The 213,691-nt window shown below is 67.6% G+C and carries 184 protein-coding genes (2 of these 184 running past the window's edge); 103 read left to right on the top strand and 81 right to left on the bottom strand.

Translation table 11 applies throughout. The features are described 5' to 3' along the window. Window positions 1–888: the 3' portion of a benzoate/H(+) symporter BenE family transporter gene (locus LZ605_RS15700; protein WP_249842418.1), read on the top strand. Its footprint begins 300 nt before the window's first position; the window shows 888 of its 1,188 coding nt (coding positions 301–1,188); its start codon lies beyond the left edge, outside the window; its stop codon occupies window positions 886–888. Between the two features lie 52 nt (window positions 889–940). On the opposite strand, the gene LZ605_RS15695 is transcribed toward LZ605_RS15700, so the two are convergent. The 5 genes from LZ605_RS15695 to egtB form a co-directional block, all read right to left on the bottom strand. After that, window positions 941–1,702, bottom strand: a complete 762-nt coding sequence (locus tag LZ605_RS15695; RefSeq protein ID WP_249844930.1) for a GYF domain-containing protein — start codon at window positions 1,700–1,702, stop codon at window positions 941–943. Between the two features lie 26 nt (window positions 1,703–1,728). Then, window positions 1,729–2,604, bottom strand: a complete 876-nt coding sequence (locus LZ605_RS15690; protein WP_249842417.1) for a D-hexose-6-phosphate mutarotase — start codon at window positions 2,602–2,604, stop codon at window positions 1,729–1,731. A gap of 61 nt (window positions 2,605–2,665) precedes the next feature. After that, window positions 2,666–3,916 carry a lytic murein transglycosylase gene (locus LZ605_RS15685; RefSeq protein WP_249842416.1) on the bottom strand — a complete coding sequence of 417 codons (1,251 nt, stop codon included), beginning with the start codon at window positions 3,914–3,916 and terminating at the stop codon, window positions 2,666–2,668. Window positions 3,917–3,997: 81 nt separating this feature from the next. Next, window positions 3,998–4,972: an L-histidine N(alpha)-methyltransferase gene (gene egtD / locus LZ605_RS15680; RefSeq protein ID WP_249842415.1), complete on the bottom strand. Its 975-nt coding sequence runs from the start codon at window positions 4,970–4,972 to the stop codon at window positions 3,998–4,000. Continuing rightward, complete coding sequence (egtB, locus tag LZ605_RS15675; protein WP_249842414.1) at window positions 4,969–6,240, bottom strand: ergothioneine biosynthesis protein EgtB; 1,272 nt, start codon at window positions 6,238–6,240, stop codon at window positions 4,969–4,971. The genes egtD and egtB overlap by 4 nt, the downstream gene beginning before the upstream one ends. Before the next feature lie 150 nt (window positions 6,241–6,390). Between egtB and LZ605_RS15670 the strand changes: the two genes are divergently transcribed. After that, on the top strand, window positions 6,391–7,662 hold the full coding sequence (locus tag LZ605_RS15670) for a GGDEF domain-containing protein (RefSeq protein WP_249842413.1): 1,272 nt from the start codon (window positions 6,391–6,393) through the stop codon (window positions 7,660–7,662). Here the strand turns inward: LZ605_RS15670 and LZ605_RS15665 are convergent. Further along, window positions 7,644–8,036: a YchJ family protein gene (locus LZ605_RS15665; RefSeq protein ID WP_249842412.1), complete on the bottom strand. Its 393-nt coding sequence runs from the start codon at window positions 8,034–8,036 to the stop codon at window positions 7,644–7,646. The genes LZ605_RS15670 and LZ605_RS15665 overlap by 19 nt on opposite strands. An 81-nt stretch (window positions 8,037–8,117) precedes the next feature. On the opposite strand from LZ605_RS15665, the gene LZ605_RS15660 reads away from it, so the two are divergent. Further along, window positions 8,118–8,894 carry a sulfite exporter TauE/SafE family protein gene (locus LZ605_RS15660; RefSeq protein WP_249842411.1) on the top strand — a complete coding sequence of 259 codons (777 nt, stop codon included), beginning with the start codon at window positions 8,118–8,120 and terminating at the stop codon, window positions 8,892–8,894. A 94-nt stretch (window positions 8,895–8,988) separates the two neighbouring features. On the opposite strand, the gene LZ605_RS15655 is transcribed toward LZ605_RS15660, so the two are convergent. The 4 genes from LZ605_RS15655 to folE all read right to left on the bottom strand — a co-directional run bounded on the left by LZ605_RS15655 (window position 8,989) and on the right by folE (window position 15,267). After that, entirely contained in the window at window positions 8,989–12,369 is a 3,381-nt protein-coding gene (locus LZ605_RS15655; RefSeq protein WP_249842410.1) for an ATP-binding protein, read from the bottom strand. A 16-nt stretch (window positions 12,370–12,385) separates the two neighbouring features. Then, window positions 12,386–13,087 (bottom strand): DUF4194 domain-containing protein, encoded by a 702-nt coding sequence (locus LZ605_RS15650; RefSeq protein ID WP_249842409.1) that lies wholly within the window; start codon window positions 13,085–13,087, stop codon window positions 12,386–12,388. Beyond that, window positions 13,074–14,543 (bottom strand): DUF3375 domain-containing protein, encoded by a 1,470-nt coding sequence (locus LZ605_RS15645; RefSeq protein WP_249842408.1) that lies wholly within the window; start codon window positions 14,541–14,543, stop codon window positions 13,074–13,076. Before LZ605_RS15645 ends, LZ605_RS15650 begins: the two co-directional genes overlap by 14 nt. A gap of 112 nt (window positions 14,544–14,655) precedes the next feature. After that, window positions 14,656–15,267, bottom strand: a complete 612-nt coding sequence (gene folE / locus LZ605_RS15640; RefSeq protein WP_004141296.1) for a GTP cyclohydrolase I FolE — start codon at window positions 15,265–15,267, stop codon at window positions 14,656–14,658. Window positions 15,268–15,893: 626 nt separating this feature from the next. Between folE and LZ605_RS15635 the strand changes: the two genes are divergently transcribed. The 6 genes from LZ605_RS15635 to LZ605_RS15610 all read left to right on the top strand — a co-directional run bounded on the left by LZ605_RS15635 (window position 15,894) and on the right by LZ605_RS15610 (window position 21,581). Continuing rightward, entirely contained in the window at window positions 15,894–16,349 is a 456-nt protein-coding gene (locus LZ605_RS15635; RefSeq protein WP_008265191.1) for a MarR family winged helix-turn-helix transcriptional regulator, read from the top strand. A 108-nt stretch (window positions 16,350–16,457) separates the two neighbouring features. Next, window positions 16,458–16,667, top strand: coding sequence for a DUF1656 domain-containing protein (locus tag LZ605_RS15630; RefSeq protein WP_025875651.1), 210 nt, complete (start codon window positions 16,458–16,460; stop codon window positions 16,665–16,667). Continuing rightward, window positions 16,664–17,581 carry an efflux RND transporter periplasmic adaptor subunit gene (locus LZ605_RS15625; RefSeq protein ID WP_249842407.1) on the top strand — a complete coding sequence of 306 codons (918 nt, stop codon included), beginning with the start codon at window positions 16,664–16,666 and terminating at the stop codon, window positions 17,579–17,581. The genes LZ605_RS15630 and LZ605_RS15625 overlap by 4 nt, the downstream gene beginning before the upstream one ends. Beyond that, window positions 17,578–19,047 (top strand): efflux transporter outer membrane subunit, encoded by a 1,470-nt coding sequence (locus tag LZ605_RS15620; protein WP_249842406.1) that lies wholly within the window; start codon window positions 17,578–17,580, stop codon window positions 19,045–19,047. Before LZ605_RS15625 ends, LZ605_RS15620 begins: the two co-directional genes overlap by 4 nt. Before the next feature lie 3 nt (window positions 19,048–19,050). Beyond that, the gene (locus tag LZ605_RS15615; protein ID WP_249842405.1) at window positions 19,051–21,090 is read left to right on the top strand and encodes an FUSC family protein; all 2,040 of its coding nucleotides are present in this window, start codon (window positions 19,051–19,053) and stop codon (window positions 21,088–21,090) included. A 92-nt stretch (window positions 21,091–21,182) separates the two neighbouring features. After that, on the top strand, window positions 21,183–21,581 hold the full coding sequence (locus LZ605_RS15610; protein ID WP_249842404.1) for a hypothetical protein: 399 nt from the start codon (window positions 21,183–21,185) through the stop codon (window positions 21,579–21,581). 106 nt (window positions 21,582–21,687) lie between these two features. Here the strand turns inward: LZ605_RS15610 and recD are convergent, their stop codons facing one another. Genes recD through recC form a run of 3 tightly spaced genes read right to left on the bottom strand, consistent with a single transcriptional unit; the run spans window position 21,688 to window position 30,586 of the window. Next, on the bottom strand, window positions 21,688–23,568 hold the full coding sequence (gene recD / locus LZ605_RS15605) for an exodeoxyribonuclease V subunit alpha (protein ID WP_249842403.1): 1,881 nt from the start codon (window positions 23,566–23,568) through the stop codon (window positions 21,688–21,690). Beyond that, window positions 23,565–27,245 (bottom strand): exodeoxyribonuclease V subunit beta, encoded by a 3,681-nt coding sequence (gene recB, locus LZ605_RS15600; RefSeq protein WP_249842402.1) that lies wholly within the window; start codon window positions 27,243–27,245, stop codon window positions 23,565–23,567. Before recB ends, recD begins: the two co-directional genes overlap by 4 nt. Beyond that, window positions 27,242–30,586, bottom strand: a complete 3,345-nt coding sequence (gene recC, locus LZ605_RS15595; RefSeq protein WP_249842401.1) for an exodeoxyribonuclease V subunit gamma — start codon at window positions 30,584–30,586, stop codon at window positions 27,242–27,244. Before recC ends, recB begins: the two co-directional genes overlap by 4 nt. Before the next feature lie 193 nt (window positions 30,587–30,779). Here recC and LZ605_RS15590 point away from each other — a divergent pair, with 193 nt between their 5' ends. Genes LZ605_RS15590 through LZ605_RS15565 form a run of 6 tightly spaced genes read left to right on the top strand, consistent with a single transcriptional unit; the run spans window position 30,780 to window position 34,876 of the window. Continuing rightward, window positions 30,780–31,568, top strand: coding sequence for an ABC transporter ATP-binding protein (locus tag LZ605_RS15590; RefSeq protein WP_249842400.1), 789 nt, complete (start codon window positions 30,780–30,782; stop codon window positions 31,566–31,568). Then, a complete protein-coding gene (locus LZ605_RS15585; protein ID WP_107231290.1) occupies window positions 31,568–32,317 on the top strand; it encodes an MlaE family lipid ABC transporter permease subunit in 750 nt (249 codons plus the stop codon). Before LZ605_RS15590 ends, LZ605_RS15585 begins: the two co-directional genes overlap by 1 nt. A 59-nt stretch (window positions 32,318–32,376) precedes the next feature. After that, entirely contained in the window at window positions 32,377–32,901 is a 525-nt protein-coding gene (gene mlaD, locus LZ605_RS15580; protein WP_057495957.1) for an outer membrane lipid asymmetry maintenance protein MlaD, read from the top strand. Beyond that, window positions 32,898–33,560, top strand: a complete 663-nt coding sequence (locus tag LZ605_RS15575) for an MlaC/ttg2D family ABC transporter substrate-binding protein (RefSeq protein WP_249842399.1) — start codon at window positions 32,898–32,900, stop codon at window positions 33,558–33,560. The genes mlaD and LZ605_RS15575 overlap by 4 nt, the downstream gene beginning before the upstream one ends. After that, window positions 33,550–33,861 (top strand): STAS domain-containing protein, encoded by a 312-nt coding sequence (locus tag LZ605_RS15570; RefSeq protein WP_249842398.1) that lies wholly within the window; start codon window positions 33,550–33,552, stop codon window positions 33,859–33,861. The genes LZ605_RS15575 and LZ605_RS15570 overlap by 11 nt, the downstream gene beginning before the upstream one ends. A gap of 1 nt (window position 33,862) precedes the next feature. Beyond that, entirely contained in the window at window positions 33,863–34,876 is a 1,014-nt protein-coding gene (locus tag LZ605_RS15565) for an MlaA family lipoprotein (protein ID WP_249842397.1), read from the top strand. A gap of 84 nt (window positions 34,877–34,960) precedes the next feature. On the opposite strand, the gene LZ605_RS15560 is transcribed toward LZ605_RS15565, so the two are convergent. From LZ605_RS15560 to rmuC, 3 genes are all read right to left on the bottom strand, one after another. Continuing rightward, window positions 34,961–35,506: a glutathione peroxidase gene (locus LZ605_RS15560; protein WP_249842396.1), complete on the bottom strand. Its 546-nt coding sequence runs from the start codon at window positions 35,504–35,506 to the stop codon at window positions 34,961–34,963. Between the two features lie 200 nt (window positions 35,507–35,706). Continuing rightward, a complete protein-coding gene (locus tag LZ605_RS15555) occupies window positions 35,707–36,096 on the bottom strand; it encodes a hypothetical protein (protein ID WP_249842395.1) in 390 nt (129 codons plus the stop codon). Between the two features lie 71 nt (window positions 36,097–36,167). Further along, complete coding sequence (gene rmuC / locus LZ605_RS15550; RefSeq protein ID WP_249842394.1) at window positions 36,168–37,703, bottom strand: DNA recombination protein RmuC; 1,536 nt, start codon at window positions 37,701–37,703, stop codon at window positions 36,168–36,170. A gap of 44 nt (window positions 37,704–37,747) precedes the next feature. Between rmuC and LZ605_RS15545 the strand changes: the two genes are divergently transcribed. Continuing rightward, window positions 37,748–38,353 (top strand): glutathione S-transferase family protein, encoded by a 606-nt coding sequence (locus LZ605_RS15545; RefSeq protein ID WP_249842393.1) that lies wholly within the window; start codon window positions 37,748–37,750, stop codon window positions 38,351–38,353. Between the two features lie 68 nt (window positions 38,354–38,421). On the opposite strand, the gene LZ605_RS15540 is transcribed toward LZ605_RS15545, so the two are convergent. Then, the gene (locus LZ605_RS15540; RefSeq protein WP_249842392.1) at window positions 38,422–39,429 is read right to left on the bottom strand and encodes a zinc-binding alcohol dehydrogenase family protein; all 1,008 of its coding nucleotides are present in this window, start codon (window positions 39,427–39,429) and stop codon (window positions 38,422–38,424) included. A 91-nt stretch (window positions 39,430–39,520) separates the two neighbouring features. Here LZ605_RS15540 and LZ605_RS15535 point away from each other — a divergent pair, with 91 nt between their 5' ends. From LZ605_RS15535 to LZ605_RS15520, 4 genes are all read left to right on the top strand, one after another. Continuing rightward, a complete protein-coding gene (locus LZ605_RS15535; protein WP_249842391.1) occupies window positions 39,521–40,492 on the top strand; it encodes a LysR family transcriptional regulator in 972 nt (323 codons plus the stop codon). Between the two features lie 14 nt (window positions 40,493–40,506). Further along, window positions 40,507–41,136 (top strand): leucine efflux protein LeuE, encoded by a 630-nt coding sequence (leuE, locus tag LZ605_RS15530; RefSeq protein ID WP_249842390.1) that lies wholly within the window; start codon window positions 40,507–40,509, stop codon window positions 41,134–41,136. After that, complete coding sequence (locus tag LZ605_RS15525; RefSeq protein WP_249842389.1) at window positions 41,133–41,552, top strand: hypothetical protein; 420 nt, start codon at window positions 41,133–41,135, stop codon at window positions 41,550–41,552. The genes leuE and LZ605_RS15525 overlap by 4 nt, the downstream gene beginning before the upstream one ends. 157 nt (window positions 41,553–41,709) lie before the next feature. Then, window positions 41,710–43,137: an amino acid permease gene (locus tag LZ605_RS15520; RefSeq protein ID WP_249842388.1), complete on the top strand. Its 1,428-nt coding sequence runs from the start codon at window positions 41,710–41,712 to the stop codon at window positions 43,135–43,137. Between the two features lie 111 nt (window positions 43,138–43,248). On the opposite strand, the gene LZ605_RS15515 is transcribed toward LZ605_RS15520, so the two are convergent. Both LZ605_RS15515 and LZ605_RS15510 read right to left on the bottom strand, forming a co-directional pair. Then, entirely contained in the window at window positions 43,249–44,490 is a 1,242-nt protein-coding gene (locus LZ605_RS15515) for a dipeptidase (protein WP_249842387.1), read from the bottom strand. A gap of 138 nt (window positions 44,491–44,628) precedes the next feature. Beyond that, entirely contained in the window at window positions 44,629–45,798 is a 1,170-nt protein-coding gene (locus LZ605_RS15510; RefSeq protein WP_249842386.1) for a class I SAM-dependent rRNA methyltransferase, read from the bottom strand. A 382-nt stretch (window positions 45,799–46,180) separates the two neighbouring features. Here LZ605_RS15510 and LZ605_RS15505 point away from each other — a divergent pair, with 382 nt between their 5' ends. After that, window positions 46,181–47,143 (top strand): TerC family protein, encoded by a 963-nt coding sequence (locus tag LZ605_RS15505; RefSeq protein WP_057495943.1) that lies wholly within the window; start codon window positions 46,181–46,183, stop codon window positions 47,141–47,143. 107 nt (window positions 47,144–47,250) lie between these two features. Then, the gene (locus LZ605_RS15500; protein WP_249842385.1) at window positions 47,251–48,021 is read left to right on the top strand and encodes a rhomboid family intramembrane serine protease; all 771 of its coding nucleotides are present in this window, start codon (window positions 47,251–47,253) and stop codon (window positions 48,019–48,021) included. A gap of 117 nt (window positions 48,022–48,138) precedes the next feature. On the opposite strand, the gene LZ605_RS15495 is transcribed toward LZ605_RS15500, so the two are convergent. From LZ605_RS15495 to rpmH, 6 genes are all read right to left on the bottom strand, one after another. After that, entirely contained in the window at window positions 48,139–49,251 is a 1,113-nt protein-coding gene (locus LZ605_RS15495; protein WP_249842384.1) for a glycerophosphodiester phosphodiesterase, read from the bottom strand. A 137-nt stretch (window positions 49,252–49,388) separates the two neighbouring features. After that, a complete protein-coding gene (gene mnmE / locus LZ605_RS15490; RefSeq protein WP_249842383.1) occupies window positions 49,389–50,738 on the bottom strand; it encodes a tRNA uridine-5-carboxymethylaminomethyl(34) synthesis GTPase MnmE in 1,350 nt (449 codons plus the stop codon). Between the two features lie 3 nt (window positions 50,739–50,741). Then, entirely contained in the window at window positions 50,742–53,414 is a 2,673-nt protein-coding gene (locus tag LZ605_RS15485) for a polysaccharide deacetylase family protein (protein WP_249842382.1), read from the bottom strand. Window positions 53,415–53,573: 159 nt separating this feature from the next. Further along, window positions 53,574–55,289, bottom strand: a complete 1,716-nt coding sequence (gene yidC / locus LZ605_RS15480; protein ID WP_249842381.1) for a membrane protein insertase YidC — start codon at window positions 55,287–55,289, stop codon at window positions 53,574–53,576. Continuing rightward, window positions 55,289–55,783, bottom strand: coding sequence for a ribonuclease P protein component (rnpA, locus tag LZ605_RS15475; RefSeq protein WP_080355007.1), 495 nt, complete (start codon window positions 55,781–55,783; stop codon window positions 55,289–55,291). Before rnpA ends, yidC begins: the two co-directional genes overlap by 1 nt. Before the next feature lie 5 nt (window positions 55,784–55,788). After that, window positions 55,789–55,929 carry a 50S ribosomal protein L34 gene (gene rpmH, locus LZ605_RS15470; RefSeq protein ID WP_005411729.1) on the bottom strand — a complete coding sequence of 47 codons (141 nt, stop codon included), beginning with the start codon at window positions 55,927–55,929 and terminating at the stop codon, window positions 55,789–55,791. A 255-nt stretch (window positions 55,930–56,184) separates the two neighbouring features. Between rpmH and dnaA the strand changes: the two genes are divergently transcribed. The 18 genes from dnaA to LZ605_RS15380 all read left to right on the top strand — a co-directional run bounded on the left by dnaA (window position 56,185) and on the right by LZ605_RS15380 (window position 76,228). Next, window positions 56,185–57,516, top strand: coding sequence for a chromosomal replication initiator protein DnaA (gene dnaA, locus LZ605_RS15465; RefSeq protein WP_249842380.1), 1,332 nt, complete (start codon window positions 56,185–56,187; stop codon window positions 57,514–57,516). A gap of 275 nt (window positions 57,517–57,791) precedes the next feature. After that, complete coding sequence (gene dnaN, locus LZ605_RS15460; protein WP_005411731.1) at window positions 57,792–58,892, top strand: DNA polymerase III subunit beta; 1,101 nt, start codon at window positions 57,792–57,794, stop codon at window positions 58,890–58,892. Between the two features lie 935 nt (window positions 58,893–59,827). Continuing rightward, on the top strand, window positions 59,828–60,922 hold the full coding sequence (recF, locus tag LZ605_RS15455; protein ID WP_249842379.1) for a DNA replication/repair protein RecF: 1,095 nt from the start codon (window positions 59,828–59,830) through the stop codon (window positions 60,920–60,922). 112 nt (window positions 60,923–61,034) lie between these two features. After that, window positions 61,035–63,494, top strand: a complete 2,460-nt coding sequence (gyrB, locus tag LZ605_RS15450) for a DNA topoisomerase (ATP-hydrolyzing) subunit B (protein ID WP_249842378.1) — start codon at window positions 61,035–61,037, stop codon at window positions 63,492–63,494. Between the two features lie 65 nt (window positions 63,495–63,559). Then, window positions 63,560–64,405 carry a CPBP family intramembrane glutamic endopeptidase gene (locus LZ605_RS15445; RefSeq protein ID WP_249842377.1) on the top strand — a complete coding sequence of 282 codons (846 nt, stop codon included), beginning with the start codon at window positions 63,560–63,562 and terminating at the stop codon, window positions 64,403–64,405. A 72-nt stretch (window positions 64,406–64,477) separates the two neighbouring features. Continuing rightward, on the top strand, window positions 64,478–65,284 hold the full coding sequence (locus tag LZ605_RS15440) for a M48 family metallopeptidase (RefSeq protein WP_032128510.1): 807 nt from the start codon (window positions 64,478–64,480) through the stop codon (window positions 65,282–65,284). Between the two features lie 132 nt (window positions 65,285–65,416). Then, window positions 65,417–66,610, top strand: coding sequence for a tetratricopeptide repeat protein (locus tag LZ605_RS15435; RefSeq protein ID WP_249842376.1), 1,194 nt, complete (start codon window positions 65,417–65,419; stop codon window positions 66,608–66,610). 143 nt (window positions 66,611–66,753) lie between these two features. After that, on the top strand, window positions 66,754–67,422 hold the full coding sequence (locus LZ605_RS15430; protein ID WP_097048099.1) for an energy transducer TonB: 669 nt from the start codon (window positions 66,754–66,756) through the stop codon (window positions 67,420–67,422). Window positions 67,423–67,515: 93 nt separating this feature from the next. Beyond that, on the top strand, window positions 67,516–68,277 hold the full coding sequence (gene exbB, locus LZ605_RS15425) for a TonB-system energizer ExbB (RefSeq protein ID WP_005411738.1): 762 nt from the start codon (window positions 67,516–67,518) through the stop codon (window positions 68,275–68,277). 62 nt (window positions 68,278–68,339) lie between these two features. Continuing rightward, window positions 68,340–68,765 carry an ExbD/TolR family protein gene (locus LZ605_RS15420; RefSeq protein ID WP_005411739.1) on the top strand — a complete coding sequence of 142 codons (426 nt, stop codon included), beginning with the start codon at window positions 68,340–68,342 and terminating at the stop codon, window positions 68,763–68,765. Window positions 68,766–68,768: 3 nt separating this feature from the next. Then, window positions 68,769–69,182 carry an ExbD/TolR family protein gene (locus LZ605_RS15415; protein ID WP_005411740.1) on the top strand — a complete coding sequence of 138 codons (414 nt, stop codon included), beginning with the start codon at window positions 68,769–68,771 and terminating at the stop codon, window positions 69,180–69,182. Window positions 69,183–69,295: 113 nt separating this feature from the next. Beyond that, window positions 69,296–70,756 (top strand): cardiolipin synthase, encoded by a 1,461-nt coding sequence (cls, locus tag LZ605_RS15410; RefSeq protein WP_107231314.1) that lies wholly within the window; start codon window positions 69,296–69,298, stop codon window positions 70,754–70,756. A 40-nt stretch (window positions 70,757–70,796) separates the two neighbouring features. After that, window positions 70,797–71,072: a hypothetical protein gene (locus tag LZ605_RS15405; protein ID WP_249842375.1), complete on the top strand. Its 276-nt coding sequence runs from the start codon at window positions 70,797–70,799 to the stop codon at window positions 71,070–71,072. A 9-nt stretch (window positions 71,073–71,081) separates the two neighbouring features. Further along, window positions 71,082–71,825, top strand: coding sequence for a pyridoxine 5'-phosphate synthase (locus LZ605_RS15400; protein ID WP_249842374.1), 744 nt, complete (start codon window positions 71,082–71,084; stop codon window positions 71,823–71,825). Between the two features lie 145 nt (window positions 71,826–71,970). After that, window positions 71,971–73,062, top strand: coding sequence for a PA0069 family radical SAM protein (locus LZ605_RS15395; RefSeq protein ID WP_107231317.1), 1,092 nt, complete (start codon window positions 71,971–71,973; stop codon window positions 73,060–73,062). Between the two features lie 185 nt (window positions 73,063–73,247). Next, window positions 73,248–73,610, top strand: coding sequence for a hypothetical protein (locus LZ605_RS15390; RefSeq protein WP_249842373.1), 363 nt, complete (start codon window positions 73,248–73,250; stop codon window positions 73,608–73,610). Between the two features lie 556 nt (window positions 73,611–74,166). Continuing rightward, the gene (locus LZ605_RS15385) at window positions 74,167–74,595 is read left to right on the top strand and encodes a hypothetical protein (protein ID WP_249842372.1); all 429 of its coding nucleotides are present in this window, start codon (window positions 74,167–74,169) and stop codon (window positions 74,593–74,595) included. A 1,021-nt stretch (window positions 74,596–75,616) separates the two neighbouring features. Then, the gene (locus LZ605_RS15380) at window positions 75,617–76,228 is read left to right on the top strand and encodes a hypothetical protein (RefSeq protein WP_249842371.1); all 612 of its coding nucleotides are present in this window, start codon (window positions 75,617–75,619) and stop codon (window positions 76,226–76,228) included. A gap of 102 nt (window positions 76,229–76,330) precedes the next feature. On the opposite strand, the gene LZ605_RS15375 is transcribed toward LZ605_RS15380, so the two are convergent. The 3 genes from LZ605_RS15375 to LZ605_RS15365 form a co-directional block, all read right to left on the bottom strand. Next, window positions 76,331–77,041: a 2OG-Fe(II) oxygenase gene (locus LZ605_RS15375; protein WP_249842370.1), complete on the bottom strand. Its 711-nt coding sequence runs from the start codon at window positions 77,039–77,041 to the stop codon at window positions 76,331–76,333. 108 nt (window positions 77,042–77,149) lie between these two features. Further along, window positions 77,150–78,166: a class 1 fructose-bisphosphatase gene (locus LZ605_RS15370; protein ID WP_107231325.1), complete on the bottom strand. Its 1,017-nt coding sequence runs from the start codon at window positions 78,164–78,166 to the stop codon at window positions 77,150–77,152. Window positions 78,167–78,430: 264 nt separating this feature from the next. Beyond that, window positions 78,431–79,633 carry an aromatic amino acid transaminase gene (locus LZ605_RS15365; protein ID WP_249842369.1) on the bottom strand — a complete coding sequence of 401 codons (1,203 nt, stop codon included), beginning with the start codon at window positions 79,631–79,633 and terminating at the stop codon, window positions 78,431–78,433. A 171-nt stretch (window positions 79,634–79,804) separates the two neighbouring features. Here LZ605_RS15365 and LZ605_RS15360 point away from each other — a divergent pair, with 171 nt between their 5' ends. Then, window positions 79,805–81,895 (top strand): TonB-dependent receptor family protein, encoded by a 2,091-nt coding sequence (locus LZ605_RS15360; RefSeq protein WP_249842368.1) that lies wholly within the window; start codon window positions 79,805–79,807, stop codon window positions 81,893–81,895. A gap of 100 nt (window positions 81,896–81,995) precedes the next feature. On the opposite strand, the gene LZ605_RS15355 is transcribed toward LZ605_RS15360, so the two are convergent. Further along, window positions 81,996–82,340 carry a hypothetical protein gene (locus tag LZ605_RS15355; protein WP_249842367.1) on the bottom strand — a complete coding sequence of 115 codons (345 nt, stop codon included), beginning with the start codon at window positions 82,338–82,340 and terminating at the stop codon, window positions 81,996–81,998. Window positions 82,341–82,486: 146 nt separating this feature from the next. Between LZ605_RS15355 and LZ605_RS15350 the strand changes: the two genes are divergently transcribed. The 3 genes from LZ605_RS15350 to ligD all read left to right on the top strand — a co-directional run bounded on the left by LZ605_RS15350 (window position 82,487) and on the right by ligD (window position 86,441). Next, entirely contained in the window at window positions 82,487–82,885 is a 399-nt protein-coding gene (locus LZ605_RS15350; RefSeq protein WP_249842366.1) for a hypothetical protein, read from the top strand. A gap of 166 nt (window positions 82,886–83,051) precedes the next feature. Further along, complete coding sequence (locus LZ605_RS15345) at window positions 83,052–83,957, top strand: Ku protein (RefSeq protein WP_249842365.1); 906 nt, start codon at window positions 83,052–83,054, stop codon at window positions 83,955–83,957. A gap of 3 nt (window positions 83,958–83,960) precedes the next feature. Then, entirely contained in the window at window positions 83,961–86,441 is a 2,481-nt protein-coding gene (ligD, locus tag LZ605_RS15340; protein WP_249842364.1) for a DNA ligase D, read from the top strand. A 71-nt stretch (window positions 86,442–86,512) separates the two neighbouring features. Here ligD and LZ605_RS15335 read toward each other — a convergent pair whose 3' ends face one another. From LZ605_RS15335 to LZ605_RS15320, 4 genes are all read right to left on the bottom strand, one after another. Next, complete coding sequence (locus tag LZ605_RS15335) at window positions 86,513–86,905, bottom strand: hypothetical protein (protein ID WP_249842363.1); 393 nt, start codon at window positions 86,903–86,905, stop codon at window positions 86,513–86,515. Window positions 86,906–87,064: 159 nt separating this feature from the next. Then, window positions 87,065–88,093 (bottom strand): alcohol dehydrogenase AdhP, encoded by a 1,029-nt coding sequence (adhP, locus tag LZ605_RS15330; protein ID WP_249842362.1) that lies wholly within the window; start codon window positions 88,091–88,093, stop codon window positions 87,065–87,067. Window positions 88,094–88,188: 95 nt separating this feature from the next. Further along, window positions 88,189–88,827 (bottom strand): bifunctional 4-hydroxy-2-oxoglutarate aldolase/2-dehydro-3-deoxy-phosphogluconate aldolase, encoded by a 639-nt coding sequence (gene eda / locus LZ605_RS15325; RefSeq protein ID WP_249842361.1) that lies wholly within the window; start codon window positions 88,825–88,827, stop codon window positions 88,189–88,191. Window positions 88,828–88,943: 116 nt separating this feature from the next. After that, window positions 88,944–89,534 carry a cysteine dioxygenase family protein gene (locus LZ605_RS15320; RefSeq protein ID WP_107231334.1) on the bottom strand — a complete coding sequence of 197 codons (591 nt, stop codon included), beginning with the start codon at window positions 89,532–89,534 and terminating at the stop codon, window positions 88,944–88,946. Between the two features lie 239 nt (window positions 89,535–89,773). Between LZ605_RS15320 and LZ605_RS15315 the strand changes: the two genes are divergently transcribed. Next, window positions 89,774–90,829, top strand: coding sequence for a LacI family DNA-binding transcriptional regulator (locus LZ605_RS15315; RefSeq protein ID WP_249842360.1), 1,056 nt, complete (start codon window positions 89,774–89,776; stop codon window positions 90,827–90,829). Between the two features lie 106 nt (window positions 90,830–90,935). On the opposite strand, the gene phhA is transcribed toward LZ605_RS15315, so the two are convergent. After that, on the bottom strand, window positions 90,936–91,829 hold the full coding sequence (gene phhA / locus LZ605_RS15310) for a phenylalanine 4-monooxygenase (RefSeq protein WP_249842359.1): 894 nt from the start codon (window positions 91,827–91,829) through the stop codon (window positions 90,936–90,938). Between the two features lie 125 nt (window positions 91,830–91,954). Between phhA and LZ605_RS15305 the strand changes: the two genes are divergently transcribed. After that, window positions 91,955–92,440, top strand: a complete 486-nt coding sequence (locus LZ605_RS15305; protein ID WP_014035441.1) for an Lrp/AsnC family transcriptional regulator — start codon at window positions 91,955–91,957, stop codon at window positions 92,438–92,440. Window positions 92,441–92,479: 39 nt separating this feature from the next. Here the strand turns inward: LZ605_RS15305 and LZ605_RS15300 are convergent, their stop codons facing one another. Next, window positions 92,480–93,472 carry a patatin-like phospholipase family protein gene (locus tag LZ605_RS15300; RefSeq protein ID WP_249844929.1) on the bottom strand — a complete coding sequence of 331 codons (993 nt, stop codon included), beginning with the start codon at window positions 93,470–93,472 and terminating at the stop codon, window positions 92,480–92,482. A gap of 145 nt (window positions 93,473–93,617) precedes the next feature. After that, complete coding sequence (locus LZ605_RS15295) at window positions 93,618–94,637, bottom strand: TIGR00266 family protein (protein ID WP_249842358.1); 1,020 nt, start codon at window positions 94,635–94,637, stop codon at window positions 93,618–93,620. A gap of 158 nt (window positions 94,638–94,795) precedes the next feature. Between LZ605_RS15295 and LZ605_RS15290 the strand changes: the two genes are divergently transcribed. Continuing rightward, complete coding sequence (locus tag LZ605_RS15290) at window positions 94,796–97,066, top strand: TonB-dependent receptor (protein WP_249842357.1); 2,271 nt, start codon at window positions 94,796–94,798, stop codon at window positions 97,064–97,066. Window positions 97,067–97,214: 148 nt separating this feature from the next. On the opposite strand, the gene LZ605_RS15285 is transcribed toward LZ605_RS15290, so the two are convergent. Further along, the gene (locus LZ605_RS15285; RefSeq protein WP_249842356.1) at window positions 97,215–98,054 is read right to left on the bottom strand and encodes an acid phosphatase; all 840 of its coding nucleotides are present in this window, start codon (window positions 98,052–98,054) and stop codon (window positions 97,215–97,217) included. Window positions 98,055–98,314: 260 nt separating this feature from the next. On the opposite strand from LZ605_RS15285, the gene LZ605_RS15280 reads away from it, so the two are divergent. Both LZ605_RS15280 and LZ605_RS15275 read left to right on the top strand, forming a co-directional pair. Then, window positions 98,315–99,193 (top strand): hypothetical protein, encoded by an 879-nt coding sequence (locus LZ605_RS15280; RefSeq protein WP_249842355.1) that lies wholly within the window; start codon window positions 98,315–98,317, stop codon window positions 99,191–99,193. An 11-nt stretch (window positions 99,194–99,204) separates the two neighbouring features. Further along, window positions 99,205–100,407 carry a DUF4785 family protein gene (locus tag LZ605_RS15275; RefSeq protein ID WP_249842354.1) on the top strand — a complete coding sequence of 401 codons (1,203 nt, stop codon included), beginning with the start codon at window positions 99,205–99,207 and terminating at the stop codon, window positions 100,405–100,407. A gap of 131 nt (window positions 100,408–100,538) precedes the next feature. On the opposite strand, the gene LZ605_RS15270 is transcribed toward LZ605_RS15275, so the two are convergent. Continuing rightward, entirely contained in the window at window positions 100,539–101,360 is an 822-nt protein-coding gene (locus tag LZ605_RS15270; protein ID WP_249842353.1) for an ABC transporter ATP-binding protein, read from the bottom strand. Between the two features lie 151 nt (window positions 101,361–101,511). Here LZ605_RS15270 and LZ605_RS15265 point away from each other — a divergent pair, with 151 nt between their 5' ends. From LZ605_RS15265 to LZ605_RS15250, 4 genes are all read left to right on the top strand, one after another. After that, entirely contained in the window at window positions 101,512–102,714 is a 1,203-nt protein-coding gene (locus LZ605_RS15265; RefSeq protein ID WP_249842352.1) for a DesA family fatty acid desaturase, read from the top strand. Further along, window positions 102,711–103,043 carry a hypothetical protein gene (locus tag LZ605_RS15260; RefSeq protein ID WP_249842351.1) on the top strand — a complete coding sequence of 111 codons (333 nt, stop codon included), beginning with the start codon at window positions 102,711–102,713 and terminating at the stop codon, window positions 103,041–103,043. The genes LZ605_RS15265 and LZ605_RS15260 overlap by 4 nt, the downstream gene beginning before the upstream one ends. A gap of 42 nt (window positions 103,044–103,085) precedes the next feature. After that, complete coding sequence (gene mutM / locus LZ605_RS15255) at window positions 103,086–103,898, top strand: bifunctional DNA-formamidopyrimidine glycosylase/DNA-(apurinic or apyrimidinic site) lyase (protein ID WP_249842350.1); 813 nt, start codon at window positions 103,086–103,088, stop codon at window positions 103,896–103,898. Between the two features lie 105 nt (window positions 103,899–104,003). Next, window positions 104,004–105,608 carry a glucan biosynthesis protein gene (locus tag LZ605_RS15250; protein ID WP_249842349.1) on the top strand — a complete coding sequence of 535 codons (1,605 nt, stop codon included), beginning with the start codon at window positions 104,004–104,006 and terminating at the stop codon, window positions 105,606–105,608. Between the two features lie 515 nt (window positions 105,609–106,123). Here the strand turns inward: LZ605_RS15250 and LZ605_RS15245 are convergent. From LZ605_RS15245 to LZ605_RS15235, 3 genes are read right to left on the bottom strand one after another with little or no spacing between them, the layout of a single operon-like run. After that, window positions 106,124–106,744: a thymidine kinase gene (locus LZ605_RS15245; protein WP_057498056.1), complete on the bottom strand. Its 621-nt coding sequence runs from the start codon at window positions 106,742–106,744 to the stop codon at window positions 106,124–106,126. A 9-nt stretch (window positions 106,745–106,753) separates the two neighbouring features. Further along, complete coding sequence (locus LZ605_RS15240) at window positions 106,754–107,482, bottom strand: sel1 repeat family protein (protein WP_249842348.1); 729 nt, start codon at window positions 107,480–107,482, stop codon at window positions 106,754–106,756. A 38-nt stretch (window positions 107,483–107,520) separates the two neighbouring features. Next, a complete protein-coding gene (locus LZ605_RS15235) occupies window positions 107,521–108,258 on the bottom strand; it encodes an SEL1-like repeat protein (RefSeq protein ID WP_249842347.1) in 738 nt (245 codons plus the stop codon). Window positions 108,259–108,357: 99 nt separating this feature from the next. On the opposite strand from LZ605_RS15235, the gene LZ605_RS15230 reads away from it, so the two are divergent. Further along, window positions 108,358–110,334, top strand: coding sequence for a UvrD-helicase domain-containing protein (locus LZ605_RS15230; protein WP_249842346.1), 1,977 nt, complete (start codon window positions 108,358–108,360; stop codon window positions 110,332–110,334). Between the two features lie 106 nt (window positions 110,335–110,440). Further along, window positions 110,441–110,968, top strand: a complete 528-nt coding sequence (locus LZ605_RS15225) for a GNAT family N-acetyltransferase (protein ID WP_249842345.1) — start codon at window positions 110,441–110,443, stop codon at window positions 110,966–110,968. Between the two features lie 28 nt (window positions 110,969–110,996). Here the strand turns inward: LZ605_RS15225 and LZ605_RS15220 are convergent, their stop codons facing one another. Beyond that, window positions 110,997–111,647, bottom strand: coding sequence for a YceH family protein (locus tag LZ605_RS15220; RefSeq protein WP_249842344.1), 651 nt, complete (start codon window positions 111,645–111,647; stop codon window positions 110,997–110,999). Window positions 111,648–111,748: 101 nt separating this feature from the next. On the opposite strand from LZ605_RS15220, the gene LZ605_RS15215 reads away from it, so the two are divergent. From LZ605_RS15215 to plsB, 5 genes are all read left to right on the top strand, one after another. Then, entirely contained in the window at window positions 111,749–112,672 is a 924-nt protein-coding gene (locus tag LZ605_RS15215; RefSeq protein ID WP_249842343.1) for a 5'-nucleotidase, lipoprotein e(P4) family, read from the top strand. Beyond that, window positions 112,669–113,394, top strand: coding sequence for an orotidine-5'-phosphate decarboxylase (gene pyrF, locus LZ605_RS15210; RefSeq protein ID WP_249842342.1), 726 nt, complete (start codon window positions 112,669–112,671; stop codon window positions 113,392–113,394). The genes LZ605_RS15215 and pyrF overlap by 4 nt, the downstream gene beginning before the upstream one ends. Window positions 113,395–113,609: 215 nt before the next feature. After that, window positions 113,610–114,437 (top strand): S1 family peptidase, encoded by an 828-nt coding sequence (locus LZ605_RS15205; protein ID WP_249842341.1) that lies wholly within the window; start codon window positions 113,610–113,612, stop codon window positions 114,435–114,437. A 304-nt stretch (window positions 114,438–114,741) separates the two neighbouring features. Then, a complete protein-coding gene (locus tag LZ605_RS15200; RefSeq protein WP_249842340.1) occupies window positions 114,742–115,695 on the top strand; it encodes a hypothetical protein in 954 nt (317 codons plus the stop codon). Then, window positions 115,695–118,331: a glycerol-3-phosphate 1-O-acyltransferase PlsB gene (gene plsB / locus LZ605_RS15195; protein WP_249842339.1), complete on the top strand. Its 2,637-nt coding sequence runs from the start codon at window positions 115,695–115,697 to the stop codon at window positions 118,329–118,331. Before LZ605_RS15200 ends, plsB begins: the two co-directional genes overlap by 1 nt. Window positions 118,332–118,394: 63 nt before the next feature. On the opposite strand, the gene LZ605_RS15190 is transcribed toward plsB, so the two are convergent. After that, window positions 118,395–118,598, bottom strand: coding sequence for a YdcH family protein (locus LZ605_RS15190; RefSeq protein ID WP_249842338.1), 204 nt, complete (start codon window positions 118,596–118,598; stop codon window positions 118,395–118,397). A gap of 91 nt (window positions 118,599–118,689) precedes the next feature. Here LZ605_RS15190 and ttcA point away from each other — a divergent pair, with 91 nt between their 5' ends. From ttcA to LZ605_RS15175, 3 genes are read left to right on the top strand one after another with little or no spacing between them, the layout of a single operon-like run. Beyond that, the gene (gene ttcA, locus LZ605_RS15185) at window positions 118,690–119,622 is read left to right on the top strand and encodes a tRNA 2-thiocytidine(32) synthetase TtcA (RefSeq protein WP_249842337.1); all 933 of its coding nucleotides are present in this window, start codon (window positions 118,690–118,692) and stop codon (window positions 119,620–119,622) included. Window positions 119,623–119,658: 36 nt separating this feature from the next. Next, a complete protein-coding gene (locus LZ605_RS15180) occupies window positions 119,659–120,564 on the top strand; it encodes a recombination-associated protein RdgC (protein WP_004153441.1) in 906 nt (301 codons plus the stop codon). Between the two features lie 59 nt (window positions 120,565–120,623). Continuing rightward, a complete protein-coding gene (locus LZ605_RS15175) occupies window positions 120,624–121,403 on the top strand; it encodes a M48 family metallopeptidase (RefSeq protein WP_249842336.1) in 780 nt (259 codons plus the stop codon). An 84-nt stretch (window positions 121,404–121,487) separates the two neighbouring features. On the opposite strand, the gene LZ605_RS15170 is transcribed toward LZ605_RS15175, so the two are convergent. Further along, window positions 121,488–122,357, bottom strand: a complete 870-nt coding sequence (locus LZ605_RS15170; RefSeq protein ID WP_249842335.1) for a methylglyoxal synthase — start codon at window positions 122,355–122,357, stop codon at window positions 121,488–121,490. 209 nt (window positions 122,358–122,566) lie between these two features. On the opposite strand from LZ605_RS15170, the gene LZ605_RS15165 reads away from it, so the two are divergent. Beyond that, window positions 122,567–124,939: an ATP-binding protein gene (locus tag LZ605_RS15165; RefSeq protein WP_249844928.1), complete on the top strand. Its 2,373-nt coding sequence runs from the start codon at window positions 122,567–122,569 to the stop codon at window positions 124,937–124,939. Here LZ605_RS15165 and LZ605_RS15160 read toward each other — a convergent pair. The 3 genes from LZ605_RS15160 to LZ605_RS15150 all read right to left on the bottom strand — a co-directional run bounded on the left by LZ605_RS15160 (window position 124,925) and on the right by LZ605_RS15150 (window position 131,484). Further along, the gene (locus tag LZ605_RS15160) at window positions 124,925–126,370 is read right to left on the bottom strand and encodes an FAD-dependent oxidoreductase (protein ID WP_249842334.1); all 1,446 of its coding nucleotides are present in this window, start codon (window positions 126,368–126,370) and stop codon (window positions 124,925–124,927) included. The genes LZ605_RS15165 and LZ605_RS15160 overlap by 15 nt on opposite strands. A 94-nt stretch (window positions 126,371–126,464) precedes the next feature. Beyond that, entirely contained in the window at window positions 126,465–130,919 is a 4,455-nt protein-coding gene (gltB, locus tag LZ605_RS15155) for a glutamate synthase large subunit (protein WP_249842333.1), read from the bottom strand. A 175-nt stretch (window positions 130,920–131,094) separates the two neighbouring features. Then, on the bottom strand, window positions 131,095–131,484 hold the full coding sequence (locus tag LZ605_RS15150; protein ID WP_249842332.1) for an I78 family peptidase inhibitor: 390 nt from the start codon (window positions 131,482–131,484) through the stop codon (window positions 131,095–131,097). A gap of 112 nt (window positions 131,485–131,596) precedes the next feature. Here LZ605_RS15150 and LZ605_RS15145 point away from each other — a divergent pair, with 112 nt between their 5' ends. Beyond that, the gene (locus tag LZ605_RS15145) at window positions 131,597–132,655 is read left to right on the top strand and encodes a DNA topoisomerase IB (RefSeq protein ID WP_249842331.1); all 1,059 of its coding nucleotides are present in this window, start codon (window positions 131,597–131,599) and stop codon (window positions 132,653–132,655) included. Window positions 132,656–132,677: 22 nt separating this feature from the next. Here the strand turns inward: LZ605_RS15145 and LZ605_RS15140 are convergent, their stop codons facing one another. Then, window positions 132,678–132,986: a hypothetical protein gene (locus LZ605_RS15140; RefSeq protein WP_249842330.1), complete on the bottom strand. Its 309-nt coding sequence runs from the start codon at window positions 132,984–132,986 to the stop codon at window positions 132,678–132,680. A gap of 191 nt (window positions 132,987–133,177) precedes the next feature. Between LZ605_RS15140 and LZ605_RS15135 the strand changes: the two genes are divergently transcribed. After that, on the top strand, window positions 133,178–134,284 hold the full coding sequence (locus tag LZ605_RS15135; protein ID WP_249842329.1) for an SDR family oxidoreductase: 1,107 nt from the start codon (window positions 133,178–133,180) through the stop codon (window positions 134,282–134,284). Between the two features lie 147 nt (window positions 134,285–134,431). On the opposite strand, the gene LZ605_RS15130 is transcribed toward LZ605_RS15135, so the two are convergent. Continuing rightward, the gene (locus LZ605_RS15130) at window positions 134,432–135,499 is read right to left on the bottom strand and encodes a serine hydrolase domain-containing protein (protein WP_249844927.1); all 1,068 of its coding nucleotides are present in this window, start codon (window positions 135,497–135,499) and stop codon (window positions 134,432–134,434) included. A gap of 191 nt (window positions 135,500–135,690) precedes the next feature. On the opposite strand from LZ605_RS15130, the gene LZ605_RS15125 reads away from it, so the two are divergent. Both LZ605_RS15125 and LZ605_RS15120 read left to right on the top strand, forming a co-directional pair. Then, window positions 135,691–136,077: a BlaI/MecI/CopY family transcriptional regulator gene (locus LZ605_RS15125; protein WP_053448421.1), complete on the top strand. Its 387-nt coding sequence runs from the start codon at window positions 135,691–135,693 to the stop codon at window positions 136,075–136,077. Between the two features lie 3 nt (window positions 136,078–136,080). Further along, a complete protein-coding gene (locus LZ605_RS15120; protein WP_249842328.1) occupies window positions 136,081–138,081 on the top strand; it encodes a M56 family metallopeptidase in 2,001 nt (666 codons plus the stop codon). 45 nt (window positions 138,082–138,126) lie between these two features. Here LZ605_RS15120 and LZ605_RS15115 read toward each other — a convergent pair whose 3' ends face one another. Genes LZ605_RS15115 through LZ605_RS15105 form a run of 3 tightly spaced genes read right to left on the bottom strand, consistent with a single transcriptional unit; the run spans window position 138,127 to window position 142,017 of the window. Next, entirely contained in the window at window positions 138,127–138,441 is a 315-nt protein-coding gene (locus LZ605_RS15115) for an I78 family peptidase inhibitor (protein WP_249842327.1), read from the bottom strand. Window positions 138,442–138,490: 49 nt separating this feature from the next. Then, the gene (locus LZ605_RS15110) at window positions 138,491–139,531 is read right to left on the bottom strand and encodes a ribonuclease H-like domain-containing protein (protein WP_249842326.1); all 1,041 of its coding nucleotides are present in this window, start codon (window positions 139,529–139,531) and stop codon (window positions 138,491–138,493) included. Beyond that, window positions 139,528–142,017: a DEAD/DEAH box helicase gene (locus LZ605_RS15105; RefSeq protein ID WP_249842325.1), complete on the bottom strand. Its 2,490-nt coding sequence runs from the start codon at window positions 142,015–142,017 to the stop codon at window positions 139,528–139,530. The genes LZ605_RS15110 and LZ605_RS15105 overlap by 4 nt, the downstream gene beginning before the upstream one ends. Window positions 142,018–142,220: 203 nt before the next feature. On the opposite strand from LZ605_RS15105, the gene LZ605_RS15100 reads away from it, so the two are divergent. Together LZ605_RS15100 and LZ605_RS15095 are read left to right on the top strand one after the other, a co-directional pair. Next, entirely contained in the window at window positions 142,221–142,694 is a 474-nt protein-coding gene (locus LZ605_RS15100; RefSeq protein ID WP_249844926.1) for a hypothetical protein, read from the top strand. Window positions 142,695–142,733: 39 nt separating this feature from the next. After that, entirely contained in the window at window positions 142,734–143,420 is a 687-nt protein-coding gene (locus tag LZ605_RS15095) for a hypothetical protein (RefSeq protein WP_249842324.1), read from the top strand. A 54-nt stretch (window positions 143,421–143,474) separates the two neighbouring features. On the opposite strand, the gene LZ605_RS15090 is transcribed toward LZ605_RS15095, so the two are convergent. From LZ605_RS15090 to LZ605_RS15050, 9 genes are read right to left on the bottom strand one after another with little or no spacing between them, the layout of a single operon-like run. After that, window positions 143,475–145,283 (bottom strand): hypothetical protein, encoded by a 1,809-nt coding sequence (locus LZ605_RS15090; RefSeq protein WP_249842323.1) that lies wholly within the window; start codon window positions 145,281–145,283, stop codon window positions 143,475–143,477. Next, on the bottom strand, window positions 145,280–147,454 hold the full coding sequence (locus tag LZ605_RS15085; protein ID WP_249842322.1) for a DUF4175 domain-containing protein: 2,175 nt from the start codon (window positions 147,452–147,454) through the stop codon (window positions 145,280–145,282). Before LZ605_RS15085 ends, LZ605_RS15090 begins: the two co-directional genes overlap by 4 nt. Then, window positions 147,451–148,572 (bottom strand): BatA domain-containing protein, encoded by a 1,122-nt coding sequence (locus tag LZ605_RS15080; RefSeq protein ID WP_249842321.1) that lies wholly within the window; start codon window positions 148,570–148,572, stop codon window positions 147,451–147,453. The genes LZ605_RS15085 and LZ605_RS15080 overlap by 4 nt, the downstream gene beginning before the upstream one ends. Further along, window positions 148,569–149,465: a DUF58 domain-containing protein gene (locus tag LZ605_RS15075; RefSeq protein ID WP_249842320.1), complete on the bottom strand. Its 897-nt coding sequence runs from the start codon at window positions 149,463–149,465 to the stop codon at window positions 148,569–148,571. Before LZ605_RS15075 ends, LZ605_RS15080 begins: the two co-directional genes overlap by 4 nt. A 7-nt stretch (window positions 149,466–149,472) precedes the next feature. Beyond that, entirely contained in the window at window positions 149,473–150,456 is a 984-nt protein-coding gene (locus LZ605_RS15070) for an AAA family ATPase (RefSeq protein ID WP_249842319.1), read from the bottom strand. Between the two features lie 16 nt (window positions 150,457–150,472). Beyond that, the gene (locus LZ605_RS15065; RefSeq protein ID WP_249842318.1) at window positions 150,473–151,180 is read right to left on the bottom strand and encodes a DUF4159 domain-containing protein; all 708 of its coding nucleotides are present in this window, start codon (window positions 151,178–151,180) and stop codon (window positions 150,473–150,475) included. Beyond that, a complete protein-coding gene (locus LZ605_RS15060) occupies window positions 151,180–152,514 on the bottom strand; it encodes a TldD/PmbA family protein (RefSeq protein WP_249842317.1) in 1,335 nt (444 codons plus the stop codon). Before LZ605_RS15060 ends, LZ605_RS15065 begins: the two co-directional genes overlap by 1 nt. Window positions 152,515–152,535: 21 nt before the next feature. After that, window positions 152,536–154,170 (bottom strand): TldD/PmbA family protein, encoded by a 1,635-nt coding sequence (locus LZ605_RS15055; RefSeq protein ID WP_249842316.1) that lies wholly within the window; start codon window positions 154,168–154,170, stop codon window positions 152,536–152,538. Window positions 154,171–154,200: 30 nt separating this feature from the next. Continuing rightward, window positions 154,201–155,832 carry a TldD/PmbA family protein gene (locus tag LZ605_RS15050; protein ID WP_249842315.1) on the bottom strand — a complete coding sequence of 544 codons (1,632 nt, stop codon included), beginning with the start codon at window positions 155,830–155,832 and terminating at the stop codon, window positions 154,201–154,203. A 677-nt stretch (window positions 155,833–156,509) separates the two neighbouring features. Here LZ605_RS15050 and LZ605_RS15045 point away from each other — a divergent pair. After that, window positions 156,510–157,124, top strand: coding sequence for a DUF938 domain-containing protein (locus LZ605_RS15045; RefSeq protein ID WP_249842314.1), 615 nt, complete (start codon window positions 156,510–156,512; stop codon window positions 157,122–157,124). 72 nt (window positions 157,125–157,196) lie between these two features. On the opposite strand, the gene LZ605_RS15040 is transcribed toward LZ605_RS15045, so the two are convergent. Further along, window positions 157,197–160,883: an indolepyruvate ferredoxin oxidoreductase family protein gene (locus LZ605_RS15040; protein ID WP_249842313.1), complete on the bottom strand. Its 3,687-nt coding sequence runs from the start codon at window positions 160,881–160,883 to the stop codon at window positions 157,197–157,199. Window positions 160,884–161,052: 169 nt separating this feature from the next. Between LZ605_RS15040 and LZ605_RS15035 the strand changes: the two genes are divergently transcribed. Then, window positions 161,053–161,688 carry a tetratricopeptide repeat protein gene (locus LZ605_RS15035; RefSeq protein ID WP_249842312.1) on the top strand — a complete coding sequence of 212 codons (636 nt, stop codon included), beginning with the start codon at window positions 161,053–161,055 and terminating at the stop codon, window positions 161,686–161,688. A 602-nt stretch (window positions 161,689–162,290) separates the two neighbouring features. Here LZ605_RS15035 and LZ605_RS15030 read toward each other — a convergent pair. Next, window positions 162,291–163,775 (bottom strand): AAA family ATPase, encoded by a 1,485-nt coding sequence (locus tag LZ605_RS15030; protein ID WP_249842311.1) that lies wholly within the window; start codon window positions 163,773–163,775, stop codon window positions 162,291–162,293. Between the two features lie 123 nt (window positions 163,776–163,898). Between LZ605_RS15030 and LZ605_RS15025 the strand changes: the two genes are divergently transcribed. The 9 genes from LZ605_RS15025 to LZ605_RS14985 all read left to right on the top strand — a co-directional run bounded on the left by LZ605_RS15025 (window position 163,899) and on the right by LZ605_RS14985 (window position 172,864). Then, window positions 163,899–164,528: a ParA family protein gene (locus tag LZ605_RS15025; RefSeq protein WP_249842310.1), complete on the top strand. Its 630-nt coding sequence runs from the start codon at window positions 163,899–163,901 to the stop codon at window positions 164,526–164,528. A 49-nt stretch (window positions 164,529–164,577) separates the two neighbouring features. Beyond that, window positions 164,578–165,054, top strand: coding sequence for a SixA phosphatase family protein (locus LZ605_RS15020; RefSeq protein ID WP_249842309.1), 477 nt, complete (start codon window positions 164,578–164,580; stop codon window positions 165,052–165,054). A 4-nt stretch (window positions 165,055–165,058) separates the two neighbouring features. Then, window positions 165,059–165,676: a YceI family protein gene (locus LZ605_RS15015; RefSeq protein ID WP_249842308.1), complete on the top strand. Its 618-nt coding sequence runs from the start codon at window positions 165,059–165,061 to the stop codon at window positions 165,674–165,676. Then, complete coding sequence (locus LZ605_RS15010; protein ID WP_249842307.1) at window positions 165,673–167,718, top strand: phospholipase D family protein; 2,046 nt, start codon at window positions 165,673–165,675, stop codon at window positions 167,716–167,718. Before LZ605_RS15015 ends, LZ605_RS15010 begins: the two co-directional genes overlap by 4 nt. A gap of 10 nt (window positions 167,719–167,728) precedes the next feature. After that, complete coding sequence (locus LZ605_RS15005; protein WP_249842306.1) at window positions 167,729–168,163, top strand: hotdog fold thioesterase; 435 nt, start codon at window positions 167,729–167,731, stop codon at window positions 168,161–168,163. Window positions 168,164–168,282: 119 nt separating this feature from the next. Next, window positions 168,283–169,074, top strand: a complete 792-nt coding sequence (locus LZ605_RS15000) for a lysophospholipid acyltransferase family protein (protein WP_057498130.1) — start codon at window positions 168,283–168,285, stop codon at window positions 169,072–169,074. Between the two features lie 52 nt (window positions 169,075–169,126). Further along, a complete protein-coding gene (locus tag LZ605_RS14995) occupies window positions 169,127–170,116 on the top strand; it encodes a YheT family hydrolase (protein ID WP_249844925.1) in 990 nt (329 codons plus the stop codon). A 56-nt stretch (window positions 170,117–170,172) separates the two neighbouring features. Then, window positions 170,173–172,242 carry a tetratricopeptide repeat protein gene (locus tag LZ605_RS14990; protein ID WP_249842305.1) on the top strand — a complete coding sequence of 690 codons (2,070 nt, stop codon included), beginning with the start codon at window positions 170,173–170,175 and terminating at the stop codon, window positions 172,240–172,242. Between the two features lie 10 nt (window positions 172,243–172,252). Further along, a complete protein-coding gene (locus LZ605_RS14985; RefSeq protein WP_249844924.1) occupies window positions 172,253–172,864 on the top strand; it encodes a YbhB/YbcL family Raf kinase inhibitor-like protein in 612 nt (203 codons plus the stop codon). 107 nt (window positions 172,865–172,971) lie between these two features. Here the strand turns inward: LZ605_RS14985 and LZ605_RS14980 are convergent, their stop codons facing one another. Then, complete coding sequence (locus LZ605_RS14980; protein ID WP_249842304.1) at window positions 172,972–173,796, bottom strand: META and DUF4377 domain-containing protein; 825 nt, start codon at window positions 173,794–173,796, stop codon at window positions 172,972–172,974. A gap of 73 nt (window positions 173,797–173,869) precedes the next feature. Continuing rightward, window positions 173,870–174,664, bottom strand: coding sequence for an undecaprenyl-diphosphate phosphatase (locus tag LZ605_RS14975; RefSeq protein WP_249842303.1), 795 nt, complete (start codon window positions 174,662–174,664; stop codon window positions 173,870–173,872). A 224-nt stretch (window positions 174,665–174,888) separates the two neighbouring features. On the opposite strand from LZ605_RS14975, the gene glnA reads away from it, so the two are divergent. The 10 genes from glnA (at window position 174,889) to LZ605_RS14925 (ending at window position 184,904) form a co-directional block, all read left to right on the top strand. Then, a complete protein-coding gene (glnA, locus tag LZ605_RS14970; RefSeq protein WP_057498133.1) occupies window positions 174,889–176,298 on the top strand; it encodes a type I glutamate--ammonia ligase in 1,410 nt (469 codons plus the stop codon). 320 nt (window positions 176,299–176,618) lie between these two features. Then, window positions 176,619–176,957 carry a P-II family nitrogen regulator gene (locus tag LZ605_RS14965; protein ID WP_004134334.1) on the top strand — a complete coding sequence of 113 codons (339 nt, stop codon included), beginning with the start codon at window positions 176,619–176,621 and terminating at the stop codon, window positions 176,955–176,957. Window positions 176,958–176,978: 21 nt separating this feature from the next. Next, window positions 176,979–178,406, top strand: a complete 1,428-nt coding sequence (amt, locus tag LZ605_RS14960; protein ID WP_249842302.1) for an ammonium transporter — start codon at window positions 176,979–176,981, stop codon at window positions 178,404–178,406. 225 nt (window positions 178,407–178,631) lie between these two features. After that, window positions 178,632–179,378: an N-acetylmuramoyl-L-alanine amidase gene (locus LZ605_RS14955; protein ID WP_249842301.1), complete on the top strand. Its 747-nt coding sequence runs from the start codon at window positions 178,632–178,634 to the stop codon at window positions 179,376–179,378. Window positions 179,379–179,445: 67 nt separating this feature from the next. Continuing rightward, complete coding sequence (mltA, locus tag LZ605_RS14950) at window positions 179,446–180,612, top strand: murein transglycosylase A (RefSeq protein WP_249842300.1); 1,167 nt, start codon at window positions 179,446–179,448, stop codon at window positions 180,610–180,612. Window positions 180,613–180,684: 72 nt separating this feature from the next. After that, window positions 180,685–180,999: a hypothetical protein gene (locus LZ605_RS14945; protein ID WP_008268793.1), complete on the top strand. Its 315-nt coding sequence runs from the start codon at window positions 180,685–180,687 to the stop codon at window positions 180,997–180,999. Window positions 181,000–181,080: 81 nt separating this feature from the next. Further along, window positions 181,081–182,142, top strand: a complete 1,062-nt coding sequence (locus LZ605_RS14940; RefSeq protein ID WP_249842299.1) for a two-component system sensor histidine kinase NtrB — start codon at window positions 181,081–181,083, stop codon at window positions 182,140–182,142. Further along, window positions 182,135–183,583, top strand: a complete 1,449-nt coding sequence (ntrC, locus tag LZ605_RS14935) for a nitrogen regulation protein NR(I) (RefSeq protein WP_249842298.1) — start codon at window positions 182,135–182,137, stop codon at window positions 183,581–183,583. The genes LZ605_RS14940 and ntrC overlap by 8 nt, the downstream gene beginning before the upstream one ends. Window positions 183,584–183,676: 93 nt before the next feature. Then, window positions 183,677–184,246 (top strand): superoxide dismutase family protein, encoded by a 570-nt coding sequence (locus tag LZ605_RS14930; RefSeq protein ID WP_249842297.1) that lies wholly within the window; start codon window positions 183,677–183,679, stop codon window positions 184,244–184,246. Window positions 184,247–184,277: 31 nt separating this feature from the next. Further along, entirely contained in the window at window positions 184,278–184,904 is a 627-nt protein-coding gene (locus LZ605_RS14925) for a superoxide dismutase family protein (protein ID WP_249842296.1), read from the top strand. Window positions 184,905–184,979: 75 nt separating this feature from the next. Here LZ605_RS14925 and LZ605_RS14920 read toward each other — a convergent pair whose 3' ends face one another. Further along, entirely contained in the window at window positions 184,980–185,867 is an 888-nt protein-coding gene (locus tag LZ605_RS14920) for a hypothetical protein (RefSeq protein ID WP_249842295.1), read from the bottom strand. Window positions 185,868–185,960: 93 nt separating this feature from the next. Between LZ605_RS14920 and LZ605_RS14915 the strand changes: the two genes are divergently transcribed. Beyond that, window positions 185,961–187,256 (top strand): acetyl-CoA C-acetyltransferase, encoded by a 1,296-nt coding sequence (locus LZ605_RS14915; RefSeq protein ID WP_152985301.1) that lies wholly within the window; start codon window positions 185,961–185,963, stop codon window positions 187,254–187,256. Window positions 187,257–187,350: 94 nt separating this feature from the next. On the opposite strand, the gene LZ605_RS14910 is transcribed toward LZ605_RS14915, so the two are convergent. The 3 genes from LZ605_RS14910 to LZ605_RS14900 form a co-directional block, all read right to left on the bottom strand. Continuing rightward, window positions 187,351–188,646, bottom strand: coding sequence for a heme biosynthesis HemY N-terminal domain-containing protein (locus LZ605_RS14910; RefSeq protein ID WP_249842294.1), 1,296 nt, complete (start codon window positions 188,644–188,646; stop codon window positions 187,351–187,353). A gap of 6 nt (window positions 188,647–188,652) precedes the next feature. Then, entirely contained in the window at window positions 188,653–189,630 is a 978-nt protein-coding gene (locus tag LZ605_RS14905) for a uroporphyrinogen-III C-methyltransferase (RefSeq protein ID WP_249842293.1), read from the bottom strand. Between the two features lie 103 nt (window positions 189,631–189,733). After that, the gene (locus tag LZ605_RS14900) at window positions 189,734–190,543 is read right to left on the bottom strand and encodes a uroporphyrinogen-III synthase (protein ID WP_249842292.1); all 810 of its coding nucleotides are present in this window, start codon (window positions 190,541–190,543) and stop codon (window positions 189,734–189,736) included. Between the two features lie 35 nt (window positions 190,544–190,578). Between LZ605_RS14900 and LZ605_RS14895 the strand changes: the two genes are divergently transcribed. The 5 genes from LZ605_RS14895 to LZ605_RS14875 all read left to right on the top strand — a co-directional run bounded on the left by LZ605_RS14895 (window position 190,579) and on the right by LZ605_RS14875 (window position 193,663). Then, a complete protein-coding gene (locus tag LZ605_RS14895; protein ID WP_249842291.1) occupies window positions 190,579–191,046 on the top strand; it encodes a YiiD C-terminal domain-containing protein in 468 nt (155 codons plus the stop codon). 32 nt (window positions 191,047–191,078) lie between these two features. Beyond that, window positions 191,079–191,504 (top strand): hypothetical protein, encoded by a 426-nt coding sequence (locus LZ605_RS14890; protein ID WP_057498558.1) that lies wholly within the window; start codon window positions 191,079–191,081, stop codon window positions 191,502–191,504. Window positions 191,505–191,561: 57 nt separating this feature from the next. Next, complete coding sequence (locus tag LZ605_RS14885; protein WP_004153552.1) at window positions 191,562–191,999, top strand: rhodanese-like domain-containing protein; 438 nt, start codon at window positions 191,562–191,564, stop codon at window positions 191,997–191,999. A 99-nt stretch (window positions 192,000–192,098) separates the two neighbouring features. After that, window positions 192,099–192,617 carry a protein-export chaperone SecB gene (secB, locus tag LZ605_RS14880; RefSeq protein WP_005407596.1) on the top strand — a complete coding sequence of 173 codons (519 nt, stop codon included), beginning with the start codon at window positions 192,099–192,101 and terminating at the stop codon, window positions 192,615–192,617. 20 nt (window positions 192,618–192,637) lie between these two features. Beyond that, the gene (locus LZ605_RS14875) at window positions 192,638–193,663 is read left to right on the top strand and encodes an NAD(P)H-dependent glycerol-3-phosphate dehydrogenase (protein WP_107231405.1); all 1,026 of its coding nucleotides are present in this window, start codon (window positions 192,638–192,640) and stop codon (window positions 193,661–193,663) included. A gap of 66 nt (window positions 193,664–193,729) precedes the next feature. Here LZ605_RS14875 and LZ605_RS14870 read toward each other — a convergent pair whose 3' ends face one another. Continuing rightward, window positions 193,730–194,179, bottom strand: a complete 450-nt coding sequence (locus tag LZ605_RS14870) for a YybH family protein (RefSeq protein WP_249842290.1) — start codon at window positions 194,177–194,179, stop codon at window positions 193,730–193,732. A gap of 135 nt (window positions 194,180–194,314) precedes the next feature. Between LZ605_RS14870 and LZ605_RS14865 the strand changes: the two genes are divergently transcribed. Beyond that, the gene (locus LZ605_RS14865; protein WP_057498556.1) at window positions 194,315–194,608 is read left to right on the top strand and encodes a DUF6916 family protein; all 294 of its coding nucleotides are present in this window, start codon (window positions 194,315–194,317) and stop codon (window positions 194,606–194,608) included. Here the strand turns inward: LZ605_RS14865 and LZ605_RS14860 are convergent. The 4 genes from LZ605_RS14860 to LZ605_RS14845 are packed head-to-tail and all read right to left on the bottom strand — an operon-like array spanning window position 194,601 to window position 196,768. Beyond that, on the bottom strand, window positions 194,601–195,158 hold the full coding sequence (locus LZ605_RS14860; RefSeq protein ID WP_249842289.1) for a GNAT family N-acetyltransferase: 558 nt from the start codon (window positions 195,156–195,158) through the stop codon (window positions 194,601–194,603). The genes LZ605_RS14865 and LZ605_RS14860 overlap by 8 nt on opposite strands. Then, the gene (locus LZ605_RS14855) at window positions 195,155–195,688 is read right to left on the bottom strand and encodes a phage tail protein (protein WP_249842288.1); all 534 of its coding nucleotides are present in this window, start codon (window positions 195,686–195,688) and stop codon (window positions 195,155–195,157) included. Before LZ605_RS14855 ends, LZ605_RS14860 begins: the two co-directional genes overlap by 4 nt. Window positions 195,689–195,719: 31 nt before the next feature. Beyond that, window positions 195,720–196,250, bottom strand: a complete 531-nt coding sequence (locus LZ605_RS14850) for a phage tail protein (protein WP_249842287.1) — start codon at window positions 196,248–196,250, stop codon at window positions 195,720–195,722. Between the two features lie 14 nt (window positions 196,251–196,264). Then, entirely contained in the window at window positions 196,265–196,768 is a 504-nt protein-coding gene (locus LZ605_RS14845) for a phage tail protein (protein WP_249842286.1), read from the bottom strand. A gap of 290 nt (window positions 196,769–197,058) precedes the next feature. Here LZ605_RS14845 and LZ605_RS14840 point away from each other — a divergent pair, with 290 nt between their 5' ends. Together LZ605_RS14840 and LZ605_RS14835 are read left to right on the top strand one after the other, a co-directional pair. Beyond that, entirely contained in the window at window positions 197,059–202,914 is a 5,856-nt protein-coding gene (locus LZ605_RS14840; protein ID WP_249842285.1) for a putative Ig domain-containing protein, read from the top strand. A 124-nt stretch (window positions 202,915–203,038) separates the two neighbouring features. Next, window positions 203,039–203,713, top strand: a complete 675-nt coding sequence (locus tag LZ605_RS14835) for an Ivy family c-type lysozyme inhibitor (protein ID WP_249842284.1) — start codon at window positions 203,039–203,041, stop codon at window positions 203,711–203,713. A 60-nt stretch (window positions 203,714–203,773) separates the two neighbouring features. Here LZ605_RS14835 and LZ605_RS14830 read toward each other — a convergent pair whose 3' ends face one another. The 7 genes from LZ605_RS14830 to LZ605_RS14805 form a co-directional block, all read right to left on the bottom strand. Continuing rightward, window positions 203,774–204,148, bottom strand: coding sequence for a hypothetical protein (locus tag LZ605_RS14830; protein WP_249842283.1), 375 nt, complete (start codon window positions 204,146–204,148; stop codon window positions 203,774–203,776). 771 nt (window positions 204,149–204,919) lie between these two features. Beyond that, complete coding sequence (locus tag LZ605_RS14825) at window positions 204,920–205,612, bottom strand: hypothetical protein (protein ID WP_249844923.1); 693 nt, start codon at window positions 205,610–205,612, stop codon at window positions 204,920–204,922. Window positions 205,613–205,769: 157 nt separating this feature from the next. Next, window positions 205,770–206,042, bottom strand: coding sequence for a hypothetical protein (locus LZ605_RS14820; RefSeq protein ID WP_249842282.1), 273 nt, complete (start codon window positions 206,040–206,042; stop codon window positions 205,770–205,772). Between the two features lie 218 nt (window positions 206,043–206,260). Continuing rightward, window positions 206,261–207,250, bottom strand: a complete 990-nt coding sequence (locus LZ605_RS14815; protein ID WP_249842281.1) for a DUF2268 domain-containing putative Zn-dependent protease — start codon at window positions 207,248–207,250, stop codon at window positions 206,261–206,263. Between the two features lie 679 nt (window positions 207,251–207,929). Next, complete coding sequence (locus LZ605_RS23205; RefSeq protein ID WP_429001140.1) at window positions 207,930–208,145, bottom strand: DUF6527 family protein; 216 nt, start codon at window positions 208,143–208,145, stop codon at window positions 207,930–207,932. A 125-nt stretch (window positions 208,146–208,270) separates the two neighbouring features. Continuing rightward, window positions 208,271–209,671 carry a ThiF family adenylyltransferase gene (locus tag LZ605_RS14810; protein WP_249842280.1) on the bottom strand — a complete coding sequence of 467 codons (1,401 nt, stop codon included), beginning with the start codon at window positions 209,669–209,671 and terminating at the stop codon, window positions 208,271–208,273. Then, complete coding sequence (locus LZ605_RS14805) at window positions 209,668–210,768, bottom strand: multiubiquitin domain-containing protein (RefSeq protein WP_249842279.1); 1,101 nt, start codon at window positions 210,766–210,768, stop codon at window positions 209,668–209,670. Before LZ605_RS14805 ends, LZ605_RS14810 begins: the two co-directional genes overlap by 4 nt. A gap of 146 nt (window positions 210,769–210,914) precedes the next feature. On the opposite strand from LZ605_RS14805, the gene LZ605_RS14800 reads away from it, so the two are divergent. The 3 genes from LZ605_RS14800 to LZ605_RS14790 form a co-directional block, all read left to right on the top strand. After that, the gene (locus LZ605_RS14800; RefSeq protein ID WP_249842278.1) at window positions 210,915–211,238 is read left to right on the top strand and encodes a helix-turn-helix domain-containing protein; all 324 of its coding nucleotides are present in this window, start codon (window positions 210,915–210,917) and stop codon (window positions 211,236–211,238) included. A 12-nt stretch (window positions 211,239–211,250) separates the two neighbouring features. Next, the gene (locus LZ605_RS14795; protein ID WP_249842277.1) at window positions 211,251–212,156 is read left to right on the top strand and encodes an ImmA/IrrE family metallo-endopeptidase; all 906 of its coding nucleotides are present in this window, start codon (window positions 211,251–211,253) and stop codon (window positions 212,154–212,156) included. A 161-nt stretch (window positions 212,157–212,317) separates the two neighbouring features. Continuing rightward, on the top strand, window positions 212,318–213,691 hold the 5' portion of the coding sequence (locus tag LZ605_RS14790) for a hypothetical protein (protein WP_249842276.1). It continues 3 nt past the right edge of the window; the window shows 1,374 of its 1,377 coding nt (coding positions 1–1,374); it begins with the start codon at window positions 212,318–212,320; the stop codon falls past the right edge of the window.

The raw sequence follows: 213,691 nt of genomic DNA, 5'->3' as shown, positions 1-213,691 counted from the left end.
ACCGGTGCCTTCCTGCTTGCCGCCGTGCTGGGCATGCTGGCCGGGTTCTCCGGCATCTTCGCGCGGCTGATGCAACGGGTGCCGATGGCGCTGGCTGCCGGGATGCTGGCCGGGGTGCTGCTGCGCTTCGGCCTGGAGGTGTTCGTGGCAATGAACACCCAGCTGTTGCTGGCGCTGGCGATGTTCGCCACCTGGCTGGCCGGACGTCGCCTGTTCCCGCGCTATGCGGTCATCGCCACCCTGCTGGTCGGCATTGCGGTTGCGGCCAGTCGTGGCCTGCTGCACGCACAGCAGGTGCAGCTGCAACTGGCGGTACCGCAATGGGTGACCCCCTCATTGTCATGGACGGCGGTGGCCGGCATCGCCCTGCCCCTGTTCGTGGTCACCATGGCTTCGCAGAACATACCGGGCGTGGCGGTGATGCGCGCGTCCGGCTACGACGCCCCGGTGTCGCCGCTGATCGGCTGGATCGGTGTGGTCAATACACTGCTGGCGCCCTTCGGTGCCTATGCACTCAACCTGGCGGCGATCACGGCGGCGATCTGCATGGGTCGCGATGCGCATGAGGATCCGGCGCGCCGCTATATCGCCGCGATGGCCGCTGGCGCGTTCTACATTCTCATCGGCCTGTTCGGTGCCACCGTGGCCGCACTGTTCACTGCCTTTCCGAAGGAGCTGGTGGCCTGCGTGGCCGGTATCGCGTTGTTCGGCACCATCGCCAACAGCCTGGCCAGTGCGCTGGCGGTGGAGCGCGACCGCGAGGCCGCACTGGTCACCTTCCTGGTCACCGCCTCCGGCGTCTCCCTGGCCGGCATCGGCTCGGCGTTCTGGGGCCTGGTGGCCGGTGCGCTGTGCCTGCTGGTGCTGGGGGCCAGGACGACGGCCTGAACGATCAGGTCAGCCCGCGACGCCGCCGGCGCAGGTGATCACCATGCCGGCCTCAGCCGGCAAGCCCCTGCGCCACCAGTATCACCGCGACGACGACGATGGCCACCATGGCCGCGGCCGGCGCATGGGTGTCGCCGCGCGCGGCCAGCACACTGTGCAGGCGTGCCTCATCGCCTCCAGCCTGCGCCCTGGCGCGGGCGATCTCGCGCTGGCAGTGGGCCAGGTACCAGCGGTTGGCATACAGCGCAGCGGTGGTGTTCAGCCCCAGGGTGATGATCACCGACAGGCCTTCAGGCACCCCCAGCAGCATTTCGGCAATGCTGAAGAACACCAGTGTGCCGGCCCAGATGGCGGCGAGCCGGTACATCCTGCGGTACGCCATCCAGATCACGCCGATCAGGAACGCCGGCCAGTGCCAGGTGCCGCGGCCATCGGCAACCCCCTGGTCCAGCCGCCAGCGCTGACGGTAGATCGGGAAGTTGCCCCCGACCACGGCGGCATACAGGGCCATGTCACCGTCCAGCCCTCCCGCCGGTGTGGCGACGGGCGCCGTTGCGGGTGCGCGATAGGGGTCGGCGGGATCTGCGACGGCGACCGCAGTGGCAGCAGCAGGCTCCGGCGAAGGCGCGACCGGCTCGGCGGCGGCCACCGATGGATCCAGTTCGGCCAGTGGTCGCCACGACGGCATTCCCTCCCGCCACACCAGCGTACGCGCGGTCACGGTTCCGTCCTGCTGCAGGCGGCGCAGCCCGGCCAGGTCCACCGGTCCCTCGCTCTGTCTGCTGTTGGCATACCACCACTGCGCATCCTGCATGCGGCCCATCCCTGTTGAATCCATCGTCACTGTGAGGCACTGCCCAGGGTCTGCGCCATCTGGTGGCGCGCGCCCGGCGCAAGAGTAATCCGCTCCGGTCCGGCATTGGCCACTTCCAGGCACACATAGTCGCGCCAGCCATCGCCGACATCGGCCATTTTCGCTGCGGCGTCGGCGCCGGGATTCCAGACCACCAGGGTCTGGCTGCCTTCGCTGCGGATCTCGATCTGCCGCTGCAGCACCGGATCGCGCAGCAGGTAGTGGCCAGCAGCGCCGGTATAGATGCGGTCGCTACGGCCCGGGTCACGCCGGTCACGCCGGTCACGCAGCGACCATGGACCCTGCTGCTGTCGCGGCGGCGCGCCCTCCTCGTATTTGTCCAGGTACTGCAGGCCGTCAAGGCCATCGACCTCGACCCGGCTGGCGTCGCCCACCCTGAAATAGCTGTGCAGGGCCTGGGTGAAGGTCAGCGGCGAGGACCCGATGTTGTCGGTGGTCAGCTGCTGGCGCAGCTGGTGGCCGATGCGCAGCTGCATCTGCATGCGCAGGCCGGACGCACTGACATCCACAGGCGCCAGCTGCAGTTCCACCGCACCGTGATCGTCATACCGGGCCTGCAGCAGCTGCCAGCGCGCGGTTCGCACCAGGCCGTGCGCCGGTACATCATCGCCCTGGTCCTGGCGACCGAACCAGGGCCAGCACACCGGCACGCCCCCGCGGATCGGCGTCGGCAGCGCGGCGCGCGTGGGTGACAACCACAGCAGGTCCGGCTGTCCTTCCGGAATGAATGACAGCAGCTGTCCACCGAACACGCTGATGGCGGCAGTGGCGGCGGGAGTCCTTACCAACCACGCCTCAAGCCCGTGGAACAGGCCGGTGCTGATGTCCGGAGTCGATTGCATGCGCTGACGCTCTTTGGTGGCCGCGGCGATGATGTCGCGGCCAGTGTGCGAACGGCAAGACCTAACGCGCGGCGGGGGCGGTGCCGGCCGCCGCTTCCTGTTGCAGCGTCCGCAGGATGCGCTGCCCGGCACGACCGTCGGCCGTGGCCCAGCCGAGGCGCTGCTGTTCGGCCTGGATCGCACGGCGGGTGGCGGCACCGATCATGCCGTCGGCGGCACCGATATCGTGGCCACGCGCCAGCAGCAGGGTCTGCAGCTGGCGGCGCTCGTCGCGGCCGATGCCGGGATCGTCGGTCGGCCAGGCGGTGGCCAACCCACCGCCGCCGCGCAGCAGGTCGGCCAGCGTGGCGATCGCCAGTGCATAGCTTTCGGCGGCGTTGTAGCTGTAGATGGCGTCGTAGTTGCGGAACACCAGCAATGCCGGGCCGTTGCTGCCGGCGGGCAGCAGCAGAGCCGCGCGCGCGTCGGCCGGCAGATTGGGCGGCACCACTGCGCTTCCATCCAGCGCGGTCACGCCCAGTGTGCGCCAGTCCGCCAGCGCGCGGCGCTGGGTGCGACCGGCCTGGCTGGCATTGAAGCCGGCCGGCACGCGTACTTCCATGCCCCACGGCTCGCCAGTGCGCCAGCCCGCACGCTTGAGATAGTTGGCGGTGGACGCCAGCGCATCGGGAATGCTGCCGACCAGGTCACGGCGGCCATCGCCATCGCCATCGACGGCGATACGCGCATAGGTACTGGGCATGAACTGGGTGTGGCCGAAGGCGCCGGCCCAGGAGCCGGTCAAGCCCTGTGCCTGCAGGTCGCCACGGTCGATCAGCGTGAGCAGGGCCAGCAGTTCACCGCGGAAGAACGGCTGGCGGCGGCCGGCGCAGGACAGCGTGGCCAGCGACTGCAGCAGTGGGCGCTTGCCGAACACGCGCCCGTAGTCGCTTTCCACACCCCAGACCGCAACGATGGTGGCCGGGTCGACGCCGTACTGGGCCGACACGCGTTGCAGCAGATCGCGATGCTGTTGCAGCAGGGCGCGCCCGTCGTCCACGCGCTGGCGGTCAACCAGTGCTGCCAGGTAATCCCAGATCGGCGTGGTGAATTCCGGCTGCGCGTCCAGCAGGCCGAGCACGCTGGGGTCCGGCGTGAGGCCGGCGGTGATCTCAGCGAAGCGCTCGGCGCTGATGCCGCGGCTGCCGGCGGTCGTCTGCAGGCCAGCCATGCAGCGGACAAACGCCGGATCGCCGGCGGTGGTCGCTGCTGCCGGCGCTTGTGGTGCCGTTGCCAGAGCGGCCGCCAGGCCGAGCGTGGTCAGGGTGGGCATGGCGTCCTCCGTGTTGCCGTTGCAGGGCCATCTTAGGCCGAGCGCCGCCCCTGAACCTGAAGCGGCGCCGGCTGCCGGCCGCTAGGTGACGCGCAGCAGCCGCAGGCCGTAGGCCGGGCTGTCGGCATCCCAACGCTGCACGACCTTCAGGCCGGCCTGCAGCAGCAGCGCATCGAAGCTGTCATCGGTGTACTTGTGGCTGTACTCCACGCGGATTGGTTCGTCGGCGGCGAAATGGAAAGTTCGGCCACCGAGATGGACATCCTGCGCCCAGCGGCTCACCAGGTCGGTCTCGATGCGCAGCCGCGCGGTGCTGTAACGGGCGCGATGGCGGAAGCCCTCGAGGTCGAAATCGCTGCCGATCTCGCGGTTGAGCCGGGCCAGCAGGTTGAGGGTGAACGCGGCGGTGACGCCCTGCGCATCGTTGTAGGCCGCTTCGATCAGCGCCGGGTCCTTGTGCAGATCGATGCCAACCAGGGCCAGGCCATCAGCGCCCATGGTGTGGCGCATCGCGCGCAGCAGGGCAACCGCATCCTCTTCGGCGAAGTTGCCCAGTGTGGAACCGGGGAAGAACAGCAGCCGGCGTGCAGGCCGGCGCTCTGGTGTGGGCACGGCGACAGGCCGGGTGAAGTCGGCGCATACCGGCAGCATCTCGACCTCGGGCAGCGCCGGCGCCAGATGGTCGATGCTGGACAACAGCGCCGCCCGCGAGATCTCGATGGGGGTGTAGGCCACCGGGTCCTGCAACGCGGCCAGCAGCAGCGCGGTCTTGCGGCCACTGCCGCTGCCCAGTTCCACCACGTGCAGGCGCGGACCCACGGCGCGTACGATGTCCGGCAGGACACGATCAAGCAAGGCCAGTTCGGTGCGTGTGGGGTAGTACTCGCGGGTCTGGGTGATCTGCTCGAACAGGCGCGAGCCGCGCGCATCGTAGAAGTACTTGGAGGGCAGCTGGCGCGAGGCCCGCGACAAGCCTGCCACCGCATCGGCCAGGATCTGCTGGCGGCCCGGGGTCAGGTCGGTGAGCGCCTGCAGGGCGTCGTGCACTGTACTCATGTCGGATCCCGGGCCAGGCGCAGGCCGGAGAACTGCCAACGCGCCGGCGGCATGAAGAAGTTGCGGTAGCTGGCACGTACGTGGCCGCCGGGGGTTGCGCAGCTGCCACCGCGCAGTACCCACTGCCCGCACATGAACTTGCCGTTGTATTCACCGAGATTGCCGGCGAACGGACGGAAACCCGGGTAGGCGCCGTAGGCGCTGTGGGTCCATTCCCAGACATCGCCGAACAGCTGGCGCAGGCCGTGGCCCTGCGCGGCCTGCGGATGCAGGTGATCGTCATCGGCGAAATGACCACTCACCGGCCGTGATGTGGCGGCCGCCTCCCATTCGAATTCACTGGGCAGGCGCGCACCGGCCCAGCGGGCACAGGCATCGGCCTCGTAGTAGCTGAGATGGCAGACCGGTGCATGCGGATCCAGTTCGCGCCAGCCGCCCAGGGTGTATTCGCGCTGCAGGGTGTCGTCCCAGTACAGCGGATGCTGCCAGTCTTCGGTTTCGCGCAGTGCCCAACCCTCGCTGAGCCACCAGCGCGGTTCGCGGTAGCCACCGGCCTCGATGAAGTCGAGGTATTCGGCATTGCTGAGCGGGCGCTCGGCCAGCGCGTGGGCGGGCAGCAGCACGCGATGCTGCGGTGACTCGTTGTCGTAGGCGAAGGCGACGTGACGAGGCCAGGCGTCAGCGCCGACGGTGACGATGCGCTCGGGCGATTCGACCCAACCCTGTGCGCTGGCGATGCTGCTGGCCGGTAGCAGATCCTCGCGATACGGCGGCTGCAACGGATTGCACCAGAACGCATGCTTGATGTCGGTCAGCAGCAGTTCCTGGTGCTGCTGCTCGTGCTGGAGGCCGAGCTGCAGGTGCTGCAGTGCCTGCGGATCAAGATCGCCGTTGGCCAGCCGTGCCTGCACATGTGCATCGACCTGCTGGCGATAGTCGTAGACCTGCTGCAGCGAGGGGCGCGATAACAGGCCCCGCTGCGGCCGTGCGTGTGCCGGACCGATGCTCTTGTAGTAGCTGTTGAAGAGGTAATCCCAGGCAGGGTCATGCGCAGCTGCAGCCGGGAAGCCGGCCAGCACGAAGCGTTCGAAGAACCAGGTGGTGTGGGCCAGGTGCCATTTGCTGGGGCTGGCGTCGGCCATGCTCTGCAGCATGGCGTCCTCGGCGCTGAGGGGCGCCGCCAGCTGCACGCTGCGGTTACGCACACGGGCGAACTGACGGGCGAGATCGCGCTGCGGGGCAGCGACGGCGACGGGTACGCTGTCCATGGCCGCAGGATCGGCGCCCGCGGGTGAGTGCGATGTCATGGTCTGGCGTCACCGCGTTCACATGGATGACCGGCTCGCATTCAAGAAGCGTGCGTCAACGCCGCTAACGGCAGTGCTGCGGCCGCGTTGTCACCGCACTGGACTTCCTGCGTGCCCCTGCATCCGCTCCGCCAGCCTGCGCATTACCTGTTCGTGCTGCCCGCCGTGCTGGTCGTGCTGGTGCTGTGGATGGCGCTGGGCATCGAGGACGTGGCCAGCCCGGCGCAGCGCATCCTGCCCTGGCTGCTGGCCTGTCTCGGTGCAGGTCTGGCCCTGCTCTACCACCAGATGCGCACGCTGTGCCTGCTGCTGGTGGTGGCGCTGGTGTTCGCTCTGCTGCACCAGGATGTCGGCGGCTACCTGCGCCGTGGTCATGTCGACCCGTTGACCCCTCTGCGCTTCCACGCCGTCTCAGCATGGGTGCCGCTGCTGTTCGGCGGGCTGGCACTATGGCCCGAACGCGGACGCCGTCGTCACGATCTGCTGCTGCGCGGCGTGGTGTGGGGTGTGGCGCTGATGATCTTCCTGCTGCTTGCGGTGCAGCAGCCACGCGGGATGCACGATCTTCTGTCTGACCGTCACTGGGCCTGGATCCCGGCCAGCTGGAACGCGCTGGCGCAGCTGCCGGCCCTGCTGTTCCTGCTGGCCACCGCCGCGCTGGCCTGGCACGCATGGCGATACCCGCGACCATTGCACACGGCCATGCTGCTGGCCCTGCTGTGCCTGTGGTGGATGCTGCCGCGGGTGTTCCTGCAGCCGGTGCTGCTGCCCGCGCTGAGCAGTGCCGCGTTGCTGCTGATGCTGGGCGCGATGCTGCAGGAATTCTTCCACATGGCCTTCCGCGACGAGCTGACCGGCCTGCCCGGGCGGCGCGCGTTCAACCAGACCCTGCAGCGGGCGCGCGGCACCTTCAGCATCGCGATGGTGGACGTGGACCATTTCAAATCATTCAACGATACCCATGGCCACGATACCGGTGACGATGTACTGCGCCTGGTGGCCTCGCGGTTGGCGCGGGTGGGCGACGGCGGCCAGGCGTTCCGCTACGGGGGCGAAGAGTTTGCGGTAGTGTTCCTGGACCGCCCGGCGGCGGCCTGCGTGGATGCAGTGGAGGCCTTGCGGCAGCGTATCGAAGACACCCGAATGCAGCTGCGTGACCGCAGTACGCGCAGCCGTGACGACGAGGCCGGGCGCCAGCAGCGCGGACGCGGTGGCAGCGGCCAGGTGGTGCAGGTGACGGTGAGCATCGGGCTGGCCGACAGCCGCACCGACCCGCGTCCGTTGGCGGTGGTCAAGGCCGCCGACCAGGCGCTGTATGCGGCCAAGGGCGCCGGCCGCAACCAGGTGCACGCGTCGGCGGACGCTCAGACCGCGTCGAGGTAGTACCAGCGGCCGTCGATCTGCCGGAAGCGGCTGTGCTCGGTCATCTTCACCGCGCTGCCGCCGCCGACCCGATAGCGGGCGGTGAAGCGCACCTCGGCACTGTCGGCACCGGTAACCGTATGTTCGTGCACGGTCAGGCCCAGCCACTGCGTGCGCTGGCCGAGCGCATCCTGCAGCGACAACTCGGCAGGCCGGGTGTCCGGGTGCCAGGTCTGGCGCAGGTAGTCGGCCAGGCCGCGCACGTAGGCGCTGTAGCGCGAGCGCATCAGCCGCTCGGCATCGGGTGCGGCCGCGCCGGCATGGAAGCGGCCGCAGCAGGCGGCATAGTCGGCGGGCAGGCCACAGGGGCAGGGATCGGCAGGCGTTCGGCTCATGCCGGCATTGTCGCGCGGGACGCGGCCAGCATCCATCACCGATAGGCGTATGCTGTCGCGCCCCCACCTTGATTGATCGCCGTGCTGGAACTGGTTCCCCCTGAGTTGTGGTGGCTGGTGGTGATCGCGTTCATCGCCGGCCTGGTCGATGCCGCCGTCGGTGGCGGTGGGCTGGTGCAGCTGCCGGGCCTGTTCACGGTGCTGCCGCAGCAGACGCCGGCGATGCTGTTCGGCACCAACAAGTTCAGCTCGATGTTCGGCACCGGTGCGGCGGCGTGGCGCTATGCGCGCAACGTGCGTTTCCCGTGGAAGCCGGTGCTGTTCGCGGCGGGTACGGCCTTCGTGTTTTCCTTCGCCGGCGCCACGGCGGTGAGCCTGCTGCCCAAGGACGCGGTGCGCCCGCTGGTGCTGGTGCTGCTGATCGCGATGCTGGCCTACACGCTGTGGAAGAAGGATTTCGGCGCGCTGCACCGGCCCCAGCAGATCGGCCGCCGCGAGCTGGCCATCGCGCTGGCCATCGGTGCGGCGATCGGCTTCTACGATGGCTTCTTCGGGCCGGGTACGGGCAGTTTCCTGATCTTCCTGTTCGTGCGCTTCTTCGGGCTGGATTTCCTCCGCGCCTCAGCCGCGTCGAAGGTGGTGAACCTGGCCACCAACATGGCAGCGATCTCGTTCTTCGTGCCGACCGGCAACATCCTGTGGCTGTTCGCGCTGCCGATGGCGGCGGCCAACATCATCGGTTCGGTGGTGGGCACGCGGTTGGCACTGAAGGGCGGCACGCCCTTCATCCGCAAGCTGTTCGTGGGCCTGGTGGTGGTGCTGATCGCGCGGATGGCGTGGGATACGTTGCGCGGTTGATGAGGGGTGTTGCCGGCCAGCGGCCGGCACGGGTCATGAACCCACCCCGCGGTAGTGCCGGCCGCTGGCCGGCATTCCCGTTCAACCGGCCGGGTCAGGCCTCGGCTTCTTCCGGTTCGCTGGCCTGCTGGCGGCTGCGCTCGGGCAGCTTCAGGCGCTTGCCTTCTTCGTCGTACTCGATCAGCAGCACGCCGGAGTCGTGACGGCCGCTGATCTCGACGAAGCAGGCGCCGCCGATGAACGGTTCCAGCGTCATCACCGACTTCAGCGGGGTGGCGACCACCATCTGGAAGCCGAAGTTGTCGAAGATGTTCATCGCCAGCGCGGTGAACTCGTTATCGGCCTTGTCGAACGCTTCGTCGAGCACCACCGCGGCGTAGCTGGGCAGCTGGCTGTCGGCACCGCCGAGCTGGTAGCGCAGCGCGGCGGCCAGGCAGGTGGTGGCCAGCTTCTGGCGCTGGCCACCGGACTTGCCGGCGCCGCTGCGGTAGATCTCGACCTGCTGGCGCGTTTCCGCGTCCAGCTCGACGCCGATGAACTCCACGTGCATGCGCACGTCCAGCACCAGTTCACGCCAGCGCTTGTCCTCGCCTTCCTGCGAGCCGAGGCGGTTGACCAGCTGGCGCAGCACGGTGAACTGCGATTCGGCCAGCTCGCGCTGTTCAGTCTGCTGCTGTGACAGCACCTCGCGCAGCTGCTGCTGGAACTCGCCGACTTCCGGCAGGCGACGGTCGCTCAGCTCGATGGTCAGCAGCGTGCCACGGTTGAACGGCACCTGTTCCAGGCTGGCGTTCACTTCGTCCAGGCGCTGGCCGATCGACTTGCGGGCCTCGGCACTGTGGCGCTGCAGCGCCAGCAGGTTGTTCTTGCTCTGGTTCTGCAGCAGATCGAAGAAGCGCTCTTCGTGCTGCGGCAGGCCGTCGCGTTCCAGGCGCTCGAGGCGGGCCAGGAAGTCCTCGGCCGAGGCCACCGACACGGTGAAGTCGCCCGATTCCTCCGGCCATTGCTGGATGAAGCGACGGAAGCAACCGACCAGCTGGTTCTCGATGCGGTTCAGGTCCTGCTGCGAGGATGACAGCTGCTCGTTCAGTGCATTGCTGACCTGGCGCATGTGCGCCTCCAGCGTTTCCAGGCTGAGCGGGCCCTGCTCCTGCAGGCGCTCGGCCAGGCCGGCTTCCTGCTCCTGGGCCAGGGTCGGCAGCACCAGCGCACGGCTCTGCTGGCGCGCGCGGTCGAGCCGATCGCGTTCCTTGACCAGCTGGCCACGCTCGACGCGGACGTCTTCATAGGTGCGGCGCGACTGCTCGATATCGGCGCGCACCGCGTCGATCTGCTTGGCCAGCTTGGCCAGGTCGGCGTTGCCTTCGCGCAGATCGCGCAGGGTCGCTTCGATATCGCTCAGGCGCTGCTGCGGGGCGGCGATGTCGATCTCGTTCCAGTTGATGCTGACCAGCTCGTGGCAGGCCAGGCGACGTTCGTTGTCGCGGTCACGCTGGCCACGCAGGCGCGCGATGTCGGTCTCGCAGCCGGCGATGCGCTTGGCCAGTTCCTGCGCTTCGCGCTCGAAGGCGCCGACCTTGTCGTGGTTGTTGAAGCCGAGGATCCAGCGACGGCGGTCACCCACGGCACTGCGGTCGTCCTTCTCGAAGCGGTCACCGGGATGCTTGACCTGGCCTTCGCGGGTGATGCCGCGGTCGACGTTGCGCAGCTGCTTGGCATCCACGCACTCGTAGTCGAAGCGCTTGCCGAGTTCACGGCGCAGCCAGCCTTCGAACACGTGGTCGCGCAGCTCCAGCTTGTGCAGCAGCGACTTGGCCGACGGCTCGCGGGCGAACGCTTCATCGTTGCGGCGTACGCGGTAATAAGTGAAGCGCATGCCCAGGTGAGTACGATTCACCCACTCGGCCACCTCGTTGTAGTGCTTGTCATCGACCAGCAGCGACAGCGCAAAGCCACCCAGCACACGTTCGATGGCGCCCTGCCAGCCCTGTTCTTCCGAGCGGACCTGGATCAGCTCGCCGACGAACGGCAACGCCGCTTCGGCGATGCCGGTTTCCTCGGCCAGGCGCGCGCGCAGCTTCTGCATCGGCGCAGGAATGTTGGACGGCGTGCGCTGCATCGCCTCCAGCTCAAGGCGCACTTCACCGAAGCGGCGCTCGTCATCGCGCTTGCCGCCCAGCCGGTCGCTGATGGCATCGTCCAGTGCCGCCGAGGCGCGCTGGCGGTCCTGCAGTTCGTTCTGCGCGCGCTCGACCAGCTCGGCGAAGCCGTGGGCATCGTCGGGCAGCTCGGCCTGCAGCTGCTGTGCGGCCTCGCGAGCCTGTTCGCGCTTGGCCTGGCGGCGGTCGCGCTCGGCCTCGGCGCGGCCCTGCTCGCGCTCCAGTTCCTCGATGCGCTCTCCGCCCTGCTGGCGACGCTGCAGTTCCAGTTCGGCCAGGCGTTCGGTGTGGTTGTCGAGTGCGGCACGGCGCTGGGCTTCTTCGCCGAGCAGGCCGCGGTCGCGCACGTCCATCTCGCGCAGGCGCGCTTCAATCAGCGCCTGGCGACGGCTTTCGCGGAAGCTGTCGACGCCGAGCTTCAGCGCTTCGTCGTCGCCGCGCTGGCGATGCATGCTCTTCAGGTCGTTGTAGTAGGCGCGTGCCGGCAGCAGGGTCTCCACCTGGCGGCGCGCGGTGACCACGGCCTGGTGCGCGCCATCGAGCTCGGCGAAGTCGCTGACCAGGCGCTCGGCGGCGTCAAAGGTCTTCGGCGTGTCGAGCATGAAGTCGCGCAGGAAGACGTTGAGGTCGCCCAGGTTCTTGGCCGACTGCGTTTTGTGCAGCAGGCGAAGCGCCATCTCGTTGTCGATGCCGAGCAGGTCGCGGAAGCGCTCGGCGTAACCGGAGAAGGTGTCGAAGTGGTGCAGGTCGGCCAGCTTCTGCTTGAGCTTGCGCAGGTCCAGGTCGAAGCCGCCGAGGTCCTTGGCGATGTCGAACGGACGCTCGGCGATCATGTAGTGCTTGCGCACGTCACCGGCCGAGGTGCCGTTGCCGGAGATCCACAGCAGGCGCACCAGGCTGACCACGCGGCCATCGCCAGCGCGGTACTCCAGCACCAGTGCGGTCCAGGTGGCACCCTTGCGCAGGTACTGGGTGGCGATCTCGCCGGTGCCGCTGTCCTGCTGGTCGGCCCAGGCGCCACGCACATAGGACACCAGGTTTCGGTCGCGGCCACTGCGCTCGGCTTCACGCGCGGCGGCGTTGAAATCGACGATGGCCGGCGGCGTCAGCAGCGCGGACATGGCATCGAGCAGGGTCGACTTGCCCGAGCCGGAACGGCCGACAAACAGGAAACCGCGCTCGGCGATCGGCACTTCGGTCAGGCCGTTGAAGGTGCCCCAGTTGTGCACCTGCAGGCGGCGCATGCGGAACTGCTGCAGGCGCGGGTCCGGCAGGCCTTCGTTGAACAGGGCGGGAGTGTGCTTGGAGATAGCCATGCGATGGTCGGGTCTCTCAGGCCTCGGCGGCCGGGGTTTCGCGCAGCTGGCGGTAGACCGCCGAAAGCTGGGACACGTCTTCGGCGGAGAACAGCAGCTTCAGCGCCGGCGAGACTTCGTGGCGGTCTTCCTGGCCGCTGAGGCGGGTCAGGATGTGGTTGTCCTTCATCTTCTGCACGGCCGAGGCGACGCGGCGGTTGAAGCCGGCGCGGTCGGTGGACAGGTTCTTTTCGTAGATGGCCAGCGCTTCGGCCATCTCCGCGTCGGCGACCACCGCGCGGTTGCCGCGCGCATCGGCCTCGGCCAGCTGCTGGCGCAGGAACAGCAGCAGCACCGAGTCGATGAAGGTCAGCGGCGAGGTGCGCAGCAGCACCGGCGCATCGACGTCTTCGGTATCCGCCTGGCGGGTGAAGGCCACGCCACTGTCACGGTCGAGCACCAGTTCCAGGAACAGGTCGGCCAGTGCCGAACGGATCGCCGCTTCACTGCGGATCAACGCCGGCCACAGCTTGGCGTGGCGCAGCTGGTCGATGCTGGGGCCGATCAGCAGCTGGCACAGCGCGCGGCGCGCATCCAGCGGCAGCCGCCCGGTATCGCCGAGGTAGTACACGTCGTTGCCACGGCGGGGCTGCGCCATGGTCGCCACCGGCTCGGCCTCGTAGGCGTCTTCCGCCACGTCGGCCTGCGATGCGTCGATGGGATCTTCATGCCAGCTCATGGCGTCTCTCCTGGGTAAACCAAACCAGCGGGATGCGGGCGCGACGGATCTGGCCGTCGCCACCACGCCATTGCGCAAGCTCCTGCTCGCCGGCCACTACGTTGCCGAAGCGCGTGCCCAGCGACAGGTAGCCGATGACACTGCCGAGCCCCTGCGGCGCTTCGCGCTGCGACAGGGCCTGGGCAATGCTGAGCCGCGGCTGTGCATCGAGCAGGTCGTGCAGGTCGCGGCGCAGGGTGCGGAAGTCGATTTCGGACGAGGCCACCAGATCGCCGACGCTTTCCAGGCTGATCGCGGCCGCGTCGTTGTACTCGACGTTGCCATCGACCTGGGCACTGCGCGGATCGTGCAGCTTCCACTGCGACCACGAACGCAGGCGGCTGGTGGTCAGCTGCAGGTCGCGACCGATGCCGCGTTGTGCGGGGAACTCGTCACGCAGCGCCAGCGCTTCGGACTGTGCCTGCTTCAGCAGCTGGTTGAGGCGGCGCTGTTCCAGGTAGCCACGGCTCTGCACGAAGCCGCGCAGGCTGCGCGCGAAGTTCTGCAGCACGTCGTGCACCTGGCCACCGCGCTCGAGCATGGTGCTGGTGAACCCACGCAGGAAGTTGCGCTCGTTGCGGTCCAGGCGGCGGGCAAAGCCACGCGCCAGCACCGCTTCCAGTGCAGCATCCAGCTGCGCGCTCTGCTCGGCGTCGTTGAGCAGCCGCCAGAACGCCTGGAAGCTGCGGCCAGCGTCGCTTTCACCGATCACGTCCACGCCTTCGAACAGCTGCGACAGCACGTCGCCGCGTTCGCCTTCGTCGTCGATGATGCGTTCGCGGAAATCGCGGTTGAGCTGCTCGAAGTCGTCACGCACGCGGCGGAAGTCTTCGGTCAGTTCGTCGGCCAGGCCGATGATCTGGCGCGCACGTTCCAGCGCGCGCTTGCCATCCAGCGCGATCACGCGGCCGGCGCCGACGCGGGCGATCTCGGCGTCGATGCGGTCACGCTCATCGCGCAGCGCCGACAGGCGTGCGTCCGGATCGGATTCGGTCTGCGCGGCCAGCTGCGAGAGCTGTTCGATGACCAGCGCCAAGCGGCTTTCGGTGGCGGCTACGCGGGCCTGCTCGAGGCCATCGGCGAAGCGGATCGCCTGCAGTGCGGCGGTGGACAGCTCGTACTGCTCCTGGTCGGCACCTTCGGGCAGGCGTCGTTCCAGCCAGCCCTGGGCCAGCCAGTGCGCGATATAGGCCTGCGCGGTACGCGGCAGCTCGCGCGACAGTTCATCGCCGTTGAGCTGGTCCAGTGCGCGTTGCAGGCGCTCGTTGAGCACCGACGACGGCAGCGTGCGCTCGCCGTCCATCAGCAGCCCTTGCAGCAGGCCGATGATTTCCGGGGCGTGGTCGGCGGCGAGCAGCTTCCACTGGGGCTGCTCGCGCAGATGGCGGTAACGGGAGATGCGTTCGCGATGCTTCATGCAGCGAAAGAGGTCTGTAGGGCTGACAGGGACGCGCCGTGACGCACGGCTGCCGCGCGGGCAGCCGTGGGCATGCCGGCCACACCGGGCCGGCGGGGTGCGGGCACGCGGCTCAGCGCTTGCCGCCCACTTCGATGAAGCGCAGGAACTCGGCGCGGGTGCGCGCGTCGTCGCGGAAGCTGCCCAGCATCTTGGAGGTGACCATGCTGACGCCGCGCTTGTGGATGCCGCGGGTGGTCATGCATTCATGGGCGCCTTCGACGACCACGCCGACGCCGATCGGCTGCAGCACATCCTGGATGCACTGGGCGATCTGCGCGGTCATCTTCTCCTGCACCTGGAAGCGGCGCGCATAGGCTTCGACGACGCGGGCCAGCTTGCTGATGCCCACCACCTTGCCGGCCGGCAGGTAGCCGACGTGCACGCGGCCGATGATCGGCGCCATGTGGTGTTCGCAGTGGCTTTCGTACTCGATGTCACGCAGGACGATCAGTTCGTCATAGCCGGCCACTTCCTCGAAGGTCCGCTCCATGTAGGCGCGCGGGTCGTCGCGGTAACCGCTGAACCAGTCGCCGTAGGCTTCGGCGACACGGCGGGGGGTATCCAGCAGGCCTTCGCGGGACGGGTCCTCACCGGCCCAGCGCAGCAGGGTGCGCACCGCATCCTCGGCCTGGTCCTGGGTCACGTCGCCCTGCGGGGCGGCCTTTTCGTTGTTCTTGCTCATTGCGTACAGCGTCCCGAACGGGGGGCGAGCATCGTACCCGACCGGGGGGTGGGTCGTCCTGTGGGGACGGTTCATCGGGGGGTCGTTGCTGGCGCGTCGTTGCTATCGGTTTGGAGGAGGAGAGGGGGCTGCGCAGGACACGCCGTGAACCCGTCCCTGGGGGCTCGATGGCGCCATCCATGGCGCCAACGGTCCTGCGCAGCCCCCTCTCCCCCTCCCTGACGGTTTCCTGCGGGCGCGGCCGGACCGCTCGAAAGCGGGCTCAAAAGCTGGGGTTCATGGCTGCGGCGAGCGCACCGGTAGCGCCGGGACATGCCCGGCGAGCCAAGCGGTGCGACCAGGAGCCGCCGGGCATGGCCCGGCGCTACCGCTCTTGCCTTTAGAGAGCCAACCCACCGCGCTCGCACGGTGATGGGCGGGCCGCGGGGGTCGGGCGGTGCAGGACCGTCCGCGGCATGGATGCCGCGGCCGAGCCTACAGGGACGTACTTGCGGCGTGTCCTGCACCGTCCGGCCCCCGCTGCCCCACCCGACAGCAGGCAGGCGCAACGCCTTCCTCAACACACACAGCCCATTCAGCAAAAACTATTGATAGGAATGAAATTAGTAGTATCCTATCTATATCTTATGGACCGACCCCTCGACGAGCGCACCGTGCTGCAGATGCAGCTCAGCTCCGGCCTGCTGTACGCAGGGCGGCAGTGGCAGCGCCTGGCCGACAGCCGGCTCGGCAGCTACGGCATCTCCACCGCCTGCACCATGCCGCTGCTGATGATCGGCCGCTCCGGCGGTGGCATCCGGCAGGTGGCGCTGGCCCAGCAGCTGGGCATGGAGGGGCCTTCCCTGGTGCGCCTGCTGGACAAACTGTGCGCCAGCGACCTGGTCCGCCGCGAAAGCGATGCCAGCGACCGCCGCGCCAACCTGTTGTGGCTGACCGACGCCGGCCAGGCGCTGGTCAGCGAGCTGGAAGACCAGTTGATCGGCCTGCGCCAGGACGTCTTCGGCGAACTGTCCATGGATGAACTGCACGCCGTGCTGAAGGCATGGCGCCTGCTGGCCGAGGCCGCCGACCGCATCACGTAAGCGCACTGCCCCCGAACACCGCCGCTGCCGTGCACACGCCAGCGGCTTTTGCCCGTTGCTGTTGTTTCGTTGTCCCTCCCCTCCCCCACCTCGTCCCCGCCCCTACCGATGCCCGGTGAATTCAGTCTCCACGGAGTGTTCGTCCCGACCCTGCTCGGGTTGATGGTGTTGGCCTATCTGGTCAACAGCGGCCTGCACGCGCTGCTGCAGCGTGCCGGCGCCTACCGCCATGTATGGCACCCGGCGCTGTTCAACCTGGCGCTGTACGGGATCGTGCTTGGCCTGCTGTTCCACCTCCTGCGTTGGATGCAATCGTGAACAAGATCGTGAAGAAAGCCCTTCCCGTACTGCTGACCAGCGCAGCGGTGATCGTCGCCCTGCTGGTGCTGCGCCAGCTGTGGGTCTATTACATGGATGAGCCGTGGACCCGCGACGCCCACGTTGGCGCCGATGTGGTGCAGGTGGCGCCGGACGTGTCCGGGCTGGTGGAAACGGTGGACGTGGCCGACAACCAGGCGGTGAAGAAGGGCGACCTGCTGTTCGTCGTCGACCGCGCCCGCTACCGCATCGCGCTGGAGCAGGCGCGGGCCAGCCTGGCCGAGCGCCAGGCCTCGGTGGCGCAGCTGCGCCGCGAGATCGGCCGCGACCGCAGCCTGCAGGATCTGGTGGCTGCCGAAGACGCCGAAGTGCGCCGCGCCAAGCTGCAGGCCGCACAGGCGGCGCTGGCTACCGCACAGGCCGCGGTCGATCTGGCCGAGCTCAATCTTGGCCGCACCGAAGTGCGCGCGCCGGCCGATGGCCGGGTCAGCGATCGCACGATGCGCGTGGGCGACTACGTGGTGGCCGGCAAGCCGGTGCTGGCACTGCTGGATACTGGTTCGTTCCGCATCGATGGCTACTTCGAGGAAACCCGCCTGCGCGGCGTGGCGCCGGGGCAGCGCGTGGACATCCGCCTGATGGGTGAATCGGCACCGCTGCACGGCCATGTCCAGAGCATCGCCGCCGGCATCGAGGACCGCTATCGCAGCAACGGCAGCACCCTGCTGCCGAACGTGACTCCGGCCTTCGACTGGGTGCGGCTGGCGCAACGCATTCCGGTGCGCATTGCCATCGATGAAGTGCCCAAGGGCGTGGAGCTGATCGCTGGCCGTACCGCCACCGTGACCGTCGAAACCAACAGCGCCAAGCACGCAGACAAGGCCGGCACCACGCCGACACAGGCGGGCCTGTGAACGCCGCCCTGCCCCGCCTGGGCCTGATCGTCGCGCTGGCCAGCCTGGCCGCCTGCAGGACCGTCGGCCCCGACTATGCCTTGCCGGAAGGCTCGGCATTCAAGCGCCCCGAAGCCAATGCCGCCTTCATCGATACGCAGAACCCGCAGGTCGCCGCCAACCAGGCGCTGCCCGACCGCTGGTGGTCGCTGTACAACGACCCCGTGCTGGACGGGCTGATCACCCAGGCGCTGCGTGACAACGTGGAACTGAAGGCCGCCGATGCGCACCTGCGCCGCGCCGCGGCCGTGTACGAGCAGGCGCTGGACGCCGGTGGCTTCGAGTACGAGGCCGAGGCCGGCGTCAGCCGTGCACAGCTGTCGGCCGAGTCGTTCCTGCAGGAGCACGAGCTGCCGGTGATCAACCTGGCCGACGGCAAGTTCGCGGTCAGCTACCAGTTCGACCTGTTCGGCAAGCTCAAGCGCGGCGCCGAAGCGGCGCGTGCCGACGAGCAGTCGGTGGCGGCGGCACGCGATCTGGCCCAGGTCAGCGTGGTCGCCCAGGTGGCCGACAGCTACCTGGAAATCTGCCACGCCAACCACGAACTGCACGTGGCCGAGCATTCGCTGCAACTGCAGCAGCGCAGCCGCACGGTTACCGAACGCCTGATTGCAGCCGGTCGCGGCACGCCGCCGGAACTGGCCCGCGCCAATGCGCAGGTGGCGCTGCTGGAGGCCGCGCTGCCGCCGCTGCGCGCGCAGCGTTCGGCGGCGGCCTATTCGCTGGCCGCGCTGCTCGGCCAGACCCCGGGCCAGCTGCCGGCCGGCGTGATCGACTGTGCACGCGCCCCCGGGCTGGTGCAGCCGCTACCGGTCGGTGATGGCCGCGCCCTGCTGCAGCGCCGCCCGGACGTGCGCCAGGCCGAACGCAAGCTGGCCTCGGCCACCGCGCGCATTGGCGTGGCCACCGCCGAGCTGTATCCGGACATCCGCCTCGGTGCCTCGGTCGGTGCCGCCGGCCTGCTGGAAGACTTCGGCACGCCGATGACCCAGCAGTGGTCGATCGGCCCGCTGATCTCGTGGACGCTGCCGTCGTCGGGCACGCACGCGCGCATCCACGCTGCCGAAGCCGGCGCCGATGCCGCGCTGGCCGAGTTCGATCACACCGTGCTGCAGGCGCTGCGCGAGACCCAGACCGCGCTGGACCGCTATGCGCAGGATCTGCGCCGCCTGCAGTCGCTGCGCATTGCGCAGGAGCAGGCCGCGCTGGCCGCCGAGCAGAACCGCCGGCTGTACCAGGGCGGCCGCACGCCCTACCTGTCCAGCCTGGATGCCGACCGCAGCCTGGCCACCAGCGACGCCACCCTGGCCGCTGCCGAAGCACAGGTCTCGCGCGACCAGATCCATCTGTTCCTGGTGCTGGGCGGCGGCTGGCAGGCAACGGTCGCCCCGTCGGCGCCGGCCACCGCACAGGCCCCGGCGAAGTAAGCCATGAACGCGCTGACCGACCGCCAGGCCTGGCTGTTCTCGATCAAGACCTATCTGGCCGCGGTGGCCGCGCTGTACATCGCCATGGCCGGCAACCTGTCGCGCCCGTACTGGGCGATGGGCACGGTGTACATCGTCAGCCAGCCACTGCTGGGCCCAACCCGCGCCAAGGGCGTATACCGCATCGTCGGCACGCTGGTGGCCGGGCTGGCCACCCTGCTGGTACTGCCGGCGCTGGTGGAAACGCCGCTGCTGCTGAGCGCAGCGATGTCGATCTGGCTGGCCGGCTGCCTGTTCATGGCCCTGCTCAACCGCGGGCCGCGCGGCTACGCATTCCTGCTGGCCGGCTACACCACCGCCTTCATCGGCTTCCCGGCGGTGACCTCGCCGGAAACCATCTTCGACACGGTGGTGGCACGCAGCGAGGAGATCATCCTCGGCACGGTGGTGGCAGTGCTGTTTGCTTCGCTGCTGTTCCCGGCCTCGGTACGACCGATGCTGCGTGCACGCATCGGCAACTGGATGGAGGACGCCGCGCAGTGGTGCCGGCAGATCCTCGAACGTGGCCGCGCGCATGCGCCGCGCAACCGGCTGGCCGCCGACCTGGTGCAGTTCGAGGCACTGATCGAGTTCCTGCGCCGCGACGACCCGCGCCATGCCGGTTCGGCGGTGTCGATGGAGCGCCTGCGCGAGCGCATGCTGCTGCTGTTGCCGGTGCTGTCGTCGATTGCCGATCGCCTGAGCGCGCTGCGCAGCGACGGCCAGGGCCTGCCCGAGGGGCTGCCGGCACTGGTGGACGATATCCACGACTGGCTGGACGGGCCGACCAACGCCAGCGAGTACGCTCGCCTGCGCGCGCGCATCAGCGCACTGAAGCCGCAGGTGGACCGCGACCTGCAGCACCTGCAGCTGGCCAGCCTGCTGCTGCGCCTGGAGGAGCTGGTGGACCTGTGGCAGGACTGCCGCACCCTGCAGCACGCAATCGACAACGGCACTGCGCCGCTGGATCGCGCGCATTACCGCATCCGCACCGAACGGGTGGCCGCCGACAAGCACGTCGACTACGGCATGGCGCTGTTCTCCGCGCTCAGCGCCGGCGTGGCGCTGATGAGCTACTGCGTGCTGTGGATCGCACTCGGTTGGGAAGGTGGTGGCAACGGCGCGATGATGGCCGCGGTGACCGCCGCGTTCTTCGCCGCACAGGACGACCCGGCACCGAGCATGGTCTCGTTCCTGGTGTGGGCGATGGTCGCCTCGGTGGTGGCCGGCGTGTACCTGTTCGGCGTGTTCCCGGCGGTGCACGACTTCGGCCTGCTGGCGCTGGTGCTGGCGGTGGTGTTCCTGCCGCTGGGCCTGATGCTGCACCACCCGAAGAGCGCGCTGTTCGCACTGCCGTTGACGGTGAACCTGGCCGCGCTGCTGAGCCTGCAGAACACCTACAGCGCCAACATCCAGACCTTCCTCAACTCGTCCATCGCGATGTTCATCGGCATTGGTTTTGCTGTGGTGATGACCCGCCTGTTCCGTTCGGTGGGTGCCGAATGGACCGCGCGCCGGCTGGTGCGACAGGGCTGGACCACGTTGGCCGAGGCCGCCGAGGGCCGTGGCCAGCAGGACCGGCAGCGCTTCGCCGCACGCATGCTCGACCTGCTGGGCCTGCTCGCACCGCGCCTGGCGGCGACGCCGGAAGGCAGCGACATCGCCTCGGTGGACATGCTCAACGAGGCACGCATCGGCCTGAACATCCTGCAGTTGCGCCGCGCCCGTCTGGAGCTGCCCGAGCGCAGCCGCGAGGCGGTCGAGCACATCCTGGAGGACATCGCCGCGCACTACCGGCGGCAGATTGCCGCGCGCAAACCGATGGTGGCGGCCGAGGCGCTGCGCGAGCGGTTGGATACCTCGCTGGGCCGGGTTGGCAGCGTGGGCGCGTGCAAGGCCCGCGACGAGGCGCTGATGGGCCTGATCGGCCTGCGCTTTGCGCTGTTCCCGGAGGCGAAGGCGCTGGCGCCGGGGTTGGCAATGGACATGGCAACGCAGCCGTAGCGCGCTACCCTGCGAGTCCACAGACTCCGCTCCGGGGTCGGATCCTTCGTCCCGGCGAAGGCTCTGACCCCCGCTCTGCACAGGAAGCTCCAATGAGTTACGACATGATGGTGTTCGAGGCCAGCGCCGCTCCACGGGAGGCCGCGGCCTTCATCGCCTGGTTCGAGAAGCAGACGCAGTGGAACGAGCGCCACGACTATGACGACCCGGCCGTCAGCAGCCCCGCGCTGCAGGCGTGGTTCGCCGAGATGGCGCAGGAGTTCCCGCCGTTGAACGGGCCGTTGAGCAACGACGAGGACGACCGTGCCGAGGTAACCGAGTACAGCATCGGCGGCCAGGTGATCTACGCCGCGTTTGCCTATTCGGTGGCCGAACGTGCGCATGGCCGCGTGCAGGACCTGGCCGAGAAGCACGGCGTGGGCTTCTTCGATGTCAGTGCCGATGAAGCGGCCATCGTCTTCCCCGATGGGTTGGTCCTGATCGCGGAATGACGCCGGGTCGGATCCCTCCCGAAGGGAGCGCGCTGACCCGGAACGTGCGTGTCTCGGGCGACAAGGTCAGAGCCCGTTCCCGGTGGGAACGGGCTCCGACCCCGGTTCAGAACAACTGGCCCTGCACCGTGGGTTGCTCGATGGGTGCCGGTGCTTCGGCCACATCGTCGGCACCCAGCCGCCAGGCCAGACCACCGAGGCGGCTGGCGTGGCGCTTCAACGCAGCCTGCAACACGTCGGCGCTGCCGGCCACATGCAGCACCTGGCGGGCGCGGGTCAGGCCGGTGTAGACCAGCTCGCGCGACAGCACGCGGCTGTCCTGGCGTGGCAGCTGCAACCACACTTCATCGAACTCCGAACCCTGCGCCTTGTGCACCGTCATCGCGAACGCGCTTTCGTGCGCGGGCAACGCGGCCGGGTGGAAGGCGCGCGGCTGCTCGACGGTCTCGCCGGGGAACCAGGCCACCATCGCGCCGCGGCCATCGCGCAGGCAGATGCCGATATCGCCGTTGAACAGGCGGTGCCGATAGCTGTTCTCGGTGACCAGCAGCAGGCGGCCCTGGAAGTAGCCCGGGGTATTGCCGGCCAGCAGCTGTTCGATACGGCTGTTGAGGCCACGTGCCCCCTGCGGGCCTTCGCGCAATGCGGTCAGCACGCGCAGGCGCCCGGCCTGCTGCAGCGCAAGCACCGGATCGGCCGCCTCGGCCAGCGCGCGCCAATGGCCGAGCAGATGCTCACGCTGGCCGCGCAATGGATCGGCCTCACCTTCGTGGAAGTGCACGCCCGCCAGCGACCCACCACGCAGCAGCTGCAAGGCGGTGCTGCTGTCGCCCTCGCGCACGGCATGCGCCAGCGGCGCCAGGTCCAGCGCATCGCTCTGCCGGTAGCCGCGTTGCAGCTGCACGCGGCGACCGGCGAAGGGGCGTGGTGCGGCCAGGGGTTGCAGCGTGGCCGGCGCCAGCAGGCCATGCAGCGCCTGCGCGTCGTCGGCGCGGGTGCCGATGCCATCGCCGCTGGCGCGCAGGATCGCGCTGAGCACATCACCAGCCTCGACCGACGGCAGCTGGTCTGGGTCGCCAAGGAGAATCAGGCGGGTGCCGCTGGCGATCGCGTCGACCAGCTTGGTCATCATCGGCAGATCGATCATCGAGGCTTCGTCGACCACCACCACATCCACCGGCAGCGGATTGTCGGCGTGGTGCCGGAAGCGTGGTGAATCGGGAATCACCCCGAGCAGGCGATGCAGGGTGGTGCCGGTACTGGGCAATGCCGCGCACAGCGCCGGGTCCAGTCCTTGTTCCTGCAGACGTTGCACGGCTACGCGCAGACTCTCGGCCATGCGTTCGGCGGCGCGCCCGGTGGGTGCGGCCAAGGCCACCTCGGGCAGCGGTTGGCCCGCCTGCCGGGCCTGTGCCGCCAGCAACAGCAACAGGCGCGCGATGGTGGTGGTCTTGCCGGTGCCGGGACCGCCCGTCACCAGCGCCAGCGGATGACGCAGGGTCACGCCGGCGGCGCGCGCCTGGTGATCCTCATGGCCCGCTGCCTGCGGGAACAGGCGCGCGAACAGCGGTGCCAGTGCGCTCATGTCCGGTGCCGGCAGCGGATGGCGGCCGATGCGCTGCAGGCCGGAGGCCAGCTGGCGTTCGTACTCGCGGTAGCGGCGCAGGTACAGCAGGCCGTTCTCCAGCACCAGCGGTACGTCCTCGGCGATGGCGTCGGCCTGCTCGGGTGTCGCCACCCACGGCGACGCACGCAGCTGTGCCAGCCAGTCCTGCGCAGCAGGCCACTCGGGTACGCCTTCCAGCAACCGCTGCGGCTGCGCCGGATGGAAGCCGGCGTGGCCCTGCGACACCGCCAGCGAGGCCAGTGCCGCAGCCAAGGCCACGCTCTCGGGCGTGTCCTCGCGCAGCCGTTGCAGGCTGGTCGCCAGTGCGTGGTCGAGGGTGCGCAGCAGGCCCTTCTGGTGCAGTTCCTTCAGCAGGCTCATGCGCTGGCTCCCCGCGCACGCGCGGCCAGTTCGGCCTGGGCCTGCTCGCCACCGGCGAACAGCGCATCCAGCGCATCCACCAGTGCCAGCGGGAAGCGGTCCACATGCACGCCGTTGCCCGTGCCATCCAGGCCGCGGCAGAACAGGTAGCGGATGCCGCCCATGTCACGCTCGTAGTCGTAGGCCGCGCCCAGCCGGAAGCGCAGCCAGCGATGCAGGGCCACGGTGTAGATCAGCGCCTGCAGGTCGTATTCGCTGTGGCGCATGGCAATGGCCAGCAGGTCCGGGCTGTAGCCGGGCAGGCGGTTGGACTTGTAGTCGAGCACGTACCAGCGCCCGTCGCGCACGTAGGTGAGGTCGATCATGCCGGTCATCAGCCCTTCCAGCCGACGGCGCTGGCCGAAGCCACGGCGTGCGCTGGAAACGCCGTGTGCGTGCAGCACCTGCAGCAGCGCCGGCACGGTGGTGGCCTCGATGGCGAAGTGGAAGTCGATTTCGGCGCGGCGCTCGCCTTCACCGAGGCTGTGCAGTGCACCGCCCTCGGGCAGCGGCACGGTCAGCGTGTGGCCCACCAGCGGCACCAGCACCGCCACGCCATCATCAAGGTCGGCATCGGCATAGCCTTCGTCGTGCAGCGCCCTGCGCAGCACCTCGGCCTGCCGTTCGGGCGCGTCCAGGCCCGGCTGCCAATCCGCCCAGGCGGCGAAGTCGACGTTCTCCATCGCCTCATGCAGCACGTTGCCGAAGCGGCTGCCCATGAAACGCGGGTCGAGCGGTGTGCTGTCTTCGGCGACCGCGGCGGGTTCCGGCAGGGCCGGTTCCAGCGGCAGTTCCGGGCCGGCCGGTTCGTCGGCCGCCGGTGCTGGCAGTTCGGTGGCAGCCGCTTCGATATCGTCGCCGGCGCCAGCATCGGCGTGCGCCAGCTGGGTGAAGCTGTACACCCACCAGTCGTGCGGCACGCGCCGGCTCAGCGCGCGCACGGCCGGAAGGTCACCTTCCACCTCGGCGGCCAGCGGCGGCAGGGCGGCGGGCACTTCGCTGTCATCGACACTTACATCGGCCTGCCCACGCAGCACCTGCAGGTCGCCCAGCAGGGGTGCCAGGCGCGTCTTTCCCAACCCGGCCAGGTCGCCCACGGCGATCCACAGCGCGTGCTCGGCACGGGTCAGGCCGACATATAGCAGGCGCGCATCCTCGGCGCGTTGTTCGCGTTCGCGCTGCGCGGCGGCGGCCTCCCAGGCCTCGTCCCGGTCCAGTTTCCAGTGCAGCTGGCGCTGGCCATCCACATGTATCGTGCAGTGCGCCGCCGTGTTGGGGGCGCCGCCGTCGATGCCGACGAACGGCAGGAACACCAGCGGGTATTCCAGGCCCTTGCTCTTGTGCAGGGTGATGATCTGCACGCGGCGCGCGTCCGACTCCAGGCGCAGCAGCTGCTGCTCGTCATCCTGGTCGGCGCTGGCCATCTGGCCCTGCAGCCAATCCAGCAGGCCGTGCATGCCCAGCGCCTGCGCCGAGGCCTCCTGCAGCAGTTCGCCCAGCTGCAGGTAGTTGGTCAGGCGACGTTCGCCGTCGATCAGCGCCAGCAGGCGTTCGCCCTGTTCGGCACACACATCGGCGATCACCGCGAACGGTCCGCCGCGCTGCCAGCGCTCGCGCCACTGCAGCAGCTGCGCCTGGAATCCGCGTTGCAGATCGCCTTCGCGCTCCATTGCGGCGATCGCACTGGCACGTTGACCGAGCAGCACGGTGGCCAGCGCTGCGCGCAGGCGGCCTTCGTCAGCCGGTTGCAGCAGTGCCAGCAGCAGCGCACGAAGATCACGCGCTTCGGGGGTGGCGAACAGGCTCTGCTTGCCGGCCGCCACCGCCGGAATGCCGGCCGCAGCCAGCGCGCGCTGCACCAGGGTGGCCTCGCGGTGCGAACGCACCAGCACGGCGATGTCACCCGGCTGCACCGGTCGCCCTCGCAGCACGGCCCTGCCGGCGCGCGCGTCGACCAGGGTCTGGTGGATGGCGGCGACGCAGGCCCGGGTGGCCGCCTCGCGCGAAGCGTCGGCGCTCATTGCCTTGTCGCCGCCACTGCGCAGCACACGCAGGGTCAAGCCGGGGGCGCAGAGGCCGTCGCGCAGGTAATCATCATCGCCGCGCACCCCGCCAGGGCGTACCGGTTCGAACTGGATGTCGGGTTCGAGGAAGGCGTCCTCGCCGCCGTTGTCATACAGCGCCTGCAGCGCGCGCAGCACGCCCGGGCGGGAACGGAAGTTCTGGTCCAGCACCGGCGCCTGCTGCGCCGCCTGCTTGGCCTTCAGGTAGGTGTGGATATCACCTCCGCGGAAGCCATAGATGGCCTGCTTCGGGTCACCGATCAGGAACAGCGCCGGCGCCAGGCCCAGCTCGCGCACCTCCGGCGAATCGCCGAACACGGTGTGGAAGATGCCCCACTGGCGGTCGTCGGTGTCCTGGAACTCATCGACCAGCGCGATGCGGTACTGCGCGCGCAGCTGCCGGACCAGCGCCAGCCGCTGCGGGCCTTCCAGGGCCAACGCCACGCCATCGATCAGGTCATCGTAGGTCTGTACCCGGCGCGTGCGCTTCAGTGCCTGCAGGCGTTGCGTGGCTTCGTCGCGCAGCATGTGCAGGAAATTCAGCGCGGTGGCGCGCAGCCAGGTGTCACGCTCGGCCAGCAGCGCGACGTAGCGGGCCAGCTCGGCCTGCAGCGGCGACGACGGCGTGCGCTCGGCGAACTTCTTGTTGGTCTTGGCCGCCAGCGCCTCCGGCAGCAGCGCCGGCAGGCGTTCGCTGATCAGCAGCTCGCGCGGGTCGGCGCGCTCGGCCCAGCCCAGCAGCTGCCGGCCCAGCGGATGCAGCCAGCCCAGCTTGTAGGACACGCCGTTGATCCACTTGTTGTCGACCGCATCGCAGAGGTCGATGAAGAACTGCTCGCCGTGTTCGCGCACGCGTGCAGACAGCGCTTCCGCCGCGTCCTGCAGGGCCACCTGCGGATCGGCCAGCGCCACCGGCTGCGGCAGCGGGTGCAGGGGCGGCGCCGCCAGCAGCGCGCGCAGATCGGCGGCCAGTGCGTCCGGGGTGGACCACAGCCAGGTCAGCGGCTCCAGCGTGGCCGGGTCATTGGCATGCACGCGCCACAGATCCGCTGCCAGTTCCTCCAGCAGCTCGCGGTCACCGGCCAGCAGTTCCGGCGGGTCGAAGGTGTGGCCACTCTCCAGCGCATGCTCGCGCAGCACGCGGGTGCAGAAACCGTGGATGGTGAAGATCGAAGCGAGGTCGATCTCATCGGCGGCCACCTGCAGGCGGCGCTTCAATGCCGGCGCGCTTTCGCTGCCTCCCCGCAGATGACGCTGCAGTACCTCGCGGGTGAGGCGCACGTCCGGCGCTTCGCCCTCGGCCGGCTCCAGATCGACCAGCCGCGCCGCCAGCGCCAGGCGCTCGCGGATGCGCTTGCGAAGTTCCTGGGTGGCGGCATCGGTGAAGGTCACCGCCAGGATCTGGCCGATGCGCAGGCCCTGCTCCACCACCAGGCGGGTGAACAGCGTGGCCAGGGTGAAGGTCTTGCCGGTACCGGCGCTGGCCTCGATCAGGCGGATGCCATGCAGCGGCAGCGCCAGGTAGGGATCACCGCCGGAGCGGTCGATGCGGTCGTCCACGTTGACGTTGTTCATTCGCTGCCCTCCTGGCGTGCATCCGTACCAAGAGTGCGGCCTTCGCGTACCGCACTGAAGACCACCAGGCTGTTGCGCAGCAGATCGGCATAGCTGGCGTCGGTGGCGAACGGATCGGCACCGCGCAGCAGCAGCTGCCAGGCGTCGCTGCCGGATTCACCCCAGCTGCGATCGCTGCCATGCCACTGCTTCCAGCCTTCGCTGCGTTGCTTCTCGCCCGCGGTGCTGTACAGCACCCAGCCGGTATAGGGCGCAAAGCGCAGCGGTTCGCGCAGGCCGCGCTGGCGCAGTTGCAGCAACGCACGCAACGCCGCGCGTGCTGCCGACACGCTCAACGCCGGCTGCACATGCGGGCCCGGCCCGGCATCGCCACCGTCGTGGAACTGCACCAGTGGCAAGGCATCACCGGCGGCATTGGCCAACAGCCAATCCAGGCCCTGGCGGATCACCGCATTGCCGTTGAGGGTGCCTGCGCGCAGGCGCACCAGGCCTTCGGGATGGCGGTCGGCGATCCGGCCGTGCAGGCGCACGCCATCGATGTTCACCTCATAGCGGCGGCTTTCCAGCGCTTGGCCCTGCATCCAGCCCAGCAGGGCGCTGGCATACGGGCGGGTCTTCAACTGCTCCACCTCGAACTGGCGCTCGCCCAACGCACCGGAAGGCAGCAGGCCGCGCGCGCGCAGCCGCGGATACAACGGCTCGGTGTCACCATTGAGCGTGGCCCGCACCACCGCCGCCTGCACGCTGCGCTTTTCCGGGCCGCGCGAAGACAGCACCAGCGGCTCCAGGTCGTCCACCTCTTCAACCTCATCGGCCAGGCGCAGGCCGAGCGACTGCGCCAGGAACTGCCCGGCCGGGTCGCACAGGAAACGGCGCAGGCTATCGAGCGCAACCTCGTCTTCCACCGCGTCCTCCGGCGGTGGCGGCAGCGGCGCGTCGAACCACGGCGGCAGGCCACCGCGCTGGCCGCTCAACCGGCCCGCTGCCGGATGCCATTGGCGGCGATAGCTGAAACGGCGCGGATCGCCATCGCCGAACGCCGCCGGCGAGAACGGCTGCAGCGCATGGCGCACGGTGAAACCACCCACCGCCGCCGCCGGATCGAGGTGATATGCGGCAGCGGCATCGATCAGTTCGCTGACCAGCACCGACGGTTCGCGCACGCTGCCATCGCGCGGATCGGCGCCCAGGTAGCTGAGATAGAACACTTCCTGCGCGGCGGCGAACAGCTGCAGGAACAGGAAGCGGTCATCCTCGCGGGTGGAGCGGTCGCCCGGACGGCGGCGCGGTGTATCCAGCTCGGCGGTGAGCTGGTTGAGGCCCGCGGCCGGATCGCGGCGCGGGAAATCACCGTCGTTGAGCCCCAGTACGCAGATCACCCGGAACGGCAGCAGGCGCATCGGCACCATGCGGCCAAAGCTGATGCCACCGGTCAACAGCGGCGCACGCGTATCGGCCTCGCCCAGTGCACCGGCAAAGTGTGCACGCACCACCTCCGATGGCACGCCCTCGTCGAAGCCGGCCTTGGCAGCGTCTTCGGCAAACTGGTTGAGCAGCTTGCGCAGGCGCTCCAGCGCACGCTGGCTGTTGGGCGAGCTGGGCGCGGCCGGCAGCAGCGCCTCGAGCAGCGACAGCAGGCGCTGCCGCCACTGCGCCGGCGTCAGCCGTTCGCCGAGGCGGCGCTGGTACACGGCCAGCACGCGCAGCAGCCGCAGCAGCCGGTCCAGCGCCTCCAGCGCGCCGCCTTCCAGCTCGATCCACGGTGCCACCCCGGCCAGGTCGGCCTCGCTGCCGGTGGCATGGCCCAGCAGCAAGCGGTCCAGTGCGAACTGCCAGGTGTAGGCATCGTCGGCCGGCGCCTGGTGCTGGTGGCGGTGCCTGGCATCCAGGCCCCAGCGCGCGCCGGCCTGCTGCAGCCAGCCGTGCAGGCGATCGAAGTCCACCGCTTCCAGTCCGGCCGCTTCGGCCAATGGCGCGCTGGCCAGCAGGTCCAGCACCTCGTTCAGGCCGAAGCGCGAGACCGGCAGGCCCAGCAGGTGCACGAACACATCGGCCAGCGGCTCGCCGGCCAGCGGGCTGCTGTCGGCCAGCGCATAGGGAATGTGCTCGTCCTCGCCGGCGCGACCACCGAACACCGCTTCCAGGTAAGGCACGTACGGGTCGATATCCGGCGCCAGCACCGCGATCTCACGCGCCTGCAGCGGCGGGTCGAAGCGAGGGTCCTGCAGCAGGCTGCGCAGCTGGTCATGCAGTACCTGCAGCTCGCGCAGGCGGGTGTGGCAGGCGTGTACCTGCAGGCTGGGGTCGTCGCTGCGCAGCCCGTCGCGCAGTGCGCCCGAGGGCAGCGCGCGGCGGTGGAAAAGGTCGCGCTGCAGCCGGTGCAGCAGGCTGTCGGACAGGCCGCCGTCGTCCAGGCTCGGCCGGGTGTCCTCTTCCGGATCGGAATAGGCGGCGATCTCGCCGGCCGGGTGCACCACCTCGTAGCTGCCCAGTACCGCCATGAAGTCGCGCCCGGCCGCGCCCCAGGCTTCCAGCAGGCGGTTCTCGCCGGCGGCCTCGCCGAAGGGGTCGGGCGCGCCGCTGCGCAGGCGCTCGGCCAGCGTCTGCAGGTCGCCCCAGTACGACTGCACCGGAGTGGGCATGTAGAAATGGAGTTCGCCCACCCGCGCCTGGGTCGCCATCACCCGCAGCACGTCGGGGGAGATGTTGAGCGTTGCGAACGCGGACATGCGCAGCGGCAGGCCCTGCGGCAGGGGTTGTTCGGGCCCTTCGAAGCGGTCCAGGTAGGCCTGGATGCGGCGCGCGCGGTAGTCGCGCCCTTCGGCGATGGTGCGCCAGAGGATCGCCTGCGGATCGGCCGGATCGGCGCCGGCCTCCCAGCGCAGCAGCCAGTCGCGGCGCCAGGCCTGGTACTTCTCGAATACCGAGGCCAGCTCCCCGGCCAGCGCCCAGGGCTTGAGTGCATCGTCGCCGGCAAGGTAGCTCTGCAGCGCGCGCATCGGCGGTTGCGCCAACAGGGACGGATCACGCAGCGCCTGGTACAGCTTCCAGTGCAGGCCGGCGGCATCCAGATCGTCGTGTTCGCCCGGCACATTGGCGTTGAGTGCACGCGCCACGAACTCACCGGGCGTGAGGAACTCAAGATTGGCGGCCACGCCATACTCGGCGGCCAGCGTCGCCTGCAGCCAGCGCCGCATCGCCACCTGCGGGATCAGCACCACTTCCGGGGCGAGCAGCGGCTGGCCCGGAACCGGCGCACGCACGTTGCGCGCCAGCAGCGCGGCCAGCACGTCCAGGGAGTTGGAATGGTAGAGGCGGAAGTCGCTGCCCGGGTCACTCATCGTGCACAGTGTGCAGCACCGCAGGCTGTATTCAATGGCCGATGCCGTCACCGGTACGGATTGTTCCGGCGCCCCCGCCGATTGTCCCGGGCCGGGCGAGCCCTTGTCGTGCAACAATACTGGACCGTCCAGTCTGCTTTTGTTCAGCCGACTGACCCGATCCTTCGATGTCTAAAAAACGTTAATGGTGCCCATGTCGGCTTCCGCCTCCAGTCTGGTGCAGTTGTCCAACGTCCGCATCGAACGGAGCGGGCGCACGATCCTGCGCGACGTCTCGCTGCAGGTGCGCACGGGCAGCATCACCGCCGTGCTCGGTCCGTCCGGCAGCGGCAAGTCGACCCTGCTGGCGGCACTGACCGGCGAGCTGCGCCCGGTCGCCGGCGAGGTCACGCTGTTCGGCAAGCCCATCCCGCACGACAGCGGTGCACTGCTGGAGATGCGCAAAAGCGTGGGCGTGCTGCTGCAGGGCAACGGCCTGCTGACCGACCTTACCGTGGCCGAGAACGTCGAGCTGCCGCTGCGCACGCATACGCGCCTGCCCAGGGCCGTGCTGCGCCGGCTGGTGGAGATGAAGCTGCATGCGGTGGGGCTGCTGGCCGCCTCCGATGCCTGGCCGCGTGAGCTGTCCGGCGGCATGGCGCGCCGCGTGGCGCTGGCCCGTGCGCTGGCGCTGGACCCGCCGCTGATGATCTATGACGAGCCCCTGACCGGGCTGGACCCGATCGCCTCCGGGGTGATCATGAGCCTGATCCAGCGCCTCAACCACAGCCTGGGCCTGACCAGCATCATCGTCACCCACCACGTGCACGAGACCCTGCCGATCTGCGACCAGGTGATTGCGATCGCCAATGGCGGCATCGTCTTCCAGGGTACGCCCGAAGCGCTGCAGTCCAGCCAGGACCCGCTGCTGCGGCAGTTCCTGCATGGCCAGCCCGATGGCCCCATCCCGTTCGATGCCGCGCCGCGTGCGAGGGTTGCCTGATGCCGTTCGTTCAAGCCACCCGTTCGCTGGGCCGCGCCGGCCTGTTCTCGCTGACCGTGCTGCGCGGTTCGCTGCCGACCCGTGATTTCCTGGCCGAACTGACCCGCGAGATCTACAAGATCGGCGCGCGCTCGCTGCCGATCATCGCCGTCGGTGGCGCCTTCGTCGGCCTGGTCCTGACCCTGCAGGGCTATCGCACGCTGACCACCTTCGGTGCGGCAGACGCGCTGTCGACCCTGCTTGGCCTGTCGCTGTACCGCGAGCTGGCCCCGGTGCTGACCGCGCTGTTGTTCATCGGCCGCGCCGGCAGCTCGATCGCCGCCGAACTGGGCCTGATGCGCGCCACCGACCAGATCAAGGCGCTGGAGCTGATGGCCATCGACCCGGTGGCCAAGGCCGTGGCGCCGCGCTTCTGGGCAGCGGTGCTGACCGTGCCACTGCTGACCGGCGTCTTCTGTTCGCTGGCGATCAGTGCCAGCTACTTCGAAGCGGTGCACGTGCTGGGCCTGGACAATGGCGTGTTCTGGTCGGCGCTGCGCAACAGCGTGGACTTCTGGGATGACTTCGGCGTGGCGATGCTGAAGTCGGCAATCTTCGGCGGCACCGCCGCGCTGGTTGCCGCCTACGTTGGTTTCCACGCCGAGCCGACCATCGAGGGCACCTCGGTGGCGACCACCCGGGCGGTGGTCAACGCCTCGCTGCTGGTGCTGATGTTCAACTTCGTGCTGTCGGCAATGTTGTTCACCTAACCCCTCCACCGGCGGTGCGCAGGCGCGCGCGGCCACCACGACTCGATCAGGTAATCCACATGGCCATCCGCGGTCCCAGACTCGAATTCTCCGTCGGCGCTTTCCTGCTGCTGGCCCTGGCCTCGCTGATGGTGCTGGCCGTGGCCTCTACCAACCAGCGCTGGAGCTGGGGCAGCGACGGCTATGAGCTGAAGGCACGCTTTTCCCAGGTCGGCCAGCTGCGCAAGCAGGCGCCGGTCAAGATCGGCGGCGTCACCGTCGGCCAGGTCGCGGCGATCGACCTGGACCCGGTGAAGTTCGAATCCATCGTGACCCTGCGCATGGACAGCAAGGTCAAGGACCTGCCGGCGGACACCTCGGCCGGCATCTTCACCAGTGGTTTGCTCGGCGAGAGCTATATCGGTCTGCAGCCGGGCGGTGATCCGGAAGTGCTCAAGGCCGGCGACGAGATCGTCTTCACCCAGCCGGCGGTGGACCTGATCCAGCTGGTCGGCAAGTACATGTTCAGTGGCGGCGCCGGTGGCGGCGCTGCTCAGAAGCCCAACGATGGCGCGCAGGCGCCTGCAACGGAACCGCAACCATGAAGATGAAACTGATCCCGGCCCTGCTCGCCTCGGCGCTGCTGGTAGCCACCCCGTTCCTGGCCCAGGCCCAGGCCGCCGCCCCCGCCGCAGCCGCGACCCAGGGCCAGGCCGGCAAGGTGGTGATCGATGCCAGCAGCCGCATCCTGGCCACCCTGCAGCAGCGCAAGAGCGAGTTCACCAGCAACCCGGCCAGCCTGCGCAGCTACATCGACAGCGAACTGACCCGCACCTTCGACCGCGACTACGCCGCGCGCCTGGTGCTGGGCCCGCACGCCCGCGGCGCCTCGGACGCGGACATCAAGCTGTTTGCCGATGCGATGGCCGACAGCCTGATGCAGCGCTACGGCTCGACCCTGCTCAACATCCAGGGCAAGCCCAGCTTCCGCCTGAAGGGTGAGAGCCCGCTGCCGGGCAACCGCGGCGTGCGCGTGAGCACCGAGCTGGTGCGCGCCGGCAACGAGCCGACGCCGGTCGAATACTGGATGCGCAACGTGAATGGCCAGTGGAAGATCTTCGACGTCAACATCGAAGGCATTTCCTACGTGCAGACCTTCCGCAACCAGTTCGACACCCCGCTGCGCCAGAAGGGCATCAAGCAGGTGGCCAGCGACCTGCGCAGCGGCAGCATGCAGGCCGGGCCCACGGGCAATGGCAAGTAACGCACTGGCGCTGCTGGAGGGCGACACCCTGCGCCTGCGCGGTCTGCTTGACCGTGCCGCGGTGATCGCGCTGTGGCCGCAGCTGCAGGCGCTGCCGGCGAAGCTGGCACGGCTGGACCTGGGCGAGGTCGAGCGCGTGGACAGCGCCGGCCTGGCCCTGCTCGCCGAGCTTTCGGCGCGCGCACGCAAGGCTGGTCACCCGCTGGCGATTTCCGGCATACCGGCAGGCTTCAACGAGCTGAGCGCGGCCTACCGGCTGTCGCCCGACCTGGATTTCACTGCAACTTCTGCTGCGAGCTGACATGAACGTCGTACGCGCTTTTCCCCTGATCGTCCTGGCCACCGCGCTGACCGCCTGTGCCGGCAAGCCCGCACGCAGCGATGCACCGGCCGCCAGCACCGTCGTTCCGGCCAGCTCGGCCGCCGAGGCCCCGGCCACTGCCGATACCAGCATGGCCGAGGCGGCACCGGTGACGCCGGTGGCCGCTCCGCCGGCCGCCGCTGCGGCCTCGCCGGCGCCCCCCGTTGCCGGTGCCGATACCGATGCGGCCAGGACCGCAGCAGCCACCGCACCAGGCGGTGATGACGATTTCGATGCCCTGTACGGTGGCACCAACAACACCGGCAGCGCGGCCGCCTACGACCCGTGGGAACCGTTCAACCGCAAGGTGCACAGGTTCAACAACGCGGTCGACCGTGGCATCGCCCGTCCGCTGGCCACGGCCTATACCCACGTGGTGCCACGCTTCGCACGTACCGGCGTGAGCAACTTCTTCAGCAACCTGCGCGCACCGGTGACCATCACCAACCAGCTGCTGCAGGGCCGTGGCGCCGATGCGTGGGACAGCCTCGGCCGCTTCCTGATGAACAGCACGCTGGGCATCGGTGGCCTGTTCGATCCGGCCAGCAAGGCGATGGTGCCGCGTCGCAACGAAGACTTCGGCCAGACCCTGGGCGCCTGGGGCTGGCGTCGTTCGCGCTACGTGGAACTGCCGTTCTTCGGCCCGCGGACCGTGCGCGATGTGTTCGGCCTGGCCGGTGACATCCCGTTGTCGCCGATCCGCCGCATCGAAGAAGACAAGCTGCGCATCGGCCTGCAGGGCCTGCAGCTGGTCGATACGCGCGCACAGCTGCTGGCGATCGACGATCTGCGCGACACTGCCGTGGACGAGTACTCGCTGGTCCGCGATGCGTGGATGCAGCGCCGCAACTACCAGATCGAGAACGATCTGCGCAGCAAGCGCGACCGTGGCCACGACGATGCCAACTCGCCGATTCCGGTCGACGCGATGCCGATGCCGCAGTGGACCCACTGAGGTCGCTGATCGGTGCATGAAAAACCCCGCCTCGGCGGGGTTTTTCTTTTCCGGTAGGTGCCAACCTTGGTTGACACGCTTTGCTCAGGCCGCCAGCGCGGCCTCGATGGCTTGGCGCAGGCGCGCGTCATCGGCGGCCACGTCCGGGGCGAAGCGGGCAATGACCTTGCCATCGCGACCGACCAGGAACTTCTCGAAGTTCCACAGCACCGCCGGCGCGGCGTGGATCGGAATCTCCTTGCTGGCCAGGCGCTCGCGCAGCGGGCCTTCACCGATCGACTGCGGCTGCGCGGCGGTCAGCTGCTGGTAGAGCGGGTGGGTGTCCTCGCCGGCCACGCTGATCTTGGAGAACATCGGGAAGGTGACATCGTAGGTGAGCTGGCAGAACTGCTGGATCTCCGCCTCGCTGCCCGGTTCCTGGCCCAGGAAGTTGTTGGCGGGGAAGCCCAGCACTTCCAGGCCTTGCGCGTGCTTTTCCGCATACAGCGCCTGCAGGCCTTCGTACTGTGGGGTCAGGCCGCACTTGGAGGCGACGTTGACCAGCAGCAGGACCTTGCCCTGGTAATCGGCAAGCGTGGACGGCTGGCCGTCGATGGTGGTGAGGGAAATGTCCTGGATCGGGGTGCTCACGCGGAGGCTCCGGCTACGGCGGGGAATGGCCCACCAGCATAGCGCTGTGCGATGCCCGTAGCGTCGAGCTTGCTCGACGGGATTCACGCGCGATCGCGAGCGTTGATGCCGTTGCCGGCCAGCGGCCGGCACTACCGTCAACCCACGCACATCTCTGACGCGGTAATGCCGGCCGCTGGCCGGCAATCGCGGCAGTTTCATCAATCCACGCAGATCGTGCCCTGCGCTTTGCCCTCATCAACGCGCTGGCGGCAGCCGAAGTTCTGGCGGGCATCGCGCTGGCAGGTGCCGGTGGTGGCGATGCCGGCGGCCACTTCGCCGGTGGCCAGGCACTGGCCCGTGCAATCGCTCTTGCGGCTGCAGGCCTTGCCGGCGTCGGCATAGGGAATCACGCACTGCAACCGCTGCAGGCGGCCGAGCCGTTGCAGCGTGCCGCCGGCGGCCTGGCAGTCGACATCGCGTGCCTCCTGGTAGGCCTCGGCGGCCTGCGGGCTGTCGGTTGCGTCCGCAGCAGGTGGAGCCGGCGGCGCACTGCTGCAGGCGGCGAGCACGGCGGACAGGAGCAGGCTGATACAGAGGCGAGAATGCATGGCGGCACCCGAACGCGGCGGACAGGCCGCCAGCATACGCATGGACGATGCAGGCGGCGTGTCAGCGTGGCTCAGGTTTCTTCACCGTCGCCACTGTCGTCGGCCGACAGCGCATCGGGCAGCAGCTGCCGGCTCTGCTCGACCGGCAGCGATTCGACATCGCGCAGCTTGCGGGCGATCGCGCGGGTGCGCACGCCGGTCTGGTCGATCTGCTTGCTGGCCTGATCGAGCTTGGCCTTCACATTGTCGAGCACGTCGCCGAACTTGCCGAACTCGGTCTTCACCGCGCCCAGCAGGCTCCACACTTCGCTGGACCGCTTCTCGATGGCCAGGGTGCGGAAACCCATCTGCAGGCTGTTGAGCAGTGCGGTGATGGTGGTCGGCCCGGCGACCACCACGCGGTGGTCGCGCTGCAGCAGGTCCACCAGGCCGGGGCGGCGGATCACCTCGGCATACAGCCCTTCGGTCGGCAGGAACATCACCGCGAAATCGGTAGTGTGCGGCGGCACGATGTACTTCTCGCAGATGGACTTGGCCTGCACCTTCACCGCGCGCTCCAGCTGCGCGCCCTGCACGCGCACCAGTTCTGCGTCGCCCTGCTCCTGCGCGTCCAGAAGGCGCTCATAGTCTTCGCGCGGGAACTTGGAGTCGATCGGCAGCCACACCGGCGTGTCGTCGCTGCTGCGCCCCGGCAGGCGCACGGCGATGTCGACCATTTCCCCGCTGTCCGGGCGCACCTTCACCGCGCGCGCGTACTGCTCCTGGATCAGGGTCTGCTCGAGGATGTTCTCCAGCTGCACTTCACCCCAGCTGCCGCGCGTCTTGACGTTGGTCAGCACGCGCTTGAGGTCGCCCACGCCGGTGGCCAGCTGCTGCATCTCACCGAGGCCGCGCTGGACCTGCTCCAGGCGCTCGGAGACCAGCTTGAAGGACTGGCCCAGGCGGGTTTCCAGCGTGGACTGCAGCTTCTCGTCCACGGTCACGCGCATCTGTTCCAGCTTCTGTGCGTTGTCGCTCTGCAGCGCACGCAGCTGTTCTTCCAGCGTCGTGCGCATCTCGGCGATACGCTGCTCGTTGCGCTGGGTCAGCTCCTGCAGCCGCTGGCCCAGGTTCTCGGTCAGGCGCTGCTGCGACTGCGCGCCCTCCTCGCGGCCCTTGCGTGCATCGTCCATCTGGGTCTGGCGCAGGGCACCGAGCTGGCTGTCGGTGCGCGTGGTCAGTTCCTGCAGCTGCTGGCCGAAGGCATGGATGCGCGCCTCCTGCTGCTGGCCAAAGGTATCCAGCTGGCCACGCAGTTCCTGCAGGCGCTGGCCCATCAATGCAGCGCCGCGCTGCTGGCTTTCGGCGGACTCGGCGCGCGCCTTGCGGGCGTCCTCGCCCAGGGCCTCGCGCAGCAGGTCCAGCCGCTGGTCGGTACGCGTGGACAGATCGGTCAGCGCGCGGGCGAAGGTGTCCAGCTGTTCGCGCAGTTCGCTGCGCCCGGCCCGCGCCTCCTCGCGAACCGCCTGTTCCAGGCGGTCGTGGGGCGGGCGCCGCAGCAGGGCGACCAGCTGCAGGATGAGCACGGCCAATAGAAGGCCGCCGATGAGCAGGGATTCGGTTTGCATGGGGCAAGTGTAGGCTGGTGCCGTCTCAAACGCTGCGCCGGGCCATGCTGGAACTGTACGGAAAACCGACCTCGATCAACGTGCGCAAGGTGCTGTGGCTATGCGCCGGGCTGGATCAGCCGGTGCAGCACGAACCGGCACCGCCAGCGGATCTGCTGGCCGCGCTCAACCCGAACCGGCAGGTGCCGGTGCTGCGCGACGGAGACTTCGTGCTGTGGGAGTCCAACAGCATCTGCCGCTACCTGGCCGCCCGCGCCGGCCGCGACGACCTGCTGCCGGTTGCGCTGCAGGCGCGTGCGCAGGTGGAGCAGTGGATGGATTGGCAGGCCAGCGACCTCAACAGTGCCTGGCGCCAGGTGTTCATGGCCCGGGTACGGCAACACCCGGACTACCCGGATGACGCCCGCGCCGAGGCCAGCTGGGCACAGTGGAACCGGCTGATGGGCGTGCTCGACGCGCAGTTGGCCGATGGCCGGGCCCATGTCACCGGCAGTGCATTCACCCTGGCCGACATCGTGCTGGGCCTGTCGACCCAGCGCTGGCGCAGCACGCCCGGCGACAGGCCTGCACTGTCCAACGTGGAGGCCTGGTTCGAGCGCCTGCACCAACAGCCCGGTTTCGCCGAATACGTCGACAACGGCGTGGCCTGAGGCAGGGGTCAGATCCTTTCCCAAAGGGAAAGGGATCTGACCCCAACGACGCAGGAGAAAACCGGGCCTTACCAGCCTTCCAGCACGATCTTGCCCTTGGCGCGGTGGCTCTCCAGCAGCGCATGGGCGCGCCGCAGGTTGGCCGCTTCGATGCGGCCGAAGTGCTCGCCGAGGGTGGTCTGCAGCACACCGGCATCGATCAGCTCGGCCACCCGGTTCAACAGCTCGTGCTGGCGCTGCATGTCCGCCGTCCTGTACAGCGGGCGGGTGAACATCGACTCCCAGTGCAGCGACAGCGCCTTGCGCTTGAGCGCCATCACATCCACCTGGCCCGGATCATCGATCAGACCGAACTGGCCCTGCGGCGCCAGCAGCTCGACGATCTGCGCGTAGTGCTGGTCCGAATGGGTCAGGCTGGCCACGTGCTGCACCTCGCTGATGCCCAGCCGTGCCAGACCCTCGGCCAGTGGCTGGCTGTGGTCGATGACGTGGTGGGCGCCCATCGCGTACACCCAGTCCTGGGTATCCGGACGCGAGGCGGTGCCGATCACGGTCAACTTCGTCAGCTTCCGCGCCAGCTGCACCAGGATCGAACCGACACCACCGGCTGCACCGATCACCAGCAGGGTCTGGCCCTCGCCACCGCCTTCGGGAATGCGCAGGCGGTCGAACAGCAGCTCCCAGGCGGTGATCGCGGTCAGCGGCAATGCGGCGGCGGCGGCATCGTCGAGGCTGGCCGGCTTGTGGCCGACGCTGCGCTCGTCCACCAGCTGGTACTCGGCGTTGCTGCCCGGGCGGTCGATCACACCGGCGTAGTAGACCGCGTCGCCGGGCTGGAACAGGGTCACCTCGCTGCCGACCGCGTCGACGATGCCGACCGCATCCCAGCCCAGCACGCGCGGGCCGTCGGTGGCCACGCCCCGGCGCACCTTGGTGTCGACCGGATTGACCGCCACCGCGCGCACCGCCACGCGCAGGTCGCGCGGGCCAGGCTGGGGCAGTTCCAGTTCGATGTCGATCAGGGCCTGGGCATCTTCGATCGGCAGGCCGGCGTGGGTATAGGCAATGGCGCGCATGGTGGCGGTCCAGTGGGGAAGGAGGCGACAGGTTGCGCCGCGCACGGCCCTTCAGAAAGGCGCAGAATCGGGCATCACTTTCACTCCAGCAATGAAGATGATCCGCTTCGATGACCTGCACCTGTTCGTCCGCACCGCTGCGCTGGGCAGCTTCTCGCAGGCCGCGCGCGAAGCCGATCTGCTGCCCGGGCAGGTCGCGGCCGCGGTGGCGCGGCTGGAGCGCGAGCTGGACCTGCGCTTGTTCGTGCGCACCACCCGCAGCCTGCGCCTGACCGGCGAGGGCGCGCTGTACCTGCCGTATGCGCAGGAGGTGCTGGTCACCCTGCGCGAAGGCCAGGCCCGGGTGCAGGGCGAGGACGCCGACCTGCATGGCACCCTGCAGCTGTCGGCACCGTCGGACTTCGGTCGCAACCTGCTGCTGCCGTGGCTGACCGCATTCCGTGCCGCGCACCCGCGGTTGCGCCTGCACCTGCGTCTGTCCGATGAAGTGGCCGATGTGTTCCGCGACCCGGTGGATGTGGCGATCCGCATCGGCCACTTCGATGACGCCAGCTATGTCGCCCTGCCACTGCTGGAGGGCAACCGCCGTGTGCTGGCCGCCTCGCCCGATTACCTGCAGCGGCGCGGCATGCCTGCGCGGCTGGATGACCTGCGCGAGCATGATTGCCTGGTCTACCAGCTCAGCGGCCGCGCCTACGATCGCTGGTCGTTCGAGGTCGACGGGCGCCGCGTGGTGGTGCCGGTGCGTGGCCCGCTGGTCTGCGATGACGCCGACGTGGTGCGGCGCTGGGCGGTGGCCGGCGAAGGCATCACCTACAAATCCTGGCTGGACCTGCGCGAGGACGTGCTGGCCGGGCGCCTGCAGTTGCTGCTCGATGGCGTTGGCAGCCACATTCCGCTGCAGCTGGTGTGCCCGCACCGCAAGCAGTTCTCGCCGGCGGTGCGGCAGTTGCACGCGCAGCTGCGCCAGCACCTGCAACCGCTGCTGTCTGGCATGCCCGATGGACTCGCCGGCCCCCTGTCGCCCGTTCCGGTGCTGGCCGACAATGGCGGCCCCCCGTAAGAGAGAACACCGCCATGCCGTGGATGGGCATCCAGGACCTGTGGACGTTTCTGGTCGCCGTGCTGGTGTTTCTCGCCCTGCCCGGCCCCGGCACGTTCACCCTGCTGACCGCCACCGGACGAGGTGGCGTACGTGGCGGCTACACCGCGCTGGCCGGCCTGCTGGTCGGCGACCAGATCCTGATGTGGCTGGCCCTGGCCGGCGTGGCCGCGCTGCTCAAGGCCAATCCGCTGGTGTTCCACGCCGTGCAGTACCTGGGTGCGGCCTACCTGGTCTGGGTCGGCATCAGCCTGCTGCGTACCCCGAAGCACGAGGGCGGTGACGCCGGTCCCATCCGCATGCAGCCCGGCCGCTATTTCCAGCAGGCGATCCTGGTCAGCCTGCTCAACCCGAAGGCAATCCTGTTCTACATGGCGTTCCTGCCGTTGTTCATCGATCCCAAGGCACACCAGGGCATCGCCACCTTCGGCGCGCTGGCCGGCATCATCCTGGTGGTCAGCATTGGGTACTGCTCGATGCTGATCGGGGTGGGCAACCTGGCCCGCCGCCGCTTGATCCAGCATCCACGCATCAGCGATGCGCTGCGCCGCGTGGCCGGCCTGTTCCTGGTCGGCTTCGGCATCCGCCTGGGGTTGAACGGGTGAAGGCCTGGCGGGCCGCGGTCGGCGCGTTGCTGTTGACGGCCGGTGCTGCCTCGGCCGCCACCGTGCAGGACCATCGCTGCCTGAGCGGCGGTCGCGATGACCGCATCCATCTGGAATGGCGCTGGCTGGATGACGGTGGCGCCGATGTGCGCTACGCCGGCCAGCATGAGCGCCTGACGCTGCGCCGGGTTGCGCTGGAGACCACGGTGCTGGCCGAAGATCGCCCCTACCAGTTCGACAGCGTGTGGGAAGAGCGCATCGACGGGCGCCTCAACGGCCACTACCGGTTGAGCACCCAGGGCGCGCTGGTGCTGGAGTTGAGCTACCAACGCGCCCGCGACGGCCGCACCACCGCCTTCCACGATGCTCCCGAGGCCTGGCAGGAACACGGCTGCCACTGGCCCAGCGCCCGATAGCGCAGCACCGGCCGACGGCCCTTTATGCCGATTCCGGCAGACTGCTCGCGGTACAGCGCGCGACGGGTCGGGCATGACCCCCGTCAGTGGCAATGCTGCGCTGCGTTCGGTCACACTCGGGGACTTGTCGTTCTCAGTCACCCCTTCCGAGGCCTGCATGTCCCTGCTCCGGCGCAAGTCCCTAGATTCCGTCACCGTCCATGAAGCCGGCAGGCGCCTGGTTCCCACGCTCAGCTGGCCGCACCTGATCGCGCTGGGCATCGGTGCCATCGTCGGCACCGGCATCTACACGCTGATCGGCGTCGGTGCCAACCTGGCCGGCCCGGCGGTGCTGATCTCCTTTGCCATCGCCGGCGCGGTCTGCGCCTGCGCGGCGCTGTCCTACGCCGAGCTGTCGACGATGATGCCGGCTGCCGGCAGTGCCTATACCTACAGTTACAGCGCGCTGGGCGAGGTGTTCGCCTGGGTGGTGGGCTGGAGCCTGATCCTGGAGTACTCGCTGGTGGTGAGTACGGTGGCCGTGGGCTGGTCGGGCTACTTCGTCGGATTCCTCGAATGGGTGCACACCCAGTTCGGCTGGAACGTGCACCTGCCGGCCTGGCTTGCGGCCGGCCCGCACGTGGAAGGCGGCATGATCAACCTGCCGGCGATCGTCATCACCTGGCTGGTGGCCGGCATGCTGATGGCCGGCACCAAGGAAAGCGCCACCCTCAACGCCATCCTGGTGGTGTTCAAACTGATCGCGCTGGCGATCTTCGTGGCCGTGGCACTGCCGGCGTTCGACAGCGCCAACCTGCAGCCGTTCATGCCCTATGGCTTTGCCAAGTCGATCGGCCCTGATGGCGTCGAACACGGCGTGATGGCGGCGGCGGCGATCATCTTCTTCGCCTTCTACGGCTTCGATGCGATTTCGACCGCCGCCGAGGAAACCAAGAACCCGGGCCGCGACCTGTCGATCGGCATCATCGGTTCGATGATCGGCTGCACCATCGTCTACGTGCTGGTGGCGCTGGCCGCCGTGGGTGCGATGAGCTACGCCGTGTTCGGCCACAGCGCCGAGCCGCTGGCGCTGATCATGCGCCAGCTGGGCCATCCGACTGCGGCGATGGTGATCGGCGTGATCGCGATCATCGCGCTGCCGACGGTGCTGCTGGCCTTCCTGTACGGCCAGAGCCGCATCTTCTTCGTGATGAGCCGCGACGGCCTGCTGCCGCGTGGCCTGTCCAAGGTCAACGCACGCACCGGCACGCCGGTGGCGACCACGCTGTTCACCGCAGTGGTGGTGTCGGCGCTGGCCGGTGTGGCGCGCCTGGACGAGATCGCCGCGCTGGCCAACGCCGGTACCCTGGCCGCGTTCACTGCGGTGGGCATCTGCCTGGTGGTGCTGCGCCTGCGCGAGCCGAACCGCGAGCGTACCTTCCGTACGCCGCTGGCCTTCGTGGTCGGCCCGCTGGCCGCGCTGGGCTGCATCTACCTGTTCATCAGCCTGCCGCACAGCACCCAGCTGTACTTCCTGCTGTGGAACCTGGTCGGCCTGGTGCTGTACTTCCTGTACAGCCGCCGCAATGCGTTGATCGCGAAGTAAACGCATCACCGGGTATGCCGGCCAGCGGCCGGCACTACCGCAGGGCGCTCAGCCATCCTGCTTTGGCATCACGGGTAGTGCCGGCCGCTGGCCGGCATTTCCTCAGGGCGCTCAGCCGCCCTGCGTTGCCGCGTAGTCCTGCGCCTGGCGCATCACCCGCAGCAGGTTGCCGCCCCAGATGCCGGCAATCTGCTGCTCGGTGTAGCCCTTGCGCAGCAGCCAGGCGGTGATCTTCGGCAGCTGGCTGACATCAGGCAGATCGCTCAGGCCGCCGCCGCCGTCCCAGTCCAGGCCGATGCCCACGTGTTCGGGGCCGACCACCTTGAGAATGTGCTCGAAGTGGGCGAAGAAGTCGTCCAGGCTGGCGTGGCGCACCGGGTGCTCGTGGTCCAGCGCCTGCTCGGCCTTGAGCAGCGCGACACCCTGCTCGATGCCCATCCCTTCCCAGCCGCCCAGTTGCTTGCTCAGCGCTTCCTCGGCCAGCTTGCGCTCGGGCGTCTTGGCGGTGTCGATCAGATAACCGCCATAGGCATTGACCTGGATCACGCCACCGGCCTTGGCCAGCTTGCGCAGGCGTGCATCATCGAGGTTGCGCGGGTGGTCGTAGACCGCCTTGGCCGAACTGTGCGAGAGCACGAACGGCACCGGCATCATCGCCAGCAGGTCATCGAACACCGCATCCGAGGCATGCGACTGGTCGATGACGATGCCCAGCTTCACCGCCTGCCGCACCAGTTCCTTGCCGGCCGGGCTCAGGCCTTTCCATTCCGCACCCTTGGGGTCGGTGGCCGAATCGGCGAACTCGTTGTTGGCGAAGTGCACGGTGCTGAGCAGGCGGAGGCCGGCGCGGTGGTAGAACGAGAGCAGGCTCGGGTCGGCCACCAGCGGGCTGGCGTTTTCCATGCTGATGTAGACCACGCGCTTGCCGGAAGCCTTGATCCGCGCCGCGTCATCGGCGGTCAACGCCAGCGCGAAACGCCCGGGATGGGCCGCCAACATTTCGCGGATCTGCATCAACCGCTGCAGGCCGTGGTCACGTTCGGCCAGATGTGCAGCGGCGCTGCGGTCGCCCTGGTCGGTGTAGATCGCCCAGAAGCCGCCGTCCAGCGCGCCTTCGACCATGCGCGGGTAATCCACCTGTGACAGCGCGTTGCGGTCGTGGCGCTGTTCGATGTCAAAGCCGCTGCGGCCGAAGTTGGCCGGCGTATCCAGATGGCTGTCGAGGGTGACCAGACGCTGCTGCAGGGTCTTTGCTCGCGCCAGTTCCTGCGCGCTGAATTCGATGGCATGGGCTGACAGCGGCGCGCACAGCGCCAGGGCAAGCACGACGGACAGACGGCGCAACGAAGGCATGGGCTCTTACCGGCTTTGGGAAGAGCCCGACCATAACGCTGCGCCCGCGCATTGGGTAGCGCCGGGCCACGCCCGGCGGATCTTGAGGCTGTCAGGCAGATCAGCCGAGCGTGGGCTCGGCTCTACAGCGTCACGCGTTCAATCGACCACGCGGCAGAACACGGCCTTCAGGTAGCGCGATTCCTGCACATGGGCCATGAACGGATGGTCCGGACCGGCGCCGGCCACCTTCAGGATCTGGATCGTGCGGCCGGAGAAGTAGGCCGCGCGGCGCAGCATGTCGAGGAACTGATCCTCGGCCACCAGGCCGGTGCAGGAGAACGTGGCGAACAGGCCACCGGGCTTGACCACGCCCAGCGCCAGCTTGTTCATGTCCAGGTACTTCTTCAGCGCGGTGATCACCTGGTCGCGGTCGCGGGTCATCTTCGCCGGGTCCAGGATCACCACGTCGTACTGCTCGCCGCGGTTGGCGGCATCGCGCAGCCACGGGAAGATGTCGGACTGCACGAACTTCGGGCGCACGTTGTTCAGGCGCGAATTGCCCTTGGCGATCTGGATGACGTCCTCATCGATGTCGATGCCAACCACTTCGGTGGCTCCACGCGCAGCGGCATACACGGCGAAACCGCCGGTGTTGCAGCACAGGTCCAGCACGCTCTTGCCTTCCACCTGCTGGCTCAGCCACTGCCGGTTTTCGCGCTGGTCGGCGAAGAAGCCGGTCTTGTGCGCGCCGGCCGGGTCGGCGCGGAACTTGATGCCGTACTCGGTGATCACCGCCGCTTCGGTGGTGGTGTTGCCGTGGAAGTCGAAGCTTTCCTGCTTCTGCACATGTTCGTCGGCGAAGCTGTGGAAACGGCAGCCCGGGAACTGTTCGCGCAGGGCGTCGTAGATCCACTCGCGGTGGCGGAACATGCCGGCGGCGAAGAATTCGACCACCACCAGGTCGCCGTAACGGTCGACCACCAGGCCGGACAGGCCGTCGCCTTCGCTGTGCACCACACGCCAGGCGTCGGACACCGCGTCGAGCTTGAGCACCTCACGGCGCAGCGACACCGCCTGGGCGATCTTGCGCGAGAACCAGCCAGCATCGACCGGCACATGCTGATCGGTTTCAAGGATGCGCACGGCAATGCGCGAATGCCCGTTGTAGAACCCGCGGCCGATGAACTCGCCCTCGATGCCGACCACGTCGACGATGGAACCGGGCTTGGGCCGGACGGTCGGCTTCTCGACCAGTTTCTGGAAGATCCACGGGTGGCTGGAACGCCACGCGTTCTTGAGGCGGACAATCGGAAGGGGGGTATTCATCCACCTATTGTAGCCGGGGGGCGCTTTCGTAGAGTCGAGCTTGCTCGACCGGCGTTGCTGAACAGTCCCGTTCAGTCAAGCAGGCTCGACGCTACGAGGGTCCGGGCCGGCATGCCAGCCAAGGTTGGCATCTACCAGAGCGGGGCATTTGACGGCAGCCCGGGCAGGCGGCAGAATCGGCGCCAGAAGGGGAGTAGCTCCCAGACGTTGTCGCCGTCAATTCGAGCCCGCAGGCTCCGGTGCAACGGCAGTTCCAGCCATTGGAACTGCGAGCGAGACCTTCGCCGTACTGGCGAAGCTCTGTCCCTGGATCCCCTCCCGATCCTCCGTTGCAGATCCTCGCCGTCCGGCCTGGCATTCACTTTTCCAACGGACATTCCCAATGCAGACGATCGGTAACGTGTGGTTGTGGGGCGGCTTCGCAGCGGTGGTGGTCATCGCCCTGCTGGTCGACCTCGTATTGATGCGCCATGGTGGACCGCACAAGGTCACCTTCAAGGAGGCCCTGTGGTGGTCCATCGGCTGGGTCGCGCTGGCCCTGCTGTTCAACGCCGGCCTCTGGTACTACCTCAATGAGACCGCCGGCCAGGTGGTGGCCAACAAGGTCGGCCTGGAGTTCCTGACCGGCTACCTGGTCGAGAAGGCGCTGGCGGTGGACAACATCTTTGTCTTCCTGATGATCATGAGCTACTTCGCGGTGCCGGAGGAGCAGCGCCAGAAGGTGCTGATCATCGGCATCCTGGGTGCGATCGTGCTGCGTACGATCATGATCTTCGCCGGCAGCGTGCTGATCAGCCAGTTCCATTGGCTGCTCTACGTGTTCGGTGCCTTCCTGCTGTTCACCGGCTGGAAGATGTGGTTCGCCGCCGGCCAGGAGCCGGATCTCGAGAGCAACCCGGCCCTGCGCTGGATGCGCAAGCACCTGCGCCTGCTGCCGAACTATGAAGGCAACGCACTGAGCGTGACCCGTGATGGCGTGCGCTGGTTCACCCCGCTGTTCGCGGTGCTGATCCTGATCGCGGTCACCGACGTGATCTTCGCGGTGGACAGCATCCCGGCGATCTTCGCGATCACCACCGACCCGTTCATCGTGCTCACCTCCAATGTGTTCGCGGTGCTGGGCCTGCGCGCGATGTTCTTCCTGCTGGCCGGCATGGCCGACCGCTTCCACCTGCTGCCGTACGGCCTGGCGCTGGTGCTGGGCTTCATCGGCATCAAGATGATGATCATCGACCTGTTCAAGATCCCGACCCCGGTGTCGCTGGGCGTGGTCGCGGTGATCATCGCCGCCACCGTGGTGCTGAGCCTGAAGTACCCGCCGAAGGAAGGCTCGGGCCACGCCTGAACCTGACCGGCGGGAAGACGCGGCCGGCGGGATTGTCCCGTCGGCCGCACCCACTCTCCCGCAGCGGTGGCCTTGGTTTCGCGCCGGCCACCGCCATTGCTTGAGGTATGGACAACAACGCGCCCCTGCCCGCTGGCGATGCGCCGGCCCCCCGCAATGACCGCTCGCGCATCCTGCGGGCGTTCAACGTCAGCCTGGCCGCCGTGCTGGTGCTGGTGGTCGTGTTCGCCCTGCAGGGCACGTTTGACTGGCGCCCCTGGGCGGTGGCGCCGCTGGAAGCCAAGGGCCTGCTCGGCCTGATCGGAGGCCCGCTGCTGCATGCCTCGGTCGAGCACATCGCGGCCAACAGCATCGCGATCCTGATCCTGGGCACCCTGGCCGGCAGCGTCTACCCGAAGGCCACCGTGCGCGCCCTGCCCCTGCTGTGGCTGGGCTCGGGTGTTGGCGCGTGGATGCTGGGCAACCCCGGCAGCGTGCACCTGGGCGCCAGTGGCGTCACTCACGGCCTGATGTTCCTGCTGGCCAGCCTGGGCCTGCTGCGCCGCGACCGCGCGGCCATCGCCACCGGCCTGATCGGCATGCTGTTCTACGGCGGCATGCTGATGACCATCCTGCCGCATGCCGACGGCGTGTCCTGGCAGTCGCACATGGGCGGCGCCTTCGCTGGCATCATCGCCGCGCTGCTGTTCCGCAACGCCGACCCGCTGCCGCCGCGCCAGCGCTACAGCTGGGAAGATGAGGAAGAATCAATCGAGCCACTGGCCGACGACGAGCTGGAGCCGCCGTCACCGCAGCGTGTGCCGGTGCTGTGGCAGCCGCGCGAGGGCCAGGACTACGTGGTGATTCCGTTCCGCCGCCCGGACGAGCCGCGCGGTTGATCGGGGCTCAGACCCCACCCGGCATCTTCATGACCCGGTAGTGGCCGACCTTGGTCGGCGCTCCTGCTGCAGGCCAACCGAGGTTGGCAACTACCGGAGCACGCGGACCAGCGCGGGTCAATCCGCCGCATTCCCCGCCGCACCCATGCCATCCACCGCCTGCCGGCCCAGCGCCGGGTCATCGGTGAAGAACGCATCGATGCCCGTGGCCAGATAGGCGCGCATCTCGGCGATCGACCCCTCGGCATTGCGCGCGCTGTCGGCGCCCTTGCGCAGGTTGCTGGCCTGGAAGTGGTTCTCCGGGCGGAACGTGTACGGGATCACCATCAGGCCGGCGGCGTGCGCATCACCTACCAGCGAGGTCGGCGCCCCCAGCGCACCCTGGGCATCAAGCGGAATGATCGAACGCAGCTCCGGGCCGATGCCATCGGCATAGGTGGCGATGTCCTTCAGGCCAGCCGGGGTCATCATCTGCGCGTAGGTCAGCGTGCCGCCAGCCTTGGCGATGTCGGCAGGCTGGGTATCGCCCTTCCACAGCAGCTGCAGCAGGCGGATGTTGCTGCCGCGCCCGATCTTGCCGCGCAGGTAGCGCAGGTTGGCGGTCTCGAACGACTGGATCGTGACCGGGCCGACGTTGGTATATGCGTTGCCGCGCAGCGCGGCCAACAGCGCGTCTTCCATCGGCAGTCCGATGGACTGGAAGTAGGTCGGGTGCTTGATCTCCGGCACCAGGCCGATGCCGCGGTTGGCGCGGCCGGCCTGCTGTACCAGGAAGGCCAGGATCTCATCCAGGCTGGCGATGCGGAACTGGCCGTCGTAGGCGGTGCTGCGCAGCTCCGGCAGGCGCTCGCGCGCGTACAGGGTCTTCAGCTCGGCCAGGGTGAAGTCTTCGGTGAACCAGCCTTCCACCTTCTGGCCATCAATGATCCGGGTGGTCCGGCGCTTGGCGAATTCCTTGTGCTCGGCCACATCGGTGGTGCCACCGATCTCGTTCTCGTGGCGGGCCACCATCACCCCGTCCTTGGTCATCACCAGGTCCGGTTCGATGTAGTCGGCGCCATCGGCAATCGCCTGCGCGTACGAGGCCAGGGTGTGCTCGGGCAGCAGCGCACTGGCACCGCGGTGCCCATAGACCGACGCCTTGGAGGACGGGGTGGAGGATTCAGCACTCATGGCCACCGATGGTGCCACGGCCAGCGACAACAGCAACGCACAACCCCACGACTTCACTGCGACTTCCCCAATCGGTATGTGATGGGCGTCAGTATGCGGCGGCAATATGACAGGTGGGGGAAGCCTGCACCTGTAGAGCCGAGCCCATGCTCGGCTGAGCGGTAGAACAGCCGAGCATGGGCTCGGCTCTACAGTTACTTGCCGATGCAGAAGCTGGAGAAGATCCGGCCCAGCAGGTCGTCGGCACTCATCTGTCCGGTGATCTCGCCCAGCGCGTCATGCGCCAGCCGCAGCTCTTCGGCGGCCAGTTCCAGATGCTCATGGGCCAGCTCGGCATCGGCGCGCCGCGCATGTTCCTGCGCGCGTTCGATCGCATCGACATGGCGCGTGCGCGCGGAAAATTCACCGTCCACCTGCTCGCCGGCCCCGGCCGAGGCGATGCTGCGCAGGCGCGCGTGCAGGTTCTCCAGGCCGGCGCCGGTGGCGGCCGAAACGAATACGCGGTCCGGGTCATCCAGCGTCGGCAACACGTCCAGCAGATCCGACTTGTTGTGGATGTAGACCTTGTGCGGCACGTCGGCCACGGCCTGCCCCAGCGCCGCTTCACCGGCGACGGGATCGCGCGCGTCCAGCACGATCAGCGCCAGGTCGGTGCGCTCGATTTCCACATGGGCGCGGCGCATCCCTTCGCGTTCGATGGCGTCGCCGCCGTCGCGCAGGCCGGCAGTGTCGACCAGGGTCAGCTCCAACCCGTCCAGACGGATGGTCTCGCGCAGGGTGTCGCGGGTGGTGCCGGCGATGTCGGTGACGATGGCACGCTCGCTGCCGGCCAGTGCGTTCAGCAGTGAACTCTTGCCGGCATTGGGCGGGCCGATCAGCACCGCATGCAGGCCATCGCGCAGGCGGCGGCCGCGCTCGGCATCGCGACGCAGCAGGGCCAGGTCGCCACGCGCCTGCTCCAGCCCGCGCCGCACCTGCGCACCACCGAGGGTATCCAGTGGTTCGTCGGCGAAGTCGATGGCCGCTTCCACGTGGATGCGCAGCAGCACCAGCTGTTCGACCACTGCCGCGATACGGCGCGAGAACACGCCATCCAGCGAACGCCGTGCAGCGCGCGCGGCGCGGTTGTCGCCCGCGGCGATCAGATCGGCGATGGCCTCGGCCTGGGCCAGGTCGAGCTTGCCGTTGAGGAAGGCCCGCTCGCTGAACTCACCCGGCCGCGCCTGGCGCGCGCCCAGCGCGATGCAGCGCGCGACCAGCTGCTGCAGCAGCACCGGGCTGCCGTGGCCCTGCAGTTCCACCACTTCCTCGCCGGTGAAGCTGTTCGGTGCCGGGAACCACAGCACGATGCCGTCGTCGATCACCTCGCCATCGGCATCGCGCAGGCGCGCATATTGCGCGTGACGCGGGCGCAGTGCAGGTGCCCCCAGAGCGTTGGCGATGGCGGCAGCGCGCGGGCCGGACAGGCGCAGCAGGCCGACGCCGCCGGCGCCGGGCGCGCTGGCAATGGCGACGATGGTCTCGGTACGGGTCAGATCATTCATGGCTCAGAGCTTCTCCAGCTGTGCGCGCGCCTGCGCGGCACCACTGCCCTGCGGCTGCAGCGCCAGATAGGTGGTGTAGGCCTGCTTTGCCTTGGCCTTGTCGCCAGCATTGAAGTACGCATCGCCCAGGTTGAGATGTGCGACCGCGCGCGACGGATCGATCTTCAGCGTGTTCTCCAGCCAGCGCGTGGCTTCGGCATAGCGCTGCTGGCGGTAGTACACGAAGCCGAGATTGTTCGCTGCCTGGGCGAAGTCCGGGCGCAGCTTCAGCGCTTCGGTGAACTGCGCCGCCGCTTCGTCGTACTGCTTTTCGCGGTACAGCTGCAGGCCACGGTCATTGGCCTGCTGCGCGCGCTGGCGGTCCGACGCCGGGCCGGCGCTGGGCACCACCAGCTTGGCCTTGCCGCCCTGCAGGTCGGCCACGGTGACCGGTGCCTGGCTGCCCTTGGCTTCGCTGGCAGCCTCGACCTTGGTGTTCAGCGCGATCGCATCGGCGGTCAGCTGGCGCGTATCGGCGTTGAGGAACTCCTGGCTGTCCGGCACCTGGAACACGAACTCGCCGCCCTGCGAACCGGGCAGGCTGCCGAACGCCGGGGTCTGGTGCGACACCGCCGACACCGCAGGTGCCACGTAGGCGGCCAGCTCGGTACCGGTGATCAGGCCATCGCCATTGAGGTCACCCTTGCCGGCCAGCGCCTGCAGCAGCACCCAGGTGAACACCGAATGGCCATTGGGCCCGGCGTCGGCCACCTGCTGGTCGGCACCGCCGGCGGTCAGCATCTGCCGCGCGCTGCGGCGTGCGTTCTCGCGCAGGAACGACGACGACGACGGCCCGCCACGGGTCAGGCCCAGGCCGCTGTAGCAGGCATCCATCACGAACATCACGTGCTTGGCCTGCAGGCTCTCGGCGATGTTCTGGATGTCGGTCATTGCGATGGCGTCGGTGGCGAATTCCTTCGGGTCCGAATCCACCGGGATGATGTAGCCGAGGTCGCGGCCGGAGGCGAGCTGGCGGGTGGCGCCGTGGCCGGCGAAGAACACGAACACGCGGTCGTTCTTGCCGGTGCGGTCATCGGCCAGTCGGTCGTGGAAGGCGGCCAGGATGTTGTTGCGGGTGGCCTGCTCGTTCTTCAGCACGATCACCTGCGAAGGCGGGAAACCGAACTGCCCGGTGAGCGTATCGGCCACCGCCTGCGCATCGTGGCTGGCGTATTCCAGCTTCGGCCACTTGGCGTAGCTGTCGATGCCGACCACGATCGCCCATGATTTCTCGTAGCCGGTGGTGACGGTGGCGGCACCGGCATCACCCTTGCGCGCGCGGGCCACGGTGAAGTCGCGGCCGTTCCAGCCGGCAAACTGGTAACCGTCGGCAATCAGCCGGTCGAGGATCTGCGGCAGCGCCTTCACTGCACGGTCGTGGATGTCGTGGAACAGGATGATGCCGCGCTGTTCCTTGTTCACCTGGTCGAGCACGCGCTGCACGATCGATTCCGGCACCGGATCGGCCCAGTCCATCGAGTCGATGTTCCACATGATCGACTTCAGCCCGGCCTCGTTGAGCAGCTGCATGCCTTCGGCGTTGCGCGCGCCGTACGGGAAGCGGAACAGCGGCGCGCGCTTGCTGTCGACATCCTTCAGCAGCGTGTCGGTATCCAGCACCTGCTGGCGCAGCGCATCGCCGGAGGTGCGCGACAACTGCGCATGGGTCAGGCTGTGGTTGCCCACGGCATAGCCGTCTTCCATCAGCTGGCGGCTGATCTTTGCCATCGGGCCGAGGCTTACCTTGCCGTCGGCCTCTACCGTGCCCAGGTTGCGGCCCACCTCGAAGAACACTCCCGGCACGTCGTAACGCTTGAGGATGGCCACCACCTCATCGGTGTAGGCCTTGTGCGGGCCATCGTCGAAGGTCAGCACCACGGTCTTGGCCGGCAGATCGCGGCCGAAGATCTCGCGGTCGCTGTCCTTCATCGACATCGGATACGGCTCGATCACCCCGTAGTCGCGCAGGATCGCCTCGCGGCTGTAGTCCTTGTGCAGGTGGGCGATGTAGTCCTCCCACTTCTCGCGCTTCAGCTCAATGGCGCGGGTGCGCTCGAAGCGGCTGAAGATCCGGGTCAGTTCCTGGTTGTAGTTGCGTTCGATCTCGTCCAGCGCGTCCAGATCCTCGCCGATGCGCTGGTGCAGCTTCACCGCCGGCAGCGATGAATCGGCACCGACACGGTCATGCAGATCGCCCAGCACTTCGCGGAACGCCAGGCGGTCGGCATCGAACAGCTCGGGCGCCGATTCGATGTAGTCCAGCACCGTGCCAAGCGTCGCGAAGCGCTGCGGGCTGGAGCCGCGCAGCAGCGTGTCGAACTGCGCTGCGATGGCGGTGCGCTGTTCCAGGCCATCGTGGAACAGCTGCTGGCCGACGCGGGTGGAGGTGCCACGGTCGGCGGCGCTCTGCTGCGCTTCGTCAGCCAGCAGCACGATGATCCGGCGGTAGCCGTCGAGCTGCTTCTGCAGCGCGGCCAGCAACGGCGCGGCGGCCGGATCGGCAGCGGCGGCGGCCTGCGCGCTTGGCTGGGTGACGGTGCTCGCCGGCGCCTTCGCGTCCTTGTCGCCACAGCCGGCAACGGCCAGGGTGAGCAACAGCGAGGGCAGGAACAGGCGGAACGACGACGTGCGCGGCATGGCGGAACCGAAGGTAGGGGGGAACGGTGTGCGGGAAATTCTAACGCCGCATGCGAAAAGCCCGCCTTGCGGCGGGCTTCTCATCGACCGGGGCGGTAGAGTCGGCCTTGGTCGACTGCTCTACTGCCAGTCGACCAAGGTCGACTCTACGGGTCGGGGTTACTTTTTCTTGACCGGGGCCGGGGCGGTGGTGGCCGGCACCGGCTCGCCGCCGTGGCGCTTGGTCATCCACCACTGCTGCAGCAGGCCCAGGCCGCCGTTGACCACCCAGTACAGCACCAGGCCGGACGGCATGAAGGCCATCATGACGCCGAACACCAGCGGCATGAACTGCATCATCTTCTGCTGCATCGGGTCCATGCCCGGTGCCGGGGTCAGCTTCTGGGTGAACCACATCACCGCCACGTTGATCACCGGCAGGATGAAGTACGGGTCGCGTGCGGTCAGATCCTGGATCCAGCCCAGCCACGGCGCCTGGCGCAGCTCGACCGATTCCACCAGCACCCAGTACAGGGCGAAGAAGATCGGCATCTGGATGAGGATCGGCAGGCAGCCGCCCATCGGATTGATCTTTTCCTTCTTGTACAGCTCCATCATTGCGGTCTGGAACTTCTGGCGGTCATCGCCATAGCGTTCCTTCAGCTGCGCGATACGCGGCTGGAAGCGACGCATCTTGGCGCCGCTCTTGTACTGCACGGCCGACAGCGGATACAGCACCAGCTTCAGCAGCACCACCAGGCCGACAATCGCCCAGCCCCAGTTGCCGACCAGCTTATGCACCTGGTTGAGCACCCAGAACAGGCCCTGGCCGATCACCGCCATCATCGAGAAGCGGCTGTAGTCGACCACACGGTCCAAGCCCGGCACGTCTTCCTTGGCAATCAGGTTCACCAGCTTCGGGCCCACCCACAGGCGCGCTTCGGTGCTGGTGGACTGGCCCGGGGCCACGGTGAAGGCCGGGCCACGCGCTTCGATCAGGTCACGACCGGCCACCTGCGACAGCACGTAGTGTGCGGTCTGGTCCTTCTGCGGGATCCAGGCGGTGAAGAAGTGGTGCTGCAGCATCGCCAGCCAGCCGCCGGTGATGTTCTGGTTCAGCGTGCCGTCTTCCAGGTAGTCCTTGAACGCACGACGCTGGTACTTCTTGTCGTTGTCGTACCAGGTGGCGCCGTTGAAGCTGAAGGAATCCGGGTTGGTCATGCTCCGCGACAGGATGGTCGGGGTGCGGTCCAGGGTGCGGTAGACGTAGCCGTTCCACGGCGCGGCGCCGGCGTTGCTGACTTCATCCTTGAAGCGCACGGCGTACTCGTTGCGCGAGACAGTCAGGGTGCGCTTGATGGTCACGCCGTTGTCGGCGGTCCACACGAACGGGATCTGCAGTTCGTTCTGGCCCTTGGCCAGCACGAAGTCGCGGGTGTCACCGACCAGCTTGAAGCCGTCAGCACCCGGCACCGGGGTGTTCTTGTCCTCGCTGGCCCAGCCGCTGATCGCGCTGTACGGGTGCGCGGGGTCTTCGGTCAGCAGGCGCACCGGCGGGCTGCCGTCGTCCTTGGTCTGCGGGAACTGCAGCAGCTCGGCATCGAGCACGCGGCCGCCGTCCAGCACCAGGCGCAGCACGTCGGTGGTGACGGTCACGCGCTGGGCAGCGGGGGTGGCGCTGGCCTGGGCCTGCGCGGCGGTCTGGCCCGGAGCACCCGGCACCTGGGCGTTGGGGATCGCGCCCGGGGCGGCGCCCGGAACACTCTGTGCGGCGGCCGGGGCCGACGTGGTCGTCGGTGCCGGGGTCGGAGCAGCCTTTTCACGGCTCCACTCCATCCACAGCAGCACGGCCACCATCAGCCAGGCAAAAATGAGGAATACGCGGGTCTGGTTCATCAGCGGACAGGCTCGGCGGGGCCGGGACGCGATGCCGGCTCGGTCAAAGAAGGAGTTGCGATGCCATCAGGCGGCGGCATTGTGCCGTCCACGCCCGGCGTGGGCAATGCACGCAGGCGCCGCAGCAGGCGCAGGAAGGCCTGGCGGATCTCGTCGTTGCTGGCAGAACGCGCAGCACTACGGGCCACGACGACGAAGTCGCCTGGCTGGATATCGGTACGTGTCTGACGCAGGATGTCGCGCAGGACGCGCTTGATCCGGTTACGCCCGACGGCGTTCGGATCGACCTTGCGGGAAACCGCCAGACCCAGCCTGGCCGGCCGGTCAGCCGGCAGCCAGTGCAGGGTCATCAGCGGATCGGACACACGGCGGGCGCCGTTGAAGACCGTTGAGTATTCGGCACGCGTGCGAACCCGCGCAGAGCGAGGGAATCGCTTGCGCGGGTCTGCAGTATTCACTGTCGAAGGGATTGCGTCTGCCGCAAGGTGCGGCATGGCAATCAGGCGCTCAGGACTTTGCGGCCCTTGGCGCGGCGACGCGACAGGATCTTGCGGCCGTCAGCGGTCTTCATACGGGCACGGAAGCCGTGGTCGCGCTTACGCTTGAGGTTGCTGGGCTGGTAGGTGCGCTTCGTGGCCATTGGGGGCCTCTCGTATGAATGGGACGGAAAGAACCGGAAATTCTAGAGAGGTACCCTACCCCGCGTCAACCCCTGGCAGTTACGCGAATTCACCGGCCTGTGCAATAGCTGTGGATGTTTTTGTGAATAAGTAGGGGACAAGCATTCCGAAGGCGGGCGCTCGGTGGTAGTCTGAGCCATCCATTTCCCCCCTTTCCGGCCTGTGTTTGGGCGCCTTGTCGCGTCCATGCCCCGGCCACCGGACGATTATTGCTGATGGATGCCTGGTCCCGTAGTCTCGAACGCCTCGAAGCGGAGTTCCCGCCGGAAGACGTTCACACCTGGTTGAAGCCGCTGCAGGCCGATCTGCGCGTGGACAGCCTGGTGCTGTATGCACCGAATGCCTTCATCGTCGATCAGGTCCGCGAGCTGTACCTGGCGCGGATCCGCGAGCTGCTGGCCCATTTCGCCGGTTTCAGCGACGTTTTTCTTGAAATCGGCTCGCGCCCGCGGCCCGTGGAGGCGCAGAACGCGCCGGTTTCCACGCCGTCGGCGCAGGTGTCCAGCGAACCGCAGGTACCGTTTGCCGGCAACCTGGACAACCACTACACCTTCGCCAACTTCGTCGAAGGCCGCAGCAACCAGCTGGGCCTGGCTGCGGCGTTCCAGGCGGCGCAGAAGCCGGGCGACCGCGCGCACAACCCGTTGCTGCTGTACGGAGGCACCGGCCTGGGCAAGACCCACCTGATGTTCGCCGCCGGCAATGCGATGCGCCAGGCCAATCCGGGTGCGAAGGTGCTGTACCTGCGTTCGGAACAGTTCTTCAGCGCGATGATCCGGGCCCTGCAGGAAAAGACCATGGATCAGTTCAAGCGCCAGTTCCAGCAGGTCGACGCGCTGCTGATCGATGACATCCAGTTCTTCGCCGGCAAGGACCGCACCCAGGAAGAGTTCTTCCACACCTTCAACGCGTTGTTCGATGGCAAGCAGCAGATCATCCTGACCTGCGACCGCTATCCGCGCGAAGTCGAGGGCCTGGAAGCGCGCCTGAAGTCGCGGCTTGCCTGGGGCCTGTCGGTCGCGATTGAACCGCCGGACTTTGAAACCCGCGCCGCCATCGTGCTGGCCAAGGCACGCGAACGCGGCGCCGAGATTCCCGATGATGTTGCGTTCCTGATCGCCAAGAAGATGCGCTCCAATGTGCGCGACCTCGAGGGCGCGCTCAATACCCTGACCGCCCGCGCCAATTTCACCGGCCGCGCGATCACCACCGAATTCGCCCAGGAAACCCTGCGCGACCTGCTGCGCGCCCAGCAGCAGGCGATCAGCATTCCCAACATCCAGAAAATCGTGGCCGACTACTACGGGCTGCAGATCAAGGATCTGCTGTCCAAGCGCCGGACCCGCTCTCTGGCCCGTCCGCGCCAGGTCGCCATGGCCCTGACCAAGGAACTGACCGAGCACAGCCTGCCCGAGATCGGCGACGCCTTTGCCGGTCGCGATCACACCACGGTGCTGCATGCCTGCCGCCAGATCCGCACCCTGATGGAAACCGACGGCAAGCTCCGCGAGGACTGGGACAAGCTGATCCGGAAGCTGAGCGAATGATGCACGGATGCCGATGAGGCGTCATCGCACAAAACGGTGCAGAATCCGGTAGCAAGCGCGGGACACGTTGTGGATAAAAATGGCGTTTGAAATCGCGCTGATTTTATCCACAGCTTTCCCCACCCCTTGGGGGTCGGTAATACAGAGGGTTTCGAGGTCGGAAATTCTTTTATTTACAAAGACTTAGCGTTGTTTTCCAGCGATTCTGTCTCTACCAGCACCACCAAGCTTTTGATTTATTCCACATTTTTTAAAGCATAGGGGCACGGAACCACATGCGTTTCACACTGCAGCGCGAAGCCTTTCTCAAGCCGTTGGCACAGGTCGTCAACGTGGTCGAACGCCGCCAGACCCTTCCGGTTCTGGCCAATTTCCTGGTCCAGGTGCAGAACGGCCAGCTGTCGCTGACCGGTACCGACCTGGAAGTGGAGATGGTGTCGCGGATCGCGGTTGAAGACGCCCAGGACGGCGAAACCACCATTCCCGCCCGCAAGCTGTTCGAGATCATCCGTGCCCTGCCTGATGGCAGCCGGATCACCGTCTCGCAGACCGGTGACAAGATCACCGTGCAGGCCGGCCGCAGCCGCTTCACCCTGGCCACCCTGCCCTCCAATGACTTCCCGTCGGTGGACGAAGTGGAAGCCACCGAGCGCGTGGCCATTGGCGAAGCGACCCTGAAGGAACTGATCGAACGCACCGCGTTCGCGATGGCCCAGCAGGACGTGCGCTACTACCTCAACGGCCTGCTGTTCGATCTGCGCGGCGATGCCCTGCGGACTGTCGCCACCGACGGCCACCGCCTGGCCCTGTGTGAAACCGATCTGGCCAAGCCCAGCGGTTCCAAGCGCCAGATCATCGTGCCGCGCAAGGGCGTGACCGAACTGCAGCGCCTGCTGGAAAGCGGCGATCGCGAGATCGAGCTGGAGGTCGGTCGCAGCCACGTCCGCGTCAAGCGCGACGATGTCACCTTCACCTCGAAGCTGATCGACGGTCGCTTCCCGGATTACGAAGCGGTGATCCCGATCGGTGCCGACCGCGAAGTGAAGGTGGATCGCGAGGCCCTGCGCGCCTCGCTGCAGCGCGCCGCGATCCTGTCCAACGAGAAGTACCGCGGCATCCGCGTGGAAGTCTCGCCGGGCAACCTGAAGATCAGCGCGCACAATCCGGAACAGGAAGAAGCCCAGGAAGAAATCGAAGCCGACACCACGGTCAGCGATCTGGCCATCGGCTTCAACGTGAACTACCTGCTGGATGCCTTGTCCGCGCTGCGCGACGAGGAAGTCATCATCCAGCTGCGTGACTCCAACTCCTCGGCGCTGGTGCGTGAATCCAGCAGCGAGAAGTCGCGTCATGTGGTGATGCCGCTGCGCCTCTGACGGCAGCGCTGTTCCACGTGGAACCGAACGACGCCCGGGATCTTCCCGGGCGTTTTTTTTGGTTCCACGTGGAGCATCGATCAGTGCTCTTGGGCTGATCTCATTGATGGCGGCAGTGTCATGGCGGGTATCGCCTAGGTGTAGCCCGAGGGTGTGAGTGCAGACTTCCTTGCATGCCCTCGGGATCGCCGTTGCGATCTCCGACATGCGCGGTCGCGCTCTGTGCAGGTCAGTCAGATCGGACTACCCGACAGGGGGAGCCTCATCTGCAAACGCGTCTGTCCACAGACGGGGTTCTGGCCGAATCGGGCCGAGCCTAGCTTCTAAATCTGGGTATAAATCTAAAGCCTGGTGGTGATGGTAGGGCCAGATTTCGTGGAAAAACGCATTATCTCTATGATTTGAAAGGGATTTATGCAGCTGAAACCCCCTGTATAGAGGCCCCTCAGGCTGGGGGGGAACCTGTGGATAGTTTCACCGGCCTCGCAAAAGGGCTTTTTTATCCACAGATTGCCCATACCTTGTGTATAAGTCATACAGCGCCGCTGTGGACAGCGTGGAACGAACGGCCTGAATTCTTTGAAATCTGTGGAACCCTGCAGGACCTTGGATCGCAGAACTGAAGGAATTCATGGGTTCCTTGGCCGCCACCTGCGCCGGACCGGCGATGAAGCCAACCGAAAGCACGTGAAATCGGCGAAATCTGAGGGCCTGGACCCTGATCCCCCGTGCAGATTTGAAGGAATTTCGGGCCCATCCCGATCCCGCGCGTTCCTCGGCGATCGCTGCATGCCACGTGGAACCTGCGAATGCGCGCCAGCAGGCGGAAGGTCTCCATCTCGACGAGGACAGCACCGCGCCCGGCTTGACCGATGCAGTAAGCTGATGGATTCCCTGCCCTTCTACCGCTTCGAGCGGATGGTCCTTCGCGCCCCATGCAGATCCGCCGCCTTGCCTTGCATCACCTGCGTCGTTTCAGTGCGGTGGACCTGTCGCCCCAGCCGGGTTTGAACCTGCTGACCGGCGACAACGGCGCCGGAAAGACCAGCGTGCTCGAGGCTCTGCATCTGATGGCCTATGGCCGCAGCTTCCGCGGACGGGTGCGCGATGGCCTGGTCCGCCAGGGCCAGGAGGCGCTGGAAGTCTTCGTGGAATGGGACGAGCAACGCGCCCATCATCCGCCGCATCGCCGAAAGGCCGGCCTGCGCCACAGCGGCCATGACTGGAAGGGACGTCTGGATGGCGAAGACGTGTCTCAGCTTGGCAATCTCTGCGCCGCGCTGGCCGTTGTCACCTTCGAGCCCGGCAGCCATGCGCTGGTCAGCGGTGGCGGCGAACCCCGTCGCCGCTTCCTCGATTGGGGCTTGTTCCACGTGGAACCTGATTTTCTGTCCCTGTGGCGCCGCTACTCGCGGGCCCTGAAGCAGCGTAACGCCCTGCTCAAGCAAGGCGGGCCCTCGCGGATGCTGGACACTTGGGATCACGAGCTGGCTGAAGCCGGAGAGCCGCTGACCAGTCGACGCCAGCATTATCTGGAGCGCCTGCAGCAGCGCACGGTTGCACTGGCCGCCAGCCTGGCGCCGCAGCTCGGCATCCAGGGCATGCAACTGAGCCCGGGGTGGCGCCGGCATGAACTGCCGTTGGCCGATGCCCTGCTGCTGGCGCGGGAACGCGACCGTCAGGCCGGCTATACCTCGGTGGGCCCACACCGGGCGGACTGGAGCGTCGACTTCCACAGCATTCCTGGCCGCGATGCGCTGTCCCGTGGCCAGGCCAAGCTGACGGCCCTGGCCTGCCTGCTGGCCCAGGCCGAAGACTATGCGGAGCAACGGGGCGAATGGCCGGTGATCGCGCTGGATGATCTGGCCTCGGAACTGGACCGCACCCATCAGGGCCGGGTACTGGAGCGCCTGCTCGCTGGCCCGGCGCAGATCTTCATCACTGCCACCGAAACGCCGGCAGCGCTGCAGGAACTGACGCATATCGCCCGGTTCCACGTGGAACATGCACAGATCGTGGCTGTGCCATAGTGGGCACACCAGGGCCGCTCGACCCCGGCTGGTATAATTCGGGTTGGAATCCTTTCATTCTCGGCGCACCGCTCGCAGTGGTGGCCGACCTGCGGAGCCTACGGCAAGCGCAATGAGCGACGAACAGAACACCCCGGCAAACAACGGCAATTACGACGCCAACAGCATTACCGCCCTGGAAGGCCTGGAGGCTGTCCGCAAGCGTCCCGGCATGTACATCGGTGATGTGCATGACGGCACCGGTCTGCACCACATGGTGTTCGAGGTCGTCGACAACTCGATCGACGAAGCGCTGGCTGGCCATGCCGACCATGTGGCGGTGACGATCCACGCCGACGGCTCGGTTTCGGTGTCCGACAACGGCCGCGGTATCCCGACCGGCAAGCACGAGCAGATGAGCGCCAAGCTCGGCCGCGAAGTGTCCGCCGCCGAGGTGGTCATGACCGTCCTGCACGCAGGCGGCAAGTTCGACGATAACAGCTACAAGGTTTCCGGCGGCCTGCACGGCGTCGGCGTCAGCGTGGTCAACGCGCTGTCGCAGAAGCTGCTGGTGGACGTGTTCCAGAACGGGTTCCACTACCAGCAGGAATTCAGCAATGGCGCCGCAGTGACCGCGCTGGCCAAGCTGGAAGCCACCACCAAGCGCGGCACCACCGTGCGCTTCTGGCCGTCCACCGTGGCCTTCCACGACAACGTGGAATACCACTACGACATCCTGGCCCGTCGTTTGCGCGAACTGTCGTTCCTGAACTCCGGGGTCAAGATCGTCCTGACCGACGAGCGCGGCGATGGCCGTCGCGATGACTTCCATTACGAAGGCGGCATCCGCAGCTTCGTGGAGCATCTGGCGCAGCTGAAGACCCCGCTGCACCCGAACGTCATCTCGGTCACCGGCGAGCACAACGGCATCGTGGTGGACGTGGCGCTGCAGTGGACCGACTCCTACCAGGAGACGATGTACTGCTTCACCAACAACATTCCGCAGAAGGACGGCGGTACCCACCTGGCCGGTTTCCGCGGCGCGCTGACCCGCGTGCTCAACAACTACATCGAACAGAACGGCATCGCCAAGCAGGCCAAGATCAACCTGACCGGCGACGACATGCGCGAAGGCATGATCGCGGTGCTGTCGGTGAAGGTGCCGGACCCGAGCTTCTCCAGCCAGACCAAGGAAAAGCTGGTCAGTTCGGACGTGCGCCCGGCCGTGGAAAACGCCTTCGGTGCGCGCCTGGAAGAGTTCCTGCAGGAGAACCCGAACGAAGCCAAGGCCATCGCCGGCAAGATCGTCGATGCCGCGCGTGCGCGTGAAGCCGCGCGCAAGGCCCGCGATCTGACCCGCCGCAAGGGCGCGCTGGATATCGCTGGCCTGCCGGGCAAGCTGGCCGACTGCCAGGAAAAGGATCCGGCGCTGTCCGAACTGTTCATCGTCGAGGGTGACTCGGCAGGTGGCTCGGCCAAGCAGGGCCGCAACCGCAAGAACCAGGCGGTGCTGCCGCTGCGCGGCAAGATCCTCAATGTGGAACGCGCGCGCTTTGACCGCATGCTGTCCTCCGACCAGGTCGGTACGCTGATCACCGCACTGGGTACCGGCATCGGCCGCGACGAGTACAACCCGGACAAGCTGCGCTACCACAAGATCATCATCATGACCGACGCCGACGTCGACGGCGCCCACATCCGCACCCTGCTGCTGACGTTCTTCTACCGTCAGATGCCGGAGCTGATCGAGCGCGGTTACGTCTACATCGGCCTGCCGCCGCTGTACAAGATCAAGCAGGGCAAGCAGGAGCTGTATCTGAAGGACGACCCGGCGCTGGACAGCTACCTGGCCAGCAGCGCAGTGGAAAACGCTGCGCTGGTGCCGGCCACCGGCGAGCCGGGCATCGAAGGCCTGGCCCTGGAGAAGCTGCTGCTGGCCTACGCCGCTGCGCTGGATTCGATCGAACGCAACGCGCACCGCTACGACCGCAACCTGCTCGAAGCGCTGGTCGATTTCGTGCCGATGGACCTGGACAGCCTGCGTACTGCCGGCGAAGGCGAAGGCCTGGATGCGCTGGCCAAGCGTCTGAACCAGGGCAGCCTGGGCAGCCCGCGCTTCAGCCTGGAACTGCAGGAACCCAACGACGAGCGCCCGGCCGCTGTGCTGGTGACCCGTCGCCACATGGGCGAACAGCACATCCAGGTGCTGCCGATGTCGGCGTTCGAAAGCGGTGAACTGCGTGCGATCCACCAGGCCTCCAAACTGCTGCACGGCCTGGTGCGCGAAGGCGCCACCATCTCCCGTGGCGCCAAGTCGATCGAAGTCGATACCTTCGCCAAGGCGCAGAACTGGTTGCTGGAGGAAGCCAAGCGTGGCCGCCAGATCCAGCGCTTCAAGGGCCTGGGTGAAATGAACCCCGAGCAGCTGTGGGACACCACGGTCAATCCGGAGACCCGCCGCCTGCTGCAGGTGCGCATCGAAGATGCGGTGGCCGCTGATCAGATCTTCAGCACGCTGATGGGTGATGTCGTCGAACCGCGTCGTGATTTCATCGAAGACAATGCGCTGAAGGTCGCCAACCTGGATATCTGACACAATCGGGCATGGCCGGTGCACGGGGAGGTGCGCCGGCCTTCATCCTTGAACACAGGTACCTGATGTCCGCTTCCGCCCCGGTCTCCGCCCCGCCGCCGGTACCCCCGGCCTCTGCCGCCCCGCGCGCCGTGCCACCGCTGGCAGGTTTCTTCATCGATCTCGGCATCGCCGCCGTGGCGCTGATCGGCCTGAGCATGGTGACCGGCCTGTTCTGGGGCTTCTACCGGGCCATCGTGGTCGGTTATGCCAATGCCGAGGCCAACGGCGGTGCGATGACCGCAGCCGCAGCCACCACGGCCGTCGGCCAGCCCGGCGCGCTGGCGCAGATCCTGATGGCATTGATCGCCACCGGCGGCGCGGCGCTGCTGCTGTACTTCTGGCGCCGTCCGGCCAACGCGGCCGAACGCCTGGCATCGCGACAGGCACTGCGGCGGCCGTCGACCTGGGGCTGGACCCTGCTGGTGGCCACCCTGATCGTGCTGGGCAGCAACGGCATCGCCTTCCTGGCCCGGCAGTTCGGCATCGAACCGGTGCCGACCAACGTGGAACTGATGCAGAGCGCGATCGCGCGTTTCCCGCTGTTCCTGGTGCTGTTTGCCGTGGTGCTGGCGCCGGCCTACGAGGAACTGCTGTTCCGCCGCGTCCTGTTCGGGCGCCTGTGGCAGGCCGGTCGACCGTGGCTGGGGCTCATCCTCAGCAGCCTGGCCTTCGCCCTGGTCCACGAAGTGCCGGGCGTGAGCAAGAATTCCTGGCTGGGCATGGCGCAGTTGTGGCTGGTCTACGGCGGCATGGGTGCGGCCTTCTGCTGGCTGTATCGCCGCACCGGTACGCTGTGGGCGGCCATCGTGGCGCATGCGCTGAACAATGCCGTCGCACTTGCCGCGATGGTGTTCCTGGGGTCAACGTAACGCCGTGTCCGCTTGACGAAAGATTAAGCCGCTACGTTGGACACTGCGCACATGAACACGGGGGATCTTTCCATGAAGCAACTGCTGTTGGCCCTTGTCATCACCACGCTGGTCAGCGCCTGCGCAACGACCACGTCCCCCACCGGACGCCGGCAGATGGTGGGCGGCGTATCGCAGGCGCAGCTGGACCAGCTGGGCGCGCAGGCGTTCGCTGAAACCAAGCAGAAGGAAAAGATCAGCACCGATGGCCGCCAGAACGGCTACGTGCAGTGCGTGGTCAATGCCCTGGTCGCACAGTTGCCGCCTCAATACCGGGGCGTACGGTGGGAGACGGCGGTGTTCGTGGACAAGGAACCCAATGCCTTCGCCCTGCCCGGCGGCAAGGTCGGTGTGAACACCGGCATCTTCACCGTGGCCAAGAATCAGGACCAGCTGGCTGCCGTGATCGGCCATGAGATCGGCCACGTCATCGCCCGCCACCATGAAGAGCGCATCACCCGCCAGATGGGCGCACAGACCGGCCTGGCCGTGCTCGGCGCGCTGGCCGGTGCCGCCTACGGCGAGGGCGCCGCCAGCACCGTCAACCAGCTTGGTGGGATGGGCGCGCAGACCGCCTTCCTGCTGCCTGGCTCGCGGACCCAGGAGAGCGAGGCCGACGTGATCGGCCAGCGATTGATGGCCCAAGCCGGTTTCAACCCCGCCCAGGCCGTGGATCTGTGGCAGAACATGATGGCCGCCAGCGGTGGCCGCAGCCCGCAATGGCTGTCCACCCACCCCGATCCGGCCAACCGGATCCAGGAACTGCGCCGTGATGCGCCGGGCCTGACCCCGGTCTACCAGCAGGCGCAGGCGGCCGGACTGCGGCCAAAGTGCGGATGAGTGCGCAGTTTCATGCTGTAGTGCAGCACATAAAACGATTTCTCACGCCATCTGTTTCTGATACGTTTGGCGGCTCAGATTTTTCTGACAGTCCGACTTTGCCGCTATCCGGCGGTTCGATCGAGGTGAACGATGATTTTCCGTAACCACAAAGCTGTGCTTTCCGTCCTCGTCGCGACCGCCCTGACCGGCGCCGTGGTCACCGATGCCTTCGCGCAGTCCTCGCGCTCCTCCGACCGTAGCAACCGCGGCGGCAGCAGCAAGCAGGCCAAGGCCGAAGTGCTCTACCCGAACGCGACCCGCCAGGAGCCGACCGTCAAGGCCTCGGCCAAGATGGGCAGCAAGCTGCAGAAAATGATCGACAGCTACAACAACGAAAAGTTCCCGGAGACGCGTACGCAGGCTGACGCGATCCTGGCTGACAGCGCCGCGAACGAGTACGACAAGTCGCTGGCCGCGCAGCTGGCCTCGCAGGCCGCCTACCAGACCGACGATACCCCGGGTGCGGTCGCCTACCTGAAGCAGGTGCTGCAGTTCAATGGCCTGGACAACAACGGCCACTTCCAGTCGATGCTGATGCTGGGCCAGCTGCAGCTGCAGGAAGACCAGACCGCCGAAGGCCTGGCCACCCTGGACAAGTACTTCGCCGAGAGCAAGTCGACCAAGCCGGAAGAACTGGTTGCCAAGGGCCAGGCCCTGTACCAGCTGGAGCGCTACCAGGAAGCGGTGCCGGTGCTGCAGCAGGCCATTGCCGGCGCCACCGAGCCGAAGGACAGCTGGAACCAGCTGCTGATGGCGGCGCTGTCCGAGTCCGGCCAGACCGGTGAGGCGCTGAAGACCGCCGAAGCACTGGCGGCGAAGAACCCGAACGACAAGAAGGCGCAGCTGAACCTGGCCAACATGTACATGCAGGCCGACCAGATGCCCAAGGCTGCCGCGGTGATGGACAAGCTGCGCAGCAGCGGCCAGCTCACCGAAGAGCGCGAGTACAAGCAGCTGTACTCGATCTATGCCAACACCGAGAACAAGGAAAAGGACGTCATCGCGGTCATCAACGAAGGGTTGCAGAAGGGCATCCTGAAGCCGGATTACCAGGTCTACCTGGCGCTGGCCCAGTCCTACTACTACTCCGACCAGGTACCGCAGGCGATCGAGGCGTGGCAGAAGGCTGCCCCGCTGTCCAAGGACGGTGAGACCTACCTGAACCTGGCACGCGTCCTGCATGCCGAAGGTCGCGTCCCCGAGGCCAAGCAGGCCGCCCAGCAGGCGCTGGCGAAGGGCGTGAAGAACCAGGCTGATGCCAAAAAAATCATCAACCTGAAGTAAGTAGGAATAACGCCTGAACGCCTGCTCAGTTGATGCGCAGGCGCTCAGGATTGGTATAAGCTTGGAGGTTCCTGCGGTGTCATGCACCGCTGATCAGGGATTCCGCCCCCGGCATCCCGGCCCCACTATTGAGCTCTTGGCGCATGACGGAACAACTAGTCGTTCACCGGTACGAACAACCCGATGACAAGGGGCTGAGCTGGCCTCGCATCGTCGGCATCGCGTTTGTAATTGCCCTGCATCTGGCCGCCTTCATGATGCTCCTCATCCCCGCCGTGGCTCCCAAGGCCGTCGCGGAGAAGGAGCGCAACGTCATGGTGACCATCGTGGATGCACCGCCGCCGCCGCCCCCGCCGCCGCCGCCGCCGCCGCCGACCGATACTCCGCCGCCGCCGGTGAAGAATCTGTCGCCGCCGAAGCCGTCGCCGGTCCCGCCGCCGCCGCAGGCGCCGGTCGTGGACGTGCCGGAACCGCGCCCGAACGATATCGTCACCCCGCCGTCGCCTCCGGCGCCGCCGGCACCGGCGACCTCGATCGAGGCCAGCGTGGACATCTCGTCGAAGGCCATGAATCCGCCGCGCTACCCGCCGGCAGCCTTCCGCGCTGGTATCCAGGGCGAAGTGATCCTGATCATTGATGTCGATGCCAACGGCAACGTCACCAATGTCACGGTGGAAAAGTCCAGCCGTAACCGCGACCTGGACCGTGCTGCCATGGAAGCAGCTCGCAAGTGGCGCTTCAACGCCGCTGAATCTGGCGGTAAGAAGGCGGCAGGTCGCGTTCGCGTCCCGGTCAACTTTGCGCTGAACTGATGCGTCCGGGTGGCCGCCCGGCCACCCCCGCTCCGGTTCGATTGTTTAGCTTAGCTACACCCTTTATCACCACACACAACAAAGGTAAGCGTCATGCTGCAGGAAATTTTCATCGCCGCTGCTGCCGGGGGCAATCCGTCCAACGCCCTGTCGCAGATGGGCTTCGAGCACCTGATCCACGAAATGACCACCAAGCCGGGTGATTTCGCGGTTTCCTGGGTCGTGCTGCTGACCCTGATCGCGATGTCGGCCATGTCCTGGTACTGGACCGTCATCAACATCTTCCGCGCCACCCGCCTGAAGAGCGCCGCTGATCGCGTCGTCAGCCTGTTCTGGGACACCCCGAACGCGCAGGACGCCATCCGTGCGATGGAAGAGCAGCCGGCTTCGGAGCCGTTCTCGAAGATCGCCCTGGACGCTGCGCAGGCTGCTGCCCACCACCAGCGCGCTGAAGGCGGCGCCACCGGCGGCGTCGGTGAGAACCTGAGCCGTTCGGAGTTCGTCGACCGCGCTCTGCGCCAGGCCGTCACCCGCGAAAGCAACAAGCTGCAGTCGGGCATGACCCTGCTGGCTACCGTCGGCGCGACCGCTCCGTTCGTCGGTCTGCTGGGTACCGTGTGGGGCATCTACGGCGCGCTGATCAAGATCGGTGCCACCGGCTCCGCTTCGATCGACGCCGTTGCCGGCCCGGTGGGTGAAGCGCTGATCATGACCGCGATCGGTCTGTTCGTCGCGATCCCGGCCGTGTTCGCCTTCAACTTCTTCAGCAAGATCAACAGCGCGACCATCAGCAAGTTCGATACCTTCGCGCACGACCTGCACGACTTCTTCGCCACCGGCTCGCGCGTCCGCTAATTGCGGCGCGCGTTACCCAGCGACGAACGTAAGTAGTCACCAAGATCTAGACGGAGCCCGTTATGGCTTTCAGTAGTGGTAACAGCGGCGGCCCCATGGCCGACATCAACGTTACGCCCCTCGTGGACGTGATGCTGGTGCTGCTGATCATCTTCATCATCACGGCGCCCCTGATGTCCCACAAGGTCAAGGTGGATCTGCCCGAAGCCAACCTGATCCAGAAGCCGGAAGACGCTGAAAAGCGTTCCGGACCGATCACCCTGGCAGTCAAGGAAGACGGCTCGATCTACTGGAACGACGAAGAAATCAACAAGCAGACTCTCGAGTCGCGCTTGGCGACCGCCGCCCAGCAGACCCCGCAGCCGCCGCTGAACCTGCGTGGTGACCGCACCACCAAGATGCGTGTCATCAACGACCTGACCAAGGTCGCGCAGGAACAGGGCATGTTGGACGTCGGCTTCGTCGCGACCAAAGAAAAGGGGCAATAAGCCATGGCATTCAGTAGTGGTGGTGGCAAGGGCCCCATGGCAGACATCAACGTCACGCCCCTCGTGGACGTGATGCTGGTTCTGCTGATCATCTTCATCGTGACCGCGCCGATCATGACGTACCCGATCGCCGTGGACCTGCCGCAGCGCGTGCTCAACCCACCGCCGCAGCTGGTCGAACCGCCGCCGCCGATCGAACTGAAGATCGACGCCAGCAACCAGGTCTCGTGGAACAACAGCCCGATCAATACCAGCGAGCTGCAGCAGCGGATGGAGCAGGAGGTCCAGCGTGACCCGACCAACCAGCCGGAACTGCGCATCGACGCCAGCCCGGATTCGGAGTACGACGTGATGGCCAAGGTTCTGGCCGCCGCGAAGAACGCTCAGATGAAGAAGATCGGTTTTGTGCAGCAGTAATCGCTACACCGCAACACAACAGTCATGACGCGACTGCAGACGCCCCTGGAAACAGGGGCGTCTTTTTTTGTACCTGCCACGATCCGTAGAGCCGAGCCCGCTATGATCGGCGGATGCTCGCCCTCTTCGACTCCCTGCGGCACTGGCTCGACGGCGTCGCCCATCTGGGCACGATCCTGGCAGTGGCCTATCTGCTGTACCTGCTCGCGCTGACCGGCTGGATCATGCTGCAGAAGCGCGAGCCGGTGGCCACGCTGAGCTGGATCCTGTCGCTGGCACTGCTGCCCTATCTGGGCTTGTTCATCTACTACCTGCTGGGCCCGCAGAAGGTGAAGCGGCAGCGCCTGCGCCGCGGACGCGCGCGCTCGGGCATGGAGCACTACAGCGACGTCTGCCCGCCGGATGCGGACTGCACCGAGCTGGCCAAGATCGCCCAGGCCACCACCGGGCTGGCGCCCAGCAGCGCCACCGAAGTGACCTGGCTGGTGGATGGTGCCGCCACCTACGCGGCCCTGCTCGAGGCGATCGCGCAGGCACGCGACCACGTGCATCTGGAGTACTACATCTTCAACCCGGACCACGCCGGCACCGCCTTGCGCGACGCACTGGTCGAGCGCGCCCGCGCCGGCGTGCAGGTGCGCCTGCTGCTGGACGCGGTGGGTTCTTCCGCCCTGCCCCGCCGTTTCCTGCAACCGTTGCTGGACGCCGGCGGCGAGGCCATCTGGTTCCATCCACGGCAACTGCTCAAGCCTTTCAAGCGCCCGTGGCTGAACCTGCGCACCCATCGCAAGCTGGTGATCGTCGATGGTCGCCTTGCCTTCACCGGTGGCATCAACATCACCGACGACGAAGACGAGAGCCGCAAACCGGACGCCTACCGGGACCTGCACATGCGCATCCGCGGCCACGTGGTGCGCAGCCTGCAGCTGGTGTTCGCCGAGGACTGGCTGTACGCCAGCGGCCAGGACCATTCGCGCTTCGACATCGCGCGCCTGTGGCCGGCCGAGATGCCGCTGCGCGCCGATGGCCCGATCAACGCACAGGTGCTGGTCTCCGGCCCGGACTCGGGCTGGGAAACCATCCACCGCCTGCACGTGGCCGCCATCCAGGAAGCACATGAACGGGTCTGGCTGGTCACGCCCTACTTCGTACCGGGCGAGGCGGCGCGGATGGCGCTCACCTCGGCCGCGCTGGGGGGCCTGGACGTGCGCCTGCTGGTGCCGAAGATGAGCGACTCCTGGTTCGTCACCCAGGCCGCCCGCTCCTACTTCGACGAGCTGCTGCATGCCGGGGTGAAGATCTACGAGTACGGCCCGCGCATGCTGCACACCAAGGCCTTCATCGCCGATGACGACGTCTGCATCGTCGGCAGCGCCAACTTCGACCACCGCAGCTTCCGCCTGAACTTCGAACTTTCGATGATGATCAGCGACCGTGATCGGGTGGCCGCCCTGGCCGAGCTGCTGCAGAGCGAATTCGACCGCGCCACGCGTGTGCATGACCAGGCCGGGCGTTCGCTGTGGCTGCACCGCCTGCCCGAGGCATTTGCCCGCCTGGCCTCGCCGCTGCTGTGAGGCAGCGCTACACTTCGCCGATCATCCGGGGAGCCCGACTATGTACTGGTTGTACCTGTTGCTGGCGCTGGGCTGCTTCGCCTTCGCGCTGAAAACCCCGAGCGTCGGGCTGATGACCCTGTGCCTGCTGGCCGCCCTTGCCTTCCTGCTGGCCTGGGTGCGTGGCCGCTACGTGGCCCGGTTCGGCGACCTGCAGCGCGATCCGGCCACCCTGATCGATGCCGACGAGCTGCGCCGCCTGCGCGAACAGGCCGAGGCCCGCCGTGCCGGCGACAGCACTGACCACGATCACGATCCATCCCCTCTTTCCAAGTAGTTCCGTTCCATGACCCAGCTCAGCGTCAACGTCAACAAGATCGCCGTCCTGCGCAATTCGCGCGGCGGTGCCGAACCGGACGTGGTGCGCGCCGCCCAGGCCTGCCTGGATGCCGGCGCGCATGGCATCACCGTGCACCCGCGGCCGGACCGCCGCCACATCACCGCCGAGGACGTGCTGGCCCTGTCCACGCTGACCCGCGCGCGGGGCGTCGAGTTCAACATCGAGGGCAACCCGTTCGCGCCGCCGCGCGAGGGCTACCCCGGCCTGCTGCTGTTGTGCGCGCAGACCCGCCCGGCGCAGGCCACCCTGGTGCCCGACGGCGATGGCCAGATCACCTCCGACCATGGCTTCGACTTCGAGCGCGATGGCGAGCGCCTGCGCCCGCTGGTGGCCGAGCTGAAGGCGATGGGCTGCCGGGTCAGCCTGTTTGTCGATGCCGGCAACCCGCTGCTGGAACAGGCGACCGCCGTGGGAGCCGACCGCGTCGAGCTGTACACCGGCCCGTACGCCGAGGCGCATGCCGCTGGTGATGCCACTGCGATGCTGGCGTTGTTCGCCACCGCAGCGCGCCGCGCGCAGGCCGTGGGGCTGGGAGTGAATGCCGGCCATGACCTGTCGCAGGACAACCTGCGCGATTTCCTGGCCCACGTGCCGGAGGTGCTGGAAGTGTCGATCGGCCACGCGCTGATCGGCGAGGCGTTGTATGACGGGCTGGACGCCACGGTGCGGGGCTACCTGGCCCTGCTGTGACCGATGGGTGCAGCCGAGCATGGGCTCGGCGCTACAAGGCACCCGCATCCACTGTAGAGCCGAGCCCACGCTCGGCTCAGGCTTGCCCTGAACCCTTCAGGCGGCCGTCGCAGCCATTGAGACAGCCCCGGCGTACGCTGCCGCAATGGGTATTGCGATCAAGGGCCGAGGTTCCACGTCCCACCTTGCCGGGCGCTTTGAAAGCACCGTCAGCGAGGCGGTGGACGACGGCTGGGCGGTCGACGAGAGCGAGGAGTTCCTCGCCCCGCGCCTGCGCACCGAGGTGCGCGCCGAGACCGCACGCAGCATCATCAGCCGCAACAATTCGCCGGACGTCGGCTTCAGCCAGTCGGTGAATCCGTACCGCGGCTGCGAGCATGGCTGCTCCTACTGCTTCGCGCGCCCCTCGCATGCGTATCTGAACCTGTCGCCGGGCCTGGACTTCGAGACCAAGCTGTTTGCCAAGACCAACGCGCCGCAGCTGCTGCGCAAGGAACTGTCGAAGCCGGGCTACGTGCCGCAACCGATCGCGCTGGGCATCAACACCGATGCGTACCAACCGATCGAACGCAAGTTCAAGCTGACACGGCAACTGATCGAAGTGATGCTGGAAACCAAGCATCCGTTCTCGCTGATCACCAAGAACGCACTGGTCGAACGCGATATCGATCTGCTGGCACCGTTGGCGGCGGAGAACCTGGTCAGCGTGCATTTCTCGGTGACCTCGCTGGACCCGCATCTTTCCGCGAAGCTGGAACCGCGCGCCTCGGCGCCGCATGCGCGGCTGCGCGCGATGAAGCGCCTGCATGAGGCGGGCATTCCGGTGGGCGTGATGGTGGCGCCGGTGATTCCGTGGATCAACGACAGCGAACTGGAAGCCGTGCTGGAGGCCGCGCACGACGCCGGTGCAAGTACCGCCGGCTACGTGCTGTTGCGCCTGCCGCTGGAAGTGGCGCCGCTGTTCCGCGACTGGCTGGATACCCATCATCCCGATCGCGCCGCGCACGTGATGAGCACCATCCAGCAGCTGCGCGGCGGCAAGGATTACGACAGCCAGTTCGGCACACGCATGCGAGGCCAGGGCGTGTATGCGGAGCTGTTGAGCAACCGCTTCAAGCTGGCGCGCAAGCGGTTGGGATTCAATGCGCAGAACAGCCATTGGCCGAAGCTGGATTGCAGCCGCTTCGTGAAGCCGTTGCCGCCGAAGAAGGATTCGCCGCAGGGGTCGTTGTTCTGAGGTAGCACGGCCTCTGAATGACGTCGCCGCGCGCCGCGAGTCGCACTCCGCACTATTCAACCTGCCGAAGGCCGTACTACCATTCCCCCCCCTGGACGCGCCGCCCTCGCGCGCAGCGGCATGGATTGATGAGCGGCTCAATCCCTCAAGGACTGCCTGCAGCGACGGGCTGAGGAATGCGGTGAATGGACAAGTGGCTTCTTGTTGCAATGAGCGCTCTGGCGCTACCCGGATGCAGCGCCATGGGGGGTGACATGATCATTCGTGTTTCAGGGGCGGTGCCGGCATCCAACGCCATGGCCGGGCGCGAGGGCACCTGCCAGCTGCACTTGGTGTCCGCGGCGACCGGTGAACACCTGAATGCCAGAGAGATCCGGGGGCAATTCTCCACGACGATGATGGTTGTCTCAGGCCCGGCACCGACGCACTACGTCTTCGTTGCCGACTGCGGCGATGGCCGCAGCTTCAGCTCCAGGACCATCAGCATCAGCAGCCGGCGCTCACACAGCAGGACTTTCGAGCTTGGAATGCTTGGCGAAAGCCAGTGAGAGCCTGGGGAAAAAGTGTGGTTGGAACCAAATACCGGAAGATGGTCCTCTCAGTTGGACATGCCGCCAGCGTCGGAGCGATGGTTTACTTCTACAACAAGGCGTCCTCGCTCTACCAACGTGTGAGAGAGTGCCTGGATCACGTGGACGACACTTCTGCGTTTGAGTACTGCAAGGGCTACCCGGATTCCATCGAGTTCCATCTCATCGGAATGGTGGTCTCGTTTCTCATGATCCTTGTGATAAGTCACTACAAGGAGGCCTTCACCGTGAACAGGCGATAGCGAACGGCGGGGCAATCACCTGGCGCTGGACCGATCCCATCCGAGCCATGTGAGATCCCTGCTCAAGGTCATGCTTGCGGAAGCCGCCTTTGATAGGGCGCTCGAACCTGGGAATGGATCTTTCGGCCGACAAGCTCCATGCGGGCATCTGCATGGCATGCGGCAGTACGCGCAGAGCAGCCCACAGAATTTTCGATGGCGCGCAAACCGTAGTCGCTGCGAGGGAATTCAAGCGTAGCTGGAATGCCGATCGGTCGAGCTTCTGAAAGCTGATGATCGTACTTCCTGGAGTGCTCCGCGCCGGGCAAACCCTCGCTATTGGAGATGACGGAGTACGTGCGTTCTTCAGCCAAGGAGTGAATGCTTTTGCAGGCAAGAGTGGTTGCTACAGCACGGCCGATTCCGGCCAGATCATCATTGATGCAGTCAAGCCCAACAGGTTTGAGGTTTCGCTGGAGGCGACTTTCAGGCTTGCAAGTCCTCTGGATTGGCCTGAAGACTTCGACGTTCCTGCCAGCATCCATCGTGCAATCAAGGCCAAGAGCGCGGACATTGCCGAACTGCGTGCGTGGGAGGGAAGGCCGGGTGGTGGCGATGACTCACCTTTGAAGAGGCGAATACTTCAACAAAATGCTTGGAATCAGGATGATAACTCCGCTGCCGCAGCGGGCGGCGTCCTCTATCGGCGCTGCCCCCGGTAGCGCAGAGCATGCTCGACCTCTGGCCAGCAGGCGGGTGCACCGAACGGTGCGATTGCAGCTGAGAGAATGATGAAGATCATACTTTGGACACCTATAGCCATATTCTCTTTGCTTTCGTTGAGAGCGATGGCTTTCGTCGTCTATCAAGTGCTGAATGGATCTCCCTTGGAGGAGGAGGAGATCGTTGTCGCTGGGGTCGGATTGGTCTGTGGCTGGATTGCCTGGGTGATGTACAAGGTCCTGATCAGACCATGGAGGGCACCAAAGGGCTAGTTCTGAGCAGAATGCTGCAAGTTGCCCTGCCCACCGCATACGGATCCTCAATCAATGCCGCACACAACAATGCCGGTGCATGGGCCGGTGCGGCCATAGTGCTAGAGGAGACACGCAGTTGAGATTGCCATTTACGTTTTCGTGTCCAAGCTGCGGTACTCCGGGTCAGAATTTCCCCTTTCATGATTATATCGAGAAGGAAACCAGGACCCACTGCAGGGAGTGTGCAGCTGAAATTGTGTCGGCCTTGGGCCACGTGAAGTTCGCAATCTGCTACGCGCTTGTCTTGATCAGCTTGGCACCTGTCGGGATCGTGCTTCTCGCAGGTATCCTGACTGCACAGTGGCTCTGGGTAGCGGTAGCGTTCACCGTAGGTGGCTTCTTCTGTGGTGTGCCGATGTTCTTCCATTCCCGGAACGCCCAACTGCCCATGGCCGACAGGCGGCCGCAACGATACGGGCGAAGTGGGATGCCATAGGCGAGCCGTGGAAGTTGCTGGGCGCAGGCAGGCAACGTCGTCCATGGCGATGCGCACATTCATTGCCGGGCCCGCTCATGGGAAGCGGATGCGCGACTCGATCTTCAGTGCTTTGATCTACGTATACCGCCTCTCTGGCGTCTGGATGCCTTGCAGAGCTTCTTCACCCAAACTGGGGGCTGCGCGGAGCATTTGGAAGAGGCCACGAGAAATTGGCCAGGGAGGCAAACATTCGCACCGAACGAGCAAGTATTCCTGGGGAGTGCACCTGTGCAAACTAAGTTGTTGACTGCGCTAGTTCTAGGCCTGACCTGCAGTGCGTGCACATCGCTTCCTGGCAACCATAAGGTCAGCGCCTTCTTCGTTTCCAACGCCAACGCTGATGTGGCAGGTTGTGATACGTCTGACTTCAGGGAGGTTGCCCTTGCCTGCCACCGCATTACTGAAGGAAACAATGTGGTGGTGGCTTTGCGTGAGTACGCAGCGCCTGAAGTCGAGAACGAAAGGTACAAGAAGCTGACGTTGATCCTTCCCCCGAATCTGGCGGAAGGCGATGTGCTTGATTTGCCGAGTAACGAAAGCAGGGCGGTCTACAGCACTGGCCTCAGCTTGAGACCTGGCAGCATTGGATGCTACGGAAAGGCTGTTTCCGGTAGCGTCGAGATCCTCAAGAAGTCCGACGATCTGATGCGGGTTCGCATCAACGCACGCTTTGATCTCGATAGCCCGGCAGGCTGGAGGGACCACTGCAATGCGCGGGAGTTCAGCTACGATCTGAATGTCATTCGGAGAGCATTGAATCAGTTGGGTGCATGGGAGGGCGTCCGGGCACCGGGGGATTCATTAATCAGCGAAGGAACTCCAGGCAGGCGGCTGCCGTAGGATCAGGGTAGCAGGGACGCTACGTGGGGTAGCACCGATTCTGGCGAGGCCGCTCCATGATTCCAGCGTGAGTGGTGAGATCATCAGAGTGCCCGGCGCCCCTCACCCACCCCCAAACAACTTCTGCGCACTCTGGAACAGGATCCAGCTCGTCGCGATGAACTTGTCCCCACCCTGCGGCCGATTGCCGCGATGGGTATGAGTGAACGCGGTCGGTGCGATCAGCAGGCTGCCGGTGCGCGGTGCGATCTTCCGCCCCTGGAACAGGAACTCGGTTTCGCCTTCGTCGAAGTCGTCGTTGAGGTACAGCGTCCACAGCACATGCCGGTGCAGGGTCTCGGCCTGCGCGTCCTTCGGGTACAGCTCGCAGTGCCAGTACGGATAACCGCCCTCGCCCGCCGCATACCACTGCAGGTTGATCGCACCCGGGCGCAGGCAGGTGCGGGCCAGATCGGCCAGCTGCTGCTGCGGCATGTCGGGGAAGTCCTCGGCAGACAGGCGTCGCGGTTGGCCGTCGCTGTCCTGGATCTGCAACATCAACGGCGCGATCAATGCCTGTGGATAACGGCGTAGATAAGTCAGCAGCCCGTTGAACACCGCGATCTGCAGCTGCTGGTCGACATCCTGCCAGCCGTCCAGGCCACTGATGCGCAGATCCTTGCTGTGCTTGAGTTCCGGGAACACACCACTGCCTACCGCACCCGGCAGCAGGCCGCGCGTGGCGCGCAGACGCTCGACGATCGCCGCGCAGACTTCGCTGGGGACGGCGTTGTGGATGACTTCGATGAAATCGACCGGGCCCTGCTCGTACATGCGTGCGTTCCTTAGGCGGCAACGGCTTGATGGTGCCGCTTGCCGCCTTCGGTGTCACCCCATGGTCATGTCATCGAAGTGCCATGACCGCGGTCGGGCAACCGTGGGTCAGCCCTGCGCCTGGTCGTGCGCGTGGTGGTAACGCACCGCTTCGGCGACTTCCTCACGCGAGCCGAGGAACACCGGCACGCGCTGGTGCAGCTGGTCGGGCTGGATGTCGAGAATGCGCTCGCGGCCGGTCCAGGCGGCGCCGCCGGCCTGTTCAACCAGCAGGCCCATCGGGTTGGCTTCGTACATCAGGCGCAGCTTGCCGGCCTTGGACGGATCCTTCTTGTCCCACGGGTAGATGAAGATGCCGCCGCGGGTCAGGATGCGGTGCACGTCGGCCACCATGCTGGCGATCCAGCGCATGTTGAAGTTCTTGCCGCGCGCGCCTTCCTTGCCGGCCAGCAGATCGCCCACATAGGCCTGCATCGGCGCTTCCCAGTGGCGCTGGTTGGACATGTTGATGGCAAATTCCTGGGTGGCCGCCGGAATCTGCATGTTCTCGGTGGTCAACACGAACTCGCCCTTCTCGCGGTCCAGGGTGAAGGCGTGGGTGCCGTGGCCGACGGTCAACACCAGCTGGGTGCTGGGCCCGTAGATGCAGTAGCCGGCGGCAATCTGTTTGCTGCCCGGCTGCAGGAACGCGTCATCGCCCGGCAGCTCGACGTTGGTCGGGCAGCGCAGCACCGAAAAGATGGTGCCCACCGAGACGTTGACGTCGATGTTGGAGCTGCCATCAAGGGGATCGAACAGCAGCAGGAAGTCGCCGCGCGGGTAGATGTCCGGCACCGGCTGGCTGTGGTCCATTTCCTCCGAGGCGCAGGCAGCGAGGTGGCCGCCCCAGGCGTTGGCTTCGAGCAGGATCTCGTTGCTGATCACGTCCAGCTTCTTCTGCGCTTCGCCCTGCACGTTGCCGGTACCGGCTTCGCCGAGCACGCCGCCGAGGGCGCCCTTGCTGACGGCGATGGAGATGCTGGTGCAGGCGCGGGCGACCACGGCGATCAGCTGGCGCAGGTCGGCGTTGATGCGGCCGGCGTGCTGTTCCTGGATCAGGAAGCGGGTCAACGAAGTACGGGACATGGTCGGGCAGGTCTCGGCAGCGGGAAAACGCCTATTGTCGCCCGTCCGGCCAGCGCGTGCGTGAGCGCGGGGAGGCGTAATCGTTTCCAGATGCGCTGCGCCGTGCCGCCGCCGCAGGGCTTGTGTAGAGCCGAGCCCGCGCTCGGCTGCGCTTCGTCCGTGATGGCGCGCAAGCCGAGCGTGGGCTCGGCTCTACAAGTAACCATGACCCCAGAACAAAGGCGCCTTTCGGCGCCTTTGTCTTCAAACCACTGGAGCGTTGCTTCAGCCCTTGGCGACGGTGGCCACGGCCTTGGCGACGTATTCCAGGTTGTTCTGGTTCAGCGCGGCCACGCAGATGCGGCCGGTGCCGACGGCGTAGATGCCGAACTCGTCGCGCAGGCGTTCAACCTGCTCACGGCTCAGGCCGGAGTAGGAGAACATGCCGGCCTGCTCGTTGATGAAACCGAACTGCGGCGCACCGGCCGCGGCCAGCTTCTCGACCAGACCCTGGCGCAGGGCGTGGATGCGCTCGCGCATCTCGGTCAGCTCCTGCTCCCACATCGCACGCAGTTCCGGGTTGTTCAGCACGCCGGCCACCAGCGCGGCACCGTGGGTGGACGGGCTGGAGTAGATGGTGCGGATCACGCGCTTGACCTGCGACTGCACGGCCTTGGCGTCTGCGGCGGTCGGTGCCACCATCGACAGCGCACCCACGCGCTCGCCGTACAGCGAGAACGACTTGGAGTACGAGTTGGCGACGATGAAGCTGTCGATGCCGGCCTCGGCGATGATGCGCACGGCGGCGCCATCCTGCTCGATGCCCTTGTCGAAGCCCTGGTAGGCCATGTCGATGAAGGGGAAAAGCTGGCGGTCCTTCAGCAGCTGCGCGACCTGCTTCCACTGGGTGACCGTGAGGTCGGCACCGGTGGGGTTGTGGCAGCAGGCGTGCAGCAGCACCACGGTGCCCGCTTCCAGCTTGCCCAGGTCGGCCATCAGGCCGTCGAAGTTGACGCCATGGGTGGTCGGGTCGAAGTAGGTGTACTCCACCACCTCGAAGCCGGCCGCGCTGAACACGGCGCGGTGGTTCTCCCAGCTCGGGTTGCTCAGCGCGACGGTGGCGTGCGGCAGCAGTTTCTTCAGCACGTCGGCGCCGACGCGCAGCGCACCGCTGCCACCGACGGTCTGTGCGGTGGTGACGCGGCCGGCAGCCAGCAGCGGCGAATCCTTGCCGAACACCAGCTCACGCGTGGCCTGCGTGTACGCCGGCAGGCCATCGATCGGCAGGTAGCCGCGCGGTTTGGCTTCAGCGGCGAGCTGCTGCTCGATCTGCTTGACGGCGCGCAGCAGCGGAATGCGGCCGCTCTCGTCGTAGTAGATGCCCACACCCAGGTTGACCTTGGTCGGGCGGCTGTCGGCGTTGTACGCCTCGGTCAGGCCCAGGATCGGGTCGCCTGGGACCAGTTCCACGTTTGCAAAGAAGGACACGGCGGTACTCGTTCGGTAGACGGAAAGGGGGAGGAAGTGCGCTACGCGGTCTGCGGCTTTTCGGCCGGAAACAGCCCATCGTAACAAAGCCTGCCGGGGCTGGCCGCCGCCATCGTCATCGACGGCCCCGTACCATGGCGTGCGTTGCCGCCCGATCCATCAACCTGAATCATGAATCCTGCCGCGCGCCGTCCCTCCCTGCCGCTGATCGCCGTGCTGCTGTCGCCCTGGCCGGCGCTGGCCGAACCGTCTGCCACGGCGCTGCCCGCCGTGCAGGTGCAGGCGGCGCGGGTGCCGGGCATCGACCCGTTCGCATTGCCGGCCAGCCAGGACACGGTCTGGATCGACGCCGGCCGCGCCGGGGCGGGCGCGCAGCTGCCCGAGGCACTGACCGGGGTGCCGGGGCTGCTGGCGCGCGACCGGCAGAACTTCGCCCAGGACACCCAGCTGTCGATCCGCGGCTTCGGCGCACGCTCCACCTTCGGCGTGCGCGGGGTACGCGTGCTGATCGACGGCGTGCCGGCCACCATGCCCGACGGCCAGGGCCAGCTGTCGCACGCCAGCCTGCTGGGTGCCGAGCGCATCGAGGTGCTGCGCGGGCCGTTCTCCGCGCTGTATGGCAACTCCTCCGGCGGCGTGCTGCAGGTGTGGAGCGCACAGGGCCAGGCCGATGATCCCTGGCGGCTGCGCCTCAACGCCGGTGCCGGCAACACGCTCAGTGTGGGCGCGCAGCTGAAGGGCGCCGGCCGTGGACTGGACTACAACATCGCTGCCAGCCATTTCCGCACCGACGGCTGGCGTGATCACAGCCGTGCACGCCGCGAATCGCTCAATGCGCGCATCGGCGGTGATCTGGGCGGTGGACGGCTGGAGCTGCTGCTCAATGCGCTGGACGCGCCCGATGCGCAGGACCCGTTGGGCCTGACGCGTGCCCAGGTGGCGGCCGACCCGCGCCAGGCCACGTCGGTCGCGCACCAGTACAACACCCGCAAATCGGTGCTCCAGCAGCAGGCTGGCCTGCGCTGGACCCGCGAGGCCGGGACGCAGCGCTGGCAGCTGATGGGCTACGCCGGCCAGCGCGCGGTGAGCCAGTACCTGCCGATCCCGCCGACCGCGCAGGCCAACCCGCTGCATGCCGGCGGCGTGATCGATCTGGACGCCGGCTACGGCGGGCTGGACGCGCGATGGGGCTGGCACGGCGACGTGGGCGGGCGGCCGCTGGACCTGGTGGCCGGGCTCAGTGCCGACCGCCAGCGCCAGCATCGCACCGGCTACGAGAACTTCGTGGGCAGCACGCTGGGCGTGCGTGGACGCCTGCGTCGCGACCAGATCGATACCGTGCAGAACCTGGATCAGTTCGCGCAGGCCTGGTGGCAGTGGAGCCCGCGCTGGTCGCTGCTGGCGGGCGTACGCCACAGCACTGTGCGATTCCAATCGGATGACCGCTACATCACCGGGCGCAACCCGGATGACAGTGGCCGCCGCCGCTACCAGGCCACCACGCCGGTGGCGGGCATCAGCTTCGAGGCCAGCCCGCAGTGGCGGCTGCACGCCGCAGTCGGTCGCGGCTTCGAGACCCCCACCTTCAACGAACTGGGCTATCGCGCTGACGGGCACGCCGGGCTGGCACTGGATCTGGCCGCCGCCCGCAGCCGCAGCGTCGAGGTCGGCAGCAAATGGCACGCGCAGAACGGAACCCAGCTGGATATCAGCGTGTTCCGTGCAGATACCGACGAAGAGCTGGCCGTTGCCAGCAACATCGGCGGTCGCAGCACCTATCGCAACATCGGCCGCACCCGCCGCCAGGGCGTGGAACTGCAGTACCGGCAGGCGCTGGCCGAGCAGCTGGAACTGCAGCTGGCCTGGACCTGGCTGCAGGCACAGGTACGCTCACCGTATCTGACCGCGAACAGCACGGTGACTGCGGGCAGCCGCCTGCCGGGCGTGCCCCGACAGCAGGCCTTTGCCCGCCTGCAATGGACGCCGGCCGACTGGCAGTGGGCGCTGGAGGCCACCGCCAGCAGCGATACCGTGGTCAACGATGGGGCCAGCGAGCGCGCGCCGGGCTTCGCCCTGCTGCACCTGGAAGGTGGGCGCCGCTGGGCGCTGCCGGGCGGAGAACTGCGCGCCTTCGCGCGGCTGGAAAACGTGCTGGACCAGGCCTACATCGGTTCGGTGATCGTCAACGATGGCAATGGCCGCTACTACGAGCCGGGGCCGGGGCGGCGCGCCAACGTGGGTGTGCAATGGTCGTGGCGATGAAGCGGTAGCGCCGGCTGTTGGCCGGGAATGTCTCCTGACCGACGGGTCGTGCCGGCCGCTGGCCGGCATCGCGCCGTGCAGGATGTCAGCAGGTGACCCGTCAATCGGGGGCCTTGGCCGGCACGAACGGCGAGGTGGGGTCGCTGGCCGGGAAGGTCTCCTCCAGCGCCTCGTCCTGGTTGTCGCTGGCGTGCTGCTTGCGCTCGCGGCGCCTGAGCGGGCTTTCCTGGCCGCCGCGATGGCGGTCACCGCCGTCCTTGCGGTCCTGCGCCGCCTGTTCAGCCTGGCGCTTCACCGGCAGATGTTCGCCGCCCTGTGCGGCGTCAAAGAACGGCGCGCCGGTGCCGCGGTAATCGGCGTTGTCTGCATCGTGCTTGCCACGCTGCTCGCCGGGAATCGGCGGATGGTTCGCGCGCAGCGGGTCGCGGGAGGTCTCTCGGCTCATGGTCTGGCTACCTGCGCTGGGGACTCCCACTACAGCGCCGGGCAGGTAAAGCCGATGCGAACCTGGCGTCATGAACATCTCGCTCACCCCCCGGTAACGGCACCGCGCGTATTCCTGCCCACCCGCCCCCACTGCAGGAGCCGGCCATGCCCCGTCTTGAGCGACCCGCACCGTCCGTGTTCAACGCCCTGCTCGACCCGCTTGGCCAGCGCACCGCGCAGCGCCGGGCACGTCGCCAGGAAGACCCGCAGGCGGTGGCGCAGGACTACCTGCAGTACATGCTGAGCGATTACGAGGAGCGCCGCGGTCAGAACCATCGCAACTGGCGCGACCTGTGCCCGGTCTATGCCTTCGCGCTGACCACCCACGCCGCCGACTGGCCACGCGGTGACGCGGCCGATACCTGCGAGGAGCTGGCCGAACACTGGGAACAGATGCGCGGGCAGTCACGGTTGAGCTGGTCGCAGGCGCGACCGGTGGTGGAAGACGCCTGGCGCGCGCTGGACCATATTCCGGCCGCGGCGGTGAGGCCGCTGCTGCAGTAGTGCCGGCTGCTGGCCGGCAATCCCGGGAAACTTCAGGCCGCGAGCCTCAGCCGGCCAGCGGCCGGCACAACTGTTTTCCGTAGAAGCCACCTGCACGGCACCGACACGGGTGGTTTACATCGCCGGACTGAAGCTGGGCGTCCCCTGCCCCGTCACAGGTGTTCCCATGGCCCGCCCGATCTGGACCGGCACACTGTCTTTCGGCCTGCTCAATGTGCCGGTGTCGTTGATGTCCGGCGAACGCAAGGTCGATCTGCAGTTCCGCATGCTTGATTCACGTGACCGCAAACCGATCCGCTTCGAGCGGGTCAACGCCGATACGGGCGAGGAAGTGCCCTGGAAGGACATCGTCAAGGCCTACGAGTACGACAAGGGCAGCTATGTCGTGCTGGAGGAAGGTGACATCCGCTCGGCGGCTCCAGAGAGCCACGAGGCCGTGGAGGTGGAATCATTCGTGGATGCGGCGCAGATCGACCCGCGCTACTACGAGAAGCCGTATCTGCTGGTGCCCGCCAGGAAAGCCGAAAAAGGCTACGTGCTGTTGCGCGAAACGCTGCGCAGTACCGGCAAGGTCGGCATTGCGCGGGTGGTGGTGCGTACGCGCGAGTACCTGTGCGCGGTGATGCCGCAGGCAGACGCGCTGGTGCTTATGATCCTGCGCTATCCGCAGGAACTGGTGGATCCGGAGGACTACAAGCTGCCCACTGGCAAGCTGTCCGACTACCGTATCACCAGCAAGGAAACAGCGATGGCCGCGCAGCTGGTCGAGTCGATGGCCGGTGATTGGGATCCGACGCAGTATCACGATGAGTTCCGCGAGCGCCTGCACAAGGTATTGAACAAGCGGATCAAGTCCAAAGGAGGCACCACCCGGGTGGAAGAGGAGCCGGCGCCACATGAAGATGCGGCCACCAACGTGGTTGATTTCATGGCGCTGCTGCAGAAAAGCCTGGATGCCAACACGCGCACACCGGCGAAGAAGAATGCGAGCCGCAAGGCACCGGCGAAGAAGGTGGCAAAGAAGGCCGTCAAGAAGGCCGCCAAGAAGACCGCGCGGCGTAAGGCAGGCTGAGTGATGTCGCTGCACCAGTACCGACGCAAGCGTCGCCTCGGCGGAGGTACCGGGCAGACGCCGGAGCCTGACGACACCCCCGCCCAGGGAGATCCGAAGCGGCGGCCGACCTTCGTCATCCAGCTGCACCATGCCAGCTCGCGCCACTACGATTTCCGCCTCGAAATGGATGGTGTGCTGAAAAGCTGGGCGGTGCCGAAAGGCCCTTCGCTGCGGGCGGGTGAGAAGCGGCTGGCGGTGGAAGTGGAAGACCATCCGCTGTCCTACGCCGCCTTCGAGGGCGACATCCCTGAAGGTCACTACGGTGCGGGACATGTCGAGGTGTTCGACCAGGGCACCTGGGCCTGCGAGGGTGATCCGCTGGCGGCGCTGGCGGCAGGCAAGATCGACTTCGTGCTGCATGGGCGACGGCTGGCCGGTGGCTGGAAGCTGGTGCGAACGACAATGAAGGGACGCCAGGTGCAGTGGCTGCTGATCAAGCGCGACGACGATGACGCGCGCGATGCGGAGGCCGATGATCTGCTGGAAGGCCCGGTGCCGAAGCGTGCAACGGCGGAACAAAAGCGCTCCGCGAAGAAGGCGGCGCGCGCTGCCCCGGCCAGGCGCAGCCGCAAGGCCGATGGCCGTTGGCATGCCCGCGCACTGCGACTGGAGGGTGCGCGCGACACACCGTACCCACACGACTTCAAGCCACAGCTGACCGACCACCGCGACACCGCGCCGGACGGCGATCGCTGGCTGCACGAGATCAAGTGGGACGGCTATCGTCTGTTGGCCGATCTGCACGACGGTGAGGTGAAGCTGCGCTCACGCAATGGTCTGGACTGGACCACTGACTTCCCTGAGGTGGTGCAGGCGCTGAAGGCGCTGCCGGTAGGTGACGCACGCCTGGACGGCGAGCTGGTGGTACTGGATGCACAAGGGCGCAGCGATTTCGCAGCGTTGCAGCGGGTGATCGATGGCAGCTCCAAGCAACCGCTGCGCTACATCGTGTTCGATCTGCCAGGTGTTGCGGGGGTCGATATCAGCCGCGCACCGTTGCTGGCACGCAAGGCGCTGCTGAAGGCACTCATCGGGTCTGCGCCGGGCACGCTGGCCTTCAGCGAACATGTGATCGACCACGGCCCGCAGGTGTTCGAGGCCAGTGGCGATGCCGGCTTCGAGGGCATCGTCAGCAAGCAGGTGGATGCGCCATACGTCAACGTGCGTGCGCGCAGCTGGGTGAAGGTGAAGCACGAAGATGCCGATGAGTTCGTGATTGTCGGCCATACCGCACCCAAGGGCTCACGGGTGGGATTCGGCTCGCTGCTGCTGGCGGCGCCGGACAAGGGCGGGCTGCGCTATGTGGGCCGCGTCGGTACCGGCTTCGACGATCAGAGCCTGCGCGCGGTGCTTCATGCATTGCGGCCGCTGGCGGTGAAGACGCCGGTGCTGGAACTGCCTGCGCATGTCCCCTTCCGCGCTGCCAGCGTGCGCTGGGTGAAGCCGGTGACGGTGGCCGAGGTGGCCTTCCGAGGCTGGGGCAAGGAAGGCCTGCTGCGCCAGGCCAGCTTCAAGCGGCTGCGCAGCGACAAGCAGATGGAGGATCTGGATGTGAGTACAGCCAACACGCAAGCCGGTGACGACGTGCAGATCACCCACCCCGAACGCATCGTGTTTCCAAGGCAGAAGGCGAGCAAGGGCGATGTGGCCGATTACTACCTTCGCATGGCGCGCTGGATCCTGCCGGAGATCGCGGGCAGGCCATTGTCGCTGCTGCGCTGCCCGGACGGCGTGGGCAAGGCGTGCTTCTTCCAGAAGCACCACGGCCCCGGCCTGGGTGATGCGGTGCATGCGATTCCGCTGCAGCAGAAGAGCGGCCGCGAGGACTACGTCTATATCGACGATGCGCGCGGGCTGTTGCAGCTGGTGCAGATGAATGTGCTGGAGCTGCATCCATGGGGCGCCACCGTGGCCGATCCCGAGCATCCGGACCGGCTTGTGTTCGATCTTGATCCGGGTGAAGGCGTGAGCTGGGCGCAGGTGAAAGCAGGGGCACGCGACGTGCGTGACCGGCTGTTGAAGGTCGGGCTGGAGAGCTTCGTGCGGCTGTCCGGCGGCAAGGGCGTGCATGTGGTGGTGCCGCTGCAGCCGAAGGCGGACTGGGAGCAGGCCAAGGCATTCTGCGAGGCCTTCGCCCAGGCCATGGCGCTGGAACAACCGGACCGCTACGTGGCGACGATGAGCAAGGCCAAGCGTGGCGGCGTCATCTTCATTGACTGGCTGCGCAACACGCGCGGCGCGACCAGCGTGTGTTCGTGGTCGCTGCGTGCGCGTGACTCCGCCGGTGTGGCCGTACCGCTGCGCTGGGAGGAACTGGCGCGCGTCAGCGCGGCTGACGCGTTTCCGATGGCAAAGGCACTGGCGCGGGCGAAGCGATTGAAGGGAAATCCGTGGCAGGGTATCGAGCGCTTGAAGCAGTCGCTGCCGACGCTGAAGCGGTAGTGCCGGCCGCTGGCCGGCAACTGCAGGGTGGCCAAGGTTCCCGGCCAGCGGCCGGCACTACCAGTATGCGCTCAGCGCGGATCGCGCGAAGCGCGGCGGCCGAACCACCAGCCCAACAGCAACTGCACCGGCAGCGACACCAGCAGCGAAATGACGAACCACAGCGGGAAATCGGCGCCTGCACTCCACACGGCGTAGGCGCAGCCCAGCGCGATCAGCGACCAGATCGAGAAGCCGTGCGAACGTGGCCAGCACGGCGCGTAGTAGGTGGCGAAGGAAATACCGGCGATGCCACCGAGTACGCTGAACGCCAGGTCCCAGCCCAGTTGCACGCTGTTGTTGTGCGGCGCCATTCCCAGCAGCGGCGGCAGCCAGCTGGCAACGCTGCTGACCAGCGCCAGCGACAGCACGCCGCCGATCAGGGCGACGACGGACAGGAACAGGGTCTTGAGCAGGCCAGGCATGCGCGCATTGTACGGCGGTGCGATGCGGTCGTGCCGTCCGGTTGCAACGGGTCAGAGCCCATCCGACAGGGGCCGATGGGAGATCCGACCCGGTGGATCGGCATGGCCGCCGTGCCCGTGGGAGAGGGGTACGGAACGACGGCGGCCATGCACAGACGGTCAGGCGGCGAAGTCGAGCACCACGCGGCCTTCGATGGTGCCCGCATGCATGCGCGCGAACACGTCGTTGATGTTCTCCAGGCGGTCGGTGCTGACCGTGGCGGCGACCTTGCCTTCGGCGGCGAACTGCAGCGATTCCTGCAGGTCCAGCCGGGTGCCGACGATCGAGCCGCGCACGGTGATGCCGTTGAGCACCATGCCGAAGATGTCCAGGGGGAAGTTGCCCGGCGGCAGCCCGTTGAGCGACACGGTGCCGCCGCGGCGGACCATGCCCAGCGCCTGTTCGAACGCCTTCGGTGACACCGCGGTGACCAGCGCGCCGTGTGCGCCGCCGATTTCCTTCTTCAGGAACGCGGCCGGATCGGTGGTGCGCGCGTTGACGGTGACCTGTGCACCGAGCTGCCGCGCCAGCGCCAGCTTGCTGTCGTCCACGTCCACTGCGGCCACGTTCAGGCCCATCGCGCGGGCGTACTGCACCGCCATGTGGCCCAGGCCGCCGATACCGGAGATCGCCACCCAGTCACCGGGCTTGGTATCGGTGACCTTCAGCCCCTTGTAGACGGTCACGCCGGCACACAGCACCGGTGCGATCTCGACGAAGCCCACGTCCTTCGGAAGCAGGCCGACATAGTTGGCATCGGCCAGTGCGTACTCGGCGAAGCCGCCGTTGACCGAGTAGCCGGTGTTGCGCTGTGTCTCGCACAGCGTTTCCCAGCCACCCAGGCAGTGTTCGCAATGGCCACAGGCCGAGTACAACCAGGGGATGCCGACCCTGTCGCCTTCCTTGACGTGCCCTACCCCGCCTCCCACGGCCACGACGTGCCCCACGCCCTCGTGGCCGGGGATGAATGGCGGGTTCGGTTTCACCGGCCAGTCGCCCTCGGCGGCGTGCAGGTCGGTGTGGCAGACGCCACAGGCCTCGATCTTGACCAGCACCTCGCCCGCCCCCGGGCGTGGTACCGCGACTTCCTCGATGACCAGTGGCTTGCCGAACTCACGTACGACGGCGGCCTTCATGGTGGAATGCATGTTCGGATCTCCGTAGTGCGCTTGCCCACAGAATGACGCCGGCTCGAGGCCGGCGCTTTGATCACGATCAAACTATCGACGATCGATGCCGGGATTCAGCTGGCCAGCACCGACGCTTCACGGGCCAGGCGTTCAATGGCATCCCAGTCGCGGGTCTGCAGCAGCGCCGGCGTGGTCAGCCACGAACCGCCCACGCACAGCACGTTGGGCAGGTGCAGGAACTGCGGTGCGGTCTGTGCGCTGATGCCACCGGTCGGGCAGAAGCGCACCTCGGCGAACGGGCCGTGCCAGGCGGCCAGCAGCGCGGCACCGCCGGCCTGCACCGCCGGGAAGAACTTGAACGTGTCCGTGCCGTGTTCCAGACCCAGGATGAGGTCCGAAGCCGTGGCAGCACCGGGCAGGTACGGCAGGTCGGCATCGCGCGCGGCGGCATACAGCGTCGGTGTTGCACCGGGTGACACTGCGAAACGTGCGCCGGCCTGCTTCGCCGCCTGCATCTGCGCGGCGTTGAGCACGGTGCCGGCACCGATCACCGCATCGGGCACGGCCTCGACCATGGCCTTGATCGCATCCAGCGCCTGTGGCGTGCGCAGGGTCACTTCGATCACCGGCAGGCCACCGCGGAACAGCGCCTGGGCCACGTGGACCGCTTCATTCACATCTTCGGGGGTGTACACCGGGATCACCGGTGCCAGCTTCAACAGCGCGCGCAGGCGCGGATCAGCGCTGGACATCGTCTTGCTCCTTGCCCGCCAGGGCGTCGCGGATGGCTGCCGGGCCCGGCAGCGCAGCGGCGCATGATGCCACGCGCGCTGCGAAGACGCTGCGCGCGCCCTGCCCGGGGCCTGGATCAAGCCGGGTCGGCCTGCAGCGACTGGATTCGACGCTGGTACCAGTCGCCACCGAGCGGGTCGAACACGGCAGAACGCTCCATCGGCGCTTCGTACACGTGCACCGAAATGGCCAGCGCCTGATCGCTGGCATTGCGCAGGGTGTGGTACTCGTGCGGTGGGATCAGGCTGCCGGCGCTGCCACAGCCTCCGCGCAGCGCCGCGTGGCGGCGGAATCGCCAGCGCTCGCCGGCACATTCCAGCAGCTCGTAACGGGTGATCTCCAGTTCGCCCAACCACACGCCCTCCACACACCACATGGCATCGTGGTCGTGCAGCGGCGTGCCCTGCCCCGGGCCCCAGCTCATGGCAATCACGCTGTAGCCGTGTTCGCGGCTGTGGTACAGCGGACGTCGCGCGTAATGATCACTGACCGGACGGTGCACGCATTCGGGCAATTCGATGCGGCTATCGGTTATGGCTTCCTGCAGCGCCAGCTGCAGGTCGGCGGTGATGCGCTCGGCGTCACCGGAGGTCATCGCCGCGTCGACTGCGGCGATCAACCGGTCGCGGCCACGGAACGCCGGAAACGGAGAAGTCTGCAGGTCCATGCCCCGACTGTAGCGGAGCCTGGTTAAGGGAATGTGGGTGTGGATGCGTGTGTCGTGCTGGCTTGCATGACAAGCCCGCGTGAAAAACGGTTCAGATGCGAAGACAGTCGAGCGTCACAATGGAACTCCTTGCAGTAGAAGCGGGTCGAACGGAACGCGATCCCCGTCCACTGCGACATTCCGCAACGTCGCGCCCGCGGGCGCAAGGCTAGAATTTTCCGACTTACCTGGTTCTATACATGTCAGTGCGAATTATTAGCGATGCCGCGTTGCCGGCATCGAAGGGCAAGGCTGCCACGATCAACGACATCGCACGACTGTCGGGAGTGTCCAAGAAAACGGTTTCAAGGATCATCAACAACTCGCCGCTGGTGCGCAAGGACACCCGCGACAAGGTCGAGGCGTTGATGCGAGAGGTCGGTTACGTGCCCGACCCGCTGGCGCGCGGACTCGCATTCCGCCGCTCCTTCCTGATCGGCCTGGTGTATGACGACCCCGGCGCGCAATGCATCGTCGACCTGCAGCACGGCGCGCTGGAAGCGCTGCGCGGCACTGGCTATGAGCTGGTGGTGCATCCCTGCGACAGCCAGGATCCGGAATGCCCGCAGGGCGTGCGCCGTTTCGTGCAGCAGCAGAAGCTGCACGGCGTGATCCTGGGGCCGCGCGCGTCCGAATCGGCCGCGCTGGCGCAGATGCTCGATGACATCGATTGCCGCTACGTGCGCATCAACGCGCATGCCTCCGATGATGATGTGCAGGCGGTGGTCACCCACGACCGCGACGGTGCGGCGGCGGCGGCCGGTTACCTGCTCTCGCTTGGCCACCGTGACATTGCGGTGATTGCCGGGCCGGGCGACCGGCGCGCGGCGCGTGAGCGCACCGATGGTTTCCTCGACCGTCTGGCGCAGACCGGCCTCACCCTGCCCGGCGAGCGCGTGCTGGAGGCCGGTGACACCTTCGAATCGGGTGTGCATGCGGCCGAACGCCTGCTGCTCGGCGAAGGCCGGCCCAGCGCGATCTTCGCCGGCAACGACGAGATGGCCGCCGGTGTGTACCAGGTGGCGCTGCGTGCGGGCATCGCGGTGCCGCAGCAGCTGTCGATCGTCAGCTATGACGACAGTCCGCTGGCCTCGCGGCTGTGGCCACCGCTGACCTCGGTGCGGCGCCACGTGTCCGACATCGGCCGCATGGCCGCAGCGATGCTGGTGCAGACCGACCTGCCGGATGCGCCGACCGCAGCCAGCGTGCATCCGCAGTTGATGGTGCGCGGTTCCTGCCGGGCGGTGGACGCCTGAGTGCCCTGCCCTTGCCTGCGCCACAGGTGCGGTGCACGGACGGCATCAACGAAAACGGCGCACCCGGGTGCGCCGTTTTCCGTGCGAAGTGGTGTGTGCTGCGCGCTTACACGTCGCCGCCGTCGGCCCAGCCTTCGCCGGTGCCCGTCTGGAACACGCGGTCGTCGGCCTGCACGTCACCGGCCGGCAGATGCGCCTGGTCGGCCAGTGCGGCGTAGATCGGGGTGAAGTCCGGCGAGGTCGCCTGCATCAGCTGTTCGAAGCTGTCGATGACGAAGTAGGTCTTCTGGAAGGTGTCGATGCGGTACCGGGTGCGCATGATGCGCTGCAGGTCGAAGCCGATGCGGTTGGGCGCGGCCGATTCCAGCGAGTACAGCGATTCGCCCTTCGACGACACGATGCCGGCACCGTAGATGCGCAGGCCGTCGGGCGTGTCGATCAGGCCGAACTCGACCGTGTACCAGTACAGGCGGGTCAGGTTCTGCAGTGCATCCGGACCGATGGCGTGGGCTTTGACGCCGCCACGGCCGTACGCCTCCATGTAGTCGGCGAACACCGGGTTCATCAGCAGCGGCACATGGCCGAACAGGTCGTGGAACAGGTCCGGTTCGGCGATGTAGTCGATCTGGTCCGGGCGACGGATCCACCAGGTCACCGGGAAACGGCGGTTGGCCAGGTGGTCGAAGAAATCCAGTTCCGGCAGCAGGCCTTCGACGCCGACCAGGGTCCATCCGGTGGCGGCACCGAGCACTTCGTTGAGCTGGTCGAAGCGCGGAATCATGTGCGCGCTCATGCCCATCTCGTCCTGCGCGTCCAGGAACTCCTGGCAGGCGCGGCCGACCAGCAGCTCGCGCTGGCGCTGGTACAGCGTGCTCCAGGTGGCGTGGTCGTCGGCGCTGTAGGTCTCCCACGGCTGCTCGACGAGCGCGGTGGTGTACACCGGCACGTAGCCCTTGTCGGTCTGCTGGTGTTCGACGCGGCGGGGCTGGGCGAGGTCCATGGGAAGCTCCTTGACGGGATACCCACGATGCTAGGGCAGGCGGCGCGCAACAGGGTTGCAAAAGTTGCGTCGATTGGCCTTGTTGGCGCAATATCCTTGCGTACTCACCATGTTGCGGGGCAACAATGGCCGGAGAAGTCCAGTTCGATCGCACGGATATACGCCTGCTGGCTGAAATCCAGCGGGATGGGCGCGCCACCAACGCCGAACTGGCGGCGCGGGTGAATCTTTCGCCCTCGGCCTGCCTGCGCCGCCTGCAGCGCCTGGAAAGCGAAGGCGTGATCGTCGGCTATGGCGCGCGCCTGGAGCCACGCCAGCTGCGCCTGGGCCTGCAGGCCTTCGTGCGCGTGCAGCTGGAGAAGCACGACCAGGCCGCCATCGGCCACTTCGTGGATAGCGTGCAGGGCTGGGACGAGGTGGTGGCCTGCCACGCCCTGACCGGCGACATGGACTACCTGCTGCACGTCTACGTGCGTGACCTGGAGCACTTCTCGCACTTCCTGCTGGACCGGCTGCTCAACGCCGGCGGCGTGGCCGATGCCAATTCCAGCTTCGTGCTGCGCACGGTGAAAGGCTTCCAGGCGCTGCCGCTGTCGCAGCTGGAGCCCTGAGCGACCCCCGGGCGCTGCCGGGGGCCAGGCATCAACGGATCAGCACTTGTCCTTGCGGCCCATCAGCTTGCCCAGGCGCGAGGCTTCCTCGCACTTCGGCGTGACCACCGGAGCCGGGGCAGCGGCGGCGGCGCGTGCCTTCTGCAGCTGCTGGATCTTGGCGCGGATCTGCGGCATCGCCGCCATCGCGGCTTTCTCGCCTTCCAGGATCGCGGTACCACGCTGGCTGAAATCGGCGGCACCGATGTCCAGCACCTTCGGCCGGATCACGATGTCGGCGCGCGCCAGTTCCTGTTCGCCCAGGCGCTGGCCCATGATCGAGATCGACTGGTTGACGATGCCGAGCATGCCGGTCGGTGCCTTGCCGCTGGCCTTGCTGGAGATGTCCACGGCGATCACGAAGTCGGCGCCGAGCTGGCGCGCGGCATCCACCGGCACCGGGCTGACCACGCCGCCATCGATGTAGTTGCGGCCGCCGATCTTCACCGGTTCGAACACGCCGGGAATGCTGCTCGAGGCGCGCACGGCCTGGCCGACGTTGCCGCGCACGAAGATCGCGCGCTCGCCGGTTTCCAGCTGGGTGGCGACGGCGGCGAACGGCTTCTTCAGGCGCTCGGCCGGGCGGTTGGCGACCTGCTCGTTGACGTAATCCTGCAGCTTCTGGCCCTGCACCAGGCCGCCGGAGAACAGGCGCACGTCGCGGATGCTGGCTTCGTCCAGCGCCACTGCTCTGCTCTGCATCTGGAACGCGTCCATGCCGCTGGCATACAGGGCGCCGACCACGCTGCCGGCGCTGGTGCCCGATACCACCACCGGTTCGAAGCCGTTGGCCTCGAGCATCTTGATCACGCCGATGTGGGCAAAGCCCTTGGCTGCGCCGCCACCGAGGGCGATACCGATCTTCACCGGCTTGGCCTGCGGCACGACCGTCGGCGCCGGCGGTGGCGTGGGGCGCACCGGATCGCCACCGCACCCGGCCAGCAGGCCGATCAGGGCGACGGACAGCAGCATGCGGGGGTGGAACAGGCTCATCGGCAGTGCGCTCACGGCGCCGGGCTCGGGAAAGGGCGCCAGCATACCGAAGCCACGGCGGGCCGGGCAGGGTGGGGAGCCCCGCCCATTCAGGAAAACGCGGTGGTAGGTGCCGACCTGGGTCGGCACCCACCGAGCGAGTGGCTCAGAACCGGTTGTCACCGTCCAGGATGCGGCCGATTCCGCCCAGCACCGAGCCTTCGCCACGGCTCTGGCCGCCGCCCTGCGGCGCGGCCATCCACATGCGGCCGGCCAGGCGCGAGAACGGCAGCGATTGCAGCCAGACCTTGCCGGGCCCGGTCAGCGTGGCCAGGAACACGCCTTCGCCGCCGAACAGCATGCTCTTGATACCGGCCACCCGGCGTACGTCCATGTCCACGGTCGGGTGGTAGGCCACCACGCAGCCGGTATCAACGTCCAGGCGCTCGCCGGCGGCCAGTTCGCGCTCGACCACGCAGCCACCGGCGTGGATGAACACCCAGCCGTCGCCCTCCAGCTTCTGCATGATGAAGCCCTCGCCGCCGAACAGGCCGGTCATGATCTTGCGCTGGAACTGCACGCCGATCTGCACGCCGCGTGCGCCGGCCAGGAAGCTGTCCTTCTGGCAGACCAGGCGGCCGCCATGCTGGTCCAGCTTCATGGCCAGCACGGTGCCGGGGTAGGGGGCGGCAAAGGCGACCTTGGCCTTGCCCTGGCCGGTATGGGTGTACAGCGTGGCGAACAGGCTCTCGCCGGTCAGCACGCGCTTGCCGGCGGCCATCACCTTGCCCATGAAGCCGCCGCCCTGGCCGCTGTGCGAGCCGTCGCCGAACACGGTGTCCATCTGCACCGAAGCGTCCTTGAACATCAGTGCGCCGGCCTCGGCCACCGCACTTTCGCCCGGGTCCAGCTCGATTTCCACGAACTGCATCTCATGGCCGACGATGCGGAATTCGATGTCGTCGGCCCGTCCGCTGCTCGCTGCCGGGACCGGGGGCGGGGTGTTGGGCATGCCCGTGGCGGGCGACTGCAGCTCGGCCACCTCGGCGATCGGTGCCCACCCGCTCATGCCCTGGCACCAGGCCAGGGCGCGCGGATTGGCCTGCGCGTAGCGGCGTGCAGCCTCGTCATCAAGCGGGCCGATGCGTTCGGCCTGGGCGGAGGCATGGAAGTACCACTGGGTCATGGCGGCGGGTCCGTCGCGGTGGAAACCCCGAGTCTAGCGAGCCGCCGGGGGCGCGGGCGACGGCGCCATGAACGGCCGGCATTTGCGGCGCAGGTGCTGTATTGCAACAATTATCTGGTAGCGCCGTTTTACCACCCCTCCAAACACAGCCTACCGCCATGTCTCCGACCCGCACTTCCCGTGGCCGATTTCCGGTCGCGCGCCCCCTCGTTGCCGCTCTTTCCGCCCTGCTGCCGCTGGTAGCAGCCGCCCAGGAAACCCCTGCTGCCAAGGATCCGGTTGCCCTCGATGCCCTGCAGGTGACCGCGCAGCGCCGCGTCGAGAACGCCAAGGACGTACCGGTCGCACTGAGCGCGATCCAGGGCGAGAAGCTGGATGTGCTCGGCTCGGCCGGCGATGACATCCGCTTCCTGGCCGCGCGCGTGCCCAGCCTCAACATCGAGTCGTCCTACGGCCGTGCCTTCCCGCGCTTCTACATCCGCGGCCTGGGCAACACCGATTTCGACCTCAATGCTTCGCAGCCGGTGTCGCTGGTGTATGACGACGTGGTGCAGGAAAGCCCGCTGCTGAAGGGCTTCCCGCTGTTCGACCTGGCCAACGTGGAAGTGCTGCGCGGCCCGCAGGGCACGCTGTTCGGCCGCAACACCCCGGCCGGCGTGGTCAAGTTCGATTCGGCGCGCCCGTCGCAGGACGCCGATGGCTACGTGCGCGTGGGCTACGGCAGCTACAACAGCTGGAACGTGCAGGGCGCCTATGGCGGTCCGCTGACCGATCGCTGGTCGGCACGTGTCTCGGCGATCTACCAGCGCCGCGACGACTGGGTCGACAACACCCGCGTCGGCGCGCCCAACAGTGGCTTCGAAGGCTATGACGAAGCCGCCGGCCGCGTGCAGTTCCTGTACGAGGGCGACGATTTCGAAGCGCTGTTCAACCTGCACAAGCGCAAGCTCAATGGCACCGCACGCCTGTTCCGCGCCAACATCATCGAGAAGGGTGGCAATTCGCTGGTCGAGAACTTCGACCGCGACAAGGTCGCCAACGACGGCGTCAACTTCTCCGACCTGGAAACCTGGGGCGGCAGCGCGCGCCTGCAGTGGAACCTCGGCTCGGTCACCCTGCATTCGATCACCGGCTACGAGACCGCCGAATCGCTCAACCGTGGTGACATCGACGGTGGCTACGGTGCGGCCTTCCTCGGTGCCGGCAACTACGGCCCGGGCCTGATCCCGTTCTCGTCCGAGTCGGCCGACGGCCTGCCGCACCACCGCCAGTGGACGCAGGAAGTGCGCATCGAGTCCAACGAATGGGGCCGCTTCGACTGGCAGGCCGGCGTCTTCTACTTCGATGAAGACGTGACCATCAACAACTTCAACTATGACTCGCTGACCCCGGGCAACCCGCAGACCGGGCACGTGGTGCAGAACCAGCGCAACAAGGCCTGGGCAGTGTTCGCTTCGGGCGACTTCGATGTCACCGACCGCTTCAAGCTGCGCGCCGGCGTGCGCTACACCCAGGACAAGAAGGACTTCAGCGCCAGCGTGCTGCAGGCCGTTCCGTTCGGCACCCCGGTCAGCGGCCCGTACCTGGCCAACACCGACGTCAACGACGTCAGCTGGGATCTCAGCGGCGTGTACAAGCTGACCGACGACATCAACGCCTATGCCCGTGTTGCCAAGGGCTTCCGCGCGCCGTCGATCCAGGGTCGCCTGGCCTTCGCGCCGGGCCTGTCGCAGGCCGATTCGGAGAAGGTGATCTCGTATGAAGCCGGCATCAAGGCCGACCTGTTCGAGCGTCGTGCACGCCTGGGCCTGAGCGTGTTCCGCTACGACGTCGATGGCCAGCAGCTGATCGCCGTGGGCGGCGCCAACAACACCGCCACCCTGCTCAATGCCGACAAGACCATCGGCCAGGGCGTGGAGCTGGACCTGGAGGCCTACCTGGCCGACAACGTGCTGCTGACCTTCGGCAGCAGCTACAACGACACCGAGATCAAGGACAAGAACCTGGCGGTGGCGATCTGCGGCGGTGGCTGCACCATCACCGACCCGACCACGGTGATCAACGGCCAGACCTATGCGCTGGTCAACGGCAACCCGTTGCCGCAGGCACCGAAGTGGATCCACAACGCGACCCTGCGCGTGGGCTTCCCGCTCAGCGACGGCAGCGAGCTGTATGCCTACACCGACTGGGCCTACCGCAGTGCGGTGAACTTCTTCATCTACGAGTCGCCGGAATTCCGCGGCCGTAGTTCGCTGGAAGGCGGCCTGCGCCTGGGCTACAACTGGGATTACGGCCAGTACGACGTGGCCGTGTTCGGCCGCAACCTGACCAACCAGACCCGCGTGGTCGGTGCGATCGACTTCAACAACCTGACCGGCTTCCTCAACGAGCCGCGGACCTGGGGCGTGGAGTTCACCGCAAAGTTCTGATGCGGTTTCTGCATTGATGCAATGAAGAAGGGCCGGCGCACTGCCGGCCCTTCTGTATTTCGCGTCCGCCGGGCATGGCCCGGCGCTACCCATGCGTCGCAACCGGTAGTGCCGGCCGCTGGCCGGCAACGATCCATCCGGCGTTGGCTTACAACGCGCTCTGCGGGCGCACCTTCAGCACCGCATTCTCGGTGGTGCAATCGCGGCTGGAGTGCAGGCCGGCCTTGCGTGCGGCGGCGATTTCCCTGCGCGCGGCCAGCAGGTCCTTGTTGAACGCGGCGTTGTCGTGCAGGCGGGCCACGGCGGCGGCGCCCATGAAGCGGCCTTCCAGGATGTCGCTCTGCCAGTGCACGTTGCACACCAGGCGGCTTTCGCCGTAGTTGCGGCCGCGGGCCTGGATGGCATCGGCACGGTCCGGTGCGATCTCCGACAGGATCAGCGCCCAGGCCCAGCCGATCGAGGTATGGCCGGACGGGTAGGAGCCGTTCTTGCGCAGGCCCTCTTCATCCTTCGGCGAGCAGGTCGGCTCACCATTGACCATGAACGGGCGCGGCCGCTGGTAGTGGTTCTTGGCGGCCTTGGTGGCGGCACTGGCGTCGATCCGGCTGCGCTCCAGCAGGCGGTACAGCGCCGGCGTCTTCACCGCGTCGACGTCGATATCGGCGGCGCAGGAGAAGTGGTTGGCGCCTTCCGGGAAGCCGAGCTCGGCATCGACGCCGGCCTGGGCGAAGCGCGGGCTGCCACGCAGCGCACGGGCTTCACGGCTGACCTGTTCGTCCAGCGCGAGGGCGGCTGAGCCGGCCACCGGCGGCGCCGGCACCAGATCGAGGCTGGCCGGAACCGCATCCTTGTCCAGGTAGCCGACCGCCTTGGTGGTGATGTTGGCTTCGACGGCCGTCGGCTTGGCGGCGGTGGCCGCACAGCCGGCCAGGGCCATGGCAACGGCCAGGCCGAGCAGCGGACGGGCAGGGGGGGAAATCAGCGACATGGACGGGCTCCAAAGAAAAACTCCGCGCCATGATCGCAGCCCGGATACGACACCGCAGTGGCCATCGGTCATACGGCCAGACCCGGCATGGTCCGTGCCGCGATGCGAAAACCGTCATCGAAGGTTGTCAATCTCCTGAATCAGGGCGCAGCGCACGGACTTTCACGCGCCTGCGCCGCGAGCATCGGCGCAACGGCGAGCGCCAGCGCCGTCCACTTCCAGCCGGGTCGGGGGGATCCGCTGACAGAGGGAGAGAAGCGATGCGCAGCACCGCAACAGGAAGTACCGTCCTGGCCCTGCTCCTGGGGCTGGCCGCCGCACCGGCGCAGGCCGCCGATGTGGTCGGCGTGGCCTTCGTGCATGGCACCGGCGCGCAGACCAATGCCACCCAGGACTACTGGCAGCCGGCCATCATCGACACCGTGCGCCAGGGCCTGCCGAACAGCAGCAACTACGTGGTCATCAACTGCGACTTCACCCAGTACATGTGGAAGCCGGAGGCCGCCGGCTGCCTGGCCAACCAGCTGACCCGCTTCATCGACAGCCGCGGCATCACCCAGCTGGTGGTGATCACCCATTCCAACGGCGGCAACGTGGTGCGCTGGATCCTGTCCAACCCGACCTACGACAGCCGCTACCCGAAGATCATCCGCACGGTGCGCAAGGTCACCGCGCTGGCACCGTCCTCGGCCGGTACGCCGCTGGCCGATGCAGTGCTCAACGGCAATACCTTTGAAACCTCGCTGGGCTGGCTGCTGGGCTACAAGAACGATGCCGTGCGCCAGCAGCAGGTGGCCAGCATGGCCACCTACAACGCGCAGAACCTGTATGGCACCGCTGGCCGCCCGGCGCTGCCCAAACCGTTCCGCGCGGTGGTCGGCAGCGATGTCGAATCGGCGGTGTGGGACAGCAACAGCTACTGCGGGGGGTATGCCGCCAATGTCGGCCTGGAGTTCACCCAGAACTGGCTGTCGTCCTGCTCCGACGGCTTTCTGGAGTGCAGCAGCCAGAAGGCCGCCGGCACCACCTGGTTCACCGACACGCAGCGTACCCAGGGCGCTGAGCCGCTCAGCCACAACCAGAGCCGTCGCGAGTGCTTCGGCCTCGGCACGATCCTGCGCAACGACCTGACCCAGTGAGGGAGACGACCATGACGATCCATTCCACCTTGCTGGCCAGCGCGGTGCTGGCGGTGCTGTCCCTCTCCACAGCGCAGGCTGCGCAGCCGTTGAGTGCCGCACGTGCCGGCGATCAGGTACCCGCTGCACTGGTGGCCGCGCCGTTGCCGGCCGATGAAAGCGAACACGCGCCGCTGTCCTTCGCCTGGGCGCTGGACCCGGCACAGCCATTGCAGACCGCAACACCGTATGCCTCGGTCAGCCGCAGTTATTGGCAGCAGGTGGATGGGGCGCAGCTGCAACGCGGCATCGTTCTGCCGCTGACGGCAGCGGATGCGGTGATCCAGCTGAGCCCGGCCGAAGGCGCGCGTGCATTGCCCGCCAGCGCGCTGCAGGTACGTGATCCGGCCGGGCGCAGCAGCGTGGCGCGCAGTGTCGATGCACGCGCGCTGCAGGACGCCGGGATGCCGGTGAACGATGGCAGCAGCATGCTGCGCACCGGCGCGGCCAGTGCGGTGGGTGGCTATACGCTGCGCAGCGCACAGGCGCAGGGCCGCTACGTGGTGCAGGTGCTGGAGCCGAACAGTCCGCTGCGGCTGGAGGTGCAGGCCAACCAGGCGCAGGTGCTGGCCGGTGGCAACGTACAGCTGCAGGCGCGCCTGCTGGAAGACGGCGCCAGCGCCGCGCAGCCTGCGTCACGGCGCGGTGGCCTGGGCGGTGAAGCGCTGCTGGTCGCGCCGGATGGCCGCAGTTGGCCGCAGCGCCTGCTGCGCTCCACCGATGGCGCCCTGCGCGCGCAGGTGCGGATCCCGGCCGAGGTGGGCAGCGTGCAGGGGCTATGGGAACTGCAGGTGTTCGCCCAGGCCGACGGCGTGCTGCGCGATGGCAAGGTGGCCTTCGCGGTGGCGCGGCCGACCGCGCGCTTCAGTGGCCAGGCGGCGCCGGACCCGGCCAGCCGCCGGGTGGCGCTGCCGGTGCAGGTGGCTACGGCCGGCCGTTACGAGGCACGCGGCACGCTGTATGCCACCGGCCGCGATGGCCAGCTGAAGCCGGTCGCGCAGGCGCATGCGGCGGCCTGGTTCGATGGCCCGGGCGTCGGCCCGCTGGTGCTGCCGTTCGATCAGGCCACACTGCCGGCCGGCTCCGGTGCGCCGTATGAGCTGCGCGATCTGCAGCTGCAGGACCAGAGCCGGATGGCACCGATCGAATCGCGCGCGCTGGCGCTGCGATTCTGAGGCCGGGTGCAGCGGGCCGAAACCCGGCCCGCTGCACCGACAACATGACGGGATGGCATGACGAGGGGGTAGCGTCGGTTTCCCGGGCCCGCCGGTTTCCCAAGCCCGACGGGTTTCCCGGGGGCGTCGCCTTACCCCGCGTACGCAGTCAGCCGGCCTTCCTGCTCGCACACGGTGATGACCCCGCCGAATACCGCCGACAGGGGCTCACTGCGCAGCAGCTCGGCGCGGGTACCATCGGCCAACACGCGGCCATCGCGCAGCAGCACCACACGCTCGATCTCGGGAATGATTTCTTCGATGTGGTGGGTCACCAGCACCAGAGTGATGCCCTGCTGGGCCAGCACGCGCATGGTCGCCACCAGCTGCTCGCGGGCGACCAGATCCAGGCCGGTGGAGGGCTCGTCCAGCAGCAGTGCCTGCGGCCGGTTGACCAGCGCGCGCGCGATCAGCACGCGGCGGGTCTCGCCGGCCGACAGCTCGGCGTAGGCGCGTTCGCGCAGCGCCAGCGCACCGGTCATCGCCAGCGTCTCGACCACGCGCGCGCGCATGTCGGTGGTCACCTCGCGGAAGGCCGGCACCACGTAGCTGGCGAAGAAGCCGGACAGCACCGCCTGTTCCACGGTCAGCCCCGGCATGTCGGCCAGGTTGCTGCTGAGATCTCCGGTGACGATGCCCAGCTGTGAGCGCAGCCGGTCCACCTGCCAGCGGTTCTGGCCGAGCACCTTCACCGCCACCGCGCCGTCGCCCTGCGCCAGCGGATACAGCTCGCGGGTGATCAGCTTGATGAAGGTCGACTTGCCGCAGCCGTTGGGGCCGAGCAGGGCGGTGTGCTGGCCCTGCGCGATGCGCAGGCTGAGCCCGTGCAGCACCTTCACCTGCCCGCGCACCACGGTGGCGCGGTCCAGTTCGATCAAGGGCGGCAGCCCGGCGAGGGGCGGAGCGGCGGTCATGGCGCCGGCGTGTGGATCAAGGCTCGACAACTCAGGTCCCCAACTGTGAACGGTGCCACGGATGGCGGTGGCAATCACCGCCGCAGGGATGCAGTTTGCAACGCAAGCGCCCATCATGTCTGCCATCGCCGCGTCGATCCGGAGAGCCGCCATGCCTGATGCCCTGATGTCCCTGTTGACCGGTGGTGTGCTCGGCCTGGGGTGGTGGGCCATGTTGGCGCTGCTGCTGGTGTTCACCCAGATCACCATCTTCTCGGTGACCCTGTACCTGCACCGCAGCCAGGCCCATCGCGGCGTCGATTTCCACCCGGCGCTGGCTCATGTGTTCCGCTTCTGGCTGTGGCTGACCACCTCGATGATCACCCGCGAGTGGGTGGCCATCCATCGCAAGCACCACGCCAAGGTGGAGACCGAGGACGACCCGCACAGCCCGGTCACCCGCGGCATCGGCACCGTGTTCTGGCGCGGCGTGGAGCTGTATCGGGAAGCGCGTGGGATGCGCGCGGACATCGAGCAGTACGGGCGCGGTACCCCGGACGACGCGATCGAGCGCTATCTGTATACCCCGCACGCCACGCTGGGCCCGGTACTGTTGCTGGCGATCAACAGCGTGCTGTTCGGCCTGCCTGGCGTGGCCCTGTGGGCGATCCAGATGGCGTGGATCCCGTTCTGGGCGGCCGGCGTGGTCAACGGCCTCGGCCATTGGTGGGGCTACCGCAACTACGAATCGGCCGATACCTCCACCAACCTCACGCCGTGGGGGGTCTGGATCGGTGGCGAAGAGCTGCACAACAACCACCATGCCTTCCCCAGCTCGGCACGCTTTGCGATGCGGCGCTGGGAGTTGGACATCGGCTGGGGCGCGATCCGCCTGCTGCAGGCGCTGCGCCTGGCCAGGGTGCTGCGCGTGGCACCGGCCATGGACGTGCGCCCGAACATCGCCGTGCCCGACGCCGAGACCCTGAAGGCGCTGCTGTCGCATCGTTTCCAGGCGATGACCGACTACCAGCGCAACGTGTTCATGCCGGCGCTGCGCGAGGAAGCCAGCCACGCCGGCGCCAAGCTGCGCCGCCTGCTGCCGCGCCGCCTGCGCCGTGGCCTGGTCAACGATGGGCGCTGGCTGAAACCGGACAGCCGCGCCCAGCTCAGCGAATGGGTGGCGCAACGCCCGCGCATCCGCACCCTGGTCGAATACCGCGGGCGGCTGGCCACGCTGCTGGAGGCGCGCGGCCACGATGCGGCCGAGCGCCTGCGCCAGCTGCAGGCCTGGTGCCATGAGGCCGAGGAAAGCGGTATCGCGGCATTGCAGGCCTATGCGGCGCGTTTGAAGGGCTACCGCCTGGTGGGCGCGTGAGGGCAGGGTACGCCGTGCTGCTGATGGCGCTGCTGCCGGGCGCGGCGCTGGCCCAGGTCACCGACACCGCCAGCTACCTGCAGCGGATGGACAGCGACGGCGACGGCAAGGTCAGCGAGGCCGAGTACGTGCAGTGGATGCTGTACGCCTTCGACCGCATGGACCGCAACGGCGATGGCGTGCTGGGTGCCGACGAGCTGCCTGGCGGCAAGGGCAGGGCGATCCGCCGTGAACAGCAGCGGCAGGTGATCGTGCAGCGCTTCCACACGCAGGATGCCAACGGCGATGGCTTCCTGGACGCACGCGAGCTGGCCGCGCCGCCGCGCTGACGCTGCACCGTCGCCGGGCCATGCCCGGCGTAGAATCGGCGCATGCCTGAACTGCCCGAAGTCGAAACCACCCGCCGCGGCCTGGCGCCGCACCTGCAGGGTCGCCGCGTGCATGGGGTGATCCTGCGCCGGGCCGATCTGCGCTGGCCGATTCCGCCGGAAGTGGCCGAGCTGTTGCCGGGGCAGCGCATCGAGGACATCCGTCGCCGCGCCAAGTACCTGCTGCTGGATACCGCCCTCGGCAGCGCGGTGCTGCACTTGGGCATGTCCGGCAGCCTGCGCGTGCTGCCCGGCGATACCCCGCTGCGCGCCCACGACCATGTGGATATCAGCCTGGACAACGGCCGCCTGCTGCGCTTCAACGACCCGCGCCGCTTCGGCAGCCTGCTCTGGCAGCCGGCCGGCGAGATCCACCCGCTGCTGCAGGGGCTGGGCCCGGAGCCGCTGGACGATGCCTTCGACGGCGACTACCTGTTTGCCCGCAGCCGTGGCCGCAGCGCGCCGGTGAAGACCTTCCTGATGGACCAGGCGGTGGTGGTGGGCGTGGGCAACATCTACGCCGCCGAAAGCCTGTTCAAGGCCGGCATCAGCCCGCTGCGCGAGGCCGGGAAGATCTCGCGCGAGCGCTACCAGCGCCTGGCCGATGCAGTGAAGGAGATCCTCGGCTACGCCATCACCCGCGGCGGCACCACCCTGCGCGACTTCATCAGCCCCGACGGCGCGCCGGGCTACTTCGAGCAGGAGCTGCTGGTCTATGGCCGCGACGGGCTGCCGTGCCCGAACTGTGGGCGCGCGCTGAAGCACGCCACCATCGGCCAGCGCGCCAGCGTCTGGTGCAGCCACTGCCAGCGTTGAGGCGGGCGGCCAGCGGCAGCTGAACGGGCAGGGCGCATCTCCGCTGCCCGTTAACGTTTGTCTGCCTATCATGGCCGACCTTCCTTCTGTGCCTGACGCGCCTGCATGCAACGACGCGACTTCATCCGCAATGCCTCCCTCGCCCTGGCTGCATTCGGCCTGCCGTCCCTGCCCGCATGCGCGGCCAGCAAGAGCGGCCAGATGGGCCTGCGCCGCCTCGGCCAGCCGCAGCCGTTCGACTTCGCCACGCTGAAGGGCCAGGCGCGCGCGCTGGCGCAGGCGCCCTACAAGAGCCACAAGCGCGTACTGCCAGGGCGCCTGGAAGGGCTGGACTGGGACCAGTACCAGTCGATCGGCTACCGCCAGGACCACGCCCTGTGGGCCGACCAGCCGGGCAAGTTCCAGGCCAAGTTCTTCCACCTCGGCCTGTACTTCCACTCGCCGGTGCGCATGTTCGATGTGGTCGACGGCAAGGCGCAGGAGCTGGCCTATGACGGCGCGGCATTCAACTACGGCAAGAGCGGCATCAAGGATGGCGAGCTGCCGGCCGATCTGGGCTTCGCCGGTTTCCGCCTGAACACCCGCAAGGACACCGACCGCGACTTCGCCGCGTTCCTCGGCGCCAGCTACTTCCGTGCGGTTGGCAAGGAAGGCCAGTACGGCCAGTCGGCGCGCGGCCTGGCAATCGACACCGGCATGGGCAAGCCGGAGGAATTCCCCGATTTCATCGCCTATTACCTGGAGCAGCCGTCGGCCGATTCGGAGACGATCGTGGTCTATGGCCTGCTGGATTCGCCCAGCGTGGCCGGCGCCTATCGCTTTGCGATCACCAACGGCGATGTGTTGCTGATGGATATCGACAGCGCGCTGTACCCGCGCAAGGCGATCGAGCGGCTGGGCATCGCACCGTGCACCAGCATGTACCAGGTGGGCGAGAACGACCGCCGCATGGGCTGGGACTGGCGCCCGGAGATCCACGATACCGATGGCCTGTCGCTGTGGACCGGTGCCGGTGAATGGATCTGGCGGCCGCTGCTGAACCCGCGCAATCTGCGCTTCAACATGTTCGTGGATCGCAACCCGCGTGGCTTCGGCCTGCTGCAGCGTGACCGCAACTTCGATCATTACCAGGACGACGGCGTGTTCTACGAGAAGCGCCCGTGCCTGTGGGTGGAACCGAAGGGCGAGTGGGGCGAGGGCTCGGTGCAGCTGGTGGAGATTCCCACCGTGGACGAGACCTTCGACAACATCGTCGCCTTCTGGAACCCCAAGGAAAAGCCGCAACCGGGCCAGGAGCTGCTGGTCGGCTATCGCCTGTACTGGGGCGCCGAACCGCCGGCACGCCCGCCGCTGGCGCACTGCGTGGCCAGCCGCACCGGGCTGGGTGGCATCATCGGTAAGAAGCGCGAGTACTTCAGCTGGCGCTTCGCGGTCGATTTCGAAGGCGGCGAACTGGCCGCGCTGATCGACAAGGCCGACGTGGAGGCGGTGGTGGAAACCAGCCGTGGCCGGGTCGAGATCGTGTCGGCGCGCCCGCTGCGCGAGATCAATGGCTATCGTGCGATGTTCGACCTGGTGCCACCGGAAGGCAGCACCGAGCAGATCGATATCCGGCTGTTCCTGCGCAGCGGCGGCAAGACCCTTACCGAGACCTGGCTGTACCAGTACACGCCGCCACCGGCGGGCGCGCCGGAGCGCACGTTGTACTAAGAGGGGTGTTGGGTTGCAGGGCTTGCAGCCCTGCACCTGCCTTGGATCGACGTCAACGTCAAAATCGGGCTTGCCGAGGGTTGGCGGGGTGGGTCCGGTTGAGGGGGACGTTGCAAGTACGTCCATGTAAGCTCGGTCGCCGCATCCATGCGGCTCACGCCCCCTCAACCGGACCCACCCCGCCTTCGACAGTTTTCCGCGATCTGTCGGAACAACTCATGGGGTCAGATCCGTTTTCCGAAGGAAAACGGACCTGACCCCGGATCCATTTCGATATCCGACAGATGTGTCGACCAAGGTCGACACCTACCAACAGCCGTGGGGACCTGTCGAAGGCGGGGCACTGTGGGTTTGCGGGGTGTGAGCCGCATGGATGCGGCGACCAAGGCTACATGGACGTACTTGCGCCGTCCCCGTACACCCACAGTGCCCCGCCATCCCACGGATAGCCCGCTTTTGCCGTTGCTCTGGCTCCGGCCTCGGCAGCTGCAGGGCGCAGCCCTGCCGAACACCCCTTACAACGGCAGTGGCGCCTGCATCGGCTCGATCCGCCCTTCGCCACGGGTGATCTTCTTGAACTCGGCACGGCTGACCGATACGTAGCGGTCGTTGCCACCGATTTCCACCTGCGGGCCGTCCTGCACCGCGTGGCCATGCTCGTCCACGCGCACCGTCATCGTCGCCTTCTTGCCGCTGTGGCAGATCGTCTTGATCTCCTGCATCTCGTCGGCCCAGGCCAGCAGGTACTGGCTGCCTTCGAACAGTTCGCCGCGGAAGTCGGTGCGCAGCCCGTAGCACAACACCGGAATGCGCAGCTGGTCGACCACCTCACTGAGCTGCCAGACCTGGGCGCGGGTCAGGAACTGCGCCTCGTCCACCAGCACGCAGCCCATCGGCCCGTTCGCGGCCAGGTCCTGTTCCACCCAGTGCTGCAGGTCGGTGTCGCGGTCGAAGGCCATGCCGTCGGCGCGCAGCCCGATGCGCGAGGCGACCACGCCGGCCCCGGCGCGATCATCCAGGCGCGGGGTCAGGATCGCCACCCGCATGCCGCGCTCGCGGTAGTTGTGCGCGCTCTGCAGCAGCGTGGTGGTCTTGCCGGCGTTCATCGCCGAATAGTAGAAATAGAGCTTGGCCATCGGCCAATTCTAGTCGCCCCCCGGCTCGCCGTCGCGGACCACGGCCGGCACCCCGACGTCGACCTGGGGCGTCCGTGCCGGCCGCCAGTAGTTGTCCTGCAGGCACCAGTAGTCGGCGGCGCGCCAGTAGCGGTCGTCGTAGACGATGCTTCCCGGTGTGCGGATATCCGCCTCGCTGCCACGGCGCTGAACCACGACCAGGCCTGAACTCACATAGCCGACACGGCTGCCGGTGATCCGCTGGCGCCCGTCACGCAGCGCCTGTTCCATGCGCGGCTTGGCCACGCGGTCGCCGTAGTCGGCATACACCTGCTGCCCGCGCGCGATCGCCTGTGCCTGCTGCGACGGGTCCAGCCGCGCCCAGTAGTGTTCACGCAGCAGCAGGAAGTCGTGGTACATGCGCTCGGCGGCCAGGTCCATCCACACGTAGGCCATCACCGGGTCGGCGGCAGTGCCGCTGCCCTGCTGGTACATGCGCGCCACCATCGCCTGCGAGAACTTGTCGGCATAGCGCGCCGAACGCCGGTAGTACTCCAGTGCCCTGGCCGGTTGCCGGTTGCGCTCGGCGCGCTGTGCCAGGCTGCGCCAGTACAGATCCGGATGGGCGTCGAAGAAGCCGCCGGTGAGTACCGTGTCCGGGATCGGGCGCGGTTCCTCCAGCGGGCAATCGGACGCGCCGGCGGTGGTGGCGATCGACACGATCAGCAGCAGGACCGATGCAATGCGAATTCCCTTCATGGATTCCCTCCCTGCGGGCCATGGCCCGCAAACGCATGTCAGCGCGCCGGATCTTCGACGGTGCGCAACGGGCCGACCTCGACGCTCTGGCTGCGGCTGCCGTGCTGCCAGATCTGGTCCTGCAGGCACCAGTACGCGGCCGGATCCCAATACGCATCGCGGTAATAGTCGTCGCCGCTGACTGGGCGATCGGCCTCCGGTCCTTCGGCAAGGGCCAACCGCAGCCCTGGATTGACGAAGCCGGTGCGGCTGCCGGTCATGCTGTTGCGCGCCGTGCGCAGCACGGTTTCCATGCGCGGCTTGGCCACCGCATCGCCGTAGCGTGCGTACAGCGCCGGGCCTTCGGCCAATACGCGCCGCTGTTGAGCGGCGTCCAGGCGCTGCCAATAGCGCTCGCGCTCGACCAGCAGGTCGCGGTAGCCACGTTCGGCCGCCAGGTCCATCCAGATGTAGGCCAGTACCGGGTCGGCCGCCGTGCCGTTCCCCTCCTGGTACATCCGTGCCACCAGCGCCTGCGAGGGCTTGTCGGCGTACAGGCTGGCGCGCTGGAAGCGGGCCAGTGCCTGTGCCGGCCGGCCGCGCCGCCAGGCAGTCTGGCCCAGGTCGCGCCAGTACAGATCGGGGTGGGCCTGCAGGAAGCCTTCGGTCAGCAGCGCCGGCGGGATCGACGCGACCGGCTGGGTCTGGCAGGCCTGGCCGGGGGCTGCGACTGCCGCCAGCAACAGCACGACCCAGACGGTGGGCCGCCATGGCCGTGCGAAGAGGATCGGTGACATGGACCACGCTCCTGTGTTCCGGTGCCAATTCAATACCTTACGTTCCCCAAGCACGCAAGTCAGGTGGGTCCGCCAGCACCCCGCTACAATCCTGTCCCCATGCACGGTCTGAATCCTCCCCAAGCTGCCGCTGTCCTGCACATCGAAGGCCCGCTGCTGGTGCTCGCCGGCGCCGGCAGCGGCAAGACGCGCGTGATCGTGGAAAAGATCGCCCACCTGATCGGCAGTGGCCGCTATCCGGCGCGCCGCATCGCAGCGATCACCTTCACCAACAAGTCGGCCAAGGAAATGCGCGAGCGCGTGGCCAAGCGCCTGCGCGAGCAGGATGCCGACGAGGTGACGATCTGCACCTTCCACGCGCTGGGCCTGAAGTTCCTGCAGATCGAGCACGCTGCAGTGGGCTTGAAGCGGGGCTTCTCGATCTTCGACGCCGACGATGCCGCCGCGCAGATCAAGGACCTGATGTACGGCGCCAAGCCCGATGACATCGAGGACATGAAGAACCTGGTGTCGCGTGCGAAGAACGCCGGCCTGTCGCCCGAACAGGCAATGGCCGCCGCACGCAGCAACCGCGAGAAGGAAGCGGCCAGCGTCTACGAGCGCTACCAGCTGCGGCTGACCGCCTTCAACGCGGTGGATTTCGACGACCTGATCCGCCTGCCGGTGCAGGTGCTGGAAGAAAACCCGGAGATCGCCGTGGCCTGGCGCGAACGCATCGGCTACCTGCTGGTGGACGAATGCCAGGACACCAATGACGCGCAGTACCGCCTGCTCAAGCAGCTGGCCGGCGAAAAGGGCAACTTCACCTGCGTGGGTGACGATGACCAGTCGATCTACGCCTGGCGCGGCGCCAACCCGGAAAACCTGCAGCAGATGGGGCGTGACTACCCCACGCTGGAAATCATCAAACTGGAGCAGAACTACCGCTGCTCCAACCGCGTGCTGCGCGCGGCCAACGCGCTGATCGCCAACAATCCGCACGAGCACCTGAAGAAGCTGTGGAGCGACCAGGCCGACGGGGAGCGCATCCGCGTGTGGGAATGCCGCAACAGCGAACACGAAGCAGAAAAGGTCGCCGCCGAGATCGCTTTCGTGGCGCAGTCGCGCAAGGTGCCGTGGAGTGACTTCTGCATCCTGTTCCGCGGCAACTTCCAGTCGCGCCCGCTGGAAAAGGCCATGCAGCTGCTGCGTATTCCCTACCACCTGACCGGCGGCACCATGTTCCTGGAACGCCAGGAAGTGAAGGACACGCTGGCCTGGCTGCGGCTGCTGGTGAACCCGGACGATGACACCGCGTTCATGCGCGCGGTGCAATCGCCCAAGCGCGACGTCGGCGCAGGCACGCTGGCCAGGCTGGCCGAGCTGGCGCAGGAAAAGGACATGCCGATGGCGCAGGCCGCCGAAGCGATCGGCGCCCTGCAGCAGCTGCCGCCGCGCGCGGCCAACAGCCTGGCGCGCTTCACCGACATCCTGCGCGACCTGCGCGCGCAGACCCGGCAGGTCAGTTCCGGTGACATGATCCGCAAGGTCGCCAAGGAATCGGGCCTGCTCAGCGAACTGCGCCAGCAGGCCAAGGAAGAAGCCAGTTACCAGCGCCGCGCCAACAACATCGAGGAACTGGCGCAGTGGTTCGAGGGCGGCCCGCGCGGAGCCACCGCCGCCGACCTGGCCGGCCAGCTGGCGCTGCTGTCACGCAGCGACAAGGACGAGGGCGGCAACCAGGTGCGCATGATGACCATGCACGCCTCCAAGGGCCTGGAATTCCCGTACGTGTTCATCGTCGGCTGCGAGGACGGCGTGCTGCCGCACCAGGTCAGCCTGGATGAGGGCAACCTGCAGGAGGAACGGCGCCTGCTGTACGTGGGCATCACCCGCGCCAAGATCCAGCTGTGGATGAGTTACAGCAAGCTGACCCGCAAGTTCGGCGAGCATGTGCGGTTGAAGCCGAGCCGGTTCTTCGAGGAGATTCCGGCCGAGGAAATCCAGCGCGATGGCGCCGACCCGGTGGCCGACGCGGCGCGCAAGAAGGAGCGTGCCAGCGCGGGACTGGCCGCGATCGAAGCGCTGTTCGATTGATCGGGGCGAAGCTGTAGAGCCGACCCCGTGCTCGGCTAGCGTATTGACGGATCAGCCGAGCATGGGCTCGGCTCTACAATCGGCATATCCCAGCAGAGATCCGCGCATGCATCCCATCGAAAGCGAACGCCTGCGCCTGCGCCGCATCGAGCCCGACCGCGACGCGGCGCCGATGCTGGCCCTGCTCAACGATCCCGGCTTCCTGCGCTTCATCGGCGACCGCAACGTGCGCAGCGAGGAACAGGCGCGTGAGTACATCGCGCTGCGTGTGCTGCACAGCTATGCGCTGAACGGGTTCGGCATGTATGCCATCGAGCGCAGGGCCGACGGCGCGTGGCTGGGCAATGCCGGGCTGGTGCGGCGTGATGGACTGCCGGGGCCGGATATCGGCTATGCAGTGCTGTCGGAATTCGCCGGGCAGGGCTATGCCGGTGAAGCGGCACAGGCGGTGTTGGCGCATGCGCGGGCGGAGCTGGGCATCGAGGATCTGTACGGCATCACCGACCTGGGCAACGTGGCGTCCGGGAAAATCCTGCTGGGGCTGGGCATGCACGAGCGCGGGGTGATCCAGTTGCCGGGCATCGAGAGCGCCAGCCGCCTGTATGCCACGCCAGGGGCGGCAGAGGTCGGGTAGTGCCGGCCGCTGGCCGGCAACCCACCGTTCAGCCGCGCAGTTCGGCCAGCTGCGCCTGCAGCTCGGCCACCGCCGCTTCCAGCTGGGCCACGCGCTCGGCCAGGCCGGGGTCAGCCGCGTCACTGCCACCACCGCTGCTGGCGTACTTCGCCGCCAGGGCCGCACCATCCACTTCACCGCACAGCAGGTGCATGTAGCGGTCCTCGCGCTGGCCGCTGGCACGCGGCAGCACCATCAGCAGCGCGCGCTGCTGCAGGCGCTCGATGGCGTGCCGGGCCTCGTCGGTATCGGCGAAACGGTGCAGGCGCTCGCTGCGCGAGACCAGTTCGCCCAACGTCTGTGGCCCACGCAGCAGCAGCATCGCCAGCAGCACGGTCTGCTGCCGGGTCAGGTCCAGCGCGGCCTGCAGCCGGTGTTCGTAGCGGTCGGCACGCGAGGAGAAGTGCTGGCGGGCCAGCCCCAGCGTCTCCAGCTGGCGCAGGGCGTGCTGCACGCTGCCGGCATCGACGTTCATCACCGGCTCGCGGGCGGTCTTCTGGTTGGCCGCCGACTGGGCCGCGTTGACCGTCAGCGGATAGGTATCCGGGGTGGTCGCCTCCTTCTCCACCAGGCAGCCCAGCAGGCGGGCCTGCACGGCATCGAGCAGGGGGACGTCGGGGGTCTGGACGGAATCGGTCATGGCGGCCTCCGGAGGGGCAACGGGTCAACCACCAAGCATAGCCGTCCCAGGGCCGCCTTTGCCGGTAAAATGCGCCGGTATATCTGATTGCCGGTGAATCCATGCGTCGTCCCGTTTCCCTGTCTGTGACCCTGCTCGCCACCGCGGTGCTGGGCCTGTCCGCCTGCAAGCGCGTGGAGGCGCCTGCCGCTGAAGCCGCTGCCCCGCAGGCTCCGGCCGCTGCCGCCAAGGCCGATGGCGCACCCGATGGGAGCGCCAACGACAACCTCAACGCGGTGCTGTGGATGCAGCGCGCGCAGGAGTACAAGGCGATCACCGAGCAGACCTACCGCGCCGCCGCCGACCACCTGGATGCAGCGCTGAAGGAAGCCCACTGGGACGCGCTGGTACCGGAAGAGCGCGGCAACGAGGCCAAGGGCCTGAAGCCGGCGGTGGTGCTGGACGTGGACGAGACCGTGCTGGACAACTCGCCCTACCAGGCGCGCCTGGTGCGCGATGGCAAGGAATACGATGAACTGAGCTGGGACCAGTGGGTGGCCGAAAAGAAGGCCAAGGCCATTCCCGGTGTGGTCGATTTCGCCAAGGCCGCCAATGCCAAGGGCGTGACCCTGCTGTACATCTCCAACCGCGCCGTGCACCTGAAGGATGCCACCCTGGCCAACCTGCGCGAGCAGGGCCTGCCGGTGGCCGATGACAGCGTGTTCCTGGGCCTGGGCACCGTCGTTGAAGGCTGCGAGCAGGCCGGCAGCGAGAAGAACTGCCGCCGTCGCCTGGCCGGGCAGAAGTACCGCGTGCTGATGCAGTTCGGCGACCAGCTGGGCGACTTCGTGGAAGTGACCGCCAACACCAATGAAGGCCGTGATGCGCTGCTGCAGCAGTACCACGACTGGTTCGGCGAACGCTGGTGGATGCTGCCGAACCCGACCTACGGCGGCTTCGAGCCGGCCCAGTTCAACAACGACTACAGCCAGTCGCGCCAGGCCCGTCATGACGCCAAGCGCGCCGCGCTGGACTACGCACCGTGAGCCGCGCACCGCTGCCGCTGCGCGATGACGAGCGCCTGATCTTCGCGCTGGACGTGCCCGACCGTGTGCAGGCGCTGGAGTGGGTGGACCGTCTCGGCGACAGCGTGGCGTTCTACAAGATCGGCATGGAACTGCTGGCCTCCGGCGAGTACTTCCAGGTGCTCGATGAGCTGGCCCGCCGCGACAAGCGCGTGTTCGTCGACCTGAAGTTCTTCGACATCCCGGCCACCGCCGCTGCGGTGATCAAGCGCCTGTCGCAGTGGCCGGTCAGCTACGCCACCATCCATGGCTGGCACCCGGCGATGATGGAAGCCTGCGCGGCCGCCAACAGCAGCGACATGCGCCTGCTGGCGGTGACCGTGCTGACCTCGATGGGGCGCCCGGACCTGGCGCAGATGGGCATCGACCGCGAGCCGGTGGACGTGGTGGTCGAGCGCGCGCTGGCGGCCCAGACCGCCGGCATCGACGGGGTGATCGCCTCGGGCCAGGAAGCCGGTCCGATCCGCGCTGCCACCGGTGCCGGCTTCTCGATCGTCTGCCCGGGCATCCGCCCGGGGGGCCCGGTCGGCGATGACCAGAAGCGTACCGTTGGCGTGGCCCAGGCCTTTGCCGATGGCGCCGACGCCATCGTGGTCGGCCGCCCGATCCGCCTGGCCGCTGACCCGCAGGCTGCCGCGCGGGCCATCCAGCAGGAAATCGCGTCGGCTCTGGCTGCACGCTGAGCCTGCCGGCGCAGCCGGTCACAGCGCAATACCGAACGCCATCCCGTCATCTGCGGGATGGCGTTCTCATTTGCGTGTTCGCTGCTGTCGCAGATATCCCCAACCGGGAAAAACGTGCGCGCGATCGTGTTCGCAGGCCGGACCAACCTTCCCAATCGATGCGCCGGCACCGGACCACCCGGAGCTGCCGGTTCAACCATCGAGAGAGGGAGTACATGGATATGTATCGCAGCACCTCGTTGTTCGCCGGCCTGCTGATGGCCGCATCCGCCCTGCCGGCCAGCGCCACGGCGCAACCGCGCGAAGCACCGCGCATCATCGGCGGAGAGGCCGCACAGGCTGGCGAGTATCCCTTCATGGTCAGCATCCAACGCCTGTCGTCGGGTGACAGTGATCATGACCGCCACTGGTGCGGCGCGACGCTCATTTCCCCGTCGTGGATACTGACCGCCTCGCACTGCGTACAGGGTGATCGCCCCGCAGACCTTGCCGTGCTCGGCGGGGCCACCACGCTCTCCGGCGAACCTTCCGCGCGGGCATCCAACATCAAGGCCATCCACATGCACCCGGCCTACAACAGTGGCAATTCGCTGGAGCACGATGTAGCCCTGATCCAGCTCAGCGCTCCCCTGGAGGGCGCGCAGCCGGTCAACCTGCGGCTGCAGCCGGATGCCAGCTATCTCAAGCCGGGCCGCGCGTTCACCGTGATCGGTTGGGGTGATACCGACGGCGGCGACGGTCGGCTCTATCCCACCCAGCTGCAGACGGTGCAGGTGCCGTTCGTGGCTTTCAACGAATGCCAGCAGGCCTATGGCGGCGAACTGTCGCGCGGCAAGGTGATCTGCGCCGGCCGCGAAGGCATGGACAGCTGCCAGGGCGATTCCGGAGGCCCCCTGCTGCTGCGGCTGAGCGAAGGCTGGACCCAGTTCGGCGTGGTCAGCTGGGGCGAGGGCTGTGCACTGGCGGGCTACCCGGGGGTTTATGCCCGAATCGCCGAAAAACATGCCGTAGATTTCATCGAGTCGGTCTGGCAGCGCGATTGATTAAATAAAATCAACAAGATACATAGTGTTAGATGAAGTGTTGCCTTAACTTGAAGGGCAGCGTAGGATCGCCGCCATCCGGTCTTTGGACCGGACATGTGCCACAACACTGTCCTCCGGCCTCGTGCCGGCTTGAAGAGCCTGCGATCCCCGTGATCCGGGCTCTTTTTTTGCGCGCGGGTCCGGTCCGGGGTCAGATCCCTTCTGCCGTGGCAGAAGGGATCTGACCCCGGGTTGCCCGCCCGGCTTGCCGCTGTCACGTCGCAGGCCGCAAGATGCGGACCGGTCCGGGGAGTCCGAGTGCATGAGCGTGGCGGTGCGAGGAAGGTCTGCGCGTGGATGGGGGCTGGCAGCCCTGTTGCTGCTGGCTGTGGTGGCGTGCCGCGAACCGGGCACCGACCCGGCCCGGCCGGCGGCCGAGCCGGTGGCGGCGGTGCAGGCCATGGCCCTGCGCCTGGCTGAAGACGATCTGGTCGGCTACGCGAAGCTGTCGGTACCGCCGGGCCAGTACCAGCGCCTGCAGCAGGCCTGGGCCGACGGCCACAGCCAGTGGCCGCTGACCGAGCTGCCGCTGGGCGATCAGCTGCTGCCGATGCTGGCCGCGCTGCGCAAGCCCGACGCCAGCGCCGAGCTGCAGCGCAGCTTCGACCGCCAGCTGGCCGGCCAGGCCAGCGCGGTGCGCCAGGCCGCGCAGTCGATGGGCAACTTCGGTGTGCAGTACCTGCGTCACCAGAAGGGCTACACGCCTGGCCAACAGGCCCACTACATCGCACTGGTCGAGACCCTGGCGGTCTGGGCACAGGGCGCACCGATCAGCGACCGTGCCCGCGCGCGCAGCACCATCGCCGCCCTGGTCGGCGCCGCCGGCAAGGTCGGTTTCGATGATGAGGCCGGCCTGCAGGCGGCCGGCATGGAAGGCAGCCTGCAGCAGCTGGCACCGTTCATCCACACCCTCAAGGCGGTACTGGGCAGCTACGGGCTGGGCGTGGACGATGCGCTGCGCAGCGTACGCGGCGAACTGCTGTCGGTGGAGGGCGACAACGCGCTGGTGCGCCTGCGCTACGACCTGGCCGGGCGCGAGATGACCCTGCAGCTGCCGCTGAGCCGACGCGAAGGCCACTGGTACCTGACCCGCACCCTGGCCGACACCGATGCCTTGCTGCGCAAGGCCGATGCGGCCCGTGCCGCCGCGGCGCCCGCGCCGGCCGACGCCCCCGCCGAGGGTGGGGAAGCGGCAACGCCACCGCCTAAGCCATAATGGCGCCGATGTCGAAACAGAACCCGCTGCCGTTCCCCGGCGAAGAATCCCAGACGACGCCCGCCGATACGGCGCCGGCGTCCCCCTCGACCGGTACCGGCCCCAACCCGGTACCGCCGCCGGTGCACGCGCGGTCGGCCGGGCGCCGCCCGCTGTGGGCAAGGCTGCTTGGCCGCCTGGTCGAACCGTGGCTGTCGCTGAAGATCGAGCCGGAAGACCCGGGCCAGTACAACGATGGCCGCCCGGTCATGTACGTGCTGGAAGACTACGGCCTGTCCAACGCGCTGATCCTGGACAAGGCCTGCCGCCAGGCCGGCCTGCCGTCGCCGCTGGTACCGCTGGCCGGTGACCCCACCGGCCGCAAGCGCGCCTACCTGGCGCTGTCGAGGCGCAGCTCCAGCAACTCGCTCATTCCCGAGCAGCGCGGTGCCAAGACCCACTCCGATTCGCTGGCCAAGGTCCTGCAGGCGCACCGCGTGCGCGATGACCTGGACGTGCATCTGGTCCCGGTATCGATCTTCGTCGGCCGCGCGCCAGACAAGCAGAGCGGCTGGTTCGCGGTGCTGTTCTCGGAAAACTGGGCATTGGTGGGCCGCTTCCGCCGTCTGCTGGGGCTGCTGCTGAACGGGCGCAGCACCATCGTCCGTTTCGCCCCGCCGATCTCGCTGCGCAGCACCGTGGACGAAGGCCTGGAGCCGGAGCGCACGGTGCGCAAGCTGCAGCGTGTGCTGCGCACCCACTTCCGCCGCATCCGTGAATCGGTGATCGGCCCGGATCTGTCGACCCGGCGCCTGCTGGTGGACCAGGTGCTGGCCGCCGAGCCGGTGCGCGAGGCGATCGCCGCACAGGCCAAGCGTGACAACTCCAAGCCGGCCGATGCCTGGAAGAAGGCGCACGCCTACGCCTGGGAAATCGCCGCGGACTACTCCAGCCCGGTGGTGCGTTCGGCCAGTTTCATGCTCAGCCATGTGTGGAACCGCATCTACGCCGGCGTGCTGGTGCACCACCTGGACAAGTTCAAGGCCGCCGCGCCGGGCCACGAAGTGGTCTACGTGCCCAGCCACCGCAGCCACATGGACTACCTGCTGCTGTCCTACCTGCTGTACGACCGTGGCATCGTGCCGCCGCACATCGTGGCCGGCATCAACCTGAACCTGCCGGTGGTCGGCACCCTGCTGCGCAAGGGCGGTGCATTCTTCATCCGCCGCTCGATCCGCGGCAACGCGCTGTACTCGGCCGTGCTCAGCGAATACGTCGCGCAGCTGGTGGCCGGTGGCTATTCGCTGGAGTATTTCGTCGAAGGTGGCCGCTCGCGTACCGGCCGACTGCTGCAGCCCAAGGGCGGCATGATCTCGATGACGCTGCGCGCGTTCCTGCGCCAGCCGCGCAAGCCGGTGCTGTTCCAGCCCATCTACATCGGCTACGAGAAGCTGATGGAAGGCGGCAGCTACCTGGACGAACTGTCTGGCCGGCCGAAGGAAAAGGAATCGATCTGGTCGCTGCTGTGGGGCATCCCCAAGGTGCTCAAGCAGAACTATGGCCAGGTGGTGGTGAACTTCGGCGAGCCGATCGCGCTGAACGATGTGCTGGCCGAGAAAGCGCCGGAGTGGAAGGGCGAGGCCGTATCGGAAGACGAGAAGCCGGCCTGGCTGTCGACCACCGTCGATACGCTGGCCGAGCGCATCCAGGTGCGCGTCAACGCAGCCGCCGACGTCAACCCGATCAACCTGCTGGCCCTGGCGCTGCTGTCCACGCCGAAGCATGCGATGGGCGAGGCCGACCTGATCGCGCAGATCGAGCTGTGCAAGACGCTGCTGGTCGAGATGCCGTACTCGGACCGGGTGACGGTCACCCCGCATTCGCCGGAGCGGATCATCGCCCACGCCGAGGAGATCAACGTCCTCACCCGCATCAAGCACCCGCTGGGCGACGTGCTGAGTGTAAGCGGCGATACCGCGGTGCTGCTGAGCTACTTCCGCAACAACGTCATCCACCTGTTCACCGCCTCGTCGTGGGTGGCCTGCTGCTTCCAGAACAACCGCCGCATGAGCCGCACCGGCCTGGTCCAGCTGGGCCGCACGGTCTACCCGTTCCTGCAGGCCGAGCTGTTCCTGCCGTGGAGCGAGGATGAGTTCGCCCAGCGCATCGACCAGACCATCAACGTGTTCGTGCGCGAGGGCCTGCTGCAGAACGTCAACGATGACGACGGCGGCATCCTGGCGCGCAACACCGGCCAGACCGACGAGGTGTTCCGCCTGCGTGCGATCGGCCATTCGCTGCAGCAGGCGTTCGAGCGCTACTACATCGCGATCTCGGTGCTGGTGAAGAACGGCCCGGGCGTGCTCGGTGCGGCCGAGCTGGAAAGCCTGTGCCAGCAGGCGGCGCAGCGCCTGAGCCTGCTCTATGCGCCGGCCGCGCCGGAGTTCTTCGACCGTACCCTGTTCCGCGGCTTCATCCAGAAGCTGCGCGAGCTGCGCCTGGTCTGGCCGGACGAGAACAGCAAGCTGCTGTTCGACGAGCGGCTGGATGCCTGGGCCAAGGACGCCAAGTTCATCCTCGGCCGCGAGCTGCGCCACACCATCGAACGGGTCAGCCCGGAAGCGGCCCGCCCGGACGAGGCGGCACCGCAGGATTGAAGGTAGCGCCGGGCCATGCCCGGCGAAGCCGTAGATCCACGCCATGCGTGGATCGGCCACCGCTCAGGCCGGTTCGTCCGGAATCTGCAGGCTTTCCAGCTTGGCGATGCAGTCCTTCAACTGCAGCTTGCGCCGCTTCAGGCGCTTGGATTCCAGTTCGTCCTCGCCGTTGGCCGCCATGCGGGTGATCTGTTCATCCAGCAGGCGATGCTCGGCGCGCAGGGCGGCGAGGCGTTGGACGATCTCGGCGGGGCTGTAGGTATCCACAGCCTCCGAGCATACACAGCGATGATGACTGCCGGGAGAGGGGAATCCCGACCCCCGGCCGGGGCGGCTCCGAGCCGTTAGAATGGAACCCATGAGTGCCGTGATTTCCCTTCCCGATCCCCTGCCGCGTTCCCTGCCGCGCGCCGCCCGCGATCCGCGGCTGGCCGAGCGCGAGCAGCACAAGCTGGCCAAGCGCCTGCGCCGCCAGGTCGGCGAGGCGATTGCCGATTTCGGCATGATCGAGGCCGGCGACAAGGTGATGGTCTGCCTGTCCGGCGGCAAGGACAGCTACACCCTGCTGGACGTGCTGCTGCAGCTGCAGAAGAAGGCGCCGGTGCCGTTCGAGCTGGTGGCGGTGAACCTGGACCAGAAGCAGCCGGACTTCCCCGAGCAGGTGCTGCCGCAGTACCTGGCCGGTCTGGGCGTGCCGTACCACATCATCGAGCAGGACACCTATTCGGTGGTCAGCCGGGTCATCCCGGAGGGCAAGACGATGTGTTCGCTGTGCTCGCGCCTGCGTCGCGGCGCGCTGTACAACTACGCCGAAACCCACGGTTTCACCAAGATCGCGCTGGGCCATCACCGCGACGACATGGTGGCCACGTTCTTCATGAACCTGTTCCACCACGCCAAGCTGTCGGGCATGCCGCCAAAGCTGCGCAGTGATGACGGCAAGCACGTGGTGATCCGACCGCTGGCCTATGTGCGCGAGAGCGACATCGTCGAATACGCGCAGGCACGCCAGTTCCCGATCATTCCCTGCAACCTGTGCGGCAGCCAGGAGAACCTGCAGCGCCGCCAGGTCGGCCAGATGCTCAAGCAGTGGGAAAAGGACCACCCCGGCCGCATCGAGCAGATCGCGCGCGCCATGGGCGAGGTCCGGCCCTCGCAGCTGGCCGATACCACCCTGTTCGATTTCATGGCGCTTGGCCGTCGCGACGACGCGCCGCTGCCCGACGCCCATGCCTGGCTGGCCGGTACCCCGGCCGATGCCGACGCAGATCCCGAGACGCCCACCGCTTAAGGTCGGTCGCCCTTCCTCTTTGCCATCCGGAATTCCATGTTCTTTCGCAACCTGACGTTCTTCCGTTTCCCGACCGCCACTGATTTTTCCGAAGTCGACACCCTGCTGCCGCACGCCCTGCTCAAGCCGGTCGGCGCGCTGGAAATGAACTCGCGCGGCTTCATCTCGCCGTTCGGCCGCGAGGAGAAGGAACTGCTGTCCCATCGCATTGCCGAGCACCTGTGGCTGACCGTGGGCGGCGAGGACAAGATCCTGCCGGCGGCGGTGGTCAACGATCTGCTCGAGCGCAAGCTGGAGGAGATCGAGGAGAAGGAAGGCCGCCGTCCCGGTGGCCGCGAACGCAAGCGCATGAAGGACGACCTGCTGCATGAACTGCTGCCGCGCGCCTTCGTGAAATCCTCGCGCAACGACGCCTTCATCGACCTGCAGCACGGCTACGTGGCGGTGGATACCTCCAGCCGCAAGACCGGTGAGTACTTCATGTCCGACATCCGCGGCCTGCTCGGCAGCTTCCCGGCCATGCCGCTGAATGCCGAAGTCGCGCCGCGCTCGATCCTGACCGGCTGGATCGCCGGCGAGCCGCTGCCGACCGGGCTGAGCCTGGGCGAAGAGTGCGAGATGAAGGACCCGGTGGAGGGCGGTGCGGTGGTCAAGTGCCAGCACCAGGAGCTGCGCTGCGACGAGATCGACAAGCACCTGGACGCCGGCAAGCAGGTGACCAAGCTGGCACTGATCTTCGAGGACAACCTGTCGTTCGTGATCGGCGACGACCTGATCGTGCGCAAGCTGAAGTTCCTCGACGGTGCCCTGGACCAGCTGGAGCACGCCGACGAAGATGGCCGCCGCGCCGAGTTCGACGCCCGCTTCGCCCTGCAGAGCGCCGAGATCCGCCGCCTGTTCCTGTTGCTGGAAGAGGCCTTCAAGCTCAGCAAGGCTGACTGAACAGGCAACCCGGCGGCCGCCGGTCATCCGGCGGCCCGAAGCGGCGCTATGCTGGGCGCATGAGCCGCCTGCTGCGCCGCCTGATCAGCCCGACCCCGCCCGCCACCGTGCAGCGCGACACCGTCCGCCTGCGGCTGGAGGATGCCGAGATCGAAGTGCTGCGCGTGCGTGACCCGCGTGCGCGGCGGATCAAGCTGAGCGTGGACGAGCGCGGCGCGCGGTTGACCTTGCCGCCGCGGGCAAGCCTGGTGATGGGCGAACGCTTCCTGGAACAGCACCGCGACTGGCTGGCCGTGCAACTGCGCCAGTACCAGGGCCAGGACCTGCCTGCGGCGCTGCAGCCGGGCGTGGAGGGCGTGCTGCCCCTGCGTGGCGAGCTGCTGCCGCTGCGCTGGCAGGAGGGCCGCTTCGTACGGCTGGAGATCGACGAACACGGCGCCTGCGTGCAATGGCCGGCGCGTGGCGGCGATGCCACCCTGCGCCGCCTGCTGCGCGAGTTCTACGAAGCACAGACCCGCGCCGATGTCGGCCGCTGGCTGCCGAAGTACCTGCCGGGCCTGCCGCGCGCGCCCAGCCGGCTGCGGCTGAAGGTGATGTCTTCGCAATGGGGGTCGCTGGCGCCCGATGGCAGCATGGCGTTGGATCTGGCCCTGGTGCTGGGCAGCCCGCGGGCCTTCGAGTACGTGCTGGTGCACGAACTCTGCCACCTGATCCAGCCCAATCACTCGCCCGCGTTCTGGCACGAAGTGGAACAGCGCTTCCCCGCCTGGCGCGAACAGCGCGACTACTTCCAACGCGAAGGCCGGCGCCTCAAGGCCATGCTGCGCCAGCTGCTGTAGCGTCGAGCTTGCTCGACGGCGGTGGGTTCCGGGTCCGTGTCTCGTCGAGCAAGCTCGACGCTACAAGGCCATGTTGCGCCAGCTTTACGGGTTCGCGCGCTTTGCGGCTGCGGTCGCCCAACGGGCGGCCACCTGGGGTGCGGTGATGCACACCGCCTGGTCGGTCACCGTGGTCACCGCGCGCTCCAGCAGCTGGATATCGGCTTCGTGCTGGCGCGCCACATGCGGATCCTCGAAGAAGATCGCGCGCTGGCAGCGACCTTCCAGCACCCGGTCGGCGATCTGCGCATCGCCGCCCATCGGGCCACTCTGGTAGCGCGTCACCCAGGGCGTATCGCGGGGCCAGCCGCGGCTCCAGGCCAGCTCGTTCAAGCGCTGGCCGGTGGTGCCGGTGGCCACGCGCTCGCCGAACCGCGCCAGCACATCGAAGTGTTCGTCGGCAAAGGCCAGCATCGCCGGCTTCATCGCATCATGGGCGATCAGCGCCAGCGTCTGTGCCTGGAACGCATGCAGGTCGTCGGCGCCGGCATCGGCCGGCAGACCGGCATGGATGCGTTCCACCTCCACCCAGTCGCGCGCGGTGGCCACGGTCGAAATGAACGGCTTGCCGTGGATCACGCACTGCCGCTTGAGGGCGGTCGCTTCCGGGAACACCGACGAGGGATCGACCGGGTCGATCAGGTAGATCGCGCCACCCAGGGTTCGTTCCGGGCCCATGCCCACCACTTCGGCCACCAGCTTCATCAGGCCGCCGTCGCGACCGTAGGGATAGCGCCTCAGACCGGCGTAGCCGTCCAGGAAACCCTGCCGCTGGATCGCGTCATGGGTCCGCCCGACCGCATGCAGGCTGACCCCCAGTTCGCGCAGGCCGGCCTCGCTGGCATGCAGCCAGCGGAACAGCGCCGCGCGCGCATCGTGGTGATGGAGACGGTTGGCGGCCAGGCCGATACGCATCGAATGCTCCGCAGATACGGGTAGAAGCGGCAGTTTATGTCGCTATCCGCCGATGCGGATGCATTTGCAACGTTTCCCATTGCGGTTGGACGTCACCTCGCTAGCGTGAAGGACAGCGGTAGCGCTGCGCGGCCGTGGTTCCTGCCCGCGAAACGAGGTCATCCACCGTGAATGCCGTCGGCTCCCGCGCCGCCGCTGTCGCCGCCGTCATGGCATTGCTGATGCTGCCGGATCAGGCGCGGGCGTCCAGCTGTGAGCATCCCCTGCAGGTGGCCTGGCCGTCGGACCGGCCCCCGCTGTCCTCGCGCGAGCAGGGGCAACCGGTGGGGCTGCTTGCGCATCAGCTGCAGGCGCTGGGTACGCAGGTCGCGCTGCATTCGGTGCCTTTGCCGGCGGCGGCGCTGGCCGACCGGCAGCTGCCGGCAGGGGTGCAGGCGGTGCTGGGCTGGCCGCGCGCGCAGCTGCCGCCCGGCTGGGTGGCCAGCCAGGCCTACCTGCAGGTGCCACAGGTGATCGTGCGCCGCCAGGGCGCGCCAGTGGTGCTGGGCCTGGAAGACCTGCGCGACCGCACTGTGGCCAGCCCGGACCGGGTGCCGCTGGCAGCACGGCTGACCGAACAGGCCCCCGGCGCGCAGCTGCTGGCGCCGGCGCCGCTGGGCGACGCCCTGTCCCTGCTGCGCACCGGATTGATCGATGCGGTCATCGCCAATCTGGGTGAAGTCGAAGCCGCGTTGCGGGCGATGCCGGGCGATCCGCTGGTGATTGCGGCACCGGCGGGTTTCGATGACGCGCTGGTGCTGGCAGCAGTGCCGGCCTGCGCCGGGGTCGTGGCCGCGTTCGACCAGCAGCTGGAACAGCGGGGCAACGCCCAGCGCGCAGTCATCGGCCAGGCATGGCTGCCGCACCCACCGCGCGCGCGCGGCACCACCTCGACGCTGCGCTGGCTGGTGCCGACCTCGCTGGTGCTGCTTGCGCTGATACTGCTGCACGCCTTCGGCTACTGGCGCGTGCACCGTGAAAGCGTCCGCCGCCGCGCAATGGAGCAGCGGCTGCGGGAGGTCACCGCGAATCTGCCCGCGGTGGTCTACCAGGCGCGCCGCACGGCCTGCGGCCACTACAGCATTACGCAGATCGCAGGCGACGTGCAGGCCCTGTTCGGGGTCAGCGGCGAGGCTGCGCGGGTCGACCACAGGCAGCTGCTTGCCGCCGTCCATGCCGACGATCGCAGCCGGGTGATGGATTGCATCGAGAACGCGGCGCTGATGCGCGGCCCGATCGATGTGACGTTCCGCACCGGCGTCGCACAGGACTGGCGTTGGGTGCGCTCGCAGGGACGGCCGCTGCGCTGTGACGACGCCAGCGTGGAATGGAGTGGCTACTGGATGGACGTCAGCGAGGCGCAGTCGCGTGCCGTGGCACTGGCCGAAGCGCGCCGTGCCGCCGAGCAGGCGGCCCTGGCCAAGAGTCATTTCCTGACGACCATGAGCCACCAGATCCGCACGCCGATGAGTACGCTGCTGGGCATGCTCGAACGCCTGGCCGACAGCCGGCTGGACGAAGGCCAGCGGCAGGCCCTGGCCACCGTGGGCGATGCGGCGCAGATGCTGCGCCAGATCCTTGACGATGTGCTGCATGGCCAACGCTTGCAGGCCGCGCCGCTGCAACTGCGTCCCACCCACCTGGCCGCGCTGGTGCAGGGCGTGCAGCAGCTGCTGATGCCGGTCGCTGCCAGTCGTGGCCTGCACCTGCGCACCGAGCTGGACCCGGCGTTGCAGGCCTGGTCACTGGCCGACGGTCTGCGGCTGCGGCAGATCCTGTTCAACCTGGCCGGCAACGCGCTCAAGTTCACCCTGCACGGCGGTGTGACGTTGCGGATCGAGGTGGTCGCGCCGCGCGACGGTGGCCAGCGGCTGCGCCTGCAGGTGGTGGACAGTGGCGTGGGCATCAGCGCCGAACGCCAGCACGCCGTCTTCGCTGCCTTCGAACAGGCCGAGACCTCGACCACCCGCCGCTTTGGCGGCAGCGGCCTGGGCTTGTCGATCTGCCGCGAACTGGCCACATCGATGGGTGGACAGCTGCAGCTGCGCAGTGTGCCGGGCGAAGGCACCACCGTCTGGCTGGATCTGGACCTGGCGGCCAGTACGGCACCGCAGCAGACGGTGGTGGCCCCGCCCGTGGCGGCCCCCGCACTTCCGGCGGCACGGGTGCTGGCTGCCGAGGATCATCCCACCAACCTGGGGCTGCTGACCCAGCGGCTACGTGCGCTGGGCCTGCAGGTGCAGGCCTGCGTCGACGGACACCAGGCCTGGGCGGCCTGGCAGGCGCAGCCGTTCGATCTGGTGATCACCGATTGCCACATGCCGGGCATGGACGGCTTCGCGCTGGCACGCGCCATCCGTGGCGAGACCGGCGGCAATGGCGCGCGCGTACCGATCATCGCACTGACCGCCAGCGTGCTGGAGAGCACGCGCGAGGCCTGCCGCGCCGCCGGCATTGATCATTTCCTGGCCAAGCCGGCCGAAACCCGGGAGCTGCACGCGCTGCTGGCCGCGCTGCTGGAGCCGGCCTCAGTGCGCCAGTAGCCGCACGATGCTGGCGGCGGCATCGCGGCCTTCGGCGACCGCCGTCACTACCAGATCGGCGCCGCGCACGGCGTCACCGCCGGCGAACAGGCGCGGATGGGCGGTCTGGAACGGCAGCCGGTCCTTGCCGCCGGCCACGATGCGGCCATTGCCCTGGCTTTCCACGCCGCATTCGGCCAGCCACGACGGCAGGGTGGGCGAGAAGCCGAAGGCGATGATCACCACGTCCGCTTCCAGCAGTGATTCGCTGCCGTCGATCGGCACCGCGTTCTGGCGGCCGTTGGCATCGGGTTCGCCCAGGCGCGTTTCGACCACGGTCACGCCGATCACTTCGTCATCGGCGCCGGCCTCGATCGACAGCGGCTGGCGGTTGAACAGGAAACGCACGCCTTCTTCGCGCGCATTGGCCACCTCGCGCGCGCTGCCCGGCATGTTGGCCTCGTCGCGGCGGTAGGCGCAGGTCACCTTGGCCGCGCCCAGCCGTACCGCACTGCGCACGCAGTCCATGCCGGTGTCGCCGCCGCCCAGCACCACCACGCGCTTGCCGTTCAGATCGGGCAGGGCGATGGTGTCTTCCCAGCCGGCAATCGGCCGGCCCTTGGGATCATCGCCGCTGACAATGCGGCTGTTCTGCACCAGGAACGGCAGCGCCGGCAGCACGCCCTTCAGGTCCTGCCCGTCCAGGCCGCCGTCTGTGTAGCGGTACGCACCGGTGCCGACAAACACCGCATCGTGGCTGTCCAGCAGCTGTTGCATGCTGATGTCGCGACCGATTTCCACGCCGAGGCGGAACTGCACGCCCATGCCTTCGAGCACCTCGCGGCGGCGGTGGATCACGTCCTTGTCCAGCTTGAAGCTGGGAATGCCGAACTGCAGCAGGCCGCCGATCTGCTCGTAGCGGTCATAGACCACCGCGGCAATGCCGGCACGCGCCAGGCGGTCGGCGCAGGCCAGCCCGGCCGGGCCGGCGCCGATCACCGCCACGCGATGGCCGGTCGGCTGCACCGCCTGCAGGTCCGGGCGCCAGCCGGTGGCCAGCGCGGTATCGACGATGTACTTCTCCACCGCGCCGATGGTGACCGCACCGAATTCCTCCAGCGTGCAGCTGCCTTCGCACAAGCGGTCCTGCGGGCACACGCGGCCACACACTTCCGGCAACGGGTTGGTGCTGTGGCACAGCGTGGCCGCCTCGTGGATGCGGTTTTCCTGCACCAGCTGCAGCCACTGCGGAATGGCGTTGTGCACTGGGCACTTCCAGCTGCAGTACGGATTGCCGCAGTCCAGGCAGCGGCCGGCCTGGTACTGCGCGTCTTCCTTGCCGAACTTTCCGTACAGCTCACCCCAGTCGCCGGAGGTGCGCAGTTCCACCGGAATGCGCTGCGGCATGGTGCGGGGCAGGTCGAGAAACTGGAAGGCGTGCTTGCGGCTCATGGCGGGCTCTGTGGTGTTTTTTCCGGATACCGGCCAGCGGCCGGCACTACAGCGGTGGGGAGGCCAGGGCGCCGGTTGCGGGCGCCCCGCCGTGTCACGCGGCGCGCCGCAGGGTCTCGGTCAGCGACTCGATGCTGGCGGCCTTGGGTTTGACCAGCCAGAACTTGCCGATGTAATCGCGGAACTCGTCCAGGATCTGCTGCGCCCAGATGCTGCCGGTCAGCTCGCGGTGGCGGCCGATCAGGCGGTGCAGGTGCTGGCGATAGTTCTCGAAGCCCTCGGCGGAGACGCGATGGATGTCGATCAGCTCGTGGTTGTAGCGGTCGACGAAATCGCGATCGACGTCCAGCACGTAGGCCAGGCCACCGGTGAAGCCGGCACCGAAGTTCAGGCCGACCTTGCCCAGCACCAGCACCACGCCGTCGGTCATGTACTCGCAGCAGTGATCACCGGCCCCTTCCACCACCGCCAGCGCGCCGGAATTGCGTACCGCGAAGCGCTCACCCGCACGACCGGCGGCGAACAGCTCGCCGCCGGTGGCGCCATACAGGCAGGTGTTGCCGATGATCGCGGTGCTGCGTGCCTCGAAGCGGGCGCCACGCGGTGGGCGTACCACCAGGCGGCCGCCGGCCATGCCCTTGCCCACGTAGTCGTTGGCTTCCCCTTCCACTTCCAGGTGCAGGCCACCGACGTTGAAGGCACCGAAGCTCTGCCCGGCACTGCCGCGGAAGCGCAGTTCCAGCGGCGCTTCGGCCATGCCCTGGTTGCCGTGCGCGCGTGCCACCGCACCGGCCAGGCGGGTGCCGATGCTGCGGTCGGTATTGTGGATCAGGAAGCGATGCTCGCCGCCGCGCTTGTGCTCGATGGCCGGGGCCAGCAGGCCATCCATCTGCGTGGCCAGGCTGTCCGGTGATTCGTACAGGCGCTGCGCGGCGCAGTGGCTGCCCTCGTAGCGGCTGTCGGCCAGCAGGCGCGACAGGTCCACACGCACGCCGTCGCGCGGCGCCGCCTCGATCTGCCGCAGCAGGTCGGTGCGGCCGACGATCTCTTCCAGCGAACGCGCGCCCAGGTAGGACAGCCAGCCACGCACTTCCTCGGCCAGCAGGCGGAAGAAGTTCTCCACGCGCTCGGGCTGCCCGGTGAAGTGGTTCTCGCGCAGGCGCTCGTCCTGGGTGGCCACGCCGGTGGCGCAATTGTTCAGGTGGCAGATGCGCAGGTACTTGCAGCCCAGCACGATCATCGGCGCGGTGCCGAAGCCGAAGCTGTCCGCACCCAGCAGCGCGGCCTTGACCACGTCCAGGCCGGTCTTCAGGCCGCCATCGGTCTGCAGCAGGGTGCGCCCGCGCAGGTCGTTGGCCAGCAGTGCCTGGTGCGCTTCGGCTACGCCCAGCTCCCACGGCACGCCGGCATAGCGGATGGAGCTGACCGGCGATGCCCCGGTGCCGCCGTCATGGCCGGAGATGGTGATCAGGTCGGCGCCGGCCTTGACCACGCCAGCGGCGATCGTACCCACGCCGGCATGGCTGACCAGCTTCACCGACACCAGCGCGGTCGGGTTGACCTGCTTGAGGTCGTAGATCAGCTGCGCCAGGTCTTCGATGGAATAGATGTCGTGGTGCGGCGGCGGCGAGATCAGGCCGATGCCCGGCCGGGCGTAGCGCAGGCGTGCGATCAGTTCATTGACCTTGTGGCCCGGCAGCTGGCCGCCCTCGCCGGGCTTGGCACCCTGCGCGACCTTGATCTGCAGCACTTCGGCGTTGACCAGGTATTCGGCGGTGACGCCGAAGCGGCCGGAGGCGACCTGCTTGATCTTGCTGCGGCGTTCGGTGCCGTAGCGCGCCGGGTCTTCGCCACCTTCGCCGGAATTGCTGCGGCCGCCGAGGCGGTTCATGGCAATGGCCAGTGCTTCGTGCGCCTCGGGCGAGAGGGCGCCCAAGCTGATCGCAGCGGTATCGAAGCGCGGGAACAGCGCGCTGGCCGGCGCCACCTCGTCCAGCGGCATGGGCGTGGCCGCCGGCACCAGTTCCAGCAGGTCGCGCAGTGCCGACGGCGGCCGCGCGTGCACGGCATCGCAGTACTGCTGCCAGGCACGCGGGTCGCCGCTGCGCGCTGCGCGCTGCAGGGTGGTCACCACGTCCGGGTTGTACATGTGGTACTCGCCGCCGTGCACGTACTTCAGCAGGCCACCGACATCCACGTCCTGCTGTGCGTCCCAGGCCTGCGCACACAGCTCGCGCGCGTCGGCATCCAGGCGCGCGAAGCCGGCACCGCCGATGCGCGAAGCGGTATCCGGGAAGCACAGCTCGACCACCTCCGGCTCCAGGCCGATGATCTCGAACAGCTGCGCACCGCGGTAGCTGGCCACGGTGCAGATGCCCATCTTCGAGATGATCTTCGATAGACCCTTGTAGACGCCCTTGCGGTAGCGGCGGCCGATCTGCGACTGCTCACCGCCCTTGCTGAGCTTGAGGATGCCGCGCCGGCCCAGGTCGAACAGGGTCTGGTAGGCCAGGTACGGATACACCGCCGTGGCGCCGAAGCCGAGCAGGCAGGCCATGTGGTGCGGGTCGCGCGCGGTGCCGGTCTCGACGATCAGGTTGACGTCGCAGCGCAGGCCCAGCCGCGAGAGGTGGTGATGGATGGCGCTGGTGGCCAGCAGCGCATGCACCATCGGTCGCCCGGCCACCGGGTAGCGGTCGGACAGCAGCAGCATCACCATGCCCTCGCGCGCGGCCTGTTCGGCTTCGGCGCAGATGCGCTCGATGCCGGCACGCAGGCCTTCGTCTTCGCTGTAGGACAGATCGAGCAGGCGGTTGGCCTGCACGTACTGGTCCATCTTCAGCAGCTGGCGCAGCTTGCGCTGGCTCAGTACCGGCGAATTGAGGATGACGTGGTTCACCGTCTCCGGGCCGGCATGGAAGATGTTGGTCTCCTTGCCGAGCTGGGTGGAAAGGGACATCGCACAGTCTTCGCGCAGCGGATCGATCGGCGGGTTGGTGACCTGCGCGAAGGCCTGGCGGAAATAGTCGTAGAGCGGGCGGCTGCGCTGGCTGAGGACGGCCATCGGCGTGTCATCGCCCATCGAGCCGGTGGCCTCCTGCTCGGTCTCGGCCAGCGGCCGCAGCACCTGCTCCACCTCTTCGCTGCTGAGCTGGTACAGCTTGTGATAGCTGCGCAGCGTGCCTTCGTCGAACGGCTCTTCCACCAGCGAGGGATCGATCAGTTCGGTCTGCAGGTAGGTTACGCCCTGCTGCAGCCACTGCTTGTACGGCGCGCGGCCACGGTTGATGCGGTCCACGGCGTCGGAGTCGAGCAGATCGCCGCGCTTGAGATCGATGGCCACCATCTCGCCGGGGCCAAGCTTGCCCTTGCGCACCACGCGCTCGGTCGGCACTTCCCATACGCCCGCTTCGGAGGCGACCAGGAAGTGGCGGTCAGCGGTCAGCATCCAGCGCGCCGGGCGCAGGCCGTTGCGGTCCAGGGTGCACACGGCGTAGCGGCTGTCGCAGGCGACGATGCCGGCCGGGCCGTCCCACGGCTCGCTGTTGAGGCCATGGAATTCGTAGAACGCGGCCAGGTCCGGATCCTTGAACTCCAGCGACTGGGTGGCCGGCGGCACCAGGATGCGCAGCGCCTGGATCAGTTCCATGCCACCGGCGACCATCAGCTCCAGCATGTTGTCCAGGCTCTGCGAGTCCGAACCGTGCATGGAGATCACCGGGTCGAACTCGGCGATGTCAAAGCGCGGGGTCTTCCACACCTTGCTGCGCGCCTGCGCCCAGCGCCGGTTGCCCTCGATGGTGTTGATCTCGCCGTTGTGGGCGAGCATGCGGAACGGGTGCGCCAGCGGCCAGCGCGGCAGCGTGTTGGTGGAAAAGCGCTGGTGGAACACGATCGCACTGGAGGCCAGTTCGCGGCGCTGCAGGTCCGGGAAGAAGCGGCTGAGCTTGTCCGGCAGCACCATGCCCTTGTAACTGATCGCATCCGGGGTGAGGGTGGTGACGTAGAAATCGGCGTGCCCGCGCAGCTGCTGTTCGCTGCGGCGGCGGGCCAGGAACAGGGCCAGCGCGAAGCCGGCGTCGTCCTGGCCGATACCGGCATCGACGAACACCTGTTCGATGCGTGGCAGCGTGTCGCGTGCAAGCTGGCCGCAGACGCTGTCGTCGGTGGGCACCTCGCGCCAGCCGGCGACCTTGCAGCCCACCGCTTCCACCTGTGCCTGCAGCTGCACGCGGCAGGCCTGCGCGGCCTCGTCCGCGTGCGGCAGGAACACCAGGCCGGCGGCAAAACGCGCACCGACGGTGATGCCGGCCTCGCTGGCCAGCAGTTTCAGGAACGCATCGGGGCGACGCAGCAGCAGGCCGCAGCCATCGCCGGTCAGGCCATCGGCGGCCACGCCACCACGGTGGGTCATGCGCGAAAGCGCGGCAATGGCGGTATCAACCAACAGGCGTGAGGGTTGATCGTCGAGCTGGGCGACCATGCCGAATCCACAGGCATCGCGCTCGGAGCGCGGGTCGTAAAGCCCTTGGCGGTTGCGGGGGGCCATCTCTACCTCGATGCGGGAAGAATTGAACGGGGACACTCAAGCCCGCCCAATCCCTGGAGCGCATCGTGAGGCCACCGGATGCCTCGACTAGATCACAGGTTGCTGCAACGCCGCAATACACGGTTGCAGGTGCAACGGAAAGCGCCGGCAACCCTGTGCCGGCGCGGGGTCGAACTCAGCCGCAGCGCACGCCGCTGACCTGGTCCTTGGCGTCCACTTCGATGTTCAGGCGGTCGCCCAGGAACTCCATCGTGGCCACATCGTTGGGCTTGAGCACGCGTACCTGGCTGGCGCCGGCATCTTCCTGGGCCTGCTTGCCCAGCGCATCGGTGTAGGCCTGGCCGACCAGGCTCTGCACCTGGCTGGCGTCGCAGCTGCCGACCGGCGGTGCCTCGGTGGCCTTGCCCGCTTCGTCGGCGGGGGCCTTGGCGGCCTCGGCGGCCTGCTGCGCATGGGCCGTGGCCGAATCCTGTTCATCCAGCGCCGGCGCCTGGCAGGCGGTCAGGGCCAGCACGGCCGGCAGCAACAGGGCGGAGAGCGAACGGGCGCGAATCGGGAACGACATCATGACTCCGGAAGGGCTTGTGAAAGCCCGAGCATAGCGGCGATCCGGCCCTCACGTGTTTGTCTTGTGTTATCGACAGGATCACTGCGCCGCAGCCGCGACACTGGCCGATATGGCAACGCCCCCCACCCCCGAACAACAGGCCGCGCGCGCCGCCGGCCTGCGCTATGTCGATGACACCCAGCCCGGTCTCAGCCGCCGCCGCGCCGGCAAGGGCTTTGCCTACCGCGATGCCGATGGGCGTGCCGTGCGCGATGCCGCCACCCTGCAGCGGATCCGTGCGCTGGCCATTCCACCGGCCTACACCGCGGTGTGGATCTGTGCACAGGCCAATGGCCATCTGCAGGCCACCGGCCGCGACGCGCGTGGGCGCAAGCAGTATCGCTACCACGCTGACTGGGCCGCGGTACGCGACGCCGGCAAGTTCGACCGGGTGATCGCTTTTGGCGAAGCGTTGCCCAGGCTGCGGCGCCGGCTCGGCCGCGATCTCAAACGCAGCGGCTTCCCGCGCGAAAAAGTGCTGGCGGTGGTGGTCGCGCTGCTGGCCGACACCCTGGTGCGGGTAGGCAATGAAACCTATGCCAGGGAAAACAAATCCTTTGGCCTGACCACGCTGCGCAACCGGCATCTGGACCTGCTGCGCGGCGGGCGCGTGCGCATGCGCTTCCGCGGCAAATCCGGGCAGCTGCATGAAGTGACGGTCGGTAACCGCCGGCTGGGCACGCTGGTGCGCGGCGTGCAGCAGCTGCCTGGCCAGGCCCTGTTCCAGTACCGTGACGATGACGGTGTCATCCAGCCGGTCGATTCCGGTGCGGTCAACGATTACTTGCGCGAGGTGATGGGCGAGGACTTCACCGCCAAGGATTTCCGCACTTGGGGCGGCACCGTGGCCGCGGTGCAGGCGTTGGCCGCCACCGAGCTGCCGGAGCCGGCCAGCCAGCGCGCGCTGGCCCAGGCGCAGCGCGCGGTGGTGTGCGAGGTGGCAGCGCTGCTGGGCAATACCCCGGCGGTGTGCCGCAAGGCCTACATCGACCCCTGTGTGTTCGTCGGCTGGGAACGCGGCGAACTGGCGAAGCTGGCGGGCCTGCGCGGGCCGCGCCAGTGGGAGCAGGCCACGTTGAGAGTGCTGCGCAGGGCGCGCCGGCTGGCCCGGCGCGCCGGCGCGCCGTAGCGTCGAGCCTGCTCGACGGCAGTTATCCGCAGTAGATCGCCGTGATGTTGTTGGTACGGCCCTTCTCGATGGTCAGGCGGTCGCCGCCTTCGCTGGCCGGCGGCACGCGCGGGCCGTCGTGGCGCAGTACCTGCACGCGCAGGCTGTCGCTGTCCACGCGCGCGCGTTCAACGGTGGCGGCCGACGCGGCCAGGCCCACCGCACCGCGCACCCTGTCGCTGTGGCACTGGCCGGAAATGACCCCGTCGATCGGCTGCACCTGGGCCATCGGCGTGCTGCTGCAGGCGGCGAGGGCGAGGCAGACGGCGGCGGTGGCGATGGCATGTTTCATTCGGGCGTTCCTCGTGTGATTGCGTGCAGGGTGCGACGACGCGCGTGGTGGCGGAATGAATGCCGTGCACGCCGTGGACACGCTGCGCTCACTGCCGCCGACAGCGTGGGCAGAGACACTGCACGAGCGGCGCACGCCGCCCCGGTAGTGCCGGCCGCTGGCCGGCAACCCTGCCCCCCGAGGAGACACGCATGGCCACCACCGCAAAGACCCCCACCCGCCGCAAAGCCTCGCCCAAGGTGCGCAAAAGCAGCACCAAGACGAAGCCGGTTGCTGACAACGATCGCCCGCGCGTTGTGAAAACCGCTACCCGCAAGGCGGCCGCCAGCGACCCGCGCGCGGCACGCGTGGCTTCGCGGCAGCGGCGCCTGCAGGATCAGGAGAAGGCCAAGGACGCGCGCGCCGCGAAGAAGGCAACGAAGAAGACCGCCACCCAGGCCGGTGCGCGCAGGCAACCTGAGGTCATGCCCGCCCAGCAGCTGACCAAGCCCGGGCATGAACACGAACTTGAGCTGGCGCCACGCTTCCTTGCGCCGGACTACGCTGGAAGCGGCAAGCTGCAGGGCATGCGCGCGATCATCACCGGGGGCGATTCCGGTATCGGCCGCGCGGTGGCGGTGCTGTTCGCACGCGAGGGAGCGGACGTGGCCGTGCTGCACCTGGACGAAGCCGAGGATGCCGACATCACCCGCCAGCATGTCGAGCGCGAAGGCGGCCGCTGCGTGGTGATTGCCGGCGACGTGCGCGATCCGCGCTTCTGCAACCGGGCGGTGAAGCAGGTGGCCAAGGCCTTCGGCGGCATCGACATCCTGGTCAACAACGCCGCCTTCCAGCTGCATTGCCAGCGCCTGGAAGACCTTGAAGATGCCCATTTGCAGGAAACGCTGCAGACCAATATCGGCGGCTACATCCAGATGGCGCGCGCGGTGCTGCCGCATCTGGGCGAGGGCGCCAGCATCATCAACACCGGCTCGGAGACCGGGCTGTTCGGCAGCAAGGCGCTGATCGACTACTCGGCCACCAAGGGCGCGATCCATGCGTTCACCAAGGCGCTGGCCAGCCAGCTGCTGCCGCGTGGCATCCGGGTCAACTGCGTGGCGCCGGGTCCGGTGTGGACCCCGTTGAACCCCGCCGACAAGCAGGCGCAGGACGTGGCCGAGTTCGGCAAGGACAGCGACATGGGCCGGCCCGCGCAGCCGGAAGAGCTGTCACCGGCGTACGTGTTCCTGGCCTCGCCCGCCTGCGCCAGCTACATCAGCGGGGTGATCCTGCCGGTGATGGGCGGCCCGCGGGGCTGAGCCGACGGTAGAGCCGGTCACTGGCCGGCAGCAATCCTCGGCGCGCGCGTTCTGCGCCATTGCCCAGCGCCCTGCGCTGGAGCTGCCGCACACACGGGTGCTGCATGTGGCTGGGGTGGCCGACCGGGCACGCGTGCCTGCAGATGTTCAGGGCGCTGTTGCAGCAGGCGCATAAAGATCGGCGATGCGCGGAATGAACCGCTGCGGGTTGGCACCGACCAGGTTGGTCAGTACCACCACTGCCACACCGCGGTCGGGGTAGACGATGAAAGCCGAGCGCGCGCCGCCGATGCCGGCCACCTGGCGGTCCGGCACCGTCTGCAGCACCGGCCAGCCGCTGCCCCAGGGGCCGGCGCGACCGTCGGCAAGGGGCTCGGCTGTCCACATGCGCGCGCGCGCAGCCTCACCCAGCAGGCGGCCGTCGGTGAGTGCGGCCAACCAGCGTGCCGTGTCATCGGCGGTGGTGAGGATGCCGCCACCGGCCCACAGCGAAGGCGGAACGTCGTAGAACCAGTGCGACAGCCGTGGTGGCGTGTCGACCGCTTCGGTCACGCGCGGGGCGAGGCTGTACATCGTCGCCATATCGGGTACCAGGTCGTAGCTGTCGCCGAAGGTGGTGCGGGACATGCCGGCGATGCCGAACTGGCTGCCGGCGAGGAAGCGCTCGTAGGGCATGCCCGATTGCCGCGCGATGATCCGCGCCAGCAGCAGGTAGTTGGTCTGGTTGTAGGCGAAGCGCTGGCCGGGAGCGGCGTCCATCGGCCGCGCGGTCACGGCCTGCCAGGCCTGCGCCTCGGTGCCACCGCCGACCAGCCCCTGCGCATCAAGGATGTCCGGCAGGCCCGAGGTGTGCGCCAGCAGCTGGCGCACACGTACGCTCTGCCAGGGCTGCGGCAGGGCGTCGAGATAGCGCGACAACGGTGCATCCAGGTCCAGCCTGCCCTGCTGCGCCAACTGTGCGGCCGCCACGCCGGTAAAGGCCTTGGTGGCCGAGTTCAGCGGGAAGCGGGTGTCGCGCGAGGCGGCAACGCCGTTCTCGACATTGGCCAGGCCAAAGGCCTCGGAAAGCACAACCTGCCCGTCCTTGACCACGGCCACCTGCAGGCCGGGAATGCGCTCGTCCTGCATGGTCTGGCGGATCAGCCGGCGGGTCTGCTCGTTGGCGGTGTCGAGCGGTGCCGCAGCGGCAGCCACCGGCAGGGCGGCCAGCAACAGCAGCAGCAAGGGCAACGTAGGTCGGTACATGCGGTGCTCCGGAGTGATGTGCAGGGTGGGATGCGCACAACGGGCAGAAGGTTTAGTGCCGGGCTGCCCCCTACCGTTCGTCGGCCCATGACTTCCGGGGGGTTGACTACAGATGTCGTCACGCCGACAGTGGCGACACGTGTAGTCAAGGGAGTGGTGTCATGCGTGGCAAGACGATCGGGGACCAGGAACTGGCCCTGCTGCAGTACATCGATGAACATGCGCCGGCCAGCGTCGGCGAGGTCGCCAGTGGTTACGGCGAGGCCCGGGGCCTGGCCCGTTCCACCGTGCTGACCATGATGGAGCGCCTGCGGGCGAAGGGGTATCTTCAGCGCAGGCAGCAGGACGGTATCTACCGCTACCAGGCCACTCGTGGCCCGCAGAGCGTGCTGCAGGGCGCCGTGGCCCAGTTCGTCGACAACACCCTGCAAGGCTCGGTGTCGCCGTTCGTGGCCTATCTGTCGCAGCGCCAGCAGGTCAGCGACAACGAGCTGGCCGAACTGGAAGCGCTGGTCGCCCAACTCCAATCGCGCCGCCACGAGGGCTGAGCCATGGACACCACGATGCTGATCCCGATGTTGGAGCGGCTGGGCTGGACCAGCCTGCAGACCGTGCTGCTGGTGGCGCTGGTGTATGGCCTGTGCCGCGTGCTGCCGTCGCTGTCGGCGGCCACGCGCTGCCGCCTGTGGTGGCTGGTGTCGCTGCAGGCGGTCGTGGGCCTGTTCTGGAGCCAGCCGTTGCAGCTGGCCTGGCTGCCGGCCCCGCAGGCCGTGGCGATGACCGCCACCGAAGTGATGACCGAGACGTTGCATCCGCTGGCCCCGGAGGCCTCGGCGCAGCTGCTGGCCGCGATGCCGATGCCGGCCGCCGACGTGCCGGCGGTGGCGTGGTGGGCGGTTGTCCTGGCCGCGCTGTGGGCTTCTGGTGTGCTGCTGATGGCGCTGCGTACCTTCGGTGAGTGGCGCCGCTGCCGCGCGTTGCTCGCCGCGGCTTATCCCTGCCAGGACGAGGCGCTGGTGCAGGCGCTGCAGCTGGCCTCCGATGCGCACGGTGTGCGCCCGGCACCGCGTCTGTGGATGAGCACGCAGGTGGACTCGCCGCAGCTGGTCGGGCCGTTCCGCCCGGTGCTGCTGCTGCCGGCCGGCGACAACGCCCTGCAGGGTGACGCGCTGGACCTGGCGCTGACCCACGAACTGCAGCACCTGCAGCGTCGTGACCTGCAGTGGGGCCTGTTGCCCGCACTGGCCCAGCACCTGTTCTTCTTCCACCCGCTGCTGCGCCTGTCGGTGCGTGAATACGCCCAGGCCCGCGAGGAAGCGGTGGATGCGGCGGTGGTCGGCCAGCACGGCGCCAGCCGCCAGGCCTATGGCCGCCTGCTGCTGCAGCTGGGCGTGGCACCGCAGCCGCACCTGGGTGTGGCCAGCGCCGCACCGAGCACCACCAGCCTCAAACGCCGCCTGCTTTCGCTGCAGCCGCGCAGGGCCTGCCCGCGCCTGCTGGCGATGGCGTTGACCGCCGCCGTGGTGGTGGTGGGCGTGGCGCCGATGCGGCTGGTGGCCGCGCCGGTGCCGCCGGCACCACCCGCCCCGCCCGCGGCGCCGACCGCAGCACCGCCGCTGCCGCCGAAGGCGCCCAAGGCACCGCCGGCGCCGCCGTCCTCCGCGCGCTTGCCGGCCGTTCCGGTCGCGCCGGCTCCGCCGGTCGCACCTGCCGGCGCCGAAGAGGTCTCCGGCCCCGATGACGCGGATGTGGCGGTCGATGTCGATGCCGATGTGGATGTCGACACCGGCATGGACGCTGACCGCACGACCTCGCGCATGTCGTCCATCACCACCTACGGCCGCCTGGATCTGGGCCAGTCCCCGTCGCAGGCGTTCGTGCTGGTGGATGGTGATTCGACCTTCGCCAACGGTGGCATCGACGATGTGACGCTGGCACGCAAGCAGCTCGGCAAGGGCCCGGCACTGTGGTTCCGCCAGGGTGACAAGCGCTATATCGTGCGCGACCCGATGCTGATCCAGTCGTTGCAGCGCGCCTATGCCGGTGCGGCGGACCTGGGGCGCCAGCAGAGCGAACTGGGCCGCCAGCAGAGTGCGCTGGGGCGCCAGCAGAGCGAGCTCGGCCAGCAGCTGGGCGAGATGGGCCGGATGCAGGGCGAGGAGGCGCGCCGGATGGCGATGGCCGCCGCTGAGGCTGCGCGCAGTGCGATGAGTGCGCACGACATCAATCGCGAAGCGGCGGCGGAAGCGGCAAAGGCGGCACGCGGCGCGACCAACGATGCGGCCGTTGCACGCGAGGCCGCGCGCGAGGCCGCCGCCGAAGCGCGTCGTGCGATGCAGGAAGCCCGCAGCGAGGCCGCGCAGTCCACCCGTACCCGCGACATGAGCCGGCTGGCCAGCCAGCAGGCCGATCTGGCCAGCCGCCAGGCGGCGCTGGGCAGCCAGCAGGCCGCGCTGGGCGAACGCCAGGCACGCCTGCATACGCAGGCATCACAGCAGGCGCAGCAGGTGATCGCGCGCGCCCTGGCCAGCGGCAAGGCCGAACGCCTCTGAAACGGCGGTAGCGCCGGGCATGGCCCGGCGCTACCCAGCGGGATATCAACCGCAGCTGGCGCGCTCGATCCTGTTCTGCGCGTCCACCTGCACGGTCACCCGGTCCTGGCGGAAGTCCATGGTGACCGCCATGCCCGGCTTGACCACCCGCGCATTGCGCGCGCCGCTGGCGCTCACCAGCTGCTTGACGGTGGCCTCGTCGGCGGTCTTGCCGGTGAAGGCCTCGAGCGTCTCCGGCTTGCATTCGTGCGCAGCGTCGGCCACCGGCGGCGGGGTGGAATCGTGGGCGCCGCTGCTGCCGGCGTGGCTGCACGCGGCCAGTGGCAGCAGGGCCAGCAGGACCAGGGAAGTGAGGCGCATCGTCGGGCTCCAGGCGTGGATGGTGGCGGCAGTGTCACCGCTGCCACCGTCAGGGCATGTCAACGCCCTGCGGCTGCACCAGCGCCAGCGTCTCGCGCTCGCGCTGCTCCTCGCGGATCAGCCGCTGCAGCAGCAGGGCCAGGGTCACCACGTCCTGGTGGTTGTGCTCGGCCACCCGGCGCAGGTTCACCGCGTCGCCGCCACGCAGGAAGCGCAGCCATGCGCCGGGCGCCTCCGACCCCGGCAGGTCGTCCTCGCGCACCACGCGCAGCAGCTGGCGCTCGATGGTGGACAGCTTGCAGTTGTCCCAGCTGCCACGATAACGGCGGCGGGTGGGGTAGAGCAGGTCCACATGGTCCAATGCGCTGATCGGGTCGGGCTGGCGGGCCAGCCGGTAGCGTGCCTTCAACAGCGGCGCATCGTAGCTGCGGCCGTTGTAGCTGCAGAACACGGTGGACGGCTGCAGCCAGCTGGCGAAGGTGGCCAGCATCGCATCCTCGGCAGCCATCGTGGACATCAGCAGCTGGCGGATGCGCAGGCCTTCGCCGCGTTGCGGGCAGGCATGCCAGTCGGCGGCGCCGATCATGAAGGCACGGGTGCCGGTGCCGCCGGCCAGGCCGGTGGTTTCGGTATCGAAGAACAGCAGGTCGCGCGCGGCCACGTGCTGGCCTTCGCGACGGGCGAAATCCAGCGACAGCGGCTGCGCCGGAATCGGCTGCGGCTGCAGCGACTCGATCAGGAACAGGCCCGGTGCGATTTCTTCGCCAGGCAGTTGCCGATCCTGCGCGCTGGCGCGTGCCGGGGTGCTACCACCGCGTGTGCGCAGGCCGAGCAGGCGATGCAGGCTGCCCACCTCGGGCCGACGCAGCGCGGGCGGCGCCGTGGCAGGTGCCGCAGCGCCGGTCGGCTTGTGGCGGATCTCCTGCTCGACCCAGGCGAATACCGAACGCTCAGCCGATGGCTGTCGTGCATCGTTGGCGGCCACCGGGGCAGGTGCTGCGGGCGGCGGCTCGACCGTGGGCGGCGTGCTCGCCTTCGGGTCGCCGGCCTGCTTGCGCAGCAGGCGCAGCTTGTCCAGGCTCAGGCTCACGGTGCCAGCAGCTCCATCGGGTCGCGCGTGCTCATCACCACATCGGGTACGTGCTGGCAGGCCTGCGCATCGAACAGGTCCAGCACGCGCAACGCCAGTGCGCGCGGTGAGGTTTCATCCACTTCCTGCGCGGCCAGCACCGGGCCGACGCAGGCCGGGCAGCCGGCCTTGCAGTCGCAGCGCTGCACCAGTTCGCGCGCGCGCTGCACCAGTTCGGCCTGGCGCTGCCACAGCGGCTCGCTGAGGCCGACGCCGCCGGGGAAGTTGTCGTACAGGTACACGGTGGGCACGAATTCCTGCAGCAGCTCGACCACGCCGGGGTCGCCATTGCTGCCACGCAGTTGGCCACGACCGCTCTGGTCGGCGATCGCAAACCATGCACCATCGCCGTTGCCCACTGACTTCTGCAGGTCGCGCGCATCGGCCATCACCGCCACGGTGGCGACGATGTGCAGCGCGTAGGCGGCACCGAGGAAGCCATCCAGCGCATCCTGCTTGCTGGCGAACGCGCGCAGCAGCAACGCCTGCGGCAGCTGCCACCACACCGCAGTGGTATGCAGTTCCTGGTCGGGCAGGTTGACCGGGCCGTAGCCGATGTTCTCGTGGGTGTAGTAGCGGATCTTCTTGTAGCCGGCCACGCGGCGCACCACGTGCACTTCGCCATGGTGCGAATCGCCACGGCCGGCCACGCCGCCGTCGAAACGGTCCAGCACCTTGAGCTTGGTGAAGTCGATGCTGTCGGTGTAGTAGTCCACGTGGGTGCGGGTGACGTAGGCCTTGCGCCCGTCCCAGTCCAGCGTCTCCACCTGGTACGGGGTGGACTGCACCATGTGGATCGCCCCTTCGTACAGGGTGAGTGCGGCGGCGGAGTAATCCACTTCGGCGATGATCTGCTGGCGGCCATCGCTGCGGTCGACCACCACGAAGTTGCCGTCGGCCACGGCGCGCAGGCTGACCGCGTTGGCCGGATAGCTGTCGGCGATCCATTCCCAGCGTTCGCCTTCACGGTGGATCACTTCGGTCTCGGCCAGCGCCTCCAGGAACACTTCCGGATCGATCGGGCCGAAGCCATCGCCGACCCGGAACGGCAGCTCGAACGCCGCGCAACGGATATGGTCGAACAGGATCAACGGCTGGTCCGGCGCGATGCGCGCATGTTCGGGTGAGGCCTCGGCGAAGAAATCCGGATGGCGCACCACGTACTGGTCCAGCGGTTGCGAGCTGGCCACCATCACGCCGAGTGCGGGCTGCTGGCGGCGACCGGCGCGGCCGAAGCGCTGCCAGGTGGCGGCCACGCTGCCGGGGTAGCCATTGAGGATCACCACGTCCAGGCTGCCGATATCCACGCCCAGTTCCAGCGCCGAGGTGCTGACGATGCCGTCGATGTTGCCGGCACGCATCGCACGTTCGGTCTCGCGTCGCTCGGTGGGCAGGTAGCCGCCGCGGTAGGCGCGGATGCGCGGTGGTTTGCGCGGGTCGTGGTCGAAGATGTCCTTCAGGTACTTGGTCAGCACTTCCACCATCAGCCGGGTCTGTGCGAACACCAGCGTCTTCAGCCCGGATTTGATCGCGATGCGCGCGATGCGGTTGCTCTGCGAACGTGCCGACGCGCGCAGGCCCAGGTCCGGGTTGATCACCGGCGGGTTCCACAGCAGCACCTGCTTGGGCCCACTGGGCGCGCCGGATTCGGTGATGGCGGTGACCGGCGCCTCGATCAGCGCTTCGGCATGTGCCTGCGGGTTGCCGATGGTGGCTGAGCACAGGATGAACTGCGGTTGCACGCCGTAGAACGCGCAGATGCGCTTGAGCCGGCGCAGCACGTTGGTGACATGGCTGCCGAACACACCGCGGTAGGTATGCACTTCGTCGATGACGATGTAGCGCAGGTTCTCGAAGAACTGCGCCCACTTGGTGTGGTGGGGCAGGATGGCCTGGTGCAGCATGTCCGGGTTGGACACCACGATGTCGCCATGCAGTCGGATGGCCTGGCGCGCATCGCCGGGGGTGTCGCCGTCGAAGGTGAAAGCCTTTACGCCCAGATCGCCGGCGCGGTTGAGGTCCAGCAGTTCGGCCACCTGGTCCTGGGCCAGCGCCTTGGTCGGGAACAGGTACAGCGCCTTGGCCTTGTCCTGCATCGCCGCGCTGACCACCGGCAGGGTGTAGCACAGCGACTTGCCGCTGGCGGTGGGGGTGACGATGGCCACGTGCTCGCCGCGCTGGCTGGCCTCCCAGGCCTCGGCCTGGTGGCTGTAGAGCTGCTCGATGCCGCGCGCCTTCAGCGCGGCCGCCAGTGCCGGCGGCACCGAATCCTGAATGGGCGCGTAGCGGCCCTCGCGGCCCGGAATGGCGAAGCTGCCGGTGATGCGGTCCTGGTAGCGGCGCTGCAGGCGCGTACTGAGCAGCGCACCGTCGCGGGCGGGCAGGCCGTCGCGGGTGGCGAGCTTCTGCTCCGCATCGGCGGTGCGCTTGGCGAGTTCGTAAGCCATGGAAGGTGGAGCCGGGACGGTTTGCGAGGGCTCACATGGCACCACATCCACGTCTCAGGATGTGAGACACCGGCGTGGGACGGAGTGAACCGTTCAGTGCGCTGGCGTCGCAGCTGCTCCGCAGGCTGAACCGTCGCCGCACCGGCAACGAAATCTGAAGCTCGCATCCGTATTCTTGCCGCAGGACGCAACCAACAGGGTGGATAGCGGTGGCACGACTCGGAACGCAGGGAGCACTCCTGACCAGCTTGTTGCTGGCCGGCATTGCGCAGGCGCAACAGGATGCGCCCCAGGCCACACCCGCGCCGGCAGCTGCCGCCCTGCCGCAGGATAATGTAACCACCCTCGGCGAAGTGCGTGCGCTCAAGCCCGACGACGAACCGCTGGACCTGTACCGCTTCAAGAACCCGGTGAAGTTCGGCGACAACCGCTTCAGCCGGGACTGGAGCGAGCCGCCGTCGCCCGAACAGGTCAGCCTGGGCGGTGGCTACATCATGATGGGCGTGGTCAAGGGCGTGCTGGCGGCGGGCCGGGGGTTGAACAAGCTCACCGGCGGGCCGGACCAGATCCAGTCGGCCATCGCACGGCCGCCACCGGAACTGAGTGTCGAGCAACAGCGTCGCGCGCTGCAGTTCTGTCAGGCGCAGGAGGGTTGCGCCGCGCCGCCATCCCGATAGCCCGGTTATCCTGCCGGCGTCCCCATGGATGTGACTGCCATGTACCTGCGTACGTTCTGCCTGCTGGCCGCGCTACTGCCGGCCTCCGCCTTCGCTTCGGACATTGCCGATGACGGCAGCTGCCGCAACGGGGCCTTCCCCTCTGAACAAAGCCGGTTCGCGCTGGCGCGGGTGGTCGATGCACCGCGCCTGTACCTGCTTGGCGACATGGACGGTTGCCCCGCCAAGGGCGAACCGGCCTGCCGCCAGCGCAGCTACGTGGTCAACGGCGATACGGTGGTGACCGGTCGCGATCTGGGTCGTTACCGCTGCGCATTCTTCCCGAACAAGCTCGGCGGCAGTGCGGGCTGGGTGGACCGCAGCAAGCTGCAGCCGTTGCCGTTGCCGTTGCCGTTGGCCACGCCGAAGCTGCAGGACTGGGCCGGTGACTGGAAGGACGGCGACAACGGCCTGCGCATCTCGGTGCAGGCGGGGCAACTGCATGTGGAAGGCGACGCCTACTGGCCCTCTGCCAATCCCACGCCGGAGCAGCGCCCGTATGGGCCGAACCTGGGCCAGGTGGAAGCGCGTGCGACGCCGCGCGGCGCCGATGTGGAATTCGCCGAGGACACCTGCAGGGTGCGCGTGCACTCGCTGGGCGAGGTGCTGATCGTGACCGACAACGGAGAGTGCGGTGGCATGAACGTGCGCTTCAATGGTGTGTACCGGCGCGCGGACAAACGATGATGCAATGGATGGGGTCAGAGCCCTTTCGCGGGCGAAAGGGATCCGACCCCGGAATTACCGCCGCCGCTCCAGCCACCACAACAACGCGGCGCACAGCACGAAGGCCAGCCACCAGGGCCAGCGTGAGCCGGTTACCGGCTGCATGACCGAGGTGTCGGCCGAGGTGTGCGATGCCAGCGACTGCGTGGTCGCATCGATCATCGCCTGCCGATGCAGCGCCGGCGCCTGCTTCGGGTCGAACACATAACGCCAGACCGTGCTGTCGCCGTAGCGCAGGCGCTGCCAGCCCGCTTCGCGCGGCCACCAGCCGGCGCAGCGCAGGGCCGATGTCGCACCATCGACGATCAGCGGCACGCCGTCACCACGCGGGTTGAAGACCTGCAGCGGCGCCTGCACCCCACACAGCGCCTGCCGCTCACCTGCCCAGGCGATCGACTGCGGTGACCACAGCGCATCACCGCTGGCCTGCGCACGCGCCAGCGTGGCGACCACGCCGCTCCACAGTTCGCCATGTCGATCATCGCGACCGGCCAGCACCCAGCGCCAGCTGTCGGTCACTGGCAGCAGGCCGATGCGGCCCTTGCCGACCGCGCGCCAGCCGCCGACGGTGTTGCCGCCACGGTCCAGCAGCAGAGGGTTGCTGCCCGGTGCCTGCAGCACCAGTGCTTCCAGCGCGGGCAGGGTGGCACTGTGCGAGCTGCGGTCGGCGTCCTCGCCGTCGCGGGTTGGCAACGTGCCGGCGGCCAGCGGGCCACGCCGAGCGGCCAGCATCGCGCTTTCGCCATCGCCCGCAAGTTCAAGGGCGCGGCTGCTGCCGTCACCCCGCAGCGGCAGGCCCAGATCATGCAGGCGTTGGCGCGCCCCGGCCGACGGTGCGCCGGCACTGCGGACCAGCACGCCCAGTCCATCGCGCAGCGCCTGGCGCACGCCGGCCATCTGGGCTGCACTCAATGCCGCCAGGCTGCGTTCGTCCAGCAGCAGCAGGTCAGCGCGGGCCAGCGAGGCCGCATCAAGCGACACCGCGCCATCGCCGACGCTGAGACCGGCGCCGGTATCGGCCTGCACCTGCACACGGATGCCCGCATCGGTGGCCCAACGGCGCAGATACTTCAGCTCCGGCCCCGGTGCACTGGCGCGTACCAGCAGGCGCAGCGGTGCGGCTGGCAGCGTCTGCTGCGGCACCGGTACGGTGTCCACCACGTGACCGCTGGCATCGAGCAGGCGCAGGCGGAACACACTGCGGCCTTCAGCGCGGGCGACGCCACTGAGCCGCACGCTACCGTCACCGGGCAGATCCGCGCGATCAATCACGCTGTCGGCCGGGTCCAGCAGTTCGGCCTTGGCGTTGGCCACGCCGCGCGCCTGCGCCTGCACCTCGAAGCGCGCGCCCGGGGCGACATCGGCCGGGGGCTGCAGTGCGATCCAGCCGCGCGGTGCGGGCGCCGGTTGCCAGCGCACGTCGCCGGGCAGCACCGCGTCGCGATCGCGCGCGCTGAGGCCGGCACCGACCAGGGTCAGCGTGGACGCCGGATGCTGGCGCAGCGCGGTGGCCAGATCGGGCACGCGCTGGCCGCCCGCCACATGGGTCGCCTCCGGCAACAGCAGCAGCGGGCTGTCGCTGGCCGGCAGCGCGCCGGCGTTGTCGGCCTCGGCGCTGAGCACCACCAGGCCCGCCGCAGGCTGCTGATGGCTCGGTGGCAGCAGGCAGAAGTACAGCAACGTTGCAGCCACGACCTGCAATCCAACAATGATCCACGGCCGACCACGATGCGCCGTGCGTGCGCGCAACTGGCGCACGCTGGCGATGGCCACGACCAGGGCCAGTGCCAGCGCAATCCACAGGTTCAAACCGGAGGCGTTCATGGCTGCGCCTCCAGCGCGTCGAGATAGCGCTGCCCCATCGCATCGGCGGCGCTGCGCCGCATCACCTGTGGCAACGGTCGCTGCAGGGCACGCCACAGCTGCGCGCGCAGGCGTTGACGGCAGTTGCCGCAGCCGGGTTCGATGCGCAGCTGTTCGATGGCGGCGGCCAGATCCAGTGCGTCGGGCAGGTAGGCGGCGTTGCGCTGCTGCCAGCCGGCCAGTGCATCCAGATCAAGGGCGCCGGCGTCGTCGCCGAGTCGCTGCCAGGCTTCAACAATGTCCGGATCCGGCGGCGTGCGTGCGGCCAACGGCAGTTCGCGGCTGGCCAGTCCGGCGCGATCACCGCCCAGCCGGCGGCTTTCATCGATCGGCGGCAGCTCCGGCCCGACCCGCGCCAGGTAGATGCGTTCGGCCTGCTGCACCTGCTTGATGAAGCCCAGCGCCTTGTATGCGAACGGCAGTGCCTGCTGCGGGCGGCCCTGGCGCAGCTCGCCTTCGGCCGACCACATCTGGTCCAGCGCCGCCTTCAGTGTGGCGCGCGTCTGCGGGTCGAGCAGGGTGGCTGCCTCGGCGTGGTCGTGGGTGTGGCCGTACTCGGACAGCACATCGGTGGCACTGCCGAACACCGGCGGCGTATCGGCGTTGCCGGCACTGCCGCCATGATCGTGGCCATGCTCGTCGTGTGCGCCTGCGTCTGTGCCATGGTCGTGATCGTGATCGTGATCGTCGTCATGGCGGTCTGCGGTAGGCGTATCGCTGGTGGGCAGGTCGCTGGTCGGCGGTGGCCTGGGCGCGCCCTCACTTTCCTCGCCCAGGAACTGGCCATAGCGCAGGCGCAGGATGCGCTGGTCGACACCGATAGCGTCGCTGCGTTTGACGAAGTCCTCGGCGCCCAGGCTGCGCTGCTGGCGGATCAACGCCTCGGCGTCGATGATGATCTGGCGCTGGCTGCGGAAGTAGGCCGGCAGCGTCTTCTTGATGCGGCCTTCCAGCTCGGCGCCGAGTGCCACTTCGGCACTGGGCAGGCGCAGGATCACGCTGCTGCTGCGTCCCACCTGCGCTACCGGTGCGTGGTTGTCGCGCACCTCCAGCTGGGCGATCACATCGTTGCCGGGCTGCGCACCCAGCGCGGCCAGATCGAGGGTATGCGCGAAGCGCCGTGCGCTCGGCTCGCCACTGCCGGTGAGGCGGACACTGCGCTTGAGGAAGGTGATGTTCTCGCCGCTGCCCTGGGTGGTGGTGATCGACAGGGTCGCCTGTGCGGCCACGCCGTAATCGTCGTTGGCCTCGAAGCGCAGCGCCCATTGCCGTTGCCCGGGCGTGCCCAGTACCAGGCTGGCAGCCGGTTCCAGCACGCGCACGCTGGGCGCGCGATCGGCCACCACGTCCAGCCGATGCAGGCGGGTTTCGGCCAGTGCCGGTTCGCTCACCACGCGATACAGCACCGGCGCGCGTGCCACGTCCTGGGCCTGCCATTGGCCGTCCTGCTCGCGCAGCGGCAGGCGGCGACCATCGTGGAACTGCAACCACGCCCTGATCGGCGCACGGTCAAAGCGCAGCGACCAGGACAGGCGGCTGTCGGCGGGCACCTTGGCATCCAGCGCGTTCTGGGTGAGTGTGGCCTGGCCGGTATAGGCCGGTGCGTCGATGCGCAGGCGGCTCGATTGCAGACGCAACGGGCCGGCGGGCAGGGAGGTGCCTGGCACCACGGGGACAGCCGCGCCGGGGCCGTTGCCCGGGCGTGGCCAACCCAGTGCCAGCAGCGCGATGGCCAGGCCTGCGATCCAGCTCACGGCCAGCACCGTGCGCGGCCAGCGCGGGCGAAGCTCCGGCATGGCATGTTGCAGCGTCGCCAGCACATGCGTGCGCTGGCGCTGCTGCAGCGGATTGAGCGCGGTGGTGTCGGCGAACAGCAGATCGGCACTGTCCTCACTGGCACCGCTGCCATCGAGCTGGCGTTGCAGCCACTGCCGGTCCAGCCGGCGCGCGCGCGCAGTGGCCAGCGCCGCGCAGGCAAGCAGGCTGACCGTGCCGACCACACAGGCGAGGTCGAAGCCGGCCAGGCGCAGGGCCAGCACCGTGGCGGCCAATGCCCAGGGCAGGCCCAGCAGCAGGGTGATGAGCGCGCGTCGTCGTCGTGCGCGCTGCCAGGCGTGCTGCAGGGTACTCATGCAGGCACCCTGCGGCGGGCGCTGCTGGCCATCCAGCGTTCCAGTGCGAACAGCAGCACGATCAGCAGTAACAGCCAGGCGATGGGTTCACGCAGCGGAGGTGTTGCCGCAGGCAATGCCGCGTGCTGCGGCGCGTGGTCTGCCGCATCGGCCAGACGCGGTGGCGGCGGCGGGTGCAGCGCCAGCAGCAGCGAACGCGGCAGCCCGGGATCGCGCAGCGCGGGATTGCCGGCGATGTCCCAGTCGCCGGGCAATGACAGCAGGCGGCCGTGGCCGATGCGCTGCTGCCACAGCAGCGGTGTGCCTTCAGGGCTGCGCAGCAGTACCGCGGCCTCGGCGGTGGGCTTGGCGGCGGTCAGTACCGTGCCACCATCGCGCAGCCACGCCTGCCAGGCCGGTGGCAGCGCATCGTTGCGGGTCCAGGTGCCGATCTCGCCGGGTTCGGGCAGGGCACCGGCCGCCAACGGTGCCGGTGGCGCCTGCACGGCCCAGGCCCGCTGCAGCGCGTGCAGCCAATGCCGGGCGGCACCGGGTGCATCGGCAGGCACGCGCAATCGCGGCGGGGGTGCTGCAACCGCCGCGGTGGTGACCGTAAGCGGGTGCGGTTTCCATTGCACATCGCGCGACAGCTGCAGGCGTGCACCGTCCAGGCCGGGCAGCGGATCGGGCACATGCACGGTCAGTACCGTCCCTGCGGGCAGCTGCGCGTCCAGCTCGCGCAGCAGGCTGGGCAGGGAGGCGGTTGATGCAGGTGGCGCCTGATCGACAGCGGGAAAGCCAGGTGCCAGCCAGTGCCAGTTGCCATCCTCGGCCGTTCCACGCAGTGCCGTAGCATCCAGGCCCGGGGCCACCACCGTCCACGCAGCGGGGACCGGCGCGGGGCCGGTCAACGCAGGCCGCGCCAGCAGCAGCGCCAGCGCGGCCAGCAGCACCATGCGTACCAGCAGCAACGGCCAATCATCGAAGCGGATGCGCTGGCGCGGCCGGATCTGTGCGCGCAGCCAACGCAGTGCGGCGAAATCCAACGGCGTATACGGATGGCGACGAGCGAGATGGATCAGCAGCGGCAGCAACCAGGCGGCAAGTGCCGCCAGCCCCAGTGGAAACAGCAGGTTCATGCGCCGCCTCCGCGGCCGAACAGGGCCTGCAGGGGCTGGTCCAACGGCTGGTCGAGCCAGCCGGTGGCGCTGGCGATGCCACCGGCCTGCAGGCGCGCCTGCAGCGCGCTGCGCGCACCGGCGAACCGTTGCAGATAATCGGCGCGGATCGCTGCGCCATCGCCCAGCAGCTCCTCACCGGTCTCCGGGTCGCGGAAGCGATGGCCGGCATCGAACGGGAAGTCGCGCTCGTCGGCGCTCAGGATCTGCAGCAGTGCCACTTCGCGGCGGGCGCTGGCCAGTTGCTCCAGCAGCACGATACCGGCCTCGTCGAAGCCATCGCCGATGGCCAGCAGCAGGTCGCCCGGGCGCACGCGTTCCCACAGTGGGCGCAGGCGCTCGCTCAGCGGCCAGCCGCCCCGTGCCTGCAGCGCCTGCAATTGCAGATACACACGGTCGCGCTGGCGCGCACCGCTCGCGGCCGGCACCAGCTGCAGGCCGTCGCCATTGACGGCCAACAGGCCGAAGCGATCACCCTGTTGCAGGGCCAGTTCAACCAGGCACGCCGCCACGCCACGCATATGGTCCAGTCGCGTGCGCTGTGGTGCCGCGCGATCAGCCTGGCCGGCCGAGGCGGTGGCATCGAGTAGCAGCCAGAGGGTGATCGGGCTCTCGCGCTCGGATTCGCGCACGAAGAAGCGGTCCGAACGCGCGTACAGCTTCCAGTCGATCTGGCGCAGTTCGTCGCCGGGCTCATAGGCGCGGTACTGGGCGAATTCCAGGCCGGCACCACGGCTGCGGCTGGCGTGCTGGCCGATGCCACTGGCACCGCTGGCCAGGCGCGGCCGCAACCGCAGCAGGCGCAGGCGCGCGCGCAGTTCCGGTGGCAACGTCAGCGGGGCACCTGCGTTCACGCGTGGATCAACCCGGGAACGGCACGGCCTGAAGCAGGGCGGCGACCACGTCGTCGGCACGCTTCTGCTCGGCCTCGGCGGCGAACGACAGCAGCAGGCGATGACGCATCACCGGCGCGGCCAGGGCCTGCACATCCTCGCGGGTGGCGGCGAAACGGCCCTGCAGCAGTGCACGTGCCTTCGCCGCCAATACCAGCGACTGCCCGGCACGTGGGCCGGCGCCCCACTTCACCCATTGGTTGATCGCCGCAGGTGCACCGTCGCCGGGCCGGCTGGCGCGTACCAGGCGGGCGATCCAGGCCAGCACATCGGGGCTGACATGCACCTGGCGCACGGCCGCCTGCAAGGCGATCACCGCCTCGGCATCCATCACCCTCGGTACCGCGTCGGTGGCACCGCCGGTGGTCTGTTCCAGGATCTGCCGCTCTTCGTCCTCGCTGGGGTAATCCACCAGCACGTGCAGCAGGAAACGGTCCAGCTGCGCTTCCGGCAGCGGGTAGGTGCCGGCCTGCTCGATCGGGTTCTGCGTGGCCAGCACGAAGAACGGCGCCGGCAGCGCATAGGTGGTGCCGGCGTAGCTGACCGTGCGTTCCTGCATCGCCTCCAGCAGCGCCGCCTGGGTCTTGGGCGGGGTGCGGTTGAGTTCATCGGCCAGCAGCAGATTCGTGAAGATCGGGCCCTGCTGGAAGCGGAAATGGCGATGACCGGTGCCGTGGTCTTCTTCCAGCAGTTCGGTGCCGAGGATGTCGCTGGGCATCAGGTCGGGGGTGAACTGCACGCGCCGGAACTGCAGTTCCAGTGCCTGGCCAAGCGAGCGCACCAGCAGGGTCTTGCCCAGGCCCGGCGCACCTTCCAGCAGGCAGTGGCCGCCGGCCAGCAGGCCGATCAGCAGCTGCTCGACCACGGTGTTCTGGCCCACCACGGCACGTGCGAGCGCAGCGCGCAGATCGTGCAGGCGCGGCAGCAGGGAATCGAGGTCGGGGGCGGTCATGGGCGTGCAGGTCCTATCAATTGTTCAACGCGTACATCACGATGTTGACGCCGAAGCGGGTGTTGTCTTCGGCCAGGAAACGCTTGTTGCGCCAGTCGTAGTCCCACTCGCAGCCGTAGTCCTTGTTGCTGTAGAGCAGGCCCAGGCGGCCATCGACGTCGATGCCCTTCAGGTAGTCGTGCACCAGGTCGTCGCCCCAGCCGTTGAGCTCGAAGCTGGTGGCGGGCGGGCCGTCGGGGAAGTGGAAGAAGCTGCGGTACAGCGCGTGGCTGTTGGGCAGCTTCTGCAATGCCTTCGGGCCGAACAGGCGGCCCATCTGCGCCTCGAACGAGGTGGCGAACAGGCCGTCGATGTCATGGTTGCAGTCATCGACGAAGACGAAGCCACCGTTGCGCACGTAGCGCACGAAGTTCTGCCGTTCGGCGGCGTTGAACTCGACCAGCGTGTGCCCGGCCAGGTAGCAGAACGGCGCCTCCAGCATGCGCGGATCGGCCAGCGCCACCACATGTTCCTGCGGGTCCACCCGCAGCGAGGTGTAGTCGATCAGCGAGGTGATCAGGTTGGACGGCATGCGCGCGTCCACGTCCCAGTCGCCCGAGTCGTACTGCAGGCGGGTGAACCAGAAGTCGTAGCGCGAACTGCGCGGGCCTGCCTGCGCCCAGGCCGGCAGCGCCGCCGCCGAAGCGGCAGCAGCCAACCAGCGCAGGCAGGCCCGGCGATCCATCAGACCGCGTCGGACAGCGAGGTGAAGGTGAAATCGCGCAGCTTCATCGGCGGGATCATCATCACGTAGCTGGATTCATCACCGGCCACACGCACCGGCTTGCCCAGCTCTTCGATGTTGTTGAGCATGATCACCGGCGATTCGTTGAAGCGGAAGTTCTTCACCGGGTGCTTGATCTGGCCGTTCTCGATGTAGAAGGTGCCGTCGCGGGTCAGGCCGGTCAGCAGCACGGTCTGCGGATCGACCATGCGGATGTACCAGGTGCGGGTGACCAGGATGCCCTTCTGGGTGCCGCGCACCAGCTCGGCGGTGCTCTTCTCGCCACCGCTCATCAGCAGGTTGCCCGGCGAGGCCTTGGCGGTCTTGCCCTGCTTCTGTGCCCAGAAGCGCGAGTAGTCCAGGTTGGCCACCTTGCCGTTCTCGATGATGGCCATGCGTTCGCGCGGCAAGCCGTCGTTGTCCCACGGCAGTACCGGCGCATCCGGGTGCCACGGGTCGGCGAACATGGTCACGCGGGGATCGTAGACCTGCTCGCCCAGCTTGTTGCCGCCGCCCTTCTTCGACAGGAAGCTGCGGCCTTCATCGGCCGAGCGGGCGCTGAAGAAATTCATCATGAAGCTGATCAGGCCGGCGGCCGCGGCCGGCTCCAGGATCACCGTGTACTTGCCCGGTTCCAGCGCCTTGGCTTCGGCCGATTCGGTGGCCTTGCGCATGGCGATGCGGATGTCCTGCTCGGCCTTGAAGTCGGCGGCGTCCTTCAGGTTGCGGCCGACCCAGCCCGAGCCGCGACCATCTTCGGTGCGCACGGTGCAGGTGTAATCGAAGTTGGTGGTGCGCTGGTAGGCGAAGTTGCCGTTGCTGTTGGCGGTGGCCTGGAAGCCCTGGCCGTCTTCGAGGAAGCCGGCGGCAATGAGCCCGTTGCCACGGCACGGTGCGATTGAATCGGCGGCGACCTTGGCGCGGAAGGCCGGATCGATCGCGGCGGTGGATTCGCTGAAGGTCGGGCTGGCGCGGTAGCTCTGCTTGCCGATGGCGGGCATGAACTCCGGGTTTTCCGGCGCCAGGCGGGCCAGGTCTTCGGCACGGCGCACCACGCGTTCCAGCGCGGCGTCGTCGAACTCGTTGATCGAGGCGGTGCCCACGCGCTTGCCGAAGGCCACGGTGACGGCCAGTTCGGTGTTGTCGACAATCCCGCTGGTGGAAACATTGTTCAGCGCGAAACGGATGTTGCCGCTGATCGCGCCGGCCAGCACGGCGGTGCACTCGTCGGCCTTGGACAGGGCGATGACCTTGTCGAGGATGGCCTTGGCCTGGGCTTCGGTGAAGATACTCATGGTGTAAGGGCTCCTGACCGGTCAGCCGAGGCTGCGTGCGGTGTTGATGACGTTGATGCCGTTGAAGCGCGCGGTCGACGAACCGTGCGAGACCGCCGAGACCTGGCCCGGCTGGCCCTTGCCGTCGAAGAACGAACCGCCCAGGCGGTAGTCGCGCTCGTCGGCCACGGCGGTGCAGGCATTCCAGAATTCCGGTGTGCGGATCTGGTAGGCCACGTCTTCCAGCATGCGGGTGATCTGGCCGTTCTTGATCTCGTAGAACAGCTGGCCGCCGAACTGCGCGTTGTAGCGCTGCTGGTCGATCGAGAACGAGCCGTCACCGATGATGTAGATGCCGTTCTCCACGTCCTTGATCAGGTCCGGCACGCTAAGCGGCTTCTTGCCCGGCGCCATCGACACGTTGGCCATGCGCTGGAACTGCACGCTGGACCACGAATCGGCGTAGCAGCAGCCATCGGACTCGGTCTTGCCCAGGATGTGGGCCTGGTCGCGGATGGTCTGGTAATCGACCAGCTTGCCGTCGCTGATCAGATCCCAGCGCTTGCACTTCACGCCTTCGTCGTCGTAGGCGACCGCGCCCAGGCTGCCCGGCTGGGTCTTGTCGGCGAAGATGTTGACCAGCTCGCTGCCGTACTGGAAATGCTGCTCGCGCTTGTCCAGGGTGGCGAAGCTGGTGCCGGCGTAGTTGGCCTCGTAGCCGAGCACGCGGTCCAGCTCCAGCGGGTGGCCGATCGACTCGTGAATGGTCAGCCAGGTATGCGACGGGTCGAGCACCAGGTCGTATTTGCCGGGCTTGACCGACGGCGCCTTCAACTTCTCCTGCGCCTGCTTGGCCGCTGCGATGGCGTCCTCCTTCATGTCGTAGGACGAACCGTAGTTCACCACGCCGTTGGGCGTGAGCACCTTGCCGCTGGCCGCGCCGTCCAGGTATTCGTAGCCCAGGCCCATCGGCGCGGACAGACCTTCGCGGGTGCGGAACTTGCCGCTGGCCTTGTCGATGGCGGTGACCGTCATTGGCGCCCAGATGCGGTGCACGTCCTGGTCGATGTAGGAGCCGTCGGTGGAGGCGAAGTACTTCTGTTCGTTGACCAGGAACAGCATCGAGTTGACGAAGCTGGCACCGGCGCCCATCGCCGCGGCGTTGACGTCCAGCAGCAGGCCGACCTTGTCCTTGATCGGCACTTCCATCGCATTCTTGCGGATCGGCGTGCGCCAGCTCACCTCGCCAACGCCCGGCGCCTTGGCCAGCTGCACCGGCGCGGTCTGCACGCCGGCATTGGCCTTGGCGATCGCCGCGGCCTGCTGCGCGGCGCGGGCCACGTCGGCGGTGCTCAGCGCGTTGGTGGCAGCAAAGCCCCACGCGCCGTTGACGATCACGCGGATGCCCACACCGGTCGACTCGGTGTTCACCACGTTCTGCACCTTGTCTTCGCGGGTGATCACGAACTGGCGCAGGTAGCGGCCGATGCGCACATCGCAGTAGGTGGCGCCGGCGCTGCGTGCGGCCTGCAGCGCGGCGCCGGCCAGGCGCTTCTTCAGCGCCGGGTCGAGGGTGGACTGCAGCTGCTCGGCGGCAATCGCCTTGCCGAAGAAGGAGGGCACGATCAGCCCGCCCGCGGTAAGCCCGGTCAGGGCCAGGAAGTCACGTCTTTGCAAGGCTGCTCTCCATGTCGAAGGATGGGTGGCTCATGCGCCGAGACTGCGCGCGGTGTTGATGATGTTGATGCCGTTGAAGCGGGTGGTGGACGAACCGTGCGACACCGCCGAGACCTGGCCCGGCTGGCCCTTGCCATCGAAGAACGAACCGCCGAGGCGGAAATCGCGCTCGTCGCAGATGGCGGTACAGGCGTTCCAGAACTCCGGCGTGCGGATCTGGTAGGCCGCATCCTCGACCATGCCGGCGATCTTTCCGTCCTTGATCTGGTAATACAGCTGGCCGCCGAACTGCGCGTTGTAGCGTTGCTGGTCGATCGAGTACGAACCGCGGCCGTGGATGTAGATGCCGTTCTCCACGTCCTTGATCATGTCCTCCACGCTGAGCGGCGTCCGGCCCGGTGCCAGCGAGACGTTGGCCATGCGCTGGAACTGCACGCTGGACCACGAATCGGCATAGCTGCAGCCGTGCGATGCATCGCGGCCGAGGATATGGGCCTCATCGCGGGTGGCCTGGTAGTCGACCAGGATGCCGTCGCGCACCAGGTCCCAGCGCTGCGTCTTCACCCCTTCATCGTCGTAGCCGACCGCGCCGAGGCTGCCCGGCTGGGTCTTGTCGGCGAAGAAGGTGACGATGTCGCTGCCCCAGCGGAAGCCGGCATCGCGCTTGTCCAGCGTGGCGAAGCTGGTGCCGGCGTAGTTGGCTTCGTAGCCGAGCACGCGGTCCAGCTCCAGCGGGTGGCCGACGTTCTCGTGGATGGTCAGGAACAGGTTGGACGGGTCCAGCACCAGGTCGTACTTGCCCGGCTTCACCGACGGCGCCTTCAGCTTCTCGCGCGCGTGGCGGGCGGCGGCGATGGCGTCCTCGACCGGATCATAGGAATCGCGGTAGGCGGTGATGCCGCCGGGCAGCTGTACCTTGCCGCGCGCATCACCGTCGAGGAATTCGTAGCCCATGCCCATTGGCGAGGACAGGCCGGCGCGGGTGCGGAACCTGCCGCTGGCCTTGTCGATGGCGGTGGCGGTGAACGGCAGCCAGATGCGGTGGATGTCCTGGTCGATGAACGAGCCGTCGCTGGAGGCGAAGTACTTCTGCTCGTTGACCAGGAACAGGGTGGAATTGATGTAGTCGGCGCCCGCATTCAGTGCGGCGGCATTGAGTGCCAGCAGCAGCTCGACCTTGTCCTGGATCGGCACCGCCATGGCGTTCCTGCGCACCGGCGTCTGCCAGCGCACCTCGCCTACCGCAGGCGTCGGTGCCAGCTGCACCGGCCGGGTCTGGATACCGGCGTTGGCGCGCGCGATGGCGGCCGCCTGCTCGACTGCGGCGCGCACGGCGGCTTCGCTCTGCTGATGGGTGGCGGCGAAGCCCCAGGCCCCGTTGACGATCACCCGCACGCCCACGCCGGACGATTCGCGGTTGGTCACATTGCCGACCTGGTGCTCGCGGGTGATGACCGACTGGTTGAGGTAGCGGCCGATGCGCACATCGCAGTAGCTCGCCTTGGCGCTGCGCGCGGCAGCAAGGGCGACTTCGGCCAGGCGCCGGCGCTGGGCGCTGTCGACCGGGGCCAGCAGCTGTTCGGCGGCGATGGCACGGGAATGCGGCAGCAGCAGGCCCGCCAGGCCCAGACCGGATACAGCCAGGAACTCACGTCGTTGCACAGCGTTTCTCTCTCTCTCGCTTGCGCGCGGTTGGCAACGCGCCGGACCGATCACGTCAACTGCTCGACTTTCGCCAGCGCGGGGCGTCCGGGCAAGTGACTGCAGTCATGGGTGGGGAGGGTTTCGGCAGGGCTTGCAGCCCTGCACCTGCTTCAAGCCAGGGCAACGTCAACGTCAAAAGCAGGCTATCCGTGGGATGGCGGGGCGGTGTGGGTGGGCAGGACACGCCGTAAACCCGTCCATGGGGGCTCGATGGCGCCATCCATGGCGCCAACGGTCCTGCCCACCCACACCGTCCCACCTCTGACAGATTCCGGGTGGCTGTTGGTGGGTGTCGACCCTAGTCGACACATCTGTCAGATATCGATACATAAAAATGGGGTCAGATCCGTTCTCCTTCGGAAAACGGATCTGACCCCAATAGCTGTCCTGACAGAACGCAGCCAACTGTCGAAGGCGGGGTGGGTCCGGTTGCGGGGGCGTGAGCCGCATGGATGCGGCGACCGAGCTTACATGGACGTACTTGCAGCGTCCCCCGCAACCGGACCCACCCCGCCAACCCACGGAATGCCAGCTTTTTTATGTTGCTCCGGCTTCTGCGGGTGCAGGGCTGCAAGCCCTGCCCAACAATCCGCCCTCGTGCACAATGGGGCCGACCCCGCCTGGACCCCGTCCTGATGTCGAGCAAGCCGTATTCAGAAGCCTGCGAGCGCAACCGCGAGCCGATCGCCGCCGCACTCGACCCGTGGATGGGCGACCGTCATCGGCTGCTGGAAATCGGCAGCGGCACCGGCCAGCATGCGGCCTTCTTCGCCGAGCGCTGGCCCTGGCTGCGCTGGCAGCCCAGCGATCACCCGGACCACCTGCCCGGCATCGAGGCGTGGCGTGCCGAAGCGGCATTGCTGAACCTGCTGCCGCCGCTGGCGCTGCAGGTGGAACTGCCGCCGGCACCCGGCCTGTCGCTGCCCGAGGGCAGCACCTTCGACGCCGCGTTCAGCGCCAACACGCTGCACATCATGAGCTGGGACCACGTACAGGCGCTGTTCGCCGCGCTGCCGCCGGTGCTGCGCCACGGCACACTGCTGGCGGTGTACGGCCCGTTCAACTACGGCGGCCACTACACCAGCGACAGCAACGCGCAGTTCGATGGCTGGCTGAAGGCGCGCGACCCGCGCAGCGGCATCCGCGATAGCGAGGCTGTGCAGGCGCTGGCCGCGGACAACGGCTTCACCCGCCTGCGCGATGTGGCGATGCCGGCCAACAACCGGCTGCTGCTGTGGCGGCTGGGCTGAACCGCCGGTAGTGCCGGCCGCTGGCCGGCAATCGATGGCCAGGAACAGGCCGGCCAGCAGCCGGCACCACCTTCAAGCGACCTGCACGATATGCAGCGCCTTCGGGTTGCGCCACTGCGCCAGCAGCGCCGCTTCCCGCGCCTTGGCCTGGGCGAAATGCGCTTCCTTGACGTGACCGAAGCCACGGATGTGCTCGGGCACGCTGGCGATCTCCACCGCCAGCGACAGACGATCATCCTCCAGGCCGTCCAGCAGCACCTGCACCGTCGCCTCGTAGTCGGCAATCAGCTGGCGCTCCATGCGGCGCTCCTCGGTACGGCCGAACACATCGAGGCGCCCGCCACGCAGGAACTTCAGCTTCGCCAGCAGACCAAACGCCTTGAACATCCACGGGCCATACTCCTTCTTCAGCAGCCGGCCCTGCTCGTCCTTCTTCGCAAACAGCGGCGGCGCCAGGTGGAAGCGCAGCTGGTAGTCACCCTCGAACTGCTGCTGCAGGCGGCGCTGGAAGTCGCCGCTGGTGTACAGGCGGGCCACTTCGTACTCGTCCTTGTACGCCATCAGCTTGAACAGGTAGCGAGCCACGGTCTCGGTCAGCGCAGTGGAACCGCCGATGCGTTCGGCTTCGGCGGCGCGCACGCGCTCGACCAGGCTGCGGTAACGGTTGGCGTAGGCAGCGTCCTGGTACTCCACCAGGAACGCTGCACGGCGCTCGATCATTTCATCCAGCGAGCGCGACAGACGGGCGTCGTCCAGTGGCAGGAACGCCACGTCGCCGCCATGCGAGGGCAGGCCACGCAGTTCGCGTTCGTCGCCGGTGTTGCGCGGCGCCGCAGTGGCGCCCCACTCGTTGCCTTCCCACTCGCCCGGCGGCAGCGGGTGCAGCGGGCCCGGGGTGGATTCGGTATCGGTGTGGCGGTTGCGCACCAGGCCGGCGGCCTGCTGCACGGCCTGCGGATCGACGGCGGCCAGGCGGCCCCAGGCGAAGGCCTGCTGGTTCATCGCCACGGCGGCGCCGTTCAGTTCGATGGCACGCATCAGCGAGTCGAACGACAGCGGCACCAGGCCCTGCTGCCAGGCATAGCCCAGAATGAACAGGTTGGCGGCGATGGCGTCGCCCAGCAGCGCGGTGGCCAATTGGGTAGCATCGAGCAGCAACGGCTGCTGGCCGCCCAGCGCGACGCGCACGCCGGCAATGATGTCGGCCGCCGGGAACTGCATGTCCGGGCGAGTGGTGAAGGTACCCGGCATCGCCTCATAGGTGTTCAGCACCACCTGCGAACGGCCGGCGCGCACCTTCGACAGTGCCCAGTAGTCATTCACCACCACCATGTCGCAGCCCAGCACCAGGTCGGCCTCACCGGCGGCAATGCGTACGGCATGGATGTCATCGGGGCGCTGCGCGATGCGGATGTGCGTGGTCACCGCACCGCCCTTCTGCGCCAGGCCGGTCTGGTCCAGCACCGAAGCGCCCTTGCCTTCCAGGTGCCCAGCCATGCCCAGCAGCGCGCCGATGGTCACCACGCCAGTGCCGCCGACGCCGGTGATCAGGATGTTCCAGGGCTGTTCCAGCGTGCTGCGCACACTGGGTGCCGGCAGGTTGTCCAGCAGCGTGGAGGCATCGCGCTTGCTGCCCTTGCGCGGCTGGCCGCCGTGCACGGTGACAAAGCTCGGGCAGAAGCCATTCACACACGAATAGTCCTTGTTGCAGTTGGACTGGTCGATCTCGCGCTTGCGCCCGAACTCGGTTTCCTTCGGCAGCACCGACACGCAGAAACTCTTCTTGCCGCAGTCGCCGCAGCCTTCGCACACCAGCGAGTTGATCAGCACCCGCTTCTGCGGGTCTTCCAGCTTGCCGCGCTTGCGGCGGCGGCGCTTCTCGGTGGCACAGGTCTGTTCGTAGATCAGGATCGAGACGCCCTTCACTTCGCGCAGGCGCTTCTGCACCGCGTCCAGCTCGCTGCGGTCGTGGAACTCCACGTCGCTGGGGAAGTGCTCGCGCTGACCGGTCCACTTGCCGATGTTGTCCGACAGCACCACGATGGTGTGGATGCCTTCGGCGCGCATCTGCCGCGCGATGTCGGGCACGCTCAGCGGGCCGTCCACCGGCTGGCCGCCGGTCATCGCCACCGCATCGTTGTAGAGAATCTTGTAGGTGATGTTGACGCCGGCCGCGACCGCCTGGCGGATCGCCAGCGAACCACTGTGGAAATAGGTGCCGTCGCCCAGGTTCTGGAACACGTGCGGGGTATCGGTGAACGGCGCCTGCCCGGCCCAGGTCACGCCTTCGCCGCCCATGTGGGTGAAGGTGTCGGTGCTGCGATCCATCCAGGTCACCATGTAATGGCAACCGATGCCGGCCAGCGCACGCGAGCCTTCCGGCACGGTGGTGGAGGTGTTGTGCGGGCAGCCCGAGCAGTAGTGCGGTACACGCGGGAAGCTGGCGCGCGGCAGGGCAAGCTCGGCTTCCTTTTCCTGCATCCACTGCAGGCGCTGCTCGATCGATTCGTTGTTGAAGAACTTCTGGATGCGGCGGCCGATCACGCCGGCGATGGTGGCCGGGGTCAGTTCACCGGTGGACGGCAGGATCCACTCGCCGCTCTCGTCGTACTTGCCGACGATGGACGGGCGCTGGCCCCAGCTGGCCGGCCAGTTGAAGAACTGTTCCTTCATCTGGCGCTCGATGAAGGCACGCTTTTCCTCCACCACGATGATGTCTTCCAGGCCCTGCGCGAAACGCGCGATGCCCTGCGGCTCCAGCGGCCAGGTCATGCCGACCTTGTACACGCGGATGCCGATGTCGGCGCAGGCCGCTTCGTCCAGGCCCAGGTATTCCAGCGCCTGCAGCACGTCCAGGTAGCTCTTGCCGGTGGTGACGATGCCCAGCCGCGCGCGCGGTGCGTCCATCACCACCTTGTCGATGCCGTTGGCGCGGGCAAAGGCCTGCGCAGCCTTCACCGCATAGCGGTGCAGGCGCATCTCCTGGTCCATGGGCGGGTCCGGCCAGCGGATATTGAGGCCGCCGACGGGCATCTCGAAGTCCTCCGGCAGCACGATGCGGCGCGCCAGCGGATCGACCTGCACCGAGGCCGACGATTCCACTGTTTCGGCGATGGTCTTGAAGCCGACCCAGCGCCCGGTATAGCGGCTCATCGCCCAGCCGAGCAGGCCCATGTCGAGGATGTCCTGCACGCCGGCCGGATTCAGCACCGGCATCATCGCGCTGACGAATTCGTCTTCGCTGCCGTGCGGCAGGGTCGAGCTGCGGCAGGCATGGTCATCGGCGGCCAGCGCCAGCACGCCACCGTAGCGGGAGGTGCCCGCGGCATTGGCGTGCTTGAACACATCGCCGCAGCGGTCCACGCCCGGGCCCTTGCCGTACCACATGCCGAACACGCCCTGCACGTTGGCGCCGGGGAACAGGTTGGTCTGCTGCGTGCCCCACACCATGGTGGCGCCCAGGTCCTCGTTCAGGCCGGGGGTGAACTTCACTCTGGCCGCGTCCAGGTGCTTGCGCGCGCGCCACAGCTCCAGGTCGAAGCCGCCCAGCGGGCTGCCACGGTAGCCGCTGACGAAGCCGGCGCTGTCGATGCCTTCGGCGGCATCGCGCAGGCGCTGCATCAGTGGCAGCCGCACCAGCGCCTGCACGCCGCTCAGGTAGATCCGCCCCTCATTGCGGGTGTACTTGTGGTCGAGCGAGTACTCGCGGTCGATCAGGTCGGCGGAAGAGGGCGAAGTGAGTTGCGCGGTACTGGTCATGGCTGGCCCGGTAGGATCGGCTGGCACCGGCCGCGTGCGGGCACGCGACGGGAAAGGCGCGAATTGTAGCAGCGAGGCCCCGCAGCCCCCGGCACTCGCGCCGGCGGCCGCGCTGCGGTTAGGATCGGGGAGAGAGAGGGAGGCTGCGGTTGCAGCCTGGGGAGAAGGGATGTCAGTTTCAGCAAAGATCCTGGCCAGCGTGCTGCTGGTCTCGGGAACGGCCACTGCCTGGGCCGCGCCGGCGCTGCCGGCACCACAGGAGTTCTATTTCGACAGCGATGCGGCCGCGGTGCCGATGGTCGTGGTCCAGTCCGAGGGCGATACGCTGGTGGCGCAGCTGCTGAAGCAGCGCGAGCGTGGCCGCCGTGTGGTGGAGGCGACCGTACAGCTGGCGTCGGTGGCGATCGCCCAGGGCCGTACCGAACTGGGCGAACAGCTGTACCGCGAGGCGCTGAAGGACGCGCCGGTACAGGGCAGCCTGGGCCGTGGCGTGCGCTGGAATTACGGCTGGGACCTGCTGCGCCAGGGCCAGGCCGAGGCCGCGCTGGAACAATGGCAGGCCGCCGCCGGGGGCTCGTTGAGCAAACCGGCCTGGTTGCCACCCACCTACGCCCTGGCGTTGTGGCGGGCCGGCCAGAAGCAGGAGGCGGTGCGGTGGTATGCCGCGGCGGTGCGTACCGAGCCGGCGCAGTGGAGCGACAGCAGCCGCTATGCGCAGTTGCTGCCGCTGTGGCGTGATGACGAGCGCGCCTCGCTGGCCGAAGTGCAGCAGGCCTGGGCCGCAGCGCCGCCGGCCTGGCCCTGAGCGGGGCGGTTGCGCCGGGTTGCACCCGGCACCCGCAGAGGCGACAGCCGAAGCAACAGCAACAGCCGAAGCAACAGCCGAAGCAACAGCAACAGCGGGTTTACTGTGGGATGGCGGGGCACTGCGGGTTTGCGGGGCCGCCGTGAACCCATCCATGGGGGCTTGGTCGCCGCATCCATGCGGCTCACACCCCGCAAACCCACAGTGCCCCGCCTTCGACAGGTTCCGGCGGCTGCTGGTAGGTGTCGACCTTGGTCGACACGGTAGATCCACGCCATGCGTGGATGAATCCGCATCGGAATCGAATACTGGAAATCTGATCGAAGAGCAGCCGAGCGTGGGCTCGGCTCTACAAAAAGCGGCCAGCCGACCTGATTTTGCCTTTGCTTTTGCTCTTCTTTTTTCTTTTCCGTGGTGGACGCACTCGGACATTGTCAGAGGCCGGGCGGGGTGGGTTCGCGGGGGTGTCCGCGGCATGGATGCCGCGGCCAAGCCCCCAAGGACGGGTTTACGGCGTCCCCCGCGAACTCACCCCGCCCGGCCAACCACGGCTGTTGCGTTGAGCGACCAGCCACGAGGGGCTGCGCCGTTCGCGGGAAACCTCAATCGTCCGCGGAAACCGTGCGCCCCGACGCCCACTCCCGCAATGCCGCCACCTGCTCGGCCATCAGCACCGACAGCGGCCGCGTCGCGCGGATCTCGTTCATCAGCAGCTCGGTATCCAGCGGCCGGCCCTCGGCGTGCGCCGCATACAGGCCGGCCACGATCGCCTGCTCGATCTCGGCACCGGAAAAGCCGTTGGCGGCAGCGGCCAGTGCCGGCAGTGCAAAGTCGTCGGCGTTGAGCTGGCGACGCCCCAGGTGCAGGCGCAACAGCTCCACCCGTACCTCCGGCGAGGGCAGGTCGACGAAGAAGATCTCGTCGAAGCGGCCCTTGCGCAGCAGTTCGGCGGGCAGCTCACGCACCTGGTTGGCGGTGGCCACGATGAACACCGGTGCCTTGCGCTCGGCCATCCAGGTCAGCAGGTAGCCCAGCACGCGGCGCGAGACACCGCCGTCCTCGCCGCCCGTTGCCAGGCCCTTCTCGATCTCGTCCATCCACAGCACGCAGGGCGCCAGCTGCTCGGCCGAGGCCAGCGCCTGGCGCAGGTTGGCCTCGGTCTCGCCGTGGTACTTGTTGTACAGCGCGCCCACGTCCAGGCGCAGCAACGGCACGCCGAAGCCGGCGGCCGTGGCCTTGGCCAGCATCGACTTGCCGCAGCCCTGCACGCCCAGCAGCAGCATGCCGCGCGGCGGGTCCAACCCGGCCGGCGCCGAGCCGGCGATGAAGGCCACCCGGCGCTGGTTGATCCAGCGCTTGAGCCGGTTGGCGCCGGCCACATCGCCAAAGCGCGCGCTGTCATGCTCGAAGAACAGGTGGCCGCTGCGGTTGAGCAGCTCGAACTTCAGCCGTGCCAGCTGCGGCAGGTCGTCGTCGCGCAGCGCACCGTCGGCGTAGATCAGCTGGCGCGCGATGCGGCGCGCATCGACCAGGCTCAGGCCCTGCAGGTTCTTCAGGATCTTCTTCACCGCCTCGCTGTCGACCTCCACGCGCCGGCCGCCGTGTTCACGGGCGTAGGCGTCGGCCTCTTCGCGCAGCATCTTCAGCAGCGCGTTGGCATCGGGCAGGCGCGGGTTGAAGCGTACCGCCAGCGCTTCCAGCTCGGCCGGTAGCTCCACCTTGGCGCCGATCAGCACCAGCACGTGCGGCTCGCTGTGGCGGCGCTGGATCAGGTCGCGCAGGGCGCGCTGGTGGCTGGCGTAACCCAGGTAGGGGTGGAAATCGAGCAGCAGGTAGACCCCGCGCTGCTCGGCCTGGCGGATCATCTGCAGTGCCGCACTGGCATCGGCAGGCCCGACCGGCGGGTCCTCGCTGTCCAGGTCGATGCGGCGCAGGCCCTCGGTGATCGACCAGCGGTGCAGGGCCCGCCACACATGCATCAACGTCTGCCGGAACAGTTCGACGATACGACCCTCGTCCTGGGTTTCAATCACGATCAGGGGGGTATTGGCGCGGATCAGTGCGCTCAGGTCCTGCAGTTCGCTCATGCCGGTTCGATCCTTCGGGGGCGCCACGATAGCAAAGGCGGCGGCCACGGGTTCAGCACGGCGCTACCTTCCGTCACCACCGCCGGTGTACGCTCGGGGCACGTACCCGGAAGCGAGGCTGGCATGAAGACGATCCTGGTGGCCGGTTCCAAGGGCGGGGTGGGCAAGACCACCGTCGCCACCCACCTGGCCGCGTACGCGGCATTGCAGGGCAAGGCCACGGTGATCGCCGATGCCGACCCGCAGGGCTCCAGCACCCGCTGGGCACAACGCCGTGCCGGGCTGGAAAGCGCGGTGCTGCCGATCGATGTGTATCGGAAGAAGCAGTGGGCACAGAAGCTGCCCGACGGCACCGATACCGTCATCATCGATGCACCGGCCGGCGCGCTGGCCGACGATATCCCCCATTTCCTCGACGCAGCCGACGCGGTGGTGGTGCCGGTGCTGCCCTCGGCGCTGGACATCGAGGCCATCGTCGGCTTCCTCAACAGCCTGGCGCAGAACCCGCGCGTGCACAGCCGCAAGCTGCCGGTCGCGCTGGTCCTCAACCGCACCAAGCCCTGGACCCAGACCTCGCAGCAGGCGTTGCAGATGCTGGCCGAATGGCCCTACCCGGTGGTGGCGCAGCTGCGCGACAGCCAGAGCTATGTGGTCATGACCGGCCTGGGCCGCAGCCTGTTCGATTACCGTTCGGCACAGGTGCGTGAACACCAGGCTGACTGGGAACCCCTGCTGTCCTGGTTGAAGCTGTGACGCGTGCGTCACTCCTGTTGCTGCAGCCTCCTTCCCATGGAAACCCGCGATGCGTGAACTGATCCTGCTGCGCCATGCCCATGCCGAACCGGCCACGCCCGGCCAGGCCGACCTCGACCGGCCGTTGTCGCCGGTGGGGCTGGCCGAGGCCGAAGCCGCCGGCAAGTGGCTGAAAGAAAACAAGCTGCTGCCGGACTGCGTGCTGTGTTCGCCGGCGCGGCGCACCCGCGAGACCCTGGAAGCCGTGCTGGCCACCATCGGCTACGTGGAAAAGCGACTGGAAGACCGTATCTACGAGGCCACGCCCGGCACGCTGGCCGCGCTGGTGGACGACCGCCGCGATCTCGACCGCGTGCTGATCGTCGGCCACAACCCGGGCCTGGAGCGCCTGGTGGCGCTGATGACCGAAGGCAGCAGCAGTGACTACCGCGGCATGCCGCCGGCCGGCATCGCCGTGCTCGGCTTCCCGCGTGAGGCCTCGATCGAACCGGGCGTGGCCAGCCTGAACGCCTTCTGGTGGCCGTGATCCGATGAGCCTGGCGCGGCGCGGCCGCTTCCTGCTGCCCGCGCTGCTGGCCTGGGGGCCGGCCTGGGCGGCGACGTCCCCGCCAACCCCGTTGCCGCCGGTGGTGGCCGAGGCACAGCGCGTGCTGCGCCTGGATACCGAGCGTTCGCGGATCGGGTTCGAGGTGCGCACCCGCTTCGGCCAGCGCATCGAAGGGGTGTTCCCGCACTTCGAGGGGCGCATCGAGATCCTGTCCGATGGCCGTCACCAGGTGCATCTGAAGATGTTCACCCGTTCGGTGGAGATCCCGGGCAAGGCACGCTACACCGGCTGGATGCGCGGCGAGGAGTTCTTCGATGCCGGGCGCCACCCGGTGGTCGAGTTCGACTCGTTGCCGTACTGGCCCGAGACCGTGGAACAGGGCGGGGACATCAATGGCCGGCTGACCCTGCGCGGCATCAGCCACCCCGAGGCGCTGAGGGTGGAGAAGGCGGACTGCGCCCGGCCGGGCTATGATTGCGACGTCGTCAGCCGCGGTACCGTGCAGCGAGGCCGGTATGGAATGGACAGCTGGCAGCTTGCCTTGAGTGACCGAGTGACCTTCGTATTGCGAGCGCGCCTGAGCGAGGCGCCGAAACCGTGAACCTGCTGCTGCGTGTACTGGCGCTGGCAACCGTGTTGCTGGGCAGCGGCTGCGCATCGCTGTCGCATGCCGAGCGTGACCGTGCCGAAGCGATCGCTGTGCAGGCGCGCTCGAGCGTGGTCGAGTGCACGCGGGCTGACCGCTGCGCGCAGGACTCACCACTGCGGGCGCTGGCCGGCCGCGCGTTCACCGAATCCACCCCCGAACATCCACGCCATTACGCCACCCTGCTGGACGAAGGCGAGGGTGCGCTGGTGGCGCGACTGAACCTGCTGCGCAGCGCCACCCGCAGCATCGACCTGCAGACCTACATCTTCGACAAGGACGACAGCGCCCGGCTGGTCATCGACGAACTGCTGGCCGCTTCGCGCCGGGGGGTGAAGGTGCGCGTGCTGATCGACCAGCTCTCGGCGATCTCCGACCTGCAGATCCTCGGCGCGTTGTCCGGCGCCCACCAGAACTTCCAGCTGAGGGTCTACAACCCGACCTTCGGCAAGGCCCGGCTGAACTACTTCGACTATGCCGGCAGCGTGCTGTGCTGCTTCCGCCGCTTCAACCAGCGCATGCACAACAAGCTGCTGGTGATCGATGATGCGATCGGCGTGGTCGGTGGCCGCAATTACCAGGACGACTATTACGACTGGGACCGCGAGTACAACTTCCGCGACCGCGACGTGATGATCGCCGGGCCGGAGGCGCGTGCCATGGCTGCCAACTTCGATGCGTTCTGGCGTGCCCAGCGCAGCGTGCCGGCCGAACGCCTGAACGATGTCGGCCGCACCCTGCTGCGCGAGGGCGTGCCAACGCTGCCGCCGGCCACCTTCCGCCGCCCGGAACGGGTGCAGCGGGTCAGTGCCGAAGCCAATGACATGGACTTCGTCACCCGTTCCTTCGTCGATACCGCGCTGCCGGTCGCTTCGGTGCGCTACGTCGCCGACCTGCCGCGCAAGCACCGCCGCGAGCAGGCCGATGCGCCGCTGGCCGGGCAGCATGTGACCGAGCCGCAGCTGGATGCGCTGATTGCCGGTGCGCAGCACGAAGTCATCCTGCAGACGCCCTACCTGGTGCTGTCCAAGCCGGCCCAGGCGCTGTTCCGCGAGCTGCGCAAGCGCCCCGAGCCACCGCGCGTGGTGGTGTCCAGCAACAGCCTGGCGGCCACCGACAACCCGATCGTGTACGCGCTGTCCTACAAGTACAAGCGGCGCAACCTGCGCGAACTGGGCTTCAACATCTTCGAGTACAAGCCGTTCCCGCTGGATGCGCCGGTCGACTACCGCAACCTGCTGCCCGATCCGATCGCCGCGCCCGAGGCCGACCACGAGGACGGCCGCAATCCGCTGATCGGCGGCAGTGCGGCCGGCAGCAATGCCGGCGGCGGCGGTGGCTCCGCGCCCGAGGCCAGCGCCAAGGGCCCGGTGAACCCGCGCACCGGCAGTGCCTACCAGAATGCCCGCGAGCGCCGCCGCGCCGCCGGCAGCGAGGTTGAAACGCGCCTGCTGCGCACCGAGACGCGGCCCTCGTTCCTGGGCAGCAAGGCGGTCAACAAGCCGTTGCCGGTCACCCGCAAGGGTGCGCGCATGGGCCTGCATGCCAAGTCACTGGTGGTCGATCGCCGCATCGGCGTGGTCGGCACGCACAACTTCGATCCGCGCAGCGAGAACTACAACACCGAAGGCGCGGTGATCATCGACGATCCCGTGTTTGCCGAGCAGCTGGCGCAGAGCATCCTGCGCGACACCCATCCGCAGAACGCGTGGACGGTGGCGCCGCGGGCCAAGCCGCCGGTGCTGTCGGGCTTGAACTACAGCGTCGGCAAGGCCTCCGAGGCCCTGCCGATTCTCGACTTCTGGCCGTGGCGCTATGCCACTGACTACGAGTTCAAGCCGGGCCCGGACTGCCCGCAGCCGCTGCCGCGGCAGAGCCCGGATTTCCACCGCTGCTACGTCGCCGTCGGTGACTTCCCCGAGGTCAACGTCGGCCCGAAGTGGCTGCTGGTACGCATGCTGACCGCATTCGGCGCCGGCCTCGTTCCCATTCTCTGAAGGTGCCCGCATGACCCAGGTGTTCCGCGAAGCCGTTTCCATCGAGCAGCTCAACGCGCTCAGCCACAACACCGCGATCCAGTCGCTGGGCATCGTCTTCAGCGCCGCCGGCGAGGACTGGCTGCAGGCCACCATGCCGGTGGACGAACGCACCCGCCAGCCGTACGGCATCCTGCACGGCGGCGCCTCGGTGGTGCTGGCCGAGACCCTGGGCAGCAGCGCCGGCAACCTGTGCGTGGATACTGCCAGGCAGATCTGCGTGGGCCTGGAGATCAACGCCAACCATGTGCGTGCGGTGCGCTCGGGCACGGTCACCGGCACCGCCCGCGCCCTGCATGTGGGCCGCAGCACCCAGCTGTGGGAGATCCGCATCGAGGACGACCAGGGCCGCCTGGTGTGCATCTCGCGGCTGACCCTGGCAGTGGTGGCCGCTGGCCACGGCTGAGCCCCGGCCGGGCCGGTGACGGCGGCAGAACCCAGTGTTCCCCGCCGATTGCCCCGGTCGATCACGCTTATGGCCTAAATCGGCTGGCAGCGATGACGGCCCTCCGGTATCGTGCGCGGATGACTTCCCCCACTCCGGCCCCCCGCGGCGGCGTGGCGCGTGTGTGCCGTTACCTGTACCGCGTACCGCTGCTGTTGGTCCACATCATCGTGTTCCTGCCGCTGACCCTGATCGGCATGCTTGCGCCGTGGGCGAACCTGCGCGTGGGCCAGGACCGGCTCGGTGCCAAGGTGGTGAACTGGTGGCAGGGCGGCCTGATGTGGGTGTTCGGCTTCCGCCTGTCGCGCGTCGGCCAGCCGCTGCCGGGCGCCGTGCTGTTCGTCGCCAACCATGTCAGCTGGGTTGATATCTGCATCCTGCACAGCCAGCGCATGATGGGCTTCGTCGCCAAGCGCGAGATCGCCAGCTGGCCGCTGGTGGGCTGGCTGGCCGCACGCGGGCAGACCATCTTCCATCAGCGTGGCAACACCGAATCGCTGGGTGGCGTGATGCAGGTGATGGCCGATCGCCTGCGCGAAGGCAAGGCCGTGGGCGTGTTCCCGGAAGGCCGCACCCGCGGTGGCCATGAAGTCGGCCCGTTCCATGCGCGCATCTTCCAGGCCGCAGTGGAAACCGGCGTGCCGGTGCAGCCGGTGGCGCTGGTGTATGGCGTGCAGGGTGATGCGCAGACGATTGTCGCCTTCGGCCCGAGCGAGAGTTTCTTCGCCAATTTCCTGCGCCTGCTCGGTGAGCCGGCGCGACGTGCGGAAGTGCACTTCCTGGCGCCGATCGGCGCCCAGGACCTGGAAGGCCGTCGGCGTATCGCGGAAACCTCGCGCGCGCGCATCGTGGCGGCCATGAGCACCGGGTGAGGACGCGGTGGCCCTGATTCCGCCACCTGTCCTGGACGCCGGCACGCCGACGCTGCATGCGGCCGATTACCAGCCGCCGCGCTGGCTGCGCAATCCGCATCTGCAGTCGATGCTCAGCTCCAGCCGCATGCGCCTGCAGCGCGGGCTGCTGCTGCTGGCCGCCACCGGTGCGGTCAGCGAGGAACTGATTCTCGACGGTGGCGAAGGGGTGCGCCTGCAGGGCTGGCACAGCCACATCGAAGGCCGCGAACCCAAGGGCATGGCGCTGCTGCTGCACGGCTGGGAAGGCAGTGCCGAATCCAGCTACATGCGCATGGCGGCTGCGCGCATGGTCGAGCAGGGCTTCGACGTGGTGCGGCTGAACTTCCGCGATCACGGCAATACCCACCATCTCAACCGCGGCATCTTCCACTCCAACCTGATCGACGAAGTGGTGCATGCCGCCGGCGATATCGCCCAGCGCTGGCCGCAGCTGCCGCTGGTGGCGGCTGGCTACTCGCTGGGCGGCAACTTCGTGCTGCGCCTGGCCCTGCGTGCGCCGGCCGCCGGTGTGCCGCTGCTGCGCGTGGCCTCGGTATGCCCGGTGCTGGATCCGGCGCTGACCATGCAGAGCATCGAGAACGGCCCGGCGATGTACGACTGGTACTTCCGCCGCAAGTGGGCCGGCTCGCTGCGCCGCAAGCGCGACCTGTTCCCCGAGCTCAGCGACTGCGACGACCGCGTCCTGAAGCTGGACATCCGCGCGCTGACCGCCTGGCTGGTCGAACGGCACACCACCTTCGGTTCGCTGCAGGCCTATTTCGACGGCTACTCGATTGCCGGAGACCGCCTGTCCGGCCTGCAGGTGCCGGCCGACATCCTGATGGCCCAGGACGACCCGGTGATTCCGTACTCGACCTTCAACGGCTGGCAGCTGCCGCACCATGCGCACCTGGAGACCGCCTGCTGGGGGGGGCACTGCGGCTTCCTGGAAAACTGGCGTGGCGACGGCTTCTCCGAACGCTGGGTGGCACAACGCCTGCAACGGGTGCTGCCCGGCTGAACCGGCACGGGCACGCAGGCCGCTACAATGCGGGTTTGCCCTTGAACCGGACCGCCATGCAAGACCAGATCATCCAAGCGTTGCGCCAGAACGAGACCGGCCAGGCCGTGCAGCTGGCCCAGGCGTGGACCCGTGATGAACCCGGCCAGGCCGAGGCCCACCGCTGGCTGGCGCTTGCGCTGCAGCAGCAGGGCAATGCCGCCGAGGCGATGGACGCCCTGCAGCTGGCCCTGCAGCTGGCCCCCGACAATGCGCAGCTGCACCTGCAGCATGCCGGCCTGCTGCTGGCGTTGCACCAGATCGAAGGGGCCGGCGAGGCGTTGTCGCGCACCACCGGGCTCGACCCGAACGCCTTCACCGCCTACCTGATGCAGGCCCACCTGGCGATCGGCCGCAACGATTTCGACGAGGCCCAGCGCCTTTCCACGCTGGCTGCGCGGGTTGAACCGGAGCATCCGGAACTGCTGATCATCGATGGCATGATCGCGCTGCGCCGCGATGATGCCGACCGTGCGCTGGCGCTGCTTGCCGCCGCCAACAAGGCGCTGCCCAACGACATCCGCGTGCTGTACGCACTGGGCTTCGCCTACCTGGGCAAGGACATGCTGGCCTTTGCCGAGCAGGCCTTCCGGCGTGTGCTGGAGTTGAACCCGGCCATCGGTTCGCTGCATGGCCTGGTGGTGCAGCTGGCATTGCGCCAGGGCAATCTGGACGCGGCGGCCGAAGCCATGCAGGTCGCCCTGCAGCAGCCCGGCCAGGACACGCCGTCGATGCGGCGCCTGGCCGGCGAACTGGCGCTGGCCAGCGGCCAGCCGTTGCAGGCGCTGGAGCACCTGCTGCCGCTGCTGGAACTGCTGCCTGGCGACCGCCAGGTGCTGCAGCTGCTGCTGATGTCCTGGCAGCGCCTGGGCCGCGATGACGAGGCGCGCGCGCGCCTGGACGCCGCGCTGGAACAGCAGCCGCAGCTGCACGACCTGTGGCTGGCCCGGCTGGCGGTGGAAGACGTGGGCAGCCCGACGGCCGCGGCGACCGTCGAGCGCTGGATGGACGCGATGCCGGGTCATCTGCCGGCACTGGAAGCACGCCTGCGCCTGCATGACATGGTGGGTGAGCACGAACAGGCCGAAGCGATCGCCGAGCGCATCGTCAGCCTCGAGCCGGGCCGCGTCAGCGGTGAAACCCGCCTGGTGGAAGGCCTGCTGCAACGCGATCCGGCCGCGGCCGTGGCGCGCGTGCAGGCGTTGATCGACAGCGCGCCCGAAGCGCATCGCGCCGACCTGCGTACCTGGCTGGGCGAGATCCAGGATCGCGCCGGGCAGCCCGAGCAGGCCTTGCAGACGTGGCTGGCACTGCAGACCGAGCAGGCACCGCAGCGCCTGCCGCTGCCGCCGCAGGCCAAGGCGCCGCCGAGCTGGCCGGACAAGGGCGAGATCGACGCTGAGGCCAGCTCCGCGCCGATCTTCCTGTGGGGCGCGCCGGGCTCGGGCGTGGAGCGTGTGGCGACCGGCCTGGCCGCCGCCAGCCCGGTGCTGCGCAGCGACCGGTACACCAACACGCCGCCGGACGATGCCTTCCAGAACTACCACACGCTGCAGGACCTCGCTTCGGGCGTGCTGACGCCGGAGCGGCTGGTGCAGCGCTGGCGCGAGCAGCTGCCCGCGCGCGGCGTGCAGGGCGATGCGGTCATCGACTGGCTGCTGTGGTGGGACAATGCCCTGCTGTGGGCGCTGCGCCCACAGTTGCCGCAGGGCCGCCTGCTGGTGGTGCTGCGTGACCCGCGCGACATGCTGCTGGACTGGGTGGCCTACGGTGCCGCCGCACCGCTGGCGATGACCTCGCTGGCCGAAGCCAGTGAATGGCTGGCGCGTGCGCTGGCCCAGGTCGCCACCCTGCACGAGGAAGACCTGTACCCGCAGGTGCTGCTGCGCATCGACCAGATCGGCAACGATCCGCATGCCATGGCTGACCTGCTGGGCCGCCTGTTCGAACGCCCGATGCCGCCGGCCGCACAGCTGGGCGCACCGCGCTTCCCGCCGGGCCACTGGCGCAATTACCGCGACGTGATGAGCGCCGCCTTTGCCAAGCTCACCCCGATCGCGGTGCGCCTGGGTTATCCGGAGGAGTGAACCGATGACGATGCAACTGAGCAGCCAGAGCCTGACCAACGGCGCACCGATCGACCGCGCGTTCGCCGCCGGCGATGCCGCAGGCTTCGCCCCGGACCGCAATCCGCACCTGGCCTGGAGCGGCGCGCCGGACGGCACCCGTTCGTTCCTGCTGGTGTGCGTGGACCCGGACGTGCCGACCGTGCCGGAGACGGTCGGCCGCAGTGACATCAGCGTGCCGCGCGACCAGCCGCGCTGCGACTTCGTGCACTGGGTGATGGCCGACATCCCGGCCTCGGTGCGGGAGATTGCCGCCGGCAGCTGCAGCGACGGCTTCGTGGTGAAGGGCAAGACCGCCCCGGCCGGCCCGGCCGGCAGCCGCCAGGGCCTGAACGATTTCACCGGCTGGTTCGCCGGCAACCCGGACATGGCCGGTGATTACCTGGGCTACGACGGCCCGTACCCGCCGTTCAACGACGAGCGCCTGCACCGCTATTTCTTCCGGGTGTTCGCGCTGGATGTGGCGTCGCTGCAGCTGCCGGCGCGCTTCACCGCCGTCGACGCCTACCGTGCCATGCACGGCCACGTGCTGGCCGAAGCGGCGCTGCACGGCACCTACACGTTGAACCCGGCGCTGGGCTGACGCTGCTTACCCGGTAGTGCCGGCCAGCGGCCGGCACTACCGCCAACGAAGAAGGGCGGCCTTTCGGCCGCCCTTCTGACGTCAGCCGACTGACAGTCGGCTCTACATCACTTCTCGATGGCCGACTCGACCACCATGTCCAGCACGTACGCCTGCGACGGCGCATCGGCCGGCGGGTTCTTCACTTCGTAGCGCTTCACGCGCACCACGTTGCGCACGCCGTCTTCGTGGGTGTAGCCCTCGATGTTGCCGTAGAAGTTCTCGAACTTGCCCGGCTCGCCCTGCTTCAGGCCCTTGTCGTCGAACTTCACTTCGCGCACCTGCAGGCACTGGTAGTCCGGGATCAGCGGGTGCGAGCACTTCTCGGTCTTGGCGGCCACTTCCAGGAACACGGTTTCGCCGGCACCGCCGTAGCGGGTTTCAGCGGTCGGCTCCGGGTTGAACACCAGCACCTCGCCCTTGGCGGTGGTCAGGGTCAGCTTGCCATCGGCATCCTGCTCGGCCTTCAGCTCGCCCTGCAGGCGGCTCGACACGGCCTCGTCCAGCGCCATCAGCGCCTTGTCGGTGCAGGCCATCATGGTCGAGGCCATCGCACTGACCGTCAGCGTGCCGTCGGCCAGGGTGTAGCCACCGCCCATGCGGTTGCAGGTGTTGCTGACCGACAGGCGGCCGTCAACGAAGTCCAGGGTGACCGGCTTGTCTTCGCGGGCGAACAGCGCATCGATGCGCTTGCCGTCGGCGCCGGTGGCCTGCTGCAGCAACCAGTGCTGGCTCTGCAGGCGCTGCGCATCCAGGTGCGCCAGTGTCTGCTGGTCTGCTGCCTTGGTCGCGGCCGGGGCCAGATCGTCGCCGCCGTTGCCGGCCGGGGCCGGGGTCTGGCTGCAGGCGGCCATCAGGGCCAGCGGGAGGAGCAGGGTGAGCTTGCGGTTCATGGTGATTCTCCTTGGGGAACCGTGGGGGAAACGGGGTGGGGCCGGCAACGGGGTTGCCGCGCCCCGGCGCGGTTCAGCTGCCGGACGGCAACCACAGCAGCAGCGCCACGCCCAGCGCGATGCGGTACACGGCGAAGGCAGTGAACCTGTGCGACTTGATGTAGCCCATCAGCCACTTCACTACGACGAAGCCGGTGACGGCTGCGGCAAGGAAGGCCACGCCCACTTCGGTCCAGTTCTCGCTGCCCAGCTGCCCGGCCTTGGCCATTTCCAGGAAGGTGTAGGCACTGGCGGCGAACATGGTGGGAATGCCGACCAGGAACACGAACTCGGCGGCGGCCGCGCGGCGGCTCAGGCCCAGCAGCATGGCCAGGAAGATCGCCGAGGCCGAGCGCGAGGTGCCGGGGAACACGCCGGCCACCACCTGCGCCAGGCCCACGCCGATCGCCACCGTCCAGGTCACCTGGTCACGGTTGGGCAAGCGCGCGGTGTAGGCCTCCACCAGCAGCATCCAGACGCCCCCGATGATCAATGCCCAGGCGACCGGACTGACCGTTTCCGGCAGCGACCAGCCCGCCTTGCGCACCACCAGGCCAACCACGGCGGTGACCAGGAACGCGGCGCCCAGCTTGAACACGTAGTCGCGGTTCTCGCGTTGGCCGAAGCCGGTGGCCAGCTGCAGCAGGCGCTGGCGGAACACCAGCACCACGGCCACGATCGCGCCGGCCTGGATGACGATGTTGAAGAAGTCCGAACGGGCACCCAGCCAGTGCTGGGCGATGAGCAGGTGGCCGGTGCTGGAGATCGGCAGGAACTCGGTGAGGCCTTCGAGGATGCCCAGCAGCAGGGCGGAGAGCAGGTCGGACATGGACGGTGCGGGCACGCGCGGCAGGAGGAAAGAAGGCCGAGAGGATAGACGATCCATGCTGCACCAAACGGGTGCGCGAACAGGCGGTTGCACCCGTTTGGTGCGCACCGTTCCGCACCCGCACGGGGCGGCCTTTTTGAAATCAATGACTTGCAGCCTGCGAAAAGTTGGCACGGTCGTTGCTGTACCTCAGCAGGCATTCATCCCCATCCGAGGTCGTACCGATGTCCGTGGAAAACGTTGAGAAGCTGATCAAGGACAACCAGATCGAATTCGTCGATCTGCGCTTTGTCGACATGCGTGGTGTCGAGCAGCACGTGACCTTCCCGGTCAGCATCATCGAGCCGTCGCTGTTCGAAGAAGGCAAGATGTTCGATGGCAGCTCGATCGCCGGCTGGAAGGGCATCAACGAGTCGGACATGGTGCTGCTGCCGGACCCGGCCAGCGCCTACGTCGATCCGTTCTACGCCGATCCGACCATCGTGATCAGCTGCGACATCCTCGACCCGGCCACCATGCAGCCGTACGGCCGCTGCCCGCGCGGCATCGCCAAGCGCGCCGAGGCCTACCTGAAGTCCTCCGGCATCGCCGAAACCGCGTTCTTCGGCCCGGAGCCGGAATTCTTCATCTTCGATTCGGTCCGTTTCGCCAATGAAATGGGCAACACCTTCTTCAAGGTCGATTCCGAAGAAGCTGCCTGGAACAGCGGCGCCAAGTACGACGGCGCCAACAGCGGCTACCGTCCGGGCGTGAAGGGCGGCTACTTCCCGGTGCCGCCGACCGACACCCTGCACGACCTGCGCGCTGAAATGTGCAAGACCCTGGAACAGGTCGGCATCGAAGTGGAAGTGCAGCACCACGAAGTGGCCACCGCCGGCCAGTGCGAGATCGGCACCAAGTTCAGCACCCTGGTGCAGAAGGCCGACGAACTGCTGCGGATGAAGTACGTCATCAAGAACGTCGCCCACCGCAACGGCAAGACCGTCACCTTCATGCCCAAGCCGATCGTCGGCGACAACGGCAGCGGCATGCACGTGCACCAGTCGCTGTCCAAGGGCGGCACCAACCTGTTCTCCGGCGACGGCTACGGCGGCCTGAGCCAGCTGGCGCTGTGGTACATCGGCGGCATCTTCAAGCACGCCAAGGCGATCAACGCCTTCGCCAACTCGGGCACCAACAGCTACAAGCGCCTGGTGCCGGGCTTCGAAGCGCCGGTGATGCTGGCCTACTCGGCGCGCAACCGCTCGGCCTCGTGCCGCATTCCGTGGGTGTCCAACCCGAAGGCGCGCCGCATTGAAATGCGCTTCCCCGATCCGATCCAGTCCGGCTACCTGACCTTCACCGCGCTGATGATGGCCGGCCTGGACGGCATCAAGAACCAGATCGACCCGGGCGCACCGAGCGACAAGGATCTGTACGACCTGCCGCCGGAAGAAGAAAAGCTGATCCCGCAGGTCTGCTCCTCGCTGGACCAGGCGCTGGAAGCGCTGGACAAGGACCGCGAGTTCCTCAAGGCCGGTGGCGTGATGAGCGATGACTTCATCGACGGCTACATCGCGCTGAAGATGCAGGAAGTGACCAAGTTCCGCGCGGCCACCCACCCGCTGGAATACCAGCTGTACTACGCCAGCTGACCGGACGCGATGGCGGTGGGCTTCCCCCTCCCACCCGCCGCCATCGCTTCGGTTTTCGCGGCTGGGGAGCCGCGAGGCGGGCCGTGTGCCCGCCTTGGTAGAGCGGACCGTTGGTCCGCTGATCCAGGGGCAAGAGAGAGACCGGATACGCGACCAGGGCTGCCCTCCCTCCCGCGTCGGTCGTGCAAGGAGAGAGGCACGGCCGTCCCGGCCCAGTACGTGTCCGGTGCAACAGCCACGGCCATCACCGTGATGGCCCGTGGTTGCCTGAAGCCAACGCGCACTGGCGCGCTGGCCCCATCCACCATCGGGACATGCGCATGAAACTGATCTCCGCCATCATCCGACCGTTCAAGCTCGACGAGGTCCGCGAGGCCCTGTCCGATGCCGGCGTGTCGGGCATCACCGTGACCGAAGTGAAAGGCTTCGGCCGCCAGAAGGGCCACACCGAGCTGTATCGCGGCGCCGAGTACGTCGTCGATTTCCTGCCCAAGATCAAGATCGAAACCGTGGTCACCGACGAGCGCGCCGACGCGGTGATCGAAGCGATCCAGTCGTCGGCAGGCACCGGCAAGATCGGTGACGGCAAGATCTTCGTCACCGCCGTCGAACAGGTCATCCGCATCCGCACCGGCGAAATCGGTGCCGACGCGCTGTAACCCCCTTCCGGAGACTCCCCCATGAAGATGCGCCTTCTCACCGGGTGGCAAGCCCGGTTCCACCTGGTGTGCCTGTTGATGCTGCTCAGCGCGCTGGCCGCCGGTGCCTGGCCGGGCAGTGCCCACGCCCAGGCCCAGGTCTCGCCGCTGCCGAGCGAAAGCGTGGCCGTTGAACCGCTGCAGGCCCCGGCCGCAGCCGCACCGGCGGCCGTTGAAGCAGCTGCGCCTGCGTTCGACCACGGCGACGTGGCCTGGATGCTCACCTCCACCCTGCTGGTGCTGCTGATGGTGGTGCCGGGCCTGGCGCTGTTCTACGGCGGCCTGGTGCGCTCGAAGAACGTGCTGTCGGTGCTCAGCCAGATCCTGGTGGTGTTCTCGCTGGTGCTGCTGCTGTGGGTGGCCTACGGCTACAGCGCGGTGTTCAGTGCCGGCAATCCGTTCTTCGGCTCGTTCACCGAATTCGCCTTCCTCAAGGGCTTCACCCCCGAGTCGGTGGGCAACACGCCGATCAAGGGCCTGCCGGACTATCTGTTCGTCGCCTTCCAGTCGACCTTCGCCGGCATCACCACCGCGCTGATCGTCGGTGCCTTCGCCGAACGCATCAAGTTCCGCGCGGTGCTGCTGTTCTCGGCGCTGTGGTTCACCCTCAGCTACATCCCGATGGCGCACATCGTCTGGGGCGGCGGCTACCTGGGTGAGCTGGGCGCGATCGATTTCGCCGGTGGCACCGTGGTCCACATCAACGCCGGCGTCGCCGGCCTGGTCGCCGCATGGTTCGTCGGCAAGCGCCTGGGTTACGGCCAGACCGCACTGAAGCCGCACAACGTGCCGTTCACCTACATCGGCGCGATGCTGCTGTGGGTGGGCTGGTTCGGCTTCAATGCCGGTTCGGCGGCCGCGGCCGATACCGTGGCCTCGCTGGCCTTCCTCAACACCGTGCTGGCCACTGCCGCAGCGGTGCTCGGCTGGACGCTGGTGGAAGCGATCAGCAAGGGCAAGCCGTCGGCACTGGGCGCGGCCTCGGGCGCGGTGGCCGGCCTGGTCGGCATTACGCCGGCATGTGGCACGGTCGGCCCGCTCGGCGCGATCGTGATCGGTTTCGTGGCCGGCGTGGTCTGCGTGTGGGGCGTCACCGGCCTCAAGCGCCTGCTGAAGGTGGACGACACCGCCGACGTGTTCGGTGTGCACGGTGTTGGCGGCATCGTCGGCGCGATTCTCACCGGCGTGTTCAGTGCGCAGTCGCTGGGCGGCACCAAGGCCGATCTGGATATCGGGCACCAGGTCTGGGTGCAGGTGGTCAGTGTTGGCCTGACTGTGCTGTGGTCGGCGGTGGTGACCGCAGTCATCCTGTTGCTGGTAAAGGTAGTGGTCGGCCTGCGCGTGACCGAAGAGGCCGAACGTACCGGGCTGGATGTCACCTCGCACGGCGAATCGGCCTACGAGGCCTGAGGTGGCGGCGGGCGGCCCTGCGGGGCCGCCCCTGCTTGCTGGATATTGCTGCAGAAGCCTTGATGCCTTGATGGGTGCCAAGCTTGCTTGGCACAGGGCCTGGGACTGCTCTGGTGGGTGCCGACCGTTGGTCGGCACAGCCGATAACCCATCCACGCATGGCGTGGATCTACAGAATCTTCCTTGTGGCATGCACCTTTGCGCCCGATCGCGCACAATCAGGCCATGCACCCGATCCGCACGTCCCTGATGCTCTCGGCCTGCCTGCTGCTGGCGGCCTGCGCGTCCACGCCGCCGGAAGCCCGCAACCCGCTCGCCACCTGGGTGCCATCGCCCAACCAGAACGCGCGCACGCCGGTCATCATCGTCCTGCACCACACCGAGCAGACCTCGGTGCAGCAGAGCCTGCACACACTGCGCACTGCCAACAGCGGTGGTCGGGTCAGCGCGCACTACCTGATCGGTGCCGATGGCCATCGTTACCAGCTGGTCAGCGATGAGCGCCGCGCCTGGCATGCCGGCGCCGGGCGCTGGGGCACCATCACCGACCTCAACTCGGCCTCGATCGGCATCGAGCTGGACAACGATGGACGCAGCCCGTTCGCTCCGGCACAGATCGCATCGCTGATCGTGCTGCTGGGTGATCTCAGCGAGCGGTTGAACATCCCGCCGCGCCAGGTGATCGGCCATGCCGACCTGGCGCCAACACGCAAGCAGGACCCGAGCCGGTTCTTCCCATGGCAGCAGTTGGCCGAGGCCGGGTTTGGCGTGTGGCCGCGCGCCGCCGACGGAGCCGCGCCGGAAGGCTTCGATGCGTGGGCAGCGCTGGCCCGCTTCGGCTATCCGCTGGACAACCGCGACGCCACCGTGGCCGCGTTCCATCGCCGCTTCCGTGGCCGCGACGATCTGCCGACCGTGCTCGACGCCGAGGACGCCCGCATCCTGCATTCACTGTTGCTGCAGACCCCGTGAGCCGGCGCATGAACGCTTGACCAGGCGCTGGGTTGCCGCCCAGCGGTCGGCGCTCCACCATGGCGGCATGATCGATTCCGCCACCTTCTTCAAGCGCAAGCACTGGACCCTGTTGGCAGCGGCCGTGCTCGCCGGCTGCTCCACCACCGCTCCCCGCACCGGATCCGAAGTGCCGACGGCAGCCACACCGCCGGCGGCGACCTACGCCAAGGTCGCATGGAACGCACTGCCGCCGGTCTCCGACAGCGACCTGCAGGCCGGCTTCGTAGCCTGGCGCAGCAGCTGCACCCGGCTCAACAACGATGCGATCTGGGCCCGGCCATGCGCCACCGCCTTGACCGTGTCCGACAAGGACCCGGCTGCGATCCGCCAGTTCCTGCAGCGCGACCTCGAGGTCTACGCACTGCGCGCCGGCGGTCACCAGGCCGATGGGCTGATCACCGGCTACTACGAGCCGATCTACCCCGGCAGTCTTACCCGCACGGACAAGGCCACGGTGCCGGTGTACGGCACGCCGGATGACCTGGTCGTGGTACAGCTGGACAGCGTGTACCCGGAACTGAAGGGCAAGCGCCTGCGTGGACGCGTCGAGGGCAAGGTGCTCAAGCCCTATGACGACGCGGGCACCATCGCGGCCAAGGGCGCCAAGGCACCGGTGCTGGCCTGGCTGACCGACCCGATGGACCTGCAGCTGCTGCAGATCCAGGGCTCGGGCCGGGTGCGCCTGGGCGACGGCACGCAGGTGCGGCTGGCCTATGCCGAGCAGAACGGACACCCCTACCGCGCCATCGGCCGTTGGCTGGTCGACCAGGGCCAGCTGAAGAAGGAAGACGTCACCATGGACGCGATCCGCGCCTGGGCCCGGGCCAATCCTGCGCGGGTGCCGGAACTGCTGCGCAGCAACCCCAGCTACGTGTTCTTCGTGCGCAACCCGGACAGCGCGGAGGGCCCGCGCGGCTCGCTGAACGTGCCGCTCACCGCCGGCTACAGCGTGGCCGTGGACCGCACCGTGGTGCCGCTGGGCAGCCTGCTGTGGCTGTCCACCACGCGCCCGGACGGCAGCCCGGTGGTGCGCCCAGTGGCCGCGCAGGATACCGGCGGCGCCATTGCCGGCGAAGTGCGCGCGGACCTGTACTGGGGCAGCGGCGATGCCGCCGGCAAGCTGGCCGGTGACATGAAGCAGAAGGGCAACCTCTGGATGCTGTGGCCGAAGGGCGTGGCGTTGCCGCAGTAGGTTGGCCCCCGGATACCTGATAATGGCGCCATTCCGAACTTTCCGGCCGCGCCTGCGGCCAGGACCCCTGCAATGACCTACGCAAAGCACAACGCAAGATCCGGCGCGAAATCGGCCGCAAAGAAGTACTACAAGCACTGGGCCGAATCGGGCCTGGGCAAGGGCAACGTGCTGATGGAAGCGCGTGGCGAGAAGATCGTGCGCCAGGTGGAAATCTACGGCACCAAGATGGTCTGGGCCGATGAGCATGCCCACAGCGACGACCGCTTCCTGCTGGCCGACCAGCCGGTGTCGTTCCTGGATTTCGACGAAGACGACGAAATCTCCGCGCGCGAATTCGAAAGCGCCTGGAAGAAGGCCAGGGAAGCCACCGGCTACCCGGTGTAACGCTGCCCGGCCGGGGTAAGAGCCCTTTCCTGACGGAAAGCGATCCGACCCCGAACCCACGTTTTGCACTACATTGGTGCAATGTCCGACCCCGCACCCCCGCCGTCCCTCGATGCCCTGGGCACGCCGCTGGCCTGGGCCGGGGCCGATGGCTGCATTGCCGGCTGCAATCCGGCCTTTGCCCGCTGGCTGGGTGTCAGTGTCCGGCGCCTGCTGGGCCGGCCGCTGGCCGCACTGGAAGTGCAGGGCGAGGCGCTGGCGCATTTCCTGGCCCGCGATGAGCGTGACAGCCTGCGCCTGAACCGGCTGGCGCTGGCGGTGCCCGGCGAGGCGCCGCGCTTCGCCGAGGGCTGGATGAGCCGCCGCGACGACGGTGGCTGGCTGCTGGAGGCGCACCCGGTCGATGAATTCCCCGGGCTCGACCCGACCCAGGCGCTGCCCAGCGCCCTCAGCGCGGCGCTGAAGGGGCTGGCCCACGAACTGCGCAATCCGCTGGCCGGGCTGAAGGGCGCGGCGCAGCTGCTGGCCCGGCGTGCCGCCCAGCGCGACGCCAGCGAACGCGAGCTGATCGAGCTGATCGGTTCGGAAATCGAGCGCCTCAACGGCCTGCTCGACCAGCTGCTGTCGCCGGCCCCGGCCGCGCCGCACGCCGAACTGAACATCCATGCCGCGCTGGAGCGCGTGCTGCGCCTGGCCGAGAACGAGGCGGGCTGGGCGGTACGCCTGCAGCGCGACTACGACCCCAGCATTCCCGAATTCCATGGCGATGCCGACCGCCTCACCCAGGCGGTGTGGAACCTGGTGCGCAATGCGATCCAGGCCGGCGCCGGCAGCATCACCCTGCGTACCCGCGTGGAGCATGGCGTGCGCATCGCCGAACAGCTGCACACGCTGGCCCTGCGCCTGGAGATTGCCGACGACGGCCGCGGCGTGCCCGAAGAACTGGCCGAACACCTGTTCCTGCCATTGGTGAGTGGCCGTGCCGAAGGCACCGGCCTGGGCCTGGCGCTGGCCCAGCAGGTGGCGCGCGAACATCGCGGCACGCTGACCTATCGTTCGCGCCCGGGCCATACCGTGTTCACTCTGCTGCTGCCGATCGGCAACGGCGCGGCACCGGCCGAGGAGACCCCGCGCGATGTCTGAATCTTCCATCGCCGCGCAGCGCATCTGGGTGGTCGACGACGACCGCGCGGTGCGCTTCGTGCTGTGCACCGCGCTGCGCGAGGCGGGCTATCAGGTCGTTGATTTCGACAGTGCTGCGCCCGCGCTGAAGGCTCTGAATGAAGGTCCGCCACCGGCGTTGCTTTTCACCGATGTGCGCATGCCTGGCGATGACGGCCTGGTGCTGCTGGACAAGCTCAAGGCCGCGCTGCCGCAGCTGCCGGTGGTGGTGATGTCGGCCTATACCGATGTGGCCAGCACCGCCGGTGCGTTCCGTGGGGGCGCGCATGAATTCCTGTCCAAACCGTTCGATCTGGACGATGCGGTGGCGCTGGCGCAGCGCGTGCTGCCAGCAGTGGCACCGGCACTGGCCGCGCCCACGCCCGCTGCGGAAGCGCACAGCGACCAGCCGCCGCAGCTGGTTGGCGATACGCCGCCGATGCGCGCGCTGTTCCGCGCCATCGGTCGCCTGGCACAGGCGCCGCTGGCGGTGCTGATCACCGGCGAGACCGGCACCGGCAAGGAGCTGGTGGCCAATGCGCTGCATCGCGAATCACCGCGTGCGCATGGGCCGTTCGTCGCACTCAATACTGCGGCGATTCCCGCTGAACTGCTGGAAAGCGAGCTGTTCGGCCACGAAGCCGGCGCCTTCACCGGTGCACAGCGCCGCCATATCGGCCGCTTCGAGCAGGCCAACGGCGGCACACTGTTCCTTGATGAGATCGGCGACATGCCGTTGCCGCTGCAGACCCGCCTGCTGCGCGTGCTCGCGCAGGGCGAGTTCTTCCGCGTCGGTGGCCGCGAGCTGATCCGCGTTGATGTGCGCGTGGTCGCGGCGACCCACCAGGACCTGGAAGGGCTGGTCGCGCAGGGAAAATTCCGCGCCGACCTGCTGCACCGCCTGGACGTGGTGCGCCTGCAGCTGCCACCGCTGCGCGAACGCCGCGAGGACATCGCGCAGCTGGCCAGCACCTTCCTGGCCGCGGCCGCGCGCAAGCTGGACACGCCACCGAAGCAGCTCACCGCCGCCGCTCTGCAGGCGCTGCGCGAGCACGACTGGCCGGGCAACGTGCGCGAGCTGGAGAACGTGTGCTGGCGGATGTCCGCGCTGGCCGCTGCCGACACCATCGGCGTGGCCGATGTCGATACCGCACTCAACCGCAAGCGCGGCCGCCGCAGCCACGCGCACGCGGCCGACCCCGGGCAGTGGGAAGCGCTGCTGGCCGAATGGGCACGCCGGCAGCTGGCCGAAGGCGCCGAAGGGCTGCACGCGCAGGTGCGCGAACGGGTCGACCATGCGCTGCTGGAGGCCGCACTGCAGATTACCCACGGCCGCCGCGCCGAAGCCGCTGCCCGCCTCGGCCTGGGTCGCAACACGCTCACCCGCAAGCTGGGCGCCGGGCGCCGTCGCGGGGGCCATTGAACGGTCCCTGCACACCATCCTCGCGCCCGCTTGCCGAACCGTTGATCGTTCATGGACGATGCAACCACTAGTGTCACCTGCAAGGAGTCTTCGATGCGTCTGTCCTTTGCCATCCTGCCGTTGTCCGCCGCCGTGCTGCTGTCTGCCTGTGGCAGCGCACCGAAGAAGACCGAACCCACCCCACCGCCGCCCACCGTGGTCAGCGCGGCCAAGCAGGCCGAGGCCAATCTGTCGCCGGCGTCGGCCAGCATTGTCAGCGGCCGCCTGGCGCTGATGGCCGAACCCGGTGGCCTGCACATCACCGGCCTGATTGGTGGCCTGCAGCCGATGCAGCAGGCGGGCTTCCACATCCATGAGCGCGGTGACTGCAGCGCGGTGGACGCCAGCAGCGCCGGCAACCACTTCAACCCCGGTGGCGCCGCGCATGGCCGCGCCGGTACCGGCAAGCATCACCTGGGCGACATGGACAACCTGCGTGCCGATGCCCAGGGCCGCGCCAACGTCGATATCCACCTCAAGGGGGTTACCCTTGGCGGAGGCGCCGCCACCGATATCGCCGGACGTGCACTGGTCGTGCATGCCAACGCCGACGACTATCGCAGCCAGCCCGCCGGCAATGCCGGCGTCCGCATTGCCTGTGGCGTGATCCGGGTTGTCCGCTGATCACTGCAGGCTTCATCCAGGGAGAGAATCCATGCGTCTGATCCACACTTCGCTGTTTGCCGCCATCACCGCGCTGGGCCTGGCGGCCTGCGGCCAGCAGCCCGCCGCTCCGCAGGCGGAAACCACCCCGGCCGCCCCGGCCGCAGAGGCCCCCACCGAACCGGCGGCCGCACCGGCACCGGCTGCAGCGCCGGCCGCCGATGCTTCGGCCACTGCCGAGCTGGCACCGACCCAGGGCAACGAAGCCAAGGGCAGCGTCACCTTCAAGGTGGTTGACGGCAAGGTCCACGTGACCGGCCAGATCAGCGGCCTGAAGCCGGGCAGCGAGCACGGCTTCCACATCCACGAGAAGGGCGACTGCAGCGCGCCGGACGGCATGAGCGCCGGCGGCCACTTCAACCCGGGCAAGCAGGATCACGGCAACGTCGCCACCGATCCGCACCACGGCGGCGACATGCCCAACATCAAGGCCGACGACAAGGGCGTGGCCACCATCGATGGCCCGGTGTCGAGCAACGTCAACATCGGCAAGGGCGATGACTTCGACATCATCGGTCGCGGCCTGATCGTCCACGCCGATGCGGACGACTACAAGACCCAGCCGACCGGCAACGCCGGCGCGCGCCTGGCCTGCGCGGTGATCCAGAAGGCTCCGTAAGAAACAGGAAGCGCCGGCGCAGGCCGGCGTTCTTCTTTGTCGGTAATGCCGGCCGCTGGCCGGCATTACCCGCTTTCAGCGCGCCAGCAGCTCGCGCGCGTCCTGCCCGGCCTCGCAGTGCACGAACAGCACCGGCACGCCGTGCGCTTCCAGCACTGCAGCCATCTGCCGCTGGCGCATCAGGAACTGCTCGTAGATGCCCTTCAGGCGGTCGCAGTCGTTCTTGCCGTGGTTGTAGTGCGCACACCAGCCGGCCGGATCGAACAAGGCCATGCGTGCCTCGCCATGGGTGTAGCGCAGCAGCGGTTCGGGCGCGGCATTGAGCCACTCGTCCTGGCCGGGGGCCATGATCGCGGTCTCGATCAGCGGCCACAGCGCGGCCAGGCCTTGGTTGTCGTACTGCATCGACATCATCGCGGCCAGATCGTTCACGGTGAAATAGCGCGCGTGCTCGATGCGGGCACCGAAGGTGTTCTGTGCCATCAGCGCGGTGTCGGCGTGGGCCATGCCGTTGGCCAGCAGCGTGTCCTCCAGTGCATCGGCCACCGCCTGGGTGGTGGCCACGTTGCTGCCGGTCAGCAGGAACGGCACCACGCGCAGGCCGCCGCCCACCAGGCTGGCATCGGCCTGGAACGGCAGCGGTACATCGCCCTTGGCGTCGGCACCAAAGGCCAGCAGGCGCGGGCCCTGGCTGCGGCCCGGCGCGCGCATCTGCAGTTCTTCCAGGCGGCGATGGATCGGCCAGCCCGGGCGCAGTACTTCGGCCGGGTCGAAATGCGCGGCGGCGAACACCAGATCCAGCTCGGCCACCTGCGGCACCAGCTTGGACAGGTCACGGCCGACGCGTTCGGCCAGTTCACCGGCCTGTTCGGCGCTGAGTACCGCCTGGCGGGGGATTTCGCCGCCGGCCAGCTCCAGGGCCAGCACGCCAAGGGCATTCATCGCGGGGTCGGGTTTGCTCATGGTTCCACGGTTGGCCCATCACAGGGCGGCAGCTACACTTGGCTCCATTATGCCTGCTCCGTCGTGCAGGCCATGTTGCAGACACCCTCATCCATGCCAGGTATCTCCATGCCCAACGCTCGTCCCGTCGCCATCCTCGGTGGCGTCCGCATTCCGTTCTGCCGCCAGAACACCGCGTATTCGGATGTCGGCAACCTCGGCATGTCGGTCCGTACGCTGGGCGCGCTGGTCGAACGGTTCGGCCTGCATGGCCAGCAGCTCGGTGAAGTGGCGATGGGTGCGGTGATCAAGCACTCCAGCGACTGGAACCTGGGCCGCGAGGCCACGCTGTCTTCGGGCCTGTCGCCTTTGACCCCGGGCATCACCCTGCAGCGCGCCTGCGGTACCTCGCTGGACAGCATCATCACCGTGGCCAACAAGATCGCGCTGGGCCAGATCGAATCGGGCATCGGTGGTGGTTCGGATACCACCTCCGACGTGCCGATCGTGTACGGCAAGAAGCTGCGCGCGCGCCTGCTCGCGGCCAACCGCGCCAAGAGCACCGGCGACAAGATCCGCGCACTCACCTCCGGCTTCAAGTTCTCCGAGCTCAAGCCCGAGTTCCCCGGCGTGGCCGAACCGCGCACCGGCAAGAGCATGGGCGACCACTGCGAGGACATGGCCAAGGAATGGAACATCTCGCGCGATTCGCAGGACGAGTGGGCCGTCTCTTCGCACAAGAAGCTGGCCGCCGCCTATGAGCGTGGCTTCTTCAACGACCTGATCGCGCCGTTCCGCGGCGTCGAGCGTGACAACATCCTGCGCCCGGATACCTCGCTGGAAAAGCTGGCCACGCTGAAGCCGGCGTTCGACAAGGTCTCCGGCCGCGGCACGCTGACCGCTGCCAATTCCACCCCGCTCACCGACGGTGCCGCGGCGGTGCTGCTGGCCAGCGAGGAATGGGCGCGCGCGCACGGCCACGAACCGCAGGCCTACCTGCGCGACGCGCACGTGTCGGCGGTGGACTTCGTTCATGGCGAAGGCCTGCTGATGGCGCCGACCGTGGCCGTACCGGAGATGCTCAAGCGCAATGGCCTGACCCTGCAGGACTTCGACATCTACGAGATCCACGAAGCCTTCGCCGCGCAGGTGCTGTGCACCCTGCGTGCGTGGGAGAGCGAGGATTACTGCCGCAACCGCCTGGGCCTGGACGCACCGCTGGGCCGCATCGACCCGGACAAGATCAACCTGCTGGGCTCGTCGCTGGCCACCGGCCACCCGTTCGCCGCCACCGGCGCACGCGTGATCGCCACGGCGGCCAAGCAGCTGGCCGAACGCGGCGGTGGTCGCGCGCTGGTGTCGATCTGCACCGCCGGCGGCATGGGCGTGGTGGCGATCGTAGAACGCTGATCGCATCCATCGAACAAGAAAAAACGCCGCCCATCGGGCGGCGTTTTTTTTCTCCGATGGGTGCCGACCGTTGGTCGGCACACCCCAGCCATGCTTACGGCAACCGCGGGTTGCCGAATTCATCGCGCTCTTCGTTGGCGTCATACACCGGCGGCTGCGCGGCAAGCGGTTGCTCTTCCACCGTCGCACGTGCCGGCGCTTCGGTGCCGCGCACCAGTTCCACACTGTCCTCGCCACGCTGCAGGCGCAGCGCATTGGCCAGGCACTGCGCGGCCAGCGCATGCTCGCCACGCTGTGCGAACAGCTCGCCCAGCGCTTCCCATGCCGGTGCACCGGCGCCGGCGGCGATCGCCTCGTGCAGGAACGCATCGGCGGCCTCCCATTGCTGCTGGGCCAGCGCCACCCGGCCCTGGGCCAGGCGCAGCGCCGCCGAGCCGTCGTGCACGTTGCGCCAGCGCGCCAGATTGGCCTGGCGGGTGGCCAGGCGCTCGGCCGGCAGGCGTCCGTACAACGCCACCAGTTCGTCGTCCCAGCGCTGATCCAGCGCGTGTTCCAGCGCCAGCAGCGCCGGCTCATCCCAGTTCAGGGCCACCGCGCGGCTGGCATAGGCGCCCACCACGTCCACCGTCGGCCGCAGTGCCTTCGGTGTGGCCTCCCACTGTGCGGCCAGCGCGTTGACGTCGGCCGCTTCCAGCAGGGCCTGTGCAGCCAGGCGCGCTTCCAGCTCGCCGTTGGCGTCGGCCGGCAGCACCTTGCTCTGGCGCAGTGCGCCCAGTTGCCCATAGGCCTCGTGGGCACGGCCGGCACGGGCCAGCGCTTCGGTGCGCAGCCACAGCCCACGCGGCGGCAGCGGCTGGATGGCCGCCACGTCCAGGGCGTTGATCGCATCCACCGGCAGATCGCGCGCCAGCAGCTGTTCGGCACGCAGCAGCGCCTGCAGCGTGGCATCGCTTTCGCCCAGGCGCTGCAGCAATGCGTCGCCCGCGGCACCGTCGGCACGCGCCTGCGCACTGCGCACCGCATTGGCCAATGCCACTGCACTCACTTCCGGGTCCTTGGCGGCACCGTCCAGCAGCTTTTCCGCACGCTGCCACTGGCCATGCTCATAGGCCTGCAGGCCATCGATCAGGCGCACCCGGCCCTGCTTGCGGCGGTAGCGGCCCCAGGCGCGGAACGGCGCCGCGATCAGGCTCCACAGCAGCCACAGCACCAGCACGCCGATCACGCTCAGAAGCGCCACCTTGGGCAGGTTGCTGTGGTAGTCATAGCCGCCATAGCGCAGGGTCACTTCGCCGTAGCGGTTCAGATCATCGGTGCCGAGCCATTGCGCGGCCACCACGCCGATGGCCACGGCCAGCAACAGCACGACCAGGGATTGCAGGGGTTTCATGCGGGATTACCTCCGGTCGGTCTGGGTGCGCAGTTGCTGCAGGGTGCTGCCAAGAACGGTGTTGCTGGCCTGCAACGGCAGCTCGCGCAAGGCCTTCAGTTCAGCACGTTGCGCGCGCAGGGCCGGTGAATCCGGCCAGCGCCGCTGTGCCCAGTGCTCCACGCGCTGCAATGCGGTATCGCGGCCAGCGCGGTCGCCGCGCTCGATCGCCGCACGCGCCAGGGTCAGTTCCAGCTGCAGCGCATCATCGGCATTGCGTCGCTCGGCCGCCGTCAACGGGCCGTTCTGGCGGCTCGGGGTGATGTCCACGAACGGCGCCAGCGTGGCCTGCCACCACAGCTTGCCTGCGCGCGGCGCGGCATCGCCGCTGATCTGTGAAGGCAGGCCCTGCAACGCCTTGGCCAACGCATCCAGGCGCTGCAGCGACTGCACCCGCGGGCCGGCACCGAGTGCATCCAGCGCGTCGCGCTCCTGCACCAGTGCCTGGCGCAGGTTCAGGCCCTCGCTGTCGGGCAGATCGGCCAGCACGGTGGCGGCCTGCGCGTACAGGCGGCGCGCGCCCTCCACATCGTCGGCGTAGTTCAGGCGCTGCGCGGCCTGGGTCAGCAGCAGCTCGGCCTCATCGCGCTGCACCGCTTGCCGGCCCTGGTTGGCACTGTCGGCCAGCTTGGCCAGGTTTTCTTCCAGCAACGCGCTGCGCTGCGACAGCCCCAGCATCTCGTCGCGCAGCACCCGGTTGGTGGCCGCCGCATCCTGCAGGCGCTGGCTGGTGGCGCGCTGGTCGCGGCGCAGCGCATCCAGCGTGGCCTCCAGGCCCTGCAGCTGCACGGCGGTGGTCTGTGCCTGCGCGTGCTGGGCGTCCTTTTGCGTCTGCCAGAGGTACCAGCCGGCATAGCCGCCCGCGCCAAGCACAACCACGCCGGCCAGCGGCAGCAGCCAGCGCAGGGGTCGACGGGGTGGGGCAACGGGCGGTGTGTCGTTCATCGGGCTTCCTTGTCGGCTGTGTTGCCAGTCGGTTCCGGCAGGCCGCGTTATGCACAGCATCACCGCTGCCGACGACAGCGGCAAGCGTGACGCCCGTCCCTGTTCAGGTCGCTGCCGGGCCGGTGAGCGTGGCGTGTGCAGCCGCCACCAACTGTTCAGCGGTGGGCCCGGCGCTGCGCACGACATGTTGCAGGCCAAGGCCGCGCGCCTGCTCGCCCAGCCGATCGCTGGCCACCACCACGCGGGCGTGGGCCTGCAGGCGCTGGCGCAACGCCGGCGAAAGCTGCTGCCAGACGTGATCCAGCGCGTCACCACTGCTTACCGCCAGCACCCACGGTGCGGCTGAATGCGTCAATCGCGTCCGCGCGCGCGGCGACAGGCGCAGCAGGCGCCGCTGGTAGACATCGGCACGCTCGATGGTGGCACCGGCGGCCTGCAAGCGGGCGGCAATCAGGCCACGTCCGCCGGGCGCGGTGACCAGGCCGATGCGCAGGCCCTGCACCTCGGCCAGCACCGGCAGCGCTAGCAAGCCTTCGCTGTCCATCCGCTGCGGTGCATGCACCTCGGCCACGCCCTGCGCCTGCAGCGCGCGCGCCGTGCCCTCGCCCACGGTCAGCCACGGGCTGCGCTGGGCATCGGCCAGGGGCAGCAGCGAGGCGGCGGCGGCTACCGCGGCCGGACTGGTGAACACCACCCGATCGCAGTTCAGCGCGCGTTGCAGCTGGCGCAGCACGGGCGTGCCATGCAGGCGCTGCAGCCGCCAGGGCGACAGCGCCAGCAGCTGCCCGCCCAGCCCAGCAACAGCGCGGCGCAGCGCCGCATGCTGCCCTTGCGGGCGCAGTGAAATGAAGGTCCAGCCCGCATCGGAACCGGCGGCGCCAGTGGGTATCGTATGGTCGGCCATTGCCTGCATTATGCGGGCCCTTCGTTGTCGTGGTCGCTGCTCCGATGTCCGTTGATGCCCTGACTTCCTCGTTGGCTTCCCTGCAGGACGTGCTGGACTGCATGCCGGCGGTGCGTGCCATGCAGATCCGCCTGGACGGCTACGCCGATGGCGTGCTGCGCATCACCGCGCCGCTGGCCGCCAACGTCAACGACAAGGGCAACGCCTTCGGCGGCAGCCTGGCCTCGGTGCTCACCCTGTCCGGCTGGGCCCTGGTCAGCCTGCGCCTGCGCCTGGCCGGCCATGACGCCGAGGTCTACGTGGCCGACAGCAACCTGCGCTACCTGGCGCCGGTGTACGAAGACCTGCATGCGCATGCCGAAGCGGCCGAAGCCACTGGCTGGGACGCCTTCCTGAACACCTTCCGCCAGCGCCGCAAGGCCCGCATCAGCATCATCGCCACCCAGCCCGGTGCCGACGGACGGGCCGCTGCCGAGTTCAGCGGTCGCTTCGTTGCCTTCGCCAAAGGTTAGGATGGCAGGCTGACGCCCTGCGGAAACCACCGATGCGCCGCCTCATCCAGTTCCTGTTGTGTTCCCTGCTGCTGGCCAGCGCCGTGGCCTCGGCCGATGACCTCAGCCGCAAGCAGCGCAAGCTGCTGGAAGAGACCCAGATCGCCTATGGCGCGACCATCCGCTGGGGCAGCATGGACGATGCCATCGGCTACCTGGACCCGAAGCTGCGCAAGGAGCGGCCGCCGACCGAGTTCGAGCTCAACCGCTATGCGCAGCTGCGCGTGTCGTCCTACCGCGAGCGCAGCAGTGCCTCGCTGGATGGCGGCGTGGTCGAGCGCCGGGTCGAAATCGGGGTGATCAACCAGAACACCCAGGCCGAGCGCACCGTGGTGGTGGTCGAGCGCTGGCGCTGGGACCCGGAAGCCAAGCGCTGGTGGCAGACCGCCGGCCTGCCGGACCTGTGGAAGGGGCAGTGACGGGCGGCGTCCGGCTTGTGCGACAATCGGCGCCCGCTTAATCGACCCGTGACCTGAGTGAATTACGAAGAGTTGCTGGCCTTTGCAGGCCGAAACCCGATGCTGTCCGCGGCCCTGGTCGGCCTGACCGTGGCCATCATCGTCACCGAAATCCGCCGCCTGTTCCGGGGCTTCAAGGGCATCAAGCCCGCCGAACTGACCCAGCTGATGAACGCGGGCGGCACGGTGGTGGTCGACCTGTCGGCCAGCGGTGACTTCGAAAAGGGCCACATTGCCGGCAGCCGCAACGCCCAGGCCAGTGCCTTCGGCCCGGACAACAAGCTGGTGGCCAACGCCAAACAGTCGCCGGTGGTGCTGGTGTGCCGCAGCGGCAACGCCTCGGAAACCGCCGCCAAGGCGCTGAAGAAGGCCGGCTTCGAGAAGGTCTATGTACTCGACGGCGGCATCCCCGCCTGGCAGCAGGCCGAGCTGCCGCTGGTCAAGGGCCGCAACTGATCGTCGCAGGTGGCGGATCTGGCCTTGTATGGGCCTGATGCCGCCCCCATCGCAGTAGTTCGACCCTCGTTTTCATTGCATTCATTGGAGTTACTGGAAATGTCCGAAGAGATCACCAACGGCGCCGCTGCGCCGGTCGATGCCGCCACCGGCCCCGCTTTCACCGTCGAGAAGATCTACGTCAAGGACGTCTCCTTCGAGTCGCCGAACGCACCGACCATCTTCAATGACCAGGTGCAGCCGGAGCTGCAGCTGAACCTGAACCAGCAGGTGCAGCGCCTGGGTGAGAACGCCTTCGAAGTCGTGCTGGCCGTGACCCTGACCTGCCAGGCCGGTGAGCGCACCGCCTACGTGGCCGAAGTGAAGCAGGCCGGCGTGTTCGGCCTGGTCGGCCTGGACCCGCAGTCGATCGACGTGCTGCTCGGCACCCAGTGCCCGAACATCCTGTTCCCGTACGTGCGCCAGCTGATCAGCGACCTGATCCAGGCCGGTGGCTTCCCGCCGTTCTTCCTGCAGCCGATCAACTTCGAAGGCCTGTACGCAGAAACCCTGCGCCAGCGCCAGGAGCAGGGCGACGCACCGTCGCTGGCTGACTCCGAGCCGGCCGGCAACGCCTGATCCCTGCTGCGACGTCACGGATGAGCACTACCGCTGACAAGATCGCCGTGCTGGGCGCCGGTTCCTGGGGAACCGCGCTGGCCAGCCTGCTCGCACGGCACGGTCACCCGACCGTGCTGTGGGGGCGCGATGCCGCCGTGGTCGAAGCCATCGACCAGCGCCACGAGAACCCGCGCTACCTGCCGGGCATCCCGCTGCCGGACAGCCTGCGTGCCACCACCGACCTGGCGTCGGCGGTGCAGGGCGCGGCCTGGATCCTGGTGGTGACCCCGTCGCACGCCTTCGGTGAAACCGTGCGCGCGCTGGCGCCGCTGCGTCCGGCCGGTGCCGGCGTGGCCTGGGCCACCAAGGGCTTCGAACCCGGCTCGGGCCGCTTCCTGCATGAGGTGGCGCGCGAGGTGCTGGGCGAGGACGTGCCGCTGGCCGTGGTCACCGGCCCGTCGTTCGCCAAGGAAGTGACCCAGGGCCTGCCGACCGCGATCACCGTGCACGGCGACGTGCCCGAGTTCGCGCAGACGGTGGCCGAGGCCATGCACGGCCCGGCGTTCCGCGCCTATACCGGCGACGACATGGTCGGCGCCGAGCTGGGCGGCGCGATGAAGAACGTGCTGGCCGTGGCCACCGGCGTGGCCGATGGCATGCAGCTGGGCCTCAACGCCCGTGCCGGCCTGATCACCCGAGGTCTGAACGAGATGCTGCGCCTGGCCGCTGCGATCGGTGCCAAGCCGGAAACGCTGATGGGCCTGGCCGGCCTGGGCGATCTGGTGCTGACCTGCACCGGTGACCTGTCGCGCAACCGCCGCCTGGGCCTGGCCCTGGGCCGTGGCCAGACGCTGCAGGATGCCGTGCGCGAAATCGGCCAGGTGGTCGAGTCGGTGCAGACCGCCGACGAAGTGATGCGACAGGCACGCCGGCATGGCATCGACCTGCCGATCTCCGACCGCGTGCGTGCCGTGCTGCACGGCGAGCAGACGCCGGAAGAAGGTCTGCGCGCATTGCTGGCGCGGGAACAGAAACCGGAATATCCGGACACGCTGTTCAAGTAAATCGAAAACCCCGGCCACATGCCGGGGTTTTTTTCGGTAGCGCCGGGCCATGCCCGGCGGAAACCATCAGCGCGCACGCGGTGGCGCATTGCCGTTGTCCATGTCCGAGAAAATCAACCACGGCCCATCACCCACGCGCTTCAGCGTGAGCGTGAACTTGCCGGTATCGCCCGCGTTGTTGCCGTAGCTGTAGGCACCGATGATGTAACCGGTGTTCTCTTCCACGGCGTAGGCCAGCGCACGCAACCGCAACGGGCTGCCGCCCTGGCCGGCATACGCCGCCTCGATGGCACTGCGCCCGCGCACCGGTGGCTGGTTGCTCTGCAGTACAAAACCATCCTCGGCAAACAGCGCAGCCAGTGCCTTGGCATCAGCCGCGCGCCAGGCCTGCTCGTAATCGCGCAGCACGCGTTCCAGCGGCGCGGGCAGGGCGGCATCAGGCAGCCGGGTGGCGGCCGGGCTTGCGGTTGCCAGCAGGGGGCCGCACAGGGCGAACAACAGCAGGCAGATACGCATGGGCTCGGTCCTTTGATGTGCCGGGCAAGGGAAGCGCGAGTATCCCCCAATCACGCCCGCGTGGCCTTTGCGCCGCCCCCATTGAAAGCGTGCGACGGCTTGGGCATGCTCGCTGACAACCGGGGGAGGGGACGCATGCACTTTTTCCAGCTGGACCAGTTCGCAGGTCATCTCAACGAAACCTTCAGTGCCGACATCGAAAACACCGGCGTACCGTTCGTGCTCGTCGAGGCAGCACCGCTGCCCGATCAGCGCTTGACCGGCCAGATGCGCGCGCCGTTCTCGCTGCTGTTCCGCAATGAATCGGCGGTGCTGTTCCCGCAGCGCACCTACACCATGCGCCATCACGGCCTGGGCGAGTTCGGTATTTTCCTGGTGCCGATCGCACGTGACCGCACCGGTTTCATCTACCAGGCGCTGTTCAACTGACGGCGGTGGCCAGCCAGCGCATCCGCAGGTGGCTGCCGGTATCGCCTTCGGTGTGGAACGCGAGGCGTTCGTAGAGCCGGCGCGCGGCCAGATTCTCCCAGGCCACATGCAGCACCACACTGTGCAGCTGCACACCGTGTGCCGCGCGCTGCACCCAGCGCACCAGGGCCGAGCCGATGCCACGGCCGCGTGCAGTCTGCAGCAGGGCGATGTCGATCAGGGTCGCCTCGTGCTCGTCGCAGTGCAGGTAGAGGCGCCCGATCGGTTCGCCGGCCTGCTCGACCAGCAGATAGTGCGCCGGCTGGTAATGCCGTGTGTAGTGCAGGTGCTGCAGTGCGAACTGGCTGTCCAGGAACGCCTGCCGCAACGCATCCGGCCACGGCACATTGGCCAGCTCGGCGGCACGTGATTCGGCATAGAGCTGCTGCAGAAAGGGCAGGTCGCTGTCCTCCGCTTCGCGCACGCTGAGGCCTGCAGGAAGACCGTCCCCCGCCACCGGCAGCCAGGCTGCGCGCAGCGGGGGAAAGGCCAGCGTTACGTTCGCAGTCACGGCCGTTGCGGGAAGACGCCGGACAGGCTGATGCAGAAGTTCAAGGTGAGATAGGGCTGGCGGTTCTCGTGCGGCAGGCCGCCTCCCGCAGCGCCCACCGTGGTCAGCGGGAAGGTGCTGGTGACCGTCGGCGTGGCGGCCAGGATCGGGCTCGACTCCGGTGTGATCAGTGCATTGCCGCTGGCCGGAATGCCACTGCGGTGCGCGGTATCGGGCTGGTTGTAGATGCGTGCGCCGTGGGTGTGGTTGGGCATCTCGTTGATCAGCAGCGTGACGCTGTCGCTGCCGAAGGTTTCGCCCATCACGCGCGGGCTCAGGCCGGGTCCCGTGCCCTGGCCACATGCGATGTTGTTGGTGTAGTTCGGCAGCTGGTAGTTGCTGGTGCCGTTGCCGCCGAAGGTGGTTCCCAGCAGCGAGAACAACGCGGTGTTCTGCTGGATCGGCATCAGTTGGCCCTGGCACATCGCCCAGTTGTAAGGGGCGTAGTTGAAACCGTAGATCTGGATTTCGCCGAGGAAGGGATCGCTCATGATGTGGGTCCTGGTAGGCGTTCGATGATCGTCAGCCTTGCGACGGGAAGACGCCGGCCCATGCAATGCAGTAGCGGGCGACCAGCGAGGGCATGGTGTTGTCGTGTGGCTGGCTGCCACCGACCGCGCTCACCGAGGCGGGCGCCAGGTTGCCACTGCCCAGGCCGGTGATGCTGTCGGTATAGAGTGTGTCGCCGCTGACCGCACCGAGCTGCAACGCCGGTCCGGGTGATGGCGAACTGGCCGCCGAATTCACCGCGTTGAACGCATGAGTGTGTGCGGGCAGCTGGGCGGTGGTCAGGGTGACCGATTCGCTGCCGGCCGCCTGGCCCACTATGTAGGTGCCCAGACCACCGCCAGTGCCCTGGTGCACCGGCACGCGTCCACACAGATTGGGCAGGCCGAAGGTGGAAACACCATCGCCGCCGTAGGTGGTGCCGATCAGGGTGAACAACACTTCGTACTCTGAGATGGGCAGCAGCCGGCCATCACAGTCGAACCACCCCACCGGCGCGAAGTTATAGGGAAACAGACGGACTTCGCCAACAAAGGGTTGAGACATGGCAGAAACTCCGGTCAGTTGCGCGAGGGGTAGATTCCGCTGAGTGCGATGCAGAAATTGATGACCAGGTATGGCTGCAGGTTTGCATGGGGCTGCGTCTGGCCGCTGTTATCGAGCACGTTCAGAGGTATCTGGGCGCCGCCGGATGCGCCGTAGACATTCTGCGTCCCGGTTTTTCCGAGCAGCACATTGCCCTGCGGAATGCGTGTTGTACCGTCGGCGGTGGTGCCGCCGAAAACGTGCGTGTGCTGGGGAATCTGCGTGGCCAGCAGGGTTACGTTCTCCACGCCCTGGCGTTCACCGGTGTTGGTGCCGCTGATGGATCCGCGGGGCGTACGGCTGCGCAGATCGGGCAGCTGGAAGTTGGTTGTGCCGTTGCCGCCGTAGGAAACACCCAGCAGCGAAAAGAGCGCCTGGTTCTGCGCGATGGGCAGCACCTGGCCATTGCAGAAAGCGAAAGACCTGGGCGCGAAGTTGAACGCCACGGGCATTATCTGCCCGAGAAAGGGTTCCGACATACGATATTCCCCCTGGGATAGGCGCCGGCACTCAGCCCCCGGCCGGCGACATAACTCTGGCGCATTATTCTGGGTGTTGACAAGTGCCGGTATCCATGAGCAAGAATATCGCGCTGCCAGCCCAAGGGATGCAGGGATTCAAGGGGGGCAGGACCGCCAGGCAGGGCCAGGGAGTCTGCAGGGTGGGGAGGTCAGGAACCGCGGCGCCCGTCCGGGGGCCACGGCGGTTTTCTCACTCGCGCCACACGGCGCAGCGCCCGTCGGGACGGCGGGCAAGCAGGGGGCACAACATGTGGCACGCAGAGTCGATGCATCGCGACGCGATGCGCCATGGGCTCGGCCGTCGTTTCTGGGGCCACCTGGGAGCCATCCTGCTGCTGGGCGCTACCCTCGCCCTGCCCGATATCGCACGCGCGGCGTGCGCAACCTTCACGCCGCCCAATGCCAGCGCCGGTTCACCGATGGCTGCCGGCAGTACGATCGTCATTGATGCCTCCAGCTGCCAGGGCGTTGCAGGCTTCGGCATCGGCAACGTGACCACGCCGGCCGGCAACGGTACGGCCACCGTCACCAGCCATGCCGCCTCGAAGATCTCCTATGCCCACAGCGGCAACGGATCGACCACCGACACCTTTGCCTTCGACGACGGTACCGGCTCGCACAATGTGCTGGTCACCGTGTACATCCAGGCCGCCGCATCGCCGATCACGATTTCGCCGGCCACCGTGCCCGGTGGAACGGTGGGCACGCCCTATGCCGGTGTCACGCTCAGTTCCAGTGGCGGCACCCTGCCTTACAGCTATGCCGTCACATCCGGTGCACTGCCGGCTGGATTGACGTTGAGCAGCGGTGGCGTGCTGTCCGGCACGCCCACCACGCAGGGCACCTTCGCGTTTTCGGTCACCGCCACCGACAGCACGGCGGGCACGCCGCTCACCGGCACGGCCAGCTACTCGGTCACCATCGCCGCACCGACCATCAGCGTGACCAACGCACCTGGCCCTGCAGTGATCGGTACGCCGTACTCGTTCACCTTGACCGGTGCCGGCGGCACGGCGCCCTATACCTACCTCCTGGATGGTGGCACCACCCTGCCCGCCGGGCTGGTACTGGCCAGCAACGGCACCATCAGCGGCACGCCGACGGCATTGGGCCTGAAGAACTTCACCGTGCGCATCACCGACAGCAGCACGCCGACGCCGTTCTTCGCGGCGGCCAACCTGTCGATCAACGTGCAGAACGTCATTCCGCCGGTGGCCGGCGCGGCCAGCGCCACCGTGGCCCATGGCAGCAGCAACAACCCGATCACGCTGAACATCACCGGCGGCACCGCCACCTCGGTCGCGGTCGGCACCCAGGCCACGCACGGCACGGCCACCGCCAGCGGCACCACCATCACCTACACACCCACTGCCAGCTATTCCGGTCCGGACAGCTTCACCTACACCGCCACCAATGCCGGCGGCACCTCGGCGCCGGCCACCGTCACCATCACCGTGTCGCCGGCCACCATCAGCTACGCACCGTCCAGCCCGGCAGCCGGCACGGTCGGGGTGGCCTACAGCCAGTCGCTGGCCGGCGCCAGCGGCGGCACCGCGCCGTACACCTATGTGATCACCAGCGGCAGCCTGCCGCCGGGCATCACCCTGGCCAGCAATGGCACGCTGTCCGGCACGGCCAGCGCCAACGGCACCTTCAACTTCACCGTGCGCGCCACCGACAGCAGCACCGGCACCGGGCCGTTCAGCGCCACCAGTGGCCCGCTGACGCTGACCATTGCCGCCGCAACGCTCACCTATGCACCGGCCAACCCGCCGGCGGCGACGGTCGGCGTGGCCTACAGCCAGTCGCTGGCCAGCGTCAGCGGCGGCGTCGCGCCGTACACCTACACGATTGCATCGGGCAGTCTGCCGGCGGGCATCACCCTGGCCAGCAACGGCACCCTGTCCGGCACGCCGAGCGCAGGTGGCAGCTTCAACTTCACGGTCAGCGTGACCGACAGCAGTGGTGGCAGCGGACCGGTCAGCGCCACCAGTGGCCCGCTGCTGCTGACGGTGAATGCACCGACGATCACGATCACCCCGCCCACGCTGCCAACGGTGAGTGCCGGCGTCGCCTACAACCAGAACCTGACCGCTGCCGGCGGTAGCGGCACCTACACCTATGCGGTTACCGCAGGTGCGTTGCCGCCGGGTGTGACCCTGTCCACTGCCGGCGTGATCAGCGGTACGCCGACGGCTGCGGGCAGCTTCCCGCTGACGATCACCGCCACCGACAGCAGTGGCGGCAGCGGCCCCTACACCGGCAGCCAGCCCTACACCCTCAACGTGACTGCGCCGTCGCTGACGTTGACGCCGCCGGCGGGCAGCCTCTCCGGCACGGCGGGTGCTCCGTTGAACGTGCCTTTCAGCGCGGGCAATGGCACCGCGCCGTATACGTTCGACATCAGTGCCGGAGCATTGCCCAACGGCGTGACCCTGTCGCCCACCGGTACGCTGTCCGGCTCGCCGACGGAGTCCGGTCTTTTCACCTTCTCGGTGCGCGTCACCGACAGCACCACTGGTACCGGCGCGCCCTTCAGGCGAACGCAGAACTACGTCCTGTCCATCACCGCGCCCACCATCACGGTGTCGCCGGCGGGTCTGCCGCAGCCGGCGGCGGGCGTTGCCTACAACCAGATCATCACCGCCAGCTCCGGCCAGCCGACTACCTTCACCTATGCCATCACGGCGGGGCAGGTGCCGGTCGGTCTCAGCCTCGACGCTGCAACGGGTGAACTGAGCGGCACACCGACCCAGGCCGGTCCGTTCAGCTTCACCGTGACTGCCACCGATGGCGGTGGCTTCACCGGCAACCGCAGCTATGGAGGCACGGTCAGCGCGCCGGTGCTGTCGCTGTCGCCGAGTTCGTTGGCAGGCACCGCCGCCGGTACGGCCTACAGCGCGACCTTCGTTGCCAGTGGTGGCAACCCGGGCTACAGCTACCAGCTCACCGGCACCCTGCCCAACGGCTTGTCGTTCTCGTCGTCGACCGGCGTGCTCAGCGGCACGCCCACGCAGGCCGGCACCTTCAGCTTCAGTGTGAGAGCGACCGACAGCACCACCGGCACCGGCGCACCGTTCTTCATCGTCAACAACTACACACTGGCGGTGTCGGCACCGACCGTTGTGGTCGATCCGACCACGCTGCCGGCGGCGACCGGTGGCGTGGCCTACTCGCAGACGATCACGGCCAGCGGCGGCAACGGCACCTATAGCTTCAGCCTGGTCAGCGGCGCGCTGCCGGCCGGTATGACACTGAGCAGCGCGGGCGCGCTGTCGGGCACGCCGACCGTGGCCGGCACCTTCAACATCACCGTGCAGGCCACCGACGGCAACGGCTTCACCGGCAGCCGGGCCTATTCCCTGGTGGTCAACGCACCGACCATCACGCTGGCGCCGGCCACGCTGCCGGGCGGGTTCGGCGGTGTGGCCTACAGCCAGGCACTTGCCGCCAGCGGCGGTGTCGGCAGCTACACCTACAGCCTGTCGGCGGGCGCACTGCCGCCGGGCATCGCGTTGAGCAGTGCCGGCGCCCTCAGTGGCACGCCCACCAGCATCGGTAGCTTCAACTTCACCGTCACCGCCACCGACAGCGTCGGCTTCACCGGCAGCCAGGCCTACACCTTCAACGTGGCTGCGCCGACGATCACCCTCACGCCGGCGACGTTGCCAGCGGCGACCGGCAGCATCGCCTACAGCCAGCCGCTGAGCGCCAGCGGCGGCAATGGCGGCTACACCTACAGCCTGACCGCCGGCACATTGCCGCCGGGCATTGCCCTGAGCAGTGCCGGTCTGATCAGCGGTACGCCGACCACCACCGGCAGCTACAGCTTCACCGTGCGCGCCACCGATGGCTTCGGCTTCAACGGCAGCCAGGCCTACACCGTCACCGTGAACGCGCCGGCCATCGTGTTCGTGCAGACCACCCTGCCGGGCGGGCAAGTGGCGGTGGCCTACAGCCAAACCGTCAGCGCGGGCGGTGGCAGCGGCAGCTTCACCTACAGCCTCAGCGCCGGCGCATTGCCGCCGGGCATCGCGCTCAGCAGCGCCGGCGCGATCAGCGGCACGCCTACCGCTGCCGGCAGCTACAGCTTCACCCTCACCGCCACCGACAGCTTCGGCTTCAGCGGCAGCCAGCCGTTCACCGTGGGCATCAACCAGCCGGTACCGGTGGTGGTGAACGATACGGCCACTACGCCGGCCAATGCAGCGGCCAGCATCGACGTCACCGCCAACGACACCGGCCCGATCACCAGCATTGCCATCGCGCAGGCGCCGTCGCACGGTACGGCGACGGTCAATGGGCTCAACGTGGTGTACACGCCGGCCAGCAACTTCTTCGGCAACGACAGCTTCACCTACACCGCCACCGGCCCGGGTGGCACCTCGGCGGCGGCCACGGTCAGCGTCAGCGTGACGCCGTTGGCGGTGCCGGTGGCGGCCGCGCAGAGTGCCACCGTGCTGGCCGGGCAGTCGGTGACCGTGCAGGCCGAGGCCGGGGCGATCAATGGCCCGTTCACTGCGATCACCATCAGCCGCGCGCCGTCGTCCGGCACGGCGGTGGTGCAGGGCGCCAGCATCGTCTACAGCGCCGATTCCGATGCCTCCGGCGTGGTGGACTTCGAGTACACGCTCAGCAATCCGTTCGGCGCCTCGGCGCCGGCGCGGATCAGCGTGACGGTCAACCCACGGCCGGTGGCCCCCGCGCTCACCGCCACCGCCATTGCCGGGCGCGAGGTCACTGTGGATCTCACCTCCGGCGCGCGTGGTGGCCCGTTCACCGCCGCAGCCGTGGTCTCGGTGTCGCCGGCCGATGCCGGCAGCGCCACCATCGCCGCCAGCGGTGCCGGCTATACGCTGGCGTTCACCTCGGCGGCGACCTTCGGTGGTGCGGTGCGCATCACCTATACGCTCAGCAACGCGTTCGCCACCTCGGCGCCGGGCACGGTCGATGTGATGGTCAAGCCACGCAGCGATCCCTCGCGCGATGCCGAAGTGCTGGGCGTGCTGGAAGCCCAGGCCGAAGGTGCGCGGCGCATGGCCATCGGCCAGATCAACAACTTCCAGCGTCGCCTGGAAAGCCTGCGCGCGGGCGGTGCTGCGGCCGGCTTCAGCAACGGCATCACCTTCAGTTCGGCCAGCAGCCAGCGCCGCACGCCGCAGGACGATCTGCTGCGCAAGGGCATCGGCGCCAGCGGCGAAGCGCTGTCGATGATCGACGAACCGGCGTTGCAGGGCGGTGTCGCGCCTGCTGCCGGCACGGTCGATGGCTTCGCGTTCTGGACCGGCGGTGCGGTCAACTTCGGCACGCTCAAGCCCGGTGCCGGCAGCAACGGCATCGACTTCACCACCTCCGGCGTCAGCCTGGGTGCCGACCGCCAGATCGGCCCGTCGCTGAGCCTGGGCGCCGGCCTGGGCTATGGCCACGATGCCTCGGATATCGGCCGCAACGGCAGCCGCAGCACCGTGGATGGCTACAGCGTGGCCACCTACGGCAGCTTCCATCCCGAAGGTGGGTTCTACGTCGATGGCCTGCTCGGCTACCAGTGGCTGAAGTTCGACGCGCGCCGCTTCATCACCGACAACGGCAATACCGCCTACGGCAGCCGCGATGGTACGCAGTGGTTTGCTTCGTTCTCCACCGGCTACCAGCATCGCAGCGATGCCCTGCTGCTGACCCCGTATGGCCGCCTGGATCTGGCACGCGCCACGCTGGATGGCTATCGCGAGCATGGTGACGAGGTGTACGCGCTCGACTACCAGCGGCAGACGGTCAACACCAGCACCGCCACCGCCGGCGTGCTGGCGCAGTGGCTGGTGAAGCGCGACTACGGCATGTGGACGCCGCAGCTGCGCGCCGAGTTCGGCCACGACATGCAGGGCTCCAGCCAGGCCTTCATGCGTTATGTGGACCTGATGTCCGGGCCGGTGTACCGCGCCACGCTCGATCGCCAGTCGCGCAACCACACGCTGCTGGGCGCTGGCATCGGCCTGCAGACGCTGAAGGGCTGGACGCTGCGCGCCGAGTACCAGAACCAGCTCGACAGCAGCAGCCGCGACAACCAGGGCATCCAGATCAGCGTGCAGAAGACCCTGCCGCCGTGATCGATGCAGCGGCGGCGACCGGGTGGTCGCCGCCGCACGTGGCCTGTATCCGTACAATCGTGTCTCCGGCGGCTGCGCAACGTGCGTCTGCGTCGGGCATCGAATGGAAGGAACAGGACAGGGAATGAAAATTCGAACGATTGCGCTGTCATCGACGATCGCACTGCTGGCAGCCTGCGGGCAGGCACCAGAAACAGCTGTCGAAACGACGCCTGTGGCGGCCGCCGCCGCACCCGTTGAAACGCCGGCGGCCACCGCCACCGTGGCCGGGAACGAAGCGTCCATCGAACAGGGCGTGGACCCGTCGGTGTGGGACAACGAAGGCGAGCCGGAAGATCCCGGCGCCGGCGGCGAGCTGACCTGCAAGGACAATCCGCTGGCGACCCATTTCTTCACCCTGGTCGGCGGCAACACGGTGGACGACTGCGGCCGCAAGGACCCGAAGGTGCTGGCCGCGTTCGATGCGTTGATGAAGGGCACGCAGGACGCCGAATCCGCCGACAAGGACATCCCGCCGCTGCGCGAACGCCTGTTGAGCGGGCCCAGTGGGCCAGGCGAGCTGACGGTGCTGCAGGGCGAACCCTGGTGGTTCTACACCGCCTGCCAGGCCCACGACTGCCCTGGCACGGCGTTGGCGATGCTGTACTCGCCCACGCAGACGAAGATGGTCGGGCGCCTCACCGCGCGCTGCAAGGTGTGGTGGCTGGGTGAGCCCAATGCCGAACAGCGCGCGCTGATTGAACGCGAACGGCCGCTGGACGAAGCGTTGCTGAAGAACGAAGGCGATGCCTGCGAGTAATGCGGGGCTCGCGGTAGCGCCGGGCCATGCCCGGCGGGACCGCAGGCAATCGTGCCCGTATCACTCCTCCGGACGCATCCGCGTGCCGATCTGCGCGTTCAACGCCAGCGATGCCATCGCCAATCCTTCCAGCACGCGGTCGCCCACGTATTCGCTGTCTGCGCCGTTCTGACGAACGCGTTCGGCGGCCAGCAGCAGTTCCAGGGTGACGCGCTGGCCTGCCACGGCGCAGTCTGCGTCACCCAGCGCCATGCGGCGGCCGGGCATCGGGTGCCGCTCAGGCCAGGGCTGGCCATCGGCGGCGGCCCCCTTGCCGATGCGGTCGAGGGTGGCGAGGAAGCCGAGCGGGTCGCGTTTGCGTGGGGGTTCCGCTGGCGCGTCTGCGTTGGCGGGCGCGTGGTGCGCGTGCGTACGGGGGAATTCCGGTGTGCTCATGGCAAGGCTCCGTGCAGGACAGACGGTAGCCGCCACACAAAGGTGGCGGGCGGAGACGTGGCTCGAAAACCGGGAGATCACGCATAAGACCGGCAGGCACAAGGCCTCCACGCTCCGCCCACCATGGCCGGCAGACGGATTGCCCGCCGGCGCCACACAAGGTGACGCCGGCGGGCGAGCGCAAACAACGGACGTGATCTAACGGGTTTTCGAGGCCCGGCCACCCTTTCCGGTGGCCCGCCATCTGTACCGCTGTCGCCGCGCAACGCCAATGAGAACAGTTGCAAACAGCGCCTGACCGAAGACGCTTTCGGCATTCTCGCATGCGGTTAAGTGGCCGCAGGCCGAGGCGGCGCAATGGCCTCCGCCGTTCGGGGAATATGCGACAGGGTTGGTGATTGACGCGAGTCTGCCACCGCGCCCAGAGGCCAATGACGACATGACCTCACACGCTCGAAGGGTCAGGTCAGAGGCCGGACGACGCGCCCATGACCGACCACGCGTGCACCCTCGCATATCTCAACTGGGGCCCCCGGCTGCAGCGCCGCATATGAAACGGCAGGCGCGTAAACCAGTGTGGCCACGGCAGTCAGTGGACGCCCAACCGGGAAAACAGTGTCGGCGCCCACGAACGCAACGCCAAGCAGCGTGTCATCGGGTGGCACGCGCAGGTGCGGCCGATAGCCGTTGGCCGAGGCCGGTTGAGAGCGCCCGCCCTGTTCCGGTGTGAGGAAGGTGAGCTCGAGTTCTACGCGTGCATCCTGCGTCACGCTACTTGCCTGCGCTGCGCTCGTCCTTGCCATCTTCACCCTGTCCCTCTCCCCGGCTCTGCGCGAACTCCGGGAAGGTCTTGGCGATCGAATCCTTGTCCGGCAGGATGTAGAACACGCCGCCCTTCTGGAACGTGGACGCCACGATCTGCTCGTAGAACGCGGCGGAAACATTGATGCAGCCGTGGGTGACGCGGTTGTCGTCGGGCGAGGGCGAGGCCAGTCGTTCGGCGCGCTTCTCTTTCGGCGTGCCCGGCGGCAGCGGATGCAGCGAGACGGCCGAATCGTAGTCCACCCACAGCACGCGTCCGGCATCGTCGGAGGGGCCGTAGCCGCCGATGAAGCGGCCAGCAGGAGTGGTGCGGTCGCGGCCGGGAATCGCGCTCAGTGCGAGCTTGGCCACGCCCGGTGCGGAATGATCGCCGATGGCCGAACCAAACAACGCCGGGGCGGCGCCGCGTAGTTTGCCGTCACCGCCGAACACCAGTACCTGTGCTGCGGCCTTGTCCATCACGGCGAACGGATAGCCCTGGTTGTCCTTGCTGGCGACAACCCAGCCAGCCAGTTCAATCACCGTCTCGGAAACGTGCTGGTCCGGCGGCAGTTCATCGGCAGCCGAAACCGGTTGTACGGGTGCGTCGTCCTTCGCGTCCTTTGCGTGGGCTACGCCACTGCACGCGACGGCCAGCGCCAGGGCCAGTGCGGCGTGCAGGGCGCGGCGTGCAGGGGAGGAGGAAGTACGAATGGGACGGCTCCTTGCAATGCAATCTTCGGTGGAAGGAGGCCAGTGGCCGGCGAAGGCCACTGGTTCCCGGTACAGATGTGGATCAATTCAAACAGTGAGGGAGCGGTTACCCGCGCGGCTTGCGGCCGGACGGTGCCCGTTCAAGCTGCTGCACGCGACCTTCAATCTGATCCAGACGCTGGTTGGCCTGCTGTGCGGACTGGTTGGCCGATTCAGCGCTCTGTGCGGCACCCTGCACCTTTACATCGAGCTGGTCGAGGCGCGAGTTGATGGTGGCAAACTCGTTCTTGTAGGACGCACAAGCGCCAAGGCTGACGGTTGCGATGAGCGCTACAGCAAGTGCGCGGGCCGTCTTCATGTGTTGCGGGTTCAGGTTCATTGCACTCCCTCCTTCGTCTGGGGAAGCTGGAATATAGCGGCGTTTGTTCCCCACGCTGACAAGCGCTTTCAGCTGAAATTGGAAGACGTGGAAGCGTTGTGAAATATGTTCGTCAGCAAAGCTTAACGAGTGAGATCAGGCGAGCTGATGCGCACACAGGCGATGGCCTCGCGGTTGCTCGAATCGTCCAATTCATCAGCCTGAAGGCGGCGTCATTTCTACCTGTTTCCCACCGGCCCACACGCCGGGCGCCATTCACTTGCAGCCAGCAGCGCCGGCGCACTGTCCGGACGCACGTTCAGCAGCGTGGCAATCGCGCTGCGTTGGTCGGACGCGTGTGCAACGTAGTCAGCCGCAATGCGGTAACCGATCCAGTAGCCAAGATCGCCACGACGCGTTTCATCGCCGGGTCCGTTGTAGAGCCATTGCGACAGGTCGGTGCCGGCGCTGTCCTGGGCGAACTGGCGTTCCAGCGCGCACTCGCGGCCCTGGGTCCAGCGGCGCAGATGCGCGTTGGCCGGTTGCCCGGAGATCAGTTCGGCCACGTACTCGGCGCCTCCTTCCAGCAGCGTCTGATAGAGCAGGGTCGGTTGCGCAACGTCCGCGCTCGCGCCGGGCTGCTGGATGTGCACATACTCATGGGCGATCAGGTGCACGAAGCGGTCGCTCACATCGGCCTGCATCCAGTCTGCGTTGCACAGCGCTTCCAGCCCGATCACCACACCCTCGGGCGTGGTGACACCGCCGCTGTTGCCCCGGCCCACCAGCACCGTCACCGGGGGGAAGCGTGCCTCCGGCAGCAGCGTGCCCAGCCGGCCGAGCGCGGCGGCGACGCGGGTGCGGACGGCGGGCAGGGCAGTCGCGCAGCGGCGTGCCTTCTCGAACAGCGCCGGCTTGTCCTGGATCGCGCGCGCGAGCCGTTCCATCGAACCGATGCGGCTTGCGGTGAAACCGTGCAATGCCTTGCTGCCCGGATCCAGGTAATGGCGCTGCAGATCCTGCGCGCTCGGCCGTCCCTGGTTGGCATCAAGCACCTGGAAGAAGCGCGCGACATCCCCGGTCTGGATGACCACGTGTTCGGCGGCAGGCGCGCGAGCGGCGGCCTGCGCGGGCAGCGCTGAAGCAAACAGGATCCAGGGCAGCAATACCTGCAGCAATCCGTAGAGGCGGCGCGGCGCAACGTGTGATGCAACGGATGACAGCTTCATCAGGTTCCCCAAAGGGCTCGAACTGGCGAGCATCGCGCTAGTGAGCGAAGATGGAGCGAGTACCTTCTATGCGGAGCGCGACCCGCTGCCGTTGGCACCAACAACGTTCGTGAAAACAACGGTCTATCCTCTACTGCAGAGGGGCTGTCACACCCTGCCAGACCACAGCCTTGCGGAGGCACTTCTAGCCTTCCTGAGGGGCCAGCGATCCCCTCACATCATCGCTGACTATCCGAATGACCTTCGACTGTTCCGCCAGGTCATATCGTGGTGCCGCCCTGGAGCAGGGTGCCGGCTGGAAGAGCTACAAAGCGTCCCATGTACTTTGATGGAAAGGGATCGCTTCACCACTTCCCATTTAGAGAGTTGGTTCTCTAAACACCCAGACCTACTCTTGAGTCGCCATCACGCATTGGTCGATGCGAATGCCCTTCGCATGGCATGGATGGTCTCAACCGGTCGCCTAGATGATAATTTCGATGAACAAGAATAGGCTGATATGGCTGCCCATCTCCAATCCACGCCCTGCTGAGCGCTAAGTGTTGTCGTCTTTCGGGCATAGGCGTCATTCCGCGCGACAGGTACGTATCTCGCTCGTAATACCGTCCCCTGAGTACTTTGCTACTGCATGCCGCTGCCCCCGTTCCAGTCTCGCTCGCCTCCGACGGCATCGACCAGATCATGCGCACCACTTAATCTGACCATTTGTTACCCAGAAATGAGATCGGCAACCGGTAGACTTCCAGATTGATGGCTTCAAAGTTGGCCTGCCAATTTGGTCAATGTGCAGGCTCCAATTTTGATCGACCTCCTCGACAAGTAGTAGTTCAATAACCTCGCCGCAGCCGCAGGGACAGTTCAGACCTAGCGACCATTGCTCCCCGTGATCTAACATAAGGACTGCATGCCGGTTCCTGAAACGCTCTGGCAGTTGATCGCCTTGCATTGAGATCACCTTCAGATCGCCCCTGATATAGGAGGTTGCGCGCCTGAAGGCATTGAGTATTGAATCTAAAATTCTCATGCCTCATCCTCAAGAGCTGGCATCCCCAAGAGCGGCTTGCGTAGCCCGTATGCCAGTGGCAGCATCTCGCTGGTAGTGAGGTCCCGAAAGGATTCTTCCGTGTCTTCGCTGACGACAAGATCAAACTCGGATCGGTTGAAGCCCTCGTTAGCGTCCGCGCGATAGTGGTAAAGCCTCGCCACTGCCTCTAGGACCACCGCGCTTGCTCCACGCATGTTGACGCAGATTACCGAGGGCGCCTCCTCGTTTGCTCCAGGCATGTAACCTTCTTGAACTTGCTGCTCATAAGCAGCAGTGTCGCGCTTTCGTAGATCTTCAGCGCGAAGCCCGGCTGCGCTGTATACCTCTCGATCTAACAATGTTGGGCTGCCCGGATAGACGTAATCAACGCGTCCCGCAATGCTAGCAATCTTGGTCTTTCCCCCTGGCTTCCTTACCGGAATAGTGACTCCAACATCGAACAAAGGCTGAAGCATTGCTCGTGCAATTCGGTCGGCTACGTGGCGCCCTTCTTCACTATCAACGCAACTGAAGACCAAGTCTGCCTGCGCTACCGCCTCCACAGCGATCCGACACCCTATATCTCGAGGCACTGCAATGATGTCTGTATCGGGACTGATCAACGATGCAGCTGACCTGAAGGCCTCTACCTTCAAATCTCCGTTCCGCGCATGATCTGGAGTCGTGTTAAGGATTCTGTTGAGGTTCTTCGGCTCGACATGGTCCGAGTCGACCAGAATCAGCTGACCCATCCCCATGCGCAAGAGCTGCTCAGCCACGATGCTACCCGTGCCCGATACACCAATAACAGCTGCGCTCAGTCTCCCAAGCTCGGCCGTCATTTGGGAGGAGAAGGCCAGGGGTCTATTGGCCGTCAACGGCTGGTCATCCCAGAAGAAGTAGACGTCCGATCCGTAAATGGCAACGAGGTTGACCGTTTCGGGTTCAGACCTCCCGTTGCCGCCATACAGCCTTGCCCGAATGGCGCCTGATGGCAGCATGATTGCGCTGCCGTGAACTATCGTTCCAGGATGCGATCTGCGACGTGACGCGAAGACTGGGGGGATGATCTCACGGTCGGACTCGTCGTCCAGATCAGAGAAATCTTCGTATCCGTTGGGGTGGGAGTGAATGAAAACCAGGGAGAGATCCTCCTGATCCGCGATGCCGATGGCTTTATCGATGTAGTCCCCTGGCCAGGTAAGACGCCTGCTGCTCCTTTCGCATTCGGCGTGGGGTACGGTGACCACCTCTTTTACCAGGAGCTTTACGCCTTCGTTCGTCACGCGACTACAGACAAGAATAGCTGCAGCCTCCAGCCCGTCTCCAGGGAACAGATGTCCTTGCAGGTGCTGAAAATCCGCGCCTGCAAGGACCAGGGTGTTTGCCCGGATCACGCCCCCACCTCACGGCCGAGCGACTCTTCCACCAAACCAAAGTGAGTCCGCACGTTGTCTTTGCCCGGCACCCAAGGCGCGGTCGGATCGCGGTGGCGCGACCAGCGCTGCCACTGCAGTCCATCAATGGTTTCGATGTGTTCACACGCAGCGAGCGGTACGCCACTGGCGAGGGCCAGAGGCGGGTGACAGTAGAACATGTCGATCTCAGCGGTCGGATATTGAGCGGGCACCTCCACTGCAATCCTGCACGCGTTCGTGGTGTATCCAGCAGGAAGTGGATATGAGTCCACTACAAGCCAGCGGCGGCCTTCGTCGAAGGTCTGCCAGCCCCAAGCAGTGCCATCCAGGAACTCCACATCCTGATCGAGCAAGCTAAATGCTCGCCGCATGCTGGCAGCCTCGCCATTGTTCACCTTGCGCGGCCGGTACCACAGCCTTTCGATCCCTTCGCGGCCCAAGTCAAGCGTGTCGGTCAGTTCCACAGTTTCGCGCTTGCCGCCAACAAACTTGAACAGGATGGTGTACTCCTTGGTCAGATCTGCACCCGCCGCTTCCATGGCCTCCCGCACAGGCACTAGCTGCTTGTCCCACTCGGTGCGCTCTCCCTGAATGTCGAGGTACCAGGTACGGCGAGCCACTTTAGTGTAGAAGCGCTCGAGCCCGGGAGCAGCAAGATCGACAGTTACTTCCTGATGGAAGGGCTGGTCAGGGACGTTCTGCCGCTCGATCCAGACCTCCCTTTCGGGACCAATCCGACCGATCCGCTTGGTGATCTTCAGAGTCAGCGGGCCGGCCCACGCGAAACGCTCGTCATCGAGCATGAAGTAAGACACGCCGTCGGACTCGGCGGCGAAGAACGTAGCAGGCTCCTCAGAATGGCGGAGGTGGAGCACCTCATCCAGGCCAATCTCACGGGTAGGCCCGGTAGCAGGCCAGGCGATCAGGGCATAAGCGGTCTCCGGACGGAGGCCGGCGGTCGCGAGAATCTGACGCCCCGTAGGCGTAGCATCAGCTACAACATACGAGCGGTCATTTACGACCACAGTGGCCTTATCCGGAGGCTGGTGTGACTGTTGCGAGATGTCGTCGGTCATGGCGGAAGTCCTGTAGGAAGGGTCGTCATCGTTCGGCACACCGAACGCGACGGGCACAGGTTGCTCCTTGCCCATTGTTCTGTCAACCCCTACGATTTCGTTCGTTATAACAATACAATAGGCGGCTTTGCGCCTTAGGACCCGATATGCCTTCCATGCTCGGTGAGAAGATCAGAAACCGCAGAATCGCTTTGAATCTAAGCTTGGAAGAGTTGGCCAAGCGCACCGGCTCAAGCAAGGGGTACCTATGGGAATTGGAGAACAGGGACAAGCCGAACCCGTCCGCCGAGAAGCTAACAAAGCTGGCCGCGGCGCTTGATCTCACAATGGAGTTCTTGCTGGAGGGTTCGACTGTGGATGCTGGTCAATCAGTTTTGGATCAGGCATTCTTCAGGCGATACCAAAATCTTGACCCGCGTCACAAAGAGAAAGTGCAGAAGTTCATGGATATGTGGGACGACGAAGACTGACAGGGATAGCCGATGGCCAAGAGCCCTATCGCAGAAGCAAACAGCGTTTCTTCACTGTTGAACCAGGTTCTGGGGGCGGAACGCTTTCCAGTGGATGTGAAAGAACTTGCGCTTGAGTACTCTCGTCAGCGATTCCCGGGCGAACCAATTTCCAGCGTGAAAGCGCTGGTAGCTCCTGGCTTTGAGGGGATGCTTGTAAAACATCCAAGCCAGAGCAAGTGGAAGATTGGCTACAACGATCAGATCCAGTCGGCAGGACGAATCCGCTTCACGCTCGCCCATGAGTTCGGGCACTACCTGCTGCATCGAACACTCCGAACTGACTTCCAGTGCACTGATGAGGATATGTACGATTGGGATTCGGTGCAGCGAGTTATCGAGTCTGAGGCGGATGTCTTTGCATCCTACTTACTGATGCCGCTTGATGATTTCAGGCGGCAGACGTTGGGGCAGCCTGTCGGGATTGAACTGATCCTGCACTGCGCGGCGCGGTATGGCGTTTCGCCCATGGCCGCAGCTCTTAAGTGGTCCGAGATTGCTCCCAAACGTGCAGTTGTCTTGGCGGTGCGCGATGGGTTTGTCCTATGGGCTCGCTCAAACCGTGCGGCCGCGATGTCTGGCGCATACCTTGCACCAAAGCGAAATCTGGTAGAGGTGCCTAGCGCCTCGTCGCTGTATGAGTGCTCGGTCGAAGACAATGGTGTCAGTACTGAACTCCCAGCACGCATCTGGTTTCCGCAGGAGCCACATGACATGTCGCTCAGGGAACACGTCTATGTGTCTGGAGGCAACTACGGCTATACGCTGGCCATCTTGGAACTTCCTGAAGCCATCCCAAGATGGGAACGGGAAGACGAAGGCGTCGATGAAGATCTCCTTGCACCTATCTCGAGCCCCAATTGGCGGCGTAAGGGGTAGAGCTGAAGTTCCAACTCAGACCGGATTCAGCCACCCGCGCCAAGGCATCTTCTTCGGGACTGGGTACCTTTACGGAGTCAGCAACACTTTCACAGGCTAACTATCCACCTAGCCTGTATGGCGTCGACCGAATCCCCCCATTCCATGTCTCCGGATTGTCCATGACTCCGATTACCCTCGCGCGCTTTGACGCCCTAGGTGGCTACTGCCGGCTGGGGCCAGCGATGTGGCTTATTGAGGAGTGCGGCTGGTACGAGTCTGACGACGGACGGCTTCTAGGACTGATCTTGCGCGACCGCCAAGATGGGGACTATCAAGGGGTGCTGTTCGCCCGGGACCGAGCAGAGCGCTTTCGTTGGGTGCACGGAACCTCCTTCTTTGATGAGCCGGGTTTGGCGCTAGACGAGCTTCGTAGACAGCAAGCTGGCGTTTCAGAAGGTCTTGAAGAGGAACGTGAGCAAGGGGATGAGCCTTCGGAGGCAATGGACTTCTTTGCCCTGCGCGTTCCGCAGGCGCGATTGCATCCTAGCTTTCAATCGCTGAGTAACAGTAGCGGCTACAGTCCGGCCCGCGAGTTGATCAGTTCTATGATGCGGTGGCACGAAGACATCGACGGGAACTACGTTGAGCAGTTTCAGTCCAATGCTTTTGACGCTCGCCTTCTGGAGCTTTACGTATTCGGCCTGCTAGTGGAGAACAGGTTCTCACTCGATCAGACAAACTTCGCGCCCGACTTCATGGCCAACGATGGAATTGCTGAGATTGCCATTGAGGTCACCACCTGCAACCCCACACTGGACGGTTTTGGTAACGCCGTGCCTGCGCCGCAGCCGCGGTCACGCGAAGAGCAGACGACCTACCTGAAAGAGTACATCCCCATCAAGTTTGGCAGCGCGCTAACGTCCAAACTACGCAAGCGCTACTGGGAGCTGCCTCATGTAGCCGGCAAGCCGCTTGTTTTCGTGATTCAAGACTTTCATGCGCCAGCTTCAATGATGTTTGCTCGCACTGGCCTAAGCATCTACCTCTACGGATACGACTACCAGTGGCATCGAGACGAGGATGGCAACTTGGAGATTTTGCCGCAAAGGGTCGTCGAGCATCGTTGGCTAAACAAGGTCATCCCATCAGGTTTCTTTGATCTGCCCGAGGCAGAGAATGTCAGCGCCGTTCTTTTCAACAACAGCGCGACTCTGAGCAAGTTCAATCGGATGGGTTCTGTCGCCGGCATGGGCTCGGAACACGTACGAATGTTCCACATTGGTACGGCCCTAGATCCTGATCCCAATGCTGCCGAACCACTCAAGTTTGCAATGGAAGTAGATGGGGACTACGAGGAGACTTGGTCCGAGGGGCTTGAGGTTTACCACAATCCCCGTGCACGACATCCGCTCGATCCAGATCACTTTCCCTCTGCCGTTCATCACCAACTGCAGCGGGATGGAATGATGTCAACCAAATGGGACGGCGGTTTCCATCCCCTCGCATCGATCACCCAGATCCTCACAGTTCGAGGGGAGCCGACCGCGACCGAA

The sequence above is a fragment of the Stenotrophomonas maltophilia genome (assembly GCF_023518235.1).
Classification (GTDB): Bacteria; Pseudomonadota; Gammaproteobacteria; order Xanthomonadales; family Xanthomonadaceae; genus Stenotrophomonas.
The sequence above is the reverse complement of the archived record's forward strand: the minus strand, read 5'-3'. Positions and strand labels throughout refer to the sequence as shown.

Bases quoted from the DNA above. Each gene is read 5' to 3' on its own strand.
- mnmE (WP_249842383.1), bottom strand. From the start codon at position 50,738: ATGAATGATCTGACCCGTACCGAGACCATCGTCGCCATTGCCAGCGCG.
- LZ605_RS15685 (WP_249842416.1), bottom strand. From the start codon at position 3,916: ATGCCCACCCTGACCACGCTCGGCCTGGCGGCCGCTCTGGCAACGGCA.
- egtD (WP_249842415.1), bottom strand. From the start codon at position 4,972: ATGAGTACAGTGCACGACGCCCTGCAGGCGCTCACCGACCTGACCCCG.
- LZ605_RS15415 (WP_005411740.1), top strand. From the start codon at position 68,769: ATGGCATTCAGTAGTGGTGGTGGCAAGGGCCCCATGGCAGACATCAAC.
- dnaN (WP_005411731.1), top strand. From the start codon at position 57,792: ATGCGTTTCACACTGCAGCGCGAAGCCTTTCTCAAGCCGTTGGCACAG.
- LZ605_RS14870 (WP_249842290.1), bottom strand. From the start codon at position 194,179: ATGCGTATCTGCCTGCTGTTGTTCGCCCTGTGCGGCCCCCTGCTGGCA.
- LZ605_RS14955 (WP_249842301.1), top strand. From the start codon at position 178,632: ATGCACCCGATCCGCACGTCCCTGATGCTCTCGGCCTGCCTGCTGCTG.
- LZ605_RS14900 (WP_249842292.1), bottom strand. From the start codon at position 190,543: ATGCAGGCAATGGCCGACCATACGATACCCACTGGCGCCGCCGGTTCC.
- rpmH (WP_005411729.1), bottom strand. From the start codon at position 55,929: ATGGCCACGAAGCGCACCTACCAGCCCAGCAACCTCAAGCGTAAGCGC.
- LZ605_RS15105 (WP_249842325.1), bottom strand. From the start codon at position 142,017: ATGGCTTACGAACTCGCCAAGCGCACCGCCGATGCGGAGCAGAAGCTC.
- LZ605_RS15245 (WP_057498056.1), bottom strand. From the start codon at position 106,744: ATGGCCAAGCTCTATTTCTACTATTCGGCGATGAACGCCGGCAAGACC.
- LZ605_RS14875 (WP_107231405.1), top strand. From the start codon at position 192,638: ATGAGCACTACCGCTGACAAGATCGCCGTGCTGGGCGCCGGTTCCTGG.
- LZ605_RS15510 (WP_249842386.1), bottom strand. From the start codon at position 45,798: ATGAATACCCCCCTTCCGATTGTCCGCCTCAAGAACGCGTGGCGTTCC.
- egtB (WP_249842414.1), bottom strand. From the start codon at position 6,240: ATGGACAGCGTACCCGTCGCCGTCGCTGCCCCGCAGCGCGATCTCGCC.
- LZ605_RS15115 (WP_249842327.1), bottom strand. From the start codon at position 138,441: ATGCGCCTCACTTCCCTGGTCCTGCTGGCCCTGCTGCCACTGGCCGCG.
- mltA (WP_249842300.1), top strand. From the start codon at position 179,446: ATGATCGATTCCGCCACCTTCTTCAAGCGCAAGCACTGGACCCTGTTG.
- cls (WP_107231314.1), top strand. From the start codon at position 69,296: ATGCTCGCCCTCTTCGACTCCCTGCGGCACTGGCTCGACGGCGTCGCC.
- LZ605_RS15315 (WP_249842360.1), top strand. From the start codon at position 89,774: ATGTCAGTGCGAATTATTAGCGATGCCGCGTTGCCGGCATCGAAGGGC.
- LZ605_RS15400 (WP_249842374.1), top strand. From the start codon at position 71,082: ATGACCCAGCTCAGCGTCAACGTCAACAAGATCGCCGTCCTGCGCAAT.
- LZ605_RS15350 (WP_249842366.1), top strand. From the start codon at position 82,487: ATGCCCCGTCTTGAGCGACCCGCACCGTCCGTGTTCAACGCCCTGCTC.
- LZ605_RS15085 (WP_249842322.1), bottom strand. From the start codon at position 147,454: ATGAGTACCCTGCAGCACGCCTGGCAGCGCGCACGACGACGACGCGCG.
- LZ605_RS15435 (WP_249842376.1), top strand. From the start codon at position 65,417: ATGATTTTCCGTAACCACAAAGCTGTGCTTTCCGTCCTCGTCGCGACC.
- LZ605_RS15635 (WP_008265191.1), top strand. From the start codon at position 15,894: ATGGACCGACCCCTCGACGAGCGCACCGTGCTGCAGATGCAGCTCAGC.
- LZ605_RS14985 (WP_249844924.1), top strand. From the start codon at position 172,253: ATGCAACTGAGCAGCCAGAGCCTGACCAACGGCGCACCGATCGACCGC.
- ttcA (WP_249842337.1), top strand. From the start codon at position 118,690: ATGAGTGCCGTGATTTCCCTTCCCGATCCCCTGCCGCGTTCCCTGCCG.
- ntrC (WP_249842298.1), top strand. From the start codon at position 182,135: ATGTCTGAATCTTCCATCGCCGCGCAGCGCATCTGGGTGGTCGACGAC.
- LZ605_RS15165 (WP_249844928.1), top strand. From the start codon at position 122,567: ATGGCATTGCTGATGCTGCCGGATCAGGCGCGGGCGTCCAGCTGTGAG.
- LZ605_RS15035 (WP_249842312.1), top strand. From the start codon at position 161,053: ATGTCAGTTTCAGCAAAGATCCTGGCCAGCGTGCTGCTGGTCTCGGGA.
- gyrB (WP_249842378.1), top strand. From the start codon at position 61,035: ATGAGCGACGAACAGAACACCCCGGCAAACAACGGCAATTACGACGCC.
- yidC (WP_249842381.1), bottom strand. From the start codon at position 55,289: ATGAACCAGACCCGCGTATTCCTCATTTTTGCCTGGCTGATGGTGGCC.
- mlaD (WP_057495957.1), top strand. From the start codon at position 32,377: ATGGCCATCCGCGGTCCCAGACTCGAATTCTCCGTCGGCGCTTTCCTG.
- LZ605_RS14830 (WP_249842283.1), bottom strand. From the start codon at position 204,148: ATGAGCACACCGGAATTCCCCCGTACGCACGCGCACCACGCGCCCGCC.
- LZ605_RS14845 (WP_249842286.1), bottom strand. From the start codon at position 196,768: ATGTCGGAACCCTTTCTCGGGCAGATAATGCCCGTGGCGTTCAACTTC.
- LZ605_RS15180 (WP_004153441.1), top strand. From the start codon at position 119,659: ATGTTCTTTCGCAACCTGACGTTCTTCCGTTTCCCGACCGCCACTGAT.
- LZ605_RS15000 (WP_057498130.1), top strand. From the start codon at position 168,283: ATGACTTCCCCCACTCCGGCCCCCCGCGGCGGCGTGGCGCGTGTGTGC.
- plsB (WP_249842339.1), top strand. From the start codon at position 115,695: ATGGCGCCGATGTCGAAACAGAACCCGCTGCCGTTCCCCGGCGAAGAA.
- LZ605_RS15405 (WP_249842375.1), top strand. From the start codon at position 70,797: ATGTACTGGTTGTACCTGTTGCTGGCGCTGGGCTGCTTCGCCTTCGCG.
- LZ605_RS15235 (WP_249842347.1), bottom strand. From the start codon at position 108,258: ATGTCACCGATCCTCTTCGCACGGCCATGGCGGCCCACCGTCTGGGTC.
- LZ605_RS15175 (WP_249842336.1), top strand. From the start codon at position 120,624: ATGAGCCGCCTGCTGCGCCGCCTGATCAGCCCGACCCCGCCCGCCACC.
- LZ605_RS14920 (WP_249842295.1), bottom strand. From the start codon at position 185,867: ATGAGCAAACCCGACCCCGCGATGAATGCCCTTGGCGTGCTGGCCCTG.
- LZ605_RS15320 (WP_107231334.1), bottom strand. From the start codon at position 89,534: ATGGACCTGCAGACTTCTCCGTTTCCGGCGTTCCGTGGCCGCGACCGG.
- LZ605_RS15665 (WP_249842412.1), bottom strand. From the start codon at position 8,036: ATGAGCCGAACGCCTGCCGATCCCTGCCCCTGTGGCCTGCCCGCCGAC.
- LZ605_RS14820 (WP_249842282.1), bottom strand. From the start codon at position 206,042: ATGAACCTGAACCCGCAACACATGAAGACGGCCCGCGCACTTGCTGTA.
- recF (WP_249842379.1), top strand. From the start codon at position 59,828: ATGCAGATCCGCCGCCTTGCCTTGCATCACCTGCGTCGTTTCAGTGCG.
- LZ605_RS15575 (WP_249842399.1), top strand. From the start codon at position 32,898: ATGAAGATGAAACTGATCCCGGCCCTGCTCGCCTCGGCGCTGCTGGTA.
- LZ605_RS14940 (WP_249842299.1), top strand. From the start codon at position 181,081: ATGTCCGACCCCGCACCCCCGCCGTCCCTCGATGCCCTGGGCACGCCG.
- LZ605_RS14865 (WP_057498556.1), top strand. From the start codon at position 194,315: ATGCACTTTTTCCAGCTGGACCAGTTCGCAGGTCATCTCAACGAAACC.
- exbB (WP_005411738.1), top strand. From the start codon at position 67,516: ATGCTGCAGGAAATTTTCATCGCCGCTGCTGCCGGGGGCAATCCGTCC.
- LZ605_RS15515 (WP_249842387.1), bottom strand. From the start codon at position 44,490: ATGCCTTCGTTGCGCCGTCTGTCCGTCGTGCTTGCCCTGGCGCTGTGC.
- LZ605_RS15120 (WP_249842328.1), top strand. From the start codon at position 136,081: ATGGACACCACGATGCTGATCCCGATGTTGGAGCGGCTGGGCTGGACC.
- LZ605_RS15160 (WP_249842334.1), bottom strand. From the start codon at position 126,370: ATGAGCCGCAAGCACGCCTTCCAGTTTCTCGACCTGCCCCGCACCATG.
- LZ605_RS15585 (WP_107231290.1), top strand. From the start codon at position 31,568: ATGCCGTTCGTTCAAGCCACCCGTTCGCTGGGCCGCGCCGGCCTGTTC.
- LZ605_RS15630 (WP_025875651.1), top strand. From the start codon at position 16,458: ATGCCCGGTGAATTCAGTCTCCACGGAGTGTTCGTCCCGACCCTGCTC.
- LZ605_RS15615 (WP_249842405.1), top strand. From the start codon at position 19,051: ATGAACGCGCTGACCGACCGCCAGGCCTGGCTGTTCTCGATCAAGACC.
- LZ605_RS14895 (WP_249842291.1), top strand. From the start codon at position 190,579: ATGTCCGTTGATGCCCTGACTTCCTCGTTGGCTTCCCTGCAGGACGTG.
- LZ605_RS14975 (WP_249842303.1), bottom strand. From the start codon at position 174,664: ATGTCCGACCTGCTCTCCGCCCTGCTGCTGGGCATCCTCGAAGGCCTC.
- recD (WP_249842403.1), bottom strand. From the start codon at position 23,568: ATGAGCCTGCTGAAGGAACTGCACCAGAAGGGCCTGCTGCGCACCCTC.
- LZ605_RS15335 (WP_249842363.1), bottom strand. From the start codon at position 86,905: ATGCCTGGCCTGCTCAAGACCCTGTTCCTGTCCGTCGTCGCCCTGATC.
- LZ605_RS15430 (WP_097048099.1), top strand. From the start codon at position 66,754: ATGACGGAACAACTAGTCGTTCACCGGTACGAACAACCCGATGACAAG.
- LZ605_RS15535 (WP_249842391.1), top strand. From the start codon at position 39,521: ATGAAGATGATCCGCTTCGATGACCTGCACCTGTTCGTCCGCACCGCT.
- LZ605_RS15220 (WP_249842344.1), bottom strand. From the start codon at position 111,647: ATGACCGATTCCGTCCAGACCCCCGACGTCCCCCTGCTCGATGCCGTG.
- LZ605_RS15695 (WP_249844930.1), bottom strand. From the start codon at position 1,702: ATGCAGGATGCGCAGTGGTGGTATGCCAACAGCAGACAGAGCGAGGGA.
- LZ605_RS15690 (WP_249842417.1), bottom strand. From the start codon at position 2,604: ATGCAATCGACTCCGGACATCAGCACCGGCCTGTTCCACGGGCTTGAG.
- dnaA (WP_249842380.1), top strand. From the start codon at position 56,185: ATGGATGCCTGGTCCCGTAGTCTCGAACGCCTCGAAGCGGAGTTCCCG.
- LZ605_RS15375 (WP_249842370.1), bottom strand. From the start codon at position 77,041: ATGTACGAGCAGGGCCCGGTCGATTTCATCGAAGTCATCCACAACGCC.
- mutM (WP_249842350.1), top strand. From the start codon at position 103,086: ATGCCTGAACTGCCCGAAGTCGAAACCACCCGCCGCGGCCTGGCGCCG.
- LZ605_RS14800 (WP_249842278.1), top strand. From the start codon at position 210,915: ATGCCTTCCATGCTCGGTGAGAAGATCAGAAACCGCAGAATCGCTTTG.
- secB (WP_005407596.1), top strand. From the start codon at position 192,099: ATGTCCGAAGAGATCACCAACGGCGCCGCTGCGCCGGTCGATGCCGCC.
- LZ605_RS15445 (WP_249842377.1), top strand. From the start codon at position 63,560: ATGTCCGCTTCCGCCCCGGTCTCCGCCCCGCCGCCGGTACCCCCGGCC.
- adhP (WP_249842362.1), bottom strand. From the start codon at position 88,093: ATGCATTCCACCATGAAGGCCGCCGTCGTACGTGAGTTCGGCAAGCCA.
- LZ605_RS14990 (WP_249842305.1), top strand. From the start codon at position 170,173: ATGCAAGACCAGATCATCCAAGCGTTGCGCCAGAACGAGACCGGCCAG.
- LZ605_RS15610 (WP_249842404.1), top strand. From the start codon at position 21,183: ATGAGTTACGACATGATGGTGTTCGAGGCCAGCGCCGCTCCACGGGAG.
- LZ605_RS15440 (WP_032128510.1), top strand. From the start codon at position 64,478: ATGAAGCAACTGCTGTTGGCCCTTGTCATCACCACGCTGGTCAGCGCC.
- LZ605_RS15230 (WP_249842346.1), top strand. From the start codon at position 108,358: ATGCACGGTCTGAATCCTCCCCAAGCTGCCGCTGTCCTGCACATCGAA.
- LZ605_RS15645 (WP_249842408.1), bottom strand. From the start codon at position 14,543: ATGAAGCATCGCGAACGCATCTCCCGTTACCGCCATCTGCGCGAGCAG.
- leuE (WP_249842390.1), top strand. From the start codon at position 40,507: ATGCCGTGGATGGGCATCCAGGACCTGTGGACGTTTCTGGTCGCCGTG.
- LZ605_RS14815 (WP_249842281.1), bottom strand. From the start codon at position 207,250: ATGAAGCTGTCATCCGTTGCATCACACGTTGCGCCGCGCCGCCTCTAC.
- LZ605_RS15205 (WP_249842341.1), top strand. From the start codon at position 113,610: ATGGATATGTATCGCAGCACCTCGTTGTTCGCCGGCCTGCTGATGGCC.
- LZ605_RS15540 (WP_249842392.1), bottom strand. From the start codon at position 39,429: ATGCGCGCCATTGCCTATACCCACGCCGGCCTGCCGATCGAAGATGCC.
- LZ605_RS14855 (WP_249842288.1), bottom strand. From the start codon at position 195,688: ATGAGCGATCCCTTCCTCGGCGAAATCCAGATCTACGGTTTCAACTAC.
- LZ605_RS15385 (WP_249842372.1), top strand. From the start codon at position 74,167: ATGATCGTACTTCCTGGAGTGCTCCGCGCCGGGCAAACCCTCGCTATT.
- LZ605_RS15060 (WP_249842317.1), bottom strand. From the start codon at position 152,514: ATGAGTATCTTCACCGAAGCCCAGGCCAAGGCCATCCTCGACAAGGTC.
- LZ605_RS15240 (WP_249842348.1), bottom strand. From the start codon at position 107,482: ATGAAGGGAATTCGCATTGCATCGGTCCTGCTGCTGATCGTGTCGATC.
- LZ605_RS15045 (WP_249842314.1), top strand. From the start codon at position 156,510: ATGTCGAGCAAGCCGTATTCAGAAGCCTGCGAGCGCAACCGCGAGCCG.
- LZ605_RS15290 (WP_249842357.1), top strand. From the start codon at position 94,796: ATGTCTCCGACCCGCACTTCCCGTGGCCGATTTCCGGTCGCGCGCCCC.
- LZ605_RS14910 (WP_249842294.1), bottom strand. From the start codon at position 188,646: ATGAAACCCCTGCAATCCCTGGTCGTGCTGTTGCTGGCCGTGGCCATC.
- LZ605_RS15015 (WP_249842308.1), top strand. From the start codon at position 165,059: ATGAGCCTGGCGCGGCGCGGCCGCTTCCTGCTGCCCGCGCTGCTGGCC.
- LZ605_RS14930 (WP_249842297.1), top strand. From the start codon at position 183,677: ATGCGTCTGTCCTTTGCCATCCTGCCGTTGTCCGCCGCCGTGCTGCTG.
- rmuC (WP_249842394.1), bottom strand. From the start codon at position 37,703: ATGCAAACCGAATCCCTGCTCATCGGCGGCCTTCTATTGGCCGTGCTC.
- LZ605_RS15565 (WP_249842397.1), top strand. From the start codon at position 33,863: ATGAACGTCGTACGCGCTTTTCCCCTGATCGTCCTGGCCACCGCGCTG.
- folE (WP_004141296.1), bottom strand. From the start codon at position 15,267: ATGAGCAAGAACAACGAAAAGGCCGCCCCGCAGGGCGACGTGACCCAG.
- LZ605_RS15265 (WP_249842352.1), top strand. From the start codon at position 101,512: ATGCCTGATGCCCTGATGTCCCTGTTGACCGGTGGTGTGCTCGGCCTG.
- LZ605_RS14945 (WP_008268793.1), top strand. From the start codon at position 180,685: ATGACCTACGCAAAGCACAACGCAAGATCCGGCGCGAAATCGGCCGCA.
- LZ605_RS15520 (WP_249842388.1), top strand. From the start codon at position 41,710: ATGTCCCTGCTCCGGCGCAAGTCCCTAGATTCCGTCACCGTCCATGAA.
- recC (WP_249842401.1), bottom strand. From the start codon at position 30,586: ATGAGTGACCCGGGCAGCGACTTCCGCCTCTACCATTCCAACTCCCTG.
- recB (WP_249842402.1), bottom strand. From the start codon at position 27,245: ATGAACAACGTCAACGTGGACGACCGCATCGACCGCTCCGGCGGTGAT.
- LZ605_RS15225 (WP_249842345.1), top strand. From the start codon at position 110,441: ATGCATCCCATCGAAAGCGAACGCCTGCGCCTGCGCCGCATCGAGCCC.
- LZ605_RS15305 (WP_014035441.1), top strand. From the start codon at position 91,955: ATGGCCGGAGAAGTCCAGTTCGATCGCACGGATATACGCCTGCTGGCT.
- LZ605_RS15285 (WP_249842356.1), bottom strand. From the start codon at position 98,054: ATGTCGCTGATTTCCCCCCCTGCCCGTCCGCTGCTCGGCCTGGCCGTT.
- LZ605_RS15135 (WP_249842329.1), top strand. From the start codon at position 133,178: ATGGCCACCACCGCAAAGACCCCCACCCGCCGCAAAGCCTCGCCCAAG.
- LZ605_RS15650 (WP_249842409.1), bottom strand. From the start codon at position 13,087: ATGAGCTGGCATGAAGATCCCATCGACGCATCGCAGGCCGACGTGGCG.
- LZ605_RS14840 (WP_249842285.1), top strand. From the start codon at position 197,059: ATGTGGCACGCAGAGTCGATGCATCGCGACGCGATGCGCCATGGGCTC.
- LZ605_RS15485 (WP_249842382.1), bottom strand. From the start codon at position 53,414: ATGCCGCGCACGTCGTCGTTCCGCCTGTTCCTGCCCTCGCTGTTGCTC.
- LZ605_RS15095 (WP_249842324.1), top strand. From the start codon at position 142,734: ATGTACCTGCGTACGTTCTGCCTGCTGGCCGCGCTACTGCCGGCCTCC.
- LZ605_RS14795 (WP_249842277.1), top strand. From the start codon at position 211,251: ATGGCCAAGAGCCCTATCGCAGAAGCAAACAGCGTTTCTTCACTGTTG.
- LZ605_RS15345 (WP_249842365.1), top strand. From the start codon at position 83,052: ATGGCCCGCCCGATCTGGACCGGCACACTGTCTTTCGGCCTGCTCAAT.
- LZ605_RS15090 (WP_249842323.1), bottom strand. From the start codon at position 145,283: ATGAACGCCTCCGGTTTGAACCTGTGGATTGCGCTGGCACTGGCCCTG.
- LZ605_RS15545 (WP_249842393.1), top strand. From the start codon at position 37,748: ATGCTGGAACTGTACGGAAAACCGACCTCGATCAACGTGCGCAAGGTG.
- LZ605_RS23205 (WP_429001140.1), bottom strand. From the start codon at position 208,145: ATGTTAGATCACGGGGAGCAATGGTCGCTAGGTCTGAACTGTCCCTGC.
- LZ605_RS15360 (WP_249842368.1), top strand. From the start codon at position 79,805: ATGAATCCTGCCGCGCGCCGTCCCTCCCTGCCGCTGATCGCCGTGCTG.
- LZ605_RS15215 (WP_249842343.1), top strand. From the start codon at position 111,749: ATGCGTCGTCCCGTTTCCCTGTCTGTGACCCTGCTCGCCACCGCGGTG.
- LZ605_RS15280 (WP_249842355.1), top strand. From the start codon at position 98,315: ATGCGCAGCACCGCAACAGGAAGTACCGTCCTGGCCCTGCTCCTGGGG.
- LZ605_RS15590 (WP_249842400.1), top strand. From the start codon at position 30,780: ATGTCGGCTTCCGCCTCCAGTCTGGTGCAGTTGTCCAACGTCCGCATC.
- LZ605_RS15170 (WP_249842335.1), bottom strand. From the start codon at position 122,357: ATGCGTATCGGCCTGGCCGCCAACCGTCTCCATCACCACGATGCGCGC.
- LZ605_RS14835 (WP_249842284.1), top strand. From the start codon at position 203,039: ATGAAAATTCGAACGATTGCGCTGTCATCGACGATCGCACTGCTGGCA.
- LZ605_RS15270 (WP_249842353.1), bottom strand. From the start codon at position 101,360: ATGACCGCCGCTCCGCCCCTCGCCGGGCTGCCGCCCTTGATCGAACTG.
- eda (WP_249842361.1), bottom strand. From the start codon at position 88,827: ATGTCCAGCGCTGATCCGCGCCTGCGCGCGCTGTTGAAGCTGGCACCG.
- LZ605_RS15145 (WP_249842331.1), top strand. From the start codon at position 131,597: ATGGCAACGCCCCCCACCCCCGAACAACAGGCCGCGCGCGCCGCCGGC.
- LZ605_RS15300 (WP_249844929.1), bottom strand. From the start codon at position 93,472: ATGAGCCTGTTCCACCCCCGCATGCTGCTGTCCGTCGCCCTGATCGGC.
- LZ605_RS14805 (WP_249842279.1), bottom strand. From the start codon at position 210,768: ATGACCGACGACATCTCGCAACAGTCACACCAGCCTCCGGATAAGGCC.
- LZ605_RS15655 (WP_249842410.1), bottom strand. From the start codon at position 12,369: ATGGCTATCTCCAAGCACACTCCCGCCCTGTTCAACGAAGGCCTGCCG.
- LZ605_RS15040 (WP_249842313.1), bottom strand. From the start codon at position 160,883: ATGACCAGTACCGCGCAACTCACTTCGCCCTCTTCCGCCGACCTGATC.
- LZ605_RS15150 (WP_249842332.1), bottom strand. From the start codon at position 131,484: ATGTCGTTCCCGATTCGCGCCCGTTCGCTCTCCGCCCTGTTGCTGCCG.
- LZ605_RS15005 (WP_249842306.1), top strand. From the start codon at position 167,729: ATGACCCAGGTGTTCCGCGAAGCCGTTTCCATCGAGCAGCTCAACGCG.
- LZ605_RS14965 (WP_004134334.1), top strand. From the start codon at position 176,619: ATGAAACTGATCTCCGCCATCATCCGACCGTTCAAGCTCGACGAGGTC.
- LZ605_RS15370 (WP_107231325.1), bottom strand. From the start codon at position 78,166: ATGTCCCGTACTTCGTTGACCCGCTTCCTGATCCAGGAACAGCACGCC.
- LZ605_RS14905 (WP_249842293.1), bottom strand. From the start codon at position 189,630: ATGAACGACACACCGCCCGTTGCCCCACCCCGTCGACCCCTGCGCTGG.
- LZ605_RS15070 (WP_249842319.1), bottom strand. From the start codon at position 150,456: ATGACCGCCCCCGACCTCGATTCCCTGCTGCCGCGCCTGCACGATCTG.
- LZ605_RS15080 (WP_249842321.1), bottom strand. From the start codon at position 148,572: ATGAACCTGCTGTTTCCACTGGGGCTGGCGGCACTTGCCGCCTGGTTG.
- glnA (WP_057498133.1), top strand. From the start codon at position 174,889: ATGTCCGTGGAAAACGTTGAGAAGCTGATCAAGGACAACCAGATCGAA.
- LZ605_RS15355 (WP_249842367.1), bottom strand. From the start codon at position 82,340: ATGAGCCGAGAGACCTCCCGCGACCCGCTGCGCGCGAACCATCCGCCG.
- LZ605_RS15390 (WP_249842373.1), top strand. From the start codon at position 73,248: ATGGACAAGTGGCTTCTTGTTGCAATGAGCGCTCTGGCGCTACCCGGA.
- LZ605_RS15420 (WP_005411739.1), top strand. From the start codon at position 68,340: ATGGCTTTCAGTAGTGGTAACAGCGGCGGCCCCATGGCCGACATCAAC.
- LZ605_RS14925 (WP_249842296.1), top strand. From the start codon at position 184,278: ATGCGTCTGATCCACACTTCGCTGTTTGCCGCCATCACCGCGCTGGGC.
- LZ605_RS14850 (WP_249842287.1), bottom strand. From the start codon at position 196,250: ATGTCTCAACCCTTTGTTGGCGAAGTCCGTCTGTTTCCCTATAACTTC.
- rnpA (WP_080355007.1), bottom strand. From the start codon at position 55,783: ATGCCGCACCTTGCGGCAGACGCAATCCCTTCGACAGTGAATACTGCA.
- LZ605_RS15505 (WP_057495943.1), top strand. From the start codon at position 46,181: ATGCAGACGATCGGTAACGTGTGGTTGTGGGGCGGCTTCGCAGCGGTG.
- LZ605_RS14890 (WP_057498558.1), top strand. From the start codon at position 191,079: ATGCGCCGCCTCATCCAGTTCCTGTTGTGTTCCCTGCTGCTGGCCAGC.
- LZ605_RS15275 (WP_249842354.1), top strand. From the start codon at position 99,205: ATGACGATCCATTCCACCTTGCTGGCCAGCGCGGTGCTGGCGGTGCTG.
- LZ605_RS15125 (WP_053448421.1), top strand. From the start codon at position 135,691: ATGCGTGGCAAGACGATCGGGGACCAGGAACTGGCCCTGCTGCAGTAC.
- LZ605_RS15250 (WP_249842349.1), top strand. From the start codon at position 104,004: ATGCAACGACGCGACTTCATCCGCAATGCCTCCCTCGCCCTGGCTGCA.
- LZ605_RS15030 (WP_249842311.1), bottom strand. From the start codon at position 163,775: ATGAGCGAACTGCAGGACCTGAGCGCACTGATCCGCGCCAATACCCCC.
- amt (WP_249842302.1), top strand. From the start codon at position 176,979: ATGAAGATGCGCCTTCTCACCGGGTGGCAAGCCCGGTTCCACCTGGTG.
- LZ605_RS14915 (WP_152985301.1), top strand. From the start codon at position 185,961: ATGCCAGGTATCTCCATGCCCAACGCTCGTCCCGTCGCCATCCTCGGT.
- LZ605_RS15025 (WP_249842310.1), top strand. From the start codon at position 163,899: ATGAAGACGATCCTGGTGGCCGGTTCCAAGGGCGGGGTGGGCAAGACC.
- LZ605_RS15395 (WP_107231317.1), top strand. From the start codon at position 71,971: ATGGGTATTGCGATCAAGGGCCGAGGTTCCACGTCCCACCTTGCCGGG.
- ligD (WP_249842364.1), top strand. From the start codon at position 83,961: ATGTCGCTGCACCAGTACCGACGCAAGCGTCGCCTCGGCGGAGGTACC.
- LZ605_RS15295 (WP_249842358.1), bottom strand. From the start codon at position 94,637: ATGACCCAGTGGTACTTCCATGCCTCCGCCCAGGCCGAACGCATCGGC.
- LZ605_RS15200 (WP_249842340.1), top strand. From the start codon at position 114,742: ATGAGCGTGGCGGTGCGAGGAAGGTCTGCGCGTGGATGGGGGCTGGCA.
- LZ605_RS15140 (WP_249842330.1), bottom strand. From the start codon at position 132,986: ATGAAACATGCCATCGCCACCGCCGCCGTCTGCCTCGCCCTCGCCGCC.
- LZ605_RS15555 (WP_249842395.1), bottom strand. From the start codon at position 36,096: ATGCATTCTCGCCTCTGTATCAGCCTGCTCCTGTCCGCCGTGCTCGCC.
- LZ605_RS14980 (WP_249842304.1), bottom strand. From the start codon at position 173,796: ATGAACCGCAAGCTCACCCTGCTCCTCCCGCTGGCCCTGATGGCCGCC.
- LZ605_RS15500 (WP_249842385.1), top strand. From the start codon at position 47,251: ATGGACAACAACGCGCCCCTGCCCGCTGGCGATGCGCCGGCCCCCCGC.
- gltB (WP_249842333.1), bottom strand. From the start codon at position 130,919: ATGGCCCCCCGCAACCGCCAAGGGCTTTACGACCCGCGCTCCGAGCGC.
- LZ605_RS15065 (WP_249842318.1), bottom strand. From the start codon at position 151,180: ATGGATCGCCGGGCCTGCCTGCGCTGGTTGGCTGCTGCCGCTTCGGCG.
- LZ605_RS15570 (WP_249842398.1), top strand. From the start codon at position 33,550: ATGGCAAGTAACGCACTGGCGCTGCTGGAGGGCGACACCCTGCGCCTG.
- LZ605_RS15020 (WP_249842309.1), top strand. From the start codon at position 164,578: ATGCGTGAACTGATCCTGCTGCGCCATGCCCATGCCGAACCGGCCACG.
- phhA (WP_249842359.1), bottom strand. From the start codon at position 91,829: ATGGACCTCGCCCAGCCCCGCCGCGTCGAACACCAGCAGACCGACAAG.